This is a genomic window from Rapidithrix thailandica (assembly GCF_039710355.1).
Lineage (GTDB): Bacteria > Bacteroidota > Bacteroidia > Cytophagales > Flammeovirgaceae > Rapidithrix > Rapidithrix thailandica.
In genome coordinates, this window is record NZ_JBDKWZ010000001.1 from 674544 (window position 1) to 905229 (window position 230686).

The following is a 230686-nucleotide window of genomic DNA, read 5'->3' on the forward strand; positions in this document are numbered from 1 at the left end:
AAGCCAGGTGTTCTATCCGGGCAAGCATTTTCCGGGCGCGGTTGTCAAATTTTACGTCCTCGGCCCCATACACTTTCTGTGCAATTTTTCGAATTTTATTCGAAATATGCTCCTCTTCTCCATAGGTGTAATGTAAGGCTTGGGAGGGGGAGTGCTCAATTAGGTCTACCACCGCTTCGGCCAAGTCGATTGCGCCTTTTCCTCCTTCTTGGTGGGCACGGTTTACGGCAAACTTTACGCCCATAGCTTTGCACCATTCTTGGATATAATGGACTTCGTTTTCAACATCATGACTGAACAGGTTCAGTGCTACGATACACGATTGTCCGAATTGATGAAGGTTTTGCAAATGCTTCTTCAGATTATTCAATCCGTTTTGCAAGCCTTCCATGTCTGGTTGGCTGATTTTAGCTTCCGGGGTACCTCCATGTAGTTTCAGTGCCTGGGTAGTGACCACCACTACCGAAGCTTTGGGTTGTAAATTGCCTACCCGGCATTTGATATTGAAAAATTTTTCAGCACCTAAATCCGCGCCAAAGCCCGCCTCGGTCACTACATAGTCACCGAACGTCATGGCAAGCTTGGTTGCGATAATGGAATTACAACCATGGGCAATGTTGGCAAAAGGCCCTCCATGAATAAATGCAGGAGTATGTTCAGTGGTTTGCACCAGGTTAGGGTGAATGGCATCTTTTAACAATACGGTAATGGCCCCGCCTATACCAAGGTCTTTCACGGTAAAGGCTTGGTTATTTTGTGTGTAACCCAACAGGATGTTGTCAATACGGTTCTCAAGATCTTCCAGGCTGGTTGCCAGACAAAGGATGGCCATAATTTCCGAGGCGGCCGTAATATCAAATCCCGATTCGGCCAAAACCCCATTGGATGGACTCCCCATTCCGGTAATGATTTCCCGGAGCGCGCGATCGTTTACATCCAGTACCCTTTTCCACTTAATTGCCCGCAGACGCTTATCGTTATTTCTGTTCTGATATTGATAATTATCTAACAATGCAGAAATCATATTATGAGCAGAGGTGATGGCGTGGAAGTCACCGGTAAAATGCAGGTTGATGTCTTCCATAGGCAATACCTGGGCATGTCCTCCTCCGGCCGCTCCTCCTTTCATTCCGAAGCATGGCCCCAAAGAGGGTTCCCGTAAGGCAACAATGGCCTTTTTGCCAATTTTATTCAGGCCCAGAGCCAGACTGATGGAGGTGGTAGTTTTCCCGACTCCTGCTTTATTAGGAGTGATGGCTGTGACTAATATCAGTTTGCTTTGTTTTACTTTTTCTTCGTCTATGAGCTGATAAGGTACTTTCGCTTTGTGCTTGCCAAAGGGGATGATTTTGCTTCTGGGAATCCCAATCGCTTCTCCGATATCCTTGATGGGTTTTAAAGATATATCACGGGCGATTTCAATGTCACTTTTCATAGTTTAATAAGTAAGGAAGTTAGTGTTTTATTCAAGTTAAACAATTGACTAAGAGTTAATTTGCCATGAGTACTACAATGGTTCTTCCTTGCACATCAAAGTGATTTTGCGTGAAGGATTCTGCCTCTTCCCAATCTACAAAATCCTCCGGACTCGGTAAGGAGGTGTTGATAATTCTCCTCCAGTTCATCGAAATATTATTGGGCTTATTCGGCAATTGAAAAGTCAAAGGTTTCCAATAGGCATTAATCATGACGTACAGACACTTGCCAAACTCTTCGTGATCAAGCATAAAGGCAATGCTATGGGAGTTGTGCCCCCAATCGGGGCGGTTTGCCTTGATCCCGTGCCAAGTGATACGGGGACGGTGAGTGGCCCCTTGTTCGGACCAAAACAACTCCTCCTGAAACACTTCATGTTCCAGGTTAAAACGGATCAGTTTTTTGACAAACCGTAATAAACCCTCGTTTTTGGGAACAGCTTGCCAGTCAAACCAATTGATCTCATTATCATGACAATACGCATTGTTGTTGCCATATTGTGTACGCCTCACTTCATCTCCCATAAGCATCATGGGGGTGCCCTGAGAGAAAAAAAGTAAAGTGAAAAAGTTTTTAAGTTGCCGACTGCGTAGTTGTTCTATTTGCGGGTTTTCGGTAGGACCCTCTACCCCCGTATTCCAACTGTGATTATCGTTGGTGCCGTCCCGGTTGTCTTCATTGTTTTTCAGGTTATGTTTATCGTTATAAGAAACCAGGTCGTTGAGGGTAAATCCGTCATGGCAGGTAATGAAATTGATACTGCGGTTAGGATCGCGCTGATGAATGGAAAAAATGTCATGGCTTCCTTCAATCCGGTTTTTCAAATGCAATACATACCCCGGGTCCCCTTTGACAAAACAACGGATATCGTCCCGGTAATGTCCGTTCCACTCCGACCATTTGTCCCCGATAAAGGAGCCTACTTGGTACAATCCCCCGGCATCCCAAGCCTCTGCAATGATTTTAGTTCCGGCCAAAACCGGGTCCGATTCGATTTCCCAGAGGATGGGAGGGTTTTCCAAGGGGTGGCCGTTTTCATCGCGGGCCAATACGGAGGCCAAATCAAAACGAAAGCCGTCTATGTGCATCTCGGAAACCCAGTAACGCAAAGCATCCATAATCAATCTTCGTACAATGGAGTGATTGGCATTCAGTGTGTTACCGCATCCGCTATAATCTTTATAAGAACTTTTGGGTGTGTCCAGGGTATAATAAGCCAGGTTTTCCAGGCCTCTGTAGGAAAGGGTAGGCCCTTCCGTATCGCCTTCGGCCGTATGGTTAAAGACCACGTCCAGAATGACCTCAATACCGGCTTTGTGCAAGGCTTTCACCATCGTCCGGAATTCATTAACCGGAGCTAAGGGGTCGTTGCTGGAGCAGTACCCGTTGTGAGGAGCCAAGAAGGCTACAGGGCTATATCCCCAGTAATTAATCAAGTCAGGCGGGGCATCTTGTGCGTCAAATTGCTGTACGGGAAGTAATTCTACGGCAGTAATGCCCAGTTTTTTAAGGTAAGGGATTTTTTCGATAAGCCCCAGGTAGGTTCCCCGTAGTTGCTCGGAGAGACCGGAATTCGGGTGTTTGGTAAATCCCCCTACATGTAATTCATAAATTACAGACCGGCCATAGGGGTGATGCAATGGTTCATCTCCTTGCCAATCAAAGGTTTGAGTGTCTACCACCACACTTTTCATGGCCCATGCACAATTGTCTTCCTGATGTTTTGCCGCTTTACGCGAATACGATTTTGGGGTAACCACGGCTTTACTGTAAGGATCCAAAAGTACCTTTTTGGCGTTAAAGCGCTGCCCTTCTTCGGGATTCCAGGGGCCACTGGCCCGGTATGCATAGATTTGTCCGGAGTTGATCAAAGGAACAAATACATGCCAATAGTAGAAGGTTTTATTTTTGGTAGGGTGAAGAGGAATGATGCGGGAAGGAGTCGTACTTTCTGCCGAATCAAACAGCAGTAACTCCATTTCGAAACAGTTTTTGGAAAAAATGCAAAAATTAACCCCGTAAGGTGTGACGGTAGCTCCAAGAGGGTAACTACGTCCCGAAAATACATTGGTATCCATATCCGGTATCATTTCAAATTATGGCCTAAAGGTTCGGTTTTTAGAAATATTCCTTCCAGGTCCCAGCCTAATACGGAGGCTGAGGATGGTGTTGGGATCAATAAATCATTGTGAGCCAACGATTAGCCGCTTACGTTGAATAGTTAAAGATAAGGAATGAAGGCATGGAAGTCGTAAAAAACTTCTCTTTCTCTGAAAGGGAAGGACAATATGAAGCAATTTTTGGCTTTTTTTTAATGAAATTTTCCGGCTTTTACGAATTATTTACCTTGATTATGTGATAATTGGGGGGGAATCGTTAAATTTACCCCCACAGCTCCAAATAATTTTGGAAGTAATACAAACTTAACTTATTATTGCATCCTCAAATCATTTAGTCATTTTTTCTAGACCTCTCATAAGGTGCATCAACATATTAAGTTAAATCAAGTCACTTAATTTCTTAGAATCAATTCTCGGTTTTTCAAAACCCTAAACACATATTATGTATACGATTGAAGATTTGGAAGTCAGGTTACTTTCTGAACTGAAAGTGATCGCAGAGGATTTAGGCTTGAAGAATATTAGTAAGCTTCCCAAAAAGGATCTCATCTATAAGATTTTAGACCAACAAGCTATCATCCCCGAAACTGAACTCCCCCAAAAGAAAGAGCCCAAACAAGAAGCCCCCAAAGGTGTGAAAGAGGCTCCCAAACCAGAACTAAAAAAGCGAACAAGAGTAAAGAGAGAGAATGTGAAGAACTTGGAAGAAGAGGGGAATGGCAAGACCAAAAGGGCTCGTACCTCTAATAAACGCAACAAGGCAGAGAACCCCGTAGCCGAAAAGCAAGTAGTTGAAGCAGAAGTAAACAACGAGCAAAAGATGGAGGTAGAAAGCCAAGAACCTGTGAAACAACAGCAGCAGCAACAGCAACCGCAACCACAGGTAAATGCGCAGGGTGGAAATACCGAATCGGCAAAAAAGCCTACTATTCGCGATTTTGACGGAGTGATTGAAAACGAAGGGGTGTTGGAGATTATGCAAGATGGGTATGGGTTTTTACGCTCTTCAGACTATAATTACCTGGCCAGTCCGGATGATATTTATGTTTCTCCTTCTCAAATTAAACTGTTCGGCCTGAAAACCGGAGATACCGTAAGAGGCCAGATCCGTCCTCCCAAAGACGGAGAGAAATATTTCGCCTTATTGCGTGTAGAATCAGTTAATGGTAAAACCACCGAGCAAATCCGCGACCGGGTTCCTTTTGAATACCTCACTCCTCTTTTCCCTAACGAAAAACTCAACCTTTCTACCCGACCGGATACTTTTTCTACCCGGGTTTTAGATTTGTTTGCGCCTATCGGTAAAGGACAAAGGGGAATGATTGTAGCACAACCTAAAACAGGTAAAACCGTGCTACTGAAAGAAATTGCCAATGCGATTGCCCGCAATCACCCGGAGTGTTTCCTGATTGTATTGCTAGTAGATGAACGTCCGGAAGAAGTAACGGATATGGCACGAAGTGTGAAAGCGGAAGTGATCTCTTCTACCTTTGACGAGCAAGCCGAACGCCATGTAAAAGTAGCTTCAATCGTATTGGAAAAAGCTAAGCGTATGGTAGAATGCGGGCATGATGTAGTCATCCTGTTAGATTCCATTACCCGTTTGGCCAGAGCCTACAATACCGTAGCACCTCCTTCCGGAAAAATCCTTTCCGGTGGTGTGGATGCCAATGCATTACACAAGCCTAAGCGCTTCTTCGGTGCGGCTAGAAATGTGGAAAACGGTGGCTCGCTGACCATCATTGCCACGGCCTTGATCGAAACCGGTTCCAAAATGGATGAAGTGATTTTTGAAGAGTTTAAGGGAACTGGTAACATGGAATTACAACTTGACCGTAAATTGGCCAACAAGCGTGTTTACCCAGCAATTGATGTGCCTGCTTCCGGTACTCGTAGAGAAGACTTGCTGTTGGATAAAGATACCTTGTCAAGAGTATGGATCTTGAGAAAATTCATGTCCGATATGAATTCTAACGAGGCGATGGAGTACTTGCTTAACAATATGAGAGGTACCCGTAACAATGAAGAATTCTTGATCTCAATGAATGGGTAACGCCCATAGGATCCGGAAGTTTTCACAGAGAATTTGTTTCTATGAAGATGAAGTGGTTTACACTTATAGTTTTTGACCGAAAGTGGAATCAAAACCGGCCCATCAAGGTACTTTTTGAAGAGAATAGCCAAAGCTATTGTTGAAAAAAGTAACACGGAGGAGGCGTGTTTGAAACATTTTTTAGGAAAAAGAAAAAGTTTAATTCACTTCGATATAAAAAGAGGCTGCCTTTTCGGGTAGCCTCTTTTGTTTTTTAGGCCTATTTTGCTTGGGCGGACAGTCTTTTCTCTAATGAGATAGGCTACGGGCTTAAGAAATTATCAAGGAACTGACCCAAAGTAAGGTAGCTTGTGTTTCAATAGTGAAAAACAATTGATTACCCGGGCAAGTTTTATACTATGGTTTTCCTTCCTTTATTTCCATTGAATATTGTTGTATTTCCACAAGAATCATTACACCTGCACATCTTCGAATCACGCTATAAACAATTGATTCAGGATTGTATAGAAGGCGAGCACTCCTTTGGTATCCCGGTATACTTTGACAATAAGTTGCGGGAGTACGGGACGGAAATTCATGTGGATAAAATTGTAAATACGTATGAAGACGGGCGGATGGACATCGTAGTCAGAGGTGAACGGGTATTCCGGGTGATTAATTGGATCAACCCTATCAAAAATAAATTGTACGCAGGAGGTGAAGTGGAGTTTATCACCTTGGAAGAGGATGCTTCCTGGCCCGAACGGGAGGAGTTGTTGGCCGTAGCAGAAGAATTATTCGAATTGTTGCAATTGCCGGAGCAGGAATTGACAAATGAAAGTGGCTTTTTGAGCTTCCGTATAGCTCATTTTGTAGGTTTCTCTTTACAAGAAGAATTTCAATTACTTACTTATAAAAGTGAACATCAACGGATCCAGGTATTGCTAAAACACTTATCACAAACTTTACCGCTGATCAAAGAATGGGAACGGGTGAGAGCAATTGCACAAATGAATGGCCACTTCAGGCATTTTGACCCACTGAACTTTTAGCCTACATGTTCGGCTATCCGTCTCATTTTGCTTACGTTTAGCCGGGGATTTTGAGATGCGATTCGCAAAAGGACAGGTTTTTTTGAAAGAAACTTTCACTTGCCAAAAAATCCTCTTAAGTATATAGTGCCTCGATGTTTTGCCGCTTTCCTGGTGGTGTTTTTTTACTTAATAAAAGGAACTTTTGTTTTTAAGTGAATTCCTTCGTTAACTTTAACTCTTGAGAAGCAGGACAAAGAAAACGCCAGTTGCCCCTCGGTTAGAAAGATAAATACTTTGGGATTGGGTATTTATCTTATCGATATAGTGCTATAGAATAGTCAATTTAATAAATGAAACGGATAAAATGAGTGCAGTAACAGAATCGTCTTCGCAGTATGATGACTTGGAAAAAATGCCTTTGAATGACTTGTTGGTAAATATCAACAAAGAAGACAAAACAGTGCCTCTGGCGGTTGAAAAGGCAATTCCACAGATTGAAACATTGGTAGAAGCTATTGTGGAAAGAATGAAAAAAGGAGGAAGGTTATTCTATATTGGAGCCGGAACCAGCGGACGACTGGGGATATTGGATGCTTCTGAGTGTCCTCCTACTTATGGGGTGGAGCACGGTTTGGTCATTGGTTTGATTGCCGGAGGGGATACAGCCATCCGGAAAGCCGTGGAGTTTGCCGAAGATGATCCGCACCAAGCCTGGAAAGACCTTCAAGCGCATGCCATCCGTGATGTGGATTCGGTAATTGGTATTGCGGCATCCGGCCGTACTCCGTATGTAATCGGAGGCTTGGAGGCTTGTAACAAAGAGGGTGTGTTGACGGGCTGTATTACGTGTAATCCGGGTTCTGCTTTGGCCAAAGAAGCCCGTTACCCGGTAGAAGTGGTGGTAGGGCCTGAGTTTGTGACCGGAAGTACCCGGATGAAATCCGGTACGGCCCAAAAACTGGTGCTCAATATGATATCAACTTCCGTGATGATACAATTAGGAAGGGTAAAAGGAAACAAAATGGTAGACATGCAATTGTCAAATACCAAGCTGGTCAACCGTGGAATCCGTATGGTACGGGAAGAGTTGAACATTTCTACAGAAGAAGCGGCTCAATTGCTTGAAGAACACGGTAGCGTGCGCAAAGCGGTACAACAATATCGGGCGAAAAATAATGAATAAAACGCCCGCTGTTCTCTATGGCAGGGCTTGTAATTTTTTTTACGACTATTTTTTAAATCATTACCTAAAAAGTAACTAAATGTGGGCAAGCACATTGGGATTGTTAATACTATTGGCTGGCTTGGTCGCTTTGATTAAAGGAGCTGATTGGCTGGTTGACGGGGCGGCTGCCATTGCCGAAAGGTACGAGGTTTCGGAGTTGGCCTTGGGCTTAAGTCTTATTGCGTTGAGTACCACTTTACCCGAATTGGTGGTCAATCTGATTGCCAGCCAACAACAAGAATATGAATTGGTCTTTTCCAATATTGTCGGGAGTATTATCATCAATATTTTTTGTGTCTTGGGTTTGGTGGGCTTAATGACGCCTTTGTATGTAAGACCGCTTACCATTAAACGGGATATCCCGTTTGCCGTTTTCGTGATCGGAGTGGTATTCGTATTGCTTAACGACCGTTTGTTTTTTGATGCGAGAGACAATGCTTTGGACCGTTTTGACGGGCTTATACTCTTGGGATTGTTGTTTACGTATTTGGTCTCCATCGTAAGACGTTTAAAGCGCAAGCATTTGGATTATGAAAAACCGGAGAAAAGCCTCAGCAAAGGAAAGCAATGGTGGTATTTAATTGCAGGGGGAATTGCCTTGGCAGGGGGAGGTGAGTTAACCGTACTGGCGGCTCAGGAACTGACCGAAGCCTGGCAGGTGAGTAAAAAATTGATCGGGCTGACGATTTTAGCCCCGGGAACAGCCTTTCCGGAATTGGCGGTTTCTTTTTTGGCGGTTTTTAAAAAGCGTTATGATATAGCCGTTGGGAATATCATCGGTGCCAATATCTTAAATGTTGTTTTGGTATTGTCTGTTAGTACTATATCGGGACCTCTACTGTATAATTATAAGTTGAACTTCGACTGGCTATTTGCCGGCTTGGGTACGGCTTTTTTGTTTGTCGCGATGTTTACAGGAAAAGCCCGCCGGCTGGACCGGTGGGAAGCCGGAATTTTGTTTGGCTTTTTTGTGGCCTATTCTTTCTTTCTGTTTATCCGTTTGTAAAGCCTGGATTCGGAGAAAATAATAAAGCCCTGAGGGAACACATCCTTCAGGGCTTTTTAGCTCAAGGAGCAATCTTTATTTTCTTCTTTTTCCTTTTTTCTTTGGCGTTGGCCGGGCTTTGTCAATATCCGCTTTGTCTGAACTCCGGTCGCGGTAGCTGGTATTGAAAATATCATTCATTTCTCTCGGCTCATTGATCAAATTGAGCGGTTTACCTACCAGTTGCTCCAAATGTTGATAAATCACATTATTCTCAATACTTTCCTTATTCCAGGAAGAGTACAGGGTCTTCATCAGTTTACCTACTTGCACATAGGCCTTTTTTTGTTCCTCCGGATTTTCAATCTTCTTAGCATCCCTGAGCAGTAACTCTATGTTTCTGCCATAATGCCTGAATTTTACTTCATTGGTTTTATAGAACATTTTTTCCGGCTTGCGCTCCAATATTTCTCTTTCAGGTTTTGGGTAAGGACCGTCTATATCCAAAGTAAAATCAGACATGATATACAAATGATCCCAAATACGCTGAAAATTATCGCTATTTTCCTTTACGGAAGGATTGAGTTGTTTCATTAAGTTCACTAAGGCATGCGCATACTCGGTACGTTCGTTTTTATTTTCGATCGTAGTGATGTAATCTACCAGCTTTTGAACATTTCTGCCGTACTCTTTGAGTAGCAACGGATCTTTTAAAGTGTTGTATTCCATAATGAAATTTGTAAATAAAAATATATTGGCCTCAGTACTAACGATATGGTACGCAATCCGGCATCAATTATTCTGACGATTGATTAAAACTCTCTCAGGGTCAGAGAGTAAAAACTCATTGTATAAGGTCGAATGATGTACTTTCTTCCTAAGCCTTTTGAAGAGTTTAGAAAGAAAACAGTTCTTCTTTCCAGGGTAGATCCTTATCTGACAGTGAGTTACTCACATATCATTAGTTTAGCAAAGCTAAGAATTAAAGTCTTCTCCCCAAAATTCTCAAAGTGTACTTTGGCCCGTTTGTCTTTTCCATGGGTGTCGATGCTGACAATTTTTCCAAAACCAAACTTGGCATGTTCCACTTTTTGCCCTTGTTGTAACTCATCCGGATTATTGGGTTTGAAATTTTGAGAAACGGTATGGTTCCCTTTGGGTACACGGGTAAATTGAGGCTTGGGTTTGGTGGCTACCTTGCGGGTAAAACCGGAGCGATGCATACTGGTATCGCGACTGCCTCCTCCCAAAGCACCTTGTGGAAGAAAAGAGGTCATGAACTGCGGGTCAATTTCTTCCAGAAAACGGCTCGGTTCACACATGATTAATTTCCCAAAGCGGTAGCGTTGCAATGCATAAGAGAGAAACAGCTTTTGTTCGGCCCGGGTAATGGCGACATAAAACAGGCGTCTTTCTTCTTCCAGGTCGGCCCGGCTTTCCAACATCAATTGTGAGGGGAATAAATTTTCCTCCAACCCGACAATGTACACATTCTTGAATTCCAATCCTTTGGACATGTGAATGGTCATCAACGTCACAGAGTCTTCATCCGTTTCGTTATCGGCACTACTGAGCAAAGATACTTGTTGCAGAAAAGCGTCCAGGCTTTTGTCTTCATTTTCAGGGTCATCTACAAACGCTTTGATGGCGTTGAGCAATTCTTGCAAGTTTTCATAGCGAACGCGTCCCTCTACGGATTTATCATCGTATAATTCTCGCAACAAGCCAGAGCCTCTGGCGATATCGGTTGCGGCATCGTAGGCGTTTTTTTGTTCTACGGAAAGCTGAAAAGACTTGACCATGGTGGTAAAGCTGTCCAGCACTTTACTGGTACGGCCGGCCCCAAAATGCCTTTCTATATTGCAGAGAATCTCCCAAACGGAAGTTTGGGTTTCGTTAGAGCGCACAATCAATTTATCCACTGTAGTTTTCCCAATTCCCCGCTTGGGCAAATTGATAATTCTTTTGAAGGCTTCCACATCCTGAGGGTTGATCGTAAAGCGCAGGTACCCGACAATGTCTTTGATTTCCTTTCTTTGGTAGAAAGAAAGCCCCCCGATGATTTTGTATTTAATGTTGAGCCTTCGCAAAGCTTCTTCCAAGGCCCTGGATTGGGCATTGGTCCGGTATAAGATGGCAAAAGCGCTATTGGGTAAAGTGCGCTGCATTTTCTCTTCAAAGATAGAAGTGGCGATTAATCGCCCTTCTTCCGCATCGGTAGCCGCTTTGATCATATGGATAGGCGTTCCGTTGTCATTGGAAGTCCATACATTTTTTTTCAATTGCGCTTTATTGTAGCGGATCACCGAATTGGCCGCCTGTACAATGGTTTGGGTGGAGCGGTAGTTTTGTTCCAGTTTGACCACCTTCAGGTCCGGATAGTCTTTTTCGAAGTTGAGAATATTCTGAATGTTGGCCCCCCGAAAGGCGTAAATACTTTGCGCATCGTCACCCACTACACAAATATTTTGATGACGGGCCGCCAATCTACGGGTAATCAAATACTGAGAAAGGTTGGTATCCTGAAACTCATCAATCAATACATAGCGGAACTTGTCCTGGTATTTATTGAGGGCTTCCAGATGATTTTGAAATAAGATGTTGGTGTTAAACAACAAATCATCAAAGTCCATGGCATTGGCCCGGAAGCAACGGATCGCATACTCTTTATAAATTTCCCCGATTTTCGGCCGGCCGGAATTCTCATCGTCCATCGTCAGCTCACTGTTGTTCATATAGGCCCTCCACGAAATCAGGTTATTTTTCGCATTACTGATCCTCCCCAACACGCTGTTGGGCTTATAGAGTTTGTCATCCAGGTTAAAATCCTTAATGATACTTTTGATCAATGATTTGGAATCGTCCGAATCGTAAATGGTAAAATTGCTTTGATAGCCCAATAAGTGGCCTTCAAAACGCAGTATTTTGGCAAAGATGGAGTGAAAAGTGCCCATCCATAAATTGCGGGCTTCTGTCCCTACCACTTTTTCAATCCGCTCACGCATTTCTTTAGCGGCCTTATTGGTAAAGGTCAGAGACAGAATGTTGAATGGTTCTACCCCCTGTTGCATCAAATGGGCAATGCGATAGGTCAACACACGGGTTTTCCCCGATCCGGCTCCCGCTATAATCATCATCGGTCCCTTGGTGGTCTCTACTGCCAATCGTTGTGGCTCATTTAAAGTATCTAAGTAGCTCATTCAACAGGTTGTTTTTACAGATTGAAATTGGGGGTGCAATTTACAACAATTCCCTGGCTTGATAAAAAATACAAGAGGATTTTAAACAGGTCTCCTGGCTACCGGCTCCAAATGGCGTATACGGCCTTTTGAACGCTTCAATTTATTCCGCTGGTTTGTATGATTTACAAGGCCAAACGGTAAAAACGCATTTGCAAAAATTAACTTAACTTGAGGTGAGTACGATAACAACGGCAAATGATGGGATATAAACGGGTTTTTCAATTGGCTAGATATCAAATTGTTACGAGCTTTGTTGGAATCTTTCTGTCGAAATCCTTTGAGAATTGCTCAGATCTTTTCAAATTAACTTATCTGAATGAGGAGGAGAGGAGGAGAATGTTTTTTTGTTATGTAAGGAAAAAGTTTCATTCGTCAAATACGGAAGATATGCATTTATTCGACTTTGACTTTAGCCATAATGATTCGGTTACACGAGGAAACTTATTGGTGGCGGAGCCTTTTTTGAACGATCCAAATTTTTGCCGTTCAGTTATTATCATGTGCGAACATCAGCATGAAATGGGTTCGTTTGGCCTGGTGCTTAACCGACCTACGAAGATTACTATCGAAGAGGTTACAGACAATTTCTTTCTGGAAAGTCAATTGTTTATCGGAGGACCGGTAGAACAAAATACTTTGCACTATATTCATCGCTTTGGAGAGTTGGAAAATGCTATCCCTTTAAAAGACGGCTTGTTTTGGGGGGGAGATTACGAACAATTAAAAGCAATGAACCTGAACGGGGAGCTACACCCGGAAAATTGCCGGTTTTTTATGGGCTACAGCGGATGGGGGGAGGAACAGTTGCAGTCTGAATTGGAGCAACACTCTTGGATTGTATCGGATGTGGATCTTTCCTGGGTGTTTTCCCAAGATCCTAAAGACCTGTGGAGCAATGTGTTGAAACGAATGGGGGGGAGGTTTAAGGTTTACTCAAATTATCCTACTGACCCGAGATTAAATTAAAATCATTTATTACTTTTGCAATTGTAGCTATTTGTAGTTATTATACAGGTTGTTATTTGCGTATTGCGCTCTAGTCTAGAGTTTTACTGAAAAAATGAATGTAAGTTATGGCCAACAATCACGAAGAGGAAAAAAAGCATAAAGCTGAAGTTTTAGAAAGTGTTGAAGATCTTGAGAATCAAAACACTTCTTCCGCTGATGAGGAAGCAAAGGAAAGCAAAGAGGATACTGCTCAAGAAGAACAAGTAGAAAATACGGAGCAGGAACCGACTGCTAAAACTGTCACCGAAGAAGCATCCACTGCCGAACATCCGAGTGATGCTCAGGAGGAAGAGGAGCATGAGGAGGATGAACTGGAGCAGGTGCAAGAAGAAACAGACTATTCTTCGTATTCGAAAGAACAGCTTTTGGAAGAGGGGAAAAAGTTGGCGAAAGAGGAAAATCTCAATAAAGCCGAGCGCGAATTTAAGCGGGTAAAAGAGGAGCTGGATAAATTGCTGGAAGAGGAAATGGAAGCTGCCAAAGAGACCTTCGTATCCGAAGGTGGGGATGCATCCGGCTTTGAATACAAAGTGGATGAGGAAGTGCAAGCATTTAATGAGGCCTTCCACAAAGCTCGTAAAGCCAAGCGCGAACATTTTAGTAAAATCAAAAAAGAACGGGAAGATAACCTGAAAGATAAACGGGGAATCATTGAGGAAATCAAAAACCTGATTGATGCAAATGGTAGCCTGGAAAAAGTAAAACAACTGCAAAAGCAATGGAAGGAGATCGGCTCTGTGCCACAGCCGGAAGCCGAAGATTTGTATAAATCCTACAGCGCCTTGCTTGACAGGTTTTACGATCAAAAAAGTATTGAATTTGATCTTAAAGAGCTGGATCGCAAAAAAAACCTGGAGGCTAAATTAGAACTTTGCGATAAGGCGGAAGCCCTGTTGGAAGAAGAAAACATCAACGAAGCGATCATCCAATTGGGAAAATTGCACGAGGAATTCAAAGCCATAGGACCTGTACCTAGAGAAGAACAGGAAACCGTTTGGCAGCGATTTAAAGCAGCTTCGGATGAACTTTATGAAAAGAAGCGTGAGTTTGCCGAAGTGTTCAAAGTGCAGTTGAAAGAGAATATGACCATCAAACAGCGCTTATGCCTTGAGCTAGAGCAATACGTAGCCTTTGATTCGGATCGTATTAAAGAGTGGAACGAGAAAACCAAAGAGCTCATCAAAATCCAGGAAATTTGGGAAAAAACCGGACCGCTGCCAAGAGAAGTAGCAAAGGATATCAACAAACAATTTTGGGGGAATTTTAAGGCCTTTTTCAACAATAAAGCGAAGTTTTTTGAAAAACTGGAAGCTCAGCGGGGTGAAAATTTAAAGAAAAAAGAAGAGCTGGTTAAAAAAGCGGAAGAACTTAAAGAAAGCTCGGACTGGGCGGAAACAGCCGAAAAGTTGAAAAAGCTGCAGGAAGGGTGGAAAAATATCGGACCGGTTCCCGAAAAGTACCGCGAGAGTGTTTATCAGCAATTCAAAGCGGCTTGTGATTTCTTCTTTAACAGAAAGAGAAACCGTAGAGCAGAACAAGAGAAGGAATTTGAGATAAACCTGAACAAAAAAGAAGCGGTTTGTGCAAAAATCGATCAACTTGCCGAAGCCGGGAATTTTGACCTGGAGGAAATTACCAAGTTGAAAGACGAGTATTTTGAAGTGGGTTTTGTACCTCGTAAGGACATCAATATCATTCTGGAAAAATTCTTGTCTTCTGTAGAAGAGTATTTTGAAAATGGACCGGAAGAAGACCGGGAGTCCAGGCTGTTGGAATTCAAAGCGGAAATTTTCAAAAATGCTCCTAGCGCCACCAAGAAGCTGCGCAGGCAAGAGCAAGGTATCCGAAGAAAAATCGACCACTTACAAAGTGATATAGCCCTTTGGGAAAATAACCTGGAGTTCTTTGCCAATTCTAAAACTGCAGATAAACTCAAAGAAGACTTTTCTCAAAAGATCAATGAAGCTCAAAAAGAGTTGGACGACTTGAAAAATCAACTGCGGGTCATCCGGAGTATTAATGAAAGCAAAGAGTCGTAAAAAAGATACTTCCTTTTAGAAAAATTCCCCTTACACTTTTTGTTGTAAGGGGAATTTTTTTTGTGGATGCTGCCTGGCTTATTTTGATCTTTTAAAAAATAACATAAAGAGGAATGTATGAAACATTCCTACCAGAAAGATCCCTGTAAGTTGGTCAAACGCTAATTGTTTGGGTGTCAAAGCTAATAAGTTTTGACGAGTAGTGTCATAGTCTTGCTGGCTTAACGTTTCTACCAAATGCTCTTTGGAATTCTCTAACAGTGCTAATGACTCCTCCAAGTAAACATTTAAGGCACTTTGATCTGCATCGAATGCTTGCAAATACAGAAGCAAGATTCCCCCATACAACAAACTCGCTGTAGCGTTCAACACAAAACCAAAACCTAAACCTTGTTGCCCACTCATCATTCCTTGGTTGAGTTTGTCCCGGAAATACATCATCCCTCCCGCAAAAAACAGCGCATACAAACCAATATACAAGTATTTGAATCTTCCAAAAGGGTTAAGTTGAAAAATTTCGTGTAGGGAGATGATATAGATAGCACAGGCACTTGCTGCAATGAAACTAGTTACTACGGCACACCGGATTAATTTTGCATTCATAGTTAGGTATTAATCAACTAAAATAAATTCGACAAATAATTTTTATTCAACACTTTGTTGCTTCTATTTTTAGCCGAGAGCATGTTTAAAATTCGCTGCGGGCTTGCCCCGCGGGAGGTGCTCCTTCGAGAGGTGCTCCTTTGATGGCCGCCCCTTTGTTGGTAAAAATTCTCAGTATAGCACTATTTGCCCGGGTACTCAAAATATTGCAATGAGGTTCCTGAAATGAGAGCTTTTGACCTGAAGGATAAATTTAAACATGTTCTTAAAGCCCGGGGGTATGTTCTCAGGCGAATTTCTTTTATTGCCATTCCACCAATGTTCCCCTGTTCGCTGATAGCATTGGTTCCGGAATACTTTGTTGAATAGCCTGTTCCAAAATGCCGATCAGCTTTTCTTTTACAAAGCTGCGAGCATATACCAGGCTGACTTCACGCAAGGGAAAAGAGTCTATAAATGTCTTGACCTGCACCCGTTTATTTATAGGTAAGTCTTCAACCGCCAACTCGGGAAGAAGAGTGAAACCACCTTCTTTGTCCACTAGTTTGATCAGTGTATCCAAAGAACCGCTGGCGTATTCGATGGGTAAACTATGTTGTTGGAGATTGAGGTAAGAACAAAGGTTCAGAACCTGATTGCGGAAGCAATGTCCTTCGTTGAGCAACCAAATTTCCGGATCGGCAATTTCCGCCATATTTACCTGGCTTTGATTGGCAAAGCGATGTTCCGGATGAGGATATACCTGTATTCCTTCATAAAACATCGGTTTTGCAATGATGCCGTCTTCATGGAGTGGGGTTACCAGTATGCCCACATCGATTAAGTCTTTGTGCAGGTATTCTACTATTTCTTCCGTGAGCAATTCCTTGATATGCACCTTTAGGTCCGGGTAGGTTTTGACAAAATCTCCGATAAAGCGGGGAAGCAGGTAGGGTGCCAGTGTCGGAATAATGCCTATTTTCAGCTCCCCGCTGATTTTTTGTTGAAAGAAATCTATGGTATCGTGCAGTTTGCGTACTTCACTTAATACCGAGCGAGCTTGTTTGATTACTGCCTTTCCGATATCGGTGGGAATAACCGGTTGTTTGCTGCGGTCGAAAATGATAATGCCCAGTTCCTCTTCCAGTTTTTTGAGTTGCATGCTCAAGGTAGGCTGAGTCACAAAACATTTTTCGGCTGCTGTGGCAAAGTGCCGGTAAGTATCCACGGCTATTACGTATTCCAATTGTACGAGGGTCACCATCTTAGCTGATTTTTGAATGGAAGGTTTAGAGTGAAATTTCTCCGATGATATGATATTGGTGAGGCGAGCCAGTGGCCAATTGTTTGAGGCCGTCAATACCATACTTTTTTACCATGCCTTTTTCAATATACATGGTGAGTGTTTTTATGTCTTGGTACAATTGGTTAGTCGTTTGAGTTTGTATTTCAATAAACTGTACTTCTTCATTTTGTTCGTGGATCACAAGTTTTTGTACGTTAGCCGAATTTTCTTTGCTCTCATATGTGGTAATATCCACTCCACCTTTGTGCTCTTTTTTTACTTCGTAAGCTCCTTGCAAAATGGGTTTATTGATATTGGTTTCTTCAAAGGGCTTCAGCTCTTTTGACCAATCTTCAATTTTTTGCTCTACCAGATTCGATTGTTGTTCGCCCACCTGCCCCTTTTTCTTGACTACGGGATTGAGCGCTTCTAACTTTTTGACTTGGCCCTGGATAAAGGTTGCCATGTCGAAATAGAGGTCGATATTAGACTGTTTGTCGGAAGTAGGTACACATCCTTGTGCTATAACTACACTTATTAATACAAGAAATAACGATTTCATGAGAATTTTCTAAAGCATTGACGTGAGATTTAGGTGTAAAGTTAATAAAGCTTTATGTAATCAATCCTGAGATAGATTGAGAATAAGAATTTTAACATATATTGGGAGGTGAATTCCGGGAAGGAGGAAAGGCAAAAAATAGAGAAAAGAAAGGAAAATACCTTTCAATACAGCCATTAGAGCATGTTAGGAATTCTTTACGGGAGATTCTCCTTTGAGAGGCCGCCCCTTAGGCGGTAAAAATTCTCGCTTTAGGATTCTCAAAATACTGCATTGAGGTTCCTGAAATGGAAGCTTTTGACCCAAAGGCTGAAATTTAAATATGCCCTTAGACGTATCTGAAGGAACTAGCCTACGGATGAATTAATCTTTGGATGAAGACAAGATCAATGGCCGCAAGGTATACTTTAGTTTTGCTCTAATACATACATTTTGGCAAGCTCTTGTCTGGATTTTGCCAGATAGGAATTGAATAATTTGTTTAAGCCCGGGTGAATGTTTTCAATTTGGACTACTACTTCTTCTGCCCAATTGAGGTATTCCAGTTTTCTTTGGGTGGACCAAGAGGGGGGAGAGTATAAGATATCTTTTACATTACAAATTTTATCGGCAATCCGGAGCAACTTGGCTTTAGAAGATAACGCTTTTGCATTGATAATCTGCAGTCGTTTCCGCTCTTGACAAGGAAGGCTCATATCATCCGTCACTTCCAGCACCAGGCGCTTTACTTCGTTGCCAAATAGCAATTCTATCTCTTCCGGATAAGTTTGCGTATCTTCGATGGTGTCGTGAAGGATGGCGGCCATAAGAAGGTTCTCATCCGTGATTGCAGCGGTCTCAGAAAGGATATTGGCTACCTGAATGGGGTGGTTGATAAACGGAACGCCCTCTTTACCTTTTCGCTTCTGATGCTTGTGTTTTTCGCTGGCAAATTGAATCGCTTTTAATAATTTGGCGTAATTTGCTTTTGGCAACATAACTTATTTTGGTTTTAGGTCAATGATGCATTCAGGTGGTTGAGTTGGTCAGTAAGTTTAATAAGTGTAATTTGTTGCTAAACTCTTCTATAATAAATAACGTCAATAATGAAATTATCGCTTGCTTCTTGCCGCTATATTAAAGATTATTTAGATAAAATTGTGGTTAGCTCACTAATAATTATAATTCTTAATTCGTTTTTTCCTCTATTGTAACCCTGATGGTCCTCTTCTTGACAAAAATTGTCCGGGGGCGTTTGCCTTAAGGTTAATTATTATTGATCCAAAGCTTTTTCGAGTTTTCCTCTGCCTTTCACTTTTCTTTGCTGTTTGGCCTCAGCTTATTTTCAAAACGCTGAATTTCCGGTTGTGAGAAACTGGCTTCTGTTGAGAGATATAGTGTGAGGTTAGGAGAAAAACAGATGCCTTCCGGTTGCCGGATTTTTTCAGGGTGAATGGGAATAATCCCTTTGATTTGTTTACCGTCCGGTGATAAGATCACTATTTTTTTACCTTGGTGAGAAAGGAGGTATATCTCTTGGGTCTGAGGGTGAAGAACGATCCCGGATGGAGCAAATTTATCTTTTTTGTTACCCGTCATCTTTTGAATCTCTTCTATATCGATGATGGCAAAAGGCTCCTTCTCCAGTTGATGTGTATGCAAGTCAAAAGCGTAAATAGCCCTACTATGTTTGTATTTTTTCTTTTTGAGATGGGGTTTTCCCTTACAAGCTAACAATAGGCGATGATTGTTGGCATCATAGCAAAGGCCTTCTATGTCATTTTTTTTACTGAGGGCAGTATTGAATTCGGCCACTTTTAATTTTTTACTTTTAAACCCTCTCAACCGAAAAAGCTTTCCATCGCTCCGGGCTATATAGAGTACGGTATCTACCTTTGCTATTCCTTCATAGTCTCCTTCTTTTCCGAAAAGGTATTCATGGGTGATCTTACGGGCTTTGGCATCGTAAATATATACAATACCTAACTCGTCTTGAACACAAGCCAATAGGCCCTCTCTTATGTACGTGATTCCTGAAATCTCATTCAGAATATCGGGAAGGACATACTCATCATCGGGTGTATCCAGGGTGTAGGGAAAATTAGGGTGAACAGCGTTCCCTTCCGTATTTTTCGAAGAGTTTTTGGGGGAAGAGCATTGCCAAAGGCAAATAAGGCATATTAGTCCGCTCCATATTTGCCAGAGAGGTGTTGTAGATCGCATGTCTGTGCTTTTTATATATACATACGAAATTGCAAAAGAGTATTGAGGTAAAAAATTTTCCTGTATAATTTTTTTTACCTTACTCAAAAAGGGAGTAGACAATGCCAGCCTTCCTTATTGCAAGGGAGAAATATGCCTGATGACTAGGAGTAAATAGGCAAATGTATGTCAAAAAAATTGTTAAGAGAGTTAAGAGCTTACTAAAGTTTTCTGTTAAGAGGGGTGGGCTCAGGTAGAGCTTTTTTCATACAGATCCAATAAAAAGAGGTGATGGCAATCAGGTAAACCACAGCCAATAAGACCAATAGACTCCATTCCATATTTACTTTGAGGTAAGTCAATAAAGGCAGTGCCTTTTCAATAGGAAAAAGGGCTAATAATAACATGATGTAATCAGAAAAAATGAACAATCCTTGATAAAATGAACCTTTTTTAAGGTTTGTTTGGATAGTTTGAAGTTTAGCTATTAGTAGGTAGTAATTGCTAGATAATTTAGGAATTATTAACTAAATGTCAAAATATTTTTTGTGAATATTCAGTTTGGTGTGTTGCTTAACAGTTGTAAGTTGTTGCCCTCTCTGTTTATTTTACCTGGTAAATTTTACTATTTTGGAGGGTTTTTATCTTCTATTACTTCTTGCTCTATTTCCCTTTCAATCACTTTTACAATCTCTTCTACCGAAGCCTTATAGTCGATGTGTACCGGGGGTTTAAACCTTACTGAAAGTGTGGTGTTTCTTTTTTTAAAAAACAGCCCTTTTTTATCAAAGGCTCTTCGAAAACCGTTGATGACAACCGGAATCACGATGGGTTGGAATTTTTTGATGAAAAAGCCGGTCCCTTTGCGTATTGGGGCATATGGGCTGGTAGTGCCTTGGGGAAAGCTGACAACCCAACCATGTTGGAGTGCACTGTTGACTTTGTCTTCCGCCCCTTTGTCTACGGTTCTCTTCACATTGGCTCCGTTGGCCCGCCAGGAACGTTCTACCTTGATGGCCCCGCCATAGCTGAACAGTTTTGGCAATACCCCGCCTTTCTCCATGGTTTCGGAAGCGGCAATATAATAAGACTTGGCTCTGGGAGCCAATAAGTACACCGGAAACCGGATACTGTTCTTGAATCCCCACTTTACACTACTGAAAATATGGTAAAATGCAATGACATCGGCAAAATAGGTTTGATGGTTGGAAAGGAATAATACATTGTTGTCAGGGAGGCCTTCAAGGTGTTCGGTACCTTCCACTTTTAAATGGTTGGTGATGGCCAATCGGGGGTAAGTGACAATGCCTAATACCGAAATAGCAAAGCGTTTGATAAGGAGGTAATTTCCAAAGGGGTCCTGCTCTAATAAGGACCGGACCCAATGGATCATTGCTTTTATGAGTTTCATAAGGTTGTGATAATTATTGCAAAAATAGTGGGTTTGTCCAATTTTCGAGAGCCTTCCCACCGGTATAGTTGTTTTGAGTATTGATCGTCCACACACGATTCCTCTCATTATTGTATAAATTAAGCTGAATTTATGGATTAACTAGTATTCTTTATGTTAAGTTATTGGGAAAAAGATGTCTTTCTACAGTACGATTATATCCTTGTTGGTGCTGGTATTGTAGGCTTGTCCACCGCTATTGCTTTGGCCGAAAATCAACCGGATAAGTCAATATTGGTTTTGGAGCGGGGATTGTTGCCTACGGGAGCCAGTACAAAAAATGCAGGTTTTGCATGTTTCGGTAGTGTGACCGAAATTTTATCCGATTTACAACAGCAACCGGCAGAAGAAGTACAAGGTTTAATTCAAAAACGCTGGGAAGGTCTGCAAAAGCTCCGGACCAAAGTAGGAGACCAGGCATTGGGGTATCAGGCATGGGGAGGTTATGAATTGATTTTACAAGGGCAAGCCTTTAACCCGGACGCACTGGAGCAAGTTAATGAATGGTTATGGCCACTTTTTAAAAGGGCGGTCTTTACCTTGGATGATTCACGCATTACTTCTTTCGGCTTTTCCAAACAACAAGTCAAACACATCATTCATAATCCGTTAGAAGGGCAATTGCATCCAGGACGGTTAATGCATGCTCTGTTAAAACAAGCTCAAACACAGGGAGTTAAAGTGCTGACGGGTGCCGAAGTACGCCAGTGGAAGGAAAGCAAAGATGGAGTGGAGTTGTATGTGTTTGACAAAACAAATGAAGAAGAAATTATTTTTCAAACGGATAAACTCGCCTTATGCACCAATGCCTTTTCTAAACAATTGTTGCCTGGCTTGGATTTAACTCCGGGCAGAGGGATGGTTTTGGTTACCTCTCCTGTTCCCAAATTGAAAATACAAGGTACTTTTCATTTTGAAGAAGGATATTACTACTTCCGGAATATTGAAAACCGGGTATTGTTAGGAGGAGGCAGGCATTTGGCTTTAGCAGAGGAAAGTACTACAGAAATGAAAGTGAATCCGTTGATCCGGCAAAAGCTTAACAAACTACTTACTGAAGTACTTTTACCTAATACTCCTTTTTCTATTGAACATGAATGGGCCGGGGTCATGGCTTTTGGCAAAACCAAACAACCGGTATTGTGTCAACACAGTGCCCGGGTATTTCTTGGTTTGCGTTTAGGCGGGATGGGCGTGGCTATCGGGATGGAGTTAGGAGAAAGGCTGGCTGAGCTACTTGACAACTCCTAAGTTTGATTTTTGTTCGAAGGTAACTGAAAAATTGTCATTATAAAAAGCTGTTTTTCAATAAAATAAGTCAAATTGGCTTCGCTTTTTTTCCTGTACTGTAATAATGTCTTGTTTTGATAGGATGGTTTTCTATTTGTTTAATGGCAAGGTACCAAACCATGAAAACTAATTACTTTAATACGTCGGCTAATCCCTGTGGAAAACATTGACTTTCCACAGAATGAGGTAGGGAAGGTGGAGGGTGCTGATCCCTCCACCTTATATTTAGTCAAAATGTTATTATAGGAACAAGAATATTTTATCAAGCTATGAACATTAACCAATATACCATCAAATCGCAGGAAGCACTACAAAGTGCCGCGTCCTTGGCCTCTTCCAATCAACAACAAATTGTTGAAACGGGCCACTTGTTGAAAGCTTTAATGCAACAGGATGACAACCTGTTTACTTTTCTATCGAAAAAATTAAATGTAAATAGAAATTACCTGAGCGGGCAACTGGACCAAGTGATTAACGGCTATCCTAAATCCAGTGGTCAACAACCGTATTTTTCCAACGATGCCCACAAAGCTCTGCAAAGGGCAGAGAAATATATGCGCGACTTGAAAGATGAATATGTGGCGGTAGAACATATTTTATTAGGAGTCCTGGATGGAAATGAGCGCGTAGCGACCTTATTAAAAGACGTAGGCTTTAATGAGAAGCACCTGATCAAAGCGATTAAAGAATTGAGGGGTGGGGAAAATGTGAAAGACCCCAATGCCGAGTCAAAATACAAATCCTTGGAAAGGTATTCTCAAAACTTGAATAACCTGGTAAAACAAGGCAAGCTCGATCCGATTATCGGAAGGGATGAGGAAATCAGGCGGGTGTTACAAATCTTGAGTCGAAGGACGAAAAACAATCCTATGTTGGTAGGTGAACCCGGGGTGGGAAAAACCGCTATTGCCGAAGGCTTGGCTCAACGGATTGTGGCTGGTGATGTACCGGATAATCTGAAGGATGTAGAGATTGTGAGTTTGGATATGGGATTATTGGTGGCTGGAGCCAAATACAAAGGTGAGTTTGAAGAGCGGCTTAAGTCCGTGATCAAGGAAGTAGTGGATTCGGCCGGGAAAATTGTCCTGTTCATTGATGAAATTCATACGCTGATCGGGGCGGGCTCGAGTGGTGAAGGAGCCATGGATGCGGCCAATTTATTAAAACCGGCCTTGGCCAGGGGCGAATTACGTTCGATCGGTGCAACCACTCTTAAAGAGTATCAGAAGTATATTGAAAAAGATAAAGCACTGGAGCGAAGGTTTCAAACCGTTATGATTGACGAGCCTTCCGTTCAGGACGCGATTTCTATCTTGAGAGGGATCAAGGAAAAATACGAAGTGCATCATGGGGTGCGGATCAAAGACGATGCGATTATTTCTGCGGTAGAGTTGTCTCATCGCTATATCAGTGACAGGCACTTGCCGGACAAAGCGATTGACCTGATGGATGAAGCCGCAGCCCGTATGCGGATTCAGATTGATTCCTTGCCTGAAGAATTGGATGAGTTGCAGAGGAAAATTATGCAATTGGAAATTGAACGGGAAGCCATCCGTAGAGAGAAGGACAAAGAAAAAGAAGCTGTGTTAACCAAGGACATTGCCGACCTGACGGATAAATTGAACAGCCTGAAAGCCAAATGGAAAAATGAAAAGGAAATCATTGAAAACATTCAAAAGGCGAAGGAAAGCATCGATCAATATAAAAGTGAGGCGGACCGTGCCGAAAGGGAAGGGAATTTTGGCTTGGTAGCAGAACTGCGCTATGGCAAGATCAAAGAAGCAGAGGACCAGTTGGAGCAATTACAACAACAACTTAATAAACAACTGGAAGAAAGTCCCTTATTAAAAGAAGAAGTGACCTCGGAAGAGATTGCCGAAGTGGTTTCCAAATGGACGGGCATACCGGTAAGCAAAATGTTACAGAGTGAAAGGGAAAAACTCTTAGATCTGGAAGTAGAACTTCGTAAACGCGTAGCGGGGCAGGACGAGGCTATTCAGGCGGTAGCAGATGCCGTACGAAGGGGAAGAGCGGGCCTGCAAGATCCTCGAAAACCCATCGGTTCTTTCATCTTTTTGGGAACGACCGGTGTGGGGAAAACAGAGTTGGCGAAAACACTGGCAGAGTTTCTCTTTGATGACGAAAGTGCCATGGTACGGATTGATATGTCCGAATATCAAGAACGCCATTCGGTAAGCCGTTTGATAGGTGCACCTCCGGGCTATGTGGGGTATGATGAAGGCGGGCAGTTGACCGAAGCTGTGCGGAGAAAACCGTATTCGGTGATTTTGTTGGATGAAATCGAAAAAGCACATCCGGATGTATTTAACATTCTACTCCAAGTGTTGGACGATGGTATTTTGACGGATAATAAAGGGCGGGTTGCGAATTTTAAAAATACAATCATCATTATGACCTCCAATATCGGTTCGCAAATTATCATGGACCAATTCCGGACCCTTACGGAGCACAATGAAAGTGAAGTGTTGGAAACGACTAAGCAGGAAGTGTTTGAGTTATTGAAAAAATCCGTTCGTCCGGAATTTCTGAACCGGGTGGATGAAATTATTATGTTCAAGCCACTTTCCAAAACGGAAATGCGGAAGGTTACGGAAATCCAGTTCCGGGATATTCAACGAAGGTTGGAAGCTTCCGGAATTGTGTTGGAGTCATCCAAAGAAGTATTGGATTACTTAAGCCGGTTGGGCTACGATCCGCAATTCGGGGCCAGGCCGTTAAAACGGGTAATGCAGAAAGTTTTGTTGAATGAATTATCCAAAGAAATTCTGAAAGGTACCGTCCACAAAGACTCTGTGGTAGGCATCGATCTGGATGAGGATAACCAAATCCGCTTTGAAAACGTATCTACTATTGATATAAATACCAAAGAGTAACTTTAGGAATTGATTTGTGTATAAAAATAAATGCGGGGACAGTGTCCCCGTTTTTTGTTTTCATGTATAACATTTTATTAGTAAAGCCTTCAGGCAATCACAGACTTCTATTGCCTTACCTTGAAGGATAGCCCCTCCGCTTCTCTTCCACTTTTATGCTTATTGTAATAAAATCTTATAATCTCTCTAATAAATTTTTAACTTTGCTGTAGTTCAATATCTGCAAGAGAGAATAATAAATCTTAATGAACAGTTACGGGAAATTATTCAGAGTCACCACATTTGGTGAATCACATGGAAAGGCGTTAGGCGTCATTGTGGACGGTTGTCCGGCCGGTTTGAAATTAGACGAAGCAGCGGTACAAACAGAATTGGCCCGGAGAAAACCCGGTCAGTCCAAGATTACAACGCAACGTAAAGAAGAGGATCAGGTGGAATTTCTCTCAGGGGTATTTGAAGGAGTCACCACCGGAACTCCGATCGGGATGGTTATTTTTAACACCGACCAACGGAGTAAAGACTATTCGCATATCAAGGATGTATTCCGGCCCTCCCATGCGGATTATACCTTCCAAGAAAAATACGGAGTCCGGGATTACCGGGGAGGCGGTCGAAGTTCGGCCCGTGAAACGGCCGCAAGAGTGGCTGCCGGGGCAATAGCCAAACAGTTCCTGAAGCAATTGGGCATCAACGTGCACGCGTATGTTTCGCAAGTTGGGGCGATGAAATTGAGCACTCCCTATCAGCAGTTGGATCTTTCTACGATTGATGATACCATTGTTCGGTGTCCGGATCCGGCAATGGCCGAACAAATGATAGAGTTGATTGATCAGACACGTAAAAACAGGGATACCATCGGTGGAGTTGTCAGTGCGGTGATTGAAGGAGTCCCGGTGGGCTTAGGAGAACCGGTATTCGATAAGTTACATGCTGAGCTGGGAAAAGCGATGCTGAGCATCAATGCGGTAAAAGGTTTTGAATACGGAAGCGGATTTGAGGGCGTGGAAATGTTAGGGTCCGAGCACAACGATCAGTTTTATTCGGAAGACGACCAGGTCAAGACCAAAACCAATTATTCCGGAGGGATTCAAGGAGGGATTTCCAATGGGGAAGATATTTACTTTCGAGTGGCTTTTAAACCTGTCGCCACCATTATGAAAGACCAGCAAAGTATTGATGCGGAAGGGAACGAAGCTCTTGTACAAGGAAAAGGCCGTCATGACCCCTGTGTAGTGCCCCGGGCAGTGCCTATAGTAGAAGCAATGGCCGCTTTGGTGATTGCAGATTTTTACCTTAGAAACCAAGGATCCAGCCTGGAAAAACTCATATAATGATTTTTCCAAATAAAAATAAAGGAGATTGAAAAATAAATTCATAGCTAATTTTGTAAAAAAGAGCTAATTAGCTACTTTTGCAACTCATTTTACAGTAGAGTTTTAAATTTTTGGATAAATGCCTACTATTCAGCAATTAGTAAGAAAAAGTAGAAATAAGATTGTATCAAAGTCCAAATCACCTGCATTGGACTCATGCCCTCAGAGAAGAGGCGTATGTACAAGAGTGTATACCACAACTCCTAAAAAGCCGAATTCGGCGATGAGAAAAGTGGCCAGGGTTCGATTGACCAACGGGAAAGAAGTGAACGCTTATATCCCCGGAGAAGGTCATAACCTACAAGAACACTCAATTGTATTGATCCGTGGTGGCCGGGTAAAAGATTTACCGGGTGTGAGATACCACATTATCCGTGGGGCTTTGGATACTGCCGGTGTAGAAGGCAGACAACAAAGAAGATCTAAATACGGAACAAAAAGACCTAAATAAAAAAAGAAGGTAATCGAGCGCAGTTATGATTACTTTAATAATTTAATCTGTCATGAGAAAAGCAAAACCTAAAAAGAGATATGTGCTTCCTGATCCGAAGTTCAGTGATGTGTTGGTAACCAAGTTTGTCAACAACTTGATGTTGGAAGGCAAGAAAAGCATAGCCTATAGCATTTTCTATGACGCTTTGGACTTGGTAGAAGAGCGTTTAGGGAAAGGTGAGGAGAAAGTGAACGGATTGGAGATTTGGAAAAAAGCCTTAGGAAATGTGATGCCGGCAGTAGAGGTGAAAAGCCGAAGAGTAGGAGGAGCTACCTTTCAAGTACCTACCGAAGTACGTCCCGCCAGAAAAGAATCTTTAGGCATCAAATGGTTGATCAAATATGCTCGCGGACGTAACGAAAGAACCATGGTAGAGCGTTTGGCCGGAGAAATCATTGCCGCTTCAAAAGGAGAAGGATCCGCAGTGAAGAAGAAAGACGACACACATAGAATGGCAGAAGCAAATAAAGCATTTTCACATTTTAGATTTTAATAAAAGTGGCTAAAAGAGACTTAACATACCAACGGAATATCGGTATCATGGCTCACATCGATGCCGGGAAGACGACAACGACTGAGCGTATCTTGTATTACACAGGTATCAGTCATAAAATTGGTGAGGTGCACGATGGTGCGGCTACTATGGACTGGATGGAGCAAGAGCAAGAGCGTGGTATCACCATTACTTCTGCGGCTACTACGACCTCTTGGAAGTATCCTACCGTGCAAGGTCAAGCAATTCCAGACACCAAAGATTACCGTGTAAATATTATCGATACTCCCGGTCACGTGGACTTTACTGTGGAGGTGGAGCGGTCTCTAAGGGTATTGGATGGTGCAGTTGCGCTTTTCTGTGCTGTTTCTGGGGTAGAACCTCAATCTGAAACTGTTTGGAGACAAGCAGATAAATATCACGTGCCTCGTATCTGTTTTGTGAACAAAATGGATAGAGCAGGTGCTGACTTTACCAATGCGGTAAACGAAATCAAGGAGAAATTAGGCGCAAACCCTGTGCCTTTGCAAGTGCCGATTGGAGCGGAAGAAAACTTCAAAGGAGTAGTTGACTTGATTACCAATAAGGGTATTATCTGGAACGATGAAGACCAAGGGATGACCTATGAGATCATCGATATTCCGGAGGATATGAAAGAAGAGGTAGAAAAGTGGAGACAAGAATTGGTGGAGAACGTAGCTCTTTATGACGAAGAATTGTTCATGAAGTACGATGAGGATCCCGATTCTATCACTGAAGAAGAAATGAAAGCGGCTATCCGTAAGGCGGTTATTGACTTGTCAATGTCTCCTGTAATGTGCGGTTCTGCTTTTAAAAATAAAGGGGTACAAGCCTTATTGGATGCGGTTGCCGCCTACTTGCCTTCTCCTTTGGATCTTCCTCCTGTACAAGGTAAACACCCTGATACAGAAGAAGAAATCGTGAGAAAGCCCGATGTAGACGAGCCGTTTTCTGCCTTGGCCTTTAAAATCGCTACGGATCCTTACGTGGGTAGATTGTGTTTTATGAGAGCTTACTCCGGTAAATTGGAGGCCGGTTCTTATATCACCAATATGCGTACCGGGAAAAAAGAGCGTATCTCTCGCCTTCTACAAATGCATGCTAACAAGCAAAATGCAATTAGCGAAGTAGAAGCCGGAGATATCTGTGCCGGTGTTGGATTCAAAGATATCAAAACCGGTGATACCTTGGTTGCTGAAGGCCATCCGGTTATCTTGGAAGAAATGACCTTCCCTGAGCCGGTAATTGGTTACGCTATCGAGCCAAAGAAACAAGCCGATGTGGATAAACTCTCTAATGCTTTATCTAAATTAGTAGAGGAAGATCCTACCTTGACGGTACGTACTGACCAAGAAACCGGTCAAACCGTATTGAAAGGAATGGGTGAGCTTCACTTGGAAATCATCATCGACCGTCTTAAAAGAGAATTTAAGGTGGAGATCAACCAAGGTGCTCCTCAAGTAGCTTACAAAGAAGCGATCACTGCTTCTGTAGAACATAGAGAAGTATACAAAAAACAAACGGGTGGTAAAGGTAAATTTGCCGATATCCAGTTTGAGTTGATGCCTGCTGATGATGACAAGCCAGGGTTAGAGTTCGTTGACGAAATCAAAGGTGGGGCAATTCCAAGAGAATTTATCCCTGCAGTGAAGAAAGGTTTCGAGGAAGCTATGAAGAATGGTGTACTTGCCGGATTCTCTATTGATGGGATGAAAGTAAGATTGTTCTTCGGATCTTTCCACGATGTTGACTCTGATTCGCTTTCTTTCGAATTAGCAGCTCGCATTGGATTCAAAACGGCCGCGGCAAAAGCGAAACCGGTGTTGTTGGAGCCAATCATGGCTGTGGAAGTAACCAGCCCGGATGAATATACTGGTAGTGTAATCGGTGATTTGAACAAACGAAGAGGTTTGCCGAAAGGACAAGACGTAAAAGGTGGTGCTGTAGTTATCAAAGCAGATGTGCCTTTGTCTGAGTTGTTCGGTTACGTAACGGATTTACGTACGATTACTTCCGGTAGAGCTTCAGCTACGTTGACATTCTCTCACTATGCTGAGGTTCCTAAAAATATCGCTGATTCAGTGATCAATGAAATAAAAGGTGTTACCGCTAAATAAGTTATTGGCAGACGGCTAATAGATTTTTAATTATGAATCAAAAAATTAGAATAAAATTAAGATCCTACGATCACAATTTGGTTGATAAATCATCTGAGAAGATCGTAAAAGCTGTAAAGGCAACAGGCGCTGTGGTAAGCGGCCCGATTCCATTACCTACTGTAAAAGAAAAATTTACGGTGTTGAGATCACCTCACGTAAATAAGAAGTCAAGAGAGCAATTCCAACTTTGTACTTACAAAAGATTGGTGGACATCTACTCTTCTTCTACGAAAACCGTGGATGCATTGATGAAGCTGGAATTACCTAGCGGTGTCGATGTAGAGATCAAAGTGTGATCCATTACACACCTAAAAGTAAAAGCCTCAAAGTCAATTGACTTTGAGGCTTTTTTTCTTCCATTAAGAAAAGGTATACCATCAGGAAAAGTTTTTACTCTCAATCCTTCAATCCTCCATTCCTTTCTTAAAGCACCTTTCCTAATAGCTGTATATACAAGTCGATCCCTTCTTCCAGCTCTTTTAAAAAAATAAACTCATTGGCAGTATGGGATCTTTCCGATTTCCCCGGGCCGATTTTTAGCGATGGGTAGGGAATCAGTGCCTGGTCGGAGAGGGTAGGAGAACCAAACGTTGTGCGGCCTAAAGTTTTTCCAGCCACTACAATAGGATGTTCCGGATCAATATAGCTCGGATTCAAACGGGTAGAACGGGCTTTTACTTCACAGTCCAAATGTTCTTGAATGATCGCTAAAGTTTCTCGGTTGGAATAAGCATCTGTAGTACGTACATCTACCGTAAACTGACAGCGATCAGGAATGACATTGTGTTGTGTACCCGCTTGGATAACGGTTACTGACATTTTAATAGGACCGAAGATCTCGGAAACTTTGGGATATTGAAAACTGTGAAACCATTCTATACAAGGAAGGGCTTTACTGATAGCATTTACCCCTTGGTTGCGGGCAGCGTGTCCGGATTTCCCAAAAGCAGTACAATCCAATACCATCAGCCCTTTTTCGGCTATAGCCAATTGCATTTCCGTAGGCTCCCCCACAATGGCAAAGGCAAGTTCGGGCAATTCCGGAAGTACCTTGGCAATGCCATTCTGTCCGGAGATTTCCTCTTCGGCAGTAGCTGCCAGTACCAGGTTGTATTTTAAATCCGGTTGAGGATAATAATAAAGAAATGTCGCGATCAAAGATACCAATGCTCCTCCCGCATCATTGCTTCCTAACCCAAACAATTTACCTTCTTCCACTTCAGGTGTGAAAGGATCTTTTGTCCAATCTTTATTGGGCTTTACCGTATCGTGATGAGAGTTGAGCAGTATGGTAGGTTTTTCAGAATTAAAATATTGATTAAATGCCCATACATTATTTTGCAAAGTATGTGTTTCTGCTACTCCATGTTTTTTTAAAAATATGTTGATAAGCTCTGCGGTAAGGTTTTCTTCCCGGCTCAATGAGGAGGTAGCAATTAATTTCTTTAACAATTCCGTAGCTTCCCGGATAAGCGTTTCAATTCCCATAATGTAGGTGTCTATTAAGGATAAAGGGGGAGAGGGGTTGAAATAAGGTAAGCATCTGTTGTCTACTTACTTTCCTACCTCTTTCCTTACAGCTCCCTGTTTTCTTCTAATTTGATGAACTGTTTTTAATTCCCAGTGCTTGATCATTGTTTGACAGGGCCTTGTAAGAGTGTTCCCAATACATCGTTTTCCGTAATCGAGTGTAGCAAATCTTCCGCTTTCCCAATGATTACCGAATGAACTCCTTTGTGGAGTGTCTCGAAGGCATTGTCCAGTTTCGGAATCATTCCGGCAGCGATTACTCCTTCTTGTTTTAAATGCTGATAAGCCGTTTCATCCAATTGACGGATCACACTGTTCTCATTATCTATACTTTTCAATACTCCTTTTTTCTCAAAGCAGTAAACCAACTCTGTTTGGTAAAAACCGGATAGGGCAATGGCCAACTGAGCGGCAATCGTATCTGCATTCGTATTGAGCATGGTACCTTGTTGGTCGTGGGTAAGAGCCGCAAATACAGGAACAAAACCACCTTTGAGAAAAACATCCAGCTTTTCTCCATCTACTTTGTCTATATCTCCTACAAACCCATAATCTATTTGCGGATGCACTCTTTTATGCGCCTGGATGATATTACCGTCTGCTCCTGTCAGCCCGATGGCATTGCATTGGTGAGCTTGAAGTTGGGCTACTACATTTTTATTAATCAGTCCACCGTATACCATCGTCACCACTTTTAAAGAATCGGCATCCGTTACCCGTCTCCCATCGATCAGTTTTGGCGAGATGCCTAATGTAAGACTTAAGTCCGATGCAATTTTTCCACCGCCATGCACCAAAACCTTTTTTCCCGGAATGACTGCAAAATCTTTTAAAAAAGTGTTTAACCTTTCGGGGTTGTCAATAATATTTCCCCCTATTTTAATAATATGTATTTTTTCCATCTTTGTTTCCGTTCAGATTACAAGTCAGTCCGTTGGATGGTCTGCCTTGTGTTTAATTGCTTTCTAAAATTGATTTGAGAACAGCCTGCATTGCGAAAGTCCGGTTGTTTGCCTGTTCCAATACCAGTGAAGCCGGGCTGTCGATTACGGCATCGGATACAATCATGTTCCGTCTTACGGGCAAGCAATGCATAAACTTTCCTTGGTTTGTCAATGCCATTTTTTCCCGGGTGATGGTCCAGTTGGAATCTGTTGAAAGGATTTTTCCATATTGCTGAAAAGACGACCAGTTTTTGGCATATACAAAATCGGCTCCTTGCAGTGCTTCGTCTTGCTGATAACTGACAGTGGCGTTGCCCACAAATTGCTCATCCAGTTCATAGCCTTCCGGGTGTGTAATGACCAAATCTACATCTGCTTGGTTCATCCATTCCGCAAAAGAATTCGGTACGGCTTGTGGCAGCGCTCTGGGATGAGGGGCCCAAGTCAATACTACTTTGGGTTTGGCGTTGGTTTGATGCTCTTTGATGGTCATCAGATCTGCCAAAGATTGCAAGGGATGCCGGGTGGCGGACTCCAAACTCACAATGGGGACAGAGGCAAAATCTAAAAAGCTTTGTAAAATATGGTCGGAATAGTCTGCATTTCTGTCGGTAAGACCTGGAAAAGACCGGATGCCCAACACATCACAATACTGGCTGATTACTCCGGCAGCCTCTTTGATATGCTCTGCTTTGTCACCATCCATGAGTACTCCCATTTCCGTTTCGATTCTCCAGCCTTCTTTGTCAATATTCATGACAAAAAGCTCCATCCCCAGGTTTTGTGCCGCTTTTTGTGAGCTTAGACGGGTTCTAAGACTCGGGTTAAAAAAAATCAATCCCAGTGTTTTATTCTCTCCGATGGCTTTGTTAGAAAAGGGCGATTGCTTCAGGCTTAACCCTTCCAATGCCAAAGCATTTATATCCTGTACATCTTGTACTGAGGTGAAGTTTTTCATAATACGAATTTTGTTATGATGATAAGTTGTTTGTGGGCCTTTTACTAAGAGGTTTGCAAATTCTAATTTCAGATTTAATGCTTTGTTTGCAACGATACATTTGCCACCGGAGGAGTATTGAGAAGAACTTGTTTTGCTACTCATCCGGTGGCTGGCAGTATTAACCGAGCAGTTCTTTTTTCAAAGCTTCGACAAAAATATCTGCCTGAGCTTGTTTCAATGTCAAAGAAGGAAGTACACGCATGGTGTTGGGCTCTGAGGAAGAACCCGTAAAAATTTTGTGTTCAAATAAGAGTTTTTTCCGGAGAGTGGCTGCCGCTTCAGCCAACTCAATACCGATGATCAGCCCTTTTCCCCGTACCTCTTGAATACCGGGAACGGTATTGAGCTGTTTTAATAAATATTCTCCTACATTGGCTGCATTTTCAACCAGATTCTCTTGTTCCATCACTTCCAATACGGCCAAAGAAGCGGCACATGCAAGATGGTTTCCACCAAAGGTAGTACCCAACAATCCAAAGGATGCTTCAAATTTAGGGTGGATCAATACGCCTCCTACCGGAAAGCCATTGCCCATACCTTTGGCTGTGGTTATAAGATCCGGCTCGATACCACTGTATTGATGGGCAAAGAATTTCCCGCTGCGTCCGTATCCCGATTGGATTTCATCCAGGATGAGTACCGTTTCGTATTTATCACATAAAGCCCGTAGCGTTTGCAAAAACTCCGTTTCAGGTTCATATACCCCTGCTATTCCCTGAATCCCCTCTACAATTACTGCTGCAATGGCCTCTTTTTCAAAAGCGGAATTTAAGGCTTCGATGTCGTTCATTTCCAAGGTCAACACTGAGTGATGTCGGTTCAAAGGAGCCTGTATTTTCGGGTTGTCCGTAACAGCTACAGCGGCAGAGGTACGGCCGTGAAATCCTTTTTTGAAGGTGAGGACCGTAGAGCGCTTGGTGTGAAAGGAAGCTAGTTTTAACGCATTCTCGTTTGCTTCCGCTCCACTGTTACATAGAAATAACCGGAAGGCATCATAACCCGAAAGTTGTCCTAGTTTGGTGGCCAACTCCTGTTGCAAAGGATTTTGAATACTATTGGAATAAAAACCTATTTTTTTTACCTGTTCGGTGATGCGTTCAATGTAGTGGGGGTGCGAGTGCCCGATGGAAATGACCGCATGCCCTCCGTACAGATCTAAATATTTTTGCCCGGTGTTATCCCATATATATACATCTTCCCCTTTCACCGGTTCTATATCGAATAGCGGATATACATCAAAGAGTTTCATTGGAGTCGGTTTTAAGAATAGAATTATAGATTGATTTACGATGAAATACTCTCTCCGGAAAGTAGAGATGTGAAAAAAGCCGATTGTTGTATGGCTACATGGGAGAAGAAATAATACCTCCCCCATGTTTTGTTTCAGAGAAGCAAGTATGCCAAAATCTTCAGCGCTGCTTACACACTGTAGCGCTTAAAAAGCAGCGGGTTTCCACAACAGTCCGGCAGTTTCTTCCAGTCCGAAGAGTAAATTCATGTTTTGAATTGCCTGTCCTGAAGCACCTTTGGCTAAGTTGTCTATTGCACTGGTGATCAATACCTTATTTCCTTGTTTTTGAACATGGATAAAACATTTGTTGGTATTTACCACCTGTTTCAAATCCACAGGCTGGCTGCTTACATGTGTAAAAGGATGCTCTTGGTAATACTCTTGATACAGATGGACAACCTCTTCTTCAGATAAAGGACAGTTCAAGTAAATGGAAGCTAAAATACCCCTGGTAAAATTTCCCCGGTAAGGGATAAAGTTGATTTCCTGTTGAAATTCACCTTGCAAACTGGCCAAACTTTGTTTGATTTCGTGCAAATGTTGGTGGGTGAAAGCCTTGTACGTGGAAATATTATTGTTTCGCCAGGTGAACCCGGTCGTTTTTTGGAGTTTTTGACCTGCTCCGGTAGAGCCGGTAATGGCACTGATATGGATTTCCTCCTGCAGTTGTCCTGCTTTGGCCAAGGGGAGTAAGCCTAATTGAATACAGGTAGCAAAGCAACCTGGGTTAGCGATAGCCTTGGCTTCCTTAATCCGCTTGCGTTGTAACTCGGGCAAGCCGTAAACAAAATTTCCTGCATTTTCGGCCAAGCGGAAATCATGGCTTAAATCAATGATTTTGACAGGCTCGGGCACTGGGTTGTTCTGTAGGAATACCCGCGATTCGCCATGGCCCAAGCAAAGAATGACAACGTCTACCTCTTCATAGTGTAAGTGCTCGGTAAAGGTCAATTCAGTTTCTCCTAACAAGTCTGCATGTACGGCATATAGTTTGTTTCCGGCATTACTCCGGCTATGGACAAATTTTATTTCCACCTGCGGGTGGTGAAGTAAAATCCGCAGCGTTTCCCCACCGGTAAACCCGGCTCCTCCGATGATTCCTGCTTTTATATTAGTCATTTTGTTTATTGACTTTTGAAAAAATCATAGTTTGGTTAGACAAAATTTTAGCAAAACCCCGGGCATCTTCTCCGGTCCAGGCATTGTTCATTTCTCCGTAAGCACCGAAAGAAGAGGACATCAAATCGTGTGGCGAGCGGATACCTAATACCTGAAAGCGGTAAGGGGCCAGTTCTACGTCTACTTCTCCGGTCACGGTTTTTTGGGTGTCGGCCAAGAAGGTTTCCACATTGCGCATTACCGGATCAAGCATTTGTCCTTCATGAACCAACATGCCATACCAGTTGGCTAATTGATCTTTCCAGTACAGCTGCCATTTGGTGAGGGTGTGTTTTTCCAGTGTGTGATGCGCTTTGATAATGACCATGGGAGCCGCCGCTTCAAAACCTACCCGCCCTTTGATGCCAATGATGGTATCTCCTACATGAATATCGCGTCCGATGCCATAAGGAGCGGCTATTTTTTCCAATTGTTGAATGGCTTCTACCGGAGCATAGGGTTGACCGTTGATTCCGGTAAGTTCTCCTTCCGTAAAAGTAAGGGTGATTTTTTCAGAACTGTCTTTGCTTTGTTGGGTAGGGTAGGCCTCTTCGGGAAGCGGTGCTTCGGAGGTAAGCGTTTCTACTCCCCCAACGGAAGTTCCCCAGATGCCTTTATTGATTGAATATTTGGCTTTTTCCCAGCTTTGTTCGATCCCTTTTTTCTTCAAATATTCGATTTCATCTTCGCGGGATAGTTTTTCATCCCGGATGGGGGTGATAATTTCAATATTAGGAACCATAATATGAAAAACCATGTCAAAACGGATCTGGTCATTACCGGCACCGGTGCTTCCGTGGGCGATGGTTTGTGCTCCGATTTGATTGGCATAATCCGCAATGGCCATGGCTTGAAATACACGTTCCGCACTTACTGACAAGGGATACGTATTGTAACGCAACACATTGCCAAACACCAAATACTTCAGGCATTGCTCATAGTATTTTTGTGTTACATCCAAGCAAGTATGACTTGCAGACCCTAGTTTTATGGCTTGTTGTTCAATGTGTTGAAGCTCTTCTTCCGAAAAACCACCTGTTTGTACAATGGCAGTATGTACTTCCAAGTTTTTTTCTTCTGATAAATATTTTACACAAAAAGACGTATCCAGCCCTCCGCTAAACGCCAGTACTACTTTCTTTTTCATTGTATCTTTATTTTAAGTTCTAGTACTTGTTTATTTAAGAATCAACTTTCTGACTATCATGCTACTTGTAATAGCTGAGGTTCATTCTGAGTTTTTACTTATATTAAATTTTTAAAAAAATCTCTGCTTCCCAGCTTAAGGTCATAGATTATACAAATACTTTCTCACGTTCGGGAACCGGTGTAACGATTCCGAATTTTAGCAAGACATATCGTTTAAACCTTAGCCAACGCTCATAGGCTTTCCAGGAATGGTATTTTCGCTTTTTCCGGGCTTTGGGTTTTTTCGGCTCATGTGGGTCATAGAGCATGCCGGTACATAAACAGTGTTTGCGGCCTGTACGGCTCAGAATATCATAGTTCACACAGCTTTGACAGCCTTTCCAGAAGGCTTCATCAGCACTTAACTCAGAAAATGTGACGGGTTTGTAACCAAGCTCACTGTTGATTTTCATGACGGCCAAACTGGTGGTTAAGCCAAAAAGTTTGGCCTCCGGAAATTTCTTCCGGGAAAGTTCAAACGCTTTCTTTTTAATTTCTTTGGCAAGGCCTGCGCCCCGGAACTCCGGGTTGACGATCAACCCGGAGTTCGCCACATACTTGCCATGTTCCCAGGTTTCGATATAGCAAAAACCTCCGAATATTTGTGTCTCCACATGCAGGGCGATGATGGCCTTGCCTTCGTCCATTTTTAACCGGACATATTCTTCTGTGCGTTTGGCAATTCCGGTACCCCGTTGTTTGGCCGATTCCTCCATCGTCCGGCATATTTCCGATGCGTATTGATGGTGGTTTTCGTTAGCGATGACGACTTTAAAATCAGAAATATGATAAGTCATTTCTTCCCCCAAAATAAGATGATGAAAATTTTACCTTTTGGGACTAAACCCAAAGCCTAAATACTCCACAAAATGTGCAAACAAATACCTCATTGTATATTGTTATGCCAGGCTTTTTAGAAATAATTGTATAGATGTACAGGTTCGGTAAGATAATCGCCACGGAGGCGATTTTGGGTATATATAGGCCTTACGGCCTCCTGAAGAAAGGCCTTATCCTTGAAATCCTCTCTGAAGTAGTGAGAGTGTGGGCGATATGGATAGCTGCGTGTTGTAGCATTATTTTAGATGCTGACAAAGTTATGCAATATTATATCTTTTACAAAAGAAAATCTAAAGCCTTATCGAATAATTAATAAATTATCTGATTTTTGTAAAATCATTAAAAAACAATTGCTTTTATTATTAATTTTTAAAATAAAAAAATGGGGTGTGCCACAGAGCTTTGTTAGTTTTGGTTTTTTGCCTACTGTATTTCCAAGGATTTTACAAATACAAAATGATTTATTAGAACGGATTTTTATGTCTTGGAAAGGAATTGCCAGAGAATATTTAATTCAACAAATGCTAAGAAGATACAACAAAGCCCAAGTACTTATCACTTGGGCTTTTGTCATCGAATGTATTCTGTATTTTTTTAATTCTTCGATTGGGCAATAGCTTGTTCAATATCGGCAATGATATCATCAATATGTTCCAAGCCTGTTGAAATACGTACCAACCCTGGTGTAATGCCCACCGCTTGCCGTTCTTCTTCGGCGAGTTTGGAGTGGGTGGTAGAGGCCGGGTGTGTGGCGATGGAGCGGGTATCACCCAGGTTTGCTGTGAAAGACAACATCTCTAAAGCATCCAGGAATTTCCGTCCGCGTTCGATACCACCTTTGATCTCGAATGTGATGATACCACCTCCCAGGCGCATTTGCTTTTTGGCAAGTTCATACTGGGGATGCGATTTCAAGAAAGGATATTTTACCTGTAACACATCCGCTTGGGTTTCCAGCCACTCCGCCAGTTTTAACGCATTTTCACTGTGTTTTTCCATTCTAACCGGCAAGGTTTCCAAGCTTTTCGACAAGATCCATCCGTTGAAAGGTGAGAGTGCCGGACCGGTATGCCGGGCCAAAAAGCGCACTTCTTTGATCAGTTCTTTGGTACCTAACACCGCTCCGGCAATGGTTCTGCCTTGCCCATCGATATATTTGGTAGCCGAGTGGGTCACAAGGTGTGCACCGAGTTCTGCCGGGTTTTGCAAATAAGGAGTGGCAAAACAGTTGTCTACGTTCAAAATCAAGTCATGTGCATTGGCCAGTTTTGCCAGATATTCGATATCGATCAAATCAATTCCCGGATTCGAAGGGGTTTCTACAAAGAGCATTTTGGTGTTGGGTTGGATGGCTTTTTCAAATCCTTCCAAATCGTGAATATCTACATAGGTATGACTAACTCCCCACCGGGGCAGTATTTGGGTTAATACTTGGTGGGTAGAGCCAAATAAGGAGCGGGAAGCTACAATATGATCGCCCGACTTGACAAATGCAGCCATGCTGATAAACATAGCGGCCATGCCTGAAGCCATCGCCATCCCGTCTTCGGTGCCTTCCAATGCACAGAGTTTTTCGATGAACTCATCGTTATTGGGGTTGGAAAACCGGGTGTAAATATTTCCGGAAATTTCATCGGCAAACATAGCACGCGCCTGCTCCGCATCTTCAAAGACAAAGCTGGATGTGGCATAAATAGGTGCAGTATGTTCCCGGTGGCCGGAGCGTTCGGTTTGTATTCTGACTGCGTTCGTTTCGAAGTTTTTATATTTTTTCATACGAGTAGCATTAAACATCAATTTTCAGTCCTTTAACCCTCTATCCCTCAACCCTCTATCCTTTACTTAAGTCCCGAAAGTATGTTTTTTAAGGGTTTATTTCAAATGTGTAGGTGATTTTTGCAGATTTCTCCAATATCACTCCCACAGAACAGTATTTGTTTACGCCCAGGTCAATGGCCCGGCTTACTTTGTTCTCGTCCAGCTCACCCCAAAGCCTGAAATGTAGATGGATAGCTGTAAAAGGAGCTGGTACCGCATCTGCCCGTTCGGCTGTGACGGTGATTTTTATATCTTGCAGATCTTGTCTTTGTTTTTTAAGAATTTCTACAATATCAAAGCAACTACACGTACCCAAGGCCCCCAATACCACTTGCATCGGGCGCATGCCTTTTCCAGCGCCTCCAATGGCTTCGCTGCCATCGATGGAAATCGTATTGCCATCTTCGTTTGAAGCAACAAAATGAACAGGAGCACTTTCTCGGTTAATTTCTATTTTCATCATTATTGGAAGTTTTTATGGTCAATGCTCTGTGGGGAAGGTATAAATTAACTCACAGAGTTTTGTGAAAGGAATAAAATCCCTTTGTATTTTTGAGCTTTAATACTTAAAGCTGAAAAACAAAATTATAAAAATGAAGGAAATAACAGTTCAGGAGCTTAAGCAAATGATGGATAATCAGGAAGATTTCCAATTGATCGATGTTCGGGAACAAAAAGAATTCAATTTTGCAAATCTGGGAGGAGAACTGATTCCGTTGGGAGAAGTATTGCAAAATGCAGACAAAGTTTCCAAAGATAAGAAGGTTGTAGTACACTGCCGCAGTGGAAAAAGAAGTGAAAATGCCATCCTGCAATTGGAACAGGCTCACGGATTTGATAATCTGTACAACCTGGTAGGAGGGATTTTGGCCTGGTCGGATGAAATAGACCCAACCTTGCCTAAGTATTAAGGAGCTTATACGATTGGCTATCGGTCACTGATATTTTTTCAGTCCGGTAGCCAATCGTCTTTTTGTTCGATCACAAGCGGAACATTCTTTGTACTGATTCTTTGACAAAACAAGGAGTGTATTGAATAGATAATGCTTGAACGCTACAATACCTACCAAGTAATCATTGACTAAACCTAATCTACCAAACATGCAGATGTATTATTCTTTGTCAAAGAAAAAGTTAGTACTATTAAGTTTTTTTTGTTGGGGATTGTGCCTTTCGGGAATGGCACAAGTGACTTTCGGGTTGAAAGGAGGGATAAATGCCAGTAAGTTGGATATCGATGGAAAGCTGGCTGAGCATCAATTGGGGCTTAACCTGGGGATGTTTGTAAATATCCAACGCAGTTACCTGTTTTCCATCCAACCGGAGTTTAACTATAAAACCATCGCCTCCAAAAACCAAAGGACATTGCTCAGCCAACCGGGTAAAGTGGCTACGGTCAAAACCAACCTGCAATACATCAACATTCCTTTATTGGCAAAACTCTCGTTGGGAGATAGAGGCATTGTGGTGCACTTATACGGAGGTCCGGGCTTGGATTTTTTGTTGAAAGGAACCGAAAAGGTGAGTAATGAAAGAGAAGAAGTGACGGATCATTTTAAAAGTGCTAACTTCTTGCTCACGGCAGGGGTTGGCTTGGAAGTGGACAATATTATCATTGATTTTCGCTATGAGAAAGGGCTGACGGATATTACCAAATCAGGAGGGGAAATCAATACACAAACTATCGGTTTGGGAGTGGCTTTAATCTTGGCCAGATAAGATGCTGTTTTGTAAACAAATCCACGGAGAGAGGTAGTCTATGGGAGACTGCCTTTTTTGATGGTAGAAATTTATATATTGAAGTGAATTAACCTTTTTCTTTTTCCTGAAAAATGTTGAAAAAAGGCCCCCTCTGTGTTCCTTTTTTCAACAATAGCTTTGGCTACTCTTTTCAAAAAGTGCCTTGATAAGCCGATTTGGATTCCATCTTCGGTCAACAACTATACGTTGAAACCACTTCAATAAAAAAAACCACTTCGTAACAGAAATGGCTTTTCATGTGTGTGGATTAATTAACTAATAAAAGCAAATAATTTTTTATATCTTAAAAAGGATAACTGTTTTGCTCGATCATATGGTCGGCAATTTCTCTCCTTAAAGCTTTCGGGTTAATCAGGCCGGTTTTGGTAAATCGTTTCAATCCCATCAACATCACTTTTTGCTCATCCCCTTTGGCAAAGCTGGCAATGGCATCTTTACCCTTTTGATTGATTTTATCTACCGCCTCGTATAAATATACTTTTGCCGCATTGATTTGGAATTGGCAAGCGTCTTCACCTTTTTGATCAATCAGTTTTTCTGTACGAAGGATGGTGGATTCTGCGATATAGGTTTCAATCACCATATCGGCAATGTCCATCAAGATCTCTTGTTCATCGTTGAGGTTCATGCCAAAAGTCTGAGCGGCCTTACCTGCTACCATCAACACGGCTTTCTTTAAGTTATGCAGGGTTTGTTTTTCTTCACTGAATAACTCAGAGTGGTCTACCGGAGCAAAAGAAGGCACTTCCATCAACTCTTTGGCTATGGCCATGGCCGGTTCCATTAAGTTGAGCTCACCTTTCATCGCCCGTTTGATCAACATACCGACCAACAACATACGGTTGATCTCATTGGTCCCTTCGTAGATACGGCAAATTCTTGAATCACGGTAAGCTCTTTCCATCGGTGCATCGGCTGAGAAGCCCATTCCTCCGTATACTTGTACACCTTCGTCTACCACATAATCCAGCGTTTCGGAACCGTGAACTTTCATGATGGCGCACTCAATGGCAAACTGCTCGATGCCTTTGAGTTTGGCTTCGTTTTCGGGTAAGCCTTCCGCAATCAGGTCGGAGATTTTATCTTCGATGTCCTGCCCGGCACGGTAACAGCCCGATTCGGTGGCATAGGTACGGATGGCCATTTCCGCTAATTTGTATTTGATGGCTCCGAAGTTGGAAATGGATTGACCGAATTGCTTGCGCTCGTTGGCATACTGAGTGGCCAACTCTGCTACGTATTTAGCCCCTCCGATAACGGCTGCGGCTAATTTGATCCGGCCAATATTCAGGATGTTTACTGCGATTTTAAAGCCGTTTTCACGCGCTGAGAGCATGTTTTCTGCCGGTACTTTGCAATCGTTGAAGAATACCTGACGGGTGGAAGAGCCTTTGATTCCCATTTTTTTCTCTTCATCGCCCATGGTGATGCCTCCGAAGCCTTTTTCTACCAAAAAGGCCGTGAGGTTTTTATCGTCATCAATTTTTGCGAAGACAATGAACAGATCGGCAAAGCCCGCATTGGAGATCCACATTTTTTGTCCGTTGATCAAATAATGCTTTCCGTCTTCCGTCAGGGTAGCTTTGGTTTTTCCGGAGTTGGCATCGGAGCCGGCATCCGGTTCCGTCAGGCAGTAACAGGCAGCCCACTCTCCGGACGCTAATTTCGGTAAATACTGCTGTTTTTGCTCTTCTGTACCGTAATAGAGGATGGGTAAAGTACCAATACCGGTATGTGCACCGTAAGTGGTGGAAAAAGACCCTGCTCCGCCAAGTTTGTCGGCAATGAGCAGGGAGGTTTTAAAATCCATACCCAAGCCACCATAGGCTTCGGGTACGGAAATACCCAACAAACCAAGTTCTCCGGCTTTTTTAAATATGCCCGGGACTAATTCCGGGTCTTTCATGCTGTCAATTTGATCAGCTATAGAGAAGATTTCCGTATCGACAAAATCTTTGCATGCTTGAGCCATCATTAGTTGCTCTTCCGCAAACTCTTCAGGGATGAAAATTTGTTCGGCAGGCGTTTCTTTGATCAAAAACTCGCCTCCTTTCACGGCTTTCTTTTCATTTACAGATGCTTCCATAGGACTAGAAGGTTGAGGTGAAAAGGTTGATTATTGATTAAAAATGTTATGCATGCATACTAACCTATAACAAATATACACTTTTTTGTTATGCATGCATAATAAATTACCGAGAAATTCCAGAAAAAATTTCCGGGCGCTTTATTTAAGTAAACAGTCTTTAAGAGGAGGAAGGTCAAAATCAACGCAGGAGATAGCTAAGAAGTTATGTGTAGGAAAAGGAATCAGCATTTTTGAATCCTTTCCAAAGAACATGAAAGCTTTCTTGCTTCTTTGTATCTTTGAACTGTATCCCTCTGATTTTTGCCACTTTCCAGGCCTTCGCCCGAGAGATCTGGATATGGCTTGGTAGATCTGGGGCAGAGTACGATGATCTTATGGAGGAAATTCGTAAATTTACTATGAAAATGTCGAGTGTAGCACAATTGGAATTGCGAAGTGAGTCACTTGCTGATTTGCAGCAGGTTGCACAAGAAATTATTACTTTTGGAAAGGCCTATCCGGTATGGTTATTTGAAGGAGCAATGGGTGCAGGGAAAACAACCCTGATCAAAGCAATCTGTCAAATGAAAGGAGTAGAAGATACCGTGAGCAGTCCTACTTTTTCTTTGGTTAATGAGTACTTGACCAGGGACCAGGAACTTTTGTACCATTTTGATTTTTACCGGATTGATGAAGAGGAGGAAGCATTGGATATCGGGATTGATGAATATTTTTATTCCGGAAATTATTGTTTTGTAGAGTGGCCTTCCAAAATTGAAGGCTTATGGCCGGCTAAACACTTACAAATTGAAGTAATCCCGGACAGTAATTCTAATCGTTTGATTAAAGTTTCACAGTATGGGGAATAAAAAAAAGGGAAGCTTTAGCGAAGTCGCTGAAGAATTTTACCAGTATCATCCACAGGAAACCTTAGAGAAGGAACAAGGGAAGCATAAAAACCCAATCAGTATTGGTATTCCCAACGAGCTGGAGCGCTACGAAAAGCGCTTGGTGCTGAGGCCCGAAGCCGTAGCGATTCTGGTGAACAATGGCTATGATGTGCGGGTGGAGAGTGGTGCCGGCAACTCTGCCAAATATACTGACCGGGAATTTAGCGAAGCCGGGGCTAAAATAGTTTACTCGGCAAAAGAAGCCTTCGAGGTAGATATTGTCCTTAAAATTTCCCCTCCTACCCTGAAAGAAATCAATTATATGAAAAAGGGCAAAACGGTATTTTCCGCTTTGCAGTTGAATACGCTTCCTTTAGAATATATTGAAGCGTTGCTCGATAAAGACATTACTGCTTTGGCCTTTGAGCTTATTGAAGACAAAGTAGGTGGTTTGCCCGTAGTGAGGGCAATGAGTGAAATAGCAGGCAGTACCGTGATGTTGATTGCGGCCGAGCAACTCAGCAGTTTGAACGAGGGAAAGGGCATTATCATGGGAGGAATTACCGGGGTACCTCCTACCAAAGTAGTGGTGCTGGGAGCCGGCACCGTGGCCGAATTTGCCGTGCGAACCGCCATTGGGTTAGGGGCTGAAGTGATGGTGTTTGATAATCATATTTACAAACTAAGGCGCTTAAAAGAAAGCCTGGGCTTACATCAGTTATATACCTCTACCATTGATATGCTGACTTTGGAAGAAGCTTTGGCCGATTGCGATGTGGCCATTGGAGCCATCCGGGCAGAAGAAGGGGTAACACCTTGTGTGGTGACCGAGGAAATGGTCGCTAAAATGAAACCTGATTCCGTAATCATAGACGTTAGCATTGACCAAGGCGGGTGTTTCGATACCTCGGAATGCACTACACATGTACAACCTACTTACCGGAAACATGGCGTGATTCACTACTGTGTGCCCAATATGGCGTCCAGAGTCTCCCGGACGGCCACCTCGGCCATCAGCAATATTTTTACCCCGATTCTTTCCCAAATCATTGAATTGGGAGGAATTGATAAAATGATTTTCCAAAACTCCTGGTTTGCCCACGGAATTTATACCTACCGCAGAGGAGTCACCAATAAATTACTGGCAAATAAGTTTAAGTTGCCTTTTAAAGATCTGGAGTTGATCATTGCGGCCAGCACCAGTATCGGCCGCTGATGAAATGAATACAAAGGAGCAAGTAGCTCGCTTGGTTTATCAAGAGGAAAGAAGTTGATTGAAAATATAAAAAACCCATGAATCTGTTCATGGGTTTTTTATATTATCCTTTAAATGTTGCACTGAACTCTTGTACTTTGTCCCATAAGTCTTCCAATCCGTCTTTTTTCAGGGAAGAGGTAACGACATAAGGCGGCATTTCTTCCCAGGTCTTCAAGACAGTTTTCCTATAGGAAGAAAGTGATTGTTGTATTTTATTGGGAGTGAGTTTATCGGCTTTGGTAAACACCACCATAAAAGGCAGACCGTTGACTCCCATCCATTCCATAAATTCCAAATCGATTTTTTGAGGTTCGTGCCGGATGTCCACCAAAACAAAGGTACAGACAAGGCTTTCCCGGTTTTCGATGTAATCGAGAATGCGCTGTTGAAACTTTTCCCGTTGAGTTTTGCTGACTTGTGCCCATCCATATCCCGGCAAATCGACCAAATACCATTGATCATTGATGATAAAATGATTGATTAACTGGGTTTTTCCCGGCTTGCCGGAAATTTTGGCAAGCTTGGTTCTTTGGGTCAATGCATTGATCAAAGAAGACTTTCCTACATTGGACCGTCCAATAAACGCAAACTCCGGAAGGGTAGGCTTTGGACATTTCTTGTAATCCTGATTACTGATTACAAATTCTGCTGATGTTACCTGGTATTTTGCCATAGTGAGGGCAAAGGTAGTAAATCTTCCAGTATTGTGCTTGCCACCGTGAGGCAAGAAGAAGAGATGTTTGGACTTCACAACGTAAAGCCGTTTGATACATCATCTTGTTAATATATGTAAATGAGCTTCTCCCTAAAGTACTTTCTTGCCGTAAACTCTTGATAAACGATTAAAAACAACGCTTTGCAATTAAACCATAAACTGTATCACTTAAACCGATTGTCAAATCCTTTTAGAAAGGCTAAGCCAAGATAAGTAGATAATTTATTTCCAGTGAATAAATTATAAGGTGATTCTATGAGATACAATAAGCCGGACTCTTTGAGCCCGGCTTATTGTTTTGTACAGCGATTGATACTTAGGCTTTTACCAATCCACTGCGTTTTAATAAGGCTTGAATAGACGGCTCTTTCCCTCTGAATTTTTTATAAAGTTCCATAGGGTGTTCCCGGCCTCCTGCTGACAATACATACTTTTTAAATTTGTCGGCCACTTCGCGGTTAAAGATCCCTTTCTCCGTAAAGTATTCAAAAGCATCGGCATCGAGTACTTCAGCCCATTTATAACTATAATACCCTGAAGAGTAGCCACCATGGAAAATATGGGAGAAGGCACAACTCACATTGCTGCCTTCCACCTTTGGAAACAGCTCGGTTTCTTTAAGAGTCTCCAACTCAAAGTCAATGACATTTTCAATATTTTCCGGGTTTTGTGTATGATATGCCATATCCAGCATGCCAAAACTTAACTGACGGAGGGTTTGGTAACCTTCCAAAAAGGTGGCGCTTTCTTTGATTCTCTCCACCAAGGTCTCCGGTATTTTCTCTCCTGTTTGATAATGCCGGGCAAATAAGTCCAGGCATTCTTTTTCGTACACCCAATTTTCCAATACTTGAGAAGGAAGTTCTACAAAGTCCCAGTATACATTTGTTCCACTTAAACTTTCGTATGTACCGTCTGCCAATAAGCCGTGTAAGGCGTGGCCAAATTCATGGAAAAGCGTCAAAACTTCGTTGAAAGTCAATAGCGAGGGTTTGGTGGCGGTCGGTTTGGTAAAGTTACAAACGATGGAGATATGCGGTCGTTTGTCCTCAGCGTTTACTTTTTTCTGACCTTTGTATAGAGTCATCCAGGCTCCGTTTCGCTTGCCTTTCCGGGGAAAGAAATCGGCATAAAAGACACCTATATACTTCCCATTGTCGTCACTTACTTCATAAGCCGTTACATCTTTATGGTAAACAGGAATATCTTCCCGGGTTTTAAATTTCAATCCGTACAGTTTGGAGGCTACTTGAAACACCCCTTCGATCACATTTTCAAGTTGGAAGTAAGGTTTTAAAATTTCATCATCAATTTGGTATTTTTCCTTTTTAAGTTTTTCTGAATAGTATGCAAAATCCCACCGTTGCAATTCATTCAAGCCATCAAGCTGTTGAGCATAGGCGCTGACTTCTTCCAGGTCTTTTTGAGCCGCAGGTTTGGCATATTCCAACAATTGAGATAAAAACTCCCCGACTTTTTCAGGCGATTGGGCCATTCGCTCTTCCAACACAAAGTGGGCGTGTGTCGCATAGCCTAACAATTGGCTTCGTTGATGCCGCAATTGAACGATTTTTTTGACGATGGCCTGGTTGTCGTTTTGATCCCCTTTGGCCGCCCGCGAGCCGAATACTTTAAACAGTTCTTTCCGGAGGCTTCTATTTTTAAGGTAAGTCATAAAGGGAATATAGCTGGGAGCATCCAGGGTAAACACCCAACTATTTTCTTTTTTACGTTCCTGAGCCGCTATTTTAGCCGCTTCAACAATGCCTTCGGGCAAGCCTTCCAAGTCTTTTTCATCGGTGATTTCCAAGAAGTATTCATTGGTCTCTTTCAATACATGCTCACCGAATTCCAAGGAAAGTTTGGATTTTTCTTTATCAATTTCCCGCAGTTGCGCTTTGTCTTCGACAGAGAGGTTGGCACCGTTGCGGGTAAAGCTTTTATAGGTTTTTTCAAGTAAAGTAAAACTTTCCGTATCCAGTTGGAATTGTTCCCGTTGTTGCCATACGGTTTTGATGCGATGAAAGAGCACTTCATTGAGCAAAATATCATTGCTGTATTCGGAGAGCATAGGTGAAATCTCTTTGGCAATTTCTTGCATCTCTTCATTGGTTTCGGCCGAATTCAAATTGAAGAATACATTTGAAACGAGGTTTACCTGCTCATCGCTGCGTTCCAATGCTACGATGGTATTTTCAAAACTGGGCGTTTCAGGATTGTTGACAATCTCATCCACCGTTTTTTTTGCATTGGCGATGGCCGATGTAATAGCCGGTAAATAATCTTTGTTTGAAAGTCGGTCAAATGGGATTGTTCCCAATGGAGTTTTAAATTCTTCCAGTAAGGTATTCATTTGTTTTTGTTTTTCATTCGTTAAAAAAATCACCCGGATAGTAAGCCATGGGTATCTGAATATGTGACTTCTTTTATAAGCGAAAAGTTTCACTCATGTACATTACTTATATAAGCGAAAATAGAAGTTTCAAGGGCTTATGCCAATTAGAAGAAGAGGAAAGTGAAATTAATTCCATTGTGGAAATATGAAGTGGGGAAACCGTGATACATCTTGTTTGAAAAGGCAGAAATATGTACGATTAGAAGCAAACAGAGGCTGTATGAATTCCAAACGAAACAATGCAAGGGTGTCATTTTACTCCACCCTTCTTTCCTTAAAGCCTTCTACCTTATCAAATCGGGTCCCGAAGTGTAAATTTAGCTTGCCGTTTTATTGTATCCCGTTGGATCGTCAATTGGATCTTTCTACCTTCTTTACTCTGAAACAGTTCGATAATTTCATTCAGGGAATATTTACTGGCCGTTATGCCGTTGATACTGATAATTTGATCCCCTGACAGTAAACCGGCTTCCAAAGCCGGGGAATTATCCCGGACCTTGGAAATGACATAGGCTGGCAAGCCCGGAATCGGAGTCGTCACTTCAATACCACTCATATTGTATTTAAAGGGTTTTTTGAAATCAGCATTGGGGCGTAGGTACATTTGCCGGGCCGGATAGTCAAAAATTACCGTAAAACGTTTGAGCAATTCCGCACCCAGGCTTCCGTTTCGCTGATTTTCTGTCATGCTGGCTTTCATGGAGCTTTCGTCAGGATATGCCACAATGGGTTGGTTAAAAGTATATGCTCCCAATTGAAAGCCCTGTAATCTGCCAATGTTGCCAAATATATCCCCGTTGAGTCCCAACCCAATATAGGTACGGAAGGATTTTTCCGGGACATTAATATTACTGTCGGATTCGTGGAATAAAGACAGTGCATGACTGGCCCCCGAATCGACCAGTAATTTGACCGGCACTTCTTTATCATTGGAAGTGCGTAGGGAGGCACGAATAAAAGGCTTTTTGTTTTCAATCAAGATAGGGATGGAGGCATATCTTCTTTTTTTACGATACCGTTGTGGGTTATGTAATACCAACTCTCTTTTGCGGTAATTGATCTCAACGACAAAGCTTTTGAACAGATCATAGCCGATCAAGCCGTGTACCTGTACGCCTAAGGTTTTGGCTAAATGAAAAATATTGTCTTTGGGAATCAGGATGTCTTGGTTCCGGCCAATGATTTGGTTCATTCTGATGGTGTTCCCCACGGAATGATACGCCTCTACGGCATCTCCTTCGCCATGTCCGTACAGTTTGATGGTTCGCAGGTAATTCAAGGCAATTCCGTCCGTACCCGTCAGGTCGGTCAAGAGGGTATAGCTCACTCCTGTGTCCATAATAAATTTTAAGGTTTCGGAATTGTTGATTTTCAGAGGGATAATAATCAGATTGTGGATTAATTCAAATGGGATGTGGATGCGTTTTTTATTAAGGTTTTCAAAGTGAAGTGTTTTAAAATAGCGTTGCGTTTGAGCAAAAGTAATTGAGGTGAGCACCAACTGTAATGTAAATACAAATAGTAAAATTTTGAATAAAATGTTGTATGTCTTTTTCATAATTTACCGGGCCTATGAGCTATATATGCTAATGGATAAGAGGAATAAAGGTGTGGCCTGATTAAATTTAAAAAAAAAATCAAAATACTATCACTTTGCCTACTTATTTGTAAGCCATTTTATCCCTATTTCAAAAAGGATTGAATTTGGTTCTGCTGTATAGGTGTAAATAAAAATAGCTTAAAAATGTTCCTGAAAACCAAGACTAATCAAGAAGGAAAAAAGTTCTCACTTTTACTGGTTTACCTGTTTTGGGGTAGTAGATTGGGGTGTTTATAAACAAGGCTTTTTGAGAAAGGCTAGTAAAAGCCACGGGCAAGGTCTATTTTTGCCTGAATAATATTTAAAGTCTTTGATCTTATATTCAGCATGGACCTACAAGAGAGAATCAAACTATCAGAAACCAAAGTGTTTAAGGCGGTATTTCCGAACACGACCAATCATTACGATACGCTTTTTGGGGGCACAGCCCTGCAAGTGATGGACGAAGTTGCCTTTATTTGTGCTACCCGTTTTTGCCGCAAAAAGGTGGTTACCGTGAGTTCCGACCGGGTAGATTTCAAACACCCCATTCATAGTGGAACCATTGCGGAATTTTCGGCCCATGTAGAAGAAGTCGGGAATTCCAGTGTAAAAGTACGGGTAGAAGTATTTGTGGAAGAAATGTATGAAGTAAAGCGTGAGAAAGCGATCAGTGGTGTCTTTACTATGGTGGCGGTGGATGATCAAAAGAAACCGGTGAAGATATTGGATGAATAAAAAAAGAAGGGTATTACTTTCCTGTAATACCCTTCTTTTTTAGAATGGATAAATGCCGTATGTCTACAACATTACCAATTTCTCTTCCTCTTCATGCTCCTTCTTTTTTTTACTCCGGTTGAAAGGGCGGATGATCAAGCGGATTCCCCGATCGTAATTAAAATAATTCCACAGCCAGTTGATCATGGTGATGGTCTTATTCCGGAAACCTACCAAAAACAAAATATGCACAAACATCCAAACAAACCAGGCTAGGGCCCCTTGTGAGCGCCATTTGGAAATTTCTACCACCGCTTTGTTCCGGCCGATCGTAGCCATGCTTCCTTTGTCGCGGTAAGAAAACGGTTTGAGTTTCTTGTTATGTAAGATGTGCATCAGGTTCTTTGCCAATAGCCGGCCTTGTTGGATCGCCACTTGTGCTACCATCGGATGGCCTTTGGGGTTCTTCTCTGAGGTCATAGAGGCAATATCGCCTACGGCAAAGACATTTTTATAACCTTTGATTTGATTGTATTCATTTACTTCCAGGCGGTTGCCCCGGTTGATCACTTCTTTCTTCAGTCCGTCTACTACATTACCCATCACCCCGGCCGACCAAATCATATTTTGGGTGAAAATAGCCCGGTTATGATTGGTTTTTACTTCAAAGCCATTGTAATCTTTGACCTGTGTGTCCAGCCATACATTCACTCCCAAGTCTTTTAAAAACTTCAGGGATTTATCGGAAGATGCTTGTGCCAAGCCTGGCAACAAGCGAGGGCCGGCTTCCATCAGGTGGATTTGCATCCTGCGCATATCCAGTTCCGGATAGTCGGATGGCAAGACTTGCCGTTTTAACTCTCCCAAGGCTCCGGCCAATTCCACTCCGGTAGGGCCGCCACCCACAATGACAAAATTCATCAAGCTTTCCCGGATTTTGACATCCGGTGTGAGCAGTGCTTTTTCAAAATTTTGTAACAACAGGCTGCGCAAGTTGAGTGCTTGTACAACAGTTTTTAAAGGCATGGCATTTTCCTGCACATTCTCCAGGCCAAAAAAGTTTGTACGTGAACCGGTGGCCAGTACGAGATAATCGTACTTGATTGCTCCGATATTGGTGTGAATTAACTGATTATCTTCTTCTACCCGCTCTACTTCTGCCAGCCGGAAATGAAAGTTTTGATATTCTTTAAAAATTTTCCGCAAAGGGTAAGCAATCGAGTCAGGTTCCAAGCCTGCGGTGGCTACTTGGTAGAGTAAGGGTTGGAAAGTGTGGTAATTGTTCCGGTCGAGTAAGACCACTTGTACATCTTTATTACGTAAGCCCTTGATGAGTTCGATTCCTGCAAAGCCTCCTCCTACGATGACTACACGTGGGATGTTAAGTTCCGGGACATCAATGGTTTTCATAGGAATACGGTTGATTAAGTGAGCAAAGGTAGTTGGCTTTTTAACATTTCATATTTACTCTTATGCTTTTGTAAGATAAAAAGGTTTATAATACATAGAGAGTTCCTATAAATCTTGTGGCAAAGGTAAGTACTTCTTACCGATTGTGCCGGGTTTTATTCAACTAAAATCAGAGGAAATTTCTGCGAAAATTCGCTTTCAGGCTTTGAAAATGAATTGGTTGGGATGATTTATTTGTAAATCGTATAAAAAGAGGAGTGTTGAAGTGGAGGTACCCTGGTTTGCGAATAGGGCTAATTTTTGATTTTGTAAAATACTTGGGTAAAATCTCCGGAAAAGGGATTAATAAAAAAAGGCTGTCTTACATTGAGACAGCCTCTTGTTTTCTTAGTATCTTCTGTTATATTCTCTACGCTCTTCTCTTGGACGCGCTTTTTTTACTACGATGTTGCTTCCATCATATTCGGTATCGTTTAATTCGTCAATGGCGTTTGAGCCATCCTCGTCACTTTCCATCTCTACGAAACCAAATCTTTTAGAAAAACCAGTTTCTCTGTCTCTGATTACTTTTGCAGAAAGTACTTCTCCATATTGGCTAAAAAGATCTTGTAAGTCTTCACTAGATGTTTCAGCACTTAGCTTTGCTACGAAAATGTTCATTTTGAAATATGTATTTAAAAAGATAAAAATAAAATGCTTTTTCAATCAGAAAAAAGTATAGCAAAGCTGACACAGAGTATAATTGGTATTAAAACTTGAGGAAGCGATACTAGTAATTTTCTATATATACGGACAAAGGTAACCATAAATCCTGAATAAAGGAATGTAAATTTGAGTTATATGGGCCGTATTGTCTTCTGCTATGTTCAAAAACGGGTTTTCTGCCCTTTTAAAAGGCTACTTTGCAAGAGAATTTTATGACTGTTTGCCAATAACTAGGGATTTTTTGGGCGGTGTTTTTCTCGTGCCCCTGCCGCTTGGAAGGTAAAGAAAGGGAGCTCTGAAAAAAATGCGTATTTTTGAAGGAGGGCCTTTCCGGGTGATTCTATGAATTTGAAGTCGCCCTAGGTAAAAAAAAATTAAATCATCATCAAACGAAAGAAAGTTAAAGTATCATGTCTAGAATGTATGTATTATTGTTTTTGGGGCTCGTCTGGGCTTGTGGGCCTTCTGATTCTACCCAAACAGACGGGAAAGGAAAAAAACAAGTGGAATTGGTATTGGATGTCAAGGCTCAATTGGGAGAAGGGGCCATTTGGCATGCTGAAAAGAAGGAGTTGTATTGGGTAGATATCGAAGGTAGGAAACTCAATATTTTCAATCCTTCTACCAAGCAAAACCAAAGCATTGAGGTAGGGGAAAGAATCGGAACAGTGGTGCCGGTAAAAAATGAGTTGAAGGCCATCGTGGCGTTGCAAAACGGTATCCATTTATTGAACCTGGAAAATCAGGAGCTTACGTTTGTGGTGAACCCGGAAGACAGCCTGGAGAACAATCGCTTTAACGATGGCAAATGTGATCCGGCCGGGCGCTTGTGGGTCGGTTCGCTGAGTATGGCCTCACAACCGGAAGCAGCCGGTTTGTACCGGGTGGACACGGATGGGACGGCTAAGCGTATGTTGGATAAAGTGAATATTTCTAACGGGATTATTTGGTCAAATGATCATAAAACTCTTTATTATACGGATACTCCTACACTGAAAATCAAGGCTTTTGATTATGATAAGGTTACAGGAGATATTTCCAATGAGAGGGTGATTATTGAAGTACCTGAAGAAATGGGTGCTCCCGATGGGATGACGATAGATGCAGAAGGAAAACTTTGGGTTGCTCACTGGGGAGGAAGTTGTGTAGGTCGCTGGAATCCTGAAACCGGAGAGTTGATGGAAAAAGTTGAGGTACCAGCCCTGAATGTGACTTCGTGTGCGTTTGGCGATGAAGATTTGGGAACTTTATACATTACTACGGCAAGCGTAGATATGAATGAAGCGCAGAATGAACAGTATCCATTGGCCGGAGCTCTTTTTAAAATACGTCCGGGGGTAAAAGGAGTGAAAGCGGATCATTTTGTCAATGAAATAACGAAACTGTAGACGGAATACAAGGGGAGTAGGAGTTAACCGGATTTTTGAGAAAATTCAACATCAGAAAAAATATACAAGCTTGTTCAATCAAGTGATGTGTGAGTGATTATATCATACTTAAACCGGAAGTAAAACAGGTGCTAGGGGGTGTGCCGTAATGATCAGGTTCAGAGAAGTGGCTTCTTTAACAGGTCCCCGTTATTGCTGTCTGGCATCTGTAAACCAAGTCATTGCTTGAATTAGCTATTTTTTCTAACTCCTAATCCCTTAATTCGTCATGAAAATGAAACGACTATTTACGGTCTTGGGGCTATTGTTAATCACACAGTGGGCCTTGGGGCAATCTGCTAAAATTTTATTCAACCACTTAGGGTATGAACCCGAAGGGCCTAAAAAAGCCCTGATTCAAGGAGGTGCCCACCAACAATTCACCTCATTTCAACTGCTTACCTATCCCGAAGGTAAAATGATCCTGAAAGGTACGCCTGAAGCGAAAGGCCCGGTAGAAAAATGGAAAGCCTGGCATTATTGGTCTTTGGAGTTCAGTCAGGTGGAAGAAGAAGGAGAGTACATTATTGCAGCCCAATCGGGTGGTGTGGAAGTACGTTCACTTCCGTTTATGATTCAAAAAGAACTCTTGGAACGCAAAACCATGTCTGATGTCTTGTATTATTTTAAAGGTCAACGAAGCTCAGGACAATTGGATAAGGCTGACCGGAATATGCGTTTTGAAGGAAATGAAGACCAACGGGTGGATGTCCATGGTGGTTGGTTTGATGCTACGGGAGACTACGGAAAGCACTTGTCCCACCTTTCTTTTTCTACCTATTTTAATCCTCAACAGATCCCTCTGGTGGTGTGGAGTCTTTTTAAAACCTATGAGAATTTAACAACCCGGAATAACCCTTCCTTCCGGCAGTACTTAAGGCGGGCATTGGATGAAGGAATGTATGGAGCAGATTACCTGGTAAGAGTGAAGCGTCCACAAGGCTCATTTTACCGGTCCGTATCCGGAAGAGGAGCGGAAAAGAAAGCGGAAGACAGGATTATTCCGCCAGTGATGACAGGATTTAAAATTAAAGAGAAACCTCCGGTTGCAAATGGAAAAGAGGAGGGGCAGCCGTATGAAAACAACGAAACATATGAAGTCAGTTACCGGGCTGGGGCAGGTTTGTCGATCGCTTCTTTGGCTTTGGCAAGTACCTATCCGGTTTCGGGAGAGTTTGATAACAGGAGGTATTTACAAGTGGCTGAAGAAGCTTTTGCCTATCTGGAGGAAAACAATGTAAAACTCACCAACGACGGTAAAGAAAATATTGTAGACGATTATTGCGCGTTGATGGCAGCCACGGAATTATATAAAGCTACTAAAGATCTGGTGTATTTACAGGCAGCTAAAAAAAGAGCCAAACGGTTGTTGGCGAGGCAATCAGGAGATAAGGCTTACCAAGGATACTGGCGGGCCGATGAGGGAAATCGCCCATTCTTTCATGCTGCAGATGCCGGAATGCCTGTTGTGAGTTTACTTTCATATTTGGAAATTGTCAATGAAAATGAAAAAGAGGAAATCCTTTTGGCTGTCCGGAAATCTTTGGAACACGAGCTGGCCATTACTTCGGAAGTAACCAATCCTTTCGGGTACAGCAGACAGTATGTACAAAATAAAGCGGGAGAGCGTTGGGCTTCCTTCTTTTATCCTCATGATGCCGAAACAGCTCCTTGGTGGCAAGGCGAAAATGCCCGTTTGTCTTCTATGGCTTCCGCTGCAAAAATGGCGGCTCCTCACTTCCGGAAAGACCCTGAGTTTTACACTCGACTCCAGGTCTTCGCTTGGGATCAACTGAGTTGGATATTAGGTCGCAATCCGTATGATTGTTGTATGCTGGAAGGTTCCGGGTATAATAATCCTCAATACATTTTCTTCGGTTCGTATGAGTACACCAATGCTCCCGGAGGAATTTGTAACGGCATTACCGGAGGCTATTATGATAGAAATGATATTGACTTTATGTTGCCTTATTCCGAAACCCAAAAAGACAATGATTGGCGATGGGTGGAGCAATGGTTGCCTCATGCTTCCTGGTATTTGTTGGCTGTTTCGTTGCCTAAGTAAACGGAGGGGAAAAAGGTAAGGAATAATTTCTATACAAGAGAAGGAATTGAAGTGATTTAAACGTATCGTTTTTGACCGAAGATGGAATCAAAATCGGCTCATCAAGGCACTTTTTGAAGAGAATAGCCAAAGCTATTGTTGAAAAAAGTAACACAGAGGAGGCGTTTTTGAAACATTTTTTAGGAAAAAGAAAAAGTTTAATTCACTTCATTGTATAAAAAGCCAAAAAACATAAAATGCTACGAAGATTCTAAAACGCAAAGAGTTGTAAATATTTAAATTGTAATTAGTTGTCTCTGTGTGAATCTTATCTTAGTGTCTTTGTATCTATATGTCAACTTTTTATACAGTTCCTTCTTAGCTGAAACTGATAGAGCGGTTTTAAAATTTCAAAATCACAAAAAGTGAAAGTACAGAAATTCCTACCCATAGCAATACACCTTGTACCATAGGGCGAAGACCTACTTTCTTAAGGGCGCTTTTGTTTAATCCGGTACCGATAAGAAATAAAGTACATACCAGGCATTTTTGAGCCATAGAAGTCACCTGTTGGTAAACAGTTTGGAATTGAGGGACAAGCGTATGGATCAAAATAGCTCCCAGAAAGAACAACATGACATAAGGTACGGGTATTTTTTGCGAATCATTTTTACGGAGAAATCCTGTGAGAAACCCAACCGGTACAATCCATAATGCCCTTACCAACTTGATGGTGGTGGCTGTTTGCAAAGCCTCATTGCCAAACTTGCTGGCAGCCCCCACTACGGAGCTGGTATCGTGAATTGCGATTGCGCACCAAGTTCCAAATTGCATAGAGGTCATATGAAAGTAATGGCCCACGGCCGGAAAAATAAAAAGCGCCAGAGCATTCAATATAAATACAGTGCCCAAGGCCATAGAAATTTGTTCGTTTCGGGCTTTGACAATGGGGGATAATGCGGCAATGGCGCTTCCTCCGCAAATAGCCGTTCCCGCTGAAATCAAGTAGGCGAGTTTTTTGTCAAGTTGTAGCTTTTTGCCTAGGAAGTATCCCAGCAAAAGTGTGATGGCAATACTGCCTACGGATAACAATAGTCCGTCTTTTCCTGAGTGCCAGACTTGATCGAGATTCATACTGAAGCCTAACCCGGCAATGGACAAGTTTAGCATCCATTGCGTGATTTTGTGTTGGTGTTCGGGAAAAGGTGCCGGTAAAAATTGTGTTGCCAAAATACCGCCCAGTAAGGCTATGGGGGCATCTATATAGGGGGTGAAACAGGCGAATAAGAAAAGTAGATAAATAACTTTTTGGAATAAATTAAAGTCCTTCATAGTTGCTGGTGTTAAGTTTATAGGGCAAGAATAGCCTATATAACCTCCTTCTGTCCAACACTATGGGTTATAGGTTATAACTAAAAGTTATGGTTTTGCCGGGCATAATCCATAAATGCTGCTGCCAAACCTTGGCTGTCTCCTTGATTTCTGACGAATTCAAAGGTGCGGTGAAGGCTAAAATCTTTGAATTCGATCAACTTGAATTTTCCGGCCAACAGATCTTTGGAAATAGAGCTGATGGATACGATCCCTATACAATTTGCATGGGCCAAATACGACTTAATACTTTCTGTGCTACCCAGGTACATTGCGATTTGTAAATCCGAAAGTGAAAGTCCTTCTTGCTGTAAAGCGTCTTCAATGACTTCTAATGTACCGGAACCTCTCTCGCGCAATACAAGAGGGTAACGGGATAGAGCCTGTAATGAAATTTCTTGAAGATGTGCTAATTGGCTGTGATAATGGGTGATGGCAACAAGTTCATCATTTAAAAAAAAGGTGTATTTCAGTTCTTTTTTCCGACTTTTTCCTTCAATGATGCCTAGGTCAATATGCTCCTGTAATACAGCTCGTTGGATGTTTTCGGTATTGTCGTTTATCAGTGAAAGTTGAATATCGGGGAAAGCTTGATGAAACCGGGCCAATAGGGGAGGAAGAACATACTGGGCAATCGTAGTGCTTGCACCAATCCGCAAATTGCCGGCCGTTTGGTTTTTAAGAAGATTGAGGTCAAATTCAATTTGCCGGTGAATTTTTAATAATTCTTCACTGTGTTTTAACAAGGTTCTTCCTGCTGGAGTCAGGGTGATTTTATTGGCATCCCGGTCAAATAGCCGAAGCCCAAAATATTTCTCCAGCTCCCGTATATGTTTGCTTACGGCAGGTTGGGTGATGAACAACTCTTTGGCAGCTTTGGTAAAGCTTAAGTTTTTCGCCACACTGTAAAAAACCTTGTATTTAAAATCCTGCATGAAGTAGCTTGATTAAGCGAATAAAAAAACCGGCTGTGAAGCCGGTTGCAAATATATTTTTAAAAGTACCTGTCTCCGATTTTACCGGATGGTACTTCCGTTATTCATCTTTTGGCCGGGGCTGACAAATGAAAGAGAGCCGTCCCGGTCTTCAGCCATCAGAATCATTCCTTCCGATTCAATTCCCTTGATTTTTCTCGGAGCCAAGTTGGCCAACACACATACTTGCTTGCCAATGATTTCTTCGGGCTTGAAGTATTCGGCAATTCCACTGACGACAGTGCGTTTATCCACACCTGTATCCACCGAAAGTTTCAAAAGCTTTTTGGTTTTGGCTACTTTTTCAGCATGCAAAATGGTTCCTATCCGGATATCCATCTTCATAAAATCATCAAAACTGGTTTCTTCTTTTAGCGGCTCAGCCGGTTGAGAAGCCAATTTGGATTTTTGCAGTTTATCCAATTGCTTTTCTACGACACCGTCTTCAATTTTTTCAAACAACAAGACGGGATTGCCTAAGCGATCGTAAGGATAAAGAATGTTCATCTTACCGGCATGTTGCCAGCCCATTTGTTTTAAACCGAGCATATTGCTGATTTTGTCAGCTGTTTGTGGCAAGAACGGACGCATCAGAATGCCAAGGTTGGCAGTGATTTGAAGTGCAATGTTCAACACCGTTTTTACAATGTCCGGGTCGTGTTTGATTAATTTCCAAGGCTCGGTATCTGCCAGGTATTTATTTCCCAAACGCGCCAGGTTCATCAATTCGAATTGCGCTTCTTTAAAGCGGTATTGTTTGATTAAGGCCTCTATTTTGTGCGGGAACTCCGCTACTTTTTCAATCACCTCCCGGTCGTATTGGGCTAATTCGCCTCTAATCGGCACTTCTCCGTCAAAGTATTTATGGGTAAGAACCATTGCCCGGTTAACAAAATTACCGAGTATGGCTACCAATTCGTTATTGTTGCGCGCCTGGAAGTCTTTCCAGGTGAACTCACTGTCCTTGTTTTCCGGGGCAATAGAAGTCAACACATAGCGCAGTACGTCTTGTTTTTCGGGAAAGTCCTCCAAATATTCATGCAACCATACGGCCCAGTTACGGGAAGTCGAGATTTTTTCCCCTTCCAGGTTCAGAAATTCGTTTGCAGGAACATTATTTGGCAAGATGTATCCATCTCCGTGTGCTTTCAAAATAATCGGGAAAATGATACAATGGAAAACGATATTATCTTTTCCGATAAAGTGGATGAGCTTGGTATCGTCTTTTTTCCAATAGTCCTCCCAGTTTTTTCCATTCTCTCGGGCCCATTCTCTTGTCGCCGAAATATACCCGATAGGAGCATCCAACCATACGTACAGCACTTTGCCGTTGGCCTCTTCCAAAGGAACTTTTACCCCCCATTCCAAGTCACGTGTCATAGCGCGGGGTTGTAATCCTCCGTCAATCCAAGACTTACATTGACCCAAAACGTGGTTTTTCCACTCTTTGGGATCATGGTGGGGTTGATCATTCAAAATCCCTTCTTCAATCCATTTTTTGATCCAGGCTTCATGCTCGTTCATGGGCAAGTACCAGTGGGTGGTCTTTTTTAGGACAGGCTCTTGACCGGAGAGGACTGATTTGGGATTGATTAAATCTGTTGCCGTTAAGGAACTACCACACTTTTCACATTGATCGCCATAGGCCCCTTCGTTATGGCATTTGGGACAAGTACCGGTAATGTAGCGGTCAGCCAAGTACTGTCCGGCTTCTTCATCATAGTATTGAGCCGATTCTTTTAGAGTGAATTTGCCTTTTGCATTCAGGGTTTTGAAAAACTCCTGAGCCGTTTCATGATGGATGGAGGCAGAAGTCCGGTGATACATATCGAATGCAATACCAAACTTTTCAAAGGTTTCTTTATTGAGCTTATGAAATTTATCGACAATATCCTTGGGAGTGACACTTTCTTTCAGGGCTTTGATGGTAATGGCTGCTCCATGTTCATCGCTTCCGCAGATAAAAGCCACGTCTTGTTCCTTTTCCCGTAAAAATCGTACAAAAATATCTGCCGGTAAATAAGCGCCCGCAATATGCCCGATATGGAGAGGTCCGTTGGCATAGGGCAAAGCAGCTGTCACTGTATATCTTTTATAAGTATGCTCTGACATTCGAAGTTGTTCTTTTCTAGTGTGGATAATTCTGGTTCAAAATTACAAACTTTCTTCTGCAATCAACAAGTATTGTAAACGATAGTGTTGATTTCTAAAAAAAATCTTTGTAAGAGATAATGATTGTTTAGGATACGTTTAAACTTCGTTGCGGGGACTGCCCCACGGGAAGTGCTCCTTCGAGAAGTGCTCCTTCGGTAATAAAAATTCTCAGCTTAGGCTTCTCAAAATACTGTACTGAGGTTTCTGAAATAAGAATTTTTGGCTCAAAGGATGAAATTTAAACCTATTCTTAGGTATATATTTTTTGAAAGGTATAAAATAAAACCCATTGTGAGTCAACCTTATTCCCCGAAATATAGATATTACACCGGGATCTCTTGATATTTATCACGATTTTTACGTATCTTAAATCCTAGAAAAGGCCTTTCCCCAAATAGGACTTCTTGAGTTATGTTAAATGACAAATAACGGCAGGTATTCTTTTCCCAAAAAATGCAAAAATTGTTTTGTAAATGCCCATGGCAAAACTGAGGGTAGGTCTTGCTCATGCAAAAGTAGAGCAAGTGATTCGAAGGTGGGCTCCAATTGCAAAAATGGAACCATTATTTTTTTACTTAAAAAAAACAAAAAAAACACTTTTTTTTCTTTGGGAATAACTCTTTGATTTTCAAGAATTTGTGTAATTGTTAACTTAATGTTAAGTTTCTGATAATCAGTTATTTGTATTCGGTTGTAATTTTTTTTTAGGAAATTTGGCTCTTCATTCGAAGCTTTTATTTCTGGCAAATATTTCCCAATTTTGACTTTACTATTTGGCTGTTAGATCAGGAATTCATTCGGACTTTCTTAGTTAAGCTGATTTTAAGGGGAGTGTATTTTGAACATACTACCCTTTATCTGCCTGCTTGGGAATGTACCTAATTCAAGCAAAATTGTTAACCGGGATAAACAAACAATATAGATACTACTAACGTGTTGAATCAAATGTTGAAAGATTGCGCTACGGTTTGGAATAATTGTCTTGAGGTGATCCGCCAGGAGGTTCCTGTGCAAAGCTTTAAGACCTTATTTGAGCCAATTAAACCGATAAAGCTTCAAAACAACATCCTGACTTTAGAGGTGCCTAGCCCTTACTTTTATGAGTGGCTGGAGGAGCACTATGTGCATATTCTTAAGAAAGCAATTGATCAAGAGTTAGGACCGGAAGGTAAGCTGGAATATTCTATTGTAGTGGACCGGGGAAATGCAAAGCAGGAGCCCTTTACCTTAAAAGTCCGCAACAGTAGCACACCTAAAAATAATACTGTGGTAAATACACAGCCTGTGCAACAGGAAAAGCCTCAACAAAGACCACAGCAGCAGCAGCAAAAGCAAAGAAAATTCGAAAGAGAACAACGGCCTGCTTTTCGCAGCCCTTTCGAAATTCCTCAGGTGGACCCTCTGTATCAGGAGTCAAATATCAACCCTAATTACGTTTTTGACACCTTTATAGAAGGGGATTGCAACCGCTTGGCCCGTTCGGCAGGTTTGGCTATTGCGAAAAAACCCGGGGTGACGGCATTTAATCCTTTTGTGGTGTACGGAGGGGTAGGCTTGGGGAAAACCCACTTGGCCCAAGCTATCGGAAACGATATCAAAACATCTTATCCGGATAAGTTTGTCTTGTATGTTTCTTCAGAACAATTCACTCAACAATTCATTGAAGCACTGAAGAACAACAATGTACAGGAGTTTACTAATTTCTACCTGATGGTGGATGTGTTGATTGTGGACGATATTCAGTTTTTGGCCGGAAAAGAAAAGACCCAAGAGAATTTCTTCCATATCTTCAACCGTTTGCACCAAAACAACAAACAGATCATCATGACTTCTGACTGCCCGCCTAGGAGTTTACAGGGGCTTCAGGAGCGTTTGTTATCCAGGTTTAAATGGGGATTGACGGCCGATGTACAAAAGCCGGATTTCGAAACCCGTATTGCGATTGTCAAAACCAAAATGGAATCGGAAGGCGTCATTGTTCCGGAAGATGTAGTGGAATACATTTCTTACAATGTGCAGTCGAATATCCGGGAGCTGGAAGGCGTATTGATTTCTTTGATTGCCAACGCCTCTTTTATGCGCAAAGAAATTGACTTGGAGTTGGCCAAAACCACTTTGTTGAACATCGTCCGGAATACCGATAAAGAAATTACCATTGATTTTATCCAGCAAATTGTAGCGGATTATTTTGGAATTACCATCGAACAACTGGTATCCAAAACGCGTAAAAAAGACATTGCGATGGCCCGGCAGATTGCCATGTACTTCTCTCAACAGTATACTAAAACCCCGTTGAAGTCTATTGGGAATCAGTTTGGCGGAAGAGACCACAGTACGGTGGTTCATGCCAGCAAAACCATTACTAAAAAATCCTCATCGGACGCAACCATCAGTCAGACCATAGACAATTTGCTGAAACGCATGGATATAAAATAAAGCTATAAGAGACGTTCAAAATAGAAAAAAGCATACTTTCCGGAGTATGCTTTTTTTGTGTTTCGTATCATTATATTACGAAGTGAATTAACCTTTTTCTTTTTCCTGAAAAATGTTTCAAAAACGCCTCCTCCGTGTTACTTTTTTCAACAATAGCTTTGGCTATTCTCTTCAAAAAGTGCCTTGATGAGCCGGTTTGGACCCCATTTTCGGTCAAAAACTATACGTGTAAACCACTTCTATGTCAATGAAAAAAATATATCTATGAAAAAAGCTTTTTTACTAATTTCCTTACACTTTGTTTGTATTGCCTTGCAGGCGCAAATTCTGAACATCGAAAAATCACGTCTGGATAATGATACCACCGGCTGGTTGGGTAGCTTTGAAGTACAAATCGATTTGGTCAAACAGGAGCAACATACGCTGGATTTAGGAAGTAACTTGCATGCACTGCGCCTAACGCCCAAAAACGCCTATATGGTGATTGCCGATATCGAGATCGTCCGTTCGGAAAAGGAGGATTTGATCAGTAATGGCTATCTACATATGCGGATGACAATGAATTTTAAACGGAAATTATCCGAAGAGTTGTTCGGGCAAATACAATACAACGATGTGTTGGGGATGCAACATCGCTATTTGGGTGGAGCCGGTGCTCGCTTGACCCTGTTAGACCGGAAAAAAATTGCAATGGCATTTAGCGCAGGTGTGATGTATGAAGTAGAAAATTGGAAGTCGGAAGAAGAAATATCCGAAATCAACAATACCTTGTGGAAAAGTACTAGCTACCTGTCCCTTCGCTGGAAAGTATCCGAGAATGTGGATTTCAATATGATCAACTATTATCAGGCGAGGTTTACTGACTTTTTTGCTCCCAGGGTTTCCTCCGATATAAATTTGCGCTTCAAAATCAATAAACGCTTTTCTTTTGGAAGTAAGTTTTCAGTGATTTACGATGCGGCTCCGGTAGTGCCTATTAGTAATTTGATATACTCGTTGAAAAACGGCCTGTCATATAACTTTTAGTGCTTCAATGTTTTTTGAAGAAAGAGGGAGTTCTGAAATACCCGTAGCGTTTGTTCATCGCCAAGGGGTCGGATTTTACGTTTTGATCAACGTACTTTGTAATTAGTTATGAATCGGATAAAAGTTACTTTTTCGCTACTATACTTCTGTTCCATGCTATGTGTTTTGGAGCTCAATGGACAGAAACTTGCGGGGACATCACTGTCGTTGAAACAGCATTTTGATGCTTGTGGGGAGCTGGAGTCGAAAGCCTATTATCAAGATACGGTTTTACATGGGGTATACAAAGAATTTCTGAATGGGCAAGCGATCGTAAAGGCGACTTTCAATGAAGGCTGGGAAGAAGGAGAGTGGTTGGAATACTACCCTGATGGTACCCTTAAAATGGAAGCTTGTTTTCACAAAGGAAAAGCACACGGAGAGTGGAAGGAATACCATCCTTCGGGAAGCCTGGCTTTGCAATTGTATTATACCCAAGGTATTGAAAATGGCCCCTTCGCTCGCTATTATGCCAATGGAAACAAACAGATAGAAGCCTACTACTTAATGGGAGAATTCGAAGGCCATTTTGCTGTGTATTATGAAGATGGGAGCCTTAACAGAAAAGGCCGCTTTGAAGACTCCCGGGAGAACGGCTTTATTGAAGAGTTTTACCCGGGAGGGCAACTCAAGGCAAGAGGAAAAATGCGAGAGGGGGAGCAACAAGGCGCTTGGGATTTTTATCATGCCAACGGGCAATTAAAACAGCGAGAAAGCTGGCAACAAGGGCTTTTGATAGGGCTATCTCCCGTATACGATTCTGTGGGGGGGATTCTGGACAAAGGAACTTTTGAGCAAGGTACCGGAAGCCGGAAGGTATACGATACTACCGGTAAACTGACTGTAATATGCCATTATGTACAAGGGGAGTTAAACGGAGAGTACCGGTACTATTCGCCGGAGGGAAAGGTAGAGGCTATTTACCATTATAAAAACGGAGTGGAAGAAGGGGCTTATATTCAGTATTTTGAAAATAAGAAAATTAAAGAAAAAGGATATTACCGGCAGGGAGAATTGGAGGGGAGTTTTATTACTTATTTTCCCAATGGGAAGGTGGAAAGTAAAGGAACCTATCAGGGCGGAAAACCGGAAGGATATTGGGAATACTATGATGAATCGGGGCAAAAACAGATGGAAGGAGAGGTGCGGAATGGAGCGAAATATGGAAGCTGGCACTTTTACTATGAAAATGGAAAGTTGGAGAGAAAAGGAAATTTTGAAAAAGGAAAAGAACAGGGTGTTTGGGAAAGCTATTACCCCAATGGTGCCCTAGAGGAAAGAGGCGAGTACGCAGCAGGAGAAGAACAAGGACAATGGAGAAGTTATTTTCCTGACGGGCAAGTGGCTTCCGAGGGGGAGTTTGTACAAGGCAAGGAAACCGGATGGTGGAAGTACTATCAAGTGGTTGACTCCAAGCGTACATATCTTTATAATCAAATCTATTTCGAAGAAGGCTTGGAAGAAGGGGAATTCACTGCTTTTTATGAAAATGGAAAAGTATCCACACTGGGAACCTATTGCAAAGGGGAAGAAAATGGGCTGTGGAGGTATTATCATAAAAACGGAAGCTTAATGCAGGAGGAAAATTGGAAGAAGGGGCTGTTACTAAGTGTTTCGGGATTTACCGATCAAAAAGGCAATGTCCTCTCTTCCGGATCACTGGAGGAAGGCGTGGGGTACCGGGTGAATTATTTTCAGGATGGTACCAAATCCGCAGAGGGATATTATGTGGAGGGAAGGCCCCAGGGAGAGTGGAAATACTATCACGAAAAGGGCTATCTGGAGGCAAAAGGAAAGATGGAAAAAGGCGAAAGAGTGGATATGTGGGAGCTGTATTATAAAAATGGCAATGTGCAGGCAAAAGGAAAGTACCTCATGGATGAAATGGATGGGAAATGGCAATTTTTTAAGAAAAGCGGAAAATTAGACCATGAAGAAGTGTTTTGATGTGGTTTTGTAATACACGGAGTTAGGTGTTCCTCAGCCCGAAAGGATAAAGGATCTATTGACAACATGATCAAATGAACTTATTAAAAAGTATCTATATACGACAAACTCACTTCAAAAGCTTCCGCGAGTTTTTTGATTTTCATAGGGAATATTTCCAGTGCCTGGGGTTGAGCATGCTGGTGTATCTTACCGTTTATACCGGGACCTTTTTGTATCAAGTGAGCCAACAGGTAACTCCCTGGAAGCTGATTCCTTCCAATGCCGTACTTGCCGTAGAAGTAAATGAGCCCAAGCTTTTGCAACAGGCTTCTTTAAAGGATTGGGTCGCAAGTTTACAAAAAGAATTTCCTTGGCCGGATCTGCAACAACAACAGTGGAGGTTTTTGCGACAAGTAGTAGCTGATTTTCCCAGTTTGCAGTTTGTGGCCATGAAGCAACCTTTGATGGCCTCTTTACACCCTACTGCCAAAAAAAAATACGAGGCTTTGTGGTTTCTGCCTTTGGATTTACACGGCCGGTCGGCCTTTTTTGCTTTTTCCGTAGGCTTAATAAAGCAAAGTCCGAAGTACCGTTTGACTCAACGGATGTATCATGCTATGAAGATTTGGGAACTGAAAAAGAAGGGGAGCCCGGAGCGTTTGTCGATCATGATGTATAAAAACCAATGCATTGTCAGCTTTAATGCCTTGTTGATAGAAGAAGTGGTTCGGACCATAGAGCAAGGAGAATATGCTCCTTTCTACGAAATCCGGAATACTGAAACGACCCCGGAAAGTTTAGCGCATCTGTATATCAATCACCAAAGGATTCCTGCTCTGATGGCAGCTTACGTAGAGGGAAAAAGCTCCCGGGAATTTGAAAATTATTTTCCCAAAGGAGTGAGTTGCTTGGCTTTGTGTGTGGATAGTTTGCACTATCAGTTAACCGGACGGTACTTTCCCCATTCGGAAGAAGACCTGGGTCTGTTTAATTTGGAACCGGGCGTTCATCAAAAACAAAATATTTTGCCGGACTTAAGCAGGGCCAATCTTACCACACTGAATTTTAATATAAAATCTTTTGAACCTTTAACAGAGCACTTGGAGGAAAAAGAACAGTTTGAGTTTTTTGACCGGGAAGATTTTTGGGAATATGTGGAGGGCCGGTTTAACTATGCGATATTAGGAAACAAAATTGGGCAAGCTCAGGAAAAAGTACTTTGCTTCAGGGTGAAAAATGCCAAAAAGATGAAGCGTTTGCTAAAAGGTTTGAAAGAGCATTATCAAAAAAAGGATTTGGAAAAAGCAGAGGGGGAAACTGTCTCTAAAACAGGGATTTTTGTCCCTGAAAAAGATTTTCCGGTGTACTTATTGGGCTCTTTGTTCCAAGGTTTCGAAAATAGCTATTTGTTGGCAAATGATTCTTTGTTATGGTTGAGCAATAGCCCTCAGGCACTCAGCCGGATGAAAAGCCTGCAAACGTTACAATTAAGTACTCAAGGTACTGATACGGCATTAGCCACTTTGTCTTTCCGCTTGGATCTGAAGAAATCCTGGCAGACGTTGACAGAACAACTCTCCCCCCAATGGCAACACTACCTAAGCAAGCACAAGTTGTTTTTCTTTCGTTTTACAGCACTTTCCATGCAATTGAACACCTTGGGTGAGGAAGAAAGTGAGGTGGCTTGGAGCCTGCATTTTAACCCTGACAAACAACCTTTGAAAAATATTCCTTTGAAAGTGGAAAAAGAGGTGTTGCTCCCTGTGCGTGCGGTATCGCGCCCCTATTTGTTTAAAAGCCATGTCGATAGGTCTACTGAAGTGCTCTTGGCAGATGCATATAACCGCGTGTTGTTTTTGGATAAAAAAGGAGAAGTGTTATGGAAATATCCTTTGGGAGGCCGCTTGGCCTCGGAGATCTATCAAATTGACCGGTACAATAACAGGAAGTGGCAATTTTTACTGGCGACTGAGCGCAAGATCATTTTGATCGATCGCAAAGGGCGGGTGGTGAAGAATTTCCCGATTGCGTTGGAACCCTATCTTGAAACGCATCAACTGTCCCATCTGATGACTGGAGATGACAACGATTTGTTTATGGTAAGCGACTTGGGAGGGAATGCCTGCTTGTACAGCCAATACGGCACCTTGCAAAAAGGTTGGAATCCCCGAAGGTTGCTTGAGCCGTTGGTTGCCCCTGCTACGATGGTTCCGGTGGGAAAATATCATTATATCCTTACCCTGACTCAAAACGGGACGGTGAATGTCATGGACCGGATGGGTAAATCCCTGAGTGGATTTCCGGTGATGCTCAATCGCTTGGTGTCGGACGATTACGCAGTTTCGATCGGACCGGATAAAGAGCACACTTCGGTGAATTTGCTTACCGTTGACGGAGAGTTAATTCAGGTCAATCTGAATGGCAAAGTGGTGGAGCGTAACGATTTGTATTCTCCAGGAAGTCTGCATTTTGCACTTTGTAAAGAGGAAGTACGCCAACGGGAGTGGTTAATCGCCCAATTCCAGGCCAAAAAAATAACCTTATTGGATGCTCAAGGTAAAGAGGTTTTTCAAAAAAGCTTTGCCAATGCAAATCCCAGACGAGTCCAATATTTTAACTTTAATGTAGAGTATAGGATGGTAGCGGTGACGGATGAGGTTACCCGGCAAACGGACATTTACTATCTCAACGGAGCCAAATATAATCAAGAGTCCATACCGAGTGAACATGATATTTCCATGGAGTTTGTCACTCAGAAAAATAAATTACTGATCTATGCGCTGCATGGCAGAAATCTAAGAATATTTTCTTATAATCAGGATAGGGAATAAATTCGCGGTAAGATCGGATTGAGGGAAAGCCGATGTGGGAACCGGAAGGGCCATAGAGCCAGGTAAAATGTAATGGGGCAGGAGAAGGAAGAGTGTAATGGATGAATGAGAAGCCTCTATAGTTAAAGTATGATGTTCAAATTCTAAAAAATATTATGGGTGCGCAGTTAGTGTTTTTTGTTATAGTAACTTACTTTATTCTCGTTTTTTTAATTTCATTTTTCACTGCCAGAGGGGCTACGACCAATACCTTTTTTAATGCTGACAAAGGCTCCCCTTGGTACATTGTCGCTTTTGGGATGATTGGAGCAACCCTCTCCGGAGTCACGTTTATTTCAGTGCCGGGCTGGGTAGGCGAAAGTGGCTTTAGTTATTTTCAAATGGTATTGGGCTATGTAGTAGGATATGCGGTGATTGCTACGGTATTGCTCCCGCTGTATTACAAACTGAACCTGATTTCCATTTACTCTTATTTGGAAAAACGCTTTGGCTTTTGGTCCTATAAAACGGGGGCCTTCTTCTTTTTGATTTCCCGGACCATCGGGGCGGCATTTCGCTTGTTTCTCATTGCGGGGGTATTGCAAATCTTCCTGTTCAATGAGTTGGGAATCAGTTTTGGCTTTACCGTATTGATCACAATCGCTTTGATATGGCTGTATACGTTTCGTGGAGGTATTAATACCATCGTATGGACAGATACTCTGCAAACGGCTTTTATGCTCAGTGCCGTGGGGCTGACCATCTATATTATCATTCAAGACTTGGGCGTGGATTTCAATCAGGCCATGGTGATGATTCAGGATAGCAATTATGCCAAAGTGTTTTTCTGGGAAATAGGAGATAAAAAATACTTCTTCAAACAGTTTTTGGGTGGCGCATTTATCGCCATTGTAATGACCGGACTGGATCAGGATATGATGCAAAAAAACCTGACCTGCCGCAATCTCAACGATGCCCAAAAGAACATGTATTGGTTCAGTTTTGCCTTGGTCATTACCAAAGTTTGCTTTCTGGCTTTAGGGGCGCTGTTGTTTATGTATGCAACCAAAAATGGAATTGCCCTTCCGGAAAACGGAGACGATCTGTACCCGATGATTGCCAAATCGCATTTGGGAATGATGGCTGGAGTAGTCTTTTTATTAGGAGTAATTGCCGCTGCCTATTCCAGTGCCGATTCCGCACTTACCTCTTTAACGACATCCTTTTGTATTGACTTTTTGGACTTTGATAAAATTAAAACCGGAGAAGCAAAAAAACGCATGAGACGGATTCAGGTGCATTTGATGTTTTCCGTTCTCCTGTTCTTGTTGATTATGTTGTTTAAAGCCATCAACAATGACAGCGTCATTGATCAGGTGTTTACGGTGGCCAGTTATACGTATGGGCCTTTGTTGGGGCTGTTTTCTTTTGGCTTGTTCACCAACTGGAAAATCAAAGATTTGTATGTGCCTTATGTTTGTGCCGTATCCCCGGTGATCTGTTATTTATTAAACTTCTTTTCGGAAAGCCTTTTTGGGGAAGGCTTTCAATTTGGCTATGAACTGTTGATTATCAACGGTGCCCTGACCTTTATCGGTTTGGCTTTATTGATTAAAAAAGAAAAGCCCTCCAAAGCAGAAGTGGTCATCAGTGAAACCGGGGCCCGCGGAGCGTAAGGCTCAAATTTAGCTGTTAAAAAGAGGCTGTCTGAAAAGTCGATATATAGCCATTAGGGTTTACACAAAAATTACTGATTATATATCAAGTATTTGTGATTTAGAACCTTTGTGGCATTTTATACTCTGACCAAACAGGTGCTGATCAATCTATTTTACAAAGGCAAGGGTAGGATTTGTTTGCATTTTTATGGCATCCTTAATATCTTTTTGCTTTTCAAAATACAATCGATTGTATATTTACAAACTTTCTTTTATCTTTGGAAAGAAGAATACAATCGCATGGGAAAAAAACAAACCACCATACACGACATTGCCAAAGAACTTAAGCTGAATGCTTCTACAGTTTCCAGGGCATTAAACGATGATTCCAGGGTCAAAAAAGAAACTAAAGAATTGGTAAAACAGACTGCCAAACAGTTGAATTACCAACCGAATACAATGGCTTCGGGGCTGCGGAAAGGCAGAAGTAACACACTGGGAGTGGTGATCCCCCGGATCAACCGGCATTTTTTTTCCAACGTGATCTATGGGATTGAGGCCGTCACCAACAAAGCGGGCTATCATGTGATTATCTGCCAGACAGACGAGTCTTATGAAAAGGAAGTGGAAGGGATCGAAACGCTGTTGAGTGCCCGGGTAGATGGCATCTTGTTATCTGTCAGTAAACAAACCAAAGACAGTGAACATCTGAAAAAAATCGTGGACCAAGGCATCCATTTGTTACTGTTCGACCGGGTGTTTGAAGAATTGGAAGTGAGCCAGGTAGTATTGGACGATTTTGCCGGAAGTTTTGAGGCTGTTGAGCATTTAGTGGCTCAAGGTTGCCGGAAAATTGCGCACCTGGGAGGGCCGGATTATTTGAATATATACCGGAATCGTAGAAAGGGGTATCTGGCGGCCTTGGAAAAGCACGGCCTGGAAGTAAAAGAAGAGTGGGTGCTTGAAGATGCCTTAACCAAAGTCCGGGGCAGGGAAGTGATACGAGAACTAATGCAATCAGAAGACAAACCGGATGCCTTGTTTTGTGCCAGTGATTTTTCGGCCTTGGGAGCCATCTTGCAATTGAAAGAAATGCAAGTGAAAATTCCGGAAGAGGTGGCGGTAGTAGGCTTTGCCAATGAGCCTTATACGGATATTATGTGTCCTACACTTACCTCCGTAGAGCAATACAGTGTGCAAATGGGAAAGTATGTGGCCGAGCTTTTTATTGAAGAAATTCAATCCAAACAGAAACAAGTGAAGCCGCAGAAAATCATCGTTTCTCCGAAATTGATGATCCGGGAATCTTCTTTGAAAAAGTAGCCTACAGGCTGATAGAGGAGGCACTGTAAGGTGCAAAGCAAGTTTAGAGTTTTTTATTTTCAGATTTCTAAATCAGTTTTCTTTGTCAAAAAAAAGACAATCGATTGTATTTATAAGAATGATCTATTATCCTAACTCAATACTTTTTGATTGATACCTACTATGTTGAAAATGAACAAATACTTTTTGGGAATGTTAGCCGGCCTCTGTTTATGGGGATGTGGCTCAACTTCAAAGCAGCAGGAAAATGCCGGTCAAGAGCAAGCAAACACAGTAACTTTTTCACAGGCCCAAGTGAAAGAGGCACTGGATTTCAGCGTGCAACAATATTTGGGGATGGCCAAGCACTTGCCCGATAGTATAATGCCCCGTACCACCAATACGAAAGACGGCAGTTTAAGAACAAGTGGCACCTCATGGTGGACCAGTGGTTTTTACCCTGGTACCTTATGGTATTTATACGAAGCTTCGGGAAATGAACAAATCAAACAGGAAGCAATTAAAAGAACGGCTTACATTGAAAAAGAAAAGCATAACAAAGGGACCCATGATTTAGGGTTTATGCTTTACTGTAGCTTTGGCAATGGCTATCGTCTCACGGATAATGAAGCGTACAAAGAGATTATGATTACCGGAGCCAATTCGTTGAGTACCCGTTTTGACGAAACGGTAGGTTGTATCAAGTCCTGGGATCATGGCAAATGGAAATTTCCGGTGATTATTGATAACATGATGAACCTGGAATTTTTATTCTGGGCTACCAAAGCTACCGGAGATTCTTCTTATTATCACACTGCAGTAAAACACGCAGACACAACGCTCAAAAATCACTTTCGGGCTGATCACAGTTCCTATCATGTCATCGATTACGATCCGGAAACCGGAGAAGTCGTCCAAAAGAAAACTCACCAAGGGTTTAGCGATGAGTCGGCTTGGGCCCGGGGGCAAATGTGGGGCTTGTACGGTTACATCTTGTGCTACCGGGAAACGCAACAACCGCGTTACCTGGATCAAGCGATCCATATTGCCGAATTTGTATTGAACCATCCTAATTTGCCGGAAGACTTGGTGCCGTATTGGGATTTTAATGCTGTGGATATTCCGAAGGCAAGCCGGGACGTTTCGGCCGGATCGCTTTTGTGTTCTGCGCTTTTGGAATTGAGCCAATATGTAGATACGGATAAAAAAACCAAATATTTGGAGGCAGCCGAACAACTGCTGATTTCACTCTCTTCCGATAAATACCGTGCAAAGCTGGGTGAGAACAATCATTTTCTGTTGAAATACAGTGTTGGGAGTATGCCGCACAACAGTGAGGTGGACGTACCTTTAACCTACGCAGACTACTACTATATCGAAGCCTTGTTGCGCTTTCAGGAATTAAGCCGCAAAAGCTAAGGGGCATTTTAGAAGCTAAATTTTAACATCAAAAATAATAATCGTTATGTCTATCAGGTATGAAGAAAGATTTGCAGCTCACCCGGAAGATGCAAAACAGTATGGTACGGAGCGTTTGAGAAGGGATTTTTTAATAGAGAATCTCATGCAGGCTGATCAAATCAATTTGGTGTATACACATTATGACCGGTTTATCGCAGGGGGTGCCGTACCGGTACAGACTTCCTTACACCTCAAATCCATCGACCCGTTGAAAGCGGAGTATTTTCTGGAAAGAAGAGAAATGGGAATCATCAATGTAGGAGGAAAAGGCATTGTCAAAGCCGATGGCGAAGTGTACGAATTGGAGTACAAAGAAGCATTGTATTTGGGCCGGGGTACCCGGGAAGTGACTTTCGAAAGTGCGAATGCTGCCCAGCCCGCTCACCTGTATATTAACTCAGCACCTGCACATACTGCTTATCCCAGTAAGAAAATTACTTTGGCTGATGCGGAAGTTGTGGAGTTGGGTTCTTTGGAAACGTCCAATGCCCGGGTGATTAATAAATTGATCGTCAATAGTGTAGTGAAGACGTGCCAACTACAAATGGGAATGACGGCTCTGCAACCGGGAAGTGTTTGGAATACGATGCCTGCACACACCCATACCCGTAGGATGGAAGTGTATTTTTATTTCGAAGTGCCGGAAGGACAGGCTGTTTGCCATTATATGGGACAACCACAAGAGACGCGACACATCTGGATGAAAGACCGAGAAGCAGTAATTTCTCCTTCCTGGTCAATCCACTCAGGAGCCGGTACCAGCAACTACACCTTTATCTGGGGGATGGCCGGAGAAAACCTGGACTATGGAGATATGGATGTGGCCCAACCACAAGATTTGAAGTAATCTTCAGTCAAAGCCCTCCGGTGTGGAATTTCACCACCGGAGGGCTGTATTGACTTTTAAAGAGAGGCCAGACGACTTGTTTTTTCGCTTTCGTATCGGAAGTGTCTTCATTAAAAAAAATAAAATTCACCATGTCATTATCTTTATTCGATTTAAAAAATAAAATAGCGCTGATTACCGGAGGAACCCATGGCTTGGGGATGGCTATGGCCAAAGGGCTGGGTAAAGCCGGGGCGACTTTGGTCATCAACGGGCATACACCTGAAAAAATGGAGAAAGCGCTGGCTGAATACAAGGCAGAGGGCCTGACGGCTTACGGCTATTTGTTTGATGTCACGAAAGAGGAAGAAGTAAAACAGCAGTTAGCAATAATTGAAAACGAAGTCGGGGCCATTGATATTTTGGTGAATAATGCCGGGATCATCAAACGGACTCCCTTGGTCGAAATGGAGGTGGCGGATTTCGAACAAGTCTTGAAAGTGGACCTGACCGCTCCGTTTATTATGGCGAAGCATGTCGTTAAGGGTATGATAGAGAGAAAGGCCGGTAAGATTATCAACATATGTTCGATGATGAGTGAACTGGGCCGGAATACGGTAGGGGCTTATGCTGCGGCCAAAGGAGGTTTGAAAATGCTTACGCAAAATATGGCCACCGAATGGGCCAGGCATAATATCCAAATCAATGGAATAGGACCAGGCTATTTTGCGACTAGCCAAACGGCTCCTATCCGGGTAGAAGGTCATCCGTTCAACGATTTTATCGTCAACCGTACGCCTGCGGGCAAATGGGGCGAGCCGGGAGAATTGGCCGGTGCCGCAATCTTTCTGGCATCCGAGGCATCTAACTTCGTCAATGGACATATCCTGTATGTAGACGGAGGAATTTTGGCGACCATCGGAAAACCTTCCAACGAGGAGTAAAAGCAAAAAAGCGATGAACTCAGGACCAAGCGGTCCCATCCGTTAGGGCGTATTTGACAAAGCCCCAAAGGATGATGGTAAAAAATTTCATTCTGATAAAGCTTTCTATGATTATGAAAAATGTTAATCTCCGGTTTTCTTTTTACAAAAGTTGTGCGTTGATGGGCCTCGTCATAGCCGCATGTAGCCCTCAGCAAAAACAGGAGTCCTCCGAAGAGGTGCTCACTATTCAATTGGAGAATACCTTGTCCATTGCCCGGCCGGATGAGCCATTGGTTTTTACCAAAGAGCAAATGGAACAATGGGCAGGGAAATCGACCGAAGGATATCCGGTATTTATCACTACCCAAGGAGATACGTTACCCAGTCAAACGGATGATGTAAACAGCGATGGCCAATGGGATGAGGCCGCATTGGTGTATTCCTTCCGGCCTCAGGAAAAAGTAAGTTTGCAATTGGGCTTTGTCAAAGCGGATCAATTTCCGGAATTCCCGGCACGGACCAATGTACGTTTAGGGGTGAGTCGTAACCGGGATGGTAATTATGCGGATGCCCAGCAGGAAGTAAGAGACCCGGAACATCAGCCACAGTCACAACCGCCTTTGTACCAAATGGAAGGCCCGGCCTGGGAAAATGATAAAGTAGCCTTCCGCTCCTATTTCGATAAGCGGAATGGCAAAGATATTTTCGGAAAACAGCGTCCTGAACTGGTGATGGACAAAGTGGGGATTGAAGGGAATTATCATGAACTGAACGATTGGGGAATGGATGTGTTAAAGGTGGGTGGTTCTTTGGGTTCCGGAGCTTTGGCAATGATGGATCAGGAAGGGCAGTTGGTACGCTTGGGCGAAACGGATGCCGCGTCTTTTAAAGTGATTGCCGAGGGACCTGCCAGAGCAATCATGACCTTGAATTATGAAGGTTGGGATGTGGATGGCCAAAAGTTGAACTTGACCGAAACCATTACCATCTGGGCAGGACAATACTGGACGCAGAGTGATGTCGCCATTGAAGGTGTGGAAGGAGAAAAAACATTGGTGACAGGGATTGTGAATAAATACAGCGATGAGGCGATTAGCCAAACTGTAGCAGATTATTCGGTACTGGCTACACATGCTCAGCAAAGTGAAAATAAAGATATTTTGGGTATGGGACTATTGGTGGCCAAGCAGTTCTACACGGGTGAAGGAGAGACGTTGAAAGAAGGAGATGGGGTAACCGAAACCTATTTTACCCAACTCAAAATAGCAGAAGGTAAGCCGGCCACTTTTTATTTTGTATCTGCCTGGGAACGCTCAAATCCTGTTTTTGCCGAGAAAGAAGGCTTTGTAAAATTGTTACAAGAATACGCCACACGACTGAGCCGTCCGGTGAAAGTAACTCAAGCAAAAGCAACTTTGTAAATAATCAAAAATATATATCAAAAAAGGACCCTGGTATGATACTGCCAGGGTCCTTTTTTATACTTTAACTGTTTTTTTAACTCTTCCAGAAACGGATAATCAACACTTCCATCAACAAAAACAACAATGCCATCACCAGAAAATGACGCCAAAGGAAAGTGGCTATATTTTTCTCTTTAAATTCGGTCACCAGGTCATCGGCTTCAATGCCGTCAAACACCTGTACATTCTTTTTATGCGCAAAGAGCTCTTTCAATTCGTCGATGGAATAATGGTCTAAGTCGGATTCCTGATGATCGTAGTTAAATGCGACTTTCCCTTTCTTTTCATTGCTTTTGGTCAATACGAGGTCATAGGTATTGGCCTCTAATTCTGCCTTGGGAATGTTGATCATTAATTGCGATTGTATCACTCTTTGAGAGGGAATTAATTCAAAAGACCCCTCCACCAATTTAAAAATATCATTGCGGCTAATACTGTCCATGGATAATGTAGCAACGGACTCATTGAAGGAAAAAGCCAAGCGTTCGGATTTGACCTTGCTTGCCAGGGCTATTTTATACATGGTCGGCACAAACAAGGCGTGTTTGGGGAAATCGGTAAATTGCAGTGCCAGAGGAGTGGAAAATACAAATACTTCCGCTTGACTGCTGGTTTGTACCTGTCCTAAAAAGGGCAAGCCGGTTTTATATTTCAACAAGTTTTCGCTGACCGAGCTCCAGCGCAACAAAGGAAGGCCTTGAGGCATGCTCATATTTTGAGATACTCTTTCAAACACCCCTTCAAAGAAAGGGTTTTGATCGCTGGGAACCTGAATGCCTGTAAAAGCAACGCTGTCCGTTTTTTGTCCCAGCCATTCCATTCGCAAAGGCAGAGCGGCATTGTAAGAAGCCATATTGCTACGTGCTCCCGGAAATACCACCAGCGTGCTCCCTTGTTGTAAGGCTTTGTTCAAAGCTGCTTGCAAGGCTCCGTCAATATCGTTCAGGTTTTGTAAAACAATTAAATCTACGGAAGTCAATGCATTGTAATCCACAGCATCAATGCCGAAACTTTGAATTTCAAAAAACGATTCGTTGGAATACACCGGAGTGATGTAATCTTTGCCCTGGCCCCGGATGGCTACGATTTTGATTTTTGGAGCCACTTTTAAAATGAAATAATAATCGTTGTCGAAGGTGACGGGATAGTCTTCTATCGTCACGCGGCATTTTTTATCTCCACCATCTGCCACGGCAAAATTTAACTGAACTTCTTGAGAACTTCCTGCCGGAATATCCAGGGTAGAACTAGCGACTTGCTTGTCATCAATAAATAATTTCAGCAAAATATCATTGGTTTCTGTTTCCCCCGAATTCATAACCCGTACATTGACAAGGCTGTTTTCCTGCACTTTTACAAAGGGCGTTTCCAACCAAAGCGAATCGATGAATACATTGGTTTTTGCCTCTGGTTGAACAGGCAAGAGATAGATATGATTACTGGAATCCAAGGCGAGTTGCGACAAGTCTCCGATTGAGTTTTTTTGGAAATCGGATATCCAAAAGATATGGTTGGACCGGTACGCTGAGTTGTTGACCAATGCTTCTTGCTGTCTTGAATAGATATTTTCCAGTTTTTGACCGGTGTTGCTAAAGTTCAATTCGGAAAGCTTTTCCAATAAGCGGTCTTTTTCATAGAAAAAGCTCATGTTACCCGCGGAGCTGTTGTCAATCAATTGATACAAGCCGTTTTTAGGGTATAACTCAGTCAACTTTTCTACATAATTTTTCCCCATGTCAAACAACCTGCGATTATCCCGTTCATTCTGCATGCTGTAAGAGTTGTCAAAATAAACACTGACGAAGTTGCTGCTGCCCATAGAGTTTGCTTCTTTGTTGGGAATAATGGGCCGGGCAAAGGCTATTACTAAAAAGCTAATAAACAATACCCTGGCAAGCAGAATCAATAAATTCCGAAGCTTGTTGCGGGAGTTGGTCACTTCTTTTACTGTCCTTAAAAACTCGACATTGGTAAAATAGACCTTCTTTGCCCGTTGAAAGTTAAAAAAATGAATGATTATGGGGAGGGCAACCAACCCGAGGCCTAGTAAATATCCGGGAAAAAGAAAATTCATTCTCGCTGGGTTTATCGTTTCTTAGTAAAATAATAGCTCTGGAAGCATAGGGTTGTTCAGCAACAGGGATGAGTGATTAAACTTCGGTGAATTATAGATAAATATCACTCACTCCATCTTTGACGAATGGTACAGAACATGCTTTCAATCAAAAATACATATCTCCGGGGATTGTTTGTATCCGGAAAATAATAAATCTCCGGTCATTAGCATAAAAAACCTTCCGGGTTTTTACCTCCGGAAGGTTTTTTATGCTTGAGGCTCACTGTATGTCTGTTTACCGGGCCGAACGGTAATTGATTAAATTCCCAAAAAAGACCGCATTGGCAAAAAGTTTATTGGTACCCAACCAAAACGCACGGAAGTTTGGATTGTCCACCATCGAAATAATCCGGCCGCTGCCATAGGCATTGACCATGACTCCGGCAGTAGATTTGAGGGTTTCCAGGTTGTCTTTGGAAATATAGCCACTTAACAAGGGTGAATCCGTGTATTTTACCGGATTGGCATAAGGATTTTCCCGGCATTCGGCAAATAAGGTACTGTTTCGGAAAACCACCAATCGTTTGTCTCTATATCCAAAAGCCAGTGGATGAGTGGTGTCGATTTCTGTTTCGAAGATCGCTCCTCCTATTTTTTGTGCACCTTCGTTGGCCGACAAGGAGGCATAGGAATGTTCCGTTTCTTTATTTTGATTGTCTTCCTTATTGCGAAATTCTATGTCTGTTAAGCCTTGTTGGGCGGCCCATTTAGCCGCTCTTTTGGTGGCGATAAGTGTTCCTCCTTTACGTATCCAATTTTGTAGTTGGGGCAAGGGGAGGCTGCCAAAAGAACCATTGGCCAATACCATTACATTGTATGCTTCCCAATCGATTCTGTCGATTTCTTGTTGCTCTACCAATGTGACCGGCATATGGTACCGTTGGTCCAACAGGTGCCAGACTTCACCGGATTCATAGCTGGAAGCACCCTGGCCTATTACCAGCAGTACTTTGGGTTGACGTACCAAGCGAAAGGAGTTGCTACCCCAGTCCACCCCTTCTTGGGCAAGGCCTTGCGGCAACGCGTAAACGTCAAGACCGTCTTGTTTGGTGATGCTTGTTAAAACACTTTTTACGGAATCCTTGCTAACGTTTTGAATACCGATAGGAATCGCCAAAGTTCCGTACGTGAATTTCTTCCGCAGTCCTTGAATTTGTTGGATAAATTCTTTTTCCGCTACCTTCACTTTGATACCGGCTTCCAACAAACGGTTCAAGGCTCTGGGAGCGTAGTACCCGTCCCATTCAATGGCATAACCCACCAGACTGTTATCTCCAATCATTTTTCCCTTAGGAAATACCGCTTGGTTAATTTTCTCTCCAAGACTGTTTTTCGAAAAATCGCCTCCATTTACTTTTTTATAGTTGAGCCCGAATGCGAGTGGCAGGGTCCAGGTGGAGACATCGTAAAAAAGACTGTCGTTGTAGGCATGGATGGTCTCAAACATGGCTTTGATCAAGCGACTTTGAGGCTGTGCCATCGGAACGACATAGGCAGAGGATTTCTCCACGGTCTGCCCTTGGATTTCCATATCACTGGCTGCCTGATACACGTTGATCTGGTGCCTTTTTAGCATGTCAACAAAATGATACAAACGCGCTTTGTCGTGAGCATGCCCAAACACATATGCTTTTGTAGAGGCTTTTTCACTTTCTTTTTGCGCATCGGTATAAAATTCCTTTTGATAATCCAGTAATTCTTTCCGCATAGAGGCTGCGGCTTGCAAGGTAGAGAGGGAAACGGTGAATTGATTTTTGACGGCAAAAGGAAACGACAGCAGGCCATTGGTTGTTTGACGCAAATGCCCTCTTGAGCTTGCTTGTTCAAAGAGAATACCGATAGCGCCCTGTACATCCGGGTAGGTAGATCCTTTTCCATAGTAAAAATCATCGTAGCTCTCCCGGGTGAAATACAAACTGCCGATGCCATCCAGGGCTTTGGCATGAAATTCACCGATTTGCCCGGTCAGTTCCGTGTTTTGTTCCGGGGTTAAGGGGTTGGTACGGGAAGGAATGCCCGGTTGGAAGAAGAAGGTTGCATTGGAACCCATCTCATGATGATCAGTCAGAATATTGGGGCGCCATTCCTGGAATTTTTTGATTCTTGCCTGGGATTCCGGTAACTGAACCGGCAACCAGTCGCGGTTCAAGTCAAACCAATAGTGGTTTGTCCGGCCTCCGGGCCACACTTCGTTGAATTCCCGGCTGGCCGGAGACGTGACGGGGGTATAACTTTTATGCATATTCACCCAAGAGGCAAAGCGCTGGAAGCCATCGGGGTTGAGGCAAGGGTCCAAGAGAATCACCATTTTATCCAGCCATTCTTCAACTTCCGTACTTTTAGCAGCTGCCAAATGGTACAGTACCAGCAAGGAAGCATTGCCCCCACTGGCTTCGTTTCCATGTACGGAATAGCCCATCCATACCACAGCCGGCATTTCGCCTGTGGCCAATTTGCCAGAGGCTTCCGGGTCGGTGAGCGCTATATGCTCTTTGCGGATTTGTTCGATGTTTTGTTGGTTTTTGGGAGAGGTAACGGTTAAAAGCAACAAGGGCCTTTGTTCGTATGTTTTGCCGATGACTTCCAATTGTACCCGGTCCGAGCGTTCGGCCAACAAGCGCATGTAGCCAACCAGTTGGTCATGTGTCACATGCCATTCACCTACTTCATAGCCCAGGTAGGAGGCAGGGGTCGGTATGTTTGGATCGTATTCTGTGTCATCCGGTAGAATAGAAGTTACTTGAGGTTGTGCAAAGGTACTGAGTCCACAGAGCCAAAATAGTATTGCCAGACCATAGCCCTTTTTCATGAGTTGTTTCGGGTAGTTCATTGATTTTATTTTGTTTATAATCCTATGTTGCAGGAATTGTACATAGGGGGTTCCTGCTTTAACTGCTTGTGTAGTAAACACTTTTGGTAAAGGTACAGCGTATTTGAGGATCTCTCCAATTTTTGGAGGCGGAAGGTTAGAGGAATTAAAGAGGAGGAATCACTTAAGAAAGTTATTTATAGCCAGTAGTTGGTCCTCTCTTTCCATGCCGCCGTATTTATGATTTCTCAATGTAGAAAGGGTCTGAAAATACAAAGTATTCCTTAATTTTTTGAGTTATAGTCAACTTTTTATGAAGAATCTCCAATTCGATTTTTAATTTTCATTGCAAAATCTATATTTGCCGGCTAGTTGTTTAAAGTTTCTCACTAAAGAATCAAGCAAGTGAAAAATCTATCGATAGTACTGAATGTTGTATTAATCATTGCAGTTGGAATTTTATATGTATTCCAATTCAAAGGGAATGGCGCGGGCGAAAACACAGCCGGTAGCGCAGGTTCTGATAATCAATCAGTGACAGTGGCGTATGTAAATACCGACTCACTTATTATGTATTATGACTACTACGATGATATTTCTGTGGATTTTCAAAACAAAAAAGTGAAAATGCAGAAGCAATTGGAATCACGTGGAAGAAAATTGGAAAGTGAAGTAGTGAGCTTTCAAAAAAGAGCACAGGCAGGGTTGATGTCGCAAAACGATATTCGTTCTACCGAGCAAAACTTATTGCAAAAACAACAAGAGTTTGAAGTGTACCGTCAAACAGTGATGTCTGGTTTGGTAGAAGAAGAGCAAGTATTGCAAAAGCAATTGTATGAAAGAATCTACAACTTCTTGGAAGATTACAACAAAGATAAAAATTACGATGTGATCTTTAACTATGTTCAAGGTAGCGCCATTTGGTTGGCCGAAGATGCTTTGGATATTACCGATGAGGTATTGAAGGGCTTAAATGAAAATTATAAGTCTGGAAAAGACGGTGGAGACGACAGCACTGAGGAGACTGAGAAAAAAGAAGAAGCAAAAACTGAGAAATAAGTAGTTGCCTTTTTATTTCGTTTCCGGAAGAAGCCCGGAACGGATTGTAAATGTATTCTAAGATTTTAATTTGACTTTTAGTAAAAAAAGGTGGTCCAATTTGGACCACCTTTTTTCTTGTTTGTATTACTTACTTCTTCTGATGAAGGTTTCTATTTCAGGCAGAGTGCCTGTGCAAATGGGCTATTTTTGCTTCCGCAAATACACATTGCCGCTGATGGATGCTAAATTGACCGTATACTTTCCGTCCTTGAATTGCCCCTTTATTTCAAAATTTACAGGATTGTTTGCCCTGCTTTTATCGTAGTATTGTATGTCCAAGTCCGAATAGATATCCCCGGAGATGCTTTTTAAAGCCATATCGGCTCCCAAAGCGGGGTTCCAGGTAACATCGACAAACCCACTGATAGATTTGGCCCGGATGTCTTGTTGTAATCCCAAAATTTCAATATTTCCGTTTATACTCTCCACGCTTAAGAGTGCATCTTGGGGTACCATCAGTTCATAGGTAATATGCATATTTTGATGGTATTGATCATCCGCTCCTTCCGGTTTTTTATAACCGGATACGATAGATAGGCGATTTTCTTGATGCTTGAAGTCATGTACCAGCCAGTCGTTTTTCCGGCCTTCATCAATGGAAATGCGGGCGGTTAGCCGGGCTTCTTTTTTCTCCCAGCCTTTGATAAGAATTGTGTTGGCAAATTTTAGATTCAGGTTTATCTCGGAAGCCTCAGCAAGCGAAAAGGTCTTATTGATAACTTTTTCTTGGGGCAAAGAATGTTCAAGCCAACCCGACAACAGGGTTAGGAAAATTAATATTCGTAACATGGCATGTATGGGTTAGAAAGAGGAGAATAAAGAGGTTGGGTTATTTTTTCCGTAAGTAAATATCGCCACTGATGGCTTTTACATGAAGTTCTACTCCACCTCCGTTCAAGCTTGCCTTGATGGTATTATGCCCGAAGGTAAGGGGTTGTAACCCTTCGCCGTTTTTTCTTTTTTCGAATTCCAGCGATAAATCCGTAAACACTTCTCCCGAAATGGAGCTCAATTTTAAATTGGCCTTTTCCCGGCTTGGAAGTGTAATGTCCACAAAGCCACTTACTGCTGCAATTGCACTGTTTTTGGATTGGTTGAGTTCGGAAAACTTCACTACCACGTCTCCGCTGGTGGACGAAATATATAAGGGGCCGGATACATTTTCCAACGTTACATCGCCATTCAGTGTTTGTACTGCCAGTTCCCCTTCCATGTTTTTGATGTGTAAATCTTCTCCGGGTATATTTCCCTGGCCGATCGTAATATTTGCTTTGCGAGGCACTTTGAAATGGTATTGGATGGATTTGCGGGAAGCGCGGGTAATGTCTATCTGATTGCCTTTGGAAACAATGGAAAGCCCTATGCCTGAATTGTCTTCCACATTAGAGTACAAGGGTTTGAGGCCCTTGGCCCGTTCGGGTGCCGGCTCATGTCCCTCCGCTGTAATGATCAACTCTTTTCCATCGTACCCTTCGATGATCAGTTCCGAATTCAGGATATTGATGTCCAGGGTAATATCCTGAGGATTGGTAATGACCATTTTGTAGGTTTGGCCATATGTTATTTGCAGGGCTAATACCCATAGAATTCCGATTCCTAAAAACTGTTTCATATGTAGTTACATTCAAAAATTGACACGATTATAAAATAGATACAGAGGCCTCTTTATCGTATACTTTCAATTCTTTTCTAAATCAATTTGCCCAAGGCATACTGGGCTTTCAGCTCTACTTCTTTTACCAGGTTTTCTTGTTCCAGTAAGCGGTACAACTCGCCAACTGCTTTGCGTTCTTTCAAGCCTACCAGAATATCTATCAATAGAATTTGAACATTGGCATCTCGCTGAGTGCTTAAGGAGTATACCAGGGCTTCTTTGACATCGGTGCGCTTGCTATATTGAGAGAGCGCTTCTGCTGCGGCCATCCGCACCAGCGTATTTTCATCATTATTCATCATATTAATCAGAACCAGAATCACTTCCTGGTTGACATTGTCAAGCTCTTGTACCTGATTTACGGCCTGGTAGCGTTCCGATACGGATTGATGGCTGAGCATGGAAAGCATCACCAGTTCTTGTGTGGCTTTGATTTCCTCTTTGAGTCCTTGCAGTTCGCTGGAAGAGCCGGTTTGGTGTATCCAGCGCCCCAGCAATACCCCCGTGAGTAAGATGGCTACTACCGCTGCCATATTTTTCCAAAGAGGCCTTATCATCACCCATTTTGATGGGGAAGCGTTTGTCCTGTTTTTCTTTTCTTCCTCGAGTAGTTGATAAAACCCACTGCGAAGGTTTTCGGAAGGTTGTTCGGAAGCGGACTGTTTGAATTGCTCATTCAATGTCAGCAGCTCTTCCTTTTCCTCATTACATTCTGCACAGTGCTTCAAGTGTTGCTCGATCGCCAGAATCTCTTCGAGGCTGAGGTCTCCTTCCAGGTAATCTATCAGATGCTCTTTGGCCTGTGTACATTCCATCGTTTAGCGATTTTCAGTGAGAAAATAGAGTTCTCTTAATTTTTTTAAAGCCCGGTGCGCTTTCACTTTGGCGGCACTGGGAGAACATTGCAGTATTTCGGCAATCTCATCGTACTTCATGCCGTCAAACTTATGAAGAACCAATACTTCCCGGTAGTCTGCCGGTAGTTTTTGCAATGCCTTCGTCAGTGTCTCTTCCTGCTCCTTTTGAGTCATTTGTTCTACCGTATCCGCCACTTCGTCTTTGAGAACTTCCAGCGTGGTCCGGTGATTTTGGGTGGCTTTGTGAGCTTGATGATGATCGTAAAATACATTTCGTGCAATTTGATACATCCAAGCTTTAAAAGTCTTACCGGCATGGTAGGACTGCCGGTACTTGAGCAATCGCCAGAAGAGGTTTTGAGTCAGGTCATGACTGATGTCCCGCTCTCCGGTGAGCCGGACAAAGAAATTAAACAGGCGTACATGGTATTTTTCAAACAAAATTGCCGCCTTGTCCAAATCCCCGTTTTTTATTTCAGTCATTACTGCTTCGTCAGACATACGTGTGTAGTTCACTTTCCAACATTATTTAAACCCAAGTTGTGGAGTGTAACGAGTCTTTCAGCACCACTTCTTATGACTCCTGTTGCTTGAATTTTAGTAGTGAGTTAATTTTTAAATCATATTGATTACCGCAGCTTTCAAAAAAGGTTACACTGAAAAGTAAACTTTTTTGCGACAAGTGGTAAAAGTACTTTTCAGCCTCATTGTCATGGAGGGTTTGAATTGAAAATTGATAATGTAAGATGCAGTGGAAGTTTGAAAAGGTTTTCCGTCTGGTGTTTTATTGAATTGCCTGATTAAGCGATTTTTTTACAGTTTATTGTGTTTCAGGTGGATAAGTAGTCTTTAAAAAAGATGTGTACCTTTTGTAAATAAATCTTTGAAAAATAGGTATCAATCTTGTGGTGAGTTGTATTAACATAATAAATTTAAGTACTTTAGCTTATTGAGGTACTAACCGCTCGCCAATTTGGCTGGTTGGGCGGAACGAAGATGTATTTTTTAAAAGCTACTCAATAGAAAGAGGGGCTTCCTTCAGCCCAGAATTTTTTTTGCTTAAGTTTTTGTGATTTTTAGAGAAAAGAAAACGATAACTAAAACACATATTCAACAATGGATTTTCAACTCATTGACCCCATCATATTGATAGAAGCAGGAATTGTTCTGCTCATTATCATCGTACAATTAGTCGTATCGGGAAAAAACCGGGTGACGATTGCAGAGTTAAAAAACATTTTTCCCGAGTCTTATCAGTTAGCCTTGGATTTTGTTTCCACAAAACCACAAACCGCTGTAGAGAAGGAGAAAGATGAGAGTAGTAGTGCGGAACAGGATCCGGCTCATAAGGTGGCTGTGATTCGCAGAGATGGAGAGTTTAGCCAGATTTTTCAACAGATTGTAGAAGTAATCAACGATTACTTAGTCAAAAATAAAGGCGGAGCCAGCTTTCCGGCCATTCGCGAAATCACCGAGCGAAGAGCCAAATCCCTGGAAGATGCGATTGAAACCGTATTGGCCTTACCGCTGTACATGGGATTGTTGGGTACCTTCTCCGGGGTGATTATCGGTTTAATCAAAATTGCCATGGTCGGTGTGACGGATGCCGCTATTCAGTCCTTTGTAGGAGGGGTATTAGTGGGGATGCTAGCCAGTTCATTCGGTTTGTTCTTGACCATCCGGAATAACCAGACCTTTAAAAATGCGAAAAAGGTACGCGATCAGGAATTGTATGACTTTTTCAATTTCGTCAGAGCGAACTTGATTCCTCCATCTCATAAGCACTTGCCTTCGGATTTTAAATCATTGCGCTATAACCTGGCAGCCTTTAGCGATGAATTTATCACTTACCAATCACAACTCAATAATTCCTTGGTGGATACTTTGAAGCAGCTGGAAGACTTAAAGGATGTGATGCACGGAATTCGCAATCTGGAAAGTGGCATTAATCATATTGCGGATTATATCAAAGACAGTAATCATTTGATGGAAAAGCAGTCGGCCAATCTGAGTGAGATTACCCATAAAACTGCGGCATTGACTACCGAAATTACCCATAATATTGAATCGATGGATGGGAAAATGCGGGATATGATGTACGAGCAACGTATGGCCATTGCCAATATGGGAAGCGGAGGTATGACAGCCATGACAGAAACGGCCACTCAAGAGTCGGTGGTTACACAACAGGAGTCCGCCAAATTTAACCAGGCAGTGATTGAACGCCTGGAAGACCATGAAGCTGCGACTCGCCAAATCGGTACTCAATTGAATAACTTGTACAGCTTTTTGCAAAAGTCGGGGGAAGAGTCTACCAAGAAAAGTTTTTTAAACTCGGGAAGCTTCAAATTCTTTACGTTTATGGGTTCCCTGGCATCCATTCTGGCGGTGGTCGCTTTAGGTTATTATTTGATTTTTGAGGTATTTCCAACGCTATTTTAAAAACCGGGTGAGATGGAGGGTTCCCTGTTTCTTGATAAGCAGTAATCCGGATGTACTCCATTGATCAAATGCCTCATTTCCTGATCATGAATATCTAAATGAAACCAACTTATGAAACATAAATCCTCCCATATATTTTGGGCCAGTTATGCTGATTTGATGACCGCTTTATTCATTATTACATTGGTACTTTTCGTGCTGAGTTATAAGATGTTTAAAGACAAAGCCTTGGCATTTTTGGCGCAACAGGAAGAATTGGATAGCCGGACAGCCCTTCTCTCTGACCGGGAATTGGAACTGGAAGATCTGCGAGCTCATTTATTGTCGGAAAAGTTTCTGGCAGATTCCCTGGTGGATGAGTTAGAGGCAGAGCGAAGCCGGCTGTATGTATTGGAACAAGAATACCGCAAATTGATGGAAATCGAGCAGGCCATTTCCAAATTGGACCCTCAATATTTTGAATACCAAGCCCAGTACAAACGGCATATTCTGAAAACCCAAGTACAATTTGCCACCGGAAAAGCCCAGATTCAATCCCAGTACCATGAGATGTTAAAAAGTGCGGGAATGGAACTGAAAGCCTTGATCGATAGCTTGGATGTGGAGACCAATGTTAAGTATATGCTGGTGATTGAAGGAAGTGCTTCCAAAGACAGGTACGAGCGCAATTATGAATTGAGTTATGAGCGGGCTATGCAGCTGTATGAGCTTTGGAAAAAACAAGGAATAGAATTTAACCAGGACATCATTCAAGTGATCATTGCAGGGAGTGGAACCGGTGGAGTAGGCCGGGTGGTAGGAGATGAAAAGAAAAACCAGCGGTTTATCATTCAGATCATTCCGAAAGTGGGCACCATAGAATTTGCCGATTTTGAGGAGTTAAAACGCAGAACGGAAGACTTGCTGGAAGACACTACATATTTCCAAAACTAATGATTGGGCTTTATGGCCCCCCGTCCGATTAGAAAAAACAGAGGCTGCCTTAAAGGGCAGCCTTGCTGTTATAAAGCGATGAACAAGTATCAGGCGCTTGTTTATACTCTCCCGGCCTGAAGGGAATAGGAGAGCTCTCTTAACATCGGAACAAATGTAGTCAATAACTTTGTAAGTCCGCGTTAAAAAAAAGTTAAAATACCTATTATAGGCTATCATCTTTTAAAGATACAAACTTTGGTTGAGAACTAAAATGTAAAGGATAGGCTAGAAGTGTTCGATAACAATGTGTATGAATGGAAATTGTATCCTGAAGGTATTGGGTATAATTAGAAAGGAATTATTTTGAGCCAATCCCCCTTGGGAACTTGTACGCCACAGGGGGAGCGTTATCATTTTGTGACCGTTTATTTTTGCGGACTTTCTCCCTCTTTTAAATGATCTTTTACATGGTGAAGCATCTCTTCAAGTTCATGCACATCCATATTGCTGTCTTTGGCAAAAAAGGAAACAAGCTTTTCAAAAGAACCGCCAAAGTAGTTGGATAAGAAGTTCTTAAGAAAAAAACTTTGATAGTGTTTTTTCTCCACTAATGGATAGTATTCATAGGTTTTTCCATAAGCCGTATGCCCCACAAATCCTTTCGTTTCCAAAATACGGATGATCGTGGAAATGGTGTTATAAGCCGGTTTCTTTCCTTCAGCATTGAGGGGTAACTCTTTGATCACATCTTTGACAAACGCCTTTTTCAAATTCCATAATACTTGCATGACTTGCTCCTCGGCTTTGGTAAGTTCTTTCATAGTTATATTTATATTTTAACTTGCTATCTCAAAGATAGCTTTCTCTGCGCAGCCTACAAACTAAGAAAATAGTTATTGTGAAAAGCTTAAAAGAAAAATCGACTGCGCAGAAAGATTGCATAGGCATCTTCTAATTTTGAGGTATTCATAATAAAAGAAATTTATGTTATTATCCATTAGTACTACCCATCAACCGGCTACGGATCTTGGATATTTACTGCACAAGCATCCTGATAAAGTCCAAGAATTTAAGGTGACCGCAGGGCAGGCACATGTGTTTTACCCCGAAGCGACAGAAGAGAAATGTACGGCAGTGATGTTGTTGGACATAGATCCGGTGGATTTAGTGAGAACATTAAAAGTGCCGGGTAGCAGTTTTATGTTGCAGCATTACGTCAATGACCGGCCTTATGTGGCTTCTTCTTTTATGAGTTCGGCTATTGCCAAAGTTTACTCCAGTGCGTTGGGGGGGAAGTGCAATGACAAACCGGCATTGCCCGGTCAAGCCCTTCCTTTGGAAGCTAGGATTGCCGTGGTAAAAGTGAAAGGAGGGGAAGCCTTCTTGCGAAAAGTATTTGAACCGTTGGGGTATGAGTTGGAAGTCGAACAACATATGTTGGACAAACATTTTGACAGCTGGGGAAACAGTCCGTATTTTACCATCAAACTAAAAAATACACTGCCTCTGAAAGCATTGCTTTCCCATCTGTATGTTTTGTTGCCAGTGTTTGATTTGGAAAAACATTATTGGGTATCAGAACACGACATTGAAGTGCTGTTGCACAAAGGGGACACCTGGCTCAATGAGCATCCTGAAAAAGAAATGATTACCCGTAGGTATTTGAAAAATATAGGAGGCTTGACCCGGAGAGCATTACAACGCTTGGTAGAAGAAAATGAGATAGAGGAAGAAGTGGAAAAAGTGAAGGATCAAGCGGTTGTGGAGAAAAAGGAGTCTTTGCACCAACTGCGCTTGATGGCTGCGCTAAGCCAACTGAAAGCATCGGGAGCGAAAAAAGTGTTGGATTTGGGTTGTGGTAATGGAAAGTTGTTAAAACTCTTGCTTAAAGAAAGCCAGTTTGAGAAAATTCTGGGAATGGATGTATCTTTTAGAGAACTGCAAAAAGCCAAAGAAAAACTATGGTTAGACGCTGCTTCGCCAAAACTCCAGGAACGGATTCAACTGATCCAAGGCTCCTTGACATATCGTGACAAACGCTTGGAAAATTTTGAGGCTGCGGCCTTGGTAGAAGTGATCGAGCATGTGGATGAAGAAAGACTTCCGGCTCTGGAAAGAGTAGTTTTTGAATTTGCCGGACCAAAAACCGTAGTACTTACGACTCCGAATGCCGAATACAACCAAAAGTATGAATTCCTCTCACCGGAGGCTTTCCGGCATAGCGATCACCGGTTTGAATGGACGCGTAAGCAATTTCAGGAATGGACAACACATATATGCGAATCCTTCCGGTACCAAGTAGAAATACATCCCATAGGTGAAGAAGATGAAAGCGTTGGGGCTTCCTCTCAAATGGCCGTGTTTAAGAAAATAGAAGAATAATGGATCGCTTGGGGAAGTAATGTCTGTTGACGACAGGCACAAATACATTCAAAAGACTTTAATCTGAAAATTCATGAATATTCAACTACCTGAGCTGTCCTTGGTCATATTAGTAGGGGCCAGCAGCTCCGGAAAATCTACGTTCGCCAAAAAGCATTTTTTGCCTACGGAAATTATCTCATCCGATTATTGCCGGGCTTTGGTTTCGGATGACGAAAACAGTATGGAGGCAACCAAAGATGCTTTTGAGCTTTTACACTATATGGTAGGTAAGAGGCTAAAACGGGGAAAGCTTACCGTCATTGATGCCACCAACATACAGGCGGATGCCCGAAAGCCTTTGTTGGTGCTTGCCAAACAATACCATTGTATCCCGGTGGTGATTGCACTGAATTTACCCATTAGACTATTAAAAGACCGGCATGCTTTGCGCAATGACCGGGACTTTGCCGAGTATGTATTGGTCAATCATCAGAAAAGTTTAAAACGCTCACTTAAATCCTTCAAGCGGGAAGGAATCCGGAAGGCCTATGTGTTGAATTCGCCCGAAGAGATAGAAGAAACGACTATTGTACGGGAGCCTCTTTGGAATAATAAAAAACACGAACCGGGACCCTTCGATATCATAGGAGATATTCACGGTTGTTTTGAGGAATTGGTAACATTGCTTGAAAAGCTGGGTTATCGCATAGAGAAAAACGATAAAAACTACCAGGTGCAAGCCCCGGAGGGCCGGAAGGCTATTTTTCTGGGAGATCTGGTTGACCGGGGACCAAACTCTCCGGAAGTGTTGCGTTTGGTAATGAGTATGGTCAAAAGTGGGCTTGCTTTATGTGTGCCCGGGAACCATGATGTAAAATTACTGCGCAAACTGAATGGTAAAAATGTAAACCTCAATCACGGTTTGGCTGAAACCATGGAACAACTGGCGAGTGAACCGGAGGCGTTTATTCAGGAAATACGCGAATTTATTCATGCTTTGGTGAGTCACTATGTGTTGGATAGTGGGAACTTAGTGGTTGCCCATGCCGGCCTGAGGGAAGAGCTACAAGGAAGGGGTTCCGGGGCTGTCCGTTCTTTTTGTATGTATGGCGAAACGACCGGGGAAATCGATGAGTTTGGCTTACCTGTCCGGTACAATTGGGCAAGAGAATACAAAGGCAAAGCCATGGTGGTATATGGACATACACCTGTGCCGGAAGCGGAATGGTTGAACAATACCATCGACATTGATACGGGCTGTGTGTTCGGTGGGGAATTGACAGCTTTGCGTTATCCCGAAAAAGAATTGGTAAGTGTAGAAGCGCAAAAAATATATTGTGAGCCTGTAAAACCGCTACAAACACCCGAACTCTCGGCCACTGCCCAACAAGCTTATGACGATGTGTTGGACATCGAAGACGTCAGTGGTAAACGGATTGTCTATACCCGTTTGGGAAAATCAATTACGTTAAAAGAAGAAAACTCCATAGCTGCCTTGGAGGTAATGTCGCGTTTTGGGGTTCATCCCAAATGGATGATTTATTTACCGCCTACCATGTCGCCGACCGAAACCAGCGTTTTGCCGGATCTTTTGGAACATCCTTCGGAAGGCTTTCAATATTATGTAAAGCAAGGTGTTCAAAAAGTGATTTGTGAAGAAAAACATATGGGCTCCAGGGCGGTGGTGATTGTTTGCAAAGAAAAAGAAGTGGCTCAGAGGCGGTTTGGGTTGAAACATGCCTCTTGGGGTGTCTGTTATACGCGAACCGGCAGAAGCTTTTTTAACGACAACACCTTGGAAATGCAATTTCTGGAACGGGTTCATCAAGCCTTGAGTGCAACTGGGTTTTGGGAAGAACAGGAAACGGATTGGGTTTGCTTGGACTGTGAATTAATGCCTTGGTCCGCCAAAGCCAAAGACTTGATTTTAAAACAATATGCTGCCGTAGGGGCCTCCGGGACATATGCCTTACAAGAAAGCATCACATTGTTAGAACAGGCGCAGAACAGAGGCCTTGAAGTGGATGAATTGGCCCGCTCATTTGAAAATAAATACGAAACCATCGATTTGTATACCCAAGCGTATCGAAGGTATTGTCATGAGGTGAAAGGCCTGGAAGGGTTAAAGTTGGCTCCTTTTCATATTTTAGCCACCGAAGGAAAAGTACATACGGACAAAGATCATGAATGGCATATGCAAACTATTGCCCGCTTTTGTAAAGGAGATGAGCAACTGCTCATGGCGACCCCTTATAAAGTGGTGGATTTGCATCAGGAAACCTCTGTACAAGAAGCCACACAATGGTGGGAAGACTTGACCCGTAAGGGAGGAGAGGGGATGGTGATCAAACCGTATCAGTTTGTGGCAACTACTGAGAGAGGCTTAGTACAACCGGCGGTGAAATGCCGGGGAAAAGAGTATTTGCGGATTATTTATGGTCCGGGATATTCGGAGCCTCAGCAAATGAAACGTTTGAAACACCGGAATTTATCCCGGAAACGTTCATTGGCCCTGCGGGAATTTTCTCTTGGAGTAGAAGCCTTGGAAAGGTTTGTGAAAAAAGAGCCTTTGAGAAAAACCCATGAATGTGTGTTTGGCGTGTTGGCATTGGAAAGCGAGGAAGTAGATCCGCGCTTGTAAAAAAAGCAAGTCCGTAAATGGATGCTTACGGACTTGTTCTTTTAATTCGTATTTATAAACCTTTTACCGGTTTTTTAATGGAGAAGTGAATTAAACTTTTTCTTTTTCCTAAAAAATGTTTCAAAAACGCCTCCTCTGTGTTACTTTTTTCAACAATAGCTTTGGCTATTCTCTTCAAAAAGTGCCTTGATGAGCCGATTTTGATTCTATTTTCGGTCAAAAACTATAAGTTTAAATCACTTCGGAGTATCAAAACTCTCAAAACCCTACAATATTTCGCCAAGATAAACGGCCATTTCCTGTTGTAAGGTTTGGGCGGCTTTTCCGGCAGCCTCTGCAAAATCCTCTTTGGCGGAAGCATAGATGATGCCTCTGGACGAATTCACCAATAAGCCACAATCTTTATTCATTCCGTATTTAGACACCTCTTCCAAACTTCCTCCTTGAGCTCCTACTCCCGGAACCAGCAGAAAGTGATCGGGGGCAATGGCCCGGATTTCTTGCAGTTTTTGAGCTTGTGTAGCACCTACCACATACATTAGTTGTTCGGTACTGCCCCAAGACTGGCTTGTGGTAATGACCCGTTCAAACAGGGCTGTTCCTTCCGAGTCCACGCGTAAATGCTGAAAATCACTACTTCCTTTGTTCGAAGTAAGAGCTAACAAGATGACCCACTTGTTTTCAAATTCCAGAAAGGGCGTGACGGAATCTTCTCCCATGTAAGGCGCTACCGTGATGGAATCAAAATCCATTTGTTCGAAAAAGGCCTGTGCATACATTTTGGACGTATTGCCGATGTCGCCACGTTTGGCATCGGCAATGGTGAAAATTTCCTTGGGAATATATTCCAAGGTTTTTTGCAAACTATCCCATCCCCGCGGTCCCATGGCTTCATAAAAGGCAATATTGGGTTTGTAAGCGACACAGTATTCTGCAGTGGCATCGATGATTTGCTTGTTAAAGGCAAATACCGGATCTTCCTCTTTCAGCAAATGAGTGGGAATCTTTGTCAAATCGGTATCCAAACCCACACATAGGTAAGATTGCTTTTTCTTAATCTGCTCAACTAAAGCTTGTTTATTCATAGGTGTAAGAAGTTTAATCAGAGGAGACAGGAAGAAGGAGACAGAACAAATGGTTGACTGCTTCTTATGCCATTCACGCTCCTTTGTTAAAATGCGTACAAAATTTTAATACTTGTTTATTTCTGTTTATAGCAATTCTGTAGAAGGGTCCCAGTAATGGGTTTTGAAATCCACGATTTTATCTTCCTTCACTTTAATCCCTTCTTTTTTCAAGAGCTCTTCCATTCTTGTAGGGGTTTCAAAATGGTGTTTTCCCGAAAGTAATCCTTTACTGTTGACTACCCGGTGGGCAGGTACATCTTTTTGCCCATGGGCTGCATTCATTGCCCAGCCTACCATGCGTGCCCCCGATTTTAGTCCTAGGTACTTGGCAATTGCCCCATAAGAAGTCACCCTGCCTTCCGGAATCAGGCGGGTTACCTCATACACATCTTGAAAAAAGTTTTGATCGTATTTGGTCATACCGGTACTTACTTTCCAAGCTTTCACAGGCCGGAAATTGTTGAAACTACCGGGAGAGAGCTCTTTCGTTTTTAGATTCTAAGTACAAAGGTATAAGAAATGAAAGTCGAACCGATAAAATATTATCCTTATCCGATGAATTCCCCCATTGAGAGATATTGTCGAGGTAGTCGTTGAAGGGGTTGAGCAAGCTGAATTGTAAACTAGCGCCATAATTATTGTCCAAATGGTAAGCTATGCCCAGGGACGTGGGAAAGAAGGCGGTGTTTAAAGAATATGTCTCATTTGCATCCCGGGTATCCGTTTGGTCCACCAAGGCATGGCCTTCAGCATCTTTGGGGGCAAAATGTAGTAAACCCAAACCTTGGCTCAGATAGACCCTGACATGTTCTTTTTTTAACAAATGCAGCATCACATCCATATTGGCTCCCCAAAAGTTGGTTTTCACAAATGTATTTACTTGGGCATTTTTGGAGGAAGGTTTGAAATGAAGGTCTTGCCCAATGGTATGCCCGAAGCGCAGGCCTAGGCGAAAGTTTATTTTTTTACTGCGGTTAAATTGCAAGGCAGCGTGAAAAGCCGAAGCCCACTTTTCATATCCTTTGCTCAATTCTCCTTTATAAGCATTCGGACCGACACCTAATTCAATCAGTACATTTCTGGTTTTTTCTTGGGCATTGGCGGTATGGGTACACACTATCCAAAACAGAAACAAAGCATAGAAAACGGATCGGTTCATAACAGGATTATTTCAACATAGGTGGATTTAGTCATTTGGCGCAGGCCAGCCTTGCGCAAACGCAAGGCCGGTAAAGATAAAAAAAGAAGGAGACAAATCTTTTTGCTTTGTCTCCTTCCCTTTGGTAGTATTTGGTTTTATTGTACCAGTTTCTTCAATACTTTATCCAGCTTTTTCGGCTTGTTCATATACGGCTCCAGGTTGAATAACTCTACTTTTCGGAATTCTACCGGATGGCTTTCACTTTGTAAAGAAATGTATCCTTCGCTTAGCAACTTGCCGTCTGTTTTTTCGACCGCGTTATGTTGACTTACATTTCCTCCGCCAATTTGAGGCTTTTCGTATTCCAATACCACTTCCCCTTCCATGATGTGTTGCACCAGCGAATCGCCTAACACCAACACTTCCAATCTTACCCATTGGTCACCATGGTAGGTTTTGGAGGTAGAGTTGACACAGTGTGCCTGAAACAGCTTATCATCCATTACCACATTGGTTCCAGGGGTACACAAGTTGGCGGTGGTTCGTTCGCTTTGTCCGTCTCCACCTAAAAATTGTACTTCAATCGAAATGGGGAAATCCTGGTCTTTGCCCATGGTTTCAGGTGCCTGGCAATGCAACATGGCTCCACTGTTGCGATAGGCCCATCCGGGACCTTCTTTCACCTGCTCTCCGGTAAAACGGTACTCAACGGCCAAGAGATAGGCCGAAAATTTTTCTTTGTAAAAGATGTGCCCGTATTTACTATCGAACTTCTCATACCCGTCATAGGAAACTTTCATTACCCCGTCTTCTACCCGGAATGTATTTTTATAATTATCATTAAGTTCATGTCCGGTAATTTTCACCTTCCAGTCATTCAGGTCTTTTCCATTAAAAAGTTGAATCCAGTCTTTTTTAGAAGTTTGTGCCATGGAAGCCAAGGAGGCCAGAAGTAAACAAGCAGTCAGAATTTTTTTCATTTTTCGTTGAATTTTAGATTGAACTGTTCTACTGTAAAGTAAATGAATATTCTTCAGTTATACCTAATACAGTCATGGTTATCCTTAACAAAATAGGAATTGAAAGGACGGTGTGTTTGAAGTGCGAAAGGAGTGTTTACCGTTTACAAGATGTTTTTATGATGAAAAAACTCGAAAACCATTACTCAAGAACCGATTGACCGGTCCGGGTTTTTCTTTTCCGTTAGGCAGGTGTATTTTAGCAGAAAATAAGACGAAAATAAAGGAACAATGACGCAAGACAGCATTCGACTCACTCACTCTTCCGGGAAGATCCGTGCGGAAATTCCTCTTAGCTCATCCAAAAGTGAAAGCAACCGGGCTCTGATCATTCAGGCTTTGGCAGGCTCCGGTATAGAACTGGACAACCTGGCGGAAGCCCGGGATACACAAACGATGATCCGCTTGCTTAAGTCCGAAGACAACGTGCTGGATGTACTGGATGCAGGGACAACCATGCGCTTTTTGACGGCTTATTGCACTGCTACCAACCGCGAAACCATCTTGACCGGAACACCGCGTATGTGTGACCGGCCTATTAAAATATTGGTAGATGCCCTATGCGAATTAGGGGCGGAAATTTCTTATCAGGAAAAAGAGGGGTATCCTCCTTTGCACATCAAGGGTTTCCAACAAAGTACCGATCAGGTATCGGTGAGGGGAGATGTAAGTAGTCAATATATTTCGGCTTTGTTGATGGTGGCACCTACCTTACCGTTGGGTTTGACCTTGACTTTAACCGGAACGGTGAGTTCTCGCCCCTATATCGAAATGACTTTGCAATTGATGAGTCATTTTGGAATTACATACGGTTGGGAGGAAAATATCATTACGATACCCAAGCAAACCTATCAGGCAAACCAATACACCATTGAGTCGGACTGGTCGGGTGCAAGCTATTGGTATAGCATAGCCGCATTGGCTGAGGAAGCCGAAATCAAAATCTTGCGTTTAAAGGAAAATTCCTTACAAGGAGACAGTGCATTGGTGGAATTAATGCGGGCTTTGGGTATTCAATCGGAATTTGATGAAACGGGTGTTACGTTGAAAAAGATAGCAGCGGCCAAAGAGTTTGAATACGATTTCAGCCATTGTCCGGACCTGGCGCAGACCATAGCCGTAGTTTGCGCGGCCAAAGGCATTAAAGCGCGGTTGACCGGCTTGCACAGTTTGAGAATAAAGGAAACAGACCGGATCGCAGCTTTGCAACAGGAATTGCGGAAATTTGGCGTAGAGCTGGAAGTCATTGGCGATGAAGAAATCCGGGTGCCGGGAAACAAAGCCCAAGTGAACGGGCAAATGGTTGCGACTTATGACGATCATCGCATGGGGATGGCTTTTGCTCCCTTGGCTTTGTTGGGTGAAGTAGTGATTGAGGATCCGGCTGTCGTGAATAAATCGTACCCAAGCTTCTGGAAACACCTGGAACTCGCAGGCTTTGTACAGAATTCATAAGAACAACATACCGCCATTCGTGAAAATAACAATTCGGAAAGGTTGATTGATGAGCGGTCAAATTTTGACCTTATATCGTATAAAAAACATCCCCCTGGCTTTACGAAGACAGGGGGATGTTTGTGTAAAACGATTTATATTATTTATAGAAATAGCTCACTAATTTTTTAACCTCAGGAGGCAATTTCTTTATCCTTTTTATTTTGTTTTTGCAAAAGTACTACCATCAATACGGCCCCGGTCAATACCAGAGGGATACTTAACCATTGCCCCATATTGAGCGGAATATCATCTTCAAATGCTACCTGATTTTCTTTAAGGAACTCGATAAAGAACCGGAATCCAAATAGAATGACCAGGAATAAGGAGAAAATAAACCCTTCGGGCAGTTTATGTCTTGCTTTTTGCCAGATCAAGAATAGTACGGCAAATGTCAACAAGTAAAAGATTGCTTCAAAAAGTTGCGTAGGGTAGCGGACGACTCCTTGTGTATGAATGGTTGCGATGTATTGTCCCTTTTCCTGGTCCAGTGAATAATCCAGTGGCTGGTCGGCAGCTTGCCGGATATGTTGTTTGACATACGATTGACTCAGGATATTGACCTGGATATAATTGAGGATCTTTTTGACGGCAGCTTCATCCAGTCCTTGTTTTTTAAACTCCACCCGCAAATCTACAGGAGATAAGTGGTTGCCGGCACTGGCATGAGTACCTTGAGAGGCTTCCACATCATCGATATAATCCTCCAGGCTCTCCACGGCTTCTTCGGCACTGCGCGCAAAAACAAAGCCTAAGCTGCTATCCGTGGGTTTTCCGATGATTTCGGAGTTCATCAAATTTCCCGTGCGAATCAGACAACCCGTCAATGCCACCACAATCACGATACGGTCCAATACCCATAGGTACGATTGGTTGGTATGCCTACGGGAGTAAATATACAGGGCCAATAGAATACCGACAGCTCCACCGTGACTGGCCAAGCCTGAAAATCCACCGTCCCAGAAGTTGATCACATCGATGGGATTGTTCAGGAAGATTTCCGGTTCATAGAAGAATACATGTCCAAACCGGGCACCCAATATGGTGGCAACTACCATATAAATGGTCATGGTTTCTACATCTTTTTCCGGCCGGCCGTCTTTGCGGAAAAAGTAAAACATGATCTGTTGACTGATCAAAAAGCCTACGGCAAAAAACAGTCCGTACCAACGGGGTATACTCCAACTTGGAATGACTTCCGGTATAGGGTCCCAGACGATAAAGCTTAGAAGGTCCATGAAATAGGTGATTTTATTGTTAGATTAGGTATCCTGACCTCTGCAAGGCAAACTGAGTAAGTTGTAGACTGTGGTCAGCGGCTCTTTCCAAGGCAGTATTTCCATCAAGTGCAATAATAACCTATTTGCTAAGCTTCGCAATGAAATTGAGGAGCTTATTCTGATTTGGCAGAAGAGAAATGTAGTGATTTGTAAAATGAAATCCCTTGGAAATCCCCAAAATGAACAGGGATATTGGGAAGAAGGGGTGGTTTAACTGTTCGATTTTTTGGTGAAGACAAAAAGATGCTACAACTTTGCGAAGTTATTCCCATCACTGGAATGGCTGGTAAACGAACAATGTACTCAACGTATAAAGAAGCTACCGCATGAGTGTTATTCTTCTTAAAAATATCAAACTGGTCGATCCACAAGCTGATCTTCATCATCAAAGAGTAAATGTAATCATTCGCAACGGCCGTATCGAAGCCTTGGGAAAAGATGTGACTTCGGAAGAAGGCACGGAAGTCGATGGGAGTGAGCTTTCAGTGTCGTATGGCTGGATGGATATGCAGGCTGTATTGCGTGAGCCTGGCCTCGAGCATAAAGATACTTTCGAAACCTTGGCCGCCTCTGCCTGTTTTGGAGGGTTTACCGATTTGGCGGTGTTGCCCAATACAACTCCGGTCATCCAATACAAAGACGATGTCCATTATGTAAAATCACGGGGTGAGAAACTGCCTGTGACGCTTCATCCGCTTGCCGCAGTGACGAAAGATACGGAAGGCTTGGAAATCACGGAAATTATTGATTTGCACCATGCCGGTGCCATAGCCTTTTCGGACGGCTTGCACCCTATGTGGCATACCGGGGCACTGACCAAAGCTTTGCTGTATTTGCAACGAATAGACGGGCTGTTGATCAACTATCCGGATGAACCCGAACTTACGGAAAACCGCGGAATGCATGAAGGCGTGGCAAGCACCATGTTGGGCTTGAGAGGAATGCCTGCCATTGCTGAGGAAATGGCGATTCAACGCGACTTGAATTTACTGCGTTATACCGGGGGGAAAATGCATTTCTCGACCATCTCAACAGCCCGTTCCGTAGCGCTTATCCGGCAAGCAAAACAAGAAGGTTTGCAAGTTACCTGTGATATTGCCGCTCATCAAATTGCTTTTACCGATCAGGATTTGATGATGTTTGACACGAACTTGAAGGTGAAACCTCCGTTTCGCCCGGAGCAGGATATAGAGGCTTTATGGAAGGGAATTGAAGACGATACGATTGATTGTATTGTTACTGCCCATACGGCACATGATCCCGAATGCAAGGAACTGGAGTTTGACTATGCGGACTTTGGAATCTTAGGCTTGGAAACAGCCTTTGCGGTATTGAACACTCAAAAGCCCGAAACCATTACGCTGGATAAGCTGATTCAAAAACTGACTACGGGGCCAAGAAAGGTATTGGGCTTGGGCGATGCGAGAATCAAAGTAGGAGAAGCCGCTTGTCTGACCTTGTTCCATGAAACAGCTGCCTGGACCTTTGAAAAAGAGCATATCCAATCCCTTTCTAAAAACACGCCGTTTGTTGGAAAAGAGTTGACCGGAAGAGCTGTGGGGATCATCAACAAAGGCACTTTGGAATTGAACAAAGAAGTGAGAGAGAAATATTTGACGTAATAAAATAGAAAGCCCGAAAGGCAAAAACCTTCAAGAGTCGAGCACCCTTGAAGGTTTTTTTATTTTTCTAAGTGTTTGGCAAAATAGCTGGAACTCAATACGCCATACGTAACTACCGTGATGGAACTTAAAGGCATAAGAATGGCCGCTACAATGGGTGACAGTGTGCCTTGTACGGCAAAGCTCAGGCCGACTATATTGTATAAAAGGGAGAGAATGAAGCCTCCGTATACCGTTTGCATACAGCGCTTGCTATACGTTAAAAACCGGTGCAACTGTGGCAAATGTGTTGCGTGTAAAATCCCGTCACAAGCGGGGCTGAACTGATGGACATTTTCGGTAATGGCCAATCCCACATCACTCTGTTTTAGGGCTCCGGCATCGTTTAAGCCATCTCCTAACATCATGACTTTGTTTCCCTTTTGTTGTAATTGCTCGATAAAGCGCATTTTTTGCTCCGGAGACTGTTGGAAAGCCAGCGTACTTCCCGCAGGAAAGATATGAGCCAAGCGCGTTTTTTCCCCTTCGTTGTCGCCCGAAAGCAGTGATAGTTGATAAGTTCCGGACAGATGCCGGATCAGGTTTTCAATTCCTTCCCTCAGGGATTGTTTCATTTGAAAATACCCTTTGATGACTTTATCGAAAGAGACATAGGCGGTGGTTTGAAAAATTTCTTTGGGCTTCTCTATGGCTTGTTCCGATACAAACCGGGCTTTTCCCAAACGCACTTCCTGTTGTCCGATAAAGGCGGAAATGCCCTGTCCGGTATTTTCCTCAAAATGTTCTACACGCTGACCGTTGAGTGGTAAGTTCAGATAGCCGGCTATCTCTTTACTTACCGGGTGGGTTGAGTGGTTGACCAAGGCATTGATTTGCTCCTGTTCCCCGGGACTTAGGGCTTCTCCTTGAAAGCGTATTTTGTCTTCCCCGCTTCGGGTAATGGTTCCCGTTTTGTCAAAGACGATATGTGAAGTCTCCGCCATCCGTTCAATCACTTCCGTATCTTTTAAAAACAACTTGAAGCGAGCCAGGATACGCAGAGCATTGCCCAAGGTAAAGGGAGCATTTAAGGCCAAGGCACATGGACAAGCGATAATCAGAACGGCCGTAAAGGTATTGACAGCCATACCGGCCGCATCTTGTAACCACCAATAAGTACCTGCGCCAAATGCTACCAACAAGATGGCCAGGGTAAAGTATTTACTGATAAGGTTGGTTTTATTGTGAAGCCCTGTAAAGCCTTGTTTCTGAAATATTTGTTCGTTCCACAGGCGAGTCAGGTAACTTTGAGATACTTCTTTGATAATTTGTAAATGCAAAATCCCTCCCCGTTGTCTTCCTCCGGCATAAATTAACTCCCCGGTTTTTTTCGGAACAGGGTTGGACTCCCCCGTTACAAAGCTATAGTCAATACGGGCTTCCCCTTGCAGTAGTAACGCATCGGCCGGAATCAACTCTCCGCTCCTCACCACGATGACATCCTTTTCTTTGAGTTTTTCCAATGGAGTGGTTTGCTCTTGTGTTCCTTGCAAAGTGGTGACTGCTATGGGAAAGTAAGATTTATAATCCCGTTCAAAAGAAATATTTTCGAACGTCTTTTGCTGAAACCACTTTCCTATCAGCAAGAGAAAAATCAGTGAGGCAAGGGAATCCAGATACCCGGCCCCTGTTTGGGAAAGAATTTCATAAATACTCCGTCCGAACAGCGCAAAAATCCCCAACGAGATGGGTACGTCAATATTAACGGTTTTATGGGAAAGGGCTGTCCAGGCAGAACGCAAATAATCACTGGCTCCGTAAAAAAATACCGGCAAGGACAAAAACAAGTTGATATAGCCAAAGAGCCGGATAAAGTCCGCGTCCAGATGGCTAATGCCCAGGTACTCCGGAAAGCTGAGCATCATGATATTGCCAAAGCAAAATCCTGTAATTCCAAGCTTGATATAAAACGATTGGGTTTGTGTAGAGGCTTTTCGTTCTTTTTTATCAAAATCTTCCAGACTGATATGCGGCTCATAGCCCAAGTGCCAGAGCAACTCTACCAACTTTCTTAGAGAAAGGTCATTTTCATCAAAAGAAATGTACAGCTCTTTTTTTAGAAAATTGACTTTCGATTGTAAAACTCCTTCGTGTAATTGTGGAAGTTTTTCCAGAAGCCATACACAGGAAGCGCAGTGGATTTGGGGGAGATAAAAGCTTATTTTGGTAAGTCGCTGATCGGAAAAATCAATGAGCTTTTGACGAATGGAGTCATCGTCCAAGTAGGCAAATTTATCGGCCGAACCCCGTTCCTTCTGTGTGAGTCCCGGTTGGTTTTCGATACAATAATAATCCGACAGGTCATTCTCTGACAACAATTGATAGACCGTTTGGCAACCTTGGCAACAAAACGGCTTCTCCTCAAAAAACAAGAGGGTCTCTTCACAATCCTCCCCGCAATGGTAACAGGTAGTGGCTTTCTCGATTTGTTTCACGGCTTACATGTTTAGTAAAGCTTCAAAGTAGAGGGGCATCAGAGAAGTGAAAGACGGGAATCCAGGTAATCTAAAGGCTGTTGAGCGTCAATTGCCAAGATGTTAAACACAAAAGGAATATGGCTTTTCTAAAAAAACTCTTTTCTTCTCTGTATGTTCCCCCTACTGATGCAAAGCTAGTACCTCCGGGTAAGGTAGAGAATGATATACATCATCCTTTTATGAGGATTCGAAAGGGTATTGTTGGCCTATCAAAGGGCAACTCATTTCATGATGTAGAGCCTCTCCGGGGTTTGGGAGAGAATACGTGATTTTTCTTTTATAAAAGCAGACAGCCTACCGGGTATTTTTACTCCAAACGGTCTGGTTCAATGCCGTCAACTACAGTAGTGACTATTTTCAAAATACTGGTTTTCACATAAAAAGAGACTGTCTGAAAAGGCGATAGATAGCCACAAAGGTACTAAGACTTGCACGAGATTAACTAGTTCAAAATCAAGTTTTTGCTGCTTTTTATGTCTTAGAACCTTAGTGGCATTACATATCCTGTTGTCTTTTCAGGCAGCCTCCGGAAAGTTTTATTGAGCGCCTTCTTTAATGCTCTCAACGATAGACGGATCGAGCAGGGTAGAAGTATCCCCTAAATTGTTAGTGTCTCCTTCGGCAATTTTTCGAAGGATCCTTCGCATAATTTTACCGGAACGGGTTTTCGGCAAACCTCTTACGATTTGCACTTTGTCCGGTTTGGCAATCGGGCCGATGGCCTTGTTTACGGTGGCAATTACTTCTTTTTTGATATCCTCCAGGTCAGAAGCTTCTACCATGTCTCCGTCACAGATGACATAGGCATAGATGCCCTGTCCTTTGATTTCGTGAGGGTATCCAACTACGGCAGATTCCACCACCGCCGAGTGCAAATTGATGGCATTTTCGATCTCTGCCGTTCCGAGGCGATGACCGGATACATTGATGACATCGTCCACTCTACCCAAGATGCGATAGTAGCCGTCTTCGTCCCGTTTACAACCGTCACCGGTAAAGTAATAGCCTTTGTAAGTAGAGAAATACGTTTGCTTGCAGCGTTCATGATCTCCATAAGTAGTACGGATCATAGACGGCCATGGAAATTTAATACATAAGTTTCCTTCCACTCCTTTCCCTTCGATTTCCTTTCCTTCGCTGTCCAGCAATACCGGTTGGATTCCGGGCAGAGGCAGGGTGGCATAAGTGGGCTTGGTAGGGGTGATTCCGGCCATCGGGGAAATCATAATTCCTCCGGTTTCTGTTTGCCACCAGGTATCCACGATCGGGCATTTGTTTTTTCCGATATGATCGTGGTACCAATGCCAGGCTTCAGAGTTGATGGGTTCACCCACCGTACCGAGCACCCGTAACGATTTCAGGTCATATAGCTCCACATGTTCTAAGCCGTAGGCCATGAGTGCACGGATAGCCGTAGGGGCCGTATAGAAAATATTGACTTGGTATTTATCGCAAATCCTCCAGAAACGGCCAGCATCCGGATAGGTAGGCACTCCTTCGAACATCAGGGAAGTGGCTCCGGCTAACAAAGGACCGTAAACGATATAGGAGTGTCCGGTAATCCAACCTATATCAGCCGTACACCAATACACGTCATTTTCTTCATATTGAAATACATTCAGAAAGGAATACCAAGTATACACCATGTATCCGCCGGTGGTGTGAACCACTCCTTTGGGTTTGCCGGTAGAGCCGGAAGTATATAGGATAAAAAGCGGATCTTCGGAGTCGGTTTCCACTGCTGCGTTTTGATCGTCTGCTTTGGCCAATTCTTCATGCCACCAAAGGTCGCGCCCTTCTTGCATATTGATTTCCGCTTGGGTTCTTTGCAATACGAGTACCTTTTCTACGGAGTCGGAAAATTCCAAGGCTTCGTCCACAATGGGTTTGAGGTCCAGGGTTTTGGCGCCCCGGTAGGCTCCGTCAGAGGTCAGTACAATTTTGGCTTCCGCATCTTGCACCCGGCTTGACAGTGAGGAGGCGGAGAAGCCTGCAAAGATTACCGAATGGATGGCTCCGATCCGGGCACAGGCCAGTACGGCAATGGTCAGTTCCGGCACCATTGGCATGTAAATACATACCCGGTCACCTTTCACTACTCCGTTGTTTTGCAGTACATTGGCGAATTTACAGACTTCACTATGCAGCTCTTTGTATGTGAATGTCCGGTTGGGTTCTTTGGGGTCGTTGGGCTCCCAGATAATGGCGGTTTTATCTCCTCTTTCTAAGAGGTGACGGTCCAGGCAGTTTTCAGTAATATTGAGTTTTCCTCCTTTAAACCAATTGACATTATAATCTTCAAAATCCCAATCCAGCACTTTGTCCCATTTCTTTCGCCAATAGAAACTTTCGGCTTGTTGGGCCCAAAATGCTTCCGGTTCATTGACACTTGTTCTATAGGCCACAGTATAATCTTCCAGGTTTCTAATTCTTCCGATCATATTTACTTTTTATTAGATTGAACTTTACAAAAAAATTAAACAACTGCTTTTCCAAGGTTGACCAGGAAAGAGCATGCAGTGCAGTAGGTATTAATCCATGTTCTGTGGCATTTTTATACTTTCGGTCATGTTGGTTTGCCTTGGAGGCATCCGGTTGTTTATGGTTACTAATAAAGAGAGCTGTTCTCTTTTGGGCTATTCATGTGTTAGTTTTTTGTCGACAGGTGTGTTTACCGGGGGATTGTGCAATATATCTCCTCCTCTCGGGTACCGTATATGATCCACCATTGATTGGATACGCATCGGTGGGGGAGGTGTGAACCCCGTGACCACTATCGACACTATAAAGTTAATAAGCATTCCCAAAGTACCAATACCTTCGGGCGAAATTCCGAACAACCAATCTTCTGCTTGCCCCTCTCCGAATTTAAAATGATAAATATAAATACAGGTAAAGAGCAAGCCGCTGATCATCCCGGCAATAGCGCCTTCTTTGTTCATCCGTTTGTAAAAGATGCCTAAAATAATGGCCGGGAAAAAGGAAGCTGCGGCCAATCCGAAAGCGAGTGCCACTACGGCTGCTACATAATCGGGGGGATAAATCCCGAAGATTCCGGCCACCACTACGGCCAATGCGGCTGCTATCCGGGCCGCCACCAATTCACCCCGTTCACTGATGTTGGGATTGATTTGTTTTTTGATCAGATCGTGAGAAACAGAAGTCGAAATCACCAAGAGCAAACCGGCAGCCGTGGAGAGGGCCGCGGCCAGCCCCCCGGCCGCTACCAGTGCAATCACCCAATTGGGCAAGCGGGCAATTTCGGGGTTGGCCAGCACCATAATGTCCCGGTCAATAGTCAGTTCGTTTTGCTCGGGATTGGCCAAATATTGAATTTTTCCATCCCCGTTTTTGTCTTCAAAACCGATAAGGCCTGTTTCTTCCCATTTGGAAAACCAGGCGGGCACGGTAGTGTACTCTCTGTCTTTGACCGTTTCAATCAGGTTGGTGCGGGCAAAAGCTGCTATGGCCGGGGCCGTGGTGTACAAAATAGCAATAAAAATCAAGGCGTATCCGGCAGAGAGCCGGGCATCCTTCACCCGGGGAACGGTAAAGAAACGAACAATAACATGGGGTAAACCTGCTGTGCCAATCATCAAGGCCGCAGTTATGAAAAACACATCGGTAAGAGATTTTTTGCCCGAAGTGTATTCGGCAAAACCTAATTCACGGTGAAGGCCGTCTAACTTATCCAACAAATACATTCCATCGGCCGTCTTTGCGCCAAAGCCTAACTGAGGTAACAGGGTTCCGGTTAACTGAATGGAAATGAAAATGGCAGGGACCATAAAAGCAAAGATCAACACACAATATTGGGCCACTTGGGTATACGTAATGCCTTTCATGCCGCCTAATACGGCATAAAAGAAGACGATGGCCATGCCGATAATTACCCCTTGCTCTACAGGAACTTCCAAAAAGCGACTGAAAACCACTCCCACCCCCCGCATTTGTCCGGCCACATAGGTAAATGAAACGAATAAAGCGCAAACCACCGCTACGGTACGGGCCGTATTGGAGTAATAGCGGTCCCCGATAAAATCGGGCACGGTGAATTTGCCGAATTTTCGCAGGTAAGGAGCCAATAACAGAGCCAGTAAAACGTAACCGCCTGTCCAGCCCATCAAGTAGACCGAACCGTCATAGCCCATAAAGGAAATTAAGCCCGCCATAGAAATAAAAGACGCAGCTGACATCCAGTCGGCTGCAGTGGCCATACCGTTGGCTAAGGGGTGTACACCACCTCCGGCTACATAAAATTCTTTGGTAGAGCCAGCTCTTGACCAAATGGCAATGCCGATATAAAGGCTAAATGAAATGGCAACCAGTATATAAGTCCAGATTTGAACACTCATAGTTTTCAGGAATAATTAAGGTGAAAAGGGGGAGTAAAAGGTAAAAGAGCTCTCAAGAGGCTGAGCACAGTGAAAACTGTACGCTTTGTCCTTCAGGTCTGAGCTTTCTCTCTATTGTTCATCGACATCGTATTTCTTATCCAGTTTATTCATCAAATAGACATAGACAAAAATCAACACAATAAATACATACATAGCGCCTTGTTGGGCAAACCAGAAACCCAGTTTGAAGCCTCCTATCCGGATGGAATTGAGTGGCTCCACGAACAAAATGCCGCATACATAAGACACTACAAACCATATGGACAACAGAAGGAGCAGGTAGAAAAGGTTGGTTTTCCAGTACTTTTTAAGTTTGTTACTCATGGTGGGTAAATTTTTCATTTTCAATAACTGCCTGATGCGTTTACCGTATCCGGTATACTTTACTGAAAGATAAATAATTTTCTGCTAAGATGAAGGGGGAGACTGTTAACAGTTAACTGGGATTGGTGATTCGTGAAAAAGAGATGCGGGAGCTTAATTTACTCTAGCGGGAGCTTATCATTCATACAGGGAATACTTGTTTGAAAACGAACGGAGCAGCGAGTATTTGTAAATTGGGAGGAGTCCGGTATAAACTCTTCAAGGAGACCAATGTATTGCTTATGAGAGCTTGAGAAGCTCCTTACCGGGAAACCTTGAAGAGTTAGTGTGTGGAAGCTAACAATTAGCCCTCTTGCTTGAAAAACAATTGATAGTAATGCATGTCCCGTACTTCATCGTAACCGCGCTCGATATAGTCCCGGTCACCGTGGATGTAGACGTGGAAATTTTTATCCAACTTTAACACACTTTTGAAGTTTTTCTTGTTGCCTTTTACGGCAGGTTTGGAAATATCGAACTCATCAAAAGTTTTGACATCATTTTTTTCCTGGAATTCCTCTTTGTATTCTCTAAAGGCTTCTACAACTTCCGGTTCCTGAATTACTTCATTTTCGAATTCCTGAACATTAAAGGCTTCCTTTTCTTTGAAATAATCCATGGAGCGGTTCATCATCACAATTTGATCGGCTCGATCCACATTGTGTTCCGGGTTATAGACCTCTTCCACAAAGCCTTTACAGATATCCATGTAATTCTGGGTGTGGTAGAAAATGTCTTCCCAGGGCTTCAGACGTAAGAAGTGGTCTTTCCAGTATTGGGCTTCCTGCCCCTTGTTGGTATTGTCCACCATACATACTTTATACCCCTGTTCTTGCTCGGTATTAAAGATCAGACAGCCTTTGTCCAGGCGTTTGATATTGACTCCTTCTTCCTGATTGATCCCGAAAGTATTGTCCTGAGGATAGACCTTCAGGTAGGTATCTTTATTTTCCGATTTGAAAAGTCCGATGGCATCCACCAGTTCATCGCCCATGACGCAATCCCTGAAATAGGCCAGGTATAATTCCCCGCTTTTGATATTAGGATGATCGGTAGACTCATACAAATGTTTGGCAATATTTACCGACTGTAAAAAGAAACATCCCGGGTCTGCAAAAATCTTATGGGCATAGTTGTAGACTTCGTTCAGTTCAATATCCGATTCATGGGTAAACTGGTAATAGTTCGGTTCCTTAAAAGGCGTAAGGAAATATTTGCTCAGTACTTCAAGCAAAGCTTCGTCTCCCACCGGAACGGGGCGTTGAGACAAATTGAGAGGCTCCTCTTGAATTTTGTTGCCTACTTTGTGAATGACCAATTCTGCAAGTTCTATATCCTGGAAGTTTAACATTTTAATTACCCGTTAAAAGTAGTAAGTGATGAATGTTAAGAAGTTTTGATTTAAAAATGACGCTAAGAATACCCTCCTGAGTAGAAGCAGGTTTTACCCTCACCTCTTGTATGGATAAAGGTACTCTTACGGGAAAAGGCGCAAAGCTACATTAATCCTTTGGTTTCTCCTGTTTTTTCTTCCAATATCTCACCAGGCCGGCCACACTCATCCATGCCGGGTTGGCGGCTTGGTATTGAGCCAAAGCCTCGTCATTCAGACCTTTTGATTTTAACTCTTTTTGAATATACTGTTCAAACAGAGGAGTCATTTCTTCTAGACTCATTCCTTGTTCCCAACGCTCCTTGATCCAGTAGGCATACTCATTCAAATGTTCTTCCAGTAAATCCAGATGAGCTTCTATCTCTGTCACTTCACCGTAATGCGTCAGGTACAACTTGGCGGGTTGGATTTTCCGGATTATTTCCAGCGAATTTTTCCATTTTTCCAGACTGATATCCGGTGGAGGACAAGGAGGGATTACCGGGCCATCGCCAATTTTTACTCCGGCCACATCTCCGGTAAATAAGTCACTTCCTATTTGCCAGGCAATATGATGATTGGCATGACCCGGTGTATGCCAGGAAATAAAGGACACCCCACCGATGTGCAGTGTTTCTTCGTGTTCTACTGTTTGCAATTGCTTTTCGGGAATGGCTTGGATGTCTGACCAAAGGCGGTCCATATCGTCTTTATAAATCCGTCTGGCAGATTCTACCAGTTTGCCGGGGTCTGCCATATGGCGGGCGCCAAAAGGGTGTAAATAAATAGTAGCCCCGTGTCGGGCAAAGGCCCAGGCAGCTCCGGCATGGTCGAAGTGGATATGTGTGAGTAGTACATGTTTTACGTCTTCCACTTGATACCCCAGGTTTTCAATGCCCTTTTTTAAATGGGAGAATGTGGAGTAAGGTCCGGTCTCAATCAATACAGGGCCCTCGGAAGTTTCAATCAGAAAAGACGCGATGGCCTGTTGGTGCTCCAAAAAATGAAGGTCTATGATATGCATCATCTTGGTAAGTTTTTCTTTGTTTTTCAGAGGAAAATTAGAGAAACTCTATCAATTACCAAATGCTGTGTGTGGAAAATACGATTGGAAGCAACAGAAAAGTGAAGGGTGAAAAAGCCCGGCCATTCAACAATGACCGGGTGTATTTTACTTACGCTGACGATAAAGAGGTAAGTTTGAAATACAGATTATTAGGTTTACAGACATAATAAATAAGCCACCAAGTCTTCTTTTTCTTGTTTGTTGAGTTCTAACTCCAATACCATATTGAAAAACTCTACGGCATCGTGCAAGGTGGGACAGCGCCCATCATGCAAATAAGGAGGCGAGTCTTTAATGCCTCGAAGCGGGAACGTTTTGATAGGACCTTCGGCACGGCCCACATAAAACCGCTCTACCTGTAAGTCGTGCATATAATCATCCGTAAAAGCAGGGCCGTAATGGCAAGAGGAACATTGAGCTTTACCGTGGAACAGCTTTTCTCCTCTTAACTCTTGTTCGCTGGCTTTGCTGGCGATTAATTTTCCGGCAGGGCCTAGTTTAGGGGCCGGTGGAAAATCCAGAATGGAGTTAAAGTCACCCATCCGGTTGGTAACGGTACGGTTTACCCCTCTGGGACCGATGGTTTGCATCATTCCCGGATCTCCGTCAAAGTACTCTTCTACCTCGGCAAAGTGATCCATCGACCGGATCGAACGCTTGGAAGACAATAACATTAAGTTATAATTTCCCCTCATGGTTGGGGTATCGGTACGCAGGCGGCCTTGGTTAGGGCGGCTGTCCGGAGCCAACTCTATTGCCCCGTTGGTGTGGCCGTTTACATGGCAATCGAAGCAGGAGACCCCTTTGTTCGGCTGAAGGGTTACCCGGTGAGTGGTTTGATTAAACCAAGTCGTAGGGGTAGGGCGAAGGAGTTCTTTCAAGCCTTCCATTTGTTCGGGAGTTAACAACCCGTCAAATATTTCATAGTAATTGTCAAAAGTCACCTCTTGTCCGTTGGTCACATCCCCCAACTCCTTGTGAGTGGTCAGAAACATAGGAGCCGGAAACTCGGGCAGATAGGCTTCTGGGATATCCATGTCTACGTCCATACGCTCATGCTCGGGGTGTACGGCAATCCAACTGCGTGGGAATACCATATGAGCAGTGGTTTGGATGGGGTGTGCCAAGGGTTTGTACGGAAATAAGTCTTTGGACTTAATCTCTTCCGGACTCAATTGAGTTAACTTTTCAAAAGAATTGAAATTTTTAGGCAAGCGGGCCACCGGGCCTTTCATTACTTGTTTTCTCTTTCCCGACATCCACACGTCTTCCATGGCTTCTCCGGTAAAGTGATATCGCTCTGCCATGTAGGCTCTGACATCTGCCATGAGTTTGGGTTTCATTTCGGTATTTTTCTTCACCCAGGCTTCCCAGGATTCGGAGGGAAGTTCGGGAGAGCCATACGAAGATTTGCCCTTGCCGGCATAGCGCCATAGGTCAAAAGGAGTGCGGTCTCCGGGTTTGGCCGGAGGGTAAGGGAGCAATTCGTCTTTGATATCGTATTTGTAAAATTCAAACCGTTCTTTACCGTCCCATACATACTCTTCCAACTGGCTGTCTTTAACCGGCGGAGTAGAAGGGATGTTGTCCGTAAAAGTTTCCAGAAGGTTTGCTTGGTCATTGGGAACAGGGGGTACGGTTCCCGGTTGATCTTTACTTTGCACTTGTAAAAATAGCACTACGCCCCATCCGGCGATAGCCAATAACAAGAGCAGGTTAGTAAATTTCATCTTCATAATGCTTAATTTTTGTTGAAAGGTTTCGGATTTGGGTAAGGCTGAGTGAGCAGTGTTAGCAACGTACAGACCCAAGTCATTTCTTCCCAAATGCGTTTAATGACTGATAATCTTTCTAAGTTATTTTTTTCCTGGAAACAATACCTGTGGAATATGTGAAGTGAATGATTATTTTTGTAAAATACCTTCTTCACTATGTGAATCAACCGGGAGCCATCCTGGAAATAAGGGTGTTGTAATACTACTATGACCAAGGCTCCTAAAACAATCTTATTACTTACAACCAACAAGGACCATGAAATGCCTGATTGTGGACGATGACCCTTTGATAAGGGATTTACTAGCGCAATACTTATCCGAGATAGAATTTATTGAAAATTGGGAAATTGCAACCAATGGCATGGAGGCACTACAGCTGCTGGAAAACCAAGCGTTTGACTTGTTGTTGTTGGATTTGAACTTGCCTAAATTATCCGGAAGGGAGTTGTTAGACAGTTTGGACCGGCCAGTGTCGGTAGTATTGATTACAGCCGACGAACAATTTGCCTTACAGTCGTATAATTACGATGTGGTAGATTATCTGGTGAAGCCTTTGCGATTCTCCCGCCTGTTTCAAGCGCTGAAAAAAGCAAAGGAGCGGATGGCAGTAACCCCAACAGTCGATAAAGAAGTCTTTTTTATAAAAGACGGTCATGAACTGGTGAAAATACATCTATCCGAAGTGTTTTATATCGAGTCGGAGTCGAACTATGTGGTGTTTAACCGGGGAAAGAAAAAGAATATGGCTTTGTTGAGTATGAAAAAACTGGAAGCCCAACTGCCCGAAAACTTCGTACGTATTCACCGGTCTTACATTGTAAATCTTCTGAAAATTGAAAAAATCGACCACCATGCCGTTTGGGTGAATGGAAAGAATTTACCCATTAGTACTACCTACAAAAACCAGTTGTTAGGACGTCTGAAGTTTTTAGAATAAGTTCTGATTCAGGAGAATTTAGATGGCTTCTGCATTATTGTTTCAGTTGCTCTATCTCCTTGATCAGGCATTCGAAACTTTCCGTTAACAGTACTATGGTTTCTTCTCTTTTTGACGGGGGAAAGAGTTCCATTTCTCTTTTAACCTTTGCCAAGTAATTGTCGAGTTTTTCCAAGTGCAAAGTTTTCAAATGCGGATGTATGCGGTGGTAGAGTTGCCTGAACTTCTCTTGATGATTTTGACGGAGAGCGTTTGCAAATTCATCCGGGTACCGATGAAATTCCTTTTGAAATAATTGGGTTGCCTGCCGGATTTTATCCGGGTTTTTCAAGTAGCTATTGATAAAATCCTGAAAAGACAAGTCTTGAAGTAGTGATGGCAAATGTGGATGAGAGTGAACTGGCGCTGGAGCAAAGTACTTTTCCAACAGGCGGGCCAATTCTTCCTGGGTGAATGGTTTTTCCAACAGGCCGTCCATACCTGCTTCTTTAACTTTCTCTAGGGAAACTTCCTGTACCAGCGCGGTTAAAGCAATGACCGGTACAGGCTTGTACCGCGGGATTTGCCGGATGTGGCGGGCTACTTCATATCCGTCCATACCGGGCATTTGAATATCCAGTAGTATCAGGTCAAAGTGCATTTCTTGTACTTTGGCCAAGGCTTCGGGACCGGAAGCTGCCACTTCCAATGCAATCTGCCATTCTTCAAAGTAGTTTTCTACTAAAAACCGGTTGTACTCCACATCTTCCACATAAAGTACGTGGAGGTCTCTGAATTTTTCAGCCGTAAAGGTTTGTGTCGAAAGGCTTTCCGGACGGGGTTTTTGTACTTGTAAATAGGGGAGGCTAAAGTAGAAAACCGTGTTGCCCGGTTGGCTTTTCACGGAGATTTTTCCTTGTTGCAATTCAATCAGTTTTTTTGAAATTGCCAGGCCCAAGCCTGTGCCTTCGTATTTTCGGTCAATGCCCGGGTCTTCTTGAACAAAGGGTTTGAAAATTTCCTGTAGGTTTTCCTGCCGTATGCCAATGCCCGAATCTTGCAAGGTAAAAGAGACCTGCACTTGTTCTTGGGTAAGAGAGTGTAACTCCCAATAAATGTTTACGGCTCCCTGATGGGTGAACTTGATGGCATTGCCGATCAGGTTGTGTAAGATTTGTGATAAACGCAGCGGGTCTCCTTGAAGGTAGATACCTTGCGACCGGGAAGGACGGTAGTTGAGTTGCAAACCTTTTTCTTCAGCCAAAGGCAAAAAGCCGTGATAGATATTTTCCATGAGTTCGTTCAGGCAAAATACCCGTTTTTCAAAGGTTAATTTTCCCGCTTCGATTTTTGAAAAGTCCAACACATCATTGATGAGTTGGCGAAGGCTTTCGGCCGAAAAGCGAAGGGCCTGAAGCAGTTCTGGTTTTGGGGAAGCTTCTTGCTTTTCTAACAAATGACTCATTCCAATAATGGCATTTAACGGAGTGCGGATTTCATGGCTGATCATGGATAGAAATTCCGTTTTGGCCTGACTGGCCTGTTCTGCCTCGCGGTGAGCGGTTTTGAGTTCGGCAATTTGCTGGTTGACCCGGTTGGTGAGCTTTTGAAAAGCCTTGGCCAGAATGCCGATTTCGTCTTTTCGCTGATGAGGAAGTGAAAAAGAGGGTTGTTGAGGGGTGAACTTCCTTACGGCCGTAGTGATGGAATGCAACGGACGAAAGAGGAAATAGGCGAAGACAAATGTAAGCAGGATACCTGCCATACAAATACTTAGGGTGATCCACAGGCTTTCGTTGCGTACGGCATTGATCCCGGATAGGATGGCAGTATACGGAGCCGCTACACTTACGGTCAAAAAACGCTTGTTACCGGTGTCCAGAAATACTTTTTGTACTTGTATTACCAACGAGTCATCACTGAAGGTTTCCTGTCGAAAGGCCGTGTCCGGTTTAAATAAACGGGCCATTTGCGGAAACTCATTTTGCAGGGTGAATGATTGTCCCAAATCAAAACCAAATGTTTTGGAAGGGTCGGGGTGAAGTAAGTAATCTCCTTTTTCATTGGTGAGATATACTTGTTGATTTTGCCCGGTGAGTTTTTGCAAATCCTGAAAGAAGGAGGAAAGATCCACATTGATAATGATGATACCGAATGTATTGCCTGATGGAGCAACAATGGGCGAAGCAACCCGGAAGGTAGGAATATGCGGTTCGCTGATGGTTTGGTATTCTTGGTTGAGATTGATATCCGACAGGTAAATTGCACCTGCCGGTAGCCGGGCCGTTTCCTGAAAATACGGCCGGTCGCCTTTTCTTTGGAGTTGTTCCGCTGGCGTTTGGGTAATCTGCTTGTTGAATTGCTCCAGACGTATGAGTTCCTTGCCTTGATTGGCCATTCCGATAAGTCGCACTTGGAAATATTGGGGGCGGCTTTCCAATAACGAGTGAAAAATAGCGGCCAATTGAGCCGACCATTCTTCTTGAGAAAGCCGTTGGTTGTTGACCAGCTCTTGTGCGGCAGGCGTATTGACCAGAAAACGGATATCATCTTTCAGGGCTTTGACAAAATCTGAGAGCCGGGTACTTACAATTTGAGACGTGTGAGTTAATCGTTGGTGAGAAGCCTTCAGCAAGGTTTGTTTGTGACCTTCGTATACCAAATATCCAGCTACCAAAGTGGTACTCAATACCAAAATGGAAAAAATCAATGTGACCTTGGCTGATAAGCTGAATTGAAACATGATTGGAAGTTAAGTGTCGCAGATACCCATGGAGAGCAATGTTACCTGACTTGATTTTAGACTACCAACCGCTAAAGAAAAAACAAAAAGCCGGCTATTCCTAGCCGGCCTTTTTAAATTTTTATGGAAAATGTCTTTACTGACGGTTTATACCATTACATCATTTTCACGGAGAGCATCGTTCAAAGAGGTTTTCTTGTCAGTGCTTTCTTTCCGTTTGCCGATGATCAAAGCACAGTTGACATCATAAGTACCTGCTTTGAATTTTTTAGGTAAGGTCCCCGGAATCACCACCGATCTTTCCGGTACATACCCTTTGTATTCTACGGGTTCGTCTCCGGTAACATCGATGATTTTAGAACTGGCTGTGATGGTCACGTTGGCTCCGATGACTGCTTCTTTGCCAATATGTGCTCCTTCCACAATGATGCATCTGGACCCGATAAAAGCCCCGTCTTCGATGATGACCGGAGCGGCTTGTACAGGCTCCAATACGCCTCCGATACCTACCCCACCACTCAAATGTACATCTTTGCCGATTTGAGCGCAGCTCCCTACGGTAGCCCAGGTATCCACCATGGTGCCGGAGTCTACATAAGCCCCGATATTGACATAGGAAGGCATCATAATTACCCCTTTGTTGACAAAAGAGCCATAGCGGGCAATTGCGTGAGGAACGACTCTTACCCCTAATTCATCGTAACCGCTCTTCAACGGAATTTTATCGTGAAATTCGAAGGGTCCTACCTTCACTACTTCCATTTTTTGCAATGGAAAGAATAAAATGACGGCTTTCTTCACCCATTCATTGACTTGCCAGCCATCTGCTACCGGTTCCGCTACCCGTAATTTCCCTTTGTCCAATTGTTCGATTACGTCTCTTATCGCTTCTACAGTAGCACTTTCATTCAACAATTCCCGGTTTTCCCAAGCTTGTTCGATAATTTGCTGTTGACTCATCTCTGATTATTTTTACTACGAATATTAAATTTATTGAACTTTAATTTGAGTTAGGTTTTGGTTTCCGTGTGTTTGCATGTGGGCTATCCTGTTAGCCGGAGTTTAGGATTCCCTTACCGGAAAAAAATGATTCAACGCACTAAGGCAATTGATCGGCATGAAAATTTTTTTAGCTTCCGTTTTAAAGCCCCTTAACGATACGCGAATGTACGAAAAGATTGGCTTATCCCTGAGTAAATCCTATGAGATTCACCTGATGGGTTATCCTGCCGAACTGCCTGTTCGGAAAGGAGTGTACGGATACCCCTTGCTCGACTTTGCTCAAGGTAGCCGGAAACGCTGGCAGGTGGGTTCCTTTTTATTAGCAAAACTAAAACAGGTAAAGCCGGACGTGTTGGTGATTCATGCAGTGGAGTTGTTACCCGTAGCTCTTTACTACCGGATGTTTCATAAAGTGCGCTTGATCTATGACGTACAGGAAAACTATTACCGGAACTTCTTGTATCAGTCCATTTATCCGAAAGGAATCAAGCATCTGATGGCCTGGGCCGTAAGAGGTTTGGAAACGCTCAGCCGCAATTGGGTGGATTATTATTGGCTTGCGGAGCGGTGTTATGCACGGGAGTTTACTTTTGGTAAAGGAAAACAATTGATTTTGGAAAATAAATCTGTGTTGGAAAGGCAGGGGCCTCATCTAAAAAGTAACTCCTTAAGTCCTCCCCTGCGCTTTGTGTTTACAGGTACTATCTCTACGGTGTATGGGGCCTGGGAAGCCGTAAATCTGGTAAAAAAATTGGTGGATTGCGGATTGTCTGCCGAACTTTTGATGATCGGTAAAGTTGTAGAAATACCCTTGGAAAAGGAGCTTCAAAAGCTGGAAAAGGCCTTTTCTTGGTTTCGTTTGGAAGGAGGAAGCCGGTTGGTGCCTCATACCCGGATTTTGGAAGCGTTGGAAGAAGCCGATGTGGCTTTGTTAAGTTATCAGCCAAATAAGAGTACCGCACAATGCATTCCCACCAAACTCTATGAATGCATTGCTTACCGCTTACCCATGATTATCCCTCAAAATCCCCTTTGGGAAAAGATTTGTGAGGAATATACTGCCGCACTGGCAATTGATTTTGTAAATTATAACCCGAAAGTGCTAATCGAGGAATTACTGACAAAAAAGTTCTATAATCGTGGTAACTTTGCAAAAGTTTTATGGAAAGAGGAAGAACACAAACTTCTTAGAATGATGGAACCGTTGGTGAACCAATAAGCTTGTTGTACCTCTTTTGATCATTAATCGTAAATCTATTGTCTAAAGCCCGGTGTCTGCTGCACGGTCAAAGTATTGTTTCCTATTTCAGAGGGGCATCACTTTGATTGAAGCATGTTGTACAGGGCTATCGGCCAATGACAACAAATACATACAATGAATTTTAGCCACTCGGAAGAGAATTATCTAAAAACTATATTTCACCTATCGGTCAATGAAGAACCGGTAGCGACCAATGCGATTGCGGAAGAGTTAAATACGCGACCGGCATCCGTAAGCGATATGTTGAAAAAGCTGGCCAATAAAGAAGCTATTCACTATATTAAATACCGTGGGGTGACTTTGACCGAGGAGGGGAAAGCCGCAGCTTTGTGGATTATCCGGAAGCATCGCTTATGGGAGGTGTTTTTATTGGAAAAATTGAAGTTCAACTGGGATGAAGTGCATGAAGTGGCCGAACAGTTGGAGCATATCAAATCCCGGAGAATGATTGAGCGATTGGACGAGTTTTTAGGCTTTCCTAAATACGATCCGCACGGTGACCCCATTCCGGATAATAGCGGGAATTTTACCGAAATGTCTGCCATGCAGCTTTCGGAAGCCTCCATTCAAGAAGATCATAAAGTGATTTCGGTCAGTGATAGCAGTTCGGAATTTTTGCAATACCTGGATAAAGTAGGGATCGGAATCGGAAGCCAGTTGAAGGTGTTGGATAAAATCGCTTTTGATGAGTCTTTGGAGGTTTCGATTAACAACCGGGAAAAACGCTTGCTTACGAAGAAAGTGGCGGAGAATATCTTGGTAGCGAAAAAAGAAGATGATTAACAGGATAGGTATCAGGGGGGCTGTAAACAAAAATCCGTAAATTTATTGAAGAGAATAGTTAAACATATTCTCAATACAAATCCCAAACATAAGAGTATGTTTAAAATTCGTATTTGGTAGCGAAAATTTCTAGTTTAGGGTTCTTAGGAAATCATTTTTGAGAAGAATAGTGGAATTATTTGACCGGGTGCCGGACCACGAAAAAAGGATGAATTGAGGTTCCTAAAATGGGAATTTGCAGTCCAAAAGATGAAATTTAAATATGCTCTAAAACAAATATACGATGAGTCTCGATATCAATTTATTACAACAAATATGTGACACGCCTGGGGCACCGGGTTTTGAAAAACGCATCCGTGAGCAAGTATTGGCAGAGGTGGAAAGATATGTGGACGAGTGCCGGGTCGATAACTTGGGAAATATCATTACCGTCAAAAAAGGGAAAAACAACCCCGAAGGAAAGAAAATCATGCTGGCGGCTCATATGGATGAGATCGGCTTTATGGTGACGCATATTGACGAACAGGGATTTCTTCGTTTTCATACCTTGGGTGGTTTTGACCCCAAAACCCTGACGTCCATGCGGGTGATTGTGCATGGAAAAAAAGATCTGGTAGGGGTGATGGGTTGCAAACCTATTCATGTGATGAGTCCGGAAGAACGGGGTAAACAACTCAAAATTCAGGATTATTACATAGATCTGGGTTTAAAGAAGGAAGAAGTAGAAAAATATATTTCCATAGGAAATCCGGTTACCCGGATGCAAGAGTTTATCCAAATTGGTGAGATGGTCAATGGTAAGTCCTTGGATAATCGCTTGTCGGTGTATATCCTTTTGGAAGTGCTAAAACAATTGAAGGATTTCCCATACGATGTGTACGGAGTATTTACCGTTCAGGAAGAAGTGGGAATCCGGGGAGCCGGTGTGGCTTCGCATGCCATCAATCCGGACTTCGGAATCGCCATTGATGTGACCATCGCTAACGATACCCCCGGGGCGCAAGGGCACGAACAAGTGACGCGTTTGGGTGAAGGGACAGCCATTAAGATTTTTGATGCAGGCACGATTTGCGACTATCGTATGGTGGCTTTTATGAAAGAAGTGGCTACGGAGAAAGAAATTGACTGGCAGGTAGAAATATTGACAGCCGGAGGAACCGACACTGCCGGCATTCAACGGATGGGTAAAAACGGAGCCATTGCCGGGGCGGTTTCTATTCCTTTGCGCTATGTACATCAGGTGACCGAGATGGCCCACCAAAATGATATCCAGGCTTCCATTGATTTGCTTGTGGCTTCAGTGAGTACTCTGGACCAATACGATTGGAAGCATTAGGTTTATACTATAGGTGGGTGGTGCTTTGAAGCGTACCACCCACTTATTTTTTTGACCGGTTTTCTACCGGTAATGATTATTTACTGATATGTTCATACAATGCCCTGCGAGGACCTGAAGGAGTAAATACGGCACGCATCCTTTCTTTCTGTCCTTTTGTAAACATATACATGGCCTGATCGTCTACATAATCCATGAAATTCATAAATAGATCATGGCTACCACAAGACGACTGAGGATGAACAGGTGAACCGTTATATTGTGAGTATGCAGAAGGAGTGTCTTCTACAAAATCACCGGCTTCGCAATCATTATTTTTGCCAAAAATATGCAAAAGGTTAAGCCAGTGGCCTATTTCGTGGGTAGCGGTTCTTCCCCTCTGATGCGATTCGTTCAAGGGGGGAAGCGTACCGAAGGCCCTTGGGTCGATGATGACTCCGTCTGTTCTGGGGTCTCCACCTGGAAAACTGGCATACCCGGGCAGTCCTAAATTGCCATGCCGGTTGGATAAGTCGGCCACCCATATGTTCAGGTATTTGTCAGGAGGCCAGGCATCCTGACCTCCTTTTTCTGTGAAGAAAAGTTTTAAATCCTCAACGGCTGTATTTTCATTCTCCTTAAAGCCTTCCCATCCGGTGATTTCTCCCTCACTTCTAAGGATACCCGTGGTAGGTTTGCCCTTGGGGTCTGTAGTGGCCAACCGGAATTCAATGCCTACATCCGCTACCAAATGCTTGAACTCTTCGGGAGTGTTCACATGGTCAGGGTTTTTCTTCCGAAAATCCTGATTGAGTACCGCTATTTGTGAATGGATCTTTTCATCGCTTACATCAATAGGGGCCGGAGTATACCTGAGGACATGTACTACCACTGGTATAACTATTATTTCATCTTCTTCAATAATATCCAGCTCTTCACTGGGATCATTGCATGACATACATAGTAGAAAGAGGCTTAATAGACCTAGGACTTTATTCATTGGTAGCAATTGTTACCATTAATGCCAACCCTTTATAACCTACCAGGATAACTTTGTTTTCGCTGATAAAGCAAACGTCTTTCCAGCCTCCGATCACTTCTTCGTGGGCCAGCTTTTCCCAGGTACTACCTCCGTCAAACGACAGTAGGGCAAACTCCGGATCGCTGAGGTTATTCGATTTATTGGCTCCCACAATACATAGCGTGTTACCCAACCAATCTATACTGATGAGTTTGTTATCAAATTCCGTTGTGACTTTGGACCAACTGACTCCTTTATCCAAGGTTTTAAATAACTCTCCTTTCTCTGTGCTGGCATTGGTTTGCCCATTGTTTCCTATGGCAAAGCCTTCATTTCCTTTTATGACAAGGTCCGTGATCATTACTTTGGAAGAGAGCGAAAGGCCGGTCCAGTTTTCGCCTCCATCCGTACTTTTTAAAATTTGTCCGTTATCATAAGTTCCTCCGGACAACAATACCGTGTTGTTCTCTGCGAAGGTGATGGTATTTAAGGGGTTATCTTGTAGCAGGGTAATTGGGTCTACTTCCACAGGAGCCCAGTTTAGTCCACCGTCAGTACTTCGAATGATAATACCCACGCTGTTAACAGAACCTACCACATAGCCTGTGTTCTCATCTTGGAACCGGATGTCGGCCATATAAAAATCATTCTCGAATGCATCTAACTTGTTCCAAGTACTACCACCGTTCTCACTTCTCAATAGGTACCCTTTATTGGTGCTTGCCATGATGATGTTTTTGTCGATCAACGCCACACCTGTAATATAGAATCCATCCTCGGCAAATACCTTTTCCCAGGAGTTCCCCCCGTCTGTCGTTTTTAATAGAAAAGCCTTTTCTTCAGGGTATGCCTCTCCTCCGGCCATAAATCCGGTTTGCTCGTCAATAAATTGTACGGCTCTTACTTGCTGCTCGATGGAGGTTGCTAATTTGGTGATAGTGAGTTCTCTTTTCGGATTCCCATCATCATCCGGTTTAGGCTTATCAGGCTTCGGGTTGACGGTTTGATTGTCATCGTCCGAGCAGCTGAAAAATACAGCACAAAATACCCATAAAATTAATGTTACTTTTTTCATACCTGTTAAGTTCAATTGCAAGTGTGTTGGTTAAAAGTGATTGTTTTATTACAGCTTAAAATTACGGTATTGGAGTCGATATGTTATGATTTATAAAGATTTTTTGAAATTTAATTTTGCGTATTTTTACTTAGTATTTATTTTATTCTTATTTGGAGTGTAAAACTAGAATTTATAAGTAACTTGTTTCTATTGTATTAAGTTGTCCAAAGGGTTTTTACTTGCGAAAGTTGCAAAGCCTGCTTTTTTTAAGAAACCGGCTCTCGAATCGCTGACATGAGGGTAATTCATTGTCTCAATAATTTCTTCTTTAAACCCTTCTCTGGGATAGTGTGTATGCACCTTGTGGAGTAGCGTGTTGGGAATGGTATGGTACCGGCTGCCTAATACATCCATCACCGCTCCCCCTCCTAACAGGTAACTTTCGGTGCCGTAGACCTCTTTGTCAATTTCCGGATTGAGGTGTGCGCTGATAACGGTAAACAATTGCCGGGTTCTTTGAGGAGACCAATGATGCTCAAGCGCCAAGGACTCTGAGAATTTTGCCCCTTCGATGGTAAAACAACAATGGCAGAGATTCTTGTTATGATCCTCGGTCAAGCCTAAGTCATGAAGAATACTCCCCACAAACAATAGTTCGTCATCCACCTGCGGAAGGCCATCCACCTGCCTGAGTAGTTGGGCAAAGAAATAGGTGCGGAAACAATGATTGAGTAATACCGGAGAGCATGTTTCCCGGGCAATCGAAAGAGCTTCTTGGACGATCTGAGAGTCCGGAATAGTAACTTCATCCAAATCTGACATTGAGAGTTGTTGTTTGGAAAGACCCATTTTATAAGACCAATAGCTCCACTTGTCTTTCAACTGGGCTTTGATCAGCATTTTAAGGATGGTTACTTTTTCCTTGAGGTTTAAATTACCTTGGCTTTCCATGCTCCACTCATAGGAACCGATGGGTTGTTGTTTCATCTTGTTTTTATAAATATTGATTGGAAATAACAAAACTAAAGCAACAGGGATAGGCTTATTTTACCAAATCAAGCAATCATTGGTAATATTCAATCCATTTGGCGGAAACGGGAAGGCAATACTCCGGTTTGTTTTTTGAAGAACTTACAGAAGTACGATTGGTCTTCGAATCCCAGTCGAAAAGCCACGTTTCCGATGGGTAAATCCGATTGCTTGAGTAAGACTTTGGCTTCCAAGGTTAAGGCATCAAAAAGCCACTCGCTGGCAGTTTTTCCGGTACTTTGTTTTACACTTTTATTGAGGTGATTGGAGGAAACAAAAAGCTTTTCAGCATAAAACTTTAGGGATTGTTCTTTTGTGACATGGGCGAACAACAGCTCTTTAAACTGTTCGGTCAATTGTACCGGCCGGCTCAGTTTGGGCGATTCTTTGGAGGAGGGGAGGGATTTTTTGATTTCCAGGAGTAAGGTTTGTAAATAGGTCCGGATTAATTGCGGGTTATTGTCTGAATGAAAAATTTCATAGAGTCTTTCATAAATATTTTGCATGGCTTTTAAAGCGGTATTTTTAGGGGTTAAGGGCCGGTGGTGGGTAAATTTATTGATCAATTGGAGGTCGCGGATAATCCGGGTCGTGTGATAGGAATCACTCAGGAAATTGTAGGTAAAGTGGCAGTAAAAGCCGCTTATATCTTCCGAAAAAGCTTCTACGGTGGCGATGTGGTTTTCCAACCAAAGGTGTGTTTGATTTTCCTTTACGGGGATTTTATTGAGGTTGCACCCTCTATGAATACTGCCTTGGGTGATAAACAGAATTTCAGTTACCGGCCTCCGATAAAAGGGAATGGGCAGATTCATAGATTCCCGGAAGTCTTCGAACTTAGCAATCAAAAAGTCTTCATAGTTATTTTTGAACACCTTATGAACCGCTTGGTTTTGTTCAAAGAAATGGGTTTTGAATTCTGTAGTGGAAAATTTAGGAACATCGAGTGGTTTATCTTTGAACATAAGTTGGGGTATCAGTAAAACAGGAACGGTCACTTGTGCTGACGATAACAAGGCCAGTGGTTGAGTGAGGTTTGACCGAAATTTGAATAGTAGTACTCTATAGGATTTGTTAAAATCCTATAGAGTACTACTTAAATTTATCCATCTCTGTTGCATGGAAACCTGACTTATACATAATTTTGCTGCTCGATGAGTTGCTGACGATAGAGGTTGAAAATTCTGGATTTGGAAACAAAGCCGATGTATTTTTCATCTTTGAGTACAGGAAGGTTCCAGGCCTGAGTAGTTTCAAATTTCCGCATGACACTTTCCATATTTTCCCCGAATTCTACCAGGGCAGGGGGTGTTTCCATGATTTTACTGATCTTGATAGATTGTTGTTTTTTCTCATCAAACATAATCTCCCGCACATCGTCCAACAGTACGATGCCCACCAGCTTTTCTTCGTCATCCACTACCGGGAAAATATTTCTTCTGCTGACACTGATGAGTTGAACCAAGTCTTTGAGCATGGCATCCTGGTGGATGGTTTTAAAGTCTTTTTCGATGAGGCGGTTAATCTTCAAGTTGGTCAGTACCTTGCGGTCATGGTCGTGTTTGTCCAAGTATTCGCCCATTTCCACCAATTCCCGGATGTAGATAGAGTGCGGGTTAAAATAGTACACGGTGGTAAAGGCGATGGCTGAGACAATCATCAGAGGAACAAAGAGGATATAGCCACCGGTAATTTCGGCAATCAAGAAGATAGCCGTCAATGGAGCGTACTGCACCCCGCACATCACCCCGCACATTCCCACCAGGATAAAGTTGATTTCGGAAATTTGGCCGATTCCGGTGAGGTTTATCAAACGGGCTACGGCAAAGCCTGTCAGGCCACCTAAGAACATGGAAGGGGCAAAGGTACCTCCGCTACCTCCGCTACCGATGGTGATGGCGGAGGCAATGGCTTTGACCAGAATGACAATGATGGTGTAAATCAGGAATAACCAACCGATATCAAATTGTTCGAAAAGCTCACTCCGTACCAATAGTTCGTGCTCGTTGCCATTGAGTAAGGCGATGATCATGGAATAGCCTTCCCCATATACAGGAGGGCAAATAAAAATTAGTAAGGTCAAGACTACGCCCCCGATCAACGCCCGGTAGTAACTGTTGTGGACTCTTGAAAGTTGATGCTCTATCCATTTGAGCATCACCGAGTAATAGACTGCCGTAAATCCGCAGATGATTCCCAACAAAATGTACCAAGGAGTATCCGAAGCGCTAAAGCTATCGACCAACTTAAAAGAAAACAGAAGGTCGTCTCCTAATAATAAAATTGATACCAGCGTGGCCGCCACCGAAGAGATCAGCAAAGGAACCAAGTTGGCTACGGTTACATCTACCAGAATGACTTCCAGGGCAAAAATGAGCCCGGCGATAGGTGCGTTAAAGATGGCTGAAATCACCCCGGCGGTACCACAGCCGATCAATAATGTACGGAGCTTGTAGTTGAGGTTAAGGTACCGGCCCACATTAGAACCGATGGCAGAGCCTGTCAAGACTATGGGAGATTCCAAACCGGCCGATCCTCCAAAACCTACGGTGATGGCGCTGGTGATCATCCGGGAGTACATTTTGCTTTGCGCAATAAAACTGGACTTTTTGGAAATGGAATACAAAATATCCGTAATGCCATGCCCCAGTTTGTCTCTATAAAGGATCTTGGCGAGAAAGATTGTCAGTAGTAAGCCTACCAGTGGATAGATGAGTTGAATATAGTTTTCATCGTAAGCGTCAGAAGTAAAGCGGTCGTGAATAGTATGTACGGCTGCTTTCAGAGTTACCGCTGCCAGACCGGAAATAATCCCTACGACAGCGCTGACAATCAATAAAAAGTTTCGGTCAGAAATATAGAGTTTGCGCCAGGCGAGTATGCGGTTGGTATCAACATTTGATTTCATTGGTTCATCTTGCTTCCGAATTGGGCGTAAAAATACTAAGTGATGTGCGAAGAAGGATAATATTTGACCATTATCCTAACGATTTTCTTAATACCTTCTTCAAAGTGATTTATTTCATTCTTGCCCGTTTGATCAAATAGGCTTGTAAAATTTGATCGATATCGTGTTGGATATCCACTTCGATAAAATCGATCTTAAATTGTCCGCATTTATATTTGATTTCCTGAAACCGCTGATGGATTTTTTTCTGGTAGTATTCTTTGACTTGTGCGGGTTGTGCTTTTTCTTTTTGCCCCGTTTCCAAATCGATAAAGACAGTAGGGCGTTCCGGAAAGTCAAAATCCAATTCCGTTTTTTTATCATATACATGAAAAAGCAAGACTTCGTGGTTGTTGTGTTTCAGGTGTTGCAAAGCACTGAACATCTCTTTGTGATGGGTCTCATTTTCCATCATATCGCTGAAAATAATGACCAGGGAGCGTTTGTGGATGCGTTGGGCTACTTCATGAATAACATCAGCCACCGCTGTTTTTTGCTGTTGAGGCTTGGCATTCACCATGTTTTGTAAGGTGACAAATAAATTGCGTACATGAGAACCCGTGGAACGAACTTGTGAGATGTCTTCGATTTTATCTGAAAAACTGCATAAGCCTACCGCATCTCTTTGCTTTTGAAGCATAAAAGCCAGACAAGCGGAGGCCATAATGCTAAAGTGGATTTTTCCCTGGGTTGCCGCAGGGTAGTACATGGATGAAGAGGTGTCCACCAGAATCATGCAGCGGAGGTTGGTTTCTTCCTCGTAGCGTTTAGTATACAGGCGGTCTGTCTTGGCGTACACTTTCCAGTCGATATGGCGGGTGCTTTCCCCGGTATTGTAGAGGTTGTGCTCGGCAAACTCCACTGAGAATCCATGGTAGGGAGATTTGTGTAAACCGGTGATAAACCCCTCCACCATTTGGCGGGCCAGAAGTTCCAGTTTGCCATATTTTTTTATCAAATCAAAATCCATAGAGGAAAGATAGGAAATTTGAGTGAAAAGCGTGTAGCAACAGGAGAATTAGCTGTGTTCTCCCGTTGCCGGTACTGGTATCTTCCGCTCTTGTATGCGAAAGCGCACAGGCAAAAAGTAAAATTAAGCAGAACAGGTACTGATCCAGCCATTTTGACTTTCTACCTTTTTTCTCCTATACAAATTGTTGTTTGTTAAAACATATTTATAGGGCAAACACTAAAAGTGCTCTTTCAAAAAGGCATGGGTAAAGCCCTTTCTCTTGGCCAGTTGAAGCAAGGATTTGCCCGAATCTTTATTGGGTTTAGCTCCGTAAAGAACCCGGTAAATTACCTGTTTGTTGGTCCAACCGGCCTGAATATAAATATCTTTTAAGCCCATGGTCATCGCTTCTTTGCCTATTTTTATAGCACTTTCTTTTTTGCTAAATGAGCCCAGTTGTACTCCAAAGCCCGAAGGTTTCATCAAATAACCGTGTACATTGTAGGTATTCACCGGTTTCCAGGGAGTGGCTGTTTTTACCGCAACCGTGGCAGAAGGCAGTTTCTTTTGAGGGGGCTTTGCTACCGGAGTCTTTTGCTTTTTGACAATATCTTTCTTTTGCTTCTTCGGCTTAGAAGCAACAGGCTTAGCTTTTTCCTCCTCTTTTTTCACTACGATGGTTTGTACATCGTCTTTTTTCTTGGACGTATTTCCTTTGGCCGTTTTGTCCTTTGTGTCGTCATTGGTAGTCATCTTACCGTCTTTTCCTACCCGGAGCAGTTCCAGTTTTACTTCTGCGACCCCGTCTTTTACCATGTCCAGTTTCAAGGCTGCGGCTTTGGAAACGTCTACAATGCGCTCGGACGTGAAGGGTCCCCGGTCGTTGATTCTTAAGGTGACCCATTTGCCGTTTTTCAGGTTGGTGACTTTAACGATGCTGTTAAAGGGGATTTTAGGGTGTGCAGCCGTCATGGCATACATGTTAAATTTTTCCCCGCTGGCTGTCTTTTTCCCATGGAATTTTTTAGAGTAATAAGAAGCCAATCCAACTTGTGAATATCCTTTTTTGAGGTGTTTCTGGGCCATAGCAGGCGCTACAAGCAGGAGTAAAAGAATAGAGATTAAAAAGTATTTACTACGCATACTGTTGTTAGGGTTTGTCTTCATAACTCACAAATTTAGAAAGCTTCGGGTATTGTAAAAGATAGTCACAATAAATTTTATTTACTAAGCTGGTAAGGTTTAATAAAAGCATCAATTTGTTTTTCTCTGAAATATTCTTTGGTGGCTTGTGCATCTTTGCGCCCGGAGAAGTTGCCAACCATCACTTTGTAAATGGTTTGTGTCCCGTGCCATTGGGCCTGGATAAAGAAAGGTTGCTGTACCTGATGGTGCTGTCGGCCGCGTTCCAAGGCTTTGTCTAACAAAGAAAAAGAACCGATTTGTACCCCGTATCCTGCCGGTTGAATGGACTGCCCTTGAAGGGTATAAATTCCCGGAGCTGCAAAGCTGCCCGTGTCAGCCTGAGGTTTTGAGCGTGGAAGAGCAGGCTTGGCGGGTTCCTTGCCCTTGCTGATAATTTCCAGACGGATACGGGTATGGGTTTTCCCCAGCATACCCAGGCGCTTGGCAGCCCCATAGCTCATGTCCATGATACGGGTGTTGGTATACGGCCGGTCGTTAATGCGTAGCAGGGCCTGTTTTCCGTTTTCCAAATTGGTGATTCTTACCAGATAATTAAATGGAATATACTGGTGGGCAGCTGTCAATGCATGCATATCGTACTTTTCTCCGCTACGGGTGATCACGCCTTTCCGGTCGTCCGGATAATAGGAAGCCGTACCTGTTTGTACAAAGCCCACCTTATCGATAACTTGTGCCGGAGATTTGTGATAAAGAAGCACAGAGACTATTGTTATTATGAAATAAACCCTTATCATTGTGTAAAGTTTGGTAAAAAACATGGTGATAAGAATAATATATTACCGACTTTTTAAAAAAGTTTTAAGTATTAGGGTTTGATTTTTCTTTAATATTTTACTTCTTTACATTAGAAGGAATTTTTTTCTAAAATTGAAAATAATTTTTTATTAATCTAATAATTGTTATTAGTTTTACGGTTGTTAAATTAACTTTTTAAGACAGTGGACGAGAATAAAGCAGGAAAAGAAGAAATCTACTCAAAAAGAGTAAGAGCAGGAAAAAGAACGTACTTCTTCGATGTGAAAGCTACTCGCTCTAATGATTACTATCTGACCATTACAGAAAGTAAGAAGAGGTACAAGGATGACGGATTTTATTACGAAAAACACAAAATCTTCTTATACAAAGAGGATTTCAACAAATTCGTAAGTGCTTTGACTGAGTGCGTAGACCATGTCAAAGAAGAACTTTTGCCTGATTTTGACTATGCCCAGTTGGATCACAAAAGCGATTTGGATGATGAATTAAGCTGGGACTAAAAATGATTTAGCTTTTATAGGAAGCTCTTGTACTTGTACAAGAGCTTTTTTTGTACTTTAGAAAACCCGTTTCGGAAAATGAAACAGGGCAACTCCTATATACCCCATTCCTAACCGGGCTATCGCTGCTAATTACCATACTCTATGAATAAACTGCCAAGTAGCAATACGCTTCTGTTTCTGGGCTTCCTGTTAGCCTTTTTGATAGGCTTTATTGTGATGGCCCGGGAGTTTTCGGATATTTTTTCCTACTTACTGATTGCCATGGTTTTGTCGGCGGTGCTGCGAACTCCTACAAATTACCTCTCTCAGTTACAATTTTATGGATTCCGGGTGCCGCGTACCTTGGCGATCCTGGTTTCTTTTATGATTCTGTTTGGGTTGGTAGCTTTATTTATCTACCTGTTTGTCCCTTTGGTGTCGACTCAAATTCAGGTGATCTCCGGGATAGATTATGAAAATTTTGTGCAAAATTCACTGACCCCTCTCGATGGGGTGGAAGATTTTTTGATCAAATATGAACTGGTACCCAGTGAGGACAAAGGCTTTTTGAGGAAAGGGGTACTGAACAAATTTAAAGAACTGGTAGGAGAGCTGGATGTGACCCGTTTGATTAATGATTTGCTCACCTTTACCGGGAATTTCTTTATCGGCTTTTTGGCGGTTCTTTTTATTACGTTTTTCTTTTTGTATGAAAAAGGTGCTTTCCGGAAATACTTTATTTCTCTGATTCCGAATAATTATTTTGAAGTGTCGATTGCGGCCTTGAGCAAAACCGAAAAACTGTTGTCAAACTATCTTTTGGGGCTATTGCTGCAAATGATCTCCATCTTTTCGATTGTTTCTTTTGGGCTTTTGGTCGTGGGAGTCGATTATGCCGTGACCATTGGCGTGTTTGCTGCGGTGGCCAACCTGATTCCCTTTTTAGGACCGGTCTTGGGCGCTATTTTCGGTTTGATCGTAGGGCTTTCGACCAATGCCGGTTTGGCCGTGCAGCAAGACTATTTGATTCTCGTGGTCAAAATCCTTTCGGTATTCGGAGTGGTGCAGTTTACCGACAATATCTTTTTGCAACCTATTATCTTTTCGAAGAGTGTTAAAGCCCATCCACTCGTAATATTCCTGATCGTATTTGTGGGGGCTAATCTAGGAAAAGCTGTGGGGATGATTCTGGCAATACCCACCTTTACCATTCTCAAGGTGGTTTTCGGGGAGTTTTATAAAGGATATAAGCAATATCAAGTCTTCCGGAAATGATCTCAAAAAAAGAACGGACAAGGCTTCAAACCTCGTCCGTTCTTTTTTGATTTTTCAGTCTAAATGGCTTATTCGTTATTAATATCCATCAATTTGTATTTGGGAGAAATCTTAAACGGGAATTTTAACTCTTTCGCCTGAAGACCTACCCTGTTAAAGTCCAAAGCCATTCTGGTGTCTTTCTTTTGCGAGTCATTATACCTTACACTGGCTTTGCAAAGGAATGGAAATATTTGTCCTTCTACCTCCTGAAACTTCTCATAGTTGATTTCTAATTGAGCATTGCTCTTTTTTTCTTCCGCTTTCAGGATCTGTAATTTATTATAGGTTCTGTTGACGGATACTTCCGTTTTATAATCCCCTTTGTTGTTTTTGATGATAAAAAAATCATTGTTTTTCTGGCTTCTCCGGGTATTGATTTCCATCGGCATATTGCCAATCAATATGGCCTGAATCATTTCAAACTGCGTTTGAAAATTTAAACGTTGATAGATGCCATCATAGTCGTATTTATAATATTCCTTGTTCAAGCGGTCGATGACAAATACGGAGTCGCGTGAAATCAAAGCGCGAGCTCCTTCTATTCCCGTACCGGAGCGCAGGGAAATCCAAATCAAGCTATCTTTTTTTACACGGATATCGGCAGTTGCTTTAATATCGTCTGTGCCATCGCCAAAGGTAAGTTTGGCCCGGGCGGTTAAGTATTCAAATTGTAAGTCTTCAATTTTAAGTTCGTTGGATTTTTTCCGGGGAGTGGGCGTATTTCCGGTCGTCAGTTGTTTTTTACAGGCTGTCATTCCAAACAAACTGGAAATCAGTAGTATGAAGATAAATCGTTTCAAAAGCTTTCTAAATTTTATAGATTGAAGTTTTACTAAATCATTTTCTACATCCCTCTTGCTACAGCTAACAGACCGGCATTGTATGTCTTGCCGTTAAGGTCAATTCTTTGTCTTGTGGGCGTGAAGAGAAAGGTTAAACATACTCTTAGCCTGATTAAAAAACAAGATAGGAAGAAGTTTTAATTCGTGAAAATTATTTCCGGGGCTTCTTTGTCAGGTATTTTACACCCATCAACCCATGGAAAAAGAGGAGGAAACGGCTGGTGGATTAGAAAAAATAAGAAGTGTTTCACGAGAGCATTTGCTAAAAATTCCCGCCTGCCCAATACAAGACAGGCGGGAGTATTTTGTACAATATTGAAAGGTCTACAAACTGGCTAATTGCTCTCTCAATGCTTGCAATTTTGCTTCAGCATCGGCTTGTTTTTGCTTTTCATTGGCTACTACCTGTTCCGGAGCGTTGTTGACAAAGCGCTCATTGCCCAATTTCTTATTTACTCCTTTCAGGAAGCCCTCCGTATAAGCAATTTCTTTTTCGATTTTTTCCTTTTCTTTTTCAACGTCCAATTCTCCTTCCACAGGAATAAAGTACTCATCTCCTTTGTGGACAAAGCTTATGGCTTTTTCCAACTGAGTGTCGGTATAGTGGATTCCGGAAATATTGGCCAGTTTTTGAATCACCGGAGCAAACGTCTCGTAAAGGGCTTGGTTCTCTGTTTTGATATGCAGTTCCAAGGCTGTTTTCGGAGATATTTGTTTGGCATTACGGGTATTCCGGATATTAGATATCACAAAGAAAATTACTTCCGCCTCATTCAAAAGTTGCTGATCCACGGCATTTGCCACAGGATAATCGGCAATAATCAGCGCATCTTTTTCTTCTCTTTTTTGAATATGCTGATAAATTTCTTCACTGATAAATGGCATAAACGGATGCAACACTTTCATCAGTTTTTCAAAGAACTGAATGGTTGATTGGTAAGTGTAGCTGTCTACCGGCTGCTCAAACTTTGGCTTGACCATTTCCAAATACCAAGAACAGAAATCTTCCCATACCAATTTGTACAGGCTCATTAAGGCATCCGAGATGCGGTATTTTTCATAGTGTGCTTCAATCTCTTCGAAAGCCTGGTTGAATTTGGCTTCAAACCAATCCACAGCGACTTTATTCACAGAGGTATCCAACGATGCGTCTACTTCCCAGCCTTGTACCAAACGGAAAGCATTCCAGATCTTATTGGCAAAATTTCTTCCCTGAGTACAGAGCTTGATGTCGAATAGCAAATCGTTACCGGCCGGAGAAGAAAACAACATTCCGGTGCGGACACCATCTGCACCGTATTCCTTGATCAGATCCAGAGGATCGGGAGAATTGCCTAAGGACTTGGACATTTTTTGGCCTTTTTTGTCCCTTACAATTCCGGTCAGGTATACGTTTTTGAACGGGAAATTTCCTTTGTATTCATATCCGGCAATGATCATCCGGGCCACCCAGAAAAACAAAATTTCGGGAGCTGTTACCAAGTCAGAAGTCGGGTAGTAATAGTTAATATCTTCGTTGTCCGGATCGGTCAGGCCGTCAAAGACGGAAATAGGCCATAACCAGGAAGAGAACCAAGTATCCAATACATCTTCATCTTGTTTCAGTTGTTCTAAGCTGATACCAGGGATTTTTTCCTGAGCCAACTTTAAGGCTTCTTCCGGAGTTTCGGCTACTACATACTCCCCGTTAGGCAGGTAGAAAGCCGGAATACGCTGCCCCCACCACAGTTGTCGTGAAATACACCAGTCTTTCACGTTTTCCATCCAGTGGCGGTACATATTTTTGAATTTAGGCGGATGAAACTGGATGGTGTCATTCATCACGTTTTCCAATGCAGGCTTGGCCAGGTCTTCCATCTTCACAAACCATTGTAAAGAAAGCTTAGGCTCTATCACAGCACTGGTTCTTTCCGAATAGCCCACTTTATTCACCATTTCCTCCACTTTCACCAATTGTCCCATCTCTTCCAGGTCTTTGACAATGGCTTTTCTTACGGCAAAGCGGTCGATGCCTACAAAGTGCTGTGCTTTTTCATTGAGTTTGCCATTGTCATCAATGATATCAATGACCTCCAGGTTGTGACGCAAGCCGATTTCATAGTCATTTAAGTCGTGTGCCGGAGTGATTTTCAAGCATCCTGTACCATATTCAGGATCTACATACTCATCGGCAATGACCGGGACGGCACGGTTCACCATCGGGATGATGACTTTTTTGCCGATCAACTTTTTGAAGCGTTCGTCTTCCGGGTGTACACAGACCGCTGTATCTGCCAGAATCGTTTCCGGCCGGGTAGTGGCTATGGTGACCCACTCATCTTCAGTGCCCTCTACTTTATATTTTACATAAAACAATTTGGAGTTAACCTCTTTGTAAATCACCTCTTCGTCCGAAAGGGCCGTTTTTCCTTGTGGGTCCCAGTTGACCATACGGATGCCCCGGTAGATATATCCTTTTTGATACAGGTCTACAAACACCTTGATCACAGACTGAGAGAGACTTTCTTCCATGGTAAAGCGGGTGCGGTCCCAATCGCAAGACGCCCCCAACTTTTTCAACTGTTCCAAAATAATTCCCCCGTACTTTTCTTTCCATTCCCAGGCATATTCCAAAAACTCTTCACGAGAAAGGTCTTTTTTCTCCATGCCTTTTTCCTTGAGCATTGCCACTACTTTGGCTTCGGTAGCGATGGAGGCATGGTCGGTGCCCGGCACCCAACAAGCTTCTTTCCCTTTCATCCGCTGTCTTCTCACCAATACATCCTGAATGGTATTGTTCAGCATATGTCCCATATGCAAAACACCTGTCACGTTGGGAGGAGGAATGACCACCGTGAAGGGTTCTTTGTCCGGGTTGGGTTTTGAGGCAAAGAATTTATGATCCAGCCAGTATTGATACCACTTGTCTTCTACTTCTTTGGGGTTATATGTTTTGTTTAGCTCCATTTCATTAAATTTTTCGAAGTACAAAAGTATTAAAAAATGTATTCAGATGGTCAATTTGGACTCAAGGAACTCAGGTTTTGCCTATAAGTTTGTCTGAAAAAAGAAATTTTTGAAGAAGAATGTCCGGTGAGACTGCCCGGGTTTACACCGAATCAGAATGCCGTATAGTCGAATTTTAAAGGAATTTTAGGGGAAGAATTTTGATTATCAAGTATTTATCTTTTTTTTGCCAATTGATAAAAATCATGTAGGCATCCGGCTAAAAGTAAATATTAACTACCATTGGGTATCTATTAAAATAGGTGCTTTTTAATCTGTGATGATAGATCTGAAGATTTCCTTATTTCAAATAAATTGAAACAGAGGGAAATATGCATATGTCTACCGATATAGATACCCCCAATCAGTCCTTTTACAAAAATTCGTATTGAAGAGAATGAATAGAGATTTACCCCTGGTTGAACTGGGTGTCTTGTTGGATTACCGGAACAAAGCCGGTAGTTACTATTGTAAATATGAATTACTAGAAGCAAATATACTACGGATCACGCATTCCGGAGTACCCACAATTGAAGACATCAAAATCGTTCTCACAGCTTTTGAATCCCAATGTGAGAGGATGCAGGTCGAAGCCTCCAACCCCATGTATATCTTGTTGGATGCGACCCATCTTACCAATGCGGATTTTATTACCCGTAAGTTTTATTCACAAAAAGTTGCCGGTTATTTTTCAAAAAAGATCATCCGTTATGCGAGCATTATCGCGGCCAACCAAGTGGTGGCTACTATCAGCAAACTTGCGGCTAAAAAATACTCCAGTATCAAATTGAGTTACCATGATACATATGAGGAGGCTATCGAAAAAATCAGACAATGTAAAGCCTTGGATGAGGGATTAGCTGAAAAAACAGACGAAAGAGGGCACTCGATCTATCATGCGAATTGGGTTCACCGGGAGTATATCTATATCCATCATAAGAGGGTGTCTTTGGTCAGTAAACCGGAGTGGAATATCGGCCGGGAAAAAGATCCCTATCAGCTCAGGTTATATTTGATTGGCAAAGACTTGTTGTTGGTCAAAACGGTGGGGAGTCCGGAAATAGAACAGATTGAAGAAGTGGTAAAAAAACTCTGGGCTGTAATCCGTTATTCCAAGCAAGTGCAATTGGGCTTAATTGCAGATTATTCCCAACGGGGTTATTTGAAAAAATCGGCTTTGAAGCAGGCTTCCGATTATGATAAGGCACTGAGGAAATACTGGTCTAAAATATATTTTATTCTAAATGATACGGCCAAAATCGCATTTAAGACGTTTGATCAGTTCAAACCTGGGTTTACGGAAAATATTCGTATGGCTTCGGGAATTTCAGATGCCTTGACGAAGTATCATACAGAAGGGAAAGGTGACTCTTTTTTACACAACGAAGCGAAACCAGAAGCTTTTGTGGCTAATGTGAATCAGAAGGGCTTAAAAAATAAGTCGAAAGATGAGTTGATTGCCATCATCGAAGATTTACAATCCTTGAATGCCAACCAAAACCAACTGATACAAGCGCGAAATCAGGAATTATTTGAAACCATTGCGCAGATTTCCTGGGACAATACCTACAATTACAAAGAGCTGAAAGTTCCTATTACCGATCCTTATTCGGACTTATACATTGCCATACAAATGCTTCAGATTGATGTCCGGGATATGCTGAACGATCTGATTTGTATGAATAAAAAGTTAGAACTTAAGGTACAGGAACGGACCCGGGATATTGCTTACAAAGAGGCAAACTTACGGGCGATCATTGATAACAATGACCATAGCATCTGGGTTTGTGACAAGGAACTGGTACTGGTGGATTTCAACTTGAAATTTCAACAGGCCTTTCAACAATTGTTCGGATCGCAAATTATGTTGGGCCAATCGCTGAAAGAAGCGATCCCCGACCTGAAAGTTCATGCCATATGGATGCATCGTTTGACGAACGCTCTGTCGGGAAGTCAACTTAACTATACCGATCATCTGGAAGGAGTGGATGGTAAAGTGTATATTTTTCAAAGTGTGTTGTTTCCGTTGGTGACGGAGGGGGAAGTATCCGGCATTAGTATTTTTTCTAAAAATATCACCAGAGAAGTTCATAAGGAAAACTTAATTAAAAAGAACGAACAACTTCTTCGCTCCATTAATCAAAACATTCAGGAAGGGATTTATAGAAGAAAGCTGGAAGGAGAAGTAGTGTATGTGAACCAGGCGTTTTTGGATTTATTTTCAGTAGAGAGTATTGAAGAATTTAACAGCCATTCTATCGAGCATTATTATGTAAATCCGGAAGAAAAACGCTCTTTAGACAAAGAGATCACCCAAAAGAACGCATACCGGAACCGGGAAGTGTTGTACAAACGGAAAGACGGCAGCCACTTTTGGGGAATGACCAGTGCTATTTTGGTGTATGATAGTTCCGGGGAGTTGTTGATTGACGGGGTCGTCCGGAATGTTACGGTCAACAAAAAAGCAGAGGAGAAACTAACTCAACAAAATGAAGAGTTGAAGAAGCTTAATGAGGAGTTGGACCGCTTTGTATACAGTGCTTCCCACGATTTGCGGGCACCGCTTTCTTCCTTGTCAGGTTTGATTGATCTGGTGGGCATGGAGGACAATGAGGAGAATAAGGCGGAATACCTGAGCCTGATGGTGAAAAGTGTGAAACGTCTGGATAATTTTATTCAGGATATTATCCATTACTCGCGAAATGCCCGCTTGGAAGTGGAAAGGGAACCCATTGATTTTGAGGAAGCAATCCGGGAAGTGTTTGAAGGCTTGGAGTATTTGGATAATGCCAAAAGCGTACAAAAAGAAATCGAAATTATTCAAGACAAAGCTTTTTACTCCGATAAAAAGCGGTTGACCATTATTTTTAATAACCTGTTATCGAATGCGCTCCGTTATACGGCTTCTTACCGGCCGGATGCCTGTATTTCCGTAAAAGTAGTGGTAGGTGGAGATAATGTAAATATACAGATCAAAGACAACGGTATCGGTATCGCTACAAAACATCAAGACAAAATCTTTGATATGTTTTACCGGGCTACTACCTTTAAACCCGGTTCCGGTTTGGGGTTATACATTGTCAAAGAGGCTGTGGAAAAGCTCAGGGGAAAGGTGCGTTTAGAGTCGGTGTTGAATCAAGGTTCTGTATTTTATGTGGAATTACCTAATTTAAACCGCCCGGCAGAATAATTTACAAAGGTCTTTTCTTTCAGTGGTGGATATGAATGGTAAATGTCCGATTCTTGCAGTAGATTAGCAACGGATACATCCTTGTAAAGGACCAATCGTAGGGAACCGATCGTAGGGAACTGAGACAACCAGCATATCGTCGTATGAGTGTAAGCGTTTGTTATGCATCATTACACTGATACATATACTAACGAATGACAGAGACATGATTCGAAAGATTTTCATAAGTATTGTTTGGGTTTGGGGGCTGGCCCTTTCAGCCTATGGGCAGGACCCTAATTTTACGCAATTTTACGCCTCTTCTTTATACCTCAATCCTGCTTTTACCGGTAGTACCGAACAGTTTCGTATTGCCAGTGTATACCGTAACCAGTGGGTGGGTTTGCCACAATCTTACGCACACAACCAGGCTTCATTTGATTACAACCTTCTGAATTGGAATAGCGGTATCGGGGTGATGGTGACCAATGACCGGATTGCAGAATTGGCTTATCAAGCAACTTCCCTCAATGTGTCGTACTCGTATGCCGTACCGTTAAGAGAAGAGTGGGTGATGCGCTTGGGTTTGCAAGGAGGATATACGTATAAAAGCACCAACTTTAACCGTTTGGTATTTGGCGATGCTATTGCCCGCGGAGGCGGAGGGAGCGGTGAGGCATTCGGAAGCGAATCCAAAGGTTCCCTTGATTTTTCTACGGGATTTTTAATCTATAACTCCCGGTTCTGGGCGGGTATGGGGCTGTTTCACCTGAATCGTCCCAATCAAGGTTTGGGGGAAGTCAGCGACCATTTGCCGATCCGTTACACCATACATATGGGTGGGAAATTGCCGATCCGTCAAAAACAAGAAGTGTGGGTATCTCCGGCAATTTTATTTCAACAACAAGCCCAGTTCAGTCAATTGGATTTTGGTGTTAACCTGTCCTACCAGGCAATTATTGCCGGAGTTTGGTACAGAGGGTTACCGGTCGGAAACGAAACTTCCAAATTCAATAAATCTGCCATCAGTGGTTTATTGGGATTGCATGTTCAAAACTTTACGGTTGGGTATAGTTATGACCATGCTGTGGGAGGCATACACGGGCTTACCGGAGCTTCTCATGAAATTACACTGGTGTTTGAACCCCCTGCTACACTTTCCTTTTTGAAAAAAGCCAAAGACAAACGCTTTGTACAATGCCCGGCTTTTTACAGTCAGCGTTGAACCACCCGGTCAATTATTTCAACCTAAGGGGTTTGAGGTTTTCAATATCCGCTATAGAAACTCAAAGTTCCTATGGCGGATATTGTCCGGTGTGAAATAATATTCTTTTAATAGTCAGCTACTCAAAATTCACTCTGCAAGAAAGCAACGTGATATCATCAGCATAGGCATTGTCTCCTTTAAACGTATCCAAAAGAGAAATCAGCCGTTCATGCAATTCTACCTGATCTTCCCCTTTGTATTCCTCCAAGAATTTATTGAGGTATTCATCCCCAAATTCCTCTCCTTTTTCATTGTAGGTTTCGGTAAAGCCATCGGTAAAACAAAAGACAAAAAAGCGCTTCAAGTCTTCTATGTGGCCAATTTCCAAAAAAGGAAGTTCTCTGAAGGTTCCGAGTATCGTTGTACCCGTTTCCAAGCGTTGTTGATGTTCGTTGATAAACAGGAAAGGAGGGTTGTGCCCGGCATTGACAAACGTTAGGGAACGCTTGTTAAAATCGAATAAGGCAAAGAAGGCAGTGATAAAGTTTTCTCCTTGAGCATTTTGAAAAATCAAATAATTCAATTCATTGACAATGGCATCCAGAGGGGTGCCGTTGCGGGTAAGAATGCGCAAGGCCGCTTGAAAGTTAGACATCAGAATAGCGGCCGGAATCCCTTTTCCCGACACATCGGCAATACACATCAGATACCGCCCCTCCCCGGCATCTAAGAAGTCGTAATAATCTCCTCCGATTGTATGGTGAGGTAAATAGCTGGCGGCTACCTTGAGATTATGGTCATAGGGGAGCTTTTTGGGAAAGAGCAAAGTTTGTACATTCCGGGCAATCTCCAATTGTTTGTTGTAGTCCCGTTGACGAAGTTCCTTCCGGGCCAGCTTTTTGTTTTCTATGGCTACGATGATGATGTTACTCAGTGCATCTACAAATTCGATTTCCAGTTCGTAAGCATCCCTTTGGTTTGAAGCTCCACCCAGTAAGACATAGGCCAATACCTGGTCTTTGTGTTTTACCGGAATCACCGTGTTAAATTCATCAAAGGTAGTGGCTTCAAAAGGTACCGGTGATATCTCCGTGAGCTCCAACAGTTTGCCGTCCAATGTTAGGTCTTTGTAGTTTTTTTTCGTGCCAAAATAGGCCTTGCATTCCCAGGACTCATCGTAAACAAACAGTGCCAGTTTCGTGATGTTGGGTTTTGCCCTGAGGATGAATTTATAAATTTTGTACAAATCTTTTTCTGAAGCATTGGAATTAATCGCCCTGATGGTTTCAAAAAGGGATTTTAATTCCAACTCCTTCATTTCCAGCTTTGCTTGCGGAGTTAGTGACATATGCATAAAAAATTTGCTGTCAACTTAGATGACAAGATCCATTTAAACAAGTAAATGGTCGATAATCTTTGTGATTGGAAACAATATTTTTGATGATTTGGGCAGCGAAAACCTGACGGCAGATACCGGGCTGCAAAGGCATGAACAGGGATCTTCGAATGTTGTTTTTTTGCTTTGTTTTAAGGGTTTTGTGGGTCGAACGCATCGCGTAAGCCATTTCCTAATAAGTTGAAAGCGAGTACCAGAGTACAAATGCAAGCTGCCGGAAATACAATGAGGTGCCAACTGTTTTGACTGAGTAATAATTGATATCCTTCACTTACCATGCCTCCCCAGGAAGGCATGGGGGGGGCTACGCCTAGATCCAAAAAACTCAAACCGGCTTCTATGAGAATGGCGGTGGCGAAGTTGGACGTGCTAATCACGATTAAGGCAGGAAGCGTGTTGGGAAGGATATGATGGTATATAATTCGCCAGTCAGAAAGGCCCAGGGCATGGGTTGCTTCGATAAAGGCTTGTTGTTTAAGGCTGATAAATTGTCCCCGCACGACCCGGGCAATTTCTACCCACATCGTCAAACCGACCGCAAGAAAAATCACCCAAATGCCATGGCTATGAAAAATCACACTGATGACCATCACCATCATAATGGTAGGGATGGACCAGTTGACCGTCATCAACCACATAATGAGTGCATCCAATAAGCCTCCAAAATATCCCGCTATTGCCCCCAGGCTGATACCGATAAGCAGAGCTATAAATACGGCAATAAAACCTATCCCCAAAGAGATGCGGGTGCCGAATAACAATCGACTGAACACATCCCTGCCGGATTTATCCGTGCCTAATACATACATCCGCTCTTCCAGGTTGTGTTGCCAAAATTCCCGGATCAATGCCTCCCGGGTAATGCTTTGGCCTTGTTGTTGGGCATTGATGTATTGAATGCTGTCTTTGCTTATATGGAAACGCTTGGCTGCCGGGAAGCCTGAAAAATTCCGGTCACCTGTGTAAAGGGCTTTGACACAAGCTAGTAGCAATTTGGCTTCTGTCTTTTGTCCGGGATAAGGTTGATAATACACGCTGTCTCCTTTGATCTGAGGAGGGCGGCTAAGTGGGATGATCAGGTAAGAGCTTTCTTCACCCCAATAAAGCCTTTCCAGAAAACCGCTTTTTTGAGGGGGTAAATTTTTGTGAACTTTTAAAAGTTGTACCCGGAAGAGTGGTGGTTTTTGGGCGATCTCCACGGCTCCATCATTGGCATTGGGGGTAGTATCCGGGATGATGGAATAGCCCAGAATGACCAAGAGGTAAGCCATGGCAATAATCAGCAAACCCCAAAAAGCCGACTTCCTTTTAAAGAGTTGCTTTCCTAAGGAGATGAGAGGGTGATGGGTCTGCCGGGCCGTATTCATAAGAAAGAATTATTGTTGATTATGTTTTAACAAACCTTCTTTGCTGGCCAGGTAGTAATACCGGGCATAGTCTTTTTCCAAGTCGGTGTCTTCGTATGGGAGCTCTTGGTCCGCCTCTTTGTAGCAACGGATCCACTTTTTTTCCAATAACGACTTTAAGCTGTTGAGAAGCGCTGCTTCTTCCAAACCTACTGCTTCTGACAAGTCTTGATACGAGGTCAGAAAATACAATTCGTCCAGGATGGTAAATTCTTGTTCCGTCATTTTTTGATTGATCAATTTAATCTTTTTCGTTGTTGTAAAACTTTTTTGCCTATTATTTCAAGGGCTACTTTCTTCCGGTAAATGCGGCAATGACATTACCGTGTTGAGTACTTTTGTTATTTATTTTTTGGATGTATGTTGCCTGCCTTTCCATTGATACGATCCGAATGAACCCAATAGCCCTACACTTACAATATAAAAAGGATGTAAGAGTGTAAGCAAGGGAAGGTATTTACGAAAGTGTTTCTTTCCAAAAAAAGTAAGTACATCCGATAAAAAAAGAAATTCCCCGGTAAATTTTATCAAAAGTAAACTGAGTAATTGAAGAATAGTAAGATATCCACTCAGAAGCAAGCCCCAGCAGAGTATGAAACTAAGGTGAAACGCAAATACCAATACGGCCATTGCCAGGGCGGGTGGGTTATGGTAATGTTTCCATTTACTGCCCCAACGCTTTCGCTGTCGGATGAACTCTCGAAGAGTTGGTTTGGCCCGGGTCCAAACGATGGTATCCCGGCTTTTGACGAATTGTACGGAACCGGGATAACGGGCATGGATGCTATGCATCAAAAACTCATCATCACCGGAAGGAATATGCCGATGGGCTTCAAAACCGTTTACTTCCCGGTAACTTTGTGCCGTATAAGCCAGGTTTGCTCCGTTACACATATTCGGTTTTTGAAAAGCCATGCTGGCAGCTCCGGAGCCGATCAAACTGAGAAATTCAACGGTTTGTAATTTCTCAAAGAGGTTTTTTTCTTGGTGAAAACATACTCCTCCACTTAACAAGCGGGCCTTTTCGTGTTGATAAACATTGGCGATACCTTGGAGCCAGTTAGGACCTACCCGGCAATCCGCGTCTGTAGTAAGTAAGAGTTCCCCTTGGCTGTGTTGAATTCCGAGTGCAATGCCCGCTTTTTTAAAGGCCAAACCTCTGACCGGTTGTTGTTCCAAAGAAAGCAAACGGATGGGATGTGGAAACGCGTCCATATTTTGCTGAATTTGCCGGTAGGTGTCATCTGTAGAGTGATCATCCACTAGGATGACCTCAAAGTTTGTATAACCTTGTTTGGCAAGGTCGGAAAGAAGTCCGGGAATATTTTTTTCTTCGTTTCTGACAGCTATGATCACAGAGACGAAAGGAGGGTTTTTCAGTTTTTGCGGAGTCGGTAAAAGAGGGATTTTCCGCCAACCATACCAGAGTACCAGATTGAACAGTAAATACAGCAGATGAAGGATGAATAATGAGAGGTAAAGTAAGTCCATACGATTCTGTTGATGGCTCAAATGTAGAGAGGCTTTTTAAAAATTCCTCATCCCCCGTAAGAAATTCAATTGCTTAAAGGTTTTCTCCTGAAAATTTGAAAAGCTCCTCTTTGCATGCTTCATTTGAAGAAGAGAAGTGAATTAACCTTTTTCTTTTTGCTAAAAAATGTTTCAAAAACGCCTCCTCTGTGTTACTTTTTTCAACAATAGTCTTTGGCTATTCTCTTCAAAAAGTGCCTTGATGAGCCGGTTTTGATTTCATCTTCGGTCAAAAACTATAAATTTAAACCACTTCAGAATTAAAATAAATGTATCCAAAAAACCGAATTAAAACTATGGCATTAGAAGTCGGGCAAGCCGCCCCAGCCTTTGAAGGCGTGGACCAAAATGGAGAAGTCGTGAAATTAGAGGATTTTAAAGGCAAAAAACTGGTTTTGTTTTTCTATCCGAAGGATAATACTCCGGGATGTACTGCCGAAGCCTGTAACTTACGCGATAACTATACAAGTTTGCTAGAGAAAGGGTATGAAATCCTAGGGGTCAGTCCGGATGGTGAGCAATCTCACCAGAAGTTTATCGAAAAGCATAGTCTTCCCTTTCGGTTGATTGCCGATACGGACAAAAAAGTTCATGAATTGTTCGGGACCTGGGGAGAGAAAAATATGTACGGAAGAAAGTATATGGGGACTTTACGTACCACATTTATCATTGACGAGGAAGGAAAAATAGCAGAAATCTTTAAAAAAGTGAAAACCAAAGATCACACAAATCAGATCTTAGGGGTATAAAAAATTGGCAGCCAAATTATCTGTTTATCTCCAGATAGGGCTGCCAACTATCGTCTTTGACACCTGAAAAATGCTTCAGGAAGACGATAAAGGAGGGTTTGTAGGGTTGATAGGGCAAGGGCATATCTACTTCGTCCGGCAGGTAGTCCCCTTTTTTGGAGTTGCAACTTTTGCAAGCACTCACCAGGTTGTTCCAGGTAGTTTTTCCTCCCCGGGATTTCGGAATGACGTGGTCCAGTGTCAGGTCTTCATTGGAATTACAGTAAACACAACGATTCCCATCTCTTTTGAAAATATTTTGACGAGTCAGAATGACTCCCCGGTAGGGGATTTTTACATAATGTTGAAGCCGGATGACCGAGGGCATGTCAAAGGTCCGGTTCACACTATGAAGAAAGACATCATGAACCTTCCGGATGACTTCTGCCTTGCCCAAATACACCAACAAAAATGCTTTGTAGGCATTACAGATGGAAATGGCCCGGTAGTCTGCATTTAAGATTAATACTTTTCGTGTCATTGTAAGGGTGTTAAATTGTTTCCAACCTCCTTGCCGGCATTATACAAATCCGGCAACAAACTCCCTCTTCCGTTCTTTTATGTGTTTGGTATAACAAAAAACTGAAAATAATGGATTCCTTTCAAAGAATCAAAGAAGGCAGTTGAAGAAATTATTATACCTTTAAGTCATCAACCGGACCAAAAGTATGTTTCTTTGGATTAGACCCATGTAGAGGCCGTTTGTTCAAAAAATTACCGAGAAAAATTATTTTGAAATATGTATGATGTAGAACTTATTCAGGGAGACCTTACCACTATGGAAGTAGGGGCGATTGTGAATGCCGCCAATACTGCGTTATTGGCCGGAGGGGAGTACGGAGTCAACGGTGCCATCCATACTGCGGGCGGGCCGGACATAGCCGAAGCCTGTAAAAAGATACGCATTAAATTAGGAGGCTGTAAGACCGGAGAGGCCGTCATCACTACAGCCGGACTGTTAAAAGCCAAATACGTCATTCATGCGGTAGGGCCGGTGTGGAAAGGTGGTGAGAGCGGAGAAAAAGAACTATTGAAAAATTGCTATATCAATAGCTTAGCACTTGCGGATGAATACCAGTTAAAGTCGGTGGCCTTTCCCAATATCAGTACCGGGATCTATGGTTTTCCCAAAGAGTTGGCCGCAGGCATTGCCATAGACGGAATGTACTCCCAACTGGTAAAATGCCGCTATGTGAAAAAAGTGATTTTCGTTTGTCACAATCCGGAGAATTATGAGCTTTACAAAAAGTTGCTGGAAATAGAATAGTGACTACGGAAACCCTCACTATCGTTCTGGTAAGCCGGTGAAAATTGTCAATTCTCTTATTAATTGTATTATTGCCTTGAAAAAGCCTTTCCTACTACATATTGCCCAAGATTTATACGAACAACACGGCTCTCAAATCAGTCAGTTATATATTGTCTTGCCTTCGCGGAGGGCTTGTGTGTATTTTAAATATTTCCTTTCTAGAGTAGCCGAACAGCCTTTGTTTTCTCCCTTTGTGTACTCAATGGAGGATTTTGTGATGGAATTGAGCAACCTGGAAGTACAAGACCATGTGGAGTTACTGATTACTCTCTTTGAGACGTATAAGCAATTTGATAAGGATGAAAAACATACCTTCGATGCCTTTGTCCCTTTGGGTACTGCCATTCTCAGGGATTTCAATATGATCGATCGCAACCTTGACAAGGACAAAGTAGAAAAGCTGTTCGAATACCTTGAGGAAGTAAAAGCACTGGAGCGTTGGGGGATAGACCTGGGTGAGGAAAGTAATGAAAGTCATAACAGTTTGTTTGATTACCTGGCGTTTTGGCAACACTTGCATAAGACTTACGACTGCTTTAAGCAGCGTTTGCTTGAGCAGGGCCAGTGTTATGAAGGGATGGCTTTTCGCTGGGTATCCGAACATTTGGAAGAAAAAGTACAAGAGCTGGGGATTGAAACGGTGGTGTTTGCCGGGTTCAGTCAACTTTCCAAAGTAGAAGAGGAAATTATCAAGAAGCTCATCGCGATGAAACAGGCGGTGACCTATTGGGATGCGGACCGCTGGTATGTAGACAAATACGTACACGAAGCCGGTGAGTACTTCAGGCGATTTGACAATACCTGGCTCAAAGAACCCCGTTTGTATAAAGAAAATTATATCCATTCGGAGCGAAAACAAGTCGAAGTGATCAATGCCGGTGGGAAAGTGATCCAGGCTAAAATTGCCGGAAAGCTTTTGCAAAAACTGGTGCAAAAAGAAATTAGCCAAGACAAGGTGGAAAGCTTTGAAAATGCAGTGAGTCATACGGCTATTTTGCTTCCCGATGAGTCATTATTAGCCCCCTTGTTACATGCTTTGCCGGAGTTTGACGAACAGGGTTTGGACTTGTCCGGTTTGGTCAATATTACCATGGGAGTGTCTTTGGAGAAAACTCCGTTCTTCGATCTTTTAAAGCATCTTTTTCTTATGCAACAAAACATCCGGTTTGAGGCAAACGGTGCATGGAAGATCTATTATCAAGACCTCCTCCGCCTGTTAAGTCATCCGTACCTTCAAGTAGATGAAGATGCTCAACAGAAAAATTTCGAGTTGATTGCCTGGGTCAAACAGAATAATCTGGTGTTTCTCGAATATGAAGAGTTGATTGCACATGAGGCTTTTCACCCTTTGTTAGAGGTAGTTTTCCGCCCTTGGCGAGGAAAGGTGGCACAGGCCCTTGGTTACTTTATGACCTTGACGGGTAAACTCTCCACTTACTTTCAGGAAACCAAAGGGCCTGAAAATGAGTTTTTGTTTCAGTTTTTTACCAAGCTGGTCCGTTTACAAAATATTTTACCACAAATTAAAGGGCAACTTTCCATTCCAACTCTCAAGCATTTTTTATTTGAAATTATTCGTAATACCAAAGTGCCTTTTACCGGGGAGCCTATCGGACCTATTCAGGTAATGGGTATGTTGGAAAGCCGTACCTTGGATTTTGAAAATGTAATCGTCTTGTCTTGTAACGAAGGGACCTTGCCGCAAGGGAAATTACTGGATTCTATCATCCCTTTTGATGTAAGGCTTGAGATGGGTTTGCCAACCCATCAGGATAATGATGCGGCCTATGCCTATACGTTTTTCAGGTTGTTTCACCGGGCAAAAAAAATCTTTTTGGTGTATGGAGATCCCAACACCTTGGACAATGCCCGTGAAAAGAGCCGTTTTTTGGTTCAGTTGGAAAATGAGCTGCAAAGAAGTTCTAATATCCAGTTGAATTACCGGGATTTCGGTTTGCCCAATCCCTCCGGGGGAAATCAATTGTTGGTGATTGAAAAAACACCGCTAGTACTGCAAAAAGTACGGGCAAAGCTGACCTTTCAGAAGGGAGTCAGCCCCTCCGCGATCAATACCTATATTAAATGCCCGGTGGAGTTTTTCAGGCAAAGTGTCATGAAAATAGAGGATACCTTGGAAGTAGAGGAAAACCTGGAGCAAAAAAACTTCGGGACTTTGGTACATAATACGTTGGAGAAGCTATTGATGCCTTATGTATCGAAGTACCTGACAGGGGAGGATTTGAAAAACCTTTCGAAAAGTAAGGCCTATATACGGGAAGTGATGAAAGAGGTAATCGATGAAGCAATGGGCCGGATTGTGATGGACAGAGGTAAAAACTATCTTTTGTTCAAAGTGGCAGAGCGGCTGATCAACCGGTTTTTGCTTCAGCAAACCACCGAGCAAAACTCGTATTATATCGTATGTGTAGAGAAATTTTTGGATGCTCCCGTTCCTGTGAGTTTGCCGAAGGCCCCCCGGGTAGTGTTGAGAATTTCCGGAAAGGCCGACCGGATTGACATTGTGGGGAATACCTTACGGATTGTAGATTATAAAACCGGTGGGTTTATCGAGCATAAATTAAAGGCCAAAAATCTGGATGAATTGTTTTTAAATCCTGAAAAAGAAAAAATTGTTCAATTACTGATTTATAAATACTTGCTGATTAAAGCCCTGTTACGAGGGGATTTGAACAGCCAATTGCCGGAAGGGTTACGACCGGAAGAGTTGAAAGTAAGTTCCGGGTTTTATTTCTTCCGTCAGATCAATAGCGGATTTATTGAGTACCGCCTACAGGATGAACCGGAAGATCAACAGGAGTTTTTAGCATATGTGGAATCTTTTTTAAGAGTCTTTGTCAAGGATGCCATGGATGCCGGTAAGAGCTTTTCAGAAGAACCGTCTGATTTTCAACCGTATCTTTTGGGTAGTTAACAGGAGTCAGAAGGTTTTTTGGGCGGGTATGAATTATTCGCTATTCAATAGGAAAACAAAACCCTCCTCGCCAAACCGACTGAGTAGCCCGCTGCGAAACGCCAGTTCGCTTCAATCGTGAAGTATTCCTGATTCAAACAGCGTTTACACTCCAAAAGTCCCGGCCGGATTCGGAATAATCTTCTCTTGCGCACAACCAGAAAGCAAAAAAATCAAGTGGCTTTCATGCTACGGCCACTTGATTTTTATCGGTATATTGTTGATAGAAATGTATTTAGGGTATGCGCTTACTCAAAATATATACCTACAAATTCACCATTTTCGTCTCTTAGGTATACAGAAACATCGTTTTGATATTCTATATAGGCCTTTTGGTATAGTTTGTTAGCATCAGCCCAAGGTGATTTTGTAAACATTATGGTATTTTCATCAACTATGGAAATTTCTGAAGACGCTGTTCCTTGACCATTTGAAGCTTTCCATAAAAAGAAAATTTGCGATGCATTGAGGGTATTTAAATTGTCTCCATTCAACACATGTTGCTCCCAACTGTCAAGCACCATACACCTTACTCCCTCTTTTTCAGAAATCATGTTTTCCGGTATTGTAATGTAGGGCAATTTTAAATCTTTTAAATCGAAATATACATTATCCGAAACGTCAGAGCGATTTCCTAACGTTATTTTTACTTTGTACTTCCCTGCTTGTACATCTTCTACTTTGGGCATTCGTACTTTTATTTTATCTGCATAGCCATTATCGTTATATGCATAAACCTCGTCTATTTTAAGCGGATATTCTTTCGAGCCATCTTCAGACACCAAAAAGACTTTATTTTGGTCTTTATTTTTAGAAAGTCCTTCTCCTGAAATTACGTAATCATGTTTAAAACTGGCCTCTAGCGGAGTTGCAATCTCTTCTATTTTCAAAATAGGTTGTAAATAATCTATTTTTAAGGAATAGCTTCTTTCCGAACCATCTTCCGCTATTACTTTGTAAACGATATCCTGAGTAGGATCTATTGCTTCTTCTGAGGCCGGTTGAATTGTAGCATTTTCAGAGATTCTAATAGAGGGTGCTATTTTAGTAGGAATCTCTATGTTATAAGGCCAATTTATAATCAGCTCTGTTTCTGTTATCTCGGCATAAATAATTTCGTCTTCCAGGTTCACTGTAAATTCATTAATATTGCCGTATGGAAGCTCTCTAAGAATTTCATTTGTAGAACAAGAAGTGAAAATCCATAAAAGAATTAAACCGGCTGCTTTTATCTTTGAAAACAATTTCATCGTTTTTGTTTTTTAAATTGACAATTCATTAAACCTCTCCGTACATTTTAATTAATCTCACAGGTCTTTCTAGTGCAACCGATTTAGAGTAATTTTCTACTCTGATATGATACTCTCCTAGAGCCATGTTTTCAGGGAAATAAGCGTAAATGCCCGTTCTACTTGTGGATATATTTTTTAATTCGAATTCATTTCCCTGCGCATCAATAAAAAACACTTTTGTAACTTCGGTACCATTTACTCTTTTTATGATATCTCCTGAGCGAAACCATATGCTGTTTTCATATACTTGAGGCCCATCTCCCCAATCTACCTTCGCCGTTCTTGGGTATTCTTTCATAGGGTCTCCTTCATTGTACAGCTCATTCACTGAAATATCGGGTTGGTATGCCTTCATTTTCAATGAGTAATTAAACAGTTCTCCTTTATCATTTTTAAACGTGTAGATAAGTGGTTCTTTTTTGTTTAATAGATACTCCGTCACATCTTCAATTAGATCATTATGCGGGTTATCGATAAGTGTATACCCATCAAGTGCTTTAATATCCAGTTCCACGGCGGTTAAGCCTAGGTAATAGGGTAAAACCAAAACAATTTGTTTGTCAGTCTCACTTACAGTAGCTTCAAGCACTTCGGGTGTATTTACCACTTTAAAAGATGATATTTTCCTTTGGTAAGGATCCTCCGGAGTTATGTACTCCTCTTTGGTACATGATGTTGTAAGAATTCCGAGTGTAAGGAATAAGAATATAGCCTCTTTCATATTCTATGATTTATTTTAATTAGTAAAACCAGTTGTTCCGTTTTTTTGAATGGTATATTTGAAATTGATATACCCGGGTTTATGACTTCTATCCGGGTTTTCTGGGTTATTTTGGTAAATACTCTGCATAATGAGTTTCACATAGTTTCCTTTGTTAGTCTTTACTATAATACATCTTGGAAGCGCGTAAATAACATGATGCTTCTCAGGGCCTGCCTCAGGAAACAGAAGCCCTCCCATATCGTAAAAGCACCAACCGTCTTCTTGTGCGGACATAAATTGATTCAGTCCTATTTCAGACATTTGCACCATTTCATTCTCGGCAGGCACTTCTGATAAGTTATCAAATACTTTATCTGACAGGGCTCTTTCGGGCATTCGTTTAGGCATGATTTCAGTCTCATCAAAATAATCTGCTTCTACTTCAGGGTCTTTATACAAGAATATTTCTGAGGTTCCTGCTCCTTGGTATCCTGCTGAGTGCTTGTCGTGTTTATTATTGGGCTTTATGGAGGTATTAAAAGCCCCGGAGAGTTCTATATCCCATTGTGAGGTTTGAGCCAGCGCCTTGTCTACAATCTTATTTTCCTCAAGGTTATAGTAAATAGGATCTGCTATGTCTGAGTAGTCATCAGATCCGGCACCACTTATCAGATTGGTGACCACATGCGTTTCTAAGTGGCCTTTTGGCTTGACAATTTCCATGGACTCGTCATCTGAGCATGAACTAAAGGTGAGCATTTGTATAAGAATGAATCCTATCATACATCGTTTCATATAACTTATTTTTATTTGGTCTAAATAATAATTGCGAAATTATATCTTTGCACTCGATTAATGCGGACGGGTTATTTAAAAAAAAAGACGCAAAACAGTAATGACTTTAAACGGAGAGATAAATTCGCTTGGATGCGAGTTAAATAGGAGAATAGGTACAGATGTAGAATATACTGAAAGGCAGAGTATTAAAGTGACAACCGCTTCTGTAAGTACACAGTATGGGCAAGGGAATATCTATACGTTTACCACAGATGGCATACGATTGTATATATTAGATATTACACTTAAAAAATGTGTGGAAATAGCATTTACAGCTCAAATCAATTCTATACAAGCCACTTACATTGTAAAAGGATGCTATATCTTAAGGTCTGAATGTTCCGGGGAAGAAACCCTATATGAACCTTTCATGCAGTACCTACAAGTGATAAAGGAAGGGCATATGTCCATTAAATTCGGAAAACAGACCCCCTTCTATATGATACAGATCTCTTTTACGCAAGAATATTTGAAAAAGTACAATCCTGCTTTTTTGTACAATAATGCCGGAACCATTTTTAAAAGTAATATTTCGCAAGAGGGGATTTTGTCTGTTTTTGAGTTAGAAGCGGCTATTTTTAAGAAAAAATTATGCTTTCATTTATATGTGGAATATAAATGTGTTGCTTTACTATCAATTTTAATTGAAAGCTTAGCGAAAAGTGAATCGGTACATCAAGACCTGTATATAAAGAGTGCTTACGATATTAAAAAATATATTGATCAGAACTTGCATTTGAACCTTACCCTGGATGATTTAAATAAGAATACAGGAATTAGCAATTTTGTTTTAAATAAAGAATTCTCAAAGCTCACAGGAGATTCAGTAGCAAAATACATTAAATCGGCAAAAATGAATTTGGCAAAAGAACTCTTAATTAAAACGTCTTTGCCTATCTATGAAATCGCGGATAGAACAGGCTATAAAAATGCCACTCATTTTTCAGAGGCCTTTAAAAAACACTTTCATTATACTCCAAAATACTGTAGAGGGAAACAAATAAAATGAATTTCACAGTCGAGTTCCGTTATAGCCAATGGGGGCTGTGTAAGGCTTGGGATGAATACTTTTCTAATGATGGGAGGCGGCTAACTTCAAGTTCGAAAAGAATGAAAGGAGATTAAACTTCGTAAGCGATAGAAAAATGAAACTTGTTGAAACGCTTGTCGCATAGGTATTGCAGAAAAGTTAAAATGCTCTGACAGCCGACAAGCAAGTGTCTGTAATTATTTGCCCAAAAGAGTCTTTCTTTGACGTTGATATTTAGTTGGTTCCTTTGCTCTTTCTAAGCTTACCAAGAAACTCCTAACCTCGAATCTGCATGTTTCCAACTCCAATGTTTTATAAAAAAGAATCCCCCTTCTTTTTGAACCGCTAACAGGGGGCTATTATCCAAATGGTTTTTGGGAGTATCTTTTAAGAGAAATTAATGTCTTTTGCTTGCTTATTTTGCCATTTCACCAATACTCTGTAATTTGGATTGCTATGTGAAGCGGGCTGGGAAGTAGTTTGGCCGCCTTGAGGTAACCGGGGTTTACCACTGTCAAAAAGAAGTGAAGCCAAGCGTTGCTTTCATATCCATTCTTGCTCTAATTGCATTCGGTATGGCTGATCCTCCCAAGGATACTGTTTTGCTTCGGGTGGAGCTTGAACGCAAAAAATCAAGCCCTTTATCAATAAACCCTTAACCAATGGTACTATATCCGTTTGATATTTTCGGAGGATTGAGCAACTAAACAGTTGAGTAAAAGTTCGTAATCGAGATAAATTCTCGTTAAAATGTTATGCATGCATAACAAAATTTTATATATTGCTTACCCGAAATAGCCAACCATAAATTAACACTATTATGATAAACCTTGTACAACAAATTGCCTTTTTGGGATTGTTAGCCTTCGCGGCTTTCTTGCTGTTCAGGCGAATCCGGTTTATTCAGCGCAATATTTTATTGGGCAAAAAAACCGGAGCCGTGGAGCAAAAAGGTGAACGCATGAAAAGAACCTTGCTCTTAGCGTTCGGTCAGAAAAAAATGTTTGATAAACCCATTGTGGGCTTCTTGCATTTTGCCATTTATGCCGGTTTTATCATTATCAATATTGAAATCCTCGAAATCATTTTGGACGGAGTGCTGGGAACGCACCGTTTGTTTGCTCCTTTGGTGAGTGCCGGAGTTTACAGGGCTTTTTTAGGGATATTTGAATTCCTGGCTTTGGGCGTTGTCCTGTCTTGTGCGATATTTTTAATTCGGAGAAATGCCTTAAAGGTAGGGCGCTTTCACAAACCCGAAATGAAAGGCTGGCCCACTTCCGATGCGAATATCATTTTGATTTGGGAAATAGCGTTAATGTTTGCCTTGTACACGATGAACGCAGCCGACAGTATTTTGCAAAGTCGTATCGGCGATATGGCATATGTAGACGCCCATTATACGAATGTAGGTGCATTTGCCGTGAGTCAATGGTTTGTCCCTCTTTACGACAACCTGAGTACGGGAATGTTACTAACCGTTGAGCGGGTAGCCTGGTGGGTACATATTGCCGGTATCCTGGGTTTTGCCATCTATATTACCTATTCCAAACACTTGCATATCATTCTGGCATTTCCAAACGTATACTTTGGCGACTTACGACCTAAAGGAGAGATGGAAAATATGGAGACGGTCACTCAAGAAGTAAAAATAGCCATGGGATTGGCAGCCGATACTGCTGCCGAATCAGAAGAGATCGGCACTTTCGGAGCAAAAGATGTGACGGATCTGAGTTGGAAAAATTTGATGGATGCCTATAGCTGTACGGAGTGTGGGCGTTGTACGGCTGTTTGCCCGGCTAATATTACCGGAAAGAAACTATCTCCCCGGAAGATTATGATGGATACCCGCGATCGTATGGAAGCACTGGGAGGTAAAATTGATAAAGAGGGCAAAGAGTATACGGATGAGGATACTTTGTATGGTAATTATATTACCAAAGAAGAGTTGATGGCCTGTACCACCTGTAACGCTTGTGTGGAGGCGTGCCCGGTAACGATTAATCCTTTGAGCATCATATTGCAATTGAGACGCTATGTAGCCATGGAGGAATCCGGAACTCCTGCGGCCTGGAACGCAATGTTCTCCAATATAGAAAACAATGCAGCTCCTTGGGCTTTTCCTGCTACCGAACGCTTTAAATGGGCGGATGAATTACAACGGGAAGAGGAACCAAAAGAGAATAGTGAGACCGGGCATAATTAATCGTATAGAGGAGTACCTTTTTCAAATTTGAAAGGGAAAGGTCCCGCTTCAGTACAACCAATTAATCACCAAAAAATAACACAGACAATGAGCGCTATAAAAATAAAAACCATGGCCGAAATGGCCGCGGCAGGCGAACAGCCGGAAGTATTGTTTTGGGTAGGATGTGCCGGATCATTTGACGACCGCTATAAAAGAGTGACCGCAGCATTTGTAAAAATTCTAACCAAGGCGGGAGTGAGTTTTGCGGTATTGGGTCAGGAAGAAAGCTGTACGGGAGATCCGGCCCGGAGAGCAGGAAATGAGTTTTTGTTTCAAATGCAGGCAATGGCCAATGTGGAAGTGCTCAATGCTTACCAAGTAAAAAAAATCGTAACGGCTTGTCCACATTGTTTTAATACATTGAAAAATGAGTACCCCGCCCTGGGAGGAAATTATGAGGTGATTCACCACTCTACTTTTTTACAACAACTGATGGATTCCGGCAAGGTGAAAGTTTCGGATGATCATGAATTGAAATCGAAAAAGATAACTTATCACGACTCGTGTTATCTGGGAAGGGCCAACGATATTTATGAAGCCCCCCGGGAGGTGGTAAAGGCTTTAAAGGCTGACCTGGTGGAGATGAAACGCTGCCGGAAGAGTGGGTTCTGTTGTGGAGCCGGAGGAGCACAAATGTTTAAAGATGCCGAAAAAGGAAACAAAGAAGTGAACATTGAACGTACGGAAGAAGCTTTGGAAACCGGGGCTCAAGTGGTGGCTTCCGCCTGCCCGTTTTGTATGACCATGTTGCATGATGGGGTGAAGAATAAAGAAAAAGAGAAAGAAGTTAAGGTCTTGGATATTGCCGAGTTGGTAGCGATCTCTCAAGTTGATTGATATATTTTCCTTGAAGCATTTACTATCTTTGCAAGTAAATTCATCATTACAACCAAACGCAATAACCAACCATGTTAGCTAATATAGAAGATCTGTCAGGCCAATCCAGAGTATGGATATATCAAAGTAGCCGGCAATTGAATGAGGAAGAAGTCCAAACGGTTCAATCCACTATTGAAAGTTTTATTCAAGCTTGGGATGCCCATGGCGCACCGTTGAAAGGGGCGGTTCAAGTGCAATACCAACAGTTTATCGTTTTGGCAGTAGACGAAGCCTATAATGCCGCATCCGGTTGCTCTATCGATAAATCGGTGGCGGTCATCAGAGATTTGGAACAACGCTTACAAATCAGCTTGTTGGACCGTTCGCAAGTTGCCTTTTTAAATGAGCAAGAGGAAGTGTTTGTATTGCACTTCTCCAAATTAAAAGAAGCTGTTACTCAGGGAGTGATCAACGAAGAATCATTATTGTTGAATAATAGCGATCAGAGCCTGGAGACTTTCCGTCAAGGCTGGAAAGTAAAAGCAGGTGAGAGTTGGTTGTCCCGTTATTTTAAAAAGGCCTCCGTCTGATAAGAAATGTTTATAAAAAAGAAAGGGAAGAAACCTAAAAGTTTCTTCCCTTTCTTTTTGAATGTCTCCGTCATGCTTTAATCCTGAAAGCGGACACTGATCAAACTCAGAAATTCTTTGGTTGCGTCTGCTTCAAAGTCCCAATTATTCGGACGAAGATAATTTTCTTTAATAATGGTAATGGCTTTGTGATAATCACCGCATTGGTCAATTCGCTCTAAAGCTATATTGAATTCTTCACTGTTTCCATTAAACAATTCATTTTGGAATTTGAATCGTTGATTAAGGGAGATGATGTCCTTGATGGACTGGGTCTGTTGATTGCCAAGTTTAGCCAATAAAGGCGAATGGGTGGATGCTTCCTCTTCCTCCTCTTCGTGGGCAAACAGTTTTTGATTGTCCGGGGTAGTAGAAGGGGAGTCTTTTTGGTGCAACTGGTCCAATACGGTAGATTGCTCAGTACCGGAATAGTCATTTCCCTGAGGAGAATCCTCTTCGGGAATATCACCGGGTTTGAGGTTATGACGGGTTTCTTTTCTTAAAGAACCTTCGTATTCAATCGAATATAAATCCGGGCTATTGGAGGTTTCTTCTTCTTTTGGAGCCGCGCTTTTTTGAGGGATAGCCTCTTCTTCCGGATCTTGGCCTTTTATTTCCGACTCTTTTCGAAAGCGGTTAGAGGTTTCATAGATTTGGTCAAATTCCTTGTCGAGGTTGTCTTCCTCGTTTTGAAGGCGTTCCAGTTCGAAGAGTTTTTGCCTCTCCTCATTCTCTTTACTTACCATCTCATCCATGGTAAAATGGGGGACCTCATCAAAATCCAAGAAATTGCCTTCGGGCTCTTCTTCTTCCTGCTCTTGTATGTCTTTATAATCAGGCACGAGCTCGTAGATTCCCACCGGGAGCACTTCACTGAATTGTTGAATCAAATCATAAGGCTTTTCCAGTTGCTGCTGTTGCTCATCCACTACCATTGTGGCAATTTTTGCCGCCCGTTTGCGCTTAATGGATTCATCCAAGTCTCTGAATTTGGAAAATACGGCTTCGGTGACGGTCTCGTGTAATGCGATGTATTTGCGTAGCGGAAGTATATGTTTTGAGGTACTGATATTTTTAGGGTACTCCAAGAAGAGTTTCTCAAAGAAGTCCTGAGGGTAAAACTGCAACAACATGGTATCGGCTATGGCCTCTTGCAATAAGGGTTCAAAATGGATTCTTTTGATGCGGATATGTTGCGAAAGCTTACTCATCAACAAGTTAATGGTCTGCTTGACTTCCGGGGCGGTATAATCAAAGAAGGGGCTGTGTATTTTTTTAGCCTCTTTCAGCCATTCCTCAAAAATATTTTTTACAATAAAAAGGTTGACCTGTTTTATATGGGTCAGATTTACAATTTCTTTGCCGTGGATAAAAGGCTGGCTTTTGAAAAAATTGTCACAGATTATATTGGCAAATTTTTGAGCATACTGATGTATTGGAGATAAGTCCGGCCTTAATTCTTCCATAAGTAATTGATTTAATGATGAGTATGAGTTACCTGATCGTAAAAAATCTCAAGCACTTGGTTTTATCATTTAAAGATAAATCAGAAACCTTATTAAAAAAAATACAGGAACACAATATTGATTGGATGCATGCCTGCGGGGCAAAAGGGCGCTGTACATCTTGCCGGGTAGAAGTGGTAAAAGGAGGAGAAGTACTGTCCGAACTGACTCAATCAGAGCAAAGAATGAGGGATTTAGGCCGCTTGAAAGCCCATGAACGCCTGACTTGCCAGGCCACCTTCCGAGAAGAAGGGGAAGTGGAAGTGCGTATTCCCAAGATGTGTCAGTTTAAACATATGGAATATGGGGAAGAATAGCGCAAGAGATAATTTGTTAAATTTTTAAACAAAATAATGTTAAAAATATTGACTTTGATAAAAGGGTGTCTTAATTTTGTTATGAATTAAACGGGGTAAAGTTTTTCATTAAGAATTAATAAGCAAGCGGTTATGAAACAGTATAAATTCACTCTTCCGGTTAAAGTCAAAGGCTCTTCTGTCCAATTGGGGTACAGCGGGCGAAACTTCTACTTCGGGTATCAAGGCAAGGTAATCGTATTTGTGCTGAACAAGCGCCTCATGATTATAGTCAGTGTATTGCTCGGAGTAATTGTTCTTCAAAGTTTTTTCTATCCTCAGCCTACTAGCAATACCACTCATATTACAGAGAATTCTTATGTAAATGAGATGGAGGATCCTTATAAAGACGATGTTGTGGGCTTTGCCCTGGATCATATGGATGAATTGGATAACTTTCTCAAAACGGTAAATACGGCTAATACCCGGGAAAGATTTACCGTACAAAAGCAATTGCTCGTATCTAAATACCTGATCAAAAACAAAGCTTCTCGCCTGGATCAACTGGATGACCAGACCTTATTGGAGTTGAATAAAAAAATAAGCAGTTTATTTGTCGAAACAGTTTTTCAAACTATTAAAGTCGAAAAGCATGTCTTTAAGTATTTTACGGATACAGTCGATCTGAAAAAGTTTGAAACGGCCTTGATGGAACAGATTAAATACAATGTACCGGCCTCTATCAAGCTTGCCCAGTCGGCCTTGGAGACGGCCTATGGACGGAAAGTTGTCAATAACAATTACTTTGGCATCAAGGATAAAACCCGCAAAACACAGAAGAAAATTACTACTGAGTACTATACTTGGAATGAATATCAACGGAATAAAAGCAAGGTAGTCGCTAAAAAGAAAATCTATAAAGATGGCAAGCTCTTGTATAAATGCCTGATTAAAGACCACTTTGCAAGTTATGGTACGCCTTGGGAGTCGTTTAGAGCACATTCCGTCTTTCTGAATACGAATAACCGGTACTCTCCGCTCTTTGTCAACGGAAGAAATTATAAAGCCTGGGCTGACAAAATCGGTTCAACGAAATACGGAGGGGTAGGATATGCCACTTCGCCTATCTATGGGCAATTGCTTAAAAAAATTATCCAACGGTATCACCTGGACTTACTGGATTATTAAAAGCTGGGAAACAACATCGTTAGGTAAGCTACCTTTGATGAAGAAGATTTTCAATAGTGTCCAATGGTATTCTTATTAAAAATACCGCTTTAACAATCAAACTATCTATCTTTAGACGAGTGGCTGTTTGGCTACTCGTCTTTTTATTTTATGTGCGAGGATAGGGAGGAAGTTGTGGAATGCCCTCGAATTTGTTATTGAGATAGTCCACTTTGAAAAAGAAATGCTGTAATCCGTTGGTAATTGCAACAAAGGAAGCTTGTTGTACGCTGTTGTAGACCAGGGCTTGTTGTAAGGTATCCCGGGTGAGTTTCACATTGGGGGCTTTGCATTCCACCAAGAAAAAGGGAAGGCCGGAAGAGTCATATACCAAAATATCACTTCGCTTATTGAGCTTGTTATAAGTAAGGGCCGACTCTACACTGATCAGCGCTTTGGGGTAGTTGGCGCTTAGCAGAAAGTGAATGAAATGCTGACGGACCCATTCTTCGGGAGTGAGCCGTACGTATTTTTTTCGGATAATATCCTGAATAAAGAGTTTGTTTTCTCTTTTTTGAACTTTATAATCGTATGTAGGGAGGTTGAGTTGGAGCACTTTGAATGAGTAAATGATTTGGGTGTTTCTTGTACAAAGGTCAAATCTAGTTGTTTTTCGTCATAAGTTTATTGAGTTACCTTGAATTGTCAATATCATATCGTTCCGGAAGGGAAAAATGAAAGCCACTATCTCTATATGGATAAAGATAGTACAAAGGCTTCCAATGGGTATTACTACCATTATTCCTATCAATACCCTTGGATCAGGACCTGGGAAAATACCTTGGCAACCTGTCATTTTAATGAGAAAAGCTGGATTTCTTTGTCTGATAACCTATTGAAGATCTCGCAGCCTCAATCTTTTAGGGTATTAAGAAAAACCCAAATCAAAGCTTTGCACTTGAGTTTTAAAAGGTTGTTTTTGCCTTTGGTCATCGGAGGGATTACCGCACCATTAGCCTTGGTGGCTTTGTATAGTAATATCCTGGTAGCCTGGACAGCCCTTAGCATTGTTTTATTGGGCAGCTTCTTGTTTTATTACGGTTTGCGTGGCGTGTATCAATTGAAAGTGGAATTATACGGATCAGAGCTGAATGTTTTTTTGGATGAAAAAAGCCAGGAAATGGAAGAGTTTGTCAAAATGACCAACCGGATTCTGCAAATGCAGTAGCGTAATAATAAAAATTGAACTTTTTTTATTATTTACTGTTGCTTGTAACTCCTTGAAATTGATTTGGTTGTTGTGTTTTCTGGGAGTGGATGGTGTATAGGGTAGAAATTTTTTTTAAAAGATGTTTTGCAGATTGAAAAAACTATTCTACTTTTGCTCACGCAAATAAGGAAACGGATTAGCTGAATAAGCAAAATCATTAATCCAATGTCCCATGGTGTAACTGGCAACACGTCTGATTTTGGTTCAGAAGAGTCTAGGTTCGAGCCCTAGTGGGACAACAAAAAGTCGAAGTTGAAATTTTCAACTTCGACTTTTTTTATGCTCTGACAAACTGTTAAGCTGATAGATAGCGCGCGAGAATACATTTACCCGAATAGTTCGATGGTAAATTTTACTTTAAATATAGCGGTGGATTTTCTTTATGAGCCAGTTAATACAGGCCGGATAAAGCAGGGGTTATGCTCTTGCTTGAAAGGTTGATTTTTTGATATCAAATCAAAAATATGAAACCCAATGAGTCGGATTAACCTACCGGAACCACCTGTCCCCTCTCATTTTACGATATTGTGAAGGTGTCAGTAAAGTATGACTTTTAAATAGTCTTGAAAAATGAGCCAAGCTTTTGAACCCCGATTCTTCAATGATGTTTTTTATTGGTTTATCAGTTGTTAACAGAAGAAGCTTTGCCTTTTCTAAACGCTTAAAAATGATAAAGTCTCCGGGGGAATAGCCCACTATTTTCTTAAATATCCTCGAAAAATGATCCGGTGACAAATGAATCATTTTAGCCAAATTATGTACTAGAATCGGTTCCGATAAATGGTTTTGTATATACAATAATACCGGGTTGAGATTGTACCTCATAAGATCATAGTAATTAGCGTTTACCCTAGGCTTAATAAACTTACACAATAATTGCTCAACAATAGCTCTGGATTCGAATATATGAGAAAGAGTTTGATTCTTATTTGGTTTGCTGAGCCATTCTTTTGTCTGGTAGATTTTAGGGTCTATACTGGGCAATTGTAGGTTTGGGTTTAATTCTAACAGCCTTTCACACAGGCTCCAATCAAGCTTGCTGGCCTTTAATTGGCGAATTGTATTAAAAAGGCTGTAAACGTTAAGCCCACTCATTAGCTCTGCTCTGAAATGAATATAATAATGCTCTAGGTTCTTGTTAAAAAAATACGAACAGGAAGTAAAACTCGGAATCAAATACAGGTGGCCGGGGGCAAGTATGATTTTCTCATCGGCAATTTGAACCCAGCCATCACCTTGGGTAATTAAGTAAATTCTTGAAATGGGGCTTATCAAAGTTTGACAACTATAGTCATTGTCAAACTTTGATAAGCCTATATTTTTTACTTCTACTTTTATGATGTGGTCTGATAGGGCTGGGTTCATGTTACTAGTAATCTTGATATTTTTGTTTTACACAAAGAACTTTTTTAAAAATCGTTGCGGAGAGGCTCTTCTGCTCCTTTAGTAGCGAAAATTTCGAATTCTTAGGTAATTTATTTTGATGGTCCGGCCACCGGAGTGCCGGCCACCGGAGTGCCGGCCACCGGAATACCGGCCACTCAAAATGATGAACTGAGGTTCCTGAAATGAGAGTTTTTTAGTCCAAAAGGTGAAATTTAAATATGTTCTTAAAGATACGCTACGATAGAAAACTAGTCCCAATCCCGCTTTTATTTTTTTAACTAAACCTACGGGATCAGGCCATTTCAGAAATTATCATGTCGTTATTCATCAAATATTTGCATCGATTGCTCAAATATTTTGAGGGGATTCTCAATACTTTTGATCCTCAGTAAATGAAATATTTTCTGCTACGCAATTAGTAATTCTCAATTGATAATTTCATGAAAAGATTAATACTGCTTGTTTTCGTTTTAATGAGTATAATTCACTTATCACAAGCCCAGTTAAGTGGTGGCGGTGACTTAAATCCCGACTTGAAAGCCCCAAAGGAAGCACAGGAAAGATGGATGGACCGGAGGGTAGGGCTGAGCGTTCATTGGGGGCCTTCGGCATTGGGAGCCGAAGAGATCAGCTGGTCGCGTGATTCCAGAATTAAGAAAGAATTCTATGATAACTTTTACAAACAATTCAATCCTGTAAAGTTTGACGCCAATGAATGGGTATGGCTGATGAAGCGATGGGGCATCAAATATATGTCTCCAACCGGAAAACATCATGATGGCTTCTGTTTGTGGTATTCTGATTATACCCCTTATGATATGGAAAATGCCAAACGAAAGATTGATATCATGGCCGAATTGAGCAAGGCCTGTAAGAAAAACGATATCATGTTTGGTAGCTATTATTCCAACCTGGACTGGTATCACCCTGATTGGGCACCTTACCAATACGGAGGGCCGGGTCCCTTGATCGAAAAACAAAAGGATAGTCCCAACTTGGAGAGGTACTACCGGTTTATGGAAAACCAGGTGATCGAGCTGATTGAAAAATATGGAGTGGAATTCATTCAGTTTGATGGAGAATGGGACGATACCTATACCCACGAAGTAGGGTCGAGATTGTACAGGCGTTTTCATGAGGTAAAGCCGGATGTATTACTAAGCTCAAGAATAGACATAGGAAGAAGAAGTGAAGGCAGTGGCAATCATCTGTACATGGATGGACAGAAATATGCAGGCGATTATCAGGAGAGAGAACGCCTTGTAAACCATGGGAACAATATCACTTCATGGCTTGACCACCCGTGGCAGGCGTGGGTCACCATAGATAAGACCCAATGGGGCTACAATCATGATCCTGTGCTGATGACGGGTGATGAATTGATTCTTGATATGGTAAGTGTAGTAGGTAATAACGGTAACTACATGATCAACTTGGGACCCAGGCCTGACGGAAGCTTCGAAGCGGAACAGATCGCTCTAATGGATGAATTGGGACTTTGGCTCAATAAACATCAAAAGGCTATTTACGGCACCCGCGGAGGGCCATTCTATCCCTTCAAGCATGGAGTAAGTACAAGAAAAGGTAAAAAAGCTTGGTTAATGATTACTGATCAAAATGTGGACAAATTATACCTTCCGAAACTCCAGCAACAAATTGTAAATGCACGGGTTTTCGGAACTGATAACAAGGTAGCCTTTTCGGTTCATCAAGATTTACTCTCATTTGAATTGACCGGTATTCAATATGAAGGTCCTGTTACTGTGATTGAGCTGGAGTTTGATGAAGAAGTAGAAATGGGGCCTAAGATGAAAAAAGAACTAAATATTTTTGAAGTTTCAGGCCTGAGGAGGCTTTTTGAAGGCATTTCTTACAACACAAGTTCTAATAATCAGAAATGGCATTTTGCAAAAGACGAGCCAAAGCTCTTTTTAGAAATTAATGAGGAGGACTATGCCTTTCACACCCAAGAAGAAATAAATCCATATGTCATATTTGACTTGAGTCAGGAGGAGGAAGTTCATGGTCTGATGGTTAAAAATCGTAAGGCTTGTTGTCAGGACCGGGCTAAAAACCTATCTCTCTGGACATCAAATGATGGAAAACAATGGACCAAGCAATGGCAAGCTAAAGAAGCCAAAGAGGAATGGAGTATCGTCCTCACCACGAAAAGTATGGGGGCGGAAGTTCCTGGGGTAAAAACCCGGTACATAAAACTAGGCTTGTCAGGAGAAGGTACACAAATTTTACATTTGAATAAGGTAAGCATATATGCTAAGTAGAAATTATATGAATGGGTTTAGGTTTAGAGTATGTTTAAAGTTCGTTGTGGGGGGCCATCGGGGGGGGCGGTCATTCAAAATGATACGCGGGGGTTCCTGAAATGGAAACTCTTAGCTCAATAGATGAAATTTCAACATGCTCTTATTTCTGGGTTCTTAGAAATACTCTTTCAATCCCCTCTCAATATTTCTTTTGTTGGCTTACTTCCTGAAAGTTTACTCTCCTCACCAGAGAAGTTAATCGTTGAGTCAATTTTGACTTCTATAAGTCAAGGAGCTTTGCAAAGCTACGTATATATTTGTGATAGGGATTGTAATTGATATAAGTACAAAAACATTCAAAGCTCTTCTCAGTTTGGGAAGAGTTTTTTTGCATATATAGGCAGCTATAAGCGTAACCTGTTTGTGCTTAGCCTTTGTTACAAACTTGAATGAAGAAATTCTGTAAAGCAGTTGATGTTATTTTTGTTTAAAAAAATAACTTAAAAATGTTAATTTAATTGACAATGTTAAGATTATTGCTTACTTTAGATCTATGATTTATTACATTTGGTTTAATTGTTAGTTAGAGGAAAAGGCTCTACTCTTGATGAGTGGAGCTTTTTTTGTTTGAAAGCAGGGCGAAAGTGAATAATAAAGGAGCGATCAGCCTGGGTTAATATTTTTATTGCCAATAAAAAAGCCACAACCCTGAGAGAGTTGTAGCTTTTGGGAGTCTTTTAGAATAAGGAGTTCGAATTAATAGAACTTTGTAATGCCCGGTTGTGCTTCTTTGATATCCGGCCATTTCATATCCCAACTGTATGATTCGGTAGGAGGCCCGAAAACTTCTTCCGAGTTGAGTGCTTCTTCCCAAGTAATGGTTTTACCGGTGTAGGCGACCAATCGTCCAAGAATGGCAAGCATCGTACTGTTACACATCCAATCTCCGTCATTGATCGGTTCTCCTTTGCGGATCGCGGCAAACAATTCATCGTGTTCCGTTTGGTACATTTCATTGTCTTCGCCTTTGAACCTCCACTTTTCAGGACCGGTAATTTTATGTTTGTTTCTGGAGCAGTCGATCAAAGCTTGTCCCTTGGTTCCAACAATGTCTAACCCATAGCTTCGGTCACAGTCATTCTGTCTGCGGCTAAAGTGAAAGCCTTTTGCCCCGTTTTCATATTCAAACATGACGGCAAAGTGATCAAAGTTATTTCCGATCACACCATCTTGATAAACCTGTCTTCCTCCGGTACCAGTCGCTTTGATAGGAGCTTTGTCGCCCATGGCCCAGGACAAAAGATCCAGAGTATGAACAGCAAACTCAGCAATCATATCACCGGATATCCAATTGAACCGGCCCCAGTTTCTCATATTATATTCATTGTCCGACCATCCGGGTTTGCGGTCTCTGTGCCAGTAAAGGTCTGCGTTTTGGCTGGCATAGATACAATTAACATCTCCGATTTGTCCTTCATGTATCCGTTTCATGATTTCGCGCTTGGGGTAATGAAAGCGCCAGCAGTACCCGGCCACTACGGAAAGGGATTTTTCTTTGGCCAAACGGGCTGCCTCTTGGGTTTTGCGGATACCCGGAGCGTCAACCGCCATTGGTTTTTCGGTGAAAACATGTTTTCCTGCTTTGACGGATGCCATAAAATGCTCGGGTCTGAAGGCAGGGGGAGCCGCTAATAAAACAACGTCTACACCGGATTCTAACACTTTTTGATAAGCATCAAATCCTACGAATTTGTTTTTCTTTGAGACTTTTACTTTATCAGGGTGAATTTTCTTAAGGTTTGCATAAGACTCTTCCAGGCGATCTTCAAAAATATCGGCCATAGCAGTTAACACTACATTGGGGTCTGCATTTAAGGCTTGGTTGGCTGCTCCTGATCCTCTTCCACCACATCCTATTAAGCCCACTTTTAATGTATCAGAGCCTTTACCTAAACTAGGGTTGGATAAACCCATATTCAAGGCAATGGCTCCACCGGCTGTTGCTAATCCTGTAGTTTTGATGAAGTTGCGTCTAGAGACGGATTCGTTTTTTCTCATTTTCGTTTTTGTTCATTATAAATTTTAAGAAATCATTGTGATTGATAGGCTCTATACAAATGTATAAAATCTTGAGAAGAATGTTGATGGGGAAAATTGTGTAATTGTTATTCGATAACAATGTGTAGAATATCCACACTGTAAGTCGCACAATGATGTGACAGTGTTTTACTTGGCTTTAATTTTTATAAATTTTGGATTGAATTTTTTTTAGGAATCCCCGGAAGTGAAAATAGCTCTTTGGGTTACTTTTCCCCAAATGGGTAGGGAACCTTGTAAATGTTTAATTAATAGTGAGTTATGTTATAAAAAAATAGGCATATATGCCTAAGAGAAATAGTGAAAACTATTCATTTGTTTTTAAATAAGTACATTGTTATTTTCCTGGAATTGACTTTTTGTGATTTTTTCAAAGTTTTGGTTTACAATTATTTAGACTATTTTTGCCCCCCGTGAAGCCCTTGAATAAATTACTCAATCTTGCACCTTAGCTTTTTTGGTATAATCTGTGAATAATTGTTAATAAAATTCTCTTAGTTACTAAAGACTTTTTGCGTTTTACCTTCTACTCAATACTAACTACACAGAGCTTTTGAAAAAGGGAGCTCATTTAATTACTCTAATTTTTTTCATAGTTGAACATCGACAATTTTTTTTATTACTAAATCTAAATAATCTGTGATTAGGCTGTTTAAGTTACTAAACCTAATAGTGATAGGTATGGCGTTACCGGTATGTGTAATTGCACAGGGAACCTGCCCGAATTTGGCACCCTGGGCATATGCCGGAGAAGATGTAGTGATCAAGTTGCCTGAAAACAAGCTTTTGTTGTACGGCAATAATTCTAAGGATTTTGATGGTAAAATTGGTAGGTATGCATGGAGTTACGTGAGTGGGCCCAAAGCTCCGGCAATTTCCGGACAAGGTTTGCAAACGGCCTCGGTGAGTGGCCTGATAGAAGGACGATATGAATTTGAATTGACCGTTTGGGATAACCAAGGTGCTTCGGCAAAAGACCGGGTGGTAGTGTTGGTGAATGCTTCGAATGGAAATGTAAAGCCTATTGCAAAAGCGGGAGTTGACCAAACAATTACTTTACCTCAGAATACTGTAGGGTTGGATGGAAGTGCTTCCAATGATGCGGATGGAACCATTAAGGCATATGCCTGGCAACAAAAGTCAGGGCCGCTTGAGGCTATAATGGAAGGAGCAAATACGGTTTCTCCTGTAGTGAGTGGCTTAGTAGAAGGACAATTTGTATTTGAACTGACCGTAACCGATGATTCAGGCGATAAAGGGACTGATCAGGTTACGGTAACTGTTTTATCTCCAGCCAATCAGGCACCGGTAGCCGATGCAGGTTCCGATCAAAGTGTTACACTTCCGGTAAGTACAGTTCAGCTGGACGGAAGTGCTTCCAACGATGCGGAAGGAGAAGTGGTTAGCTATAGTTGGCAGCAGCAATCAGGCCCGGCTACGGCAGTCATTGAGGGGGCGGATGTGGCAGTGGCTACGGTAAGTGGCTTAGTGGAAGGTGTATATGTGTTTTCTTTGACTGTAGTAGATGAACAAGGAATTCAATCTGTTGATGAAGTCTCTGTAATCGTATTTGACCCGGCCAATCAAGTAGTCCGTATCAATGCGGGCGGGGCTGAGATGTTGACACAAGACGGAAAGGTATGGTCGGCAGATCCGCATCCGGCAGGCAGCAGTTATATAGCGGATGTAAGCGGGAATCCAAACCGGGTAATAGCAGGTACGGAAGATGATTTATTGTATCAAACAGAGCGGAATGACGGAGGACAAGGATCGTTTGTTTACGAGTTGACTGTACCAAACAGCAATAGCTATACGGTGAATCTTCACTTTGCGGAGTTGTACTGGGGAGCACCGGATGGAGGTCCCGGAGGAACTGATAGAAGGGTATTCGATATCAATGTGGAAAACGGCCAGGCAGTAGTGTCGGATTATGATATGAATGGGGAAGTAGGTCCATTGACAGCGATAGTGAAGAGCTTTACCGGGATCAGGGATCAGGACGGAGATGGTAAGATCAAAATCGAATTCGTTACGAAAGTCAATAAAGCAAAGGTAGCCGCGATTGAGATTGTGCCTACTGATGATCAGGTATCCAGTGTTCCTCAGTTAGCCTTCATTGAGAACCAGGAAGTCGTTGAGGGTGCTGTAGTGAATGTACCTGTCAGTGCTGAAGATGCGGATGGAGACCCAATTACATTAAGTGCTGAAATCCGCGAAAACGGAAGTTTGATTTCAGAAAACCTTTATGAATTTATAGATAACGGAGACGGTACGGGAGCATTGAGTATGCCGACAGCAGTAGGGGATGGCGGAACCGTCTGTGAAGTTCGTGTATCTGCTACAGATAAAGATGGAACAGATACGGAAGAATTTACCGTATCGGTCAAAGTGGCCGGTGTGAATGAAGCTCCGGTAGCCAATGCGGGTTCTGACCAAACGGTTACATTACCTGTCAATACCGTTCAGTTGGATGGTAGTGCTTCCAGTGATGCGGAAGGAGCCATTGCCAGTTATAGTTGGCAACAGCAATCAGGTCCGGCTACGGCAGTCATTGAGGGAGCGGATGTGGCAGTGGCTACGGTAAGTGGCTTAGTGGAAGGAGTTTATGTCTTTACCTTGACTGTAGTGGATGCGGAAGGCGAACAAGCGGTTGACGAGGTGAAAGTGACGGTAAAACCTGAGGCTATTCAAGATAATGTAGTCCGTATCAATGCGGGCGGAGCTGAGATGTTGACACAAGACGGGAAGGTATGGTCGGCAGATCCGCATCCGGCAGGCAGCAGTTATATAGCGGATGTAAGTGGCAATCCAAACCGGGTAATAGCAGGCACGGAAGATGACTTATTGTATCAAACAGAGCGGAATGACGGAGGATTGGGATCGTTTGTTTACGAATTGACTGTACCAAACAGCAATAGCTATACGGTGAATCTTCACTTTGCGGAGTTGTACTGGGGAGCACCGGATGGAGGTCCCGGAGGAACTGATAGAAGGGTATTCGATATCAATGTGGAAAACGGTCAGGCAGTAGTGTCGGATTACGATATGAATGGGGAAGTAGGTCCATTGACAGCGATAGTGAAGAGCTTTACCGGGATCAGGGATCAGGACGGAGACGGTAAGATCAAAATCGAATTCGTTACGAAAGTCAATAAAGCAAAGGTAGCCGCGATTGAGATTGTGCCTACGGATGATCAGGTATCCAGTGTTCCTCAGTTAGCCTTCATTGAGAACCAGGAAGTCGTTGAGGGTGCCGTAGTGAATGTACCTGTCAGTGCTGAAGATGCGGATGGAGACCCAATTACATTAAGTGCTGAAATCCGCGAAAACGGAAGTTTGATTTCAGAAAACCTTTATGAATTTATAGATAACGGAGACGGTACGGGAGCATTGAGTATGCCGACAGCAGTAGGGGATGGCGGAACCGTCTGTGAAGTTCGTGTATCTGCTACAGATAAAGATGGAACAGATACGGAAGAATTTACCGTATCGGTCAAAGTGGCCGGTGTGAATGAAGCTCCGGTAGCCAATGCGGGTTCTGACCAAACGGTTACATTACCTGTCAACACCGTTCAGTTGGATGGTAGTGCTTCCAGTGATGCGGAAGGAGCCATTGCCAGTTATAGTTGGCAACAGCAATCAGGCCCGGCTACGACAGTCATTGAGGGAGCGGATGTGGCAGTGGCTACGGTAAGTGGCTTAGTGGAAGGAGTTTATGTCTTTACCTTGACTGTAGTGGATGCGGAAGGCGAACAAGCGGTTGACGAGGTGAAAGTGACGGTAAAACCTGAGGCTATTCAAGATAATGTAGTCCGTATCAATGCGGGCGGAGCTGAGATGTTGACACAAGACGGGAAGGTATGGTCGGCAGATCCGCATCCGGCAGGCAGCAGTTATATAGCGGATGTAAGCGGGAATCCAAACCGGGTAATAGCAGGCACGGAAGATGACTTATTGTATCAAACAGAGCGGAATGACGGAGGACAAGGATCGTTTGTTTACGAATTGACTGTACCAACCAGCAATAGCTATACGGTGAATCTTCACTTTGCGGAGTTGTACTGGGGAGCACCGGATGGAGGTCCCGGAGGAACTGATAGAAGGGTATTCGATATCAATGTGGAAAACGGTCAGGCAGTAGTGTCGGATTACGATATGAATGGGGAAGCAGGTCCATTGACAGCGATAGTGAAGAGCTTTACCGGGATCAGGGATCAGGACGGAGACGGTAAGATCAAAATCGAATTCGTTACGAAAGTCAATAAAGCAAAGGTAGCCGCGATTGAGATTGTGCCTACGGATGATGTCGTGCCAAATCAATCACCGATTGCAGATGCGGGTTCTGACCAAACGATTACATTACCTGTCAACACCGTTCAGTTGGATGGAACTGCTTCTACTGATGCGGAAGGAGCATTGGCAAACTATCAATGGACGAAAAAATCCGGTCCTGTTTCGTTTAACATGGATAGTGAATCGAGTAGTACTCCGTTGCTCACCGGTTTGGTAGAAGGAATCTACGTGTTTGAATTGACCGTAACAGATGATAAAGGATTGCAATCTACGGATGAGGTATCAGTGGTCGTATTACCGCAAGAAAATACAAGTCCTGTAGCCAATGCGGGAGATGACCTTACGATTACTTTGCCTGATAGTTCGGTACAGTTAGACGGATCAGCTTCTAAGGACGCTGAAGGGAGCATTACATATAATTGGAAACAAATTTCCGGCCCGTTGAGCAGTGCGATTATCGAAGGGGCCAATACGGCAACACCGACTGCATCAAACCTTACAGAAGGAGTGTATGTCTTTGAGTTGACTGTAACAGACGAAGAGGGTCTGCAGGCAAAAGACCAAGTACAGGTTACGGTTGTAACGTTGGAAAATCAAGCTCCGATTGCTCTTGCAGGTGATGATATTGAGCTGAGGCTTCCTGAGAATGAAACCACCTTGAATGGCACAGCTTCCATAGATTTGGACGGAACCATTGTTTCGTACCAATGGCAGCAAGTGGCAGGCCCTGGGTATTTTGCCATTGAAGATGGTGAAACCGCTATGGCAAAACTATCTTCGCTGGTAGAAGGTCAATATGTTTTTGAGTTGGAAGTGACGGATGATCACGGAGCAAAAGATTCCGATCAAATTATTGTAACGGTATTGCCGAAAGAAAACCAACTGCCTGTAGCAATAGCCGGAGAGGATATAAGCATTACCTTACCGGAGAATGCGGTTACGTTAGACGCTTCGGCTTCATACGATACAGACGGTGCGGTGATTGAATATGTTTGGGAGCAAACATTAGGTTCGGCTTCTTTTACTGATGGAGGGTTGAACGCAAGTGTATTGAGCTTAAGCGATTTGAAAGAAGGGGTATATGAATTTAGCGTAACGGTGACAGATGATAGAGGGGCGCAAGCTTCGGATCTGGTACGTGTCACTGTGAACCCTGCGAAGAACCTTGCTCCCGTAGCGGTGGCCGGCAACGATACAACTTTGGTAGGGGCAACGAACCTATTGACACTGGATGCTTCCGGCTCTTATGATGAAGATGGAGAAATCATTGAGTATAATTGGAAATTGATTTCAGGATCTGATGCGTTTTTCAGCTTTGTCAGCAATGAACAAAAGCCTACGTTGGTCAACCTTCCTCTGGGGCAGTATGAATTCCAATTGGCCGTAGTAGACGACAAAGGCTTGGCTTCCCAGGATATTGTCTTGGTCAGTGTTGTGGAAAACCCCCTCAGTGTGCAGGTAAATGCGATGAAATTTATCACGCCTAACGGAGATGGAATACACGATACGTGGGAAATTAAAAACCTGGAAGAATTAGGACAAGTATCATTAATGATCTTCAACCGGGCAGGCCATACGGTATATCAGACAGACGCTTATAACAATGAGTGGGGCGGTATCCAAAACGGCAAGCTTTTAGAGAATGGAGACTATTATTATATCCTGACTGGAGAAAATGATGACTTCAGAAGTACAGGAGGAATTAGAATCATCTATTAATACAAAACGATTAGTAAAACCGTGAAACGAATTCTGCAATTACTGACCCTGGTATCCCTAGTAGCAATTGGTAACGTAAGTGGACAACAATTGCCCGTGTACAGTCAGTATTTTATGAATCCCTATTTGTATAATCCCTCTTTTGTAGGAAGTAATGATTATACGGAACTAAACATAACGCACCGCCAACAGTGGGTAGGCATTGAAGATGCTCCCGTTACCAATGCGATCAATCTTCAAGTGCCTACCGCTGGTAGGCTCTCCTTCGGGATGAGTGCTTATTCAGACAAAAGTGTACTGTTGCGCAATTCTTCATTATTGTTGAGTATGGGGTACGAGCTACCTCTGGAAAGGGGAGTGGATCATTACATCAAGTTTGGAATGTCAATCGGAGGGGGGATGAACCGCTTTGATATGGACGCCATCGGTGAGGTAAACGATCCGGCTCTTATCAATGTAATCAATACGAATTATTATATGGATGGGCAGTTTGGGCTGCATTACCGGTACAAAAATCTGACCTTGGGATTTGCCCTGCCTAAGCTGTTCCAGTCCAAAGCAGTGAGCGAAGATCCTTTTAACCAAGTGAAATTCGAACAGTTTCAGGAAAAGATCTTCACTGCAAGTTACAAATTTGAAGTAGTCCCCAATGTATTGACGGTAGAACCTCATATGATCTACCGTACAGGAAGCCGTTCCCATTCCAAATTGGAAGGGGTAGCAGTGGCAACCCTCAAGGACTTAGTCTGGTTAGGAGGGGGGTATCGTGAGAATTATGGTGCTACGGCTTTTGCCGGAGTTAAAGTGAAGGACTTTTTGAAAGTGGGGTATGCGTATGAGTTTGCCCGCCCGCAACAGACCAGTTTTGGCAACGGAACACATGAATTGCAAATCAATATGGCCTTTGGGAAAAAGAAAGTACGGGATAACGAACTCCGTTATAAACGTAATCGTCCGGTAGTAAAAAGAGCTCCCAAGCCGAACCTCAAGAAAAAGAACGAGCCTAAAAAGCCGAAAGAGAATGAACTGTTGACCGAGGAGCACGATATTGTAGATAATATTGAGGAAGCTGCCGAGGGCCAGGAAGAAATTGTGGCGGAAGAGCCTGTATCAGAAACGGCAACTGAAGAAGTCGAAGCAAATGAAGTGGAAGAAGTTGCCGCAGACCCGCAGTTGGCTGCAATTGACGAGCTTAAATCAGAACTTGGTGAAGACAGTGTGCAAATCCGTTACAGGATCGATGATGTAAAAGACCTGAAAGTAGGAAATTACATAATAGTCGGGGCTTTTAAAGAGTACAAGTACGCCTTGGATTACAAAGGGAAAGTAAGTGCGAAAATGCCATACAGTGGAATTGGTTACATGAGTGATAAACAATTTTACTATGTATATGCTTTTAAATCCGGAAGTCTGGAGAATTTGAAAAAATTGTATAAAAGGGTATTGAGCTATCCAGAATTCAAAGAAGCCTGGATTATGATCACAAAAAACAAAGAGTAATACCTGAATTAACAAACTGTGCTGAAAGATAATTTTTTAGTTTAATTCGATAATTAACATGTTGAAGAGTAAGATTTTGAGATTTTCTTGGATGATGGTGGTGATGATCGGCTCTTTGGGAGTTATCCATGCAACAACTATTTCGGGAATTGATGGAGGGGCTGTGCATATTGCTTCTTCTGCTCCCGCCAAGCCTGCCGGATCTGCAGTCATCAACTATTCTTTGAGTAGTGCCGGAAAGGTTTCCATCAATATTTATAATGGACAAGGGAAAGTCGTAAGGGAACTGTTGCACGCTGTGTCGAAAGGTGCCGGTAACCATTCCGTCACCTGGAATGGCCGTGATAACAATGGCAATGCTCTGCCATCGGGAAATTATACCTGGAAGATGGCCGCTGTGCCTGGGTTTAAAGCCTCATATGTGGCAAGTTTGGGTTCTAATTACGAACCTGGCGATAGAATGTGGCAGAATGCTCCGGGGTGTCACGTTTCGGCCCGTGCGGTTGCCGCTGACGCATCGGGAATTTATGTTGCGGCTCAATTGACCGAGAACATCGATAACATGATGATCAAAATGTCTTTTGACGGAAAGCGCATGTGGTCGGCCAGAAACCCGATTCCATGGAGAGGAGCGTATAGTATGGCAGTATCCAACGGGCGTTTATATCTTCTGAATCATGGTTCTCCAAGAGAAAGTACCATGAACCTTTGGGTGTATAATAAGAATAACGGTAGTAGGATCAAGGATGCGGAATTTAAGGTCTATTGGGATGGAGAAGAAAGACACGAATTTGATGATGGAAATGACTTCTCCATGGATATAGATGTGGATGGCGACCTTCTGATCGTGACGTATCACCATCGCAATGCCATAAGGGTGTACAGCCTTTCCCAAAAGAAAATGATCAAGCAGATTGACATCAATTGCCCGAAAGCATTGACCATTGGAAACGGAAAGCTTTATGTGGCTTCTTGCGAGAAGATTGTAAGAATTGATTTGCAAAACTACGCCAAGTCTTCTTTTGCCTCTCAACTGAAAAACCCTCAACGCTTGGACTTTGACCATGTCAATAATAAGCTTTTTGTGTACGAACAGTCGGAGCAGATCAAAGTACTAAATCTGAGTGGAGGGGTAGAAAAAACATATGGTAAGTTGGGTGGCCGGGTAGATGGCTTGTATGAACCCAATTCTTTTAGAGAAGTGTCGGATTTGGCAGCGGATGGAAAAGGCGGCTTTGTCGTAGCCAGTCCTTATTACCCGCCACGGAGAGTCGCCCACTTTAATAGTAACGGGCAACTGAATAAAGAATGGTATGGCGGACAGCTATGGGCACCTTTTGTAGGAATTGAAACAGATGACCCTACTACGCTCTGGATGGCGAGTGACTGGCATGGAATCATGCGATTAAAGTTGGATTACAATACGGGTAACTGGTATGTACATTCTACCTATAGATACGGGGGGATGGCTGGGATCGCCAGAAGGCATAACAATGCGAAGCTGTGGGATGCCCGAACGGTCAATGGCAAAACATACCTGATTAATTTGGCCGATTTGGTCATATTTATTGTAGATGAAAAACAATGGAAAATCCGGCCGGTAGCACAACTATACTGGCAAAACTGGAACTGGCCGAAAATCGTCAGGGAATGGGTACCGGCTAATAGTAAGTCGTATGCTTGGGCGGATGCCAATGGCGATGGGTTGTTACAACAGCCTGAGGTGACTTTTTATGGTCAAGATCCTCCGTCTGTAGCGAATCCATATGTAGATAAGGATATGAATATCTATTATACCTCTTCGGGAAGCAACCCTCGGGTCGTTAAGATGAGTGTGACCGGGTGGAGAGGAGATGCGCCTGTGTATAATTATCCGGGGGGAGAGGTAAAGGCCCCTGTCAGATTTCTGAATAATAATGAATATCGTTGGGGAGGATATACTTACGTGGATAATGACGGAACGATATACGGGGCCTACAATGAGATGGCCTATAAAAATGGCAATGCGGCATGGGGAAATTCCAAAAATTCCTTCTTGATGAAATTTGACAGGAATGGGAATGAAAAATGGAAAGTAGGTAAAGGAAGAGCAAATTGGGAAGAAAAGTTGAATAGTAACAACTATAACTACGATGCCCCTTTAAATCCCGGAGAAATTGATTTCTTTAGAAAAATTGCCGGAAAAGTGAACGGTGCGGTAGTAATGACCAATATGGAGGGACTGCCTACCAAAACCACTACCTATGCTTTTGATGAGGATGGATTGTTTTTAGGAAGCTTGTTTGACAATATCGACCATTCCAAATTAGAACAGTTGTATGAATTTGGCGGGGAGGCTTTGGAAGCTGATATGATCAAGTACAACGGACAAGTATATTTCTTTGTCTGTTGGATTAATGAAATCCGGGTGTTTAGAATTACCGGATGGAATAACTGGCAAAAATCTCAAGGAAATATCTCAATTTAGAATCATATAGTGACCGACCGAAAAACCCCGGAAACAATTTGCTTCCGGGGTTTTGTTTTGATTTCACTAAACTAATTAATGAATATCCCACCATAATTTATGGCTGTGTTGGTCGCTTCCTATATTTTGAATGGCTTTTTCTACGTTGGCAGCGTTCACGGTTTTTTCATTGTCCGGGTATTTCAACCTTTTGGGAATGTCCTCATAGGTGAGGTTGCCGTCTACCGGAACATTCAGAATGGGGTAATCCAATCTACGCCACTCGGCCCAGGCCTCGCCTTCTTGTAAGTACAGCGCTAGCCACTTTTGGGTGCCTATTTTTTGCTTGTAATCGCCCGGGGCATTTGCGTAATTTACATCGTCCTGAGATAAGTAGGCATTGATGTTACTTTCTTCTACTCCCCAATATTCCATTGAGGCTCTGATGCCTGCGTGGTAATGCTCTGCGGCTGTGCCACCTACGGCAATGTTTAATTCTGCTGCTTCAGCCAGCAAAAATGCTACTTGTGCATAGTCCATAAAAACACCGGGTTGAGAAGGGTTTTTCTGAATATCATTATGAGGCCGGGAGGCTAACCAATAATTCATGTTTTGGCTTTGACCAAAAGGCACACCTGCGTAAATATTGTAAGCGCCATCTGCCTCATTCCAGGCATAGCCGGCATATTTGTGAATTCTGGGATCATCCAAATCTTTGAGCATATCAATAAAAGTATTGCTCAATCCGTATTCTTGCCGGTCGATATATTGGGTATACACCGGGTTGGCATTCGGCACTTCCAAAAACTGAAACAGGGCATTGTCTGTATTGGAGGTGAACACTCCGGCTTGAATGGCTTCTTCCACCGTTTTTTTGCCCAATTCCGGTGCTACATCCATGATCCGCATTCCCAAACGCAATTTGAGGGAAGCGGCAAATTTTTTCCATTTGTACATATCACTGTTGTACACCAAATCGTAGCTTTCAAAAGCTCCGCTATTGGGTTGAATCAGGGTAATTGCCTCGGTGATTTTTGCTACCAGGTCCTTATAAATTTCTTCTTGAGTGTCATAAGCCGGGTTGGGAATGGTCTCACCGGATAAGGCATTGAAATAGGGGATATCCCCATAAGCATCCGTCACTAGTTGAAAGCCCCATACCTGTAAGGTCTTGACAATGGCTAACCGGTTGTTTTTTTCTTCTTTGGAGAGATAGCCTTCAGGAGCTGCTTCAATCAATTTTTGTGCTTCCGCCAAATCTTTTAAGCCTTTGGTGTAATATTCACTCCAGTAACGGTTATAAAAGTTTGGGGAAAGTTGGTAACGGCTTTCCTGGGTATAAGCGATCTGACCGAAATGTTGACTTAATAAGGCATTGGCATTGGTGCGGGCATCGAGCACCAGGTAATGAACCATCAAGGAGCTTTGGGCATTGGCCACCAGGTATTTTGCATCTACTTGAGAAGGTTCCTTTTTATTTTGATTGATTTCTTCAAAATCTGTGGTACAGCTCCAAATGAGATTGCACAAGGTGCAAGCCAGCAGTCCCCGTAGGATATATGTATAATAGTTCATAAAAAAATCTTTGTTTAGAAGTTAAATTTCAAGTTGAATCCGTAAGAGCGGGTGGTCGGTAAAGACCCGGTGTCAAGCCCTTGTACATTGCCCGATCCATAGGTCATTTCCGGGTCGATATGCTCGAAGTTGCGGTGTAAAATAGCCAAGTTTCTTCCTGTAACCGCGAAGGTTACGTTCTGAAACGGTAATTTTTCCAACAGGCGGGCAGGCAAGGTATATCCGATGCTGACCTCTCGTAGTTTGACGTAGGAAGCATCAAAGACAGAATTTGCGTGGGGGTTATTGTTGTAATAAGTGGCACCGTCCCAGGCCGTCACAGGTACGCGTTTGGTGTTGGGGTCACCGTTTTCCGTAACCCCCGGAACAATCACTCCACCGGAATTTGCGTCATTGGTTACCGGGTCGCGTTTGGGGTTGCCTAAGTCATTGAGTCCGGCTGTTTCTTCCAGTACCCCGGTACCCATGCCCCAGTAATGGGTTAGTGAGAAAAATTCACCTCCTTGACGGATGTCAATCAATGCACTCAAGTGAAGGCCTTTGTAGGAAAATTTATTATAAAGACCGGCCCGCCAGTCAGGGTTGTAATTGCCTAACACTTCCAGTTCTTCAGATTGCAAATAATAGCCATCGCTCCCGACTACCGGTTTCCCGTCTTTGTACACAAAATTGGTTCCGATCAATGCGCCATAGGGCAATCCCTCTTTGGCAGCTACTTGCACATGGTTACTGTTTAGCACATGGGCGGTAATGCCCGGAGCCAGTTTTTTAACCTGACTTTCGTTTTTAGCCCAATTGGCAGTGATGGCCCATTCGAAGTCTTTGGTCCTGATGGGAATGGCATTGAGGTTGATTTCTACCCCTTTGTTGTTTAAGTGGCCGGAATTGACATAACTGTAATTATAACCACTGGCTGCTGAAACGGAAGCTGCCAGAATTTGCTTGCGTGAATCTTTGTTGTACACCGAAATATCCACTCCCAAACGGTCTTTCCAGAAAGACATTTCTATCCCGGCTTCCCAGGAGCTGGTTTCTTCCGGTTCCAAATGAGCATTGTTGAGGGTGTTGTTGACGGTATAACGGGTTTTATCCCCGTAGTTTCCTGTGTTATAGTAAGTATTGAGGATACTGCTGATAGGAGCATCGTTTCCTACTTTAGCATAATTTAAACGCAACTTTCCGAAGGATAAAAAGGAAGAGCCTGCAAATACGGGGAGTTCCGAAAAGACAAAACTGGATGAAATAGAAGGATAAAAGAAATGATTTTTGCTGGCAGGTAAGGTAGAGGACCAGTCGTTACGTCCGGTAAAATCCAAAAATAACATATCCCGGAATCCCAATGAAATGCTTCCGTAAACACTGTTGACCCTGCGGCCTCTGTCCCATTCGTCTTTGGAAATATTCGGGGATACAGAGTTGGAGATAGCGTACAAGTTGTCTAACTCCAAGCCTCCTACGGTAGATTCGTAGATGCCATCATAGTGGTTTTCTCTTCTGCCGATGGCCAATAAGCCGGAAAGTGAAAACTGATTTCCCAAATCTTTCTCTACATTGAGCATGAGATCCATGTTTGTTTCCTTTTCCATCCGGAAGCTCCGGTAATAGTTACTCAGTGAAAAGCTGCCTTTGGCAAGGCGTTGCTCTACTTCCATTACGTTGTAGTCAATGGACGCTTTTCCGGTAAGACTGAGCCAATCCTTCAATTGATAGGTGAGGCCCCAAGTACCGATCAGGTGCTCCCGTGTATCGCTGGGATAGTTGTTGTAACGGGTCCAGTAAGGGTTGTCCCAATAATTAGGCGTAGGGTCCGAATAGCTTTTCCGGTTCCAGGGTTTTTGTTGACCGGCAGATGTCTGGTAATTTTTTAAGCGCCCCATATCCAGTTGGCGATGGTGCCACATACCAAAGCTGGCCATTAAACTCAGGGCCGTTCCCGAATCATAGCCCGTGCCCGGGCGTCCCATTACCTCTTGGTTGGAATAATGTACGCTGACTTGTGTGCTGAGTTTGGGGCTGAGTTTGAGCCGGCCGTTAAATGAAAAGTGATTTTTCTTAAGTGAAGAGTTCGGCAGTACCCCTTTTTCATCGGTATTGGTGTAAGAAAAGCGGAAGGAACTATGCTCATTACCTCCGTCCAGGGCAATGTTGTTTACCCAAAGTTTTCCGGTTTCGAAGAAGGCATCAATGCCGTTGGGAGTAGCGGTCCAAGGCCGGGTCTTTAAATAATTTTCTTTGTCTGTGGGGTCAAAAGCATCCCAATGCAACACTTCCTGTCCATCAAACCTGGGTCCCCAGCTCACGTCTTCTTTGTAATTGGCAACCTTATAGGTCTTTCCATCGATTTCCACTTCGTCAAACCCCGGGCTGTCACCACCTCCGTATTCGTTTTGATAATTGGGAAGAGTGGCTTTGTTAATTTCGCTGAAGGTAAGACTGGAGCTGACCGACACACCTAAACCTTTGCGTTTGGAGCCTTTCTTGGTGCTGATGATGATCACCCCGTTGGATCCCCGGGAGCCGTATAATGCGGTAGCGCTGGCTCCTTTCAGTACCGACATGCTTTCAATGTCTTCCGGATTAATGTCAGAGGCAAAATTCCCGTAATCGTATCCTCCGCCACCTCTCAGTTGGTCGTTGCTGTTGATATTGCTATTGCTGATGGGTACACCATCCACCACAAACAAGGGTTGGTTGTTTCCTGTAATGGAGCTGCCTCCCCGGATCACAATATTACTGGAGCCGCCCAGATTGCTGGAAGAGGTAACGGAAATCCCCGGAACTTTACCGGACAAGGAGCTTACTACATTGGTCGTTTTGACGGTGTTCACTTCTTCTCCATCCAATTCTTTGACGGCATAACCCAAGGACTTTTTTTCCCGGGAAACACCCAATGCCGTGATCACGACTTCTTTTAACTGTTTTGTGTCTGATTTCAAGACCACATTGATAACCGATTGTCCTTTGATCTCAATGGTTTTAGTGATAAAACCTACGAAGGAAAACGATAAGCGTTGGGCATCGTCAGGTACGGTGATTTTATATTTTCCATCCGGGTCACTTATTGTGCCCGAGCTGGTACCTTCCAACATAACCGAAACCCCCGGGAGGGGAATTCCATCTTCAGCAGAAGTTACCTGCCCTGACACAACAGTTTGCTGGGCTTGAGTAAGGTGAAAGCATAAGAGTAGTATGCTTAAAAAGTACAAGCGTAATCCATGATTCATAGTGTTAACAGTTTGGTATTAGTGGGTTAATGAAAATTTCAACTACCCAATATTACCGTTTCGTAGCATTGTATTTTAATACCTTTTTAGCTTATTCGTATACTATTTTGATATATATATTATCTCTTATTAATATACTGTTTTTAGGGGTTTGTTACTTTTTGGTATTTTTTTAAAATACTGATATATAGTATATTAATTATTATTATGAGGTATTTTTGAAGGGGGTGTTCTTTGTTTTTTTTATTATTGTTTGAATAATATTGTATATAAAAAAATCAAAATAGTATTATTGTGAAAGTGGGAAGGCTATTGTTAAATTAGAGATTTCAAGACGAGCGAAGATGGAAGTCAAAGCCTGTTTATAGAAGAGAATACGGATTGGTTTGCTGGGGGTTTCTTTGAATAGTTCAATTTTTTTTTGAAAAATATATCCGGTATTTCAAACTATCTGTTTAGGAAGGATTATCTTAAAAAAAGATCGCCAGGGAATGGAATAAGGCAATTTCTTCTTTTGAAGAGGATAGAATTATTGATTCTTTGGTAGTTGGCTTGTTAATGATGTTTAATGCCCGCTATTTATTTTTTTAATTAAGTATTAATAGGTGTTATTTTATTATATTTATATTCCCTTCTAGTTAAATATTGTGATTATGTACCTCTTGGGTGGTTAGCTCAATCAACCGATACGTTAGACGTGTACCCAACCTATAAATCAATAATAAACATATTTGTCTTTTTCATGCCGGGAAGCTGTAGTTGTATCTTCAAAGCCGGATAATCGGTTTTAACAGGCAAAAACGGAATTGCAGTAATTCTAGATGCATATGCACTTTGTAGTTATTAAGGTTATAGTCTGTACCGGTATGACGATCGCGTAAACGTGTGAATCAGCGGCTAAAAAGCTTTTCATTGAACAAGTCAAGATGGAGAAGCAAAGGAGTGTGATTGCCATATCAATACGGCAACATATTTACCGGTTTGCGAAACAATACAGCACAACTTGAATTTTTTGATATCGCTCCAGATTGGAAAACGGTTTCGTCAATCCTGCTTTGAGGGTTGAGAAAATTTCCACACCCAAGGGGGCACCTGTTTGGTGTTGAGAAGCTTTCCAAGCTGACCAAAGCGTTGTTTGAACTTCCCTGTTTTTTTACTTTTTGAAAAGTCGAAATCATGTTAATTCTTAGAGATTGCCCCGGGAAATTATGCAATCGGATGTGGGCGTATTCTTTTTTTATCGCATTTGCCCTAAAGCATCGTTTACAACTGATCATCCCTTTTTTTGACCGGTATAAATTTTATTTTGAGAATCTGAACCGGTATCCTTATGTGGTATTTACATTTTCCAAGAACAAATTTATGGATAAAGTGCTGACCAAATGTTTTCAAAAACTTGAAAGGCTATTGGCTTCTGCCTCAACCATGAATGGAAAATTAGGCGTGATTTATTTAGAAGACAATGGTTCGATACCCGCTTTGTTGAAGGCCACCCGGTCAAAAGTGGTCTTGATTAACTCATGGGCGTACTTGAAAGACACTCAGGCAATGATGTCTTACTCCCGTATGATTAGAATTCTGTTTCAACCGAAAGAAAATTACCGGAGAAAGGCTGAAAGGATATTGACTATGGCCAGGTTACAGAGCGATGTGTTAATCGGAATACACGTTCGAAGAGGCGATTATAAGGCATTTATGAATGGGAATTATTATTATGAAATTGCAGACTACCATAGAGTGATGAGTGAAGTACAAGAGGATTTTAATCAATGTGGAAAAAAAGTCAGTTTCTTTATCAGTTCCGATGAGCCCATTTCTTTGAATTTATGTAAAGGGATGAACTGCTATTGGATTGAAAACTCTCATGTGATAGAAGACTTATACGCCCTGTCGCAATGTAATTTGATATTGGGACCTCCCAGTACATATTCGATGTGGGCTTCGTTCTGGGGGGAGAAACCCATTCAATTTATCCGGTCTAAAGACTACAAGGTAACAAAAGAGGCGTTTCAGAAAGTGCTGTTTCAAAACTATTTTGAAGGGAGAAGATTTTTTGATTTTTATCAAAATACATTTATGAACCGGCCCGTTCCGTATTATCATAAAATTAACGGGCCCCAGAGAGAAGATAACGTAATACGGTTGTTGTGAAACTCCAAGCCCCACAAAGCAGATTTTCTACTTTATGGGGAAAGCCAAGGGAGGATCCTAAAAATCCTTTTTTCTGCCTTTTACTAAAATTCCTGTTACCGGGATGATCACCCAAATGATCAGTGCTGAAATCGAACAAGAGATGCCCAGTCCCGTACCAAAGAATTTTTTGAAGACTGCTCCGGTATACCCCAGTAGGGCGGAAATATCCAGCTTGAGCATGACCAGAATGCGGGAAAGGTCGATAGGGTTGAAAAGGGTAGCTCCTATGGCTAGTTTTTCAATAGGGTATTCTTCAAAAAGAACTAAAGACAACAGAAAAAGCCCATCGTAAATCAAGGCCAAAAGTAACCATAGAACAATGGCCAGACCGAAGCCTTTGATGCGGTTTTCATGAGCCAGGCCTATCCAGTAAGCAAAAGCTGTAAAAATACAGGTAAGCAGTGCCCCTGAGAGCAACAAAGTGAAGAAATTCCAGATTTCGCCGGAGACTTGAATGCCATAAAACAAGAAAGGCAAACCGGTACCGAGTAAGAAACTGCTGGACAACGATAAAGACAAACCCAGGTACTGCCCCATGAAAATGGCTTTTCTCCGGATAGGTTGGGCGAGTAGTAATTCGGTAAAGTCCCGGCTATTGTAATAATACATAATGCCGAAAATTGTCCCGATCAAAGGGGTGAGAATCAGAATGATACTGCTCAGACTGATGATGCCTTTGAGCAGGTCGCCACTGAAGTAGAGTAGGGAAGAGGTAACGATCAGGTAAAAAAGCATATAGGTTAAACTCCAATAGCTTCTGATCAGGTCAAAAAAACTGTATTTCAGTATCTTAAACATGAGCTTCTTTTATTAGAATTTGGGCAATGCTGTGTTCTAAGTCCGCCTGTTGTGAGAGTGCATTCATTTCGGTAAGACTGCCTTGGAAATAAATTTTTCCTTCCAATAAAAAGACAATCTCATCGGCCAACTCTTCTACCACGCTCATAATATGCGTGGTGAGTAGAATGGTTTTTCCTTTGGCTTTTTCCCGGGAGATGAGTTCTTTCAGATGAATCAAAGCTACGGGGTCGAGGCCAACCGTAGGCTCATCCAGGATGATCAGCGGGTTGTCATACATAAAGGCAAGTACTACGTTGACTTTCTGGCGGGTTCCTCCGGAGAGATTGCGAAGGCTCTTGTTGAGGAACGGTTCCAAAGAAAAGCGTTCGATCAAAGTGCGCTCATCACCCGGACTCTCGCGGATGTCTTTCACCAGTTGGATGAGTTCATTCACTTTTAAATTTTCCGGGAAACGGGCCACTTGGGGTAAGTAAGCGATTTGCTTGCGATGTTCCCATTTGCCTACGGTGGGTTTTCCGTTGAAATATACTTCTCCTTTCTGAGGAATCACCAAGCCGAGAATGGATTTAAGCAAAGTCGTTTTGCCGGAGCCGTTGGGTCCCAGGATGGCAGTGGTGCTACCCGGAGTGATCTCAAGGTTGACGGACTTTAAGACTTGGTTGCGGTTGAATGATTTTTGTACATCAGTAATGCGTATCATCTTGGTAGGGGTTTCATTTTGGGGGCTTCGTCTTTTAAGGTATCCGGGGTAAGCACCGGGGTGACTTTTTCTGCAAAATTCAGAAAGTCGATGAAAAGGCTTCTCAATAGGATAATTGACTCAGGTACCCGTGCCACCATGTATGAGAAGACCTTGACCGGGCGGTAGGGAACATCGCCAATGCCGTCTTTATCCAAATCATACCCTGTATATTCGCTCCAATAGTTTCCCGTATAATCATTGTAATTGGTAGCGTTGGGGTTGGTGGAAAGATCAAAGGTGTTCGAGAGAAAATTATTGGATGCGAATACATTGTCCATGCAACTCCCTAAAATTTTCAAGGCCCATCCGTTTTGCTCAAAGTTGTTATGAGAGACTTGCAGGCGGTTAGACCCTTCGGCATAAATACCAATGGTATTCTCTTTAAATATATTTCCCGAGATTTCCCCATCGTAAATTTCTTTGAGCAACAAGCCGTAGGATGAGCTCCCCCAGTTTTTAAGAAACAGGTTATTTTTCATCGTAATATAGCGGGAAAACATCACCGCTACTCCAGCGCCATTGTCGGTAAAAGTGTTGTTTGTATAAGCATTATGATTGGAAAACATAAAGTGCAGACCGTAGCGCAGGTTGCCTTTGCTGGTGTTACCCGTAACCGAGCTGTTTTCAACGAACTCCAAGTAAATACCGTCCCGGTGGTTTTGTGTCAGATTGTTTTCTATGGTAATATTTTTACAATACCACAAATGAATGGCATTGGCCGAAGACATTTCATTCTCAGCGTTGCCGATGACTTTGTTGTTCCGCACAATACTTTTGGACGTATTGTTCAGGTAAATGCCGAAAAATGTATTGTGTAATTCATTGTTTTCCAATAGGCAATACTCAAATTTATACACTTTGATACCGGCAATATCTTCCGTATAACTAGGGGCCATGTTTTGAATACGAAAACCTTTGATTGTGACATGATCGCTTTTTACGGAGATGATTTCCTGCTTTTGATGCGCGCCTTCTATCACCGGGTAGTTTTCACCGATCAGAGTGAGGGGTTTGTCAATGGTGAGGTTACCTTCGGTATAAGAGCCCGGTTTTACCCGTAAAGTATCTCCGGCCCGGGCTTGTTGAATTCCCTGGCGAATGCTGTTTACCGGGCACGTTTTACAAATCGTCCGGGTGCCAGCCTGGGCAAAGGATAGCAGGTTGGAAAGTAAAAGGCCGATTATCAGTAAGGTACGTTGATTTGCCATTTGTCTTAGAATTCTTAAACCCTCAGTGGTTGATGGCACTGAGGGTAAATGAGCTTAAAACTGAAAATTTATATTCATATAAATATTTCTTCCCGGACGTAGAATGTTTCCCCAATCCAAGTGTTGTTGATAAGCTTTGTCCAAGAGGTTCTCTATTCCGGTTTCTACTTTCAGGGTTTGCATAGCAATGGGAAGTTGATAGGCTGCCCGCAAGTGAAATATCACATATCCCGGAGTGGTACGCTCTCCGAATTTTGAACTGGTTCGGGACTGTTTAGTAGCCATTTCGCTTTCCATTTGGATATAAAATTTATCCGGGTGATACCGCAAAGAACTTGTGCCCTTTAAGGGGGCAATCAATGGGAGTGGGTCTTTATCGTTGTCCTCACCATAAGTATATTGAAGGCTATTCATCCAAGTCAGGCGTTCGGTAGGTCTGAGCAGTAACTCTAATTCCGAACCATACAGCACAGCGGAAGGAATGTTGCCATATACTTTTACCCCGTTGGCGCCAATGGTCATGGCACTGAGTTCAGGGGCAAGACTACCTAAAATATAGTCCTGGATTTGATATTGATAAACCGTTCCCAAAACCTGAATGTACTTTCCCGAATAATCCAGAGATAGTTCGGTGCTGAATGATTTTTCCAGTTCGATATCAGGGTTGCCAATGTAATCGTAGCCATCGTAACGATTGAACAGGTAAAAACCAAATTGTTCGCTAAGGGTAGGCAAACGTTGCGTGTAACCTGCCTTTATCCTGCTTGTCCAGGATGTAGCCCATTTCCACTCCAGTTGAGCGCTTGCACTTACAGGCAATTCCTGAAAAGCCTTGTCCACATCATATCCAAATACTTCCAGTTGTTTTTTACCAAATTCTTCGGTCAGTACGGAGTGACTCCATTCCGTACGGGCAGTTAATTGTACATTCAGTGAATTTGTAAGCAGTATTTTGTCTTCCAGGTAAATACTTGCTGAAGTTCTGCGAAAGTCCGGCCAGGTAAGCATAAACATAGGTTTTTCTCCTTCGGCATACATGGTCATTTCGGCCCTGGCCCGGTTTTGATAAGCTTCCAGGCGTGCCCGTAGACGGTGTTTGCGTAAAGGGGTAAACTCTGCATTGACAAATGCCCCGTACGTATCACTTTGTCCTGGCATATCCATATGCATGGGAACATCAGGCCGTTGGGTGTCATCCATGGCATGCCGGATGAAGTTTGCATACAGTTTGGTTTCTATATGCGAGAGCCAATGATCTTTGAAAAACTTTTGGTAAGAAACCGCTCCCATTTTAGCCCTGGCATAACCCACGTCCATAGGCAAGGCCGGATAGCCTACATCCCAGGCATCGTCCATCAGTACATCTACTTTTAGCATTTGAGAATTTTTCAGTAAACGCTTTCCTGAAAAGGAGATGTTTACTTTGTTATATTGAGAAAAATTCACCTTTTCCCCATTGCCATTCCGGTAATTTTCATGCCTGCGGTATACCGCATGAGTCCTGAATGCCCAGCGGTCTTGAGAAAAGTTTAAGGAGAGTGCGTGATTACTTCCTTTGGAGGCTGAATGGTAGCCACTGCTGATTGCTCCCCGCCAGCTTTTATTTCTGTCAAACAAGGGTTCTTTCAGTTTCATATTCAGGTTTCCTCCCAGGGAAGACCCGAGAGCATTGTCTTGTTCGATCGCGATGGAATGCAGATTGTTGGTTTCTACATAGGAGGTTGCCGGGTCCATTTTGTCGGTACAGGCTCCAAAGATTTTCATCCCGTCCAGTGTTACATTGATTTGCCCACCGGATAAGCCCCTGTAGGTAGGCTCCAAGGCATAGTTTCCTCTACGGATCAGGTGGACCCCTGACATCCGCTCCAGAATATCCTCAATACTACTATGTTGATTGGTTTTATAGAATTGAGTTATTCCTGACCGCTCATCGATCGCTTCCTCTTCTACCACTACCTCGTCCAACTTCAATACATTGAGAGAGTCGGAAGGGTAAGGAGAGTTATCACCGGATTGGGCCATGGTAATCGAGTAGCCCAACCCGGTATATATAAATAGTATCCAAAGACTTTTCATAATATCAGCCTTTTATTGGAAACAGTTTTTAGATCCGTATTTAAAATTCAATGTCAAAATACTTTTCATCATTGATCACTTCTTCTCCTTTTTCAAGCGTGATATGTATCCGCCAAAGGCCCGTCATGGTGAAGTTGACTTTCCCTTGGTAAATGCCATTTTCCATATGAACAGGATGGACATTATTGGGAGAGCCGTGCCCCATGGTAGGCATTTCGGGAGTGATTTTTACCTGATAATCGGTGACGGCCGGAAAATCCATCATGCCGACTCTCTTATGGATGGCCACAGCAAAATCATTAACTCCGGTTTCCGGAGCATCCGGAGATACTAAAGAGACAAATATTTTTTCTTCCCCATTCATAAAAGAATAGACTCTCTCGGTTTCTGGTTCTTCTACTTCCATGTGGAAGGAAGTCATCCCCGTTTTTCCCTTATTTTTCACTTTTAAGCCTAAGGTCCATTTGCCCATTTCCCCGCTAGGCATAATGAATACGACAGCTCCGGCATAAAGGTGAGTTTCTTGGTGAAAGACAGGGTTGACAAAAGGGGCTGAGTGGGACATTTGTGACATTTGCATCATCGGCATTAATTCTATTTCTGCCTCTTGGGACACATTCTCCGAAGCTGAATCGAATAAGGCAATGAAAAACTTATTGAAACCGACAAAGGGGCTTTCCTGAGTGTATATTTCCACTTTGGTAGCAGCGCCTAAGGCATAGCCTTCTTTGATTTTTACTAGGCCTTGTGTGTTTATTTTGGGTGCAGCTTCATCGTCATCGCTACAAGCGGTAAATAAAGAAAGCGTAAAAAGAATACATGTCAGGCGTATAATAAGGTTGAATAATTTCATTGTTCGTACTTTTAAAAAGTTTTTGGATGATAGATTGTGTTTGAGTGTGGGCAATACAAACCCACCTACAGACCGGAATGGCTGTATAAAGAACCCCTTATTTTATTTTGAATACAGAAAGGGGGTTACAAAGAACTAAGCAACCAAAACTTTGGGAGGGTGGAAGATTTTCCAATGAACGGATGTATAGACTTTTTTCAAGTAGAAAAATTCAATGCCCACCTCTATATTGTCACCGAAATGCTCAATTTCAATAGTTGTTTGATTAAAAAACTTTACGATTGAGTCCAGTTCCGGAAGGGGGGGTAAATCTTGTTCATCGGCCTGGTTTTCTTCTAATTGGGTACTCACATGACATTGCCCTTCACAGTGTAATTCCGGCTTATCCTGATTAATACACAGCACCTTGGCAAAATACCCCTTGTTGAGTTGGTAATTTACCAGAATGGTTGCTGTCCTTATCGTAGGATAAAGCATACAAAATGCAAGCGCTATGGAAAGTATTCGTACCAAGAAAGTTTATTGATGTGTACTGACCGTAGAAAATTCTGTTTTGCCAGAAAGTGTTGCAAAGTTACTAAATAATTCCTCCCAACGGTACAACTTTCCTCCGGTTTTTTGCTGAAATGTCAAAGCTTTTTCATGGTCTTTGAAACCGGTTAAAAACATACCCATAGGGCTGGGCAATTCTTTGCTGATAAGGTAGCTGCTCGTATGCGCATCGATCAGTTTGCCTGGTTGAGTAAAATCGGTAATCAACACATATGCGGCTTGCGAGTAGCGTCCTGATTCTTTTTGTAAAACGTGAAGCAAACACTCAATGGCATCAAATACATACACCTTTCCTTTTTGAGTGACTAGTTCCGCTCCGTAGCGTTGATCCACTATTGTCATTTTACAAAAGTGGCAGTTGTCTTCTCCATAAAGAATAGGGGCAGGCTTGGGAGCGCAAGCTATGATGCACCATGAGAAGAGTAGTAGGTAAAATCCTTTTTGTATCATAATGGTAGCATGGTTAGTAGTAGTTGTGACAGTTTGCTTTACCGCTGCTTTACCGCTTTCGGTGATTGGTCCATTTGTCCTTTGGGAGTTTGTGTTTTTTTATGAAAGATAAAAGCCAGAAATCCCAGAAGCATTGCCAAACCAATAAATAAAGATCCTAAGTGAGGGAGTGAAGTGGCTTCGAAGTTTAACAACATTTTGACCCCAATTAAAGGCGGTTGATAGGCCATTCCGGGAATTTTGATCGGAGCATTGGGCGAGAGGTTATGTCCATAGTCATATTCCCATAAGTAAAAATCATAAAGCCCCAGACTTGCCAACACAAGTAATAGCACGACCCAAACGAGATAGAAGTAACGGTTGCGGATGATTGCAGCCAAAAGTCCTATCAGTGACATTCCTACAATGACATAAGGAAAGTAAGACAATTCGGGAATGGTATCCGGTTCTATGTATTTCATTCCTACATAGTGATTGAGGATATTGATATTCTGCAATGTATAATCGGTGTCTCCGGTAATTTTATTTATCCATATATACATGGAAATACCATCGGGATATTGAGGCGCTACCAAGGTAATTCTCCAAATAGGAAAAAGAAATGTACACAATAACAAAACAGCGGCCAGCGCCATTAATATCCGGGAGTTTCCTGAAGGTTTCATTGTTCGGAGGTTGTTGATAGTGGAAAAACAGGTGTGGCATTTTTGCCACACCTTTTCTATTCATATTAAGATTCCGGTTGTTCGCCTGTGCCCCATTTTAGCGGCACATTTTGATTTCTGGCCGATACTCTGATATACCCTTGCATCTCTTGGTGTAAGGCAGAGCAAAAGTCCGTACAATAGAAGGGGTATACACCTTCTTTGCGAGGTTCCCACAGCAGGGTTTCGGTCTGGCCGGGCATGATTAACAGTTCTGAGGTTCTGGCCCCCAATACACTGAATCCGTGTGGTACATCCCAATCTTGTTCCAGGTTAGTGACATGGAAATACACTTTATCCCCCACCTTGATGCCTTCGATATTGTCCGGGGCAAAGTGACTCCGGATGGTGGTCATGTATACATGTATCTCGTTCCCGTTTCGTTCAACCCGCGCTTCTTTTTCACTTTTAGCGGCATGAGGGTGCTTGTTGGCTCCCAATTCATAAATTTTCTTTGATTTAGGTTTGACAATATCCGCGGGAATAGCCTGGGCATAATGTGGTTCTCCAATGGTAGGAAAGTCTAAAATCAATTCCATCTTATCCCCTGAAATATCATACAATTGTGCCGAGTGGTTCATTTCCGGTCCGGTGGGCAGGTAGCGGTCTTTGGTGATTTTATTTAGCGCGACCAAGTACTTTCCCCAAGGTTTTTTCGAGTCTCCTCCCGGAATCATCAAGTGCCCTACGGAATAATAACAAGGAGCGCGGTCGAGTACTTCCCAAGTGCCTAATTTCCATTTTACGACTTCCGAAGAAATAAAGAAAGTAGTGTAAGCATTTCCTTTTCCATCGAACTCGGTATGTAAGGGACCCAGGCCCGGTTCTTTGACGATGCCGGCTAACACTTCTTCATATTTTAACACCGGAATACCGTCAATTTCTTTTTCAAAAGCTTCGTTTGCAATAGCTTTTTGCATTTTGTCGAACGAATGAACGGACATGTCGGCTGACAATTTGCCGTTGCCCACAATATATTCCCCGCTAGGATCTACATCCACTCCATGAGGAGATTTGGGAGTGGGTAAGTAATAGATCAAACCAGGGCATTCGGAAGGCACCAATACTTTTACCTTTTCGATTTTTTCGGAAGTCGCCATATGGCTTTCCTCGCTGTAATGATTGCGGTAATACGCTGTAGGGAATTCCTGATACTTGCCTTGTGCCAAATACTCTTCGGCTTTTTTCCAATTGACCGCAGCTATATAATCCTTATCGTATTGAGAAGCGTTTACTTCCTTCAGGGTATGGCTTTGCTCAGCATTATACGTAGTAAAGAACGTCCATCCGTGAGATTTTCCTTTACCGGAATGAGCGAGGTCGTAATCGTATCCGGGTACCAGGATTTGGAATGCAATACTCATCTGACCGTCTTCAGGGGCTACTTTGATGTAGGTGAGGGCGCCTTTGAAATTTTCTTTATATGTACCAATGGCAACGTCCTTTTGAGGGAAAGGTACGCTAAACCGGGTGCCGGCTACGATATATTCTGTATTTTCAGTGGTAAAGGGAGAACTATGGTTTCCTCCGCTATTGGGAATTTCGATGGTTTCCACCGTTTCGAAGGTCGATAAGTCAATCCGTGCGACTCTGGGCGTATTGTTCCCATTGATAAATAACCAACGTCCGTCAGGAACGCCTTTCGTTTGCGATAATTCAGGGTGGTGAGCATCGTCCCAAGGGATAAATCCATGGGTTGTATTTAATAGCGGTTTGGTTTCTTCATTAAAGCCATATGCTTTTTCGGCATCTACCGAAAAGACAGGGATGACTTTGAGTAACCTGCCGGAGGGCAGACCATATACACTGACTTGTCCGCTAAAGCCGCCCGATAAAAATGCATAAAATTCATCGTGTTCGCCCGGTGCCACATATACTTTGGAAGCGGCATTACTACCGACCAAACCTTTGCCTTGTCCGGTAGAACTTTGATGCCCGCAACTCTGCCACATCAAACTGGCAAACAGCATCAGAAAGAATGTGCTATGGAATCGTAAGTTCATAATAGTTCAGGGTTATAGAGTTCTGAAGTATTCTAAGATTTTTCGTGCTTGTTCTTCCGTCAAATGTTGGTTGGCCATGGGAGCGCCATTGAACTCGACAAGTAGTTTTTTAGCAATCGGGTCTTTTTGGACCATTTCTTCCGGGTTCAATATCATGTTCATGACCCATTCCGGAGTTCTTCTATTCAAAATATCTTTCGGAGCAGGACCAATGTATTTTTGAGTGGCTTTGTGGCAGGCCGTGCAGTATTGTTCGTAGAGGGTTTTTCCTTCTTCAGCCATTGTCTCATCCAGTGCCGCTAATTCCAAGTTTTGTACCGGACCAATTCCTTTATGTTGCATAGGGTCTACTTGTTGTTTAGGCTGGTAGATGGGCTCGGAAGTAGTATTTTCCTGGCCTTTTTGAGCGCCTCCGCAACCTATAATTCCCAATCCTGTACAAACCAGTATGATCGATATTATGTGTTTGAGAGTCATCATAAATTTTCGGTTATTGTTTTTATTTAAGAGGTGCTTTTTAATTGTTATTTTTTGTATATCAATTGCTTATGTATTTTTTTAATCTGTTCGATTTTTTATTAGCAAATGACAGGAGTCCATCACATATTTGAACAAATCAAATATAAAAGGATAAAAAGGTCTTTTATATGACAAATATCATGTAGCAGTAATGATTTTCGAGAAGTTGAATTCCCGAAGGATAAGTAAGTGTAAAGCTAGAGGGGAGCAGATATTGGAAATAAAAAAGGCTTTAAGTTGACACGTCAACTTAAAGCCTTTTTAAGGAAGGGCGAATAACCTTAGTTATTCATAGAAGTTTCTTTTAAGTGTTTGTTTAAGTAGTCGGTATACTGTTGGTATAAAAGCACATAACTAGGGTAGTTATACGCTACACCGTGAGCACCCGGAGGATAGATTCTTAAATCCGCGTCTTTTCCTTTATCAATTAAGGCTTTTACCAATTGCATAGTATTTTGCAAATGTACGTTTTCATCCATCGCAGAGTGGGCGATAAACATATGACCTTGCAAGTTTCCTGCGGCAGGCATTACCGCACTTGTTTCATACCCTTTTTTATTGTCATTCAATAAGCCCATGTAGCGTTCTGCATAGATGCTGTCATAAAGTTTCCAATCGGTAACAGGAGCTCCCACAAGGGAAACTTTAAACACACCGGGATGTTTTAACATGGTAAAACTAGACATGTAGCCACCATAGCTATGACCTCTGATTGCCATATTGTCACCATCTACCCATGCTTGAGAGGCCAGGTATTTAGCTGTTTCCACAAAATCATGGCTTTCCCACTTTCCTAATTGTTTGTATACAATCTTTTCAAAAGCTTTTCCATATCCTCCCGTACCGCGGTTGTTGACACTAGCAATGATATAGCCATTTTGGGCAAGGTATTGTTCCCATCCGTTGGTTGCAAAGCTATTGTATACGGATTGTGCACCCGGACCTCCGTAAATATTTAAAACCATCGGGTACTTTTTATTTGCATCAAAATCAACCGGTTTGATGAGGTGAATATCCAATTGCTGACCATCTGAAGTAGTGAAAGACATTAATTCCTTTTTGGCATATGCCACGTTCTCGATGAATTGATTGACTTCGGCATTGTTTTCCAAGCTTTTTACCATCTTCCCTTTGGTCGACCATAACTCTACCTGCGTAGGCGTGTTTACATTAGAATATGTATCTATGTAATACTCACTGTTCGGGGAAAAGTTAATGTCATGTTTGCCTGACACCTTGGTCAGTTTTGTTTTTTTCTTTCCGTTAAAACGAATAGAGTATAAATGCCTTTCCAAAGGAGATTCTTCTGTAGAAGAGTAATAAACAATTTGTTTTTTGGGATCAATATTATGAATATAAGTTACGTCCCACTCTCCTTTAGTTACTTGATTGAGTAGCTTGCCGTCCAAATCAAACCGGTATAAGTGGCTCCAACCGTCTCTGTCTGATACCCAGTAGAACTCTTCTACATCTTTGGGGAAGTAGAATAAATCATCAATTCCGGCAAAGAAGTCGTTGACATCTATCCAAACCTCCGACTTTTCTTCCATGATCACTTTGCTTTTTCCGGTGGTTACATCACACAAGTAAAGTGTTAAGTGCGTTTGGGCACGGTTCAGGTGTACCACGGCCAAATGACCTGGGCGAGCGGTCCAGTAAATTCTAGGAATATACCCACCTTTCAGGTCGATGTCCATCCACTTTTTTTCTCCGGAGGTAACATCCACCGCCCCGATTTTTACAGAGGGGTTGGTATCGCCTGGTTTCGGATAACGGATTTTGGTAAACTCTGCATGCTGTCCGGCAAATTCGGTCATTTGAAACACCGGTACATCCCGTTCATCTGACTGCCAGAAGGCAATGTAGCGGCTGTCAGGTGACCATTTCCATGCTTGAGCCAGCCCGAATTCCTCTTCATAGGCCCAGCCAAAGCGGCCGTTGTAAAATTCAGATTGAGCATCTGTAGTCAATTGAGTTTCTTTTTCATCGGCAAAGTTGAAAAAGAACATATCCCCTTCACGCTCATAGCCGACCATTTGTCCGTTGGGAGAGACTTCCGCAGTGCGGGCATTCTTAGCCACCAATTTTAAGGACTTGTTGGCTAGAGTATAAAAGTAATAATCGGATTTGCCCGAGTTTCTCCAAACAGGGCGGAAATTTGACTGAAACAAGATAAACTTAGAGTCTTTCGTCCATTGAAAAGCCTTGTAATTAAACGCCTCCGAGCTGCTCGGAAATGTCAGGCTATTCCCATTAAAAACGAGTTCATCTTTGTCAGAGGTTGGATCAAAAGAGCGTATTTCTTGCTGTTGAGTAGTTGGATCAGACTCTATGTAAGAAAATTTTTCACCTTCATTAATCCAGTTGACACTGGCCGGGCCGCTGTTACCGGATAGCATCCATTGAGCGGATAGGGCCTCTGTAAGGTTGGAATATCGCTTTTTGGCGGTTTGGGCCTGCGATGTATTTGCCACACCCCAGACCATAAAACACAGTAACAAAAGGTGTTTTTGTACTGGGTTGATAAGTCTATACTTACGCATTCGTGTATTGGTTTTTACTAAATTAAAATAATACCTTATTGATACAGGTTGGTAAAAATACAAATCCGCGAAGAATTCATGTATTTAGAAATAGATTTCTTCGCGGATTTGTTAGATGAACGGTGATTGTAATAAATCTCTATTTTTGTAGAGATAGAAAAACAAAGAAAAATGTTAAATATACTCTTCAAGAAAGTGATGTTGGGTTTGGTCCGTTTTTATCAACTTGGAATATCACCCATGCTTCCGGCCGCGTGCCGGTATACACCTACCTGTTCACAATATGCCATTGAGGCCATTGAAAAACACGGACCTTGGAAAGGGCTTTGGTTAAGCTTAAAAAGAATTTCCCGCTGCCACCCTTGGGGAGGAAGCGGATATGATCCCGTACCTGAGTCTTCAAAAAAGTGTATAAACCAGAAGCACTAACCTTGTGGCTTTTCAGGAATTTGGGGAGTGTCTTCTTTTACTTTATTCAGATAACCATAGAAATAAAGTGTGTGACTGGTTACGGTAAAGTCAAACGTTTCTTCGACAAGCTTTTGAATGGCCTGAATCCGAGGGTCACAAAACTCAAAGATCTGGTGGGTTTTGGTACAAATCACATGATCGTGTTGTCGATACCCATGTGACTTCTCATACAGGGATAAGTTTTTACCAAACTGGTGCTTGGTGACCAGTTCACAGTCCAGAAGTAAGTCCAGGGTATTGTAAACAGTGGCACGGCTCACCCGGTAATTTTTATTTTTCATATTGATATAGAGAGATTCTACATCAAAATGTCCATTATTATCATAGATCTCTTCCAGGATTGCAAACCTTTCCGGAGTTTTTCTCAATCCTTTGTTTTCCAAATACTCAGTGAATATTTTTTTGATTCCTGAAGATTTACCTTTTTCAGCACTCATAACGTCTACCTGATTTTTTCAAAAGTAAATATAATTTTTCATTTTAGAGCAATGGCATGGCCGGATAAAGCTCGGTTCAGTTCGTGTTTTCATCAAAATACTTTTGTGTTATTTCTATAAATTAAGGATCGTAAGGGTTGTACTTAGAAATAATTTTATTGAAGCCTTCGTTATACACTCCGAAAAGCAATAACAGATCATAACGTTTCGGTATCTAAATTTTTTTAATTTTGTAACTTACATATTACATCTTTTTGACTTGTTGATACCAGTTGTTTGAAACACTTATTCACCACAATTCTCCTCTTTGTTTTTTATATATACCCTATGGCCGGTCAGTCAGAACTGACTTATCAGATGAGGTACATCTATAAAGATAAGAGCGGAAAGAGTGCTAAGTTACCCAAACAATCTGTAATTAAAGATTCTACTTTACTGACTGATGAAGTACAATCTACGGTTGATCAAATCCATGAAGCTGGTTTTTTATTGGCTTCTGTAGATTCTATTTCCCTAAAAAGTCGACAAGCCCTAGTTTACTTCTCGCTTGGAGAAAGGTATCATTGGATACACCTTTCTGTAGATGCATTGCCCAAAAGCTTACGGGGTAAAGTGGACCTGAAATTAAACAGTTACCATCATAAACCTGTGAGTCTCCGGGCCTTTGCTCAACTAAAAGAACGCATTTTGGCCTATGCTGAAAATGTCGGCTATCCTTTTGCCAAAATCGGATTGCAAGACATTTCTATGGATAGTGTAAACCTAAGTGCAAAATTAATCTATGAGTCCGGACCGCTGATTACATTTGATTCTTTGATGGTTTCCGGAGATGTAAAAGTGAAAAACCGCTTTTTGCTGAATTACCTGAAGTTTAAATCAGGTGAAGTATTTAATCAACAAAAGATAGACAGAATTCCCAAAGGCTTGCTTTCATTGGCTTTTTTGCGTCTGAAAGGTGCTCCTGTGGTGAGTTTTCAGTACGACAAAGCTTTTGTACAGTTGCATTTTGAAAAGCAAAAAGCGAATAAAATTGATGGCTTAATAGGTTTTACAACCAAAGGGACCCAAAACCGGAAGCTTCAATTAACCGGGCAGTTTTTGTTGGAGTTGAACAACTTGTTTGCTTCAGGTAAAAAACTTTTTATCAACTGGCAGCAGTTTAAAAGTCAATCACAATCCCTGTCTATTACCTACAATCACCCTTCACTGTTAAATACTCCACTTGATGTGGGATTTCATTTTTCATTATTTAAAGAAGACAGCTCCTTTCAAAATATCAGGAGGAAGTTAAGTATTGGTCATAGAACCTCAGCAGCCGGTACCATAAGTTTTAACTCTGAGCTGCTTACTTCCACACGATTAAGACGCGATACAGTTGATGTTGCTCCCCTTGACAGTTTACATTTTATGGATTCAAGGTATTTGAATTATGGTGTTTCCTATGAGTTGAACCATGTTGATGACCAGGGTATGCCACGCAAAGGTTTTACCTTGGGCTTGGCTGGTATGGTGGGAAATAAAAAAATATTGGTGGACCCTAATCAGTACTCTGTTGAACAAAAGAATTTGAAGAGTGTACAGTTTGCATTAGAAAGTTTTTTTCAATCGTATTATCCTTTAGGGAGGTATTCTGTATTGATGGCTTCGATCAAAAGTGGAAAGCTTTTTGGTAAGCAGCTTTATTTAAATGATTTTTTTCGTTTGGGAGGTTTAAAAACGATTAGAGGATTTAACGAAAATTTATTTTTTGCGTCCGGGTATGTCATTGGGAGTTTGGAAGAAAGGTTTTACTTTGCCAATCAATCTATGTTTTTTTTATTTTTGGACTGGGCTTACATTACGCAAAAGTACCAGGTGTATAAAACTACAGATTATCCCTTTGGCTTTGGGAGCGGGATAAGCTTTGAAACTAAAAACGGGGTCTTTAGTTTCGTATATGCATTGGGAAAGTCGAAGCAACAAGCTTTGGATTTTAAAACTTCGAAAGTACATATCGGGTATACTTCCCGGTTTTAATTAATAGCGAATGAGATTGTTCAAAATCAACCGATTCTTTTTTCTTGTACTCTTTGTGTGTTTCAATTCCGCACTTTCTGCTCAAGTCAGGTCTCTGGCAGATCAATGGTTGGTTTATGATCCCGAATTAAAAACTTTGGTGCCGTATGTAGAGGAGTTGCATCAACGGCAACAAGGAGTTCACCTACTTGTACCTTTGGATAAGTATAAAAAGGGGGTGATGGATATTACTTTCCAAGAGTCAGGAAGCTTATTTATTAATAATCAATTACTGAGAAGAGTTAGTAATGAAGAGCTTTCCTATGACCTGGACAGTTTGCGAAAAGCATTTGGTAACAAAGAGGTATTTGTTACATACTATGCTAACAGGACCGTAGACGGTTTACCTGATGTTAAAATAAGGAAGAAAGTGAAAAAGGCAAACTCTACTGTAAAGGTCTCTTCTAAAACAGATACTTCTGAGGTTGCATGGGCAAAATTAAAATTTGCTCCTGGGTATAAGAACGATTTGATCTTATTGGGGATGCTGATGATGGTTTGTTATGCGGTGTTCACGAAATATTCTTCTATTTTATATCCATTAAATAGTTTAGGGCGAACATTTCGTAACTTTTATAAAGTAGATTCGGTCATTCACAAAGTCAATGGTACAGACGTATTAATTTTTATTTTGTATTCAGGCTTGTTGTCGGCGTATATCGTCATTATTTTCTTGTATAATTTTACGCCTGAACAAAAGTTTGTAGAATCGGAGTACAACCGGATTATGGAATTTAACCTTTGGCTCCGTTTTTTATTAATTGTCGTAGTTGTGGTGGGGATTGTAGTATGCAAGTTAATCATCGTATGGTTTTTAGCACAATTTCACAGTTATCGCCACCTTGCTAATTTACACTTACAGGAATTTATTCGTTTTACACAGTTTTTTGGCTCTCTGTTCTTGTTAGGGACCTTTTTAGTGGTTTTACAGATTGAGACTTTAGATTGGGAAATGCTTTCCTATGTATTGATTTCCGTATTAGTTTTAAATTCTTTATGCACTTGTTATCGAATATATAGGCATATTTCCTTTAGAAAAGTCTATTTATTTTCGTATTTTTGCGCCACCGAATTTTTGCCAATTCTCTTCATTATTAAATTTTTAATGAGGTTTTAAGATTTTGAAATACAAAAATCCTGGTAGCTTATGTCAAGTAAAGCGCAAAAAGAATTGAAAGAAGGAGAGATAAGAGAAGTTCGATCAATCTTAGTCTCACAACCGGAGCCAGCTAACAAAAACTCCCCTTACCACACTCTTGCCATTAAATACAACCTTCAGATTGATTTCAGGCCGTTTATTGAAATCCAATCCGTAAGCTCGAAAGAGTTTAGAAAACAAAAAGTCAATATCTTAGATCATAGTGCGGTAATTTTTACGAGTCGGAACGCGATCGATCACTTTTTTCGAATTGCAAAAGAGTTGAAGATAGAAGTGCCAAGCGATATGAAATACTTTTGTATTTCAGAGCAAACAGCTAACTATCTGCAAAAGTACATTGTCATTCGAAAGCGAAAGATCTTTACAGGAGTAAAAACCGCAATGGACTTGATCGATATATTGAAGAAGCATAAAGGGGAGAAGTATTTATTTCCATGCTCCAATATTCGTAAGCCTGATATACCCGAATTTCTGGAAAAGGAAGGGTATAATTTTACCGAGGCAGTAATTTATCATACGGTAGCAAGTGACCTGTCCGACTTAGCTGATGTTAATTATGATATGATTGCTTTTTTTAGCCCTTCAGGTATAGCCTCTTTGTTCCAGAACTTTCCGGACTTTAAACAGAACAATACCCGAATTGCAGCTTTTGGTCCTACCACAGCCAGCGCAGTTCGTGAGAACAATTTAAGGTTGGATGTTGAGGCTCCTTTGCCCAATGCTCCCTCAATGACAGGGGCAATTGAGTTATATATCAAAAAAGCTAATAAATTAGGTTAGAAGTAGATTTGGTTGGCTTCCGGTGTTAGAAGGGTCAAAACTGTGTTTAATTCATGGTTTTGACCTTTTTTATTTTGTAAATTAAACGATATCTCCTCTTAGGGGGACTTTATAGATACTGGAATTAGTATTATTTTGCATAGAAATTAAAAGTTAATTGAATAGAATTTTCCTTATCTTGTATAATAATGAAATTTTATTTACTTGAGAAAGGCTTGCAAAGTGTATTGCTATATTGTATTAGAGTGAAATTTTATTTTAAGTAATATCAATCAGCCGTAATTTAATCCATTATGAAACGTTTAGTACAAACCATTGCCATAGTGCTATTTTGTAATACTCTGTTATATGGACAGCAAGATCCCCAGTTCAGTCAATATATGTTGAATAAGTTGTATTATAACCCGGCTTATGCAGGTGTGGACCCCGACTGGATGGAAGTGGCGGTAATCCATAGAACCCAATGGTTAGGTTATCAACCTACGTTTGATGATGGGGGAAGTTTAAATACACAGGTAATTAGTTTGAATATGCCTTTTACAAAATATAACTTTGGAATAGGCTTACATTTGGCAAATGATAAACAAGGAAATAATACGACTACAGAGGGGCAGTTATCATTAGCTTATCATATTAAAATCAAGAAAGACAAAGTGTTATCATTTGGGCTGCGAACCGGTCTGTACAACTTGTCCATTGACTTTGATAAATATCGCTTTGTGGATCCCGATGACCGGTATAATATAGGAGGAAAACAATCTGAAATAGTAAATGACTTTGCGGCTGGAATTTATTTTAAATCTACAAAATATTATGCTGGATTAAGTGTTAATCATTTACAACAATCAGAGATTAAAACTGAATTAGTTGATAAAACTTTTGAATTGGTACATCACTTAACAATTATGGGAGGTGCTGATTTTGAGGTTTCTAGGGTTTTAACTCTGTCGCCTTCAGCTGTATTGAAGACTGATTTTGACGTTTTTTACTCTTTTGAAGGAAGTCTGATAGCCACCTATGATAATAAATATTATGGGGGGGTCTCTCTCCGGGAGACAGAAGCGGCTATTTTGTTATTGGGAGTTCATTTGATGAAGGATAACCGTTTGCGGATTGGGTATGCATTTGATTACACCTTGCAAGGAAGGGAAGCTAAATCAGCCACATCACATGAACTGTTACTGACATACAAAATGCCCGCATTTAAATTTTTTGAGAGACCAATTATCCGGACGCCGAGGTTTAGACATGAATAATTTTTTTAGGATATTTTTTTGGATTCATTTTTGCTTTTTACTTGACAGTTGTTAAAATCAATCTTAGATACCATTTATAATCCTGTTATTGTTTTTGCGCTTTTTAAAATTTTTTGCTTAATCATTTCCATTGAAAAGAAGATAAAATTTCATATTATCATGAACAATTCCTACATCATTAGAAGATTGTCGCTAGCTTCGATTGCGTTGTCTTTTTTCCTTCAAAGTTGTTTGTTCGGAGGAAAAGGGGGAGATAATGGAGAGCTTGTTGGAGTGCTCGATCGAGAATGGGAAGAGCAAACAATCCCATACGGTATGACGGTTGTTCCCTCAGGTACTTTCCATATGGGACAGGCTGATGAGGATATTACCTCTTCAAAAATCAATTTGAACAAACAAATCACAATTGGAACGTTCTTTATGGATCAAACTGAGATTACCAATAATGAGTATCGTCAGTTTATCGAAAATATTCTGGAGACCTCCGATACAAGTGCTGATTGGACTGCCGATGAGATTATGGATCAATTGTATCCTGATACTACGGTATGGACCACCGACTTTACCTATCACATGGGAGAACCAATGACCGAATATTATTATTTGCACCCTGCTTTTGATGATTATCCGGTAGTAGGAGTTAATTGGTTTGCAGCAAAAGAATTTTGTAAGTGGAGAACTGATTATCTGAACGCTTACCGTGAATCAGAAGGAAAATTTCAAATGCCTGCATTTAGACTACCTTCAGAAGCTGAATGGGAATACGCTTCAAGAGGTGGCCTGGATATGGCAAAATACCCATGGGGTGGGCCGTATGTGAGAAATGGTAAAGGTTGTGCTTTGGCTAACTTTAAACCTGGACGAGGTAATTATTACGATGATGGGTTCTCTTATACGTCACCTATTGCATCTTATTTTGCAAACGGTTATGGACTGTATGATATGTCTGGTAATGTGGCCGAATGGTGTGAAGACGCCTACCACCCAGCAAGTTATCCAATCGTATGGGATTTGAACCCTACTTATTATGATGAAAACGAACCTAGAAAAGTTATAAGAGGTGGGTCTTGGAAAGATATTCCATTTTATATTGAAACCGGTACCAGATCTTATGAATTTCAAGATACTTCCAGATCTTACATCGGATTCAGATGTGTAATGACTGGATTAGGAAGATCTTCTGGGTATGAGTTTTATTAATCAATCATTTAAGTAAAATCATTTCGCGTAAGTAACTTTAATTTTTTAGCCGATTAACTTTAAAGTATTGAAACAATGAGTAAACATCAAGAAACTAAAGCTGAGTACATTTATAGGGTTGTAATTCCTAAAGCGACTAGTTTAGGAGCCGCCATTGTAGTAATTGGTGCTTTGTTTAAAATTATGCACTGGCCAGGGGCTGGACTTATGTTGACCGTAGGACTTCTTACTGAGTCATTGATTTTTGCAATCGGTGTATTCCAACCGGCTCCTCCCCCGGAGCAACACTACGATTGGGCTAAAGTTTACCCTGAATTATCTGGTGCTCAAGCTGGAAATAGAAAGCCAAATACGAACTCTCAAGAAAAAGGAGTAGCTGTATTGGGTGGTATTGACAAAATGCTTTCCGAAGCTAATTTGTCTTCTGATTCTTTCAAGCAGTTTGGTGCAGGTATGAAGCAATTGAATGATACTGCTAACAAGTTGAAAGATATTACAAATGTGTCTGCCGCTTCAGATGAATATGCCAGAACTTTACAAGTAGCTACGAAGTCTATGGGAGACTTGAATAAAGCTTATTCAGGTACCGTATCAGCTATGAACCAAATGGCTAGTACTAGTAAAGATGCGAAAGAATATCATGCACAAGTTCAAGTGATTACTAAAAACTTAGGCGCTTTGAATGCAGTGTATGAAATGGAGCTGAAGGATGCAAACAGTCATTTGAAAGCAATGAATAAATTCTATAGTAATTTGACTGTCGCTATGGAAAGTATGTCTGATGCAAGTAAGGAGTCTCAAGCATTCAAGCAACAGATGTCTCAATTGACTTCTAACCTTACCTCATTGAACAAGGTATATGGTAATATGCTTACTGCCATGAAAGGATAAGGGCCTCCCTTACCTTTCCCCACTTTGTTTAAGTTAAAGACAACTTTTTTATAAACTTATTAAAACGAATTAAATATGGCAGGAGGAGCAAAAGAATCTCCAAGGCAACGGATGATTGGCATGATGTATCTGGTGCTGACAGCTCTGTTGGCCTTGCAAGTCAGTAATACCGTCCTGGAAAAATTTATCTTTATTGACGAAAGTTTACGCCATTCGGTAAGCACTACTACTGAAACAAACTCTAGATCTGTTGATGCAATTCGCGAGACTGTGAAGAAAAATGGAAACAGAGAACGTGATGTTTCTATAGTAAAAAAAGCTGAGCAAGCTAGAAGTCTTACCTCAAAGGTTATGAAACGCCTTAGTGATTTCAGAGAGGAAATCGTGAAAGTATCGGGCGGTAAAGATCCCGAAACAGGAGTGTTGTTAGGAGCTAAGGATTATGATAAGCAAATGGCATATACGATTGGTCCTGAGGGTTCTAAAAAGGGAGAGGCTTATAAAATCCAGAAAGAATTGAATGACTATGTAACCGAAATCAATAAGTTACATAAAGATTTGAACGAATCTTCAATTGCTTTGGATGGTAAAGATCACCCTCTTTATAAAAACAACCCAGAGCAAAAGAGTAAAGACTTTGCGTATTTGAACTTTGATCATACTCCTGCAGTAGCTTGTTTGGCAATTGTTAGTGAATTACAATCAAAAGTTGCAAGGGTAGAAGCTAAGGCTTTAGAAGTATTGGCTTCGGAAGTTGGTGCTGACCAGTTGAAGTTCGACAAGATCGTAGCAGTAGTAAAGCCTCAATCTCAGGTGGTAGCTGCTGGTACAGAGTATGTTGCTGAAATGTTTTTGGCTGCTTCTTCTTCAGGAGCAAAACCTGAAATGACCTTTAATGGTAAGGCTATTAGTGTAGAAGGAGGTATTGGACAGATTAAATTTAAAGCTCAAGGCGGAGGTTATGACAAAGAAGGGAAAGCTAAAAAGACCTGGAAAGGAGCTATAAAAATTAACACTCCTCTTGGCGATACTACTTTTGAAGTTACTGAAGAGTACTTCGTTGCCAAGCCGGTTGTTCAAGTTCAGTCTCAAGCAGTTTCTGCCTTGTATTACAATTGTGGTAATGAGTTGGTAGTAAATGTGCCTGCTTTGGGAACTGCTTATCAACCAAGCTTTAAAGCTAATGGAGCAAGTGTTATTAAGGGTTCTAAAAAGGGAGAAGTAACTGTAGTACCAACAAAAGGAAATGTTACGCTTAGTGTTTACAGTTCAGGTAACAAGTTGGATGATATTAAGTTGAGAGTAAAGCCAGTGCCTAAACCGGAAATCAAAGTATTCAGTGGTAGAAAGCCTGTTGATTTGAGAAATGGTTACACTGCTCCTGGCCCTCGATCAATTGAGGTAAAAGCGATTCCTGATGCTGATTTCAAATCTTTCTTACCTAAAGATGCTCGCTATAAAGTAGTGGCTTGGGAAGCTACCCTTGCTAGAGGTAAAAGAGGTTTGGCTTCTAAAAAAGTTACTTCAGAAACTGTAAATGTTTCAGATTTTGCAGCGAAAGCTAAGTCTGGTGACCGGATTGTAATTGAAATCAAGCGTGTGATGAGGATGAATTTTAGAGGACAAACAGAAGCGGTTAAGGGGCTTGATGATGTGATATTTACTATTCCAATAAACTAGTAGATTTATGATGTTTAAGAGTATTAAAATTATTGGCTGTTTCATTGCCTCTTTAGTACTTAGCTCATCGATTTCCTTTGCACAGGAAATCGATGAGAATGGGTACAACTACAATTCTCTCAGACCTATCAGAAATGCCGATAAAATGTTTATGCGGACTGTATGGTGGCGATTAGATTTGAGAGAAAAGCAAAATGAAGGATATTATGCTTCAGGTAGTGAAATTACCAAACTGGTAATTGATGCTGTTAAAGCCGGTGTGTTGCGTCCTTTCAAAAATGATTCTTTGACTACCCGTATGTCGCTCCAAGAGTTTTTGGACAATCTGAAAATGCCTGGTGCTGACGAAGGAATGGAAGAAGATATTTTTGGAGGAGATGATGCCTGGGGCGGTGGAGATGCCTGGGGTGGTGGTGGAGATAACTGGGGCGGAGGAGGAGAAGAAGAAGTTGTGGATGCCGGTCCCAATGAGTTTTTCCCTAAGCAGATCTATTACCTGGAGTTAAAAGAAGATTTGATCTTTGACAAAAAAAGATCAAGAATGTATCATGACATTCAATCAATTAAATTGATCATTCCTGGAGATTTATATCCAACAGGGATTGATAAAGAACTTGCAACCTTTTCCTACAAAGAGCTTGTAGAAAATTTATTTGTAGATAATCCTCAAGCTGTTTGGTACAACACGCAAAATATCGCTGAAAATAAGAACTTTGCAGAGGCTTTCGAGCTAAGGCAATTTACTGGAAGAATTATTAAATACTCTAATCCTAAAGGAAACTATATTGAAGATATTTATAGTGGAAATTTAAAATTAGGATTGGCAAAATCGCAAGAATACAGACATAAACTGGTAGAATACGAAGCAGTATTATGGTCTTATTAATATGACGTAGATCAGGTGCTTATTTAGTTAAGCATCAAGAAAAAGCTTCCGGAGTTTCTCATATGAGGAATCCCGGAAGCTTTTTCTATTAGCATATAATGTGTACTTACCTCTCTCCTTAAATGAATTACGCTTCTTATCGCTCTTTATAAATTGAGGTGCTTTGATTTAGGTATTAAAGAGGGTAAATAGAGAAGGTTTTATCACTTTAGGTGAGATAACTGGAATAGAAGATGTAATGCTGTTAAATCCCTTCTGAAGCGGCCAGAAATCAATCTGTAAAGTTAGGAGATTGGCCTATATCTACCAAAGTAGTGGCCTTTACCAAGTTAGCACAGTGGTATGACTAGGTGGAAAAAACGCAATTCAAATCCTTCAACACCGTGGCCAGAACCATTCAGAATCACTATCAGAGTATTCTCAACTTCTTCGATCACCGAAGCCAATGCATCAGCAGAGTCTTTCAATGTTAAGATCAAAGCTTTCCGTAGGCAGTTTAGAGGCCTGAGAAATATAGACTTCTTCCTTTTTAGACTAGCCAATATTTATGCATGAAAATTTCATCTCCCAGAAATACGGATTGATCCTGAATTTGTTCTAAAGCAAAAAGTCTTCATAAACAAACTGTTATGAAGACTTTTTGTATACCTTTGCAAAACTATAAGTTGCTGTTTGGTGATTCGCCCAGGACTCGAACCTGGAACCTACTGCTTAGAAGGCAGTTGCTCTATCCAGTTGAGCTAGCGAACCTTCTAGAAGTTAACTTAGTCGGGGTGGCAGGATTCGAACCTGCGACCCCCTGGTCCCAAACCAGGTGCGCTAACCGGGCTGCGCTACACCCCGTAACTTCTGTGGCGGAGAGAGCGGGATTCGAACCCGCGGTACGATTGCTCGTACGGCAGTTTAGCAAACTGCTGGTTTCAGCCACTCACCCATCTCTCCAAATTTTGCCCCCTAAGGGGTTAATTGTGCTGCAAAGATATAATAACAATTTAATTTCTCGCAAACTCTAAATAAAAAAAGTTAAAATAACTTAAAGCTTTGTTTTTAACTTATTGAAAATCAATCTTAATGATAGATAACTTTTTTTCTGTGGTAGTAAAATTTCCTTCACTTGTATAACTTTGATCGATATGCAATTGTAGTTTCTACGCTAATTTCCGATCAAACTATGACATTTTATAAAGAATTCGGACTCTTTGAAATTTTCTTGATTCTAATTTTCCTGGGTTTATATGGCTTGTTTATGATGCGGACAATTCGTATCTCTCAGCAAGTAAAAAGTAAATCAAAAGCTGTTTTACTCAAGTTCGCTTTGCGTACATGCTATTTTGTATTAATGTTAGTGGCTTTACTTGGCCCTTCTTTTGGTGAAATGAAAAAAGAAGTACAGTCAATCGGAAAGGATATTTATTTGGCCGTGGACTTATCCAGGTCCATGGATGCGATCGATATCCAGCCTTCCCGTTTGGAAAAGGTCAAGTTTGAATTGAAGAATATTGTGCAGGCTTTTTCCTCTGACCGTATCGGGTTAATTGTCTTTTCTTCGGATGCTTTTCTACAGTGTCCTTTGACCTATGATCAGAATGCCTTGTTGATGTTTATCGAAACGTTAAATACTAATTTGGTTTCCAATACCGGGACAGACTTTTCTCCTCCTATGCGTATGGCTCTTCAAAAACATTTGATAGAAGATGAGAATATGGCCACCAAGCAACAATCTAAGATCATTATTTTAATCAGTGACGGGGAAGATTTTGGAGAAGAAACGCAGGAAGTAGCCAGAAAAATTAAAGATGAGGAAATCAAACTCTTTACCTTAGGTGTAGGTACAGATCAAGGTAGTAAAATCCCTGTAGGGTATCGTTTTAAACGCGACCGGTCCGGTAATGATGTAATTACAAAATTAAACCGTAAGCCTTTGGAAAAACTGGCTTCATTGACTGATGGGAAATATTTCGAAATTAGCAATAACAAGAACGATGTATCAAGGCTAATCTCATCCATTGAAAAGATTAAAGGGGAATTGAGAGATTCCGTTAAGATGGATGTGAGCGCAAATAAGTATTTTTATTTCTTGGCATTAGCTTTGGTCTTGATCTTATTAGACCTGTTAATTACCGTTAAAATTGTTAAAATTTAATAGGCTTGCCTTCTGATTTACTTTCGGAAGCGTATTTTTATTAAATCAATTTCGTCATTAGAGTATATTTAAAATTCGTTGCGGGAGGTTCTCCTTTGAGAGGTATCCCTTTGATGAGGAAAATTTTCAGCCCAATGGGCGAACTTTAAATATGCTCTTATAAAAACATAGATCCTTTATTATTTATGAAATTCTGTTTGCTCATATTAAGTTTTCTATGGTTAGTCGACCCTGATGTAAGTGTTGTAAATCAACATAAAAAAGCTGCGGAAAAAGCTTTTATGAATCAGAAATATGAGACAGCCATTTCAAATTATACGTACTTAATGGACTCATTGAATGTCCGTGAGCCGGAGGTGATGTTAAACCTGGCCCATAGTTATTACCATACAAAGAATATGGAGAAGGCAGCGGGTATGTATGAAAACCTGGGAAATATAGAAGACACTAAAATACGAGCGATTGCAAATCACCAGCGTGGGTACATGGCTGCTTCGGAAAAGAAATATGATGAAGCTTTGGCATTTTTTAAGAAAGCATTGATGGCCGATCCATCTAATGATGAAACACGTTATAATTATGAAATGGTGAAAAAGCTGTTGAAAGACCAACAGCAAAACGAAGAAAAGAAAGATCAAAAGAAAGAGGAGGAGAAAAAAGAAGAAGAGAAGAAAGAACAACAACAAAAAGACGAACAAAAGAAGCAGGAACAACAGCAACAAGAGAAAGAACAACAAAAGCAAGAGAACGGACAAAAAAACGAAGATCAACAAAGCGGCCAAGACCAACAAGATAAAGAGAAGCAAAAGCCAGAAGATACTGAAAAACAAAAACAAGGAGAAGAGAAAGAAAAACAGCCTCAAAATAAAGACGGCCAAAATAATAGTGAAGAGGAGAACAAAAAGCTTCAGGATCAGAAAATGCAACAAATGAGGCAACAGCGCTTACAAAAAATGAATATGTCGGAGGAAAAGGCAAATATGATCTTGAATGCTATGAGGAATAATGAAGTGCAGTATTATCAACAAATGCAGAAGAAACCTACCAAAAAGAAGAATTCCGGCAAGCCGGATTGGTAGTCTGAAGATAAATTTTAATGACTGAAAAATGGACCTCCCGTTTGAGCCTTTGGCTTCGGGAGGTTTTGTGTTTGTATACGGCACAATGAAAGAGAAGCAATCTGGTTTCAAAGAAGCTGTACCGAAAGGGAAATTAAAACATGCTTCTGAGAACTTCAAAAGCCGGATGACCAGCCTTAGGTGATCATCCGGGGGAGGGCAGGGAGAGCTTATTCGGGAATAAAAGTTACATTAATTTAGGTCTGGAAAGTGTGAGACAGTGGCTAACTATTGACAGACTTTTTTTCGATACCGGATAAAATCCTCCGGATATCATTGGCTTTTTCCATCAGCTGATAAGAGTGTTCTTCGCTATGTTGAATAGCATCTTTAAAGATTTGCAGGCTCTCAATATATCCGTCAAGGGCTTGGCATACATTGGCTTTATTTTGGGCAAAAATAGGAGCCCACATAGCCGGAGAGCTTTTGGCAAGCCGCACGGTGGAAGAAAACCCCGTACTGGCCAATTCAAATATCCGCTTTTCGTCTTTTTCTTTCCCCAATACAGTAAGTCCTAAAGCAAATGAAGTGATGTGGCTCAAATGAGAAACATAAGCCAGGTGAAGATCATGGTCTACTGCATTCATATAGTCGATCACCATGCCCAGTTCTCTGAACAAGGATTCGACTAAGTATACCGCTTGAGGGTCGCTGCTTTCCTTTTCACAGATCACCACCGTTTTCCCCTTCATCAAAGTAGCAAATGCGGCATCCGGGCCGGAATTCTCGGTGCCTGCCATGGGGTGGGCCGCTACAAATTGTGACCTCTTAGGGTGCTTTCTGACTTTATCGCAAATGATTTGTTTGGTAGAGCCTAAGTCAATCACCTTTCCATGTGCGGGAAGCTTATCCAAAACTTCCGGAAGCAGTCGCTCGATGATATTCACGGGAGTGGCCAATACTGACAGGTCGGCAACAGCCAGGGCCTCATCCAATGGCAATACCTTATCCACAATGCCTAAGTCTACGGCTTTTTGAGCATGAATATGATTGGCCTCCACTCCGATAAATTCAAATTCAGGCCTGGTTTTACGCAAACCCATGGCAAAGGAACCTCCCAACAAACCGATTCCTATGATATTGATTCTCATAATTGCTGTACATTAATATCCTGAATCCTTTTTAAGGCCTCTTCTAAGCGCTCCTGAGAGGTGCAAAGCGAAATCCGGATATACCGGTCGCCTTTGGGGCCGAAAATAAAACCTGGAGCAATGAACATATGATAGTTGTATAGCAAATGATCAATAAGCTTTTCGGCTGAAGAGATCACTTTCGGGAGTTTCGCCCAAACAAACATACCTGCTTGTCCGGCGGAGTATTGGCATTCGAGCTTATCCAATATCTGATAGACGATTTGCTGGCGCTGTTCATAAATCGTATTCTGATCTTCGTGCCATTCCATCGGACTCTCTAATGCGCTGATCGCAGCCTTCTGAATTCCCAAAAACATCCCGGAGTCTACATTGCTTTTGATTTTAAGCACAGCATCGATATAGTCTTGCCGTCCATTGAGCCAGCCTACCCGCCATCCTGCCATATTATGCGATTTGCTCATGGAGTTTAACTCCAGGCAAACTTCTTTAGCCCCTTCTACTGAAAAAATACTTAACGGAGCTTGGCGATTCAAGATCAGGCTATACGGGTTGTCATGGCAAATTAACAAGCGTTTTTCATGCGCAAATTTTATCGCTTTTTCAAATAGCTTTTTGCTCGCTGTCGTTCCCGTAGGCATATGCGGATAATTCAGCCACATAATTTTGGCATTGGGGTAGGAGGTCGCATACATGGTTTCCCAATCAGGTTGCCAGTTGTTTTTTTCCAGTAAGGGATATTCCACAATTTTAGCCCCTAACATGGTGCTTACTGATCGGTAAGCCGGATAGCCTAACTCCGGTACCAATACCTCGTCTCCTTCGTCCAAAAAGGCCAGCGAAATATGAGTGATGCCTTCTTTTGAGCCAATCAACGGAAGGATTTCTGAAGCAGGGTCCATTTCCACTTGATATACTTTTTTGTACCACTTGGCCATGGCCTCTCTCAACTCCGGTACCCCTTTGTAGGGCTGGTAACCATGAGCGTTTTCCTTGTGAGCAGCAGCCGTTAAAGCCGTAATAGTTTGCTCGGAAGGTTTCAAATCGGGGTTTCCGATACCCATGTTAATGACATCTTTCCCCTGAGCAATCAATTCCCGAACTTCTCGTAACTTGACAGAGAAGTAATATTCTTTGGTCTCTCCGAGACGCTTAGCCGTGTTGATAATCATCGCTTCGTACGCTACTTAAAATAGTTAATCAATAAAATCCTTTCGAAGTTATAGTCAAATGTTTTGATCTCTTCATTTTCAAGCAAATTTTCTTCAATATTTCTTAGGGGATTTTTTCAGGTAAGAAAATCCTTAGAGGATGATGACCCGTGGAAAAACCGTTTGTAATCAAGGAGAACAAATTTGCAAACCTGCTCCTTGTACTCTTGAAACCAACTGTTCGCAAGAAATAAAAAAACAGCAAAAACTAAAATAAACAACGGGAAATCTCAGAAAATCAACATCTTCCCAAAGTATTGCATAGCGATGATAAGAAAAATAATAGATTATCTTGAAAAAAGTATTGGTAGATTAATGTTTAATGTATAGCTTTGCACACGTAAATAATTGACCTATGGTCGCGTGGCCGAGTGGCTAGGCAGAGGTCTGCAAAACCTTTTACAGCGGTTCGAATCCGCTCGCGACCTCCAAAATAAAAAGCCATCTGATCCGCTAGTCAGATGGCTTTTCTGTGTTTTTTGGCTAAACTCTATGAGGAGTTCTCCATTATGCTTATTTTTATAAAAAGCAGTTTGATTATTTTTTCACAGTTGCTACCTCCTTGAATAATCCTACTTAATTCATTGAATTTGATCTTAACCTTAAGAACTCACTTTTTAAAGTGAATGCGATCAATCTCAAATACTTTTCGGAAATCAGAACAGCCATAGAGGCTTGCTTCCAGCTATTCTAATAGGTTCATTTATAACATATTTGTAGTCTTTCAAAGGGGTTCATACACAGTTGCACTTTTTATTTTATACCTTTGAAAAGGTTTCATTTTGGCTTTAATTTAGAATGAGTCTAAATAGAATTGAGGCTTTCTTCTTTTGTTTTAATTACTTGTTAATCAGTTATTTATTATTGTTTTGTTTTGTCTTTTGAAGCAAGTTTTCACTCTGGTTTTAAATGGTGAATCTGTTTGTTAAAATAGCATTGCGTATTACATTTGCAGCGGATTTAAATAGGTTAAAATTTTTCCAAACCATTACGCTATATATGAAGGCTTGTAGACGTGTACTTTGTCGCAATTTGTATGTTCTTTTCATCTCACTGTTTTTATTTGCTCAGCCTCTCTGGGCACAAGAAACTTCAGAGGATGCAGCACAAACTACAGAAGCTGCTGATGCAGGAAGTGGAGATGGAATACCTGCCGATGCCGCGGTGATTTCTAAAGGAAAGGAAATCTTTGACGGAAACTGTGCGCAATGTCATAGTGTGCATGAAAAAGTGGTAGGCCCTGCTTTGAAAAATGTATATGAAAGAAAGGATGTCGCTTGGTTGACAAACTTCATTAAATACCCTCAAAAAGTCATTGATAGTGGTGATGCTTATGCACAGGCCTTGTTCAAAGAGTATAAGCAAATCATGCCCAACCACGATTTCCTTTCGGACGAGGATATTATGTCCATCTTGGCTTATGTAAAAGATGAGACGGTAAAAGGGCCTGCTGTGGCTGAAACTCCAGCTTCGTCAACGGGTGGGGATGTTGCAGCAGATCAAAATGCAGTGGATCCGAATTTATTACTTGCGGTTATTGCCGGATTGGTGCTTCTATTGGTGATCTTGTTGATCGCAATGGTCATGCTGATCGCAATGCTTACCCGCTACCTGAAGCAGAAAGAAGATCTTAGCGAGGAAGATAAAGAGTTTATCAGTCAGCGCTTCCAGTTGAAAAACCTGTTGCAAAGTCAAGGGTTTATCGGGGTGGTTTCTTTCGTATTCTTGGCGGTAGTATTAAAAGCTACGGTAGACGGCCTGTTCTCTATCGGAGTACAACAAGGGTATGCGCCCGAGCAGCCGATTCCTTTCTCTCATAAACTGCATGCCGGTTACTATGAGATTGATTGTAAATACTGTCATACAGGGGTTGAAAAAAGTAAAAATGCCAACATCCCATCAGCGAATATCTGTATGAACTGTCATAATACGATTCGAACCACTTCTCCGAATATTCAAAAAATTTATGCAGCCATCGAAAACGATGAGCCTATCCAATGGGTGAGGGTGCATAACCTTCCTGATTTGGCTTATTTTAACCACTCTCAACACGTGAAGGTGGCCGGATTGGAGTGTGAGCAATGTCACGGTGATGTAAAGGAAATGGAAGTTGTACAGCAGTTCTCCCTCTTAACGATGGGATGGTGTATCGACTGTCATAGAAAAACAGAGGTGAATACCGAAGGAAATGCTTACTATGATAAATTAGTTGAGCTGCATTCTAAAAACAGTAAAGATCCAATGACTGTGGAGGATATTGGAGGTTTAGAATGTGCTAAATGTCATTACTAATCTTAATTGTTATTTAAATTTCGAGTTCTAGAAATTCCGTTAATTTCACATAGATTATGGAAAAACAAAACAAAAAGGTTTACTGGAAGGGGGTTGAGCAGCTGACTAATGATCCGCATTTTGTTAAAAACGAAGAGAACGAATTTCCACAACATTTACCTATACAAGACGCTTACGGAGATAATTCTGGTGAAGGAACGAACCGTAGAGATTTCTTAAAATTAATGGGCTTTAGTGTAGCTGCCGTATCCATGGCCGCTTGTGAAGCTCCCGTAAAAAAAGCAATCCCTTACTTAAATAAACCTGAAGAAGTAGATCCGGGGGTGCCGAACTACTACGCTTCTACTTATATGGAAGGTGGTGACTACTGTGCCGTATTGGTGAAAACCCGGGAAGGAAGGCCTATTAAAGTAGAAGGAAATAACTTCAGCTCCGTATCCTACGGAGGTACCAATGCCCGTGTGCAGGCTTCGGTGTTAGGTCTTTATGATATTGAAAAGACGAAAAACCCAAGCAAGCAAGGACAAAAAACGGATTGGGCTACTGCTGATAAAGAAATTAAAAGTGCTTTGGAAAAAGCTGCCGGAGCCGGTAGCGCTATCTATATAGTAAGTAATACCCTCTTGAGTCCGTCTACGAAAAAAGTAATTCGCGACTTTCAAGAGAAGTATCCCAGCGCCAAGTTGGTGATGTACGATCAGGAGTCACAATATGCCATTGCCAAGTCGCATAGCTTGCAATATGGTAAAGCGGTGGTTCCGTCTTATGATTTTGCAAAAGCAGATGTAGTGGTAAGTTTTGATGCGGACTTCCTGGGTAACTGGGTTTCTGATATCGAGTTTTCGAAACAATATGCTGACAACCGCAAAGTCAATAAGAATAAACGAGATATGAACAAGCATTTCCAGTTTGAGACAAGAATGTCATTAACTGGAGCAAATGCGGATTATAGAACTGCTTTGAAACCTTCTCAGTTAGGTTTGGCAGTGGCGAAGTTGCACAATATCATCGCTAAGAAAACCGGTGGTGTAACTGTCAATGTCCCTAATGTAGAAGCGGCTAATATTGATATCGCAGCCAATGAATTGCTCAAAGCACAAGGAAAATCCTTAGTGGTTTCGGGCATCAACGATGTATCGGTTCAAGCTTTGGTGAACAATATCAATGAAATGCTGGGCAACTACAATGCTACCGTTGATGTGAACGCTCCTTCTTACCAAAAGCAAGGAGATGATCTGGCGATGAAGCAGTTTGTAAATGACTTGGGTAAAGGCAGAGTAGGGGCAGTAATCTTTTACAATACCAACCCTGTCTATGACCATCCTTTAGGAAGTTCCATTAAAGAAAATATTAGCAAAGCGAAGATTTCCATAGCGACTAACGATCGCCTTAACGAAACCGCTTCTCTTTGTACTTATAACTGTCCTGACTCTCACTTCTTAGAGTCATGGAACGATGCCGAGCCTAAGCATGGTAAATTTAGCTTGGGACAACCTACCATCTCTACTATTTTTGACACTCGTCAAGTACAGGATTCTCTAATCACCTGGATGGGTGGAGAGAGCTCATTCCACGATTATCTGAAAAACTTCTGGAAAGAATCCATTTTTACCTTACAAAGCGAAGAAGCTGAGTTCGAGAAATTCTGGATCAAAGCATTGCACGATGGTATCTTTGAGCCAACCTTACCTGAAGGTTATCAAAGTGTTCATCAAAGTGCTGTTGTACAAATAGAAGGAGAAGTGGAGAGCACTGGTTTTGCATATGACATTGCCTCGGTAGCCGGAGATATCAAAAAGAATTACAGTGCAGAAGGAAAGGGCACGGAATTAGTCTTGTATGCCAGCCCGGTTATGGGGGTGGGTACTCAAGCTAACAATCCGATTTTGCAAGAAACCCCTGAGCCTATTTCAAAAGTATGTTGGGGTAATTTTGTTTCTGTACCTCAGAAAATGGCTACGGAATTAGGCTTTACCAAATTCGAAACCAAGACCAGTGTTGCGAAGTTGACTGTAAATGGCAATGAAATTACCCTGCCGGTAATTGTACAGCCAGGGCAAGCCAACGGTACGGTTTCTATCAACTTCGGATACGGAAAAAATGAAAAACATGCGGGAAAAGTAGCAGCCCAAGCGGCTGGGGTGAATGCCTTCCAATTCGCATCATTGAGCGGAGATGTAGTGAGTTACAGTGTAGCGGATGTGAAAATTGAAGCTACCGGTGATATGGAGGAAATCGCTCAAACCCAAACGCACAATACTTTCATGGGCAGGGAAACAATCATCCAAGAAACCACTTTGGCTGAGTACAAGAAAAACCCTGCTGCCGGAAGCTACAAACCGAAAATTTCCACTTATCAAGAGAAAGAAGATCCTAGTGATATTTCACTTTGGGATATTGATAACCAAGGATACAAACGTGGAGAAGCGCCTGAGCGCGCGGAAGGTATCTGGATGGATCGTTTAGGTCTGAAAGCCGATACTCACCACTACAACAATCACCACTGGGGTATGATGATCGACCTGAATGCCTGTAATGGTTGTTCGGCTTGTATCGTTGCGTGTAACGTTGAAAATAACGTGCCTGTAGTCGGTAAGGAAGAAGTTGTGAAGCGCAGAGAGATGCACTGGTTGCGTATCGACCGTTACTACAGCTCACCTAAAGGGGCTTCTTCTTACGAAGAGTTAGAGCAAGTGGCTGAAAATCCTGAGGTGGTATTCCAGCCGATGATGTGCCAGCATTGTAATAATGCTCCTTGTGAAACCGTATGTCCGGTAGCGGCTACGACTCACAGTAGCGAAGGCTTGAACCAAATGACTTACAACCGTTGTGTGGGTACGAAATATTGTGCAAACAACTGCCCGTACAAAGTAAGACGTTTCAACTGGTTTAAGTACCACACCAATGACGAATTCGATTACTACATGAACAATGACCTGGGTAAAATGGTCTTGAACCCGGATGTGACGGTGAGATCCAGAGGGGTTATGGAAAAATGTTCTATGTGTGTACAACGAATCCAGACCGGTAAATTAAAAGCCAAACGCGAAGGAAGATTGGTAAACGATGGCGATGTGAGTACGGCCTGTGCCAGTGCTTGTCCATCAAATGCAATTACTTTTGGGGATTTGAACGACCAAAAGAGTGGAATCCGTACGGCTATGGAGTCTGAATTAGAAGAACGGGCTTACAATGTGTTGCAAGAGCTTGCAGTAAACCCGAACATCTGGTACTTGACCAAAGTCAGAAACAACGAAGAGTCAGTATCTTAATTCAGACGTTAAAATACGCTATCAAAATAATCATCTATTAAACAGATATACCGAAATAGATTATGCAAATAGTTTCAGAAGTGCGAGAGCCTTTGGTAACGGGAGGCAAGACGATCAAAGATGTTACCGAAGATATCAGTAGGCACGTGGAGAACGCTCCCACTAAGTCGTGGTTTGTGGCCTTCTTCATCTCCCTGGTGGTGCTATTTACCGGAGGGTATTTCTTAGGCGATATGCTGTGGAATGGGATTGGTAGATGGGGTTTGAACCGAACGGTACAATGGGCTTGGGATATTACCAACTTCGTATGGTGGGTAGGTATTGGTCACGCAGGTACCCTGATTTCCGCCATTTTGTTATTGTTCCGTCAAAAGTGGAGAACTTCCATTAACCGGGCTGCAGAGGCAATGACCATCTTTGCCGTAATTTGTGCCGCCATCTGGCCGGTCGTTCACATGGGACGCCCTTGGGTAGGAGCTTACTGGGCACTGCCTTTACCAAACACCTTCGGCTCCTTGTGGGTAAACTTCAACTCCCCGCTCCTTTGGGACGTATTTGCAATCAGTACTTATTTCTCGGTCTCTTTGTTGTTCTGGTTCATTGGCCTGGTACCTGATTTTGCCACTATCCGTGACCGTGCCACTACTAAAGGATCTCGTTTGGTTTACGGTATGTTAAGCCTTGGGTTCAACGGATCGGCCAAAACCTGGATGCACTACGAATCGGTTTCTTTGATTCTGGCGGGACTTTCAACGCCTCTGGTACTTTCTGTTCACACCATCGTATCTTTTGACTTTGCAACGTCAGTAATTCCCGGGTGGCACACCACCATTTTCCCTCCTTACTTCGTTGCCGGTGCGATTTTCTCAGGATTTGCCATGGTATTGACCTTGATGTTGATCACCCGCCACGTGTATAAATTAAAAGATTATATCACAATGGAACACATCGAAATGATGAACGTCATCATTTTGGTTACAGGCTCCATTGTGGGTATTGCTTATATTACTGAGTTTGTGATTGCTTGGTACTCGCAAGTCCCTTACGAGCAATATGCTTTCGTCAACCGTATGACCGGACCTTACTGGTGGGCATACTGGTCAATGATGACGTGTAATGTGATTTCACCTCAGTTATTCTACTTTAAGAAAATCAGAACCAGTATCACCATGACTTTCTTCCTTTCGGTAGTGGTGAATATCGGAATGTGGTTTGAGCGATTTGTAATTATCGTTACTTCCCTGCACAGAGATTTCTTACCTTCCAGCTGGGCATATTTCACTCCTTCTGTATACGATATCATGTGTTATGTGTTCACTTTCGGCTTATTCTTTACTTTATTCTTCTTGTTTGCCAAGTTCTTCCCTGTGATTAACATGGCGGAGGTGAAGGCCATTCTGAAAGAATCCAGCTCTAAAGTATACCGGGGACGGGATACCATTAGCAACGATTTAGTACCTGAGGAAGACAGAGTACGTGAACACGAAATAGCTTAAACGACAAAACGGAGAACTTAAATTCTTATGGAAAAGAATAAACACTTTACAGTAGGTATTTTTGACGACCAGGATGTCTTATTAAAGGCGGTAAGGGAAGTGCGTAATCGAGGAGTGAAAATTGACGAAGTTTATTCTCCTTTTCCGGTGCACGGACTGGAACATGCCTTGGGGTATGCCCGTTCAAAAATGCCCATAGCCGCTTTCTTTTTCGGCCTTACCGGCACCATCCTGGCCATTTTGATGCAATCCTTGATGATGGGAGTGGATTGGCCGATGATTATTGGAGGTAAACCTTTTATCGCAATTCCGGATTTTGTGCCTATTACTTTTGAGTTGACCGTATTGTTGTCAGCTTTCGGAATGTCTTTTACCTTCTTTTTTATCAGTGATTTGAAGCCGCATAAAGTGCCGAAAATCTTTGACCGCAGAAGTACGGACGATAAACACGTGATGACCATTGACTTGGCGGCTAACCGGATGGGAGAAGAGCAAATCAATGCTGTGTTGAAAGAGGTAGAGGCAGAAGAAGTTTACAGAAAAGACTTTACCGATGAAGAAAACGAAGGCTCTTTCATCAAATACGTGGTAGATCTGTTTACGAATGGTGTCACTAGTTCAAGTAGAAAACTCAGCTAATAAAAAATTAAATATACGATGTTAAGAGCGCTCTATATTTTTACGATTGGATTTATAGGATTGGCATTATGGGGCTGTAAGGCGGATAAAAATTATCCCGGTGTGGAATATGCCCCGAATATGTACCATTCGGTTCCTTACGAGCCTTTGAGCCAGATTACCCACGAGGAATTTCCGGAGGGGGTCATAGGAAGCCGCTTCTATATTGCAAATTCTACCCCTTATAACGACTACAATGGCAAAAAGCCGATGAACGTCTTAAAACCGGTAGAAGGGACCGTTCCCCGGCAAAACTTTTCCTCTGTCACGAAAAATAATGTCAATACATTGGATCAACCGATCTTGTATTATGACTTACACAAAGACAGCGTGGATTTGGCCGGCCGTATCTTGAAAAACCCCGTACCGAAAACAGACGAGATGGTAGCGGAAGGGAAAGACCTTTACCTTTCGTACTGCTCTCACTGCCACGGTGAAAGCGGAGACGGTAAAGGAAAAGTAGGAGATGTTTACAAAGGGGTGCCTAACTATGCTACAGGCCGATACAAAACCCTGACGGAAGGATATGTCTTTCACGTGATTACCCATGGTAAAGGGCGTATGTGGCCTCACAAGTCCCAGTTGAACCCTGAGGAGCGTTGGAAGGTCGTACATTATGTACAGAAGTTACAAAAAGGGGAAAATTAATCTTTAGGATCAGTCAAGCAGTCATTGCAGATATAAAATAGCTTTACAATGAGTCACGAGATCAAAAACGTTGAGGAGTATTTTCAAATCTCTCCCAAGTTGAAGAAAAACCTGGCGATCATTTTGGGAATCGGATTGGTGTTATTTGTGATCGGTTTGTTCCAGGTGTCCAGTTCAGGAGGCGAACACCATGGCGATCATCACGGTGAATTGATAAATGCGGCTTCCACCGCTTCTGTTCAAGGGGCCGCAGCCGTAGAGGCTGAAGGACACGGCTTCCACTGGATACAACGCTTGTATGCCAACTTATGGATTAACAATATCTACTTTATCGGAATTGCCATCATTGGCGTATTCTTCTTCGCGATCCAGTATATTGCCAATGCAGGTTGGTCAGTCGTTTTATTACGTATTATGTCTGCATTGAGTACTTTTTTGCCCATTGCGGCTGTCTTGATGATTGTGACTTTCTTTTTTGCAAATCACGATTTGTTCCACTGGACTCACGAGGGGATTGCTGACCCGGCTTCTGATAACTACGATGCCATCATTGCCGGGAAAGTAGGCTTTTTGAACTTACCGTTCTATTGGTCTCGTTTAATCATTTTCTTAGGCGTATGGATCTTGTTTGCTTGGATGTTAAGAAAGCAATCCGGAAAAGAAGAATCCATTGGCGGAGTGAAATTGTACAAAAACACGACAAAGCTTTCGGGGGCCTTCCTGATTTTCTTTGGAATTTCTTCTTCCGTAGCTGCTTGGGATTGGATCATGTCTATTGATACACACTGGTACAGTACCATGTTCGGTTGGTATGTGTTTGCCAGTTGGTTCGTTTCCGGCTTAGCCGCGATTACTTTGATCGCTGTATTGTTGAAGGATGCAGGGTTTATGAAAGTCTTGAACGAAAATCACTTACACGATATGGGTAAGTTTGTATTCGGATTTAGCATTTTCTGGACATACATCTGGTTCTCTCAGTTCTTGTTGATTTACTATGCCAACATTCCTGAAGAGACCGTCTATTTCTGGGAAAGGTTGAACAGTGACTACTACTCCAAATTTATCTTTATCAACTTGTTCCTGAATTTCTTCTTCCCATTCCTGGGCTTAATGACCAGAGATGCCAAGAGAAAAATTATATTATTGAAAATTGTCTGTGTAATCGTACTGATCGGGCACTGGCTGGATTTCTACCTGATGGTAACGCCGGGTACCTTAAAAGGCCACGGAAACTTTGGCTTCCTGGAAATTGGGTTAACCATGATTTACTTGGCCGTATTTGCCTTTGTAGTGGCTAATGCACTGACCAAGTTGCCTTTGATACCTAAAAAACACCCAATGTTGGAGGAAAGTCTGCATCATCACACCTGATCCTGCAGATTTATAAACTCCAAACAGTATCTTTACACAAATAGATATATCAAAAAACGGATAATGTACAGATCGGAGGAAACCGCATCTGTACATCGTCCCTCCGGATGGGATTTTTGAGACAACTGTTGTACTACCGGAATGAATTAATCTAAATCTGAATATGACTACCGCTCTATTTTTATTAGGAGGATTTTTACTTTTAGCCGTTTTTGTCCTGGTCTACAGGATAATTGTACTGGTGAGTATTGCGAAAGGAGATTCTGAAAAGAAGGCCTCTACCAGTAATAAAATTAACGCCTTGCTGTTCCCTGTATCGTTTGTAGGGATGTTCGGCTTGATTTTCTGGTATTCGGGAATTGCCAAAGAAGATTTGCTTCCGGAAGCTTCTTCCCTACATGGTGTGAAAACAGACGAACTGTTTTGGATCACCATAGCTGTAATTATGGTTGCCTTTTTTGCGACCCACTTATTATTATTCTTTTTTCCGTATAAGTATCAATACAAAGAAGGAAGAAAGGCTTTGTTTTTTCCTGAAAATGATAAACTTGAGCTGGTCTGGACAGTTATTCCTGCCCTTGTAATGACCGTCTTGGTGTTTTCGGGATGGAGAGTGTGGTCAGATATTACGTCTCCGGCTCCTGATGAAGCCGTGGAAATTGAGGTAATGGGAAAACAATTTAACTGGCAATTACGCTATGGAGGAAAAGACGGAAAAGTAGGCCGTCACGATTTCTTGAAAATCGATGCGACCAACTCCATGGGAGTCGACTTTACCGATCCGAAATCCTTAGATGATTTTATCCCCGGTAAATTAATCTTGCCTAAAGGACGCCCTGTTAACTTGAAAATCCGCTCCAGAGATGTGATTCATAGTGTGTTCTTACCTCATTTTCGTGTGAAAATGGATGCGGTACCAGGAATGCAAACCAACTTCTGCTTTACGCCAACCAAAACCACCGAAGAAATGCGGGTAGAAACCAACAACCCGAATTTCAACTATGAGATGGCTTGTACGGAAATTTGTGGAAGTAGCCACTTTGCAATGAAACTGGCTGTGGAAGTACTCGAACCGGAAGAGTTTGACAAATGGTACAGCGAGCAAGAGCCTTGGGCTTCTAAAAACCCTGATGTACTTGCCAAAGCCTTGGGGCAACCTGAAGAACTTGCACAAGTTGAAGAGAAGAAATAAAGTAATAGTATAAATATTTTAAATATAGGCATATGTCAACCGTAGACATTGATATAAAAGAAATGGTGCATGGTGGAGATGATCATCACGGAGATCATGAACACCATCATGAAAACTTTTTTTCCAAATATGTTTTCTCCCTGGATCACAAAATGATCGCCAAGCAATTCCTGATCACAGGGATGTTCTGGGCATTGATCGGAGGGGCCTTGTCTTTGATCTTCCGTTTGCAGTTAGGGTTTCCTGAAGCCAGTCTGGAATTCTTAAGACCGATTCTGGGCAAATGGATTACAGAAGCAGGAAAGTTAGATCAGGAATTTTACCTGGCCGCTGTGACCATGCACGGTACCATCATGGTATTCTTTGTGCTTACGGCCGGCTTGAGTGGTACTTTCAGTAACTTCTTGATCCCTTTACAAATCGGAGCCCGTGATATGGCTTCCGGTTTCATGAACATGTTGTCGTACTGGTTCTTTTTCCTTTCCAGTGTGGTCATGTTGGTGTCTTTATTTATCGAAACAGGTCCTGCCTCCGGAGGTTGGGTAGCTTATCCGCCTTTGAGTGCCTTGGAGCAAGCAATGTCCGGTTCCGGCTTGGGGATGACTCTCTGGCTGGCGAGTATGGCTTTGTTCATCGTATCTCAACTGTTAGGAGGTGTAAACTATATTAGTACGGTTATTAACATGCGGACCAATGGCTTGTCTTTCGCCAAGTTGCCGTTGACGGTATGGGCGTTTTTCATCACTGCGGCAATTGGTCTTTTGGCCTTCCCGGTGTTATTCGCTGCCGCTTTGTTGTTGATCTTCGACCGTAGCTTCGGAACAAGTTTCTACTTAAACGAAATCTATATTGCCGGCGAGGCCTTAGCGAACGTAGGAGGAAGTCCTGTTTTATATCAGCACTTGTTCTGGTTCTTAGGTCACCCTGAAGTATATATTGTATTGTTACCTGCATTGGGTATCACCTCAGAAGTCATTTCTACCAGCGCTCGCAAGCCGATCTTTGGTTACAGAGCTATGGTTGGATCTATCTTGGGTATTGCCGTCCTGTCATTTATCGTATGGGCACACCATATGTTCGTGTCAGGGATGAACCCCTTCCTCGGAACCGTCTTTATGTTATTGACGCTGATCATTGCGGTACCTTCTGCGGTGAAGTCCTTTAATTATCTGACCACTCTTTGGAAAGGGAATATCGTGTTTACTCCGGCTATGTTATTCTCAATCGGTTTGGTGTCTTTGTTCATCTCAGGTGGTCTTACGGGGATTATCTTAGGGAACTCAGCATTGGATATCCAATTGCACGATACCTATTTCGTAGTTGCTCACTTCCACTTGGTAATGGGTAGTGCCTCCTTCTTCGGGATGATGGCCGGTATTTATCACTGGTTCCCGAAAATGTACGGACGTATGATGAACGAAAAATTGGGATACGTACATTTCTGGTTGACCTTCGCTGGGGCTTATATGGTGTTCTTCCCTATGCACTATATCGGTATTGCCGGATTCCCTAGAAGATATTACTCTTTCACGAAGTTTGATGCCTTCAGCAGTTTCTCTGACTTGAATATGTTGATCAGTGTAGCCGCAATCATCACCGTGTTCGCTCAGTTTATCTTTGTATTTAACTTCTTCTATAGTATCTACCGGGGTAAGAAAGCTACGAAGAACCCTTGGAAATCCAATACCTTGGAGTGGACAACTCCTGTAGAACCGGGGCATGGCAACTGGCCGGGTGAAGTGCCTACCGTATACCGTTGGCCTTACGATTACAGTAAGCCCGGAGCATCAGAGGATTTCATCCCTCAAAACGTTCCTTTCTCTGACACACCTGAATCTAACTTTGCACAAGAAAAAGAATTGGCAAAATTAGAACAAGAAGAAAAACAGAAAGGCGCTAGAGTCTTAAAAGAAGACAATGGAGAAGCTTAATAAGCAGCGTTAAGCAATCTCTTTAAATCATAAAAGCTCAAAGCCACCTGGAATCAATCCGGGTGGCTTTGAGCTTTTATATAATATAATAAGAGAAGCGAAAGCAACCGATGTTGTTTCCTCGGATGGACAGAAGACTGCTTTATCATCAAGCCATAGAAACAAATTGCTTTGGTAAGAAGGAGGTGGTAACTAAGGGACAGAAATTAAAAAAAGAAAGTAGCGGAGAAGAAGAGAGGGAATAGCAAAAAAACGAAAGGCTTAAAAATACACAAGGGTAGATGTACATCTACCCATTGTGATTCTTTCAACCAGCTATGAAAAAGAAATATTTAATGTAAAACATTAATATTTACTAATAGTAAAACAAAAATACGAAAATATTCTAAACGAAAAACCTTCTATTAAAAAAATCTTAGATAAACAAATCTTCTATTTTTTATTTTTTTGTTGAGAGGCTTAAAGGAAGTAAACGCACTTGTAGACAAAATGAATAGTTCAGTAAATCAGACCGGTAGCATTTTGCAAAAAACAATTGCGAACAGCAATCTTGCTGAGGCGGCTGTTTACCCTCTTTAAATAGCTGCAATGCCCACTATTTAAAACACCTCATCGCTTTTAAGAACAGGTTTAAAATCCAAAGGATGAAATTTACACATGCTTTAAATCAAACCCCTGGCTTTGAGTTCCAGGTATTTATTGAGCGTATTAACGGTAAGCTCTTCCGGAGCCGTGAGAATACTTTGAATCCCATGCCGCTGAAGTTCTTTTACGATTTGCCGTTTTTCAAAGGCCAGTTTTTCAGCAATGGTTTTCAAATACAACTCTTCGGTAGTTTTAGGGTAGGAATGAATGACTTCGTGCAGTTCCGTATTTTTAAAAAAGATCACGACCAGTAAATGACTTTTCGACAGGCTTTTCAAATACTTGAGTTGCCTTTCCATACCCGACAGCGTTTCAAAGTTGCTAAAAAGTAGTAAGAGGCTTCGTTGACTGATCTGTCTTTTTACCTGTACATACAGGTGTTCAAAGTTTGATTCTTTAAAAGCTGTTTTCTCTTTGTACAAAGTCTGAAGAATTTGTTTCATCTGGCTGTTTCGGTTCGATGCCGGCAGTACCGTTTTTACCTTTTTGTTAAAAGTAATCAGGCCGGCCTTGTCCTGCTTTCGTATTGCCACATTGCTGATTACCAAACTGGCATTGATGGCATAGTCCAGCAAGGTCATCCCTTCAAAAGGCATCTTCATAACCCGCCCTTTGTCAATCAGAGCATATACCTGTTGAGAGCGTTCGTCCTGAAATTGATTGACCATAAAGGCATGTTTGCGGGCCGTAGCCGGCCAATTGATCGAGCGGTAATCATCGCCCTCCACATATTCTTTAATTTGCTCAAACTCCATGTTATGACCAATCCTGCGAATCTTTTTGATGCCTAGCTCACTGAGCCGGTTAGAGATGGCCAGAAGTTCATATTGCCGCATTTGTAAAAATGAAGGGTATACGGGAAGGGTGGTTTCTTGTTTAAGCTGATACCTTCTGACAGCCAAACGCAAGGGAGAACTCACAAACGTATTGATGGAGCCAAACAAATATTCGCCTCTCTTGACAGGGCGTAGAGAATATTGGTAAGTTTGGGAGGTGCCAGACGCCAGACGCCCGTTGATTTCCATATCCCGGATTTGAAACTGATAAGGCAGTTCATCTATGATTTGTACTTGTACGGGAAATTTATAAGCGTTGAAAACTTCTATATATATCGGGTTTTCATCACCATTGGAAAGCTTTTGAGGGCTGATCCGTTGGGCTTCTACCCCATTAGGCAAACGATATAAAAGTAAAATATCCGTAAGAAACAGAGCGGCCAAACTGATGAAGTATACTTTGGCTACCGTAAACCATAGCGAGAAGCTAAAGCCCAAAATAAAGAGAAATATATTGATACCCAATGCGATGAATAAACGCTTATGGAGGTAAAAGGATTTGATAAACTTCACAAGAGATACTTTTTAGTCAAGCAATAAGTCATAAAGTTAAGCGGAGGAAGGCTTATTAAAAAAGTTTGAATAGAATTTTTAAGACTGTTATAAAACTTTTCCTAAACATCCGAGACATACCGGGCCAAGGCTTGTGATGAATCCAAAAGAACGCGCAGCCGAAGGGAAACAAGTAATGAAAATAGCCCTGGAACTAAAGGGAAGGAAGGAAATCGGATTTCCTCTGATAAATTTTCAGAACTTACTTTATTATAAGTTGAAATTCAGTTATCTTCTTGTTTGTAATTCGTATGAAACGTTCATCAAAACAAATTCGATCTGTTACCTTTTAATAAAGATGTACGGGATTTTTTAGCCGTTTTTCGCTAACAAAGTGTATTTCCGCAGTGGAAGTCAAGCATATTCTCTAAAAAGGGATAAACGTAAAAAGAAAAGTACCTTTATCAGGAGGCTTATAAAGTTGTATCAAGGGTTTTTTCCTTGTATTTATAGGTCACTTTGCTGGTAATTAACCTTTTAGCTTGTAAATTTGATTACTGACAAATAAAATCCTCTTCCCCTTAGAATCATATTTTACTCATTAAGCCCTCTTATATGACAAACAAACCTACCATTCTTTTTATTGATGATGAGCAGCAAAACATAATAGCTTTTAAAGCCAACTTCAAGCAAGAGTACCGGATCTATTCGGCCCAAAGTGCAAAGGAAGGTTTGGAGATCTTAAAAAAGCACGAAATTTATGTAGTATTGGCCGATCAATATATGCCTGGAATGACCGGTATTGAAATGCTGGAATGTGTGGCCTCCTCGTATCCGGAGGTAGGCAGAATGGTGGTGACAGGAAATAGCCAAAATCAGGACCTGTTGGATGCCATCAACCGTGGGCAGGTGGCACGTTTCATCCTCAAACCCTGGAAGAGTGAAGAACTGAAAATGACCATTGATAGCGCCATAGAGGCCTATGAACTGAAGAAAAAGAACAAATATTTGATACAAGACTTGACCAAAATCAATTCGGAACTTGAGAAAAAGGTAGAGGAGCGTACCGATGAACTCCAACAAAAAAATGCCCAATTGATCGAGTTGAATAAAGAAAAAAATCAACTGATCAATATTGTTGCCCATGATTTGAAAAGCCCCTTAAGTCATATAATCGGCCTAATTCATATTATTCAATTGACATCACACAATTTAACACCGGAACAAAAAAACTATATAGAACTTATTGACCAGTCTACCAAGCGGCTCAGTAATATGATTACACAGATCCTGGATGTCAATAAACTGGAATCTAAAAGTGTAACCGTCAACCTGGAATTGACACCTCTATATCCTTATCTGGAAAATGTAGTACAAAGTTATCAATCAAGGGCCTCCGAAAAGCAAATTCAGTTGTTTCTGGAGGTGGAAGACAAATCCGTCAAAGCGCTGATCGATCCTTCCCTGGTAGAACAAATTTTCGAAAATTTGCTTTCCAATGCCGTGAAATTTTCTCCCTCCGGCAAACAAATCACTGTAAGGTTACGGGCTTCGGACGGCCGTTGTAGAGTGGAAGTAGAAGATCAGGGGCAGGGGATTAAAAAAGAAGAACAGAAGTATTTATTTAAGAAATTCAGAAAATTATCTTCTTTACCTACTGCCGGTGAACCCTCCAATGGCTTGGGCCTTTCGATTGTAAAAAAACTGGTAGAAGAGATGAAGGCTGAGATCACTTGCGAAAGCGAACTGGATAAAGGAGCAACCTTTACCGTGGATTTTCAAACGGTAAAAAACGTCCAAACAACAACTTAAGAGGGGCGAAAGTACGAACATGCCGGATAGGATAAATTCATCGTTAAGGGTATGGATGCCGTATAAGCCAACAGTCCCCAAGAAAAAAGGATCATGAGAATGGATGGGGACCGATAATTGAATGTTGAACCCATGACCACTGGCAAAGGCCCTGTCAGTAGGTCCATAAGATATATTACGAATGAGTAACCCTGAGAAAATCAGACTGAGAATCACCCGGAATAATCATGGGTGGAAAACTTGGGGACCCTATTTGTCCGAGAGGCAATGGGGAACCGTCAGAGAAGATTATAGCGAGCATGGAAATGCCTGGGACTCCCTGACACATGACATGGCACGGAGTAAAGCGTACCGTTGGGGAGAAGACGGAATTGCCGGTATTAGCGACAATCAACAGTTTATCTGTATGGCTTTTGCCTTTTGGAACGGCCAGGATTCCATCCTCAAAGAACGCTTGTTTGGCTTGAACAACGGAGAAGGCAATCATGGGGAAGATGTAAAGGAGGTGTACTATTACCTGGACTCTACGCCTACACATTCCTATATGAAGATGCTGTACAAATATCCGCAAAGTGAATTTCCCTATATGCATTTGGTGACAGCTAACCGGAACCGGACCAAATCAGAGCCCGAATACGAATTGGTAGATACGGGAATTTTTGATAAAGACGAGTATTTTGACGTTTTTATTGAATATGCCAAAGCGGATGAAAATGATATTTTAATCAGAACCACCGTGCATAACCGCTCTAAAAAGAAGGCCCCTTTTCACCTGATTCCCACATTGTGGTTCCGGAACACTTGGTCTTGGGGCTTGGATAGCTATCAGCCCAAAGTGTATTGTCAACCGGGGCTTCCATTGCTGCTAGAGCATCGGGAAGTGGGCAATTATCAGTTTTACTACAAAGGGAATCCTGAATTGTTGTTTTGTGATAACAATACCAATATCGAGCGCTTTGAAGGAGTAACAGAGACCAATAAGTATTACAAAGACGGGATCAATAACTTTATCACCAGCGGGGACCGGCAGTACGTTAATCCCAACCTGCAAGGTACCAAAGCCGGCTTGCACTACCAGGTAATGTTGGAAGGGCAAGCAAGTAAAGTATTTGAATTTCGGCTCTCTCAAAAAAACAGAGAACACCCTTTTGACGATTTTGACGAGGTATTCGATAAGCGGCTTC

Annotated in this window: 175 protein-coding genes and 5 tRNA genes (2 of these 180 only partly in view); 87 read left to right on the plus strand and 93 right to left on the minus strand. The window is 42.2% G+C overall.

Going from position 1 to position 230686, the window contains the following annotated elements:
* Together AAG747_RS02490 and glgX are read right to left on the minus strand one after the other, a co-directional pair.
* Window positions 1-1435 carry the 5' portion of a formate--tetrahydrofolate ligase gene (locus tag AAG747_RS02490; RefSeq protein WP_346819541.1) on the minus strand. It extends 233 nt beyond the left edge of the window, so only the first 1435 of its 1668 coding nucleotides appear in the window; it begins with the start codon at window positions 1433-1435; the stop codon falls past the left edge of the window.
* Between the two features lie 55 nt (window positions 1436-1490).
* Window positions 1491-3566: a glycogen debranching protein GlgX gene (gene glgX / locus AAG747_RS02495; RefSeq protein ID WP_346819542.1), complete on the minus strand. Its 2076-nt coding sequence runs from the start codon at window positions 3564-3566 to the stop codon at window positions 1491-1493.
* A 472-nt stretch (window positions 3567-4038) separates the two neighbouring features.
* Between glgX and rho the strand changes: the two genes are divergently transcribed.
* The 4 genes from rho to AAG747_RS02515 all read left to right on the plus strand — a co-directional run bounded on the left by rho (window position 4039) and on the right by AAG747_RS02515 (window position 8893).
* Complete coding sequence (rho, locus tag AAG747_RS02500) at window positions 4039-5649, plus strand: transcription termination factor Rho (RefSeq protein WP_346819543.1); 1611 nt, start codon at window positions 4039-4041, stop codon at window positions 5647-5649.
* A 398-nt stretch (window positions 5650-6047) separates the two neighbouring features.
* Window positions 6048-6680: an LON peptidase substrate-binding domain-containing protein gene (locus AAG747_RS02505; RefSeq protein ID WP_346819544.1), complete on the plus strand. Its 633-nt coding sequence runs from the start codon at window positions 6048-6050 to the stop codon at window positions 6678-6680.
* A 346-nt stretch (window positions 6681-7026) separates the two neighbouring features.
* Entirely contained in the window at window positions 7027-7845 is an 819-nt protein-coding gene (murQ, locus tag AAG747_RS02510; RefSeq protein WP_346819545.1) for an N-acetylmuramic acid 6-phosphate etherase, read from the plus strand.
* Window positions 7846-7924: 79 nt separating this feature from the next.
* Window positions 7925-8893: a calcium/sodium antiporter gene (locus tag AAG747_RS02515; protein ID WP_346819546.1), complete on the plus strand. Its 969-nt coding sequence runs from the start codon at window positions 7925-7927 to the stop codon at window positions 8891-8893.
* Between the two features lie 75 nt (window positions 8894-8968).
* Here AAG747_RS02515 and AAG747_RS02520 read toward each other — a convergent pair whose 3' ends face one another.
* Together AAG747_RS02520 and AAG747_RS02525 are read right to left on the minus strand one after the other, a co-directional pair.
* Entirely contained in the window at window positions 8969-9601 is a 633-nt protein-coding gene (locus AAG747_RS02520; protein ID WP_346819547.1) for a DUF4290 domain-containing protein, read from the minus strand.
* Window positions 9602-9819: 218 nt separating this feature from the next.
* Window positions 9820-12072, minus strand: a complete 2253-nt coding sequence (locus tag AAG747_RS02525) for an ATP-dependent helicase (protein ID WP_346819548.1) — start codon at window positions 12070-12072, stop codon at window positions 9820-9822.
* Between the two features lie 429 nt (window positions 12073-12501).
* Here AAG747_RS02525 and AAG747_RS02530 point away from each other — a divergent pair, with 429 nt between their 5' ends.
* Complete coding sequence (locus AAG747_RS02530) at window positions 12502-13080, plus strand: YqgE/AlgH family protein (protein ID WP_346819549.1); 579 nt, start codon at window positions 12502-12504, stop codon at window positions 13078-13080.
* 107 nt (window positions 13081-13187) lie between these two features.
* The gene (locus tag AAG747_RS02535; protein ID WP_346819550.1) at window positions 13188-15161 is read left to right on the plus strand and encodes a DUF349 domain-containing protein; all 1974 of its coding nucleotides are present in this window, start codon (window positions 13188-13190) and stop codon (window positions 15159-15161) included.
* 78 nt (window positions 15162-15239) lie between these two features.
* Here AAG747_RS02535 and AAG747_RS02540 read toward each other — a convergent pair whose 3' ends face one another.
* The 6 genes from AAG747_RS02540 to AAG747_RS02565 form a co-directional block, all read right to left on the minus strand.
* Complete coding sequence (locus tag AAG747_RS02540) at window positions 15240-15764, minus strand: DUF4199 family protein (RefSeq protein WP_346819551.1); 525 nt, start codon at window positions 15762-15764, stop codon at window positions 15240-15242.
* Window positions 15765-16065: 301 nt separating this feature from the next.
* Complete coding sequence (locus tag AAG747_RS02545) at window positions 16066-17007, minus strand: hydrogen peroxide-inducible genes activator (protein ID WP_346819552.1); 942 nt, start codon at window positions 17005-17007, stop codon at window positions 16066-16068.
* Between the two features lie 25 nt (window positions 17008-17032).
* A complete protein-coding gene (locus AAG747_RS02550) occupies window positions 17033-17590 on the minus strand; it encodes a hypothetical protein (protein WP_346819553.1) in 558 nt (185 codons plus the stop codon).
* Window positions 17591-17997: 407 nt separating this feature from the next.
* On the minus strand, window positions 17998-18567 hold the full coding sequence (locus AAG747_RS02555) for an HD domain-containing protein (protein ID WP_346819554.1): 570 nt from the start codon (window positions 18565-18567) through the stop codon (window positions 17998-18000).
* A 313-nt stretch (window positions 18568-18880) separates the two neighbouring features.
* The gene (locus AAG747_RS02560; RefSeq protein ID WP_346819555.1) at window positions 18881-19792 is read right to left on the minus strand and encodes an SdiA-regulated domain-containing protein; all 912 of its coding nucleotides are present in this window, start codon (window positions 19790-19792) and stop codon (window positions 18881-18883) included.
* A 604-nt stretch (window positions 19793-20396) separates the two neighbouring features.
* Entirely contained in the window at window positions 20397-21182 is a 786-nt protein-coding gene (locus tag AAG747_RS02565) for a lysophospholipid acyltransferase family protein (RefSeq protein ID WP_346819556.1), read from the minus strand.
* A gap of 153 nt (window positions 21183-21335) precedes the next feature.
* Between AAG747_RS02565 and AAG747_RS02570 the strand changes: the two genes are divergently transcribed.
* From AAG747_RS02570 to rpsJ, 7 genes are all read left to right on the plus strand, one after another.
* The gene (locus AAG747_RS02570) at window positions 21336-22472 is read left to right on the plus strand and encodes an NAD(P)/FAD-dependent oxidoreductase (protein WP_346819557.1); all 1137 of its coding nucleotides are present in this window, start codon (window positions 21336-21338) and stop codon (window positions 22470-22472) included.
* Between the two features lie 308 nt (window positions 22473-22780).
* Window positions 22781-25405, plus strand: a complete 2625-nt coding sequence (gene clpB, locus AAG747_RS02575; protein WP_346819558.1) for an ATP-dependent chaperone ClpB — start codon at window positions 22781-22783, stop codon at window positions 25403-25405.
* 245 nt (window positions 25406-25650) lie between these two features.
* Window positions 25651-26736: a chorismate synthase gene (aroC, locus tag AAG747_RS02580; protein ID WP_346819559.1), complete on the plus strand. Its 1086-nt coding sequence runs from the start codon at window positions 25651-25653 to the stop codon at window positions 26734-26736.
* Window positions 26737-26857: 121 nt separating this feature from the next.
* Window positions 26858-27229: a 30S ribosomal protein S12 gene (rpsL, locus tag AAG747_RS02585; RefSeq protein ID WP_346819560.1), complete on the plus strand. Its 372-nt coding sequence runs from the start codon at window positions 26858-26860 to the stop codon at window positions 27227-27229.
* Window positions 27230-27281: 52 nt separating this feature from the next.
* Window positions 27282-27764, plus strand: coding sequence for a 30S ribosomal protein S7 (gene rpsG, locus AAG747_RS02590; RefSeq protein WP_346819561.1), 483 nt, complete (start codon window positions 27282-27284; stop codon window positions 27762-27764).
* 5 nt (window positions 27765-27769) lie between these two features.
* The gene (gene fusA / locus AAG747_RS02595) at window positions 27770-29902 is read left to right on the plus strand and encodes an elongation factor G (protein ID WP_346819562.1); all 2133 of its coding nucleotides are present in this window, start codon (window positions 27770-27772) and stop codon (window positions 29900-29902) included.
* 32 nt (window positions 29903-29934) lie between these two features.
* Window positions 29935-30240 (plus strand): 30S ribosomal protein S10, encoded by a 306-nt coding sequence (gene rpsJ, locus AAG747_RS02600; protein ID WP_346819563.1) that lies wholly within the window; start codon window positions 29935-29937, stop codon window positions 30238-30240.
* A gap of 127 nt (window positions 30241-30367) precedes the next feature.
* Here rpsJ and AAG747_RS02605 read toward each other — a convergent pair whose 3' ends face one another.
* The 7 genes from AAG747_RS02605 to AAG747_RS02635 form a co-directional block, all read right to left on the minus strand.
* Window positions 30368-31432, minus strand: a complete 1065-nt coding sequence (locus AAG747_RS02605) for a M20 family metallo-hydrolase (protein ID WP_346819564.1) — start codon at window positions 31430-31432, stop codon at window positions 30368-30370.
* A gap of 143 nt (window positions 31433-31575) precedes the next feature.
* A complete protein-coding gene (gene argB / locus AAG747_RS02610; RefSeq protein WP_346819565.1) occupies window positions 31576-32376 on the minus strand; it encodes an acetylglutamate kinase in 801 nt (266 codons plus the stop codon).
* Window positions 32377-32428: 52 nt separating this feature from the next.
* On the minus strand, window positions 32429-33376 hold the full coding sequence (locus AAG747_RS02615) for an N-acetylornithine carbamoyltransferase (RefSeq protein ID WP_346819566.1): 948 nt from the start codon (window positions 33374-33376) through the stop codon (window positions 32429-32431).
* A 160-nt stretch (window positions 33377-33536) separates the two neighbouring features.
* A complete protein-coding gene (locus AAG747_RS02620) occupies window positions 33537-34667 on the minus strand; it encodes an aspartate aminotransferase family protein (protein ID WP_346819567.1) in 1131 nt (376 codons plus the stop codon).
* A 186-nt stretch (window positions 34668-34853) separates the two neighbouring features.
* Window positions 34854-35828, minus strand: coding sequence for an N-acetyl-gamma-glutamyl-phosphate reductase (gene argC, locus AAG747_RS02625; protein WP_346819568.1), 975 nt, complete (start codon window positions 35826-35828; stop codon window positions 34854-34856).
* Complete coding sequence (gene argG / locus AAG747_RS02630; RefSeq protein WP_346819569.1) at window positions 35821-37014, minus strand: argininosuccinate synthase; 1194 nt, start codon at window positions 37012-37014, stop codon at window positions 35821-35823. The genes argC and argG overlap by 8 nt, the downstream gene beginning before the upstream one ends.
* 148 nt (window positions 37015-37162) lie before the next feature.
* Window positions 37163-37852, minus strand: a complete 690-nt coding sequence (locus AAG747_RS02635) for a GNAT family N-acetyltransferase (protein ID WP_346819570.1) — start codon at window positions 37850-37852, stop codon at window positions 37163-37165.
* A gap of 288 nt (window positions 37853-38140) precedes the next feature.
* Between AAG747_RS02635 and AAG747_RS02640 the strand changes: the two genes are divergently transcribed.
* A complete protein-coding gene (locus AAG747_RS02640) occupies window positions 38141-38512 on the plus strand; it encodes a hypothetical protein (protein WP_346819571.1) in 372 nt (123 codons plus the stop codon).
* On the opposite strand, the gene AAG747_RS02645 is transcribed toward AAG747_RS02640, so the two are convergent.
* Window positions 38490-39671: a trans-sulfuration enzyme family protein gene (locus AAG747_RS02645; RefSeq protein WP_346819572.1), complete on the minus strand. Its 1182-nt coding sequence runs from the start codon at window positions 39669-39671 to the stop codon at window positions 38490-38492. The genes AAG747_RS02640 and AAG747_RS02645 overlap by 23 nt on opposite strands.
* Window positions 39672-39759: 88 nt before the next feature.
* The gene (locus AAG747_RS02650) at window positions 39760-40176 is read right to left on the minus strand and encodes an OsmC family protein (protein WP_346819573.1); all 417 of its coding nucleotides are present in this window, start codon (window positions 40174-40176) and stop codon (window positions 39760-39762) included.
* Between the two features lie 130 nt (window positions 40177-40306).
* On the opposite strand from AAG747_RS02650, the gene AAG747_RS02655 reads away from it, so the two are divergent.
* Together AAG747_RS02655 and AAG747_RS02660 are read left to right on the plus strand one after the other, a co-directional pair.
* Window positions 40307-40624, plus strand: a complete 318-nt coding sequence (locus AAG747_RS02655) for a rhodanese-like domain-containing protein (protein WP_346819574.1) — start codon at window positions 40307-40309, stop codon at window positions 40622-40624.
* A 190-nt stretch (window positions 40625-40814) separates the two neighbouring features.
* Window positions 40815-41432, plus strand: coding sequence for a porin family protein (locus AAG747_RS02660; RefSeq protein ID WP_346819575.1), 618 nt, complete (start codon window positions 40815-40817; stop codon window positions 41430-41432).
* Between the two features lie 325 nt (window positions 41433-41757).
* Here the strand turns inward: AAG747_RS02660 and AAG747_RS02665 are convergent, their stop codons facing one another.
* Window positions 41758-43560 (minus strand): acyl-CoA dehydrogenase family protein, encoded by a 1803-nt coding sequence (locus AAG747_RS02665; protein WP_346819576.1) that lies wholly within the window; start codon window positions 43558-43560, stop codon window positions 41758-41760.
* A gap of 407 nt (window positions 43561-43967) precedes the next feature.
* Here AAG747_RS02665 and tsaE point away from each other — a divergent pair, with 407 nt between their 5' ends.
* On the plus strand, window positions 43968-44411 hold the full coding sequence (gene tsaE / locus AAG747_RS02670) for a tRNA (adenosine(37)-N6)-threonylcarbamoyltransferase complex ATPase subunit type 1 TsaE (protein ID WP_346819577.1): 444 nt from the start codon (window positions 43968-43970) through the stop codon (window positions 44409-44411).
* Window positions 44401-45648 (plus strand): alanine dehydrogenase, encoded by a 1248-nt coding sequence (locus AAG747_RS02675; protein ID WP_346819578.1) that lies wholly within the window; start codon window positions 44401-44403, stop codon window positions 45646-45648. Before tsaE ends, AAG747_RS02675 begins: the two co-directional genes overlap by 11 nt.
* A 103-nt stretch (window positions 45649-45751) precedes the next feature.
* On the opposite strand, the gene yihA is transcribed toward AAG747_RS02675, so the two are convergent.
* The 3 genes from yihA to AAG747_RS02690 form a co-directional block, all read right to left on the minus strand.
* Entirely contained in the window at window positions 45752-46363 is a 612-nt protein-coding gene (gene yihA, locus AAG747_RS02680; protein WP_346819739.1) for a ribosome biogenesis GTP-binding protein YihA/YsxC, read from the minus strand.
* A gap of 358 nt (window positions 46364-46721) precedes the next feature.
* Window positions 46722-48758 (minus strand): M3 family metallopeptidase, encoded by a 2037-nt coding sequence (locus tag AAG747_RS02685; RefSeq protein ID WP_346819579.1) that lies wholly within the window; start codon window positions 48756-48758, stop codon window positions 46722-46724.
* A gap of 334 nt (window positions 48759-49092) precedes the next feature.
* Window positions 49093-50358, minus strand: a complete 1266-nt coding sequence (locus AAG747_RS02690) for an aspartyl protease family protein (protein ID WP_346819580.1) — start codon at window positions 50356-50358, stop codon at window positions 49093-49095.
* A gap of 369 nt (window positions 50359-50727) precedes the next feature.
* On the opposite strand from AAG747_RS02690, the gene AAG747_RS02695 reads away from it, so the two are divergent.
* Window positions 50728-51117: an acyl-CoA thioesterase gene (locus AAG747_RS02695; RefSeq protein WP_346819581.1), complete on the plus strand. Its 390-nt coding sequence runs from the start codon at window positions 50728-50730 to the stop codon at window positions 51115-51117.
* Window positions 51118-51180: 63 nt separating this feature from the next.
* Here the strand turns inward: AAG747_RS02695 and AAG747_RS02700 are convergent, their stop codons facing one another.
* Together AAG747_RS02700 and rbp are read right to left on the minus strand one after the other, a co-directional pair.
* Complete coding sequence (locus AAG747_RS02700; RefSeq protein ID WP_346819582.1) at window positions 51181-52506, minus strand: NAD(P)/FAD-dependent oxidoreductase; 1326 nt, start codon at window positions 52504-52506, stop codon at window positions 51181-51183.
* 387 nt (window positions 52507-52893) lie between these two features.
* On the minus strand, window positions 52894-53166 hold the full coding sequence (rbp, locus tag AAG747_RS02705) for an RNA-binding regulator (protein ID WP_346819583.1): 273 nt from the start codon (window positions 53164-53166) through the stop codon (window positions 52894-52896).
* 455 nt (window positions 53167-53621) lie between these two features.
* Here rbp and AAG747_RS02710 point away from each other — a divergent pair, with 455 nt between their 5' ends.
* On the plus strand, window positions 53622-54599 hold the full coding sequence (locus AAG747_RS02710; RefSeq protein WP_346819584.1) for an SMP-30/gluconolactonase/LRE family protein: 978 nt from the start codon (window positions 53622-53624) through the stop codon (window positions 54597-54599).
* A gap of 274 nt (window positions 54600-54873) precedes the next feature.
* Window positions 54874-56703: a glycoside hydrolase family 9 protein gene (locus AAG747_RS02715; protein WP_346819585.1), complete on the plus strand. Its 1830-nt coding sequence runs from the start codon at window positions 54874-54876 to the stop codon at window positions 56701-56703.
* Window positions 56704-57084: 381 nt separating this feature from the next.
* Here the strand turns inward: AAG747_RS02715 and AAG747_RS02720 are convergent, their stop codons facing one another.
* The 4 genes from AAG747_RS02720 to AAG747_RS02735 all read right to left on the minus strand — a co-directional run bounded on the left by AAG747_RS02720 (window position 57085) and on the right by AAG747_RS02735 (window position 61928).
* On the minus strand, window positions 57085-58014 hold the full coding sequence (locus AAG747_RS02720; protein WP_346819586.1) for a YeiH family protein: 930 nt from the start codon (window positions 58012-58014) through the stop codon (window positions 57085-57087).
* 80 nt (window positions 58015-58094) lie between these two features.
* Complete coding sequence (locus AAG747_RS02725) at window positions 58095-58988, minus strand: LysR substrate-binding domain-containing protein (RefSeq protein WP_346819587.1); 894 nt, start codon at window positions 58986-58988, stop codon at window positions 58095-58097.
* 81 nt (window positions 58989-59069) lie between these two features.
* Window positions 59070-61139, minus strand: a complete 2070-nt coding sequence (gene metG / locus AAG747_RS02730; RefSeq protein ID WP_346819588.1) for a methionine--tRNA ligase — start codon at window positions 61137-61139, stop codon at window positions 59070-59072.
* Between the two features lie 456 nt (window positions 61140-61595).
* Entirely contained in the window at window positions 61596-61928 is a 333-nt protein-coding gene (locus AAG747_RS02735) for a hypothetical protein (protein ID WP_346819589.1), read from the minus strand.
* A 198-nt stretch (window positions 61929-62126) separates the two neighbouring features.
* Here AAG747_RS02735 and dnaA point away from each other — a divergent pair, with 198 nt between their 5' ends.
* The 8 genes from dnaA to kduI all read left to right on the plus strand — a co-directional run bounded on the left by dnaA (window position 62127) and on the right by kduI (window position 74689).
* Window positions 62127-63617 carry a chromosomal replication initiator protein DnaA gene (dnaA, locus tag AAG747_RS02740; RefSeq protein ID WP_346819590.1) on the plus strand — a complete coding sequence of 497 codons (1491 nt, stop codon included), beginning with the start codon at window positions 62127-62129 and terminating at the stop codon, window positions 63615-63617.
* Between the two features lie 264 nt (window positions 63618-63881).
* A complete protein-coding gene (locus AAG747_RS02745; RefSeq protein WP_346819591.1) occupies window positions 63882-64643 on the plus strand; it encodes a DUF481 domain-containing protein in 762 nt (253 codons plus the stop codon).
* A gap of 153 nt (window positions 64644-64796) precedes the next feature.
* On the plus strand, window positions 64797-66629 hold the full coding sequence (locus AAG747_RS02750; RefSeq protein WP_346819592.1) for a toxin-antitoxin system YwqK family antitoxin: 1833 nt from the start codon (window positions 64797-64799) through the stop codon (window positions 66627-66629).
* Between the two features lie 74 nt (window positions 66630-66703).
* Entirely contained in the window at window positions 66704-69442 is a 2739-nt protein-coding gene (locus AAG747_RS02755) for a hypothetical protein (protein ID WP_346819593.1), read from the plus strand.
* 155 nt (window positions 69443-69597) lie between these two features.
* A complete protein-coding gene (locus AAG747_RS02760; RefSeq protein WP_346819594.1) occupies window positions 69598-71097 on the plus strand; it encodes a sodium:solute symporter in 1500 nt (499 codons plus the stop codon).
* A 111-nt stretch (window positions 71098-71208) separates the two neighbouring features.
* Window positions 71209-72402, plus strand: coding sequence for a LacI family DNA-binding transcriptional regulator (locus AAG747_RS02765; protein ID WP_346819595.1), 1194 nt, complete (start codon window positions 71209-71211; stop codon window positions 72400-72402).
* A 171-nt stretch (window positions 72403-72573) separates the two neighbouring features.
* The gene (locus tag AAG747_RS02770) at window positions 72574-73800 is read left to right on the plus strand and encodes a glycoside hydrolase family 88 protein (protein ID WP_346819596.1); all 1227 of its coding nucleotides are present in this window, start codon (window positions 72574-72576) and stop codon (window positions 73798-73800) included.
* Window positions 73801-73846: 46 nt separating this feature from the next.
* On the plus strand, window positions 73847-74689 hold the full coding sequence (gene kduI / locus AAG747_RS02775; RefSeq protein ID WP_346819597.1) for a 5-dehydro-4-deoxy-D-glucuronate isomerase: 843 nt from the start codon (window positions 73847-73849) through the stop codon (window positions 74687-74689).
* 7 nt (window positions 74690-74696) lie between these two features.
* On the opposite strand, the gene AAG747_RS02780 is transcribed toward kduI, so the two are convergent.
* Window positions 74697-74822 carry a hypothetical protein gene (locus AAG747_RS02780; protein ID WP_346819598.1) on the minus strand — a complete coding sequence of 42 codons (126 nt, stop codon included), beginning with the start codon at window positions 74820-74822 and terminating at the stop codon, window positions 74697-74699.
* Between AAG747_RS02780 and AAG747_RS02785 the strand changes: the two genes are divergently transcribed.
* Window positions 74821-75612 (plus strand): gluconate 5-dehydrogenase, encoded by a 792-nt coding sequence (locus tag AAG747_RS02785; RefSeq protein ID WP_346819599.1) that lies wholly within the window; start codon window positions 74821-74823, stop codon window positions 75610-75612. The two genes, AAG747_RS02780 and AAG747_RS02785, sit on opposite strands and share 2 nt — an antisense overlap.
* A 113-nt stretch (window positions 75613-75725) precedes the next feature.
* Complete coding sequence (locus tag AAG747_RS02790; RefSeq protein ID WP_346819600.1) at window positions 75726-77015, plus strand: DUF4861 domain-containing protein; 1290 nt, start codon at window positions 75726-75728, stop codon at window positions 77013-77015.
* Window positions 77016-77091: 76 nt separating this feature from the next.
* Here the strand turns inward: AAG747_RS02790 and AAG747_RS02795 are convergent, their stop codons facing one another.
* Both AAG747_RS02795 and AAG747_RS02800 read right to left on the minus strand, forming a co-directional pair.
* Window positions 77092-79131, minus strand: a complete 2040-nt coding sequence (locus tag AAG747_RS02795; RefSeq protein ID WP_346819601.1) for a BatA domain-containing protein — start codon at window positions 79129-79131, stop codon at window positions 77092-77094.
* Window positions 79132-79408: 277 nt separating this feature from the next.
* A complete protein-coding gene (locus tag AAG747_RS02800; RefSeq protein WP_346819602.1) occupies window positions 79409-82003 on the minus strand; it encodes a M14 metallopeptidase family protein in 2595 nt (864 codons plus the stop codon).
* Window positions 82004-82387: 384 nt separating this feature from the next.
* Between AAG747_RS02800 and AAG747_RS02805 the strand changes: the two genes are divergently transcribed.
* Window positions 82388-83041 carry an OmpH/Skp family outer membrane protein gene (locus AAG747_RS02805; protein WP_346819603.1) on the plus strand — a complete coding sequence of 218 codons (654 nt, stop codon included), beginning with the start codon at window positions 82388-82390 and terminating at the stop codon, window positions 83039-83041.
* 183 nt (window positions 83042-83224) lie between these two features.
* Here the strand turns inward: AAG747_RS02805 and AAG747_RS02810 are convergent, their stop codons facing one another.
* From AAG747_RS02810 to AAG747_RS02825, 4 genes are all read right to left on the minus strand, one after another.
* Window positions 83225-83872 carry a DUF4097 family beta strand repeat-containing protein gene (locus AAG747_RS02810; protein ID WP_346819604.1) on the minus strand — a complete coding sequence of 216 codons (648 nt, stop codon included), beginning with the start codon at window positions 83870-83872 and terminating at the stop codon, window positions 83225-83227.
* A gap of 40 nt (window positions 83873-83912) precedes the next feature.
* Entirely contained in the window at window positions 83913-84695 is a 783-nt protein-coding gene (locus AAG747_RS02815; RefSeq protein WP_346819605.1) for a DUF4097 family beta strand repeat-containing protein, read from the minus strand.
* A 77-nt stretch (window positions 84696-84772) separates the two neighbouring features.
* Window positions 84773-85552, minus strand: a complete 780-nt coding sequence (locus AAG747_RS02820) for a HEAT repeat domain-containing protein (protein ID WP_346819606.1) — start codon at window positions 85550-85552, stop codon at window positions 84773-84775.
* Window positions 85553-85555: 3 nt separating this feature from the next.
* Window positions 85556-86095 carry an RNA polymerase sigma factor gene (locus AAG747_RS02825; protein WP_346819607.1) on the minus strand — a complete coding sequence of 180 codons (540 nt, stop codon included), beginning with the start codon at window positions 86093-86095 and terminating at the stop codon, window positions 85556-85558.
* A gap of 615 nt (window positions 86096-86710) precedes the next feature.
* Here AAG747_RS02825 and AAG747_RS02830 point away from each other — a divergent pair.
* Both AAG747_RS02830 and AAG747_RS02835 read left to right on the plus strand, forming a co-directional pair.
* Complete coding sequence (locus AAG747_RS02830; RefSeq protein ID WP_346819608.1) at window positions 86711-88036, plus strand: hypothetical protein; 1326 nt, start codon at window positions 86711-86713, stop codon at window positions 88034-88036.
* 111 nt (window positions 88037-88147) lie between these two features.
* Complete coding sequence (locus AAG747_RS02835) at window positions 88148-88969, plus strand: hypothetical protein (RefSeq protein ID WP_346819609.1); 822 nt, start codon at window positions 88148-88150, stop codon at window positions 88967-88969.
* A 407-nt stretch (window positions 88970-89376) separates the two neighbouring features.
* Here the strand turns inward: AAG747_RS02835 and AAG747_RS02840 are convergent, their stop codons facing one another.
* The gene (locus AAG747_RS02840) at window positions 89377-89772 is read right to left on the minus strand and encodes a BlaI/MecI/CopY family transcriptional regulator (protein WP_346819610.1); all 396 of its coding nucleotides are present in this window, start codon (window positions 89770-89772) and stop codon (window positions 89377-89379) included.
* A 163-nt stretch (window positions 89773-89935) separates the two neighbouring features.
* On the opposite strand from AAG747_RS02840, the gene AAG747_RS02845 reads away from it, so the two are divergent.
* Together AAG747_RS02845 and AAG747_RS02850 are read left to right on the plus strand one after the other, a co-directional pair.
* Window positions 89936-91333 carry a 3' terminal RNA ribose 2'-O-methyltransferase Hen1 gene (locus AAG747_RS02845; protein WP_346819611.1) on the plus strand — a complete coding sequence of 466 codons (1398 nt, stop codon included), beginning with the start codon at window positions 89936-89938 and terminating at the stop codon, window positions 91331-91333.
* 73 nt (window positions 91334-91406) lie between these two features.
* On the plus strand, window positions 91407-93956 hold the full coding sequence (locus AAG747_RS02850) for a polynucleotide kinase-phosphatase (protein WP_346819612.1): 2550 nt from the start codon (window positions 91407-91409) through the stop codon (window positions 93954-93956).
* Between the two features lie 266 nt (window positions 93957-94222).
* Here the strand turns inward: AAG747_RS02850 and pyrF are convergent, their stop codons facing one another.
* The 4 genes from pyrF to AAG747_RS02870 all read right to left on the minus strand — a co-directional run bounded on the left by pyrF (window position 94223) and on the right by AAG747_RS02870 (window position 97204).
* Window positions 94223-95041, minus strand: coding sequence for an orotidine-5'-phosphate decarboxylase (gene pyrF, locus AAG747_RS02855; protein WP_346819613.1), 819 nt, complete (start codon window positions 95039-95041; stop codon window positions 94223-94225).
* A gap of 126 nt (window positions 95042-95167) precedes the next feature.
* Window positions 95168-95503: an MGMT family protein gene (locus AAG747_RS02860; protein WP_346819740.1), complete on the minus strand. Its 336-nt coding sequence runs from the start codon at window positions 95501-95503 to the stop codon at window positions 95168-95170.
* Between the two features lie 46 nt (window positions 95504-95549).
* Window positions 95550-96242 carry an outer membrane beta-barrel protein gene (locus tag AAG747_RS02865; RefSeq protein ID WP_346819614.1) on the minus strand — a complete coding sequence of 231 codons (693 nt, stop codon included), beginning with the start codon at window positions 96240-96242 and terminating at the stop codon, window positions 95550-95552.
* Window positions 96243-96379: 137 nt separating this feature from the next.
* Entirely contained in the window at window positions 96380-97204 is an 825-nt protein-coding gene (locus AAG747_RS02870; protein ID WP_346819615.1) for a 3-keto-disaccharide hydrolase, read from the minus strand.
* 270 nt (window positions 97205-97474) lie between these two features.
* Between AAG747_RS02870 and aroA the strand changes: the two genes are divergently transcribed.
* Complete coding sequence (aroA, locus tag AAG747_RS02875; RefSeq protein ID WP_346819616.1) at window positions 97475-98698, plus strand: 3-phosphoshikimate 1-carboxyvinyltransferase; 1224 nt, start codon at window positions 97475-97477, stop codon at window positions 98696-98698.
* 173 nt (window positions 98699-98871) lie between these two features.
* Here the strand turns inward: aroA and AAG747_RS02880 are convergent, their stop codons facing one another.
* Window positions 98872-99975, minus strand: a complete 1104-nt coding sequence (locus tag AAG747_RS02880; protein ID WP_346819617.1) for a prolipoprotein diacylglyceryl transferase — start codon at window positions 99973-99975, stop codon at window positions 98872-98874.
* Between the two features lie 368 nt (window positions 99976-100343).
* Between AAG747_RS02880 and AAG747_RS02885 the strand changes: the two genes are divergently transcribed.
* A complete protein-coding gene (locus AAG747_RS02885) occupies window positions 100344-101639 on the plus strand; it encodes a dihydroorotase (RefSeq protein ID WP_346819618.1) in 1296 nt (431 codons plus the stop codon).
* A gap of 59 nt (window positions 101640-101698) precedes the next feature.
* Here AAG747_RS02885 and AAG747_RS02890 read toward each other — a convergent pair whose 3' ends face one another.
* The 6 genes from AAG747_RS02890 to AAG747_RS02915 all read right to left on the minus strand — a co-directional run bounded on the left by AAG747_RS02890 (window position 101699) and on the right by AAG747_RS02915 (window position 111314).
* Entirely contained in the window at window positions 101699-104113 is a 2415-nt protein-coding gene (locus AAG747_RS02890) for a heavy metal translocating P-type ATPase (protein ID WP_346819619.1), read from the minus strand.
* A gap of 578 nt (window positions 104114-104691) precedes the next feature.
* Entirely contained in the window at window positions 104692-106596 is a 1905-nt protein-coding gene (gene acs / locus AAG747_RS02895) for an acetate--CoA ligase (RefSeq protein ID WP_346819620.1), read from the minus strand.
* Window positions 106597-106791: 195 nt separating this feature from the next.
* The gene (locus AAG747_RS02900) at window positions 106792-108510 is read right to left on the minus strand and encodes a sodium:solute symporter family protein (protein ID WP_346819621.1); all 1719 of its coding nucleotides are present in this window, start codon (window positions 108508-108510) and stop codon (window positions 106792-106794) included.
* 111 nt (window positions 108511-108621) lie between these two features.
* Window positions 108622-108876 (minus strand): DUF4212 domain-containing protein, encoded by a 255-nt coding sequence (locus tag AAG747_RS02905; protein WP_346819622.1) that lies wholly within the window; start codon window positions 108874-108876, stop codon window positions 108622-108624.
* A gap of 343 nt (window positions 108877-109219) precedes the next feature.
* Window positions 109220-110266 (minus strand): nucleoid-associated protein, encoded by a 1047-nt coding sequence (locus AAG747_RS02910; protein WP_346819623.1) that lies wholly within the window; start codon window positions 110264-110266, stop codon window positions 109220-109222.
* Between the two features lie 151 nt (window positions 110267-110417).
* Window positions 110418-111314, minus strand: a complete 897-nt coding sequence (locus tag AAG747_RS02915; protein WP_346819624.1) for an MBL fold metallo-hydrolase — start codon at window positions 111312-111314, stop codon at window positions 110418-110420.
* Between the two features lie 68 nt (window positions 111315-111382).
* Here AAG747_RS02915 and AAG747_RS02920 point away from each other — a divergent pair, with 68 nt between their 5' ends.
* Window positions 111383-111520 (plus strand): hypothetical protein, encoded by a 138-nt coding sequence (locus AAG747_RS02920; protein ID WP_346819625.1) that lies wholly within the window; start codon window positions 111383-111385, stop codon window positions 111518-111520.
* Here the strand turns inward: AAG747_RS02920 and AAG747_RS02925 are convergent.
* The gene (locus AAG747_RS02925) at window positions 111509-113089 is read right to left on the minus strand and encodes a cytochrome C (RefSeq protein ID WP_346819626.1); all 1581 of its coding nucleotides are present in this window, start codon (window positions 113087-113089) and stop codon (window positions 111509-111511) included. The two genes, AAG747_RS02920 and AAG747_RS02925, sit on opposite strands and share 12 nt — an antisense overlap.
* A gap of 295 nt (window positions 113090-113384) precedes the next feature.
* Here AAG747_RS02925 and AAG747_RS02930 point away from each other — a divergent pair, with 295 nt between their 5' ends.
* Complete coding sequence (locus AAG747_RS02930) at window positions 113385-114065, plus strand: LytR/AlgR family response regulator transcription factor (protein ID WP_346819627.1); 681 nt, start codon at window positions 113385-113387, stop codon at window positions 114063-114065.
* A gap of 34 nt (window positions 114066-114099) precedes the next feature.
* On the opposite strand, the gene AAG747_RS02935 is transcribed toward AAG747_RS02930, so the two are convergent.
* Both AAG747_RS02935 and AAG747_RS02940 read right to left on the minus strand, forming a co-directional pair.
* On the minus strand, window positions 114100-116787 hold the full coding sequence (locus AAG747_RS02935) for a response regulator (protein ID WP_346819628.1): 2688 nt from the start codon (window positions 116785-116787) through the stop codon (window positions 114100-114102).
* Window positions 116788-116934: 147 nt separating this feature from the next.
* Entirely contained in the window at window positions 116935-117747 is an 813-nt protein-coding gene (locus AAG747_RS02940) for a 2,3,4,5-tetrahydropyridine-2,6-dicarboxylate N-succinyltransferase (RefSeq protein WP_346819629.1), read from the minus strand.
* 157 nt (window positions 117748-117904) lie between these two features.
* Here AAG747_RS02940 and AAG747_RS02945 point away from each other — a divergent pair, with 157 nt between their 5' ends.
* From AAG747_RS02945 to AAG747_RS02955, 3 genes are all read left to right on the plus strand, one after another.
* Entirely contained in the window at window positions 117905-119008 is a 1104-nt protein-coding gene (locus AAG747_RS02945; RefSeq protein WP_346819630.1) for a glycosyltransferase family protein, read from the plus strand.
* Window positions 119009-119164: 156 nt separating this feature from the next.
* Window positions 119165-119833: a metal-dependent transcriptional regulator gene (locus AAG747_RS02950; RefSeq protein WP_346819631.1), complete on the plus strand. Its 669-nt coding sequence runs from the start codon at window positions 119165-119167 to the stop codon at window positions 119831-119833.
* Window positions 119834-120116: 283 nt separating this feature from the next.
* A complete protein-coding gene (locus AAG747_RS02955; protein ID WP_346819632.1) occupies window positions 120117-121169 on the plus strand; it encodes a M42 family metallopeptidase in 1053 nt (350 codons plus the stop codon).
* A 76-nt stretch (window positions 121170-121245) separates the two neighbouring features.
* Here the strand turns inward: AAG747_RS02955 and AAG747_RS02960 are convergent, their stop codons facing one another.
* From AAG747_RS02960 to AAG747_RS02995, 8 genes are all read right to left on the minus strand, one after another.
* Window positions 121246-122148, minus strand: coding sequence for a zinc metalloprotease (locus AAG747_RS02960; RefSeq protein WP_346819633.1), 903 nt, complete (start codon window positions 122146-122148; stop codon window positions 121246-121248).
* A complete protein-coding gene (locus AAG747_RS02965; protein ID WP_346819634.1) occupies window positions 122141-123244 on the minus strand; it encodes a WD40/YVTN/BNR-like repeat-containing protein in 1104 nt (367 codons plus the stop codon). Before AAG747_RS02965 ends, AAG747_RS02960 begins: the two co-directional genes overlap by 8 nt.
* A 189-nt stretch (window positions 123245-123433) precedes the next feature.
* The gene (locus AAG747_RS02970; RefSeq protein WP_346819635.1) at window positions 123434-124213 is read right to left on the minus strand and encodes an HD domain-containing protein; all 780 of its coding nucleotides are present in this window, start codon (window positions 124211-124213) and stop codon (window positions 123434-123436) included.
* Window positions 124214-124302: 89 nt separating this feature from the next.
* Window positions 124303-125220 (minus strand): helix-turn-helix domain-containing protein, encoded by a 918-nt coding sequence (locus AAG747_RS02975; protein ID WP_346819636.1) that lies wholly within the window; start codon window positions 125218-125220, stop codon window positions 124303-124305.
* A gap of 167 nt (window positions 125221-125387) precedes the next feature.
* Complete coding sequence (locus AAG747_RS02980) at window positions 125388-127163, minus strand: chloride channel protein (RefSeq protein ID WP_346819637.1); 1776 nt, start codon at window positions 127161-127163, stop codon at window positions 125388-125390.
* Between the two features lie 109 nt (window positions 127164-127272).
* Complete coding sequence (locus AAG747_RS02985) at window positions 127273-128172, minus strand: DUF58 domain-containing protein (RefSeq protein WP_346819638.1); 900 nt, start codon at window positions 128170-128172, stop codon at window positions 127273-127275.
* Window positions 128173-128391: 219 nt separating this feature from the next.
* Complete coding sequence (locus AAG747_RS02990; protein ID WP_346819639.1) at window positions 128392-129321, minus strand: septal ring lytic transglycosylase RlpA family protein; 930 nt, start codon at window positions 129319-129321, stop codon at window positions 128392-128394.
* A gap of 53 nt (window positions 129322-129374) precedes the next feature.
* On the minus strand, window positions 129375-130058 hold the full coding sequence (locus tag AAG747_RS02995; RefSeq protein WP_346819640.1) for a septal ring lytic transglycosylase RlpA family protein: 684 nt from the start codon (window positions 130056-130058) through the stop codon (window positions 129375-129377).
* 240 nt (window positions 130059-130298) lie between these two features.
* Between AAG747_RS02995 and AAG747_RS03000 the strand changes: the two genes are divergently transcribed.
* Both AAG747_RS03000 and AAG747_RS03005 read left to right on the plus strand, forming a co-directional pair.
* The gene (locus AAG747_RS03000) at window positions 130299-130616 is read left to right on the plus strand and encodes a DUF3276 family protein (protein WP_346819641.1); all 318 of its coding nucleotides are present in this window, start codon (window positions 130299-130301) and stop codon (window positions 130614-130616) included.
* A gap of 144 nt (window positions 130617-130760) precedes the next feature.
* Window positions 130761-131873, plus strand: coding sequence for an AI-2E family transporter (locus AAG747_RS03005; protein ID WP_346819642.1), 1113 nt, complete (start codon window positions 130761-130763; stop codon window positions 131871-131873).
* Window positions 131874-131941: 68 nt separating this feature from the next.
* On the opposite strand, the gene lolB1 is transcribed toward AAG747_RS03005, so the two are convergent.
* Together lolB1 and AAG747_RS03015 are read right to left on the minus strand one after the other, a co-directional pair.
* Window positions 131942-132715 (minus strand): lipoprotein insertase outer membrane protein LolB1, encoded by a 774-nt coding sequence (gene lolB1 / locus AAG747_RS03010; RefSeq protein WP_346819643.1) that lies wholly within the window; start codon window positions 132713-132715, stop codon window positions 131942-131944.
* A 366-nt stretch (window positions 132716-133081) separates the two neighbouring features.
* Window positions 133082-135703, minus strand: coding sequence for a valine--tRNA ligase (locus AAG747_RS03015; protein WP_346819644.1), 2622 nt, complete (start codon window positions 135701-135703; stop codon window positions 133082-133084).
* Between the two features lie 436 nt (window positions 135704-136139).
* Here AAG747_RS03015 and AAG747_RS03020 point away from each other — a divergent pair, with 436 nt between their 5' ends.
* Window positions 136140-138932 carry a sensor histidine kinase gene (locus AAG747_RS03020; protein ID WP_346819645.1) on the plus strand — a complete coding sequence of 931 codons (2793 nt, stop codon included), beginning with the start codon at window positions 136140-136142 and terminating at the stop codon, window positions 138930-138932.
* Window positions 138933-139137: 205 nt separating this feature from the next.
* Window positions 139138-140136 carry a PorP/SprF family type IX secretion system membrane protein gene (locus tag AAG747_RS03025; protein ID WP_346819646.1) on the plus strand — a complete coding sequence of 333 codons (999 nt, stop codon included), beginning with the start codon at window positions 139138-139140 and terminating at the stop codon, window positions 140134-140136.
* A gap of 118 nt (window positions 140137-140254) precedes the next feature.
* Here the strand turns inward: AAG747_RS03025 and AAG747_RS03030 are convergent, their stop codons facing one another.
* The 4 genes from AAG747_RS03030 to AAG747_RS03045 form a co-directional block, all read right to left on the minus strand.
* Window positions 140255-141472 (minus strand): PP2C family protein-serine/threonine phosphatase, encoded by a 1218-nt coding sequence (locus AAG747_RS03030; RefSeq protein WP_346819647.1) that lies wholly within the window; start codon window positions 141470-141472, stop codon window positions 140255-140257.
* Between the two features lie 173 nt (window positions 141473-141645).
* Window positions 141646-142881, minus strand: coding sequence for an ABC transporter permease (locus AAG747_RS03035; RefSeq protein ID WP_346819648.1), 1236 nt, complete (start codon window positions 142879-142881; stop codon window positions 141646-141648).
* Between the two features lie 9 nt (window positions 142882-142890).
* Window positions 142891-143145, minus strand: coding sequence for a hypothetical protein (locus AAG747_RS03040; protein WP_346819649.1), 255 nt, complete (start codon window positions 143143-143145; stop codon window positions 142891-142893).
* 120 nt (window positions 143146-143265) lie between these two features.
* Entirely contained in the window at window positions 143266-144411 is a 1146-nt protein-coding gene (locus AAG747_RS03045) for a glycosyltransferase (RefSeq protein ID WP_346819650.1), read from the minus strand.
* A 335-nt stretch (window positions 144412-144746) separates the two neighbouring features.
* Here AAG747_RS03045 and bcp point away from each other — a divergent pair, with 335 nt between their 5' ends.
* Window positions 144747-145199, plus strand: coding sequence for a thioredoxin-dependent thiol peroxidase (gene bcp, locus AAG747_RS03050; protein WP_346819651.1), 453 nt, complete (start codon window positions 144747-144749; stop codon window positions 145197-145199).
* 16 nt (window positions 145200-145215) lie between these two features.
* Here the strand turns inward: bcp and AAG747_RS03055 are convergent, their stop codons facing one another.
* Complete coding sequence (locus tag AAG747_RS03055) at window positions 145216-145719, minus strand: HNH endonuclease (RefSeq protein ID WP_346819652.1); 504 nt, start codon at window positions 145717-145719, stop codon at window positions 145216-145218.
* A 258-nt stretch (window positions 145720-145977) separates the two neighbouring features.
* Here AAG747_RS03055 and AAG747_RS03060 point away from each other — a divergent pair, with 258 nt between their 5' ends.
* Together AAG747_RS03060 and AAG747_RS03065 are read left to right on the plus strand one after the other, a co-directional pair.
* Window positions 145978-146505, plus strand: a complete 528-nt coding sequence (locus AAG747_RS03060; protein ID WP_346819653.1) for an O-acetyl-ADP-ribose deacetylase — start codon at window positions 145978-145980, stop codon at window positions 146503-146505.
* A 76-nt stretch (window positions 146506-146581) separates the two neighbouring features.
* On the plus strand, window positions 146582-149479 hold the full coding sequence (locus tag AAG747_RS03065) for a PD-(D/E)XK nuclease family protein (protein ID WP_346819654.1): 2898 nt from the start codon (window positions 146582-146584) through the stop codon (window positions 149477-149479).
* Between the two features lie 287 nt (window positions 149480-149766).
* Here AAG747_RS03065 and AAG747_RS03070 read toward each other — a convergent pair whose 3' ends face one another.
* Genes AAG747_RS03070 through AAG747_RS03080 form a run of 3 tightly spaced genes read right to left on the minus strand, consistent with a single transcriptional unit; the run spans window position 149767 to window position 152308 of the window.
* Window positions 149767-150768, minus strand: coding sequence for a hypothetical protein (locus AAG747_RS03070; RefSeq protein WP_346819655.1), 1002 nt, complete (start codon window positions 150766-150768; stop codon window positions 149767-149769).
* A gap of 28 nt (window positions 150769-150796) precedes the next feature.
* Window positions 150797-151531 (minus strand): hypothetical protein, encoded by a 735-nt coding sequence (locus AAG747_RS03075; protein WP_346819656.1) that lies wholly within the window; start codon window positions 151529-151531, stop codon window positions 150797-150799.
* Window positions 151532-151546: 15 nt separating this feature from the next.
* The gene (locus AAG747_RS03080; RefSeq protein ID WP_346819657.1) at window positions 151547-152308 is read right to left on the minus strand and encodes an HmuY family protein; all 762 of its coding nucleotides are present in this window, start codon (window positions 152306-152308) and stop codon (window positions 151547-151549) included.
* Between the two features lie 100 nt (window positions 152309-152408).
* Between AAG747_RS03080 and AAG747_RS03085 the strand changes: the two genes are divergently transcribed.
* The 4 genes from AAG747_RS03085 to AAG747_RS03100 all read left to right on the plus strand — a co-directional run bounded on the left by AAG747_RS03085 (window position 152409) and on the right by AAG747_RS03100 (window position 157034).
* A complete protein-coding gene (locus AAG747_RS03085; protein WP_346819658.1) occupies window positions 152409-153359 on the plus strand; it encodes a helix-turn-helix domain-containing protein in 951 nt (316 codons plus the stop codon).
* Between the two features lie 844 nt (window positions 153360-154203).
* Complete coding sequence (locus tag AAG747_RS03090; RefSeq protein WP_346819741.1) at window positions 154204-155583, plus strand: 4Fe-4S dicluster domain-containing protein; 1380 nt, start codon at window positions 154204-154206, stop codon at window positions 155581-155583.
* Window positions 155584-155670: 87 nt separating this feature from the next.
* Window positions 155671-156462 carry a (Fe-S)-binding protein gene (locus AAG747_RS03095; protein WP_346819659.1) on the plus strand — a complete coding sequence of 264 codons (792 nt, stop codon included), beginning with the start codon at window positions 155671-155673 and terminating at the stop codon, window positions 156460-156462.
* A gap of 71 nt (window positions 156463-156533) precedes the next feature.
* Entirely contained in the window at window positions 156534-157034 is a 501-nt protein-coding gene (locus AAG747_RS03100) for a hypothetical protein (protein ID WP_346819660.1), read from the plus strand.
* A gap of 77 nt (window positions 157035-157111) precedes the next feature.
* Here the strand turns inward: AAG747_RS03100 and AAG747_RS03105 are convergent, their stop codons facing one another.
* Window positions 157112-158539, minus strand: coding sequence for a hypothetical protein (locus AAG747_RS03105; protein WP_346819661.1), 1428 nt, complete (start codon window positions 158537-158539; stop codon window positions 157112-157114).
* 23 nt (window positions 158540-158562) lie between these two features.
* Between AAG747_RS03105 and AAG747_RS03110 the strand changes: the two genes are divergently transcribed.
* Complete coding sequence (locus tag AAG747_RS03110) at window positions 158563-158895, plus strand: 2Fe-2S iron-sulfur cluster-binding protein (protein ID WP_346819662.1); 333 nt, start codon at window positions 158563-158565, stop codon at window positions 158893-158895.
* Window positions 158896-159027: 132 nt separating this feature from the next.
* The gene (locus AAG747_RS03115) at window positions 159028-160062 is read left to right on the plus strand and encodes a glycoside hydrolase family 73 protein (RefSeq protein ID WP_346819663.1); all 1035 of its coding nucleotides are present in this window, start codon (window positions 159028-159030) and stop codon (window positions 160060-160062) included.
* Between the two features lie 148 nt (window positions 160063-160210).
* On the opposite strand, the gene AAG747_RS03120 is transcribed toward AAG747_RS03115, so the two are convergent.
* A complete protein-coding gene (locus tag AAG747_RS03120; protein WP_346819664.1) occupies window positions 160211-160657 on the minus strand; it encodes a type I restriction enzyme HsdR N-terminal domain-containing protein in 447 nt (148 codons plus the stop codon).
* A gap of 138 nt (window positions 160658-160795) precedes the next feature.
* Between AAG747_RS03120 and AAG747_RS03125 the strand changes: the two genes are divergently transcribed.
* Both AAG747_RS03125 and AAG747_RS03130 read left to right on the plus strand, forming a co-directional pair.
* Window positions 160796-161269, plus strand: coding sequence for a hypothetical protein (locus tag AAG747_RS03125; protein WP_346819665.1), 474 nt, complete (start codon window positions 160796-160798; stop codon window positions 161267-161269).
* A 208-nt stretch (window positions 161270-161477) separates the two neighbouring features.
* Window positions 161478-161550: transfer RNA gene (locus AAG747_RS03130), tRNA-Gln, on the plus strand.
* Between the two features lie 250 nt (window positions 161551-161800).
* Here AAG747_RS03130 and AAG747_RS03135 read toward each other — a convergent pair.
* Window positions 161801-162676 carry a helix-turn-helix domain-containing protein gene (locus AAG747_RS03135; protein ID WP_346819666.1) on the minus strand — a complete coding sequence of 292 codons (876 nt, stop codon included), beginning with the start codon at window positions 162674-162676 and terminating at the stop codon, window positions 161801-161803.
* 461 nt (window positions 162677-163137) lie between these two features.
* On the opposite strand from AAG747_RS03135, the gene AAG747_RS03140 reads away from it, so the two are divergent.
* On the plus strand, window positions 163138-164979 hold the full coding sequence (locus AAG747_RS03140; protein WP_346819667.1) for an alpha-L-fucosidase: 1842 nt from the start codon (window positions 163138-163140) through the stop codon (window positions 164977-164979).
* 738 nt (window positions 164980-165717) lie between these two features.
* Here the strand turns inward: AAG747_RS03140 and AAG747_RS03145 are convergent.
* Window positions 165718-167019 (minus strand): Gfo/Idh/MocA family oxidoreductase, encoded by a 1302-nt coding sequence (locus AAG747_RS03145; RefSeq protein ID WP_346819668.1) that lies wholly within the window; start codon window positions 167017-167019, stop codon window positions 165718-165720.
* A 720-nt stretch (window positions 167020-167739) separates the two neighbouring features.
* On the opposite strand from AAG747_RS03145, the gene AAG747_RS03150 reads away from it, so the two are divergent.
* Genes AAG747_RS03150 through AAG747_RS03160 form a run of 3 tightly spaced genes read left to right on the plus strand, consistent with a single transcriptional unit; the run spans window position 167740 to window position 177037 of the window.
* Window positions 167740-173070 (plus strand): PKD domain-containing protein, encoded by a 5331-nt coding sequence (locus AAG747_RS03150; RefSeq protein WP_346819669.1) that lies wholly within the window; start codon window positions 167740-167742, stop codon window positions 173068-173070.
* 21 nt (window positions 173071-173091) lie between these two features.
* On the plus strand, window positions 173092-174570 hold the full coding sequence (locus tag AAG747_RS03155) for a PorP/SprF family type IX secretion system membrane protein (protein ID WP_346819670.1): 1479 nt from the start codon (window positions 173092-173094) through the stop codon (window positions 174568-174570).
* 58 nt (window positions 174571-174628) lie between these two features.
* A complete protein-coding gene (locus AAG747_RS03160; RefSeq protein ID WP_346819671.1) occupies window positions 174629-177037 on the plus strand; it encodes a FlgD immunoglobulin-like domain containing protein in 2409 nt (802 codons plus the stop codon).
* 75 nt (window positions 177038-177112) lie between these two features.
* On the opposite strand, the gene AAG747_RS03165 is transcribed toward AAG747_RS03160, so the two are convergent.
* Together AAG747_RS03165 and AAG747_RS03170 are read right to left on the minus strand one after the other, a co-directional pair.
* Window positions 177113-178591, minus strand: coding sequence for a SusD/RagB family nutrient-binding outer membrane lipoprotein (locus tag AAG747_RS03165; protein WP_346819672.1), 1479 nt, complete (start codon window positions 178589-178591; stop codon window positions 177113-177115).
* Between the two features lie 14 nt (window positions 178592-178605).
* Window positions 178606-181815 carry a SusC/RagA family TonB-linked outer membrane protein gene (locus AAG747_RS03170; protein ID WP_346819673.1) on the minus strand — a complete coding sequence of 1070 codons (3210 nt, stop codon included), beginning with the start codon at window positions 181813-181815 and terminating at the stop codon, window positions 178606-178608.
* 1176 nt (window positions 181816-182991) lie between these two features.
* Between AAG747_RS03170 and AAG747_RS03175 the strand changes: the two genes are divergently transcribed.
* The gene (locus AAG747_RS03175; RefSeq protein WP_346819674.1) at window positions 182992-183966 is read left to right on the plus strand and encodes an alpha-1,2-fucosyltransferase; all 975 of its coding nucleotides are present in this window, start codon (window positions 182992-182994) and stop codon (window positions 183964-183966) included.
* Window positions 183967-184023: 57 nt separating this feature from the next.
* On the opposite strand, the gene AAG747_RS03180 is transcribed toward AAG747_RS03175, so the two are convergent.
* From AAG747_RS03180 to AAG747_RS03230, 11 genes are all read right to left on the minus strand, one after another.
* Complete coding sequence (locus tag AAG747_RS03180) at window positions 184024-184806, minus strand: ABC transporter permease (RefSeq protein WP_346819675.1); 783 nt, start codon at window positions 184804-184806, stop codon at window positions 184024-184026.
* Window positions 184799-185509 carry an ABC transporter ATP-binding protein gene (locus AAG747_RS03185; protein WP_346819676.1) on the minus strand — a complete coding sequence of 237 codons (711 nt, stop codon included), beginning with the start codon at window positions 185507-185509 and terminating at the stop codon, window positions 184799-184801. The genes AAG747_RS03180 and AAG747_RS03185 overlap by 8 nt, the downstream gene beginning before the upstream one ends.
* The gene (locus AAG747_RS03190; RefSeq protein ID WP_346819677.1) at window positions 185506-186759 is read right to left on the minus strand and encodes a nitrous oxide reductase family maturation protein NosD; all 1254 of its coding nucleotides are present in this window, start codon (window positions 186757-186759) and stop codon (window positions 185506-185508) included. The genes AAG747_RS03185 and AAG747_RS03190 overlap by 4 nt, the downstream gene beginning before the upstream one ends.
* Window positions 186760-186813: 54 nt before the next feature.
* The gene (locus AAG747_RS03195; RefSeq protein WP_346819678.1) at window positions 186814-188835 is read right to left on the minus strand and encodes a TonB-dependent receptor plug domain-containing protein; all 2022 of its coding nucleotides are present in this window, start codon (window positions 188833-188835) and stop codon (window positions 186814-186816) included.
* 40 nt (window positions 188836-188875) lie between these two features.
* On the minus strand, window positions 188876-189688 hold the full coding sequence (locus AAG747_RS03200; RefSeq protein ID WP_346819679.1) for a FixH family protein: 813 nt from the start codon (window positions 189686-189688) through the stop codon (window positions 188876-188878).
* 135 nt (window positions 189689-189823) lie between these two features.
* A complete protein-coding gene (locus tag AAG747_RS03205) occupies window positions 189824-190201 on the minus strand; it encodes a hypothetical protein (protein WP_346819680.1) in 378 nt (125 codons plus the stop codon).
* 6 nt (window positions 190202-190207) lie between these two features.
* Window positions 190208-190690 carry a nitrous oxide reductase accessory protein NosL gene (locus AAG747_RS03210; protein WP_346819681.1) on the minus strand — a complete coding sequence of 161 codons (483 nt, stop codon included), beginning with the start codon at window positions 190688-190690 and terminating at the stop codon, window positions 190208-190210.
* 38 nt (window positions 190691-190728) lie between these two features.
* Complete coding sequence (locus AAG747_RS03215; protein ID WP_346819682.1) at window positions 190729-191355, minus strand: hypothetical protein; 627 nt, start codon at window positions 191353-191355, stop codon at window positions 190729-190731.
* A 65-nt stretch (window positions 191356-191420) separates the two neighbouring features.
* A complete protein-coding gene (gene nosZ / locus AAG747_RS03220) occupies window positions 191421-193346 on the minus strand; it encodes a Sec-dependent nitrous-oxide reductase (protein WP_346819742.1) in 1926 nt (641 codons plus the stop codon).
* A gap of 63 nt (window positions 193347-193409) precedes the next feature.
* Entirely contained in the window at window positions 193410-193877 is a 468-nt protein-coding gene (locus AAG747_RS03225; protein WP_346819683.1) for a c-type cytochrome, read from the minus strand.
* Between the two features lie 320 nt (window positions 193878-194197).
* Complete coding sequence (locus AAG747_RS03230) at window positions 194198-196459, minus strand: S9 family peptidase (RefSeq protein ID WP_346819684.1); 2262 nt, start codon at window positions 196457-196459, stop codon at window positions 194198-194200.
* Between the two features lie 171 nt (window positions 196460-196630).
* Here AAG747_RS03230 and yidD point away from each other — a divergent pair, with 171 nt between their 5' ends.
* Complete coding sequence (yidD, locus tag AAG747_RS03235; protein WP_346819685.1) at window positions 196631-196888, plus strand: membrane protein insertion efficiency factor YidD; 258 nt, start codon at window positions 196631-196633, stop codon at window positions 196886-196888.
* Here yidD and AAG747_RS03240 read toward each other — a convergent pair.
* Window positions 196885-197367, minus strand: coding sequence for a Fur family transcriptional regulator (locus tag AAG747_RS03240; RefSeq protein WP_346819686.1), 483 nt, complete (start codon window positions 197365-197367; stop codon window positions 196885-196887). The two genes, yidD and AAG747_RS03240, sit on opposite strands and share 4 nt — an antisense overlap.
* A 327-nt stretch (window positions 197368-197694) precedes the next feature.
* Here AAG747_RS03240 and AAG747_RS03245 point away from each other — a divergent pair, with 327 nt between their 5' ends.
* The 9 genes from AAG747_RS03245 (at window position 197695) to AAG747_RS03285 (ending at window position 207829) form a co-directional block, all read left to right on the plus strand.
* Window positions 197695-199383, plus strand: coding sequence for a BamA/TamA family outer membrane protein (locus tag AAG747_RS03245; RefSeq protein WP_346819687.1), 1689 nt, complete (start codon window positions 197695-197697; stop codon window positions 199381-199383).
* 10 nt (window positions 199384-199393) lie between these two features.
* Window positions 199394-200539 (plus strand): DUF4271 domain-containing protein, encoded by a 1146-nt coding sequence (locus AAG747_RS03250; RefSeq protein WP_346819688.1) that lies wholly within the window; start codon window positions 199394-199396, stop codon window positions 200537-200539.
* A 30-nt stretch (window positions 200540-200569) separates the two neighbouring features.
* Window positions 200570-201361, plus strand: a complete 792-nt coding sequence (locus AAG747_RS03255; protein ID WP_346819689.1) for a uroporphyrinogen-III synthase — start codon at window positions 200570-200572, stop codon at window positions 201359-201361.
* A 293-nt stretch (window positions 201362-201654) separates the two neighbouring features.
* A complete protein-coding gene (locus tag AAG747_RS03260) occupies window positions 201655-202617 on the plus strand; it encodes a PorP/SprF family type IX secretion system membrane protein (protein WP_346819690.1) in 963 nt (320 codons plus the stop codon).
* A 159-nt stretch (window positions 202618-202776) separates the two neighbouring features.
* Window positions 202777-203817 (plus strand): T9SS ring complex lipoprotein PorK/GldK, encoded by a 1041-nt coding sequence (gene porK / locus AAG747_RS03265; protein WP_346819743.1) that lies wholly within the window; start codon window positions 202777-202779, stop codon window positions 203815-203817.
* Between the two features lie 75 nt (window positions 203818-203892).
* The gene (gene porL / locus AAG747_RS03270; RefSeq protein ID WP_346819691.1) at window positions 203893-204708 is read left to right on the plus strand and encodes a type IX secretion system motor protein PorL/GldL; all 816 of its coding nucleotides are present in this window, start codon (window positions 203893-203895) and stop codon (window positions 204706-204708) included.
* 75 nt (window positions 204709-204783) lie between these two features.
* Window positions 204784-206388, plus strand: coding sequence for a type IX secretion system motor protein PorM/GldM (porM, locus tag AAG747_RS03275; protein WP_346819692.1), 1605 nt, complete (start codon window positions 204784-204786; stop codon window positions 206386-206388).
* Between the two features lie 7 nt (window positions 206389-206395).
* On the plus strand, window positions 206396-207274 hold the full coding sequence (porN, locus tag AAG747_RS03280) for a type IX secretion system ring subunit PorN/GldN (RefSeq protein ID WP_346819693.1): 879 nt from the start codon (window positions 206396-206398) through the stop codon (window positions 207272-207274).
* Between the two features lie 342 nt (window positions 207275-207616).
* Window positions 207617-207829, plus strand: coding sequence for a transposase (locus AAG747_RS03285; RefSeq protein ID WP_430300547.1), 213 nt, complete (start codon window positions 207617-207619; stop codon window positions 207827-207829).
* 118 nt (window positions 207830-207947) lie between these two features.
* On the opposite strand, the gene AAG747_RS03290 is transcribed toward AAG747_RS03285, so the two are convergent.
* From AAG747_RS03290 to AAG747_RS03300, 3 genes are all read right to left on the minus strand, one after another.
* Window positions 207948-208024: transfer RNA gene (locus tag AAG747_RS03290), tRNA-Arg, on the minus strand.
* A gap of 18 nt (window positions 208025-208042) precedes the next feature.
* Window positions 208043-208117: transfer RNA gene (locus AAG747_RS03295), tRNA-Pro, on the minus strand.
* Window positions 208118-208126: 9 nt separating this feature from the next.
* A tRNA-Ser gene (locus AAG747_RS03300) sits at window positions 208127-208216 on the minus strand.
* Between the two features lie 229 nt (window positions 208217-208445).
* Here AAG747_RS03300 and AAG747_RS03305 point away from each other — a divergent pair.
* From AAG747_RS03305 to AAG747_RS03315, 3 genes are all read left to right on the plus strand, one after another.
* Window positions 208446-209417, plus strand: coding sequence for a vWA domain-containing protein (locus tag AAG747_RS03305; protein ID WP_346819694.1), 972 nt, complete (start codon window positions 208446-208448; stop codon window positions 209415-209417).
* Between the two features lie 185 nt (window positions 209418-209602).
* Window positions 209603-210496 carry a tetratricopeptide repeat protein gene (locus tag AAG747_RS03310; protein WP_346819695.1) on the plus strand — a complete coding sequence of 298 codons (894 nt, stop codon included), beginning with the start codon at window positions 209603-209605 and terminating at the stop codon, window positions 210494-210496.
* Window positions 210497-210524: 28 nt separating this feature from the next.
* Entirely contained in the window at window positions 210525-210680 is a 156-nt protein-coding gene (locus AAG747_RS03315) for a hypothetical protein (protein WP_346819696.1), read from the plus strand.
* 79 nt (window positions 210681-210759) lie between these two features.
* On the opposite strand, the gene AAG747_RS03320 is transcribed toward AAG747_RS03315, so the two are convergent.
* Window positions 210760-211626: a prephenate dehydrogenase gene (locus AAG747_RS03320; protein ID WP_346819697.1), complete on the minus strand. Its 867-nt coding sequence runs from the start codon at window positions 211624-211626 to the stop codon at window positions 210760-210762.
* Entirely contained in the window at window positions 211623-212798 is a 1176-nt protein-coding gene (locus AAG747_RS03325) for a pyridoxal phosphate-dependent aminotransferase (protein ID WP_346819698.1), read from the minus strand. The genes AAG747_RS03320 and AAG747_RS03325 overlap by 4 nt, the downstream gene beginning before the upstream one ends.
* Window positions 212799-213194: 396 nt before the next feature.
* Between AAG747_RS03325 and AAG747_RS03330 the strand changes: the two genes are divergently transcribed.
* The 9 genes from AAG747_RS03330 (at window position 213195) to AAG747_RS03370 (ending at window position 225717) form a co-directional block, all read left to right on the plus strand.
* Window positions 213195-213268, plus strand: a tRNA-Cys gene (locus tag AAG747_RS03330).
* Between the two features lie 568 nt (window positions 213269-213836).
* The gene (locus AAG747_RS03335) at window positions 213837-215129 is read left to right on the plus strand and encodes a c-type cytochrome (RefSeq protein WP_346819699.1); all 1293 of its coding nucleotides are present in this window, start codon (window positions 213837-213839) and stop codon (window positions 215127-215129) included.
* Window positions 215130-215185: 56 nt separating this feature from the next.
* Window positions 215186-218401, plus strand: a complete 3216-nt coding sequence (locus AAG747_RS03340; protein WP_346819700.1) for a TAT-variant-translocated molybdopterin oxidoreductase — start codon at window positions 215186-215188, stop codon at window positions 218399-218401.
* A 62-nt stretch (window positions 218402-218463) separates the two neighbouring features.
* Window positions 218464-219897 (plus strand): NrfD/PsrC family molybdoenzyme membrane anchor subunit, encoded by a 1434-nt coding sequence (gene nrfD / locus AAG747_RS03345; RefSeq protein WP_346819701.1) that lies wholly within the window; start codon window positions 218464-218466, stop codon window positions 219895-219897.
* Window positions 219898-219924: 27 nt separating this feature from the next.
* The gene (locus AAG747_RS03350) at window positions 219925-220536 is read left to right on the plus strand and encodes a DUF3341 domain-containing protein (protein WP_346819702.1); all 612 of its coding nucleotides are present in this window, start codon (window positions 219925-219927) and stop codon (window positions 220534-220536) included.
* Between the two features lie 18 nt (window positions 220537-220554).
* Window positions 220555-221223: a c-type cytochrome gene (locus AAG747_RS03355; RefSeq protein WP_346819703.1), complete on the plus strand. Its 669-nt coding sequence runs from the start codon at window positions 220555-220557 to the stop codon at window positions 221221-221223.
* A 48-nt stretch (window positions 221224-221271) separates the two neighbouring features.
* Complete coding sequence (locus tag AAG747_RS03360) at window positions 221272-222594, plus strand: quinol:cytochrome C oxidoreductase (protein WP_346819704.1); 1323 nt, start codon at window positions 221272-221274, stop codon at window positions 222592-222594.
* Between the two features lie 163 nt (window positions 222595-222757).
* Entirely contained in the window at window positions 222758-223786 is a 1029-nt protein-coding gene (locus tag AAG747_RS03365; RefSeq protein ID WP_346819705.1) for a cytochrome c oxidase subunit II, read from the plus strand.
* 32 nt (window positions 223787-223818) lie between these two features.
* Entirely contained in the window at window positions 223819-225717 is a 1899-nt protein-coding gene (locus AAG747_RS03370; protein ID WP_346819706.1) for a cytochrome c oxidase subunit I, read from the plus strand.
* A 662-nt stretch (window positions 225718-226379) separates the two neighbouring features.
* On the opposite strand, the gene AAG747_RS03375 is transcribed toward AAG747_RS03370, so the two are convergent.
* Window positions 226380-227711, minus strand: coding sequence for a DUF58 domain-containing protein (locus AAG747_RS03375; RefSeq protein ID WP_346819707.1), 1332 nt, complete (start codon window positions 227709-227711; stop codon window positions 226380-226382).
* A gap of 594 nt (window positions 227712-228305) precedes the next feature.
* Here AAG747_RS03375 and AAG747_RS03380 point away from each other — a divergent pair.
* Entirely contained in the window at window positions 228306-229502 is a 1197-nt protein-coding gene (locus AAG747_RS03380; protein WP_346819708.1) for an ATP-binding protein, read from the plus strand.
* A 181-nt stretch (window positions 229503-229683) separates the two neighbouring features.
* On the plus strand, window positions 229684-230686 hold the 5' end (the start) of the coding sequence (locus AAG747_RS03385) for an MGH1-like glycoside hydrolase domain-containing protein (RefSeq protein ID WP_346819709.1). It continues 1628 nt past the right edge of the window; the window shows 1003 of its 2631 coding nt (coding positions 1-1003); its start codon is at window positions 229684-229686; its stop codon lies beyond the right edge, outside the window.

Bases quoted from the DNA above. Each gene is read 5' to 3' on its own strand.
- glgX (WP_346819542.1), bottom strand. From the start codon at position 3,566: ATGATACCGGATATGGATACCAATGTATTTTCGGGACGTAGTTACCCT.
- rho (WP_346819543.1), top strand. From the start codon at position 4,039: ATGTATACGATTGAAGATTTGGAAGTCAGGTTACTTTCTGAACTGAAA.
- AAG747_RS02505 (WP_346819544.1), top strand. From the start codon at position 6,048: ATGGTTTTCCTTCCTTTATTTCCATTGAATATTGTTGTATTTCCACAA.
- murQ (WP_346819545.1), top strand. From the start codon at position 7,027: ATGAGTGCAGTAACAGAATCGTCTTCGCAGTATGATGACTTGGAAAAA.
- AAG747_RS02515 (WP_346819546.1), top strand. From the start codon at position 7,925: ATGTGGGCAAGCACATTGGGATTGTTAATACTATTGGCTGGCTTGGTC.
- AAG747_RS02520 (WP_346819547.1), bottom strand. From the start codon at position 9,601: ATGGAATACAACACTTTAAAAGATCCGTTGCTACTCAAAGAGTACGGC.
- AAG747_RS02525 (WP_346819548.1), bottom strand. From the start codon at position 12,072: ATGAGCTACTTAGATACTTTAAATGAGCCACAACGATTGGCAGTAGAG.
- AAG747_RS02530 (WP_346819549.1), top strand. From the start codon at position 12,502: ATGCATTTATTCGACTTTGACTTTAGCCATAATGATTCGGTTACACGA.
- AAG747_RS02535 (WP_346819550.1), top strand. From the start codon at position 13,188: ATGGCCAACAATCACGAAGAGGAAAAAAAGCATAAAGCTGAAGTTTTA.
- AAG747_RS02540 (WP_346819551.1), bottom strand. From the start codon at position 15,764: ATGAATGCAAAATTAATCCGGTGTGCCGTAGTAACTAGTTTCATTGCA.
- AAG747_RS02545 (WP_346819552.1), bottom strand. From the start codon at position 17,007: ATGGTGACCCTCGTACAATTGGAATACGTAATAGCCGTGGATACTTAC.
- AAG747_RS02550 (WP_346819553.1), bottom strand. From the start codon at position 17,590: ATGAAATCGTTATTTCTTGTATTAATAAGTGTAGTTATAGCACAAGGA.
- AAG747_RS02555 (WP_346819554.1), bottom strand. From the start codon at position 18,567: ATGTTGCCAAAAGCAAATTACGCCAAATTATTAAAAGCGATTCAATTT.
- AAG747_RS02560 (WP_346819555.1), bottom strand. From the start codon at position 19,792: ATGCGATCTACAACACCTCTCTGGCAAATATGGAGCGGACTAATATGC.
- AAG747_RS02565 (WP_346819556.1), bottom strand. From the start codon at position 21,182: ATGAAACTCATAAAAGCAATGATCCATTGGGTCCGGTCCTTATTAGAG.
- AAG747_RS02570 (WP_346819557.1), top strand. From the start codon at position 21,336: ATGTTAAGTTATTGGGAAAAAGATGTCTTTCTACAGTACGATTATATC.
- clpB (WP_346819558.1), top strand. From the start codon at position 22,781: ATGAACATTAACCAATATACCATCAAATCGCAGGAAGCACTACAAAGT.
- aroC (WP_346819559.1), top strand. From the start codon at position 25,651: ATGAACAGTTACGGGAAATTATTCAGAGTCACCACATTTGGTGAATCA.
- rpsL (WP_346819560.1), top strand. From the start codon at position 26,858: ATGCCTACTATTCAGCAATTAGTAAGAAAAAGTAGAAATAAGATTGTA.
- rpsG (WP_346819561.1), top strand. From the start codon at position 27,282: ATGAGAAAAGCAAAACCTAAAAAGAGATATGTGCTTCCTGATCCGAAG.
- rpsJ (WP_346819563.1), top strand. From the start codon at position 29,935: ATGAATCAAAAAATTAGAATAAAATTAAGATCCTACGATCACAATTTG.
- AAG747_RS02605 (WP_346819564.1), bottom strand. From the start codon at position 31,432: ATGGGAATTGAAACGCTTATCCGGGAAGCTACGGAATTGTTAAAGAAA.
- argB (WP_346819565.1), bottom strand. From the start codon at position 32,376: ATGGAAAAAATACATATTATTAAAATAGGGGGAAATATTATTGACAAC.
- AAG747_RS02615 (WP_346819566.1), bottom strand. From the start codon at position 33,376: ATGAAAAACTTCACCTCAGTACAAGATGTACAGGATATAAATGCTTTG.
- AAG747_RS02620 (WP_346819567.1), bottom strand. From the start codon at position 34,667: ATGAAACTCTTTGATGTATATCCGCTATTCGATATAGAACCGGTGAAA.
- argC (WP_346819568.1), bottom strand. From the start codon at position 35,828: ATGACTAATATAAAAGCAGGAATCATCGGAGGAGCCGGGTTTACCGGT.
- argG (WP_346819569.1), bottom strand. From the start codon at position 37,014: ATGAAAAAGAAAGTAGTACTGGCGTTTAGCGGAGGGCTGGATACGTCT.
- AAG747_RS02635 (WP_346819570.1), bottom strand. From the start codon at position 37,852: ATGACTTATCATATTTCTGATTTTAAAGTCGTCATCGCTAACGAAAAC.
- AAG747_RS02640 (WP_346819571.1), top strand. From the start codon at position 38,141: ATGCTGACAAAGTTATGCAATATTATATCTTTTACAAAAGAAAATCTA.
- AAG747_RS02645 (WP_346819572.1), bottom strand. From the start codon at position 39,671: ATGAAAAAATATAAAAACTTCGAAACGAACGCAGTCAGAATACAAACC.
- AAG747_RS02650 (WP_346819573.1), bottom strand. From the start codon at position 40,176: ATGATGAAAATAGAAATTAACCGAGAAAGTGCTCCTGTTCATTTTGTT.
- AAG747_RS02655 (WP_346819574.1), top strand. From the start codon at position 40,307: ATGAAGGAAATAACAGTTCAGGAGCTTAAGCAAATGATGGATAATCAG.
- AAG747_RS02660 (WP_346819575.1), top strand. From the start codon at position 40,815: ATGCAGATGTATTATTCTTTGTCAAAGAAAAAGTTAGTACTATTAAGT.
- AAG747_RS02665 (WP_346819576.1), bottom strand. From the start codon at position 43,560: ATGGAAGCATCTGTAAATGAAAAGAAAGCCGTGAAAGGAGGCGAGTTT.
- tsaE (WP_346819577.1), top strand. From the start codon at position 43,968: ATGTCGAGTGTAGCACAATTGGAATTGCGAAGTGAGTCACTTGCTGAT.
- AAG747_RS02675 (WP_346819578.1), top strand. From the start codon at position 44,401: ATGGGGAATAAAAAAAAGGGAAGCTTTAGCGAAGTCGCTGAAGAATTT.
- yihA (WP_346819739.1), bottom strand. From the start codon at position 46,363: ATGGCAAAATACCAGGTAACATCAGCAGAATTTGTAATCAGTAATCAG.
- AAG747_RS02685 (WP_346819579.1), bottom strand. From the start codon at position 48,758: ATGAATACCTTACTGGAAGAATTTAAAACTCCATTGGGAACAATCCCA.
- AAG747_RS02690 (WP_346819580.1), bottom strand. From the start codon at position 50,358: ATGAAAAAGACATACAACATTTTATTCAAAATTTTACTATTTGTATTT.
- AAG747_RS02695 (WP_346819581.1), top strand. From the start codon at position 50,728: ATGGACCTACAAGAGAGAATCAAACTATCAGAAACCAAAGTGTTTAAG.
- AAG747_RS02700 (WP_346819582.1), bottom strand. From the start codon at position 52,506: ATGAAAACCATTGATGTCCCGGAACTTAACATCCCACGTGTAGTCATC.
- rbp (WP_346819583.1), bottom strand. From the start codon at position 53,166: ATGAACATTTTCGTAGCAAAGCTAAGTGCTGAAACATCTAGTGAAGAC.
- AAG747_RS02710 (WP_346819584.1), top strand. From the start codon at position 53,622: ATGTCTAGAATGTATGTATTATTGTTTTTGGGGCTCGTCTGGGCTTGT.
- AAG747_RS02715 (WP_346819585.1), top strand. From the start codon at position 54,874: ATGAAACGACTATTTACGGTCTTGGGGCTATTGTTAATCACACAGTGG.
- AAG747_RS02720 (WP_346819586.1), bottom strand. From the start codon at position 58,014: ATGAAGGACTTTAATTTATTCCAAAAAGTTATTTATCTACTTTTCTTA.
- AAG747_RS02725 (WP_346819587.1), bottom strand. From the start codon at position 58,988: ATGCAGGATTTTAAATACAAGGTTTTTTACAGTGTGGCGAAAAACTTA.
- metG (WP_346819588.1), bottom strand. From the start codon at position 61,139: ATGTCAGAGCATACTTATAAAAGATATACAGTGACAGCTGCTTTGCCC.
- dnaA (WP_346819590.1), top strand. From the start codon at position 62,127: ATGTTGAAAGATTGCGCTACGGTTTGGAATAATTGTCTTGAGGTGATC.
- AAG747_RS02745 (WP_346819591.1), top strand. From the start codon at position 63,882: ATGAAAAAAGCTTTTTTACTAATTTCCTTACACTTTGTTTGTATTGCC.
- AAG747_RS02750 (WP_346819592.1), top strand. From the start codon at position 64,797: ATGCTATGTGTTTTGGAGCTCAATGGACAGAAACTTGCGGGGACATCA.
- AAG747_RS02755 (WP_346819593.1), top strand. From the start codon at position 66,704: ATGAACTTATTAAAAAGTATCTATATACGACAAACTCACTTCAAAAGC.
- AAG747_RS02760 (WP_346819594.1), top strand. From the start codon at position 69,598: ATGGGTGCGCAGTTAGTGTTTTTTGTTATAGTAACTTACTTTATTCTC.
- AAG747_RS02770 (WP_346819596.1), top strand. From the start codon at position 72,574: ATGAACAAATACTTTTTGGGAATGTTAGCCGGCCTCTGTTTATGGGGA.
- kduI (WP_346819597.1), top strand. From the start codon at position 73,847: ATGTCTATCAGGTATGAAGAAAGATTTGCAGCTCACCCGGAAGATGCA.
- AAG747_RS02785 (WP_346819599.1), top strand. From the start codon at position 74,821: ATGTCATTATCTTTATTCGATTTAAAAAATAAAATAGCGCTGATTACC.
- AAG747_RS02780 (WP_346819598.1), bottom strand. From the start codon at position 74,822: ATGGTGAATTTTATTTTTTTTAATGAAGACACTTCCGATACGAAAGCG.
- AAG747_RS02790 (WP_346819600.1), top strand. From the start codon at position 75,726: ATGAAAAATGTTAATCTCCGGTTTTCTTTTTACAAAAGTTGTGCGTTG.
- AAG747_RS02795 (WP_346819601.1), bottom strand. From the start codon at position 79,131: ATGAATTTTCTTTTTCCCGGATATTTACTAGGCCTCGGGTTGGTTGCC.
- AAG747_RS02800 (WP_346819602.1), bottom strand. From the start codon at position 82,003: ATGAACTACCCGAAACAACTCATGAAAAAGGGCTATGGTCTGGCAATA.
- AAG747_RS02810 (WP_346819604.1), bottom strand. From the start codon at position 83,872: ATGTTACGAATATTAATTTTCCTAACCCTGTTGTCGGGTTGGCTTGAA.
- AAG747_RS02815 (WP_346819605.1), bottom strand. From the start codon at position 84,695: ATGAAACAGTTTTTAGGAATCGGAATTCTATGGGTATTAGCCCTGCAA.
- AAG747_RS02820 (WP_346819606.1), bottom strand. From the start codon at position 85,552: ATGGAATGTACACAGGCCAAAGAGCATCTGATAGATTACCTGGAAGGA.
- AAG747_RS02825 (WP_346819607.1), bottom strand. From the start codon at position 86,095: ATGTCTGACGAAGCAGTAATGACTGAAATAAAAAACGGGGATTTGGAC.
- AAG747_RS02830 (WP_346819608.1), top strand. From the start codon at position 86,711: ATGGATTTTCAACTCATTGACCCCATCATATTGATAGAAGCAGGAATT.
- AAG747_RS02835 (WP_346819609.1), top strand. From the start codon at position 88,148: ATGAAACATAAATCCTCCCATATATTTTGGGCCAGTTATGCTGATTTG.
- AAG747_RS02840 (WP_346819610.1), bottom strand. From the start codon at position 89,772: ATGAAAGAACTTACCAAAGCCGAGGAGCAAGTCATGCAAGTATTATGG.
- AAG747_RS02845 (WP_346819611.1), top strand. From the start codon at position 89,936: ATGTTATTATCCATTAGTACTACCCATCAACCGGCTACGGATCTTGGA.
- AAG747_RS02850 (WP_346819612.1), top strand. From the start codon at position 91,407: ATGAATATTCAACTACCTGAGCTGTCCTTGGTCATATTAGTAGGGGCC.
- pyrF (WP_346819613.1), bottom strand. From the start codon at position 95,041: ATGAATAAACAAGCTTTAGTTGAGCAGATTAAGAAAAAGCAATCTTAC.
- AAG747_RS02860 (WP_346819740.1), bottom strand. From the start codon at position 95,503: ATGACCAAATACGATCAAAACTTTTTTCAAGATGTGTATGAGGTAACC.
- AAG747_RS02865 (WP_346819614.1), bottom strand. From the start codon at position 96,242: ATGAACCGATCCGTTTTCTATGCTTTGTTTCTGTTTTGGATAGTGTGT.
- AAG747_RS02870 (WP_346819615.1), bottom strand. From the start codon at position 97,204: ATGAAAAAAATTCTGACTGCTTGTTTACTTCTGGCCTCCTTGGCTTCC.
- aroA (WP_346819616.1), top strand. From the start codon at position 97,475: ATGACGCAAGACAGCATTCGACTCACTCACTCTTCCGGGAAGATCCGT.
- AAG747_RS02880 (WP_346819617.1), bottom strand. From the start codon at position 99,975: ATGGACCTTCTAAGCTTTATCGTCTGGGACCCTATACCGGAAGTCATT.
- AAG747_RS02885 (WP_346819618.1), top strand. From the start codon at position 100,344: ATGAGTGTTATTCTTCTTAAAAATATCAAACTGGTCGATCCACAAGCT.
- acs (WP_346819620.1), bottom strand. From the start codon at position 106,596: ATGATCGGAAGAATTAGAAACCTGGAAGATTATACTGTGGCCTATAGA.
- AAG747_RS02900 (WP_346819621.1), bottom strand. From the start codon at position 108,510: ATGAGTGTTCAAATCTGGACTTATATACTGGTTGCCATTTCATTTAGC.
- AAG747_RS02905 (WP_346819622.1), bottom strand. From the start codon at position 108,876: ATGAGTAACAAACTTAAAAAGTACTGGAAAACCAACCTTTTCTACCTG.
- AAG747_RS02910 (WP_346819623.1), bottom strand. From the start codon at position 110,266: ATGTTAAACTTCCAGGATATAGAACTTGCAGAATTGGTCATTCACAAA.
- AAG747_RS02915 (WP_346819624.1), bottom strand. From the start codon at position 111,314: ATGATGCATATCATAGACCTTCATTTTTTGGAGCACCAACAGGCCATC.
- AAG747_RS02925 (WP_346819626.1), bottom strand. From the start codon at position 113,089: ATGAAGATGAAATTTACTAACCTGCTCTTGTTATTGGCTATCGCCGGA.
- AAG747_RS02930 (WP_346819627.1), top strand. From the start codon at position 113,385: ATGAAATGCCTGATTGTGGACGATGACCCTTTGATAAGGGATTTACTA.
- AAG747_RS02935 (WP_346819628.1), bottom strand. From the start codon at position 116,787: ATGTTTCAATTCAGCTTATCAGCCAAGGTCACATTGATTTTTTCCATT.
- AAG747_RS02940 (WP_346819629.1), bottom strand. From the start codon at position 117,747: ATGAGTCAACAGCAAATTATCGAACAAGCTTGGGAAAACCGGGAATTG.
- AAG747_RS02945 (WP_346819630.1), top strand. From the start codon at position 117,905: ATGAAAATTTTTTTAGCTTCCGTTTTAAAGCCCCTTAACGATACGCGA.
- AAG747_RS02950 (WP_346819631.1), top strand. From the start codon at position 119,165: ATGAATTTTAGCCACTCGGAAGAGAATTATCTAAAAACTATATTTCAC.
- AAG747_RS02955 (WP_346819632.1), top strand. From the start codon at position 120,117: ATGAGTCTCGATATCAATTTATTACAACAAATATGTGACACGCCTGGG.
- AAG747_RS02960 (WP_346819633.1), bottom strand. From the start codon at position 122,148: ATGAATAAAGTCCTAGGTCTATTAAGCCTCTTTCTACTATGTATGTCA.
- AAG747_RS02965 (WP_346819634.1), bottom strand. From the start codon at position 123,244: ATGAAAAAAGTAACATTAATTTTATGGGTATTTTGTGCTGTATTTTTC.
- AAG747_RS02970 (WP_346819635.1), bottom strand. From the start codon at position 124,213: ATGAAACAACAACCCATCGGTTCCTATGAGTGGAGCATGGAAAGCCAA.
- AAG747_RS02975 (WP_346819636.1), bottom strand. From the start codon at position 125,220: ATGTTCAAAGATAAACCACTCGATGTTCCTAAATTTTCCACTACAGAA.
- AAG747_RS02980 (WP_346819637.1), bottom strand. From the start codon at position 127,163: ATGAAATCAAATGTTGATACCAACCGCATACTCGCCTGGCGCAAACTC.
- AAG747_RS02985 (WP_346819638.1), bottom strand. From the start codon at position 128,172: ATGGATTTTGATTTGATAAAAAAATATGGCAAACTGGAACTTCTGGCC.
- AAG747_RS02990 (WP_346819639.1), bottom strand. From the start codon at position 129,321: ATGAAGACAAACCCTAACAACAGTATGCGTAGTAAATACTTTTTAATC.
- AAG747_RS03005 (WP_346819642.1), top strand. From the start codon at position 130,761: ATGAATAAACTGCCAAGTAGCAATACGCTTCTGTTTCTGGGCTTCCTG.
- AAG747_RS03015 (WP_346819644.1), bottom strand. From the start codon at position 135,703: ATGGAGCTAAACAAAACATATAACCCCAAAGAAGTAGAAGACAAGTGG.
- AAG747_RS03020 (WP_346819645.1), top strand. From the start codon at position 136,140: ATGAATAGAGATTTACCCCTGGTTGAACTGGGTGTCTTGTTGGATTAC.
- AAG747_RS03025 (WP_346819646.1), top strand. From the start codon at position 139,138: ATGATTCGAAAGATTTTCATAAGTATTGTTTGGGTTTGGGGGCTGGCC.
- AAG747_RS03030 (WP_346819647.1), bottom strand. From the start codon at position 141,472: ATGCATATGTCACTAACTCCGCAAGCAAAGCTGGAAATGAAGGAGTTG.
- AAG747_RS03035 (WP_346819648.1), bottom strand. From the start codon at position 142,881: ATGAATACGGCCCGGCAGACCCATCACCCTCTCATCTCCTTAGGAAAG.
- AAG747_RS03040 (WP_346819649.1), bottom strand. From the start codon at position 143,145: ATGACGGAACAAGAATTTACCATCCTGGACGAATTGTATTTTCTGACC.
- AAG747_RS03045 (WP_346819650.1), bottom strand. From the start codon at position 144,411: ATGGACTTACTTTACCTCTCATTATTCATCCTTCATCTGCTGTATTTA.
- bcp (WP_346819651.1), top strand. From the start codon at position 144,747: ATGGCATTAGAAGTCGGGCAAGCCGCCCCAGCCTTTGAAGGCGTGGAC.
- AAG747_RS03055 (WP_346819652.1), bottom strand. From the start codon at position 145,719: ATGACACGAAAAGTATTAATCTTAAATGCAGACTACCGGGCCATTTCC.
- AAG747_RS03060 (WP_346819653.1), top strand. From the start codon at position 145,978: ATGTATGATGTAGAACTTATTCAGGGAGACCTTACCACTATGGAAGTA.
- AAG747_RS03070 (WP_346819655.1), bottom strand. From the start codon at position 150,768: ATGAAATTGTTTTCAAAGATAAAAGCAGCCGGTTTAATTCTTTTATGG.
- AAG747_RS03075 (WP_346819656.1), bottom strand. From the start codon at position 151,531: ATGAAAGAGGCTATATTCTTATTCCTTACACTCGGAATTCTTACAACA.
- AAG747_RS03080 (WP_346819657.1), bottom strand. From the start codon at position 152,308: ATGAAACGATGTATGATAGGATTCATTCTTATACAAATGCTCACCTTT.
- AAG747_RS03085 (WP_346819658.1), top strand. From the start codon at position 152,409: ATGACTTTAAACGGAGAGATAAATTCGCTTGGATGCGAGTTAAATAGG.
- AAG747_RS03095 (WP_346819659.1), top strand. From the start codon at position 155,671: ATGAGCGCTATAAAAATAAAAACCATGGCCGAAATGGCCGCGGCAGGC.
- AAG747_RS03100 (WP_346819660.1), top strand. From the start codon at position 156,534: ATGTTAGCTAATATAGAAGATCTGTCAGGCCAATCCAGAGTATGGATA.
- AAG747_RS03105 (WP_346819661.1), bottom strand. From the start codon at position 158,539: ATGGAAGAATTAAGGCCGGACTTATCTCCAATACATCAGTATGCTCAA.
- AAG747_RS03110 (WP_346819662.1), top strand. From the start codon at position 158,563: ATGAGTTACCTGATCGTAAAAAATCTCAAGCACTTGGTTTTATCATTT.
- AAG747_RS03115 (WP_346819663.1), top strand. From the start codon at position 159,028: ATGAAACAGTATAAATTCACTCTTCCGGTTAAAGTCAAAGGCTCTTCT.
- AAG747_RS03125 (WP_346819665.1), top strand. From the start codon at position 160,796: ATGGATAAAGATAGTACAAAGGCTTCCAATGGGTATTACTACCATTAT.
- AAG747_RS03135 (WP_346819666.1), bottom strand. From the start codon at position 162,676: ATGAACCCAGCCCTATCAGACCACATCATAAAAGTAGAAGTAAAAAAT.
- AAG747_RS03140 (WP_346819667.1), top strand. From the start codon at position 163,138: ATGAAAAGATTAATACTGCTTGTTTTCGTTTTAATGAGTATAATTCAC.
- AAG747_RS03145 (WP_346819668.1), bottom strand. From the start codon at position 167,019: ATGAGAAAAAACGAATCCGTCTCTAGACGCAACTTCATCAAAACTACA.
- AAG747_RS03150 (WP_346819669.1), top strand. From the start codon at position 167,740: ATGGCGTTACCGGTATGTGTAATTGCACAGGGAACCTGCCCGAATTTG.
- AAG747_RS03160 (WP_346819671.1), top strand. From the start codon at position 174,629: ATGTTGAAGAGTAAGATTTTGAGATTTTCTTGGATGATGGTGGTGATG.
- AAG747_RS03165 (WP_346819672.1), bottom strand. From the start codon at position 178,591: ATGAACTATTATACATATATCCTACGGGGACTGCTGGCTTGCACCTTG.
- AAG747_RS03170 (WP_346819673.1), bottom strand. From the start codon at position 181,815: ATGAATCATGGATTACGCTTGTACTTTTTAAGCATACTACTCTTATGC.
- AAG747_RS03175 (WP_346819674.1), top strand. From the start codon at position 182,992: ATGTTAATTCTTAGAGATTGCCCCGGGAAATTATGCAATCGGATGTGG.
- AAG747_RS03180 (WP_346819675.1), bottom strand. From the start codon at position 184,806: ATGTTTAAGATACTGAAATACAGTTTTTTTGACCTGATCAGAAGCTAT.
- AAG747_RS03185 (WP_346819676.1), bottom strand. From the start codon at position 185,509: ATGATACGCATTACTGATGTACAAAAATCATTCAACCGCAACCAAGTC.
- AAG747_RS03190 (WP_346819677.1), bottom strand. From the start codon at position 186,759: ATGGCAAATCAACGTACCTTACTGATAATCGGCCTTTTACTTTCCAAC.
- AAG747_RS03195 (WP_346819678.1), bottom strand. From the start codon at position 188,835: ATGAAAAGTCTTTGGATACTATTTATATATACCGGGTTGGGCTACTCG.
- AAG747_RS03200 (WP_346819679.1), bottom strand. From the start codon at position 189,688: ATGAAATTATTCAACCTTATTATACGCCTGACATGTATTCTTTTTACG.
- AAG747_RS03210 (WP_346819681.1), bottom strand. From the start codon at position 190,690: ATGATACAAAAAGGATTTTACCTACTACTCTTCTCATGGTGCATCATA.
- AAG747_RS03215 (WP_346819682.1), bottom strand. From the start codon at position 191,355: ATGAAACCTTCAGGAAACTCCCGGATATTAATGGCGCTGGCCGCTGTT.
- nosZ (WP_346819742.1), bottom strand. From the start codon at position 193,346: ATGTGGCAGAGTTGCGGGCATCAAAGTTCTACCGGACAAGGCAAAGGT.
- AAG747_RS03225 (WP_346819683.1), bottom strand. From the start codon at position 193,877: ATGATGACTCTCAAACACATAATATCGATCATACTGGTTTGTACAGGA.
- AAG747_RS03230 (WP_346819684.1), bottom strand. From the start codon at position 196,459: ATGCGTAAGTATAGACTTATCAACCCAGTACAAAAACACCTTTTGTTA.
- yidD (WP_346819685.1), top strand. From the start codon at position 196,631: ATGTTAAATATACTCTTCAAGAAAGTGATGTTGGGTTTGGTCCGTTTT.
- AAG747_RS03240 (WP_346819686.1), bottom strand. From the start codon at position 197,367: ATGAGTGCTGAAAAAGGTAAATCTTCAGGAATCAAAAAAATATTCACT.
- AAG747_RS03245 (WP_346819687.1), top strand. From the start codon at position 197,695: ATGGCCGGTCAGTCAGAACTGACTTATCAGATGAGGTACATCTATAAA.
- AAG747_RS03250 (WP_346819688.1), top strand. From the start codon at position 199,394: ATGAGATTGTTCAAAATCAACCGATTCTTTTTTCTTGTACTCTTTGTG.
- AAG747_RS03255 (WP_346819689.1), top strand. From the start codon at position 200,570: ATGTCAAGTAAAGCGCAAAAAGAATTGAAAGAAGGAGAGATAAGAGAA.
- AAG747_RS03260 (WP_346819690.1), top strand. From the start codon at position 201,655: ATGAAACGTTTAGTACAAACCATTGCCATAGTGCTATTTTGTAATACT.
- porK (WP_346819743.1), top strand. From the start codon at position 202,777: ATGAACAATTCCTACATCATTAGAAGATTGTCGCTAGCTTCGATTGCG.
- porL (WP_346819691.1), top strand. From the start codon at position 203,893: ATGAGTAAACATCAAGAAACTAAAGCTGAGTACATTTATAGGGTTGTA.
- porM (WP_346819692.1), top strand. From the start codon at position 204,784: ATGGCAGGAGGAGCAAAAGAATCTCCAAGGCAACGGATGATTGGCATG.
- porN (WP_346819693.1), top strand. From the start codon at position 206,396: ATGATGTTTAAGAGTATTAAAATTATTGGCTGTTTCATTGCCTCTTTA.
- AAG747_RS03285 (WP_430300547.1), top strand. From the start codon at position 207,617: ATGACTAGGTGGAAAAAACGCAATTCAAATCCTTCAACACCGTGGCCA.
- AAG747_RS03305 (WP_346819694.1), top strand. From the start codon at position 208,446: ATGACATTTTATAAAGAATTCGGACTCTTTGAAATTTTCTTGATTCTA.
- AAG747_RS03310 (WP_346819695.1), top strand. From the start codon at position 209,603: ATGAAATTCTGTTTGCTCATATTAAGTTTTCTATGGTTAGTCGACCCT.
- AAG747_RS03315 (WP_346819696.1), top strand. From the start codon at position 210,525: ATGGACCTCCCGTTTGAGCCTTTGGCTTCGGGAGGTTTTGTGTTTGTA.
- AAG747_RS03320 (WP_346819697.1), bottom strand. From the start codon at position 211,626: ATGAGAATCAATATCATAGGAATCGGTTTGTTGGGAGGTTCCTTTGCC.
- AAG747_RS03325 (WP_346819698.1), bottom strand. From the start codon at position 212,798: ATGATTATCAACACGGCTAAGCGTCTCGGAGAGACCAAAGAATATTAC.
- AAG747_RS03335 (WP_346819699.1), top strand. From the start codon at position 213,837: ATGAAGGCTTGTAGACGTGTACTTTGTCGCAATTTGTATGTTCTTTTC.
- AAG747_RS03340 (WP_346819700.1), top strand. From the start codon at position 215,186: ATGGAAAAACAAAACAAAAAGGTTTACTGGAAGGGGGTTGAGCAGCTG.
- nrfD (WP_346819701.1), top strand. From the start codon at position 218,464: ATGCAAATAGTTTCAGAAGTGCGAGAGCCTTTGGTAACGGGAGGCAAG.
- AAG747_RS03350 (WP_346819702.1), top strand. From the start codon at position 219,925: ATGGAAAAGAATAAACACTTTACAGTAGGTATTTTTGACGACCAGGAT.
- AAG747_RS03355 (WP_346819703.1), top strand. From the start codon at position 220,555: ATGTTAAGAGCGCTCTATATTTTTACGATTGGATTTATAGGATTGGCA.
- AAG747_RS03360 (WP_346819704.1), top strand. From the start codon at position 221,272: ATGAGTCACGAGATCAAAAACGTTGAGGAGTATTTTCAAATCTCTCCC.
- AAG747_RS03365 (WP_346819705.1), top strand. From the start codon at position 222,758: ATGACTACCGCTCTATTTTTATTAGGAGGATTTTTACTTTTAGCCGTT.
- AAG747_RS03370 (WP_346819706.1), top strand. From the start codon at position 223,819: ATGTCAACCGTAGACATTGATATAAAAGAAATGGTGCATGGTGGAGAT.
- AAG747_RS03380 (WP_346819708.1), top strand. From the start codon at position 228,306: ATGACAAACAAACCTACCATTCTTTTTATTGATGATGAGCAGCAAAAC.